The sequence below is a fragment of the Telluribacter sp. genome (assembly GCF_035998675.1).
In the GTDB taxonomy this organism is placed as follows: domain Bacteria; phylum Bacteroidota; class Bacteroidia; order Cytophagales; family Spirosomataceae; genus Telluribacter.
This window is the reverse complement of record NZ_DASYHI010000007.1, coordinates 115,344-279,058: the sequence shown is the minus strand read 5'-3', so window position 1 is coordinate 279,058 and position 163,715 is coordinate 115,344. Positions and strand designations below refer to the sequence as shown.

Here is a 163,715-nt window from a genome sequence, read left to right as displayed (position 1 = left end):
TCAATTATTTTTTCGACAAATTGCCAGCAGGAGTCAGTCATTTCAGAGAAATTCTCTTTCATTTAGCTTGTTTGAGGTGAGATTCAACAAGCTAACGACTGACTCCTTTTATTGGTTTTATTCAATCCAAAACATATTCTAAAAAAGAATTATTATTGTTTCCAAAATCAAAAATTCATTTCGTTCCATGAAAAAATCTCTCCTATTCTGTGTAATCGTTGTTTTGTTGGCTGCCTGCAAAGGCGAGCAGGGCGAAGTAGGTCCGCAGGGACCCGCCGGACCAAAGGGTGAAACGGGCACTGCCGGACCCCAGGGCGCTCAGGGTACAACAGGTACCCAAGGGCCAAAAGGTGATACCGGTACTACCGGCGCCCAGGGACCAGCCGGTCAGGATGCTGCCCAGCCCAAAGTCTTTGATTTTACCGCGGCCTTTGCGGGTGAACTATTTACTACTTTTACTTTCCCCAAAGCGCTTGATAGGTACGACTTTGTGCTTATTTACATTCAGAAAGATGTAGATTTATACAGTGCGCTTCCATTTAAAAGCTGGGCCTATACCGCCGATGGTGAAAACCTTCAAAACCTGGATTTAAGTTTTGAACATAATAAGGAAATCGTGCGTATCAACGCCAATAAGAACGATATACCAGCTGACTATACCTTCAAATACAGAATTGTAGTCCTGAAAGGAGCAGCAGGCGGGCGGGTGAATGCCGAACGGTATCGTAATTATGCCAACCTGAAACTGGACTATAACCTGTAATAGTCTTCCGGGTTGGTCCGAACAGTTGGCTAAGAATTTTCCCGAATTGCCCATGAAAGTTGTACAGGTGGATTTTGCTAGTAAAAGAGAGTTGCGTATATCTAAAAGAGTGTCTAAATTACTTTGAAATAGATTTTTCACCATTTTAGAATCAACATGCGCAAATTCTTACGAAACACCATGCTACTTGCCCTCATGGGTATTGGTATTACGGCCTGTAAAGGCCCCCAGGGCGAAATTGGACCGGAAGGTCCCCAAGGGCCCCAAGGTGAACAGGGTATACAAGGCGAAGAAGGTACGGCCGGAGCCTACCAGTTCTCAACCGGAGCTGCCGAAACCGATGGTGAAGGCTTCCTAGGTTTTACCCTGGAATTAACTCAGGAAACCTTGCCCAGTATCGAAAAAGGTGTTATTCTGGTGTATGCCAAGAGCCAGAACTTCTGGTTTCCGCTTCCGGGCATAGTAATCTTTGCCAATAATCAGGTTTCTGATTACAGCTTTTTTTATGGCATTGAGAATCTGGATCTCTCCGTCATCCTGTTGCAAAACAGTTCCACTGCGGTCAAGCGAAATTTTCAGGATATAAGGATTGTGGTCGTTCCGGCCATTAATGCCCGGATGAGCGAAAAACTGGACTTGAAAAGTTACGAAGAGGTACAAAAAGCCTTCAATCTTCCTAAATAAAAAGAAGCCGGGGCATCCGGCTTCTTTTATTAACCCTCCCGGCCCTACAGATTCAACTTAGTTCGGCATTGACATGAGCCGATTTCCAGCTCCTTAAAAGGCAGTATTACCGGAGGTTTGCCTTGATGAAACGGAATTAGTCTTCCCCAAAATGGACGATCATGAACAGAGCTGTTTGGGGATATGGTTTATTTAGAATATTTTGTACGGTGCCTCTAAATAAACCCTAATTTTACACGCTATTTAAACTATTGAATCAGTGGCTCTTAATACCGATAATATTCGCCTGGTTTTTGGTCTGAAGCTTAAGCAACTCCGGCTGGACAAAGGGTTGTCCCTCAGTGAACTCTCCCAGAAATCAGGGCTTTCTATTTCCTACATCAACGAAATTGAAAAGGGAAAAAAATATCCCAAATCCGATAAAATTCTGGCGCTGGCGTCGGCTATGGACGTTGACTACGATACCCTCGTATCAATCAAGTTAAGCAAACGCCTCGAGCCCATATCCGAGCTACTTAGCTCTAATATTCTTACCGAACTGCCCCTTGAACTGTTTGGCATTGACCCCGCCAACCTGCTCGAGCTTTTGTCCGATGCCCCTACCAAAATCAGCGCTTTTATTGGTACCCTGATTGAAATTGCCCGTAACTACAATATGTCGGTTGAGCAGTTTTATTTTTCGGCCCTCAGGACCTACCAGGAAATGCACGATAACTATTTCGAAGGGATCGAAGAAGCGGCGGAACGTTTCCTGGCCGACCGGAACATCAATGAGGAAATGATTCTGGATGAGAAGTACCTGGCAGATGTACTTAGGAAGGAATATGGTTACCGCATTGAAGAAATAAATGATAAATCCCACCCGGGCCTGCAAGGGGTGCGCTCGCTGATGGTACCGCGCCCTCAGGGCAACCGCCTGCTCGTTAATTCGCAGCTTACTTCCGATCAGCGGGCTTTTGAATACGGTCGGGAAATCGGGTACCAGTACCTCAGGCTGAAAAACCGGCTCCATACTACCGCTATGGTGGAAGCCGAGTCGTTTGAGCAACTCCTGAACAACTTTAAGGCTTCCTACTTTGCCGGCGCTATCATCATCAAACGTACACTACTGGTCCAGAAACTAAAAGGCTTCTTCGCCCTTGAAACCTGGCAACCCGAGGTACTGCTTGACATGATCAGGTACTTTCAAACTACCCCCGAAACTTTCTGCTACCGCCTCAGCAATGTACTTCCCCGGCACTTTGGGATCAAGCAACTTTTCTTCCTGCGGTTTAGTAACTTCTCAGGGCAGAACCGTTTTGAAATGACAAAGGAAATGCACCTGGCCCGTAAGCATAATCCGCATACGGTTAAAGACGAACACTACTGCCGCCGCTGGATTGCGCTGAACAGCCTTCAGGAATTAGCCGAACAACAAAAAACAAAGGAGACTTCCTCTACCCTGTGCCGCGGGCAAATCTCCCACTACGTCGATACTGCCGACGAGTACTTTGTGGTAAGCTTTGCCAAAGCGGTAGCCACCACCGGACACCTCAATGTTAGTGTAACAATGGGAATATACCTGGACGAAGAAACCCGGAAAGCAATACGGTTTTTGGGTGACCCTACTATCCGCCGCCGGGAAGTGAACGAAACCTGCGAACGTTGTCGTTTATTTAACTGTAAAGAACGAATGGCTGCGCCTACCATACTACAAAAGCGGCGTAAGAACGATGACCTGCGGAAGGAAATAAAAAAGATGCTCCACGAAAGTTAAGAGAAATCAACAAGCCGGACTTCCCTTATTTAATAATTCAGCCTGTAGTAAGTACTACTTGAAAGCCGGAAGTCCCGTAATTTCGGCTCCCAGAATAAGCAGGTGAATGTCGTGGGTACCCTCGTAGGTAATCACTGATTCGAGGTTCATCATGTGCCGCATTATCGGAAATTCGCCCGTGATACCCATACCGCCCAGTACCTGGCGGGCTTCCCGGGCTATGGTCAGAGCCCCCTCTACGTTATTTCTTTTGGCCATGGATATTTGCGCCGTAGTGGCCCGTCCTTCGTTTTTGAGTACCCCCAGCCGCCAGCTTAGCAACTGTGCTTTGGTGATTTCGGTGAGCATTTCGGCCAGTTTCTTCTGAGTCAATTGAAAAGCACCAATGGGTTTGTCAAACTGGATGCGCTCGCCTGCGTAGCTGACCGCCGTTTCGTAACAGTCCATAGCGGCTCCGGTAGCCCCCCAGGCTATACCATAACGAGCGTTATCCAGGCATTGCAGCGGTGCGGTAAGTCCCAGGGCGTTGGGGAGCAAATTTTCTTTGGGTACCCTTACCTGGTCAAATACCAGCTCGCCCGTTGCACTGGTACGCAGGGACCATTTATGATGAATCTCGGGCGTAGTGAATCCTTCCATACCTCTTTCTACCAGCAACCCCTGCACCCGCCCCTGCTCGTTGCGCGCCCATACTACAGCCAGGTCAGCAATGGGTGCGTTGGAAATCCACATTTTTGAACCATTGAGCAGGTAGTAGTCGCCTTCGTCGGTAAAGTGGGTTTTCATCCCGGCCGGATTCGACCCGAAATCAGGTTCGGTGAGGCCAAAACAGCCCAGGAGTTCGCCGGTGGCCAATCGGGGCAGGTACTTTCTTTTTTGTTCCTCCGAGCCAAATTGAAAAATAGGCCACATGACCAGCGAACTCTGCACCGAAACCGTTGAGCGCATCCCGGAATCCCCGCGTTCTATTTCCTGGCACATAATTCCGTAACTGATGTAGTCGGAGCCGCCACCGCCGTATTCAGCCGGTAGGGTTGAGCCAAAAACACCTAACTCACCAAACTTCCGGACCAGTTGCCGGGGAAATTCGGCTTTCTGCGCACAGTCTTCCATGATCGGCTTTATTTCCCGCTCCGTAAAGTCCCGTACCGTTTGCCGGATCATCCGATGCTCATCCGTTAACAGTTCGTCCAGGTTATAAAAATCAGTAGTCATCGTCAATTCAATAGGTTACAAAAATTCATTTTAAAGGAGCCTGCCCACCTGCCCTGCCGCAGGTTTACTTCTAAACTTTAAAATTATTCGTAAGTTAAGGTTTTAGAAATGGAAATTCATCAACTTATGAAGTCTTCTCCACGTCAACAACCCGAGGTAGCGGAGCGGCTGCAGCGGCTGGAAGAAAAGTTTGCTGCCATGGGCCAGGACCTGACCTCTTACCTCGACGGTCTTCTGTATGCCGACTACCTAACCTACTGGGACTATGTAGAACTGGACACCCTGCTGTCGTTACAAAAGCCCCGCACGCCTTTTCCGGATGAATTAATCTTTGTTACCTACCACCAGCTCACCGAACTGTACTTCAAGCTGATTATCCACGAAATAAACCAAATAGCCGGGCGGGAGGTACTTACTTCTGATTTTTTTCGGGCGCGGCTGGTGCGTATGAACCGGTACCTTGCTTTGTTGATTGACTCCTACGACATTATGGTCCACGGAATGGAGAAAGACCAGTTTCTGAAATTCCGGATGGCCCTGCTCCCATCCAGTGGGTTTCAGTCGGTGCAGTTCCGGATGATCGAATTGATGGCGACGGACCTGGTCAATCTGATCCTTCCGACTGATAAAATAGGGCTCAAAGGAAGTACTATCGCTGACCTGTACGAGGCTATTTACTGGAAGCGTGGTGCCTCTGAATTATCTACCCAAAAAAAAACTTTGACCCTTCGCCAGTTTGAAAAGAAATACAGTCAGCAGCTCATCCGGTTAGGAGAAGAGTACCGGGAGCGCAACCTGTGGCAGCTCTGGCAGCGCCTGGACCCGGCCCACAAAGAAAACCCTGACCTGCTAACCGAACTGCGACGCTTTGACTACCTGCTGAATATCCAGTGGAAACTTTCGCACCTGCGGTCGGCGGTACAGTACCTGCAGAATGACCCAGTGGTGATAGAAGCCACCGGAGGTACTAACTGGCAACAGTACCTTCCGCCCATCCGGCAGCAGATCCGGTTTTTCCCGGACTTATGGCAAGAGGAAGAAATAAAAGAGTGGGGTAAAATGGTACTAAAAAAAACCAGCAACTGAATGGGCGCTTACCTGATGGGTACTATCTATGTAGTGGCGGGACTACTGCATTTTATCAAACCAAAATTTTATCTTCAGATCATGCCGCCTTATGTTCCCGCGCATAATTTAATGGTAGTACTTAGTGGTATTGCCGAGGTACTTCTGGGACTGGGGTTATTCTTCCCGGCCACCCGCACTTGGGCCGCCTGGGGCATTATATTACTTTTGGTTGCCATTTTTCCGGCCAATCTGTTCATGGCTTACGCTCCCAAGTTTCAGGATATTTCACCCTTTATTCGCTGGGGACGGTTGCCGCTGCAGTTTGTTCTGATTTGGTGGGCGTATCAGTATACCCGATGAGCCGGTCTCGCTTCCTGTTTTCCGGATAATTTCGTAAATTTGCCCCGTTAAAGGATAAAACCCTTTCCCGATGCACCGTACCCTGCAACTTACCCTACCGCCCCACACGGCGATGGACGAAACCTTGTTTCGTCAGCATATTCTGGATGAACTCCGACTCAAGGAGAGCGACCAGCCCATCATTCGCAAAACCCGCCAGTCTATTGACGCCCGAAGCCGACAGGTAAAGATAAATGTGCAGGCGGAGGTTTACGTGGGCGAAACACCCCCGGCCACCATCCGGTACCAGCGCAAGTACCCCGACGTTAGTCATTGCCCACAGGCCTTAATTGTAGGTTGTGGCCCGGCGGGTATGTTTGCCGCTATCCGGCTCATTGAGGCCGGTATTAAACCTATACTCCTTGAACGGGGAAAGGATGTGCGCACGCGCCGTCGCGATTTGGCTGCTATCAACAAAGACCATATCGTAAACCCCGACTCCAACTACTGCTTTGGCGAAGGTGGAGCCGGTACCTACTCCGACGGGAAGCTGTACACCCGCTCCAACAAGCGGGGCGACATCAGACGCGTGCTGGAAATTTTTGTGGCCCACGGAGCCAGTGACCAGATTCTGGTGGATGCCCACCCCCACATTGGAACCAACAAACTTCCCGGTATCGTAGCCGAAATGCGCGAGAGTATTTTGGCGGCCGGCGGCGAAATCCATTTTGATACCCGTGTTTCAGATTTCATCCTGGAAAGCAGGCAAATGAAAGGGGTGGTCACCGCCGACGGTAGGGAGTTTGCCGGAATTGGGGTTATACTGGCCACCGGGCATTCGGCGCGGGATATTTATGAACTATTGCAGGAGGGGGACGTACTGATGGAGGCCAAATCGTTTGCCATGGGAGTCCGGATAGAGCACCCCCAAGCGTTTATTGATAGTGTTCAGTACCACTGCGGCCCCGACCGGGGGCCCTACCTGCCCGCAGCTTCGTACAGCCTGGTTGCCCAAACGTACTACCAGGGTACTCAGCGGGGGGTGTTTTCTTTTTGCATGTGTCCGGGCGGCTTTATAGTACCAGCCGCGACGGCCCCCGGGGAACTGGTGGTTAATGGTATGTCGCCCTCCCGCCGTGACTCCCGCTTTGCCAATTCGGGGATGGTAGTAGCCATCCAGGAAGAGGACCTAAGTCCCTATAAGGAATACGGCGTGTTGGCGGGCTTGCAACTGCAGAAAGAGGTTGAGCAGCGGGCCTGCCAATTGGCGGGCAACGGCCAAACGGCTCCGGCCCAACTGGCGCTTGATTTTACAAATAAGAAATGGTCACGCCAGTTGCTGGAAACTTCCTACCAGCCCGGCCTTAAGTCCATGGATATGTATGAGGTACTTCCGGCCCATATCGCCCATCCGCTGCGGGACGGTTTAAAGGAATTTGGCCGAAAAATGCGGGGGTACCTAACGAACGAAGCCCAGCTTATCGGAATTGAAAGCCGCACCTCCTCCCCCGTTCGTATTCCCCGCGACCGCGACACCTGCGAGCATCCGCAAATCAAACGGTTTTTCCCTTGCGGGGAAGGGGCCGGCTACGCGGGGGGAATCATGTCGGCGGCTATGGATGGCGAACGCTGCGCCGAGCAACTCGTACATCTTTATGTATCTAAATCCTGATTTTGATTGTCCTTAAAAAAATAGTAACATTGAGCTTTCAGGATAATACTATATTTCCTCCAGTAGAAAGTACATGTCCGAATCACCATTTACCGAATTTGCCGAATCACTTGCCGCTAAATTAAGAAACCCCTTACCCGGTGAGGCCGCGCATCTGCGCATGGTGTCGCAATCACGACTGCGCTTAACTGTAAAGCCCAACGACCGAACCCGCAAAAGCGCGGTACTTGTTTTGTTTTATCCCCACCAGGAAGAAATATACTTTCCCCTGATCCTGCGCCCCGCCTACGATGGCGTCCATGCCGGACAAATGGCTTTCCCCGGCGGGCGCTACGAACGAAGCGATGAGAGCCTGGTCCGGACGGCGCTGCGGGAGGCCCAGGAGGAGATTGGGCTGCGGCTGACCGACGTGCAGGTACTTGGGGTTTTAACCGAACTTTTTATTCCTCCCAGCAATTTTTTTGTCCTGCCGGTTGTTGCTTCAATGCCCTATCGCCCCGAATTTTTCCCTGACCCGCGGGAAGTAGAAAAAGTTTTTGAGGTCAGACTCCAGGAAATTACGGACAAATCTATCATCGGAGAAAGTGAAATTCAGGTAAGGGGGGTGACGATTCAGGCGCCGCACTATATGGTACAGAACTACAAGATCTGGGGAGCTACCGCCATGATGATCAGCGAACTGCTTACGGTAATTGAGTCATGACGGGTACCGGTTTTCTCCCTGCAAATAATTACATGTTTCTTTATTTTAAGGAGCATTAAACAAGTTTTTCTCTTAAAATTTTCTTATTTTTACTGACTACTTAACCCTAAGTATCCTCTTCTGTTAATGGACGAAAACGGAACACCAATACATATTGAAGACAGCGAATTACACGACCAGGTACCCATCTCCGGGCTATACGAAAGCTGGTTTCTGGAATACGCTTCCTACGTTATTCTTGAGCGTGCCGTCCCGGCTATTGAGGATGGTTTAAAACCCGTTCAGCGGCGCATCATGCACGCCCTGAACGAAATGGACGACGGTCGCTTCAATAAGGTGGCCAATGTGGTAGGTTCGGCCATGCAGTACCACCCGCACGGTGATGCTTCCATCTACGATGCCATTGTCAATCTGGGACAAAAAGAACTCCTGCTGGACACCCAGGGTAACTGGGGGGATATCCGGACGGGTGACAGTGCCGCGGCGGCCCGTTATATTGAAACCCGGCTTTCTAAGTTTTCCAAGGAAATCGTTTTTAACAACGATACCACCCACTGGCAACTCTCCTACGATGGCCGCAAGCGGGAGCCGGTTACCCTACCAGTAAAATTCCCGCTGCTGCTGGCTCTGGGGGTGGAAGGTATTGCCGTGGGCTTGTCTACCAAAATTCTGCCCCACAATTTTTGTGAACTGATTGAAGCCTCCATTGACATCCTCAAAGGCAAACATATAACCCTGTTCCCTGATTTTCAGATGGGGGGGCAGATTGATGTTTCCAACTACAGCGACGGGCACAGAGGTGGCAAGGTACGGGTACGGGCCCGGATTGAGGAAGAAGACAAAAAGATGCTCGTCATCCGGGACATTCCGTACGGTACTACTACAACGTCCATCATTGATTCCATCATTAAAGCCAATGATGCCGGTAAAATAAAAATCAAGAAGGTAGTTGATAATACGGCGGCCGACGTGGAAATCCAGATTCACCTGGCCACCGGGGTTTCGCCGGATATCACCATGGATGCCCTATATGCTTTTACTGAATGTGAGGTGTCCATTTCGCCCAATGCCTGCATTATCATTGAGGATAAACCGCATTTTGTCGGGGTTACGGACATTCTGCGGTACAATACCCAGCAAACGGTTGACCTGCTCCAGCAGGAACTGGAAATCAGGAAGGCGGCTTTACTGGAAAAAATCCTCCACGGGTCGCTGGAGAAAATATTTATTGAAAACCGGATTTACCGCGACATTGAAGAATGCGAAACCTTTGAGGATGTAATAAAAACCATTGACAAAGGACTCACCCCGTTCAAGCCGCAGTTTTACCGGGAGATTACCGAACAGGACATCCTTAGCCTTACGGAAATCCGGATTAAGCGGATTTCGAAGTACGACGGGTTCAAGGCGGAAGAACAAATGCGGAAGTGGGAGGAAGAACTCGCCGAGACCGAGGACAACCTCTCCAATATTATCCGCTTTGCTATTGACTACTACCGGGACCTTCTCAAAAAATACGGAAAAGGCCGGGAGCGCCGCACCGAAATCCGGACGTTCAATCAGATTTCGGCGAATATCGTGGCCGCCAATAACCAGAAGCTGTACGTTAACCGGGCCGAAGGCTTTATTGGTTACGGACTGAAGAAGGACGAGTACGTCATGGACTGCTCCGATATTGATGACATTATTGTGTTCCGCCGCGATGGCCGCTGCCTGGTTACCAAGGTACAGGAAAAGGTATTCGTAGGAAAGGACATTATTCACTGCGCGGTATTCCTGAAAAATAACGAACGGCAGGTGTATAACATGGTGTATCTTGACGGCAAGTCGGGTGCATCTTATGTGAAGCGTTTTCAGATTACGGCCGTTACCCGCGACCGCGAATATGATCTGACTCAGGGTACTCCCCGGTCGCGCGTTACCTACTTCACCGCCAATGATAACGGGGAAGCCGAAATTATTACGGTCAGCCTGACGGCCCAGAGCAAAGCCAAAGTGAAGCAGTTTGACTTCAACTTTGCGGATATTGCCATTAAAAATCGCAGTGCGATGGGTAATATCCTGACCAAATATCCGGTTCGTAAAATAGTACTTAAGCAGGCCGGGGTATCTACACTGGGTGGTGTGGACATGTGGTATGACCCCATTATTGGCCGCCTCAACCGCGACGACCGCGGACAGTACCTGGGTAATTTTGAAGCCAAGGATCATGTACTTGTCATATACAAGGACGGTACCTACGAGTTGACCAACTTCGACCTGACCAACCACTTCGAACTCAACGAAATCCTGCTTCTCCGCAAATATGAACCGGAAAGGGTCATTACGGCGGTTTACTACGAAGGAGTACAGCGCCAGTACTTTATCAAGCGGTTTACCATTGAGACCTCCACGGTAGACAAGAAATTTAGCTTTATCAGCGATACCAAAGCCAGCCGACTGGTACTTGCCAGCCTGGACAAGCACCCTCGGCTGGAACTCAGCGTTCAGAAAAACAGTAAGAGCGCCGTGGAGAAAGAAGAGCTACTGGCGGAGGAACTGGTGGACGTACGGGGCTGGAAAGCTCAGGGCAATAAGCTGACCAGCGATAAATTAAAGGATGTACACTGGCTCGAATCCTTGCCGGAGCAGGTTGAAGCCCCCACGAGTCCGGATACCGAAGATGAAGACCCAGCGACAGACCCAGACGAAATGGTAGGCGAAACCAGTTTGGATACTACTGATAATTCGGAGGATTCAGAAATTTCTACTGAAATATCAGAAGACCTGACACCGGACGAGAAAGGTACTGAAGAACTGGAATCGTCCCCTGATGGACCTGCTGAGACTGTTTCTGCTGAACCGAAAGCCAGGACCAGGAAAGCAGCCCCAACCAATGAAATTGCCGCCGTGGAGACGACCACAGTGGAAACGGCCGAAGTAGATACGAATGTTGAGGAAACGGGCGAAGTGGAAACTGCAACAAAAGAAGCCCCCCGTGGGAAGACGGTTCCCAAGAAAGTAAGAGCAACCAAGCCCAAAGAAAAGGCCGTTACCCAAATCAGCGGAGAAGTAAAAACAAAAAAAAGCCAGTTAGGACTGTTTGAGTAGCAGAAGTTATGGGCTTGCCTTTGAGTACAACAAAAGAACAAAATTGGGAAGTTGAACCGGCTTCCCAAACAGGTTATATCCGAGTGAAGCGACTAATAAAAATAGGTACCGGGCTGTTTTTTTTATGCCTTGTCTTTGTGCTACTCTGCAACCTTTGGGTCGTATACAGCACAAAGCAGTACAACTATTTTGCCATGAACCAGCTCCCTTCCAATGATGTAGCCCTGGTGCTGGGGACGAGCCGTAACTCCGAGCGCGGGAAAATGAATCTGTATTTTAAGTACCGCATGGAGGCTACGGCCCGGTTGTTTAAAGAAGGAAAAATCAAGTACATTATCCTGAGCGGAAACAACGATTCCCAGTACTACAACGAGCCCCTCGACATGCAAAAAGCCCTGCTTGACCTGGGGGTACCTGCCCACGTTATGACCCTCGACTACTCCGGCTTCCGCACCTTTGACTCGGTGGTACGGTGTAAAGAAGTCTTTAATCAGGAGAGCTTCACCATTATTTCCCAAAATTTCCACAATGCCCGGGCCCTGTACATAGCGCACCACGAAGGAATACAGGCTATTTCATTTGCCGCCCAGGACGTACCGACCGGGTACTCCATAAAGACGCTTATTCGGGAATACCTGGCCCGGCCCAAAGCGGTACTTGATGTACATCTCATTCGTCCGTCGGCCAATATTACTTCCAATATCGAAATCAGGAAGAGGTAAGAGAGGTACCCTTATTGAAGTTAATTAGCTTCCATTTCAGAAGTACATTATTCTGAAACCGTTCTGACGTCCGATTCGAAATAGGTCAGCGTTACGGATTCCCCCACTGGCAAATCTGCCTTCTGCCGGTAGAAGTCCATTCTTTCCCTTTTTTTATTTACACAAAGATACTCCCAGTAACTTCCCCGGAACCGCACCGTCTCTACCCTGCCCTCCCACCGGCACTTATCCGGATTTTTAGTCAATTTTACTTTCTCGGGTCTCACAAACCGCCTTTTACCGGCTACGGCTTCACCCAGCCAGTTCACGCTTCCGGTAAGTTCAGCTACGTAAGCATTGACCGGTTGGTTGTAAATGGCCTGCGGTGCCCCCCGCTGAATAATTTTTCCGTTGCGCAGTACGGCCACCTCATCCGACCAGGCAAGGGCGTCGGAGGCTTCGTGCGTTACGAATATACAGGCCATATCCTGCTTTTTTCGGAGCCTTGCAATAGCCTCGGTCATGGCTAAGCGGTTCCAGTTGTCGAGGTGAGCGAAGGGCTCATCCAGTAAAAGTACTTCCGGCAACTCGGCCAATGCCTTGGCAATGGCCGTCCGTTGTTTCTCCCCTCCCGATAGTAGTTTGGCTTTGTGGTCCTGGACATGGTGAAGCCGCGTCAATTGCAGTAACTCCTCAACCCGCTCATTCCGGTATCCAGGCTCGTAAAACCGCAGCGAGTAGGCGATATTTTCCAGGACGGTCTGATTGGGGAAAAGCTCAAATTCCTGGTGCACCAGTTTTATTGCCGGATGGCCGGGGATTAATTGATCTTTGACGGGGGAAAGCGCCTCATTTTTAAAAATAACCTCACCCCGGTCCTGATCAATAAAACGACCGATGATTCGCAGCAGGGTACTTTTGCCCGAGCCGCTTTCCCCTAATATACCCAGCCACCGGCCTTTTTTTAGGGTAAAAGCCACTTCATCAAGTACCTTAATTTCTTCAAATGTTTTGGATAGAGAGCGGGTACGGACCAGGGTCATAGTAAAAAGCTAAGAGGGCACGGGTAAAGGAACAAGTATGCTGCAAGGTAAGGAAGAAAAAGCTTTTCGCTACCCGCGCAAAGAAATGGATAAAAACTACCTTTATGTAGATAAGACATCTAATTATCAAATAAACAATTGATGAAAAACTTTTTCCTTCGGGTGGGTCGGGCCTTTTCGTTGCTGGCCGTCCTGTATTTAGCAGAACAATTACCGGCCTTCGGCCAGACCTCGGGTCCTTTACAGCTTCACCCCCAAAATCCCCACTATTTTCAGTACCAGAACAAACCCCTGGTACTGGTGGGGTCGGGCGAGCACTATGGTGCGGTCATAAATCTGGACTTTGATTACAAAAAGTACCTGCAGGCCACGGCTCAGGACGGCATGAATACCACCCGGCTCTTTACGGGGGCATACATTGAAAAACTGGGTGACTTTGGTATCCAGAAAAATACCCTGGCTCCGGCCGAGGGCAGGGTTATTCTCCCCTGGAAACGCAGCGGTACCGGTGGCTACACCCTGGGCGGCAACAAGTTTGACCTGAACCAGTGGAACGAGGAGTACTTTGCCCGCTTAAAGGATTTCATGACCGTGGCCAACCAACAGGGCGTTGTGGTAGAAATATGCCTGTTTTCCGCCCACTACGGCGGTGGCTGGAATTACAGCCCTTTTAATCCCAAGAACAATGTAAATAATACGAATGAAATAGGCTCAGTCCTGGTCAATACCCTGGAAAACGGAAATATTCTGGCCCACCAGGAAAAGTACGTTCGCAAACTGGTACTGGAGTTGAATGGCTTCACTAATTTTTACCTGGAAATTCAAAACGAGCCCTGGGCCGAAGCCCCCGACAAGGTGATGAACCGGAATGAATACGGACCCGCCGAGGACTGGAAAATGCAGTACCAGGTTGTTTCAAAGAAATCAGACGACTGGCACCGGAGAGTAGCCCAGTGGATCAAGGACGAAGAGAAAAGCTTAGCTAATAAACATCTTATATCGCAGAATATCAGCAATTTCAGCTACCCCATTACCGAGGCCGATCCTAACATTTCCATCTTTACATTTCACTACGCGCTGCCGGAGGCAGTACGGGAAAACTACCACCTCAACCGGGTAATCGGTTTTAACGAAACAGGATTTGCGGGTTCCAAAAACGAAACCTATCGCCGACAGGCCTGGCGATTTATGATGGTCGGCGGGGGGCTTTTTAACCAATTGGACTATTCGTACTCGGTGGGTTCAGAATCCGGGCAGGATACTTCCTATAAAGCGCCCGGAGGGGGAAGCCCGGCGCTGAGGGCGCAGTTTAAAATAATGAAAAATTTTCTAAACGGGCTTAACCTGCCCACGCTCCAACCCGATCTTTCGGTCGTAAAAGCAGCGCCCGGTACCCACACAACCGCCCTGAGCGACGGAAAAAGCCAATGGGTTATCTACCTTGAGCAGGTGTCGGTAAAAGGGTATCCGCTGACGCTGAACCTGCCGCGAGGTACCTACCAGGCCGAGTGGATGGACGTAACTACCGGTCAGAAACTACCGGCTACTACCGTAACAAACGGGCAACTTCCGGTACCGGAAAGTACTTCGGATAAAGTGGTGGTGATCAGGGCGGCTTCCGCCAGGAAATAAAGTACTATCCTGACCTTATACGGTGATGTTGGAGATGGCATCCCACAAACCAAATACCTTGAGCAGCCAAATAACGAGCAGAATTACCACCACCGCATTGAAGATACGCTTAATGGTGGCTTGCATGGGTATGTAGGAATTGACCAACCATAGGACAACCCCAACGACCAGAATGACGGCAAGAATGGTAAGTAGTGGCATAGTTTCAGCGTTTTATAAACGGGGTCTTACACGTATGGTAGGTTATTTAGCTGCCTATATAAATAGAAAAGAGTAAAAATTGTTTAATAAAAGCCAGCCCCGCCTACTATCCAAATGATTGTAGGCGGGGCTGGCTTTTATAGTTCTGGGGCTGTTACTACCTCCTCAGATCAACATTAGGTTTGAACATATTGCTGTTTCCCGCTTTTCTTTGCAGGGACACGCCAACGTTGGTTAATGGATTTTTTTCGGGGGCAATTCTTCGGGCCGTGGTACCTCCGGCTATCTGGCGCAGCGCTTCACCCAGGAAGGCTTCGCGGGTATCGCCAAGAGGCATAAGCTGCAGCGGTTCCTCGAGTTCGATAGCTGGCTTGAATCCTGCGGCGTAATCCGACTGGCCTAAGCTGTTGTAGCTTTTGAACACGATTGGTTGCATTCCCCACTTTATTTTACCGGTTTCGTCGCTAAGGGTAATAGAACCCACGTTTTTGCCGTAGGTGGTGGTACCAATAGTAACTACGGTCATATAGGGTTTCAGACCATTGATAATAAGCTCACTGGCCGACGCAGTCCAGTCGGTGGTGAGTACAAAAACCCGCTGAAGATTATTGCCAATACCCTGCGACTTGTTAATGAATTTCTCCTGGAAGAAATCTTCTCCGTACTCCTTACGCAGGTGGGGCGTTAGCTGCTCGTTCCACTCTTCCCGGAAAAAGAGTTTGCTGTTGTCTACCCCACGGCCAATTAGGCTCGCCAGGTTGGTGGAAGAAGAGGTATACCCGCCCGGATTGTAGCGCAGGTCAAGTACCAGTTCGTTGACACCTTTATTCTTGAAATTCTGAAAAATGGCGTCAAGCTGGGCGTCATACTCCTTAGCATTACTTCCGTTGGCTCCGGGATTAAACTGGTTATAAACCAGGTACCCTACTGTTTTGCCTCCAACGGAATAGATGGAATCCAGGTAAACGGGATTCTCCTGATAAACCGTTACGGTTACCGAACGGGTCTGGTCGGTGTCGGCAATGGAAGTACCATTGACTGACCCCAGTCCAAAAGAAAAGGTAGTCCGGTTGTTAAGCAGCCCTGAGTAGTTGTTGCGGGTAAGTCCCTGGTTATTTACTTTGGTAATTATGTCCCCGCGCTTCATACCCGCCCGGGCCGCCGGTGAGTTGGGCAACACATACAGTACCTGGGCAATAATGGCATCTGAACCGGCCGAACGCAGGTACAGCGCGTATTCCATACCGGTAGTAGTAGTTTCACCACTCAGGCTGGCGCTCAGCTCTGACGCATTTTCCTGAACCCAGGAAAACCGGTCCCCGTCGGGCCGTTGGTTGGCATCGAAAGAATATAGCAAAGATTTAAAAAAAGCGGCGGGAGCCAGGGTTGTGTCCGGACTGGCCGGCATTTTACTGGTCCAGTAGTAAAAGTCTTTCATATTGGAAAGAATCCAGGCATTGACCGAGCCGCTTTGGGTAACAGCCGGGGTGGTAGTGGGTAAAGTTTCCTGGGGTACCACCAGCTCAGCCTCGGGCTTACAGGCCCAAAAGCCCAGCAAAAGTACTACTGCCCAACCTGAACGTTGGATCGAGTTTACAAATCTCATAGTTGAATGGTTATCCGTTTTATCACAGGTACAATCTGATAGCCTGACTACCAGCTTTACTCACTCTGCTTTTCAGCAGCTATTAGTACGTACGCAGGGGACAGAAAATTTGTTGCGTACGGTAGTCAGGGTGTAGATGAATGTTCAAATTGTATGGATTAACCGGGTGTAGTTATAGAAATATTCTTTTGAGTACTCCAATTGATAACATATTTATCGACACAAAAAGTTTATTCGACGGTGCTTTTGTTTGGCAATTCGGGCAAATATCTTTCTTTAGTTATAAATCGGTCAAAAATCGTTAATCTCCTCCACCACCTGCTGTGCTGGTTACTTTAATAGCGCTACCTAAAGCCGTATAATTCATGACCTAAAATGGGGCTGAGTTCTGCACTTCCAGCACCAGCAGTAAAGCATTTTCGCTTAGTGCCTCCAGCTCTACCTCTTCCACCTCCCAAAGTACCAGGCTGTCGTTTTCGTGCAACAATCGCCCTGCGGCCTCGAATGCCCCGGACAGAACAAAGCAAAAAAACAGGGAGTCCTTTTCTAACCGGACAACGGCTTCTTCCCGACCGGCCAGTCGTCCTAAACGTACTTTAAAAGGCAGTTCAATATCCATGGCCGGACCGGGTACCAGTTCCAGCAATTGATTTTCCAAATCCGTAAAAGAATAGCCGAAAATCCTGTCGATGGATTTTAAAGAGGGCTCGGTAGCTGCTATCCGGATTTGCAAAAAATGGATGATATCCTGCTGGTATGAATTCCGGATTTGAAAGGTTGTGTTGGCAGGAGCGGTACAAACAAGTAGTTCTTCTACTTCTATGGTCGCGCCAGCTAATCTCTCGGGGCCCGCTTCCGGATTAATGAAATCAAACGAACCGGTAATGGGAATCAGGAGTACATACGAAGCCTGACTTACAGTATAGGAGACTTCCTGCTGGCCCGCTATATATTCTTCGTTAAATACATAAAGCGTACCGATGGGCGCTTTGTTTTCATGTACATAGGAGTCGGAACTGAAGGTACTTAACCGGGTAAATTGTGGGGTTTGCACTTGCCCGCGCTCGTACGAAAGGAATATTTTTCCCGGTGACTGACCATTCATTTTATGGTTCGGTATGGAGAGTGTGGATAGTCAGGTACGGCTGAATCTGAAACAGGTTGGTGGCAACCTCTTCCCCGGTAGCTGGCCTATCCGAAACCAGCAGGTAGTTATCAATGGTTTCGTGCCAGAAAAGAGGCTCCGAATAAAAGTTAACAGCTACCTGATGCCTGCTCTTATCAGAAAGATCTGAATTGATAATTTCAAACTGGAATTTGGTAAAGCGGAGGAAGTGTTTTCCCAGGTTATTTACTACATCCGGAATAATTTCGTTCAGTTGCTGCAGGTACCCAATAGCTGCGGCACTTACCAGAAAATGCAATTGCTCCGCTCCGGATACGTGTTGAATCAGCTCCGCAAAGGTGGTAAACTTTTTTTCCTGGTTATAGAGTTGTGCTTGCATCCTAAACTCTGCGTAAGTATCCTCAAACACCAGTTTCTCCCAGGGCTTGGTGGAAGCGGCATCAATAATTTTTCGATAACAAAGGGTGATGGTTCGTGTAGCCATAGAAAAATGGGATGTCGTCAGCGATGGACGTTGACAACCTTAACTAATACAAGCTACTTAAAAATCAGGCAGCTACATTCATCTTTATGGACAGCTCAAATCCATCGGTGGTATTACCCGATACAGTGGCAATTTGATTCACACCGCCATCATTAGTAAAAACATTGTCACGGGCATTGGTAGTATAGCCCTTAAGGCCTTTCGAATACCCGTTAACCAGGGCTACCGCAGTGCCGGCTCCTTCGGGGAAGGCAATCTGGGTGACCTTGAGGGAAGTGCCATTAGCGTTGAAAATATGAACGTGAATGTGCGTAGACCGCCCCGGATACCAACCCGGAAAAATAGTGGTAAAGGTTACCAGGCCGTGGCCATCAGTAACCTGCCGCCCACGTAGAAAATGGACAGCCTGTAAGTTGGTGGATTGAATCCCGCCTCCCCCGTACTCCGAGTAGTTTCCGGTAGCGTCACAATGCCAGATATCCACAATGGCTCCAGGCAGCGCAGCACAGCCGTTATTTGTATTGCCAATGGTAATTTTTGCGGTCATTTTATAACCGTTACGTCCATCAGTAATGTCACTTCTGACAAAAGATGCCGGGCTTTTGGTGGGAAATGGCCCAACGGTTTCGGAAGGTACTACCGCACAGGTACTTGAACTGGTACCCGGATTTGTTACTGAACCGGTTGTACCTTCGGTAGGTACTATATTTGATTCGGCCTTAGTGCAACTCATCAGAACAACCGGAGTTGTCACTGCTCCAACTAATAAACTTTTTAAAAATCCTTTTCTTTCCATGGGTATCTATTGCTTTAATATAAAACAAAGTTGCCCCTGAAAAATTGCCTTATCAGCAAAGTATCGGTAAAGGAGAAAGTTGTGTAGATGAAGCTGGGAAAGCTATCATTTTGAGCAGGGTCCTAATTGCTCTAAACAAAAAAGCGTAAGCAGTTAGACTGCCTACGCTTCCCAAGTACCCAGAGCCGGAGTCGAACCGGCACGGGTGTGACCCCATTGGTGTTTGAGACCAACGCGTCTACCAATTCCGCCATCTGGGCATAAAACTGGGCATTGGGATGGCAAAAATAGGCAGAAAAGCAGATTTGTCAAGCCTCAGCCCCAATTTATTTGGTCTATTCGTAACGCAAAGCTTCGATGGGATCTAACCGTGAGGCTTTTATGGCCGGATAAATCCCCGAAACCACCCCTACGAATACGCACACGACTATCCCCATGATCATCCAGAGCCAGGGTACCACAAAGCTACTGTCGGCACTTATGGCGTTGGAAATGAGGTTCCCGATCAGGAGTCCGAAGAGCAGGCCGCCCAGTCCGCCCAGGATACATATTACAATGGCTTCAATCAGGAACTGCAGTCGGATAACCCGGGGCGTGGCACCCAACGACTTCCGGATTCCTATTTCGCGGGTACGTTCGGTGACCGATACCATCATAATATTCATCAGGGCAATAGCAGCCCCGAGCAAAGTAATAATTCCGATTCCGAAGCCTCCCATGCGCAGGTACCCCGATATATTCTCAAAGTCTTTGGCCAGGGCATCGGCCCGCTGAATTTCGAACGAATCAGGAGTACCCAGGTTATCGCTTCTGATTCGGCGCATGAGTCCCCTGGCTTCCTCTATGACATACTCGGCATCCTGAATGGCAGGGGCCGAAGCGGTAATATCAAAGGTTAGGGCACGGTTGGCGGCCAGCCCCCGGCCCGTTTCCAGTGGTACTATTATGATCCGGTCGGAACCGGTACCACCGCCCAGTGATCCTTTTTTTTCCAACACCCCTATAACTGTAAACCTGGCCCCCATCAGCGTTATTTGCCGGGAGAGCGGATCGCGCCCCTCAAACAGATTACGTGCTACTTCCTGTCCCAGAATAGCAACATTTAGTGACTTTTCGAGGTCGGTTCTGCTAAAATTCCTCCCCAGATCTATTTTATATCCGTTAATGGGCAGGTAAGCATCATCCGCCGCCACTACCGATACATTAGGATTTGTTTTTTTGGAAAGGTACTTCACCTGTATGGCGCCCCCCACCGGAGCCGAAAGGGCCACCGTGGCATCATAACCCTGTCGGTACTGTTCGGCGAAGGTAGTGGCCTGCCGGTAGTTGATGGGAGGGTACTGCTTCCGGGAACGCCCTCCGGAGCGCCGTCCGCGGTCATTATAATTCCGGACGGTAAACGTATTGGCTCCTAAATCCGCAAAGCTGCTGTTAACTGAATTCTGAATACCCTCAATCGCGGTCAGAATTCCGACCAGGGAGGTAATACCAATAGCAATGATCAGGGCGGTCAGAACAGTCCGCAGGACATTGGCCTGAATGGAACGGAGCCCTTCGTTTACATTTTCTTTTATATTCATAAGCTTACAGCCTCCATTTGCACAATATTTGTATATATTTCGTTATCTCTTTAATAAAGTAAAGCTGCAAATGATGGGTGAAAGAATCAAACCGATGGTACGGCTGTTTGTTCCGTTTATCATATTTATAGGACTTTCGAGCCAGGCCTGGGCCAACCGGCTGTTCATTCCGATGGATGACGCCCAGAAAAATCACCTGAAGGCCTACGGTATTGCCTTTTGGGTACTTAAAGCGTACGAAACCGAAATGGACTGGCTCCTCAATTACCGGGGAGGTAGTTTTCTGATTCCCTATAACCAAAAATTTGCCACCGAAATGACCATCCGTGGCGTTAGTTATGAGGTAATTTCGGAAGCCCAGGCTAACCAGATATTGTCCGAAGTAGCTGCTCCGGACGCCAATATGGATGCAGTAAAACTACAGAAAGCGCCCAGGGTAGCTGTGTACTCGCCCAAATCAAAACAACCCTGGGACGATGCCGTAACCCTGGTTATGTCTTACGCCGAAATTCCGTATGATGTTATATTCGACGATGATGTACTTAAAGGAAAGCTTCCCGAATACGACTGGCTCCACCTCCACCACGAAGACTTCACCGGTCAATACGGCAAGTTTTACCAGTTCAAGGATTACCCCTGGTACCGCGACCAAAAGCGGGAAGCCGAAAATATTGCCGACAAATTCGGGTTCTCCAAGGTGTCCCAAATGAAGCTGGCGGTGGTCAAAAAAGTTGCTGAGTTTGTGTCTGGTGGCGGCTATATGTTTGCCATGTGTAATGCCACCGATACTTACGACATTGCCCTGGCCGCCGACGGAGTCGACATTGTAGAATCCATGTACGACGGTGATCCGGCCGACCCTAACGCCAATAAGAAGCTTAATTACAACAATACGTTTGCTTTTCACAACTTCAAGACTTTAACAAATCCCTACGAGATTGAATTTTCAGATATTGATAATCAACCCGAACAACGGGGTCTGAGCGAAAACAACGACTTTTTCTCCCTGTTCCAGTTCTCGGCCAAGTACGACCCGGTTCCTACCATGCTTACCCAAAACCACAAGACTCTGATAAAGGGATTTTTGGGACAGACCACTGCCTTTAAAAAGCAGTTTATAAAGCCGGAAGTAATCATACTGGGTGAAACCAAGTCGGCCGGGGAAGCCCGGTACATACATAGTATTTACGGGAAAGGATTCTTTACGTTTTACGGAGGCCATGATCCGGAAGACTACCAGCACCGCATTGGGGAAGAACCCACCGACCTGAACCTGCACCCTAATTCGGCGGGTTACCGGTTAATCCTTAATAACATTCTGTTCCCGGCGGCCAAGAAGAAAAAACTCAAGACCTGATGGTCAGGACAACAAGTACCATAAATGAAAGAGGCCGGAGCATCCGGCCTCTTTCATTTATGGTACCTATAAAAAAACATCGTACTATTTAAGCCGGTGCCACTCGGCCGGATTACTGCGTGCTTCTACCTGCTCTTCAACCTCATCGGGAAGCCGGGGGAAGAAATCAATACCGGTCAGCTGTTCAATTTCATCAATTGAAACGACAAAACTGGAAAGAGGTTGACGGGAACCTTCATTCCGCATCAGAAAACCAATTCCTTTGACGAAGGGTGGATTGACATACAGTACTATTTTGTAATACTGCTCCGGAACCGCCACCGTGTTTATTCGCCCGATGGTAGGTAATCCGGGCTTGAGAACGGGTCCGGTTACTACATAAATTTTTTTATACTTGTTGGCCCACACCCGCACCATTTGCTCCAGTTCACTCCAGATACCCCGGTTAAAGTCGGGTGCCTGCGGGCTGATATTGCTCATATAAAAGGACTCCCGCATAAGGGTACCATCACTTTTAAAATCTGCCGCGGGAGCCAGGTGACCCCGGTCGTAGCCGCTGCGGCTATAGTCGGCGCTCACGGCGGAGCCGCTTTTGACGGATGGGTCGTCAAAAAAGGAATTTTCCCGCTCTTCGTCGCCTTTTATTTGGTTATCGGTTAATACATAGGCTACCCAGGCCGCTTGTTCGTATTTTTCAAGGTACTTAAGGCTATACCCCTTATGCCTGATTACCTGGTCAGCCTGCCCTGCTTCCGGTAGTACAAAATCGCGCTGGCGGGTCAGGCGAGCCAGTTCTTCCTTTGATCCGGTTGCTACGGGACTACCTTCCCCGCCCGGATTCTTTTCAAAATCAGGAAGAGGTTTCTGTTTCTTTCGTCGGTCGTCAGTCGCACTATTATCCTCCCGTTGGGCCGGTGAGTCAGAAGCGCTGGTACCTGCGCCGGGTTCGGGTGCTTTGTAAGGGTTTGACTGGTCCGGGCGCTCAGATGAAGAACTAAAAATAGATTTCACATCGGACCAGAACTGTACTACTGGTTGCGGCTTTCCTCCGTAATGAAGGAACAAACCGACTAAAAAAAATACAAACAGCAGCAGCAGTGAATTACTGCTCCAGCGGAACCCCCGATGATGAAACTTAGGCATATTCAGCATATTTATTTTTTACAAAGGTATCGTTTTTGGTAAACTGGCAGGCTTTTTTAAGCAGAAAAGGCCAATGAAATAGTTTTGCCCCCTTATTGATTTCGCCTGCCTAACTAGTTGCCGCGAAAATTAGAAAAAGATTAAAAGTGCCCCCAGCTGGGTCAGTAAACCCCGTTGAAACAAAATGAAAGACCTAACTTTTCGTACTTAATGAAAATAGTATTAAACAATTCCTGCTTATGAGATTTTTATCACTCATTTTTTTTGTATCCATTTCGAGTACTGCTTCCTTTTCCCAGATTCTGCCTGACACCCTTGGAATTCAGAACGAAGTACTGGACTCCTTGTATATCAATGAGGTTCAGAACCGACGGGAGCCCGATAAAGTACTGCACGCTGAACCACTCTATATAGATCTCATCCGGGATTTGGGAGCACGAAAGGGTGAAGCCGAATGGAACATAGGAATGGGACTTACCGATCGGCTCCACTACGACAGTTATGAGTTATTGGTTGAATATGAATTTGCCCCCATCAACCGGCTGGGGGTAGAGTTTGAGGTACCTGTGACCATTTTTACCCCCAACTCCCGCCACGTGAATGGCTCCTTACCGTCCAACCGCGTCGAATCATTCAAGAGTGCCTTACAATGGTCTTTCTTTGTTTCGGAACAGTACAAAACTACCCTGGCGCTGGGATTTATTCACGAATTGGAACTCGTAGACCTCAGAAATATGGAAGCCCGAAACTTCCTGAAGGGTCATGTTTATAATCCATTTTTTATCGCGGCCAAGCGCTGGGGAAACAATTTCCATACCCTCCTTTACACCGGTCCCCGCCTGGAAAACCATAGGAACAGTTCCCACCTTACAACTACGTATCAGGTAAATTCAAACCTGCACTACATGCTGCCGGGTACCCGCAATTTTATTGGAATTGAATTTAATAAGGAGTTTATCCACCAGGAATTTGATATGGTCATTCGCCCCCAGATGAGAGTGGGCATAACCGATAATTTTCTGGTAGGTATAGTAACCGGTATTCCGGTCAATAGAACCAATGAACGATTAAGCAGCTTTATCCGGCTGATTTATGAACCCAAACACCGGGGTTAATCTGCGCGCGGTATTTTAAAGAAGGTAGGAGCGTACTTCGCAGGGAACCCAATAGTGGCGTATCTTTGCCGGACTACCCAATAGCAGACTTCATGCAAATTGTAATTATCGGCGGCGGTGCGGCTGGCTTTATGGCGGCCATCACCGCCGCCGAAACCTACCCGGACGCCCAGGTTACCATTCTTGAAAAAAACCGAACCGTACTGAACAAGGTGCGGGTATCGGGCGGAGGACGGTGTAATGTAACGCATGCGCCTTCTGATCTCCGGTATTTTATCAAAAATTACCCACGGGGAAGCCGGGTACTCAAAAAACTCCTCCCCCATTTTGACGCGCAGGCTACGGTAGATTGGTTCGAAGGCCGGGGAGTAAGGCTGAAAACCGAGGCCGACGGCCGGATGTTTCCCGTCACTGATTCTTCCGAAACCATTATTGACTGCCTGGTACGGTCGGCCCAACGGGCCGGGGTACAGGTACTTACCGGCACGGGCGTAAAGTCGTTTGGTTGGTCAGATGCCAGCCAGGGCCCCCGCTTTCTTGTGAATGTGCAGGAGGGAGAACCCCTTCCCGCCGACCGTCTCCTTGTTGCCAGCGGGGGCCACCCGCAACCGGGCGGATTTAGCTGGCTGACCGAGCATGGACACGCCCTTGAGTCGCCGGTACCTTCCCTTTTTACTTTTAATACACCCGGAAGCTATTTGTTGGAACTGGCCGGGGTGTCGGTTCCGGAGGCCCATGTAAAAATAATAGGTACTAACCACGAATGGCGTGGTCCGCTGCTGATTACCCACTGGGGTTTCAGTGGCCCGGCGGTGCTGAAACTGTCGGCCTGGGGAGCCCGGGACCTGGCTGATTTGAACTACCATTTTACCTGTAAAATCAATTGGCTCTCCCAACAAAACGAGCAGCAGGTAAGGGAGTTTTTACTTTCCGAGAAAACAGCAACACCTAAGCAACAGATTGCCTCCCATGCCCGCTTTGGCCTTCCGCTCCGGCTCTGGAAAGCATGTGTCGCCCATGCCGAAATAGCCGACACCCTGCGCTGGGGCGATGCTTCCCATAAGGTACTTAACCGCCTGACTGACCTCCTGACCAACGGTCAGTTTGAGGTCAGGGGTAAAAGTACTTACAAAGAGGAGTTTGTAACCTGCGGAGGAATAGCCTTGTCGGACGTTGAAGCGGGCACCCTGGAAAGCAAACAAGTACCTGGGCTTTATTTTGCCGGTGAAGTACTTGACATTGACGGCATTACTGGCGGCTTCAACTTCCAGAGCGCCTGGACAACCGGCTACGTGGCAGGTAAGGCAATCGGGAAGGTATAATCGAATTGGGACCACTGGCCGACCCGGATTCAAAGAAGTCGATGGGGTAATGGATAAATCCGGCATTGGGCGTCCTTTACTTACTTATATTAGATTCATACTACACTCATACCCATTTCCAACCATGTCAAAACGCTCCTTTCTTTTAGTACTGGTCAGCTTATGCCTGTACCTGCCGCCTGCCCTTGCCCAGCCCACCGAACGCTTTGTAAAAGTTATTGTCGCACCGGACCACACCAACTGGACCTACCGCCCCGGCGAAAAAGTTAAGTTTACGGTGAGTGTGCTGCAAAATGGTAATCCGGTCAAAAATGCGAAAGTGCGGTATGAAATTGGTCCGGAGAAAATGCCTTCAACGGCCAAAGAAAACAAGACTTTACCCGTGGGTACCGTTTCCCTGGACGGAGGTACCTTACAATCGCCCGGTTTTTTGCGGTGTGTGGCAGTGGCTGAGGTTGATGGCATTGAGTACCGCGGACTCGCCACGGCTGGTTTTGACCCGGAAAAGATTCAGCCTACCGTAGCCAACCCCGCCGATTTTGAGCAGTTCTGGACTCGCGCCAGGGCTGACCTGGCCAAGGTACCAATGGATGTACGCATGACCTTACTTCCCGAACGCTGTACCGAAAAAGTTAATGTTTATCACGTCAGCATTCAAAATCATCAGGCCGGGTCACGCGTCTACGGTATTTTGTGTATGCCCAAAAAAGAAGGCAAGTACCCGGCTTTGCTGCACGTACCCGGTGCCGGGGTACGGCCGTACTTTGGTGATATTGCCAATGCCGAAAAAGGAATCATTACCCTGCAGATTGGGATTCATGGAGTACCTGTCAATATGGAAATGGGGGTGTATAACGATATGCGCGCCGCCGGACTGGACCAGTACTGGAACTACAACCTCGACGACAAAGACCGGTTCTACTACAAAAGGGTATACCTGGGTTGCGTACGAGCCAACGATTTCCTGGTGAGCCTGCCCCAGTACGACGGAACCAACCTAGCCGTTACGGGAGGTAGCCAGGGAGGAGCGCTTTCCATAGTAACAGCCGGACTGGACGAGCGGGTAAAATGGCTGGGGGCCTTTTATCCCGCGCTGAGCGACGTGACCGGGTACCTCAATGGCCGGGCGGGTGGCTGGCCCCACTATTTTGCCGGTAATAACCTGGCTTTCAATAATAAAAAAGAAAAAATTGAAACTGCCGGGTACTACGATGTAGTTAATTTTGCCAAAAGAGTGAAGATTCCGGGCAACTACTCCTGGGGCTTCAACGATGAAACCTGTCCGCCTACCTCCATGTATGCGGCCTATAATGTTATCAAAGCCCCCAAAGACCTGTACCTGGCGCTGGAAACCGGCCACTGGACATATCCCGAGCAGCGCGACAAAATGAATGAGTGGCTGGTAAACCAGTTAACCGGAAAAAAATAGGCCCCTGGTATAGGACACTTAATTAATTTCCGGATATTGGCCCTCCTTGGACATTCACCTACCACTCAAAATGACTTTACAGCAAATACAGGAAGCAACTGATTATTTAAAACAACAAACCCAAAACTACCAACCTGATTTTGGAATTATTCTGGGCACCGGACTGGGTTCCCTGGCGAAGGATATTGACGTAGCCTTTACAATTTCCTACGAACACATCCCCTACTTTCCGGTGTCAACGGTGGAGTTTCATTCCGGCAAGTTGCTGTTTGGTACCCTTTCGGGCAAGAAGGTGGTTTGTATGCAGGGACGTTTTCATTACTACGAAGGCTACACCATGCAGCAGGTAACCTTTCCGGTGCGGGTTATGAAGCTACTGGGTATCCATACTCTGTTTGTTTCCAACGCGGCCGGAGGTATGAACCCTGCCTTTGAGGTAAGCGACCTGATGGTAATCAACGACCACATCAGTTTCTTTCTGCCCCAAAACCCGCTGACCGGTCCTAACCTGGATACGCTGGGCGACCGGTTTCCGGATATGTGTGACCCGTATGATCTAAAGCTGGTGGAAAAAGCCCTACAAATTGCCAGCCAACACGGAATAAAGGCCCACGCCGGTGTATATGCCAGTGTACCCGGCCCGCAGCTGGAGACCCGGGCTGAGTACCGTTTGCTACGCCAGCTTGGGGCCGATGCGGTGGGAATGAGTACAGTTCCGGAAATAATAGTGGCCCACCAGATGCGCCTTACCTGTTTTGGACTTTCGGTAATTACGGATATGGGCATTCCCGAAAATCTCGAAAAAGCGGATATCCAAAAAATAATTGCCGCAGCTATGAAGGCGGAGCCCGGAATGACGAAAATTATAAAGGAATTGCTGAATAGCCTGTAACGCAGCAGAGGCAACTCCCGGGAGTTGCCTCTGCTTATTTCCTATAACATTTTTTGACGAATAACGTATCTACGATTTCCCTTCCCGACTGCGCGGTGAACTGCTACTTAGCTCTTTAACCCGGCTCACCCGTTTAACGGCTTCTTCCTGGCTCCTACAACCTATAGGAAAGAAGTTCAGTTTTCCATTTTCTACTTCCATCCCATCCCATTCGCCCATCAAATCCCGCCAGATTACTTTTTTCCCGGAGAGGCTCCCCAGGTCCTTTTCAATGTACTTATATACATTCCAGGCATCAATGGTCACGGGTACTTCCCCTTTTTCATCCTCAATCAGCACAACATCCTTTTCTACCCAATACCTGAATAAAGCCTTTTTGGAAGTTTGATGCAGTTTATCTTTCATTCCAGCTGTTTTTCTAGTTCCTAACTACACCCAATCCCAATTTTATTCTGGAAGCCTCTGAAGGTACCTTTGGCTATTCTGGTGGCGCAATTCACCTCCAACTTCTGCAAACAAATGTAGCCAATTGGGTGAGGGCACTCAAATAATAGTGATTAAAAAAACATTAGTAAAATTTCAAGAGGGCTCACTTTTATTTACCAAACCATAAACTGTTACCATGAACAGAAGAACCTTTATTCAGAATACTGCGGTTTCGGGTGCTGCTTTTTCGGCCTTACCGCTGCTCAGTGCCCTGCAAAGAATGGCCCCCTACCGTACTGCTCTAATTGGTTCGGGCTGGTGGGGCATGAACATCCTGCGGGAGGCTATTATGGCGGGGGAATCCAAGGTAGTAGCGATTTGTGACGTAGATGAAAACCAAAGTAAAAAAGCTATTGATGAGATAAATAAGCTGACCTCAGACCGCCCAAAAGTATACCGCGACTTCCGGGAAATGCTGAATAGGGAAAAACCCGAAATTGTCATTGTGGCCACTCCGGACCATTGGCACCCGCTATGCTGCATTGCGGCCGTGGAAGCGGGAGCCCATGTGTACGTTGAAAAGCCAATCAGCCATACCATACGGGAAGGCCGGGCCATGGTCAACGCGGCTCGCAAGCACGGCCGTACCGTTCAGGTGGGTACCCACCGGCGGGTATCTCCTCATAATGTTTCGGGCATGGAGTTTTTAAAATCGGGCAAGGCGGGCAAAATAGGCATGATACGCACCTTTGTGCACTACGGGGGAGGCGCCGGCCAGATGGTACCTACCGAAGAACCACCCAAAGGCCTGGACTGGGACATGTGGTGCGGTCCGGCTCCGATGATACCCTACAATAAAACCATTCACCCGCGGGGATTCAGGTCGTACCTGGAATATGCCAACGGTACTTTGGGTGACTGGGGCATTCACTGGCTGGACCAGGTACTTTGGTGGACGGAGCAGAAGTACCCCAAAAAAATATATTCAACCGGGGGCCGGGCTATCCGCCGCGACAATACCAATACCCCCGACCACCAGGTAGCCGTCTATGATTTTGACGATTTTACGGTGGAATGGGAACATCGGCAGTTTGCAGGAAATAATGCCGAAAAAACGCATCCGCAACAAGCCGTAGGCGCGTACTTCTACGGGACCGAAGGTACCTTTCACATGGGCTGGCTCGACGGCTGGACATTTTATCCCGCCAATGCCAACAAACCCGTTGTCCACCAGGACCCCTCATTGAATAAGCCCGATGACCAGAACATTAGACAGCTTTGGGCTGATTTTCTGACTTCTATCAAAACCAACAAACTACCCATTTCGGACATTGAAGTAGGTCAGCGTTCCACGAATATGGCGTTACTGGGTATGCTGTCCTACAAATTGGGAAGGAGTATTGTATGGGATGGGGAGAAGGAGATAATTGCCAATGACCCCGAAGCTAACAAACTATTGTCAAGGGAATACCGGGGCGAGTGGAAGTACCCTCAGGTATAAGCTTAACAGGGACAAAAGAAAAAAGACGTGATTGGCCTCACGTCTTTTTTTGTTTTATTTCATCTGTACCACTTCGGCCTGGATGTTATACTGGGTTACCATTTCCCGGGCAAATCTGACGTGGCCTCTGGGGGCCATCAGGTACAATTTTCCGCCTTTCATACCGGCCAGTTCGCTTAATAACTTCCATTTGGAAATACTACCGCGGTTTGCGTCTGATTTCATGGCTACTTCCAGGTAGTGCTTGTTGTACATGTTGACAGCCGTTACGTCCGGGGTAAATAGTTCGCTATCGTTGGCTCTTTCGTAAGAGACAGGCTTTTCGTAGCCTTCAATATTGGCACGAATACTATTAAAACCGTGGCTTTCCGCCCAGTTTATTACATTTGGAATGAATCCTTCCTTATTCATAACGAGCATAATGATTTATATCCTACCGGTTTCCCGGAAAGACCGTTTAGTTAAATTGAAGAGATTTAAGTGATAAGAGGCCCTGAGGATTAAGAATTATGAACAAATTGACCTCTTTATTTTAGAACACTGCAAGTTACGAAAAAATCCTAAATAATCCTATTCCTTACTTTTGGTTTCTCCCTTTTTCGTTTCCTTGATCACCTCACCGGAGTCAATATCCCTTTCCTGCCGCACAATCATGACCGCGTGCTCGTGGGGAACAATAGCTGAGCCATCATAGCGTGCATACACTTTGGTAAATTCCGCCCCGAAGTACAAAATAATGGAAGAGTAATAAACCCAGGTAAGCAGTATAACTATGGAGGCCGAGGCTCCATAGGTAGCGCCTAAATCGGATTGACCCAGATAAAAACTGATCAGAAACTTACCAATTATAAAGAGCAACGCGGTAAATCCGGCACCAACCAGACATTCCTTCCAACGCAGTTTTCCATCCGGAAGTACCTTAAAAATAACCGCAAAAAGAACGGTAATAACTGCCATTACAATGAGTTGATTTACGATATAAAAAATCACGACGGAGACCTCAGAGAAATACCTCTCCAGGCGGCTGCTGAGTAATTCAACAATAGCATTGACACCCAGCGAAACAATAAGTAAAAACCCTAGCGTAAGGATTATTGAAAAGGAAATCAGGCGGGTTTTGATTAATTTCAGCCAACCCCGCTTGGGTTTTGCTTTTATAGACCAGACATAATTTATGGAATCCTGCATTTCCGCAAATAAGGTTGTGGCACCAACCAGCAAAGTACCTATACCAATAGCGGCAGCAACGCCCGATTTGTCCGACATCTCCGCATTCTTAATAATTTCCTGAAGTTGAACCGCTACACTTGACCCGACCAGTTCCTGAATCTGTTCAAAAAGCTCACCCTGAATAGCATCTCGTCCTAAAAAAATACTGGCCACCCAAATCATTACCAATAGCATAGGTGCCAGTGAAAAAACAGTATAATAGGAAAGGGCCGCGGCAAGCTTTAAGCCGTTATCTTCCACAAATTCGGTAGCGGAAGTTTTGAGAATTGACCAGTAGTCCTTAAATTGTATTTTGCTCATGGTGTGGCGTATATAGTTAAATCACATATAATTAATTACCTGATGATCATTGGATTACTTTTTAAAGTACCATTTTCGAACCTGTACTTCGGCCGTTTTAAGTGCGGTATTTAACTCCTGAATAGAAGTATACTTTAGTTGGGTCAAGTGCCGGTATTCTACTTCTACCTCAAACTGCCCGGACTCAAACGGCCAGGGTAGTACCCGCATATTATCAGATTCATCGCGCCATAGCTGATACATGGTTCCGTCCGGGCCCGTACTGATATCCATCTTTCGCTGACTGGGTTGTACCTTATCCATACATAACAGCAAAGACAAAGCATCGCACCATTCCACAAACTTATAAGCCTGTTCAGCCCCCCTTTTTGTTATATCTAATTCTTTAAGTACCTGTTTCTGAAACAATTGCTGCTCCTCTACCAGTTTTTTCAGTTCTTCTTCATCATTTTTCATTCCTCCGTAAAGAAAGGTCAGGTGCATCGATATCATCAGTGCATTCCACCTACTTTTGGAGGCGGCAATCTCCATGACATTTCTGTATTGGGAGGCACTGTATTTCAGGAGTTGGAAATGTTTCGGAGCTCCCGCTTCGGTCAGATTCTCCGCGCTCTGCGATTCCGCCATTCCGTCGTCGTGTTCAGCAATCGCGATTAGGGTTTGGGTCCAGTAAGTAGGGCGCTGGGCCACTTTCCATTCATTGGCCAGCTGGGCAGCCAGTAATCCGTGCGCCCGCTGGTATATAACCTCCCACCCCTCAGGAACTGTTTTTACAATCATCTGATACCCTTTCTGTAAACAACCGATTCCTTGCCCTAAATTCCTGTGCCACCGGCTACTCCTTACCAGTCTTCCTGGTCGTCCTGAAACATTCGGTAGGCACGCTCCAACTCAAGTAGCGTTTTTTGATTGGCCTGCTGCCGGGCCAGGTCAATTCCCTTTTCGTAGGTGGCACGGGCTTCGTCGGCCTTGCCTGCATCTGCCAGCAACTGCGCCGCATGGTAGTAGGTAGGCAGGTAACCGGGATGTTCGGCCAGTAGCTTTCGGAATAGTGTTTCGGTCCGGAATAAATCCGTCTTCTGGTACTCAAGGGCAAGCGCGTAAATATTGAAAGGATCCTGGGGATCTTCCTCGTAAAATACGAGCAATTTTTTGAGGAAAGGGTTTTCCATAAACTATTATGCTTGCATACTATTTGAATAATTCTGTATATTCGCAAAACAAACCATTTCCTGAAAAGTTAGATTTAACATTCAGAAACTACTATGAAAATACTTGTTTGTATCACCAATGTGCCCGATACTACGGCCAAAATCAGCTTTGCTGACAATGACTCCAAACTCAACAAAACGGGCGTGCAATACATTATTGGCCCTTACGATGACTACGCACTGGCCCGCGCCGTCGAACTCAAAGAACAACTTGGGGGAAGCGTCACTGTCCTGAATGTAGGGGAAGCCGATGGTGAACCCCAGATTCGAAAAGCACTTGCCATTGGGGCCGATGATGCCATCCGGGTCAATACCGAACCAACCGATTCCTATTACGTAGCCGCTCAGATTGCCCACATAGCCCAACAAAATAACTACGACCTGATTCTGATGGGTCGCGAATCTATTGACTTTAACAGTGGGGTTGTACACGGGCTGGTGGGAGAAATGCTTGGCCTGCCTTCCTTTTCACCCGTAATGAAATTGGATATTGAAGGAAGTACCGTCCGGTTAGCCCGCGAAATAGACGGTGGGAAAGAGTACCTGGAAGCTCAATTGCCGTTGGTTTTGGGATGTCAGGAACCCATTGCCGAATGGAAAATACCCAACATGCGCGGAATAATGACCGCCCGCTCCAAGCCTCTGCAGGTAGTGGAGCCTATATCGGTGGATGACGTACCTGTCGTTGAAAGGTATTCGCAACCCGCCCCCAAAGGGGAATGTAAAATGATACCGGTGGAGGAAGCCGAAAAGCTGATTACGCTGTTACGGACCGAAGCCAAGGTACTTTAAACCCACTACTCTCAATCATAAAATTGAAAAGAAACTATGTCAGTATTAGTTTTTGTAGAAATAGATAACGGCTCCATCAAGAAAGCGTCGCAGGAGGCAATAGCCTACGGGGCCGAAGTAGCCAAAATGCTCAATGCCAGCACTACGGTACTGGCGCTGGGTACCGTCGAGGAGTCAGTACTTTCCCAGGCCGGTACTTTTGGTGCCAACAAGGTGCTACACGCCGCTGACCCGAAACTCACCCACGAAAATAGCATGGCCTTTGCCGATGTAGTGGCTCAGGCCGCTCAAAAAGAAGGCAGTAAAGTAATAGTTATGGCTAAGTCCGGGTTGGGAGATGCCGTAGCGGCCCGTACCGCCGCCAAACTGAAAGCCAGCGTTATTTCTGGCGTCACCGAACTACCTGATTTAAACGGCGGCTTTAAAGTAAAGCGGAGCATATATACCGGTAAGGCCTTTGCCACGGTGGATATTAAATCGGAAATAAAAATCCTGGCGATCCAGAAAAACGCGATAGAAGCCACGGAAACGGGTGCTTCTGCCACGGTTGAGGCCTTCTCTCCTACCCTGAGTGACGCTAACTTCGTGGCCAAAGTAACTGACGTGGAAAAATCAAACGCGGAACTATCCCTGAGCGATGCCGATATAATTGTTTCGGGCGGACGGGGTATGAAGGGGCCCGAAAACTGGGAACCCCTGCTTGACCTGGCCAAAGCGCTGGGAGCAGCTACCGGCTGTTCCAAACCGGTGTCGGACCTGGATTGGCGTCCCCACCACGAGCACATTGGTCAAACGGGCATAAAAGTAGCCCCGAACCTGTACATAGCCTGCGGAATTTCGGGGGCTATTCAGCATCTGGCGGGTGTGAACGGTTCCAAATGCATTGTAGTAATCAATAAAGACGCCGATGCGCCATTTTTCAAAGCGGCCGACTATGGCATTGTAGGGGATGTTTTTGACATATTACCCCGGCTTACCAAAGCGGCGGAAGCGTTAAAATAAACTATAAAATCACAGGAAACCTGCGCTGCATTTTTTTATGCAGGGCAGGTTTTTTATTTTTGTCCTTCTGCTACCCTTTTTTTCAGATTAAATCCCAGGAGTACCTCCGCTGGAATAAAATTAGTAGAAATATTGGCAGCGATTCTGGCTTTCCCTAGTCAAAGCACTTTCAGGACTATCGCTGTATTTTGATTTTTTTGTATGAAAATTACAGACCTACCGTGAAAAAAATTAAACTTGAAATATTGGGCTTATCTCCCAGCCAGTCGCAGTCAGGCTCTTTCGCACTGGTACTGGGTGAGGAAATGGGCAATCGTCGGCTCCCTATTATTATTGGGGTATTTGAGGCACAGGCTATTGCGGTTCAAATTGAAAACATAGTACCTAACCGCCCCATGACCCACGATTTATTCAAATCTTTTGCCCTGGCACTTAATTTTAAATTAAAGGAAATTGTCATCTCGGAACTGCGGGAAGGGATTTTCTATGCAAAAATCATTTGCGGCGATGACTTGCGCGAGGTTGAGGTGGATTCACGCCCTTCTGATGCCATTGCCATTGGCCTCCGGTTTGATGCACCCATTTATACCTACGAAAACATACTTTCCGAAGCCGGTATCATTTCCAGTGCCCTGTCGGAAGACGAGGATGAAGATGAGGACCTGGTGCAGGAGCCCATTCGCCAGAAGGGTACTCTGCTGGAGCAACTAAAGGAACTTTCCTTTGATGAACTCCAAAAAATGCTCGACGACGCCTTAAAAAACGAAGAATATGAAAAGGCGGCCAAAATTCGGGACGAAATGGGTCGCCGAAACTAACATGCTCAGAAGCGTCCGGACATGCGGGCGCTTTTTTCGTTAAAAATTCTTAAGCTTTCGGGCCTACCGCCTTCGTTTTGGTATTAATCACTATTTTTGCAACGTTCATTCTCCCGGCTTCGGCTGGTAGAGGTCCTTTTTGCCCGAATTAAATCTACAATTTGCTGTATGCCAAAAAAGAAGAAGATAGGAAGCTATCCCAATACCATGATAGTCGTTAGCCTGACGGCGGCGCTTTTTTTGATTGGTTTTTGTGGTATGCTGGTCATACAGTCAAAAAAAATGGTTTCAATTATTCGTCAGAATATTGAAGTCAGGGTATTTCTGGAAAAAACGGCTACCGAAGCTGGTCGCGATTCTCTCCTGCTCTCCATTCGACAAAAGCCTTATGTGCAACCTAATGGAGAGGAACCTGCCATTGCCTTTGTATCAAAAGAAGAAGCCGCTAAAGAATTCATAGCAGGTACAAAAGAAGAATTCACCACTTTTCTGGGGGAGAATCCCCTGCGTGACAGTTACCGGGTAAAAGTTCAGGAGGATTATTTCGAAGAAGCCAAGCTGAAACTCATTCGTACCGATCTGGAAGAGCTGCCAAATGTATATGAGGTAGTGTACCAGGAAGACCTGGCTGACAATATAAATAGGAACATTACCAAGATATACATTGTCCTATCCAGCTTTGCGCTCATCATGCTTATCATTATAGTACTGCTTATTAACAATACCATTAAGCTGGCTATTTATTCGCAACGCTTTCTGATACGGAGTATGCAACTGGTGGGGGCTACCAATGGCTTTATTCAACGCCCCTTCATTGTTCGGGGGGCCATTCAGGGCCTGATAGGAAGTATTTTGGCCGGTGGGCTCCTGCTGTTACTGCAGCAGGTAGCCGTTCGTAACGTGGAAGGTTTGTCGCTCCTGCAGGAATACGACAAATTAATTATTCTCCTGGCATGTATTCTGGTGCTAGGGCTGGGAATTGGCATTACTAGTACTTTCCAGTCGTTATCAAGGTACCTGCGCATGTCTCTCGATGACTTGTATTAAGGTTGTCGCTTTTCGCTAAAAACATTTAATTTAAAAACACCTTTACAATGGGTACTACTAAAAATTCTTTACCCTTTTCTTCTGCCAACTACCGCTTTATGCTGATTGGTCTGGCCCTGATCCTACTTGGTTTTATTGTCATGGGACTCGATTCCCACGAATTTGGATTTGGGATTCTTGGTTTGACAATTGGTCCACTTATTACCCTCAGTGGGTTTGTGGTTGAATTCTGGGCTATTCTACGTAAACCTTCCAATTAATGAGTTTTTGGCAAGCGATTATCCTGGCTATCGTCGAGGGTGTTACTGAGTTTCTGCCGGTTTCCTCTACGGGGCACATGATCATTTTCTCCTCCTTTATGGGCATCAGCCATCTGGAGTTTACAAAAATGTTCACGGTCAATATCCAGTTCGGTGCCATATTGTCGGTACTGGTTTTATACCGTCGGCGTTTTTTTCAAACCCGTGAATTCTACTACAAGCTTTTTGTTGCTTTCTTGCCCGCGGCGGTTATTGGCTTTCTGCTCAATGATTTGATTGATGCCATGCTGGAAAATGTATGGGTCGTAGCGATCTCCTTACTTCTGGGGGGTATTATCCTGGTGTTTATTGATAAAATTGCCAACGAGTACCCTAAAGACCGCGAGATCAGCTACCCGGAAGCCCTAAAGGTGGGCTTTTTCCAGTGTATTGCTATGATTCCGGGGGTGTCCCGTTCGGCGGCTACCATCATTGGGGGTATGTTCCAGGGACTTACCAGGAAGCAATCAGCCGAATTTTCCTTTTTCCTGGCGGTACCTACCATGGCCGCCGCGGCCGGTTATAAATTTCTCAAAACATACGAAAGTATTCGGGCCGAGGATATTGAAACTCTTATTGTTGGGAATCTGGTGGCCTTTATTGTAGCTATGCTGGCTATTCGGTTTTTCATCAACTTTTTAACCCGCTACGGTTTTAAGCTGTTTGGCTATTACCGTATTATTTTGGGGCTGGTGCTGCTTGGCTTGCTGGCCTCCGGCTATAAGCTTGATATTGTTTAGGAATGACAGATTTGACCACCGAAGTACCTCGAAATGAGCAACAACAGCCGGATGAGGGGGAGGTAATCCTGATTGACAAACCCCTGACCTGGACATCATTTGACGTAGCCAATAAGCTAAAACGCGCCTGTAAGTTTAAGAAAATCGGCCATGCGGGTACCCTTGACCCCCTGGCAACGGGCCTGCTGATACTTTGTACCGGTCGAAAAACCAAAGAAATTGACGCTTATCAGGCGCAGGAAAAAGAATATACAGGTACCCTGGTACTTGGAAAGACTACCCCTTCGGTTGACCTGGAAACCGGGTTTGACGCTGAGTTTCCTACTTCTCACATTACTGCTGGTTTACTGGAACAGGCCCGCCAGGCCCTTACCGGTACCATTGACCAGGTACCTCCTATCTACTCCGCTGTGCGCGTGGGCGGTGAACGCCTGTACAAAAAGGCCCGCCGGGGGGAAACCGCTGAAATAAAAACCCGACAGGTAACTATTTCGTTATTTGAAATAGATGCCTCCCAAATTCCCCTGGTCCATTTCCGGATAGTGTGTACTAAAGGTACCTACATCCGGAGCATGGTCAGAGACTTTGGGCAGTTAGTCAACAGTGGAGCCTACCTGAGTTCGCTCTGCCGCACCCGTATCGGTGAGTTCCGGCTGTCGGAAGCCTGGGCCTTACCAGATTATATCAGGCAAAAAAGGGCCCAGTTGGATTTACCATCAGACGAATGAAAGTACATCACTCCATCGATTCTTTTCAAAAACTACCCTATGCCGTAGTTACCAGCGGTACTTTTGATGGAGTACACCTGGGACATCAGAAAATTCTGGCCCGGCTGCGGGAAATAAGTACCCAAAGCGGAGGCGAAACCGTGGTACTAACCTTCTGGCCGCACCCTCGGATGGTGGTTTCCGAAGATAGCCAAAGCCTGCAGCTACTCTCTCCCATTGAGGAAAAAATTGAAATTCTTTCCCAATTGGGTATTCAGCACCTGGTAATAATACCTTTCACCCGTTCATTTTCGGAGCTTTCCTCCAACGATTTTATCCGTCAGGTACTTGTAGATCGTATAGGTACCCGAAAACTGGTGATTGGTTACGACCACCGTTTTGGCCGCAATCGCGAAGGTAGCTTTGAGTTTTTGCAACAGAACGCCAGTCATTTTGGCTTTGAGGTGGAAGAGATTTCCCGCCAGGATATTGACCAACTGGCGATCAGTTCAACCCGTATACGCAAGTCCTTACTCGAAGGTGACGTGCGGGAAGCGCATGAGCTCCTGGGCAGGCCCTATCAATTGTCGGGCACGGTCGTAAAAGGGAAGCAGTTAGGGCGCACCATTGGCTTCCCTACCGCCAATGTCATGGTAAAGGAAAATTACAAGCTCATTCCGGCCAATGGAGTGTATACCATCAAAGCCCAGCAGGCTGGTACAATTTACAAAGGCATGCTTAACATAGGCCACCGCCCCACCATTGATGGTACTACCCGTACCATTGAAGCCCACCTTTTTGATTTTGATCGGGAAATTTACGGCGAAAAACTGCAAATAGAACTACTGCATTATCTGCGTCCCGAACACAAATTCAACAGTCTGGAGGACCTGGTACAACAAATAAAGGTAGACAAGGAACAAACTCTTGCCTACCTCCACCAGTAGATTTTCTTACCAAGTACCTGCAAGTACTTAGGCTATCCGCACATAGCTGCCCAGCCACTTGAGGTGGGTACCGTACTTCCGCATAATTTCCTGCACTTTTGGGTCATCGTTGTGGCCTTCAAACTCAACCAGAAACCAGTACTTAAAAGTTGATCCATCCCGAAGGGGACGGCTCTCGATTTTGGTGAGGTTAATGCCCCGGTCATTAAATTCTTTAAGAAACTCGAAAAGTACCCCGGGCCGGTGGGTATTGGGCAAGTTGGCAATCAGGGTAGTTTTATCCGCCTGACTCTTTTGATTCACAAAATCTTTGGAGAGAATAATAAAGCGGGTCCGGTTCTGGTCGCCATCACCAATGTTATCAAACAAAACGGGTACACTAAACAAACGGGCAGCAATGTGGGAGCAAATAGCGGCAGCGTTGGGTTCCTGAGCAGCCAGCTTGGCGGCTTTGGACGTAGACTCAACGGGGATTTGCTCTACCTCCAATTCCTCAAAATACTCGCGCAGGAACTTACTGCACTGCCTGAAGGCAATATCTTTGGAATAAATCCGGCGGATATCCTGAAGGGAATCCGATTGGGAAACAAAGGTAAAGTGAATGGGAAGCAGTACCTCAGCGGCAATCAGGAGTTCTTTCTCCCGGAGCAAATCCATGGTTTCACTGACTACCCCTTCCTGGTTGTTCTCAATAGGTACCACCCCAAACCGTGCCCGGCCCGTTTCAACGCTATCAAATACCGAACGGATGGTAGGGAGCATCAGGTACTCGCTCATTCCTCCAAACCTGCTCTCGGCGGCCTGGTGGGTAAAGCTACCCTCGGGCCCCAGGTAAGAAATTCGCTCGGGGAGTTCGAGATTACGGGAAACGGCAAAAATCTCGAGAAAAATGGCCTCGATGGCCGAGCGGCTGAGCAGGCCTCCGTTTTGCTTTTCCAACCGGTCCAGGATTTGTTTTTCCCGTTCCGGCCGGTAAATAATGGTTTTGGTGGCTCGTTTTAACTCACCTACTTTTTTGACCAGCTCCATCCGGTCGTTTAATAGTTGCAGGAGCTGGTCATCCAGTGAATCAATCCTTTTTCTTAAATCTTGTAATTCCACAGAAACAAAGGTGGGTAATGAATATTATTCCGAAACTTTCACAACTAGCCAACAAGCGCCAGTTCTTCCACGTTCTTTTCAATCTTTAGATTATCAATAATAAAACGCTGACGGTCAGGGGTATTTTTTCCCATGTAGTAAGTCAGCAGTTTCTGGATGGACATTTCTTTTTGCAGAATAATGGGTTCCAGCCGCATGTCTTCTCCAATGAAGGTACCAAACTCGCCGGGTGAGATCTCTCCCAATCCTTTGAATCGGGTAATTTCCGGCTTCCCACCCAGTTTGGTAACGGCCTGCCTTTTTTCTTCCTCCGAATAACAGTAAATGGTTTCTTTCTTATTACGGACCCGGAAAAGCGGCGTTTCGAGGATGTAAAGATGCCCGTTGCGTACCAGGTCCGGAAAGAACTGCAGGAAGAAAGTCATTAGTAGTAGCCGGATGTGCATACCATCCACGTCAGCATCCGTAGCAATGACAATCCGGTTAAACCGCAGGTTTTCAATGCCGTTTTCTATATCCAGAGCGTGCTGAAGGAGGTTGAATTCCTCATTTTCATAGACCACTTTTTTATTCAGGCCAAAACAGTTCAAAGGCTTTCCCCGCAAACTGAATACTGCCTGTGTTTGCACATCCCTTGACTTGGTAATAGAGCCACTAGCCGAGTCTCCTTCCGTCACAAAAAGGGTTGTTTCCAGGCGCATTTCGTTTTTGGCATCGGTCAGGTGTAACCGGCAATCGCGCAACTTTTTGTTATGAAGATTGGCTTTTTTGGCCCGTTCGTTGGCAAGTTTTTTGATTCCGGCCAGCTCCTTACGCTCCCGCTCCGACTGCTCAATGCGTTTTTTGAGAGCATCGCGCGACTCGGGGTGCATGTGCAGGTAATTATCAAGTCGTTCTTTTACGAAGTCGTTAACAAAAGTCCGGACGGTGGGGCTATTAGGGTCCGGAGAAATGTTGGTAGAACCAAGCTTTGTCTTGGTTTGTGATTCGAAGACTGGCTCCTGTACCCGGATGGCCACCGCTGCAATGATGGAAGAGCGGACATCTTCGGGTGCGTATTCCTTGTTAAAATGTTCGCGAACTGCCCGTACTACCCCTTCCCGGAAGGCCGACAAGTGGGTACCGCCCTGGGTAGTATACTGACCGTTCACAAAAGAATAGTATTCCTCGCCGTACTGGTTACCGTGCGTGATGGCAAACTCAATATCTTCTCCCTTAATATGAATAATTGGGTACCGAATGGAATCAACTTCGGTTTTACTGCGCAGCAGATCCAGTAATCCGTTCTGGGAAAAGTACTTTTGCCCGTTAAAGCTAATGGTCAGGCCTGCGTTCAGGTAGCAGTAATTCCAGATCATGTTATCGAGGTACTGGGGTATGTACCTGAAATTCTTGAAAATCTGGCCATCCGGTTCGAAAGCAATAAAGGTACCGTTACGCTGGTTGGATTCCTCCTCAGCCGACTGGTTGACCAGTTCTCCCTGGGCAAATTCGGCCCATTTGGTTTTACCATCCCTAAAGGACTGTACCTTAAAATAATTAGCCAGCGCATTGACAGCTTTAGTACCAACCCCATTAAGGCCAACCGATTTCTGGAAGGCACCGGAGTCATACTTTCCACCCGTATTAATTTTGGATACGCAGTCAATTACCTTTCCCAGCGGAATACCCCGGCCGTAGTCCCGTACTTCTACCCGGTGTTCTGAAATTTTTATTTCGATGGTTTTTCCATTGCCCATCATGTGCTCGTCAATGGAGTTGTCAACTATTTCCTTAACCAGTACGTATATACCATCATCAACGGAAGCACCATCGCCCAACTTTCCAATGTACATTCCGGGCCTTAACCGGATATGTTCCTTCCAGTCGAGTGAGCGGATACTACTTTCATCATATTGTACATTTACACTATCTGCCATAAAAAACTTAACTCTTTTTTAACAATAACGTATATATAATGTTTTAGTGAAGGCATCGTTAAGCATAGAACGATTTACCTCTATAGGAGATCCGATAAAATATAGATTCTGATAAAATTAATGAAAAATCTACTTTACTTTGCTATTCCGAAAAACCAAAGTGCCATTTTTGTACTTTAATTAGAGTGAGCACAATTTAGGGATTTTTTAGGTATTATCCTTAACACAAAACTTTCAAGTATAAATCATTTCCTATGAACTCTAAGAAACTGATGGAAATCAGTAAAATAGTATTGATTTCTTTTCTTATTATCACAACACCATTAACATCCCTCTATTCACAAGTTACGCCCCCCCCAACTACAGGAACTGGAACTACCGGGCCTGGTACTGGTACCCCTGGCACCGGAACAACTGGAACGCAAGGAAGGCCGTCAGGTACGCCTGCCAATACCGGAAACACAGGGAACCAGGGAAATACGAATGCCCCCAATGCCAATTCTCCGCAAAATAATAACACAAATCAGCAGGGAGAAGTGCTCCAGGAACGCAGATCCAATGCGAATCAGGATTTAATCAACGCTGAGAACGAAGCCGAAGCCAAAGAAACTGAGCGGTTGACAGCCGAGGAACAAAGAAAAGTCGAGCTTCGTCGGCGGATTTTTGGCTACTCTATATTTGCCAATAAAACCTTCGAACCCAATCCTAACCTGAACATCGCCACCCCCCGTGACTACACAATTGGGCCGGATGACGTATTAGATATTTACATTTACGGGTACGCTCAGGTTTCCTATGAAAATACTCTAGTCAATCGGGATGGTTACATAACCCTTCCCCGGGCAGGCTCTATTTATGTCAATGGCAAAACCATTGAAGAGGTACGTAAGATTCTCATAGACAAGTTAAGTACATTTATTCCGGGCCTGTTGGGTTCCGGGGGCAGAGCTCAGAGTACTTTGATGGTTACGCTGGGTCGGGTACGAAGCATCAATGTATTCGTTACGGGTGAAGTAATTAATCCCGGCAGCTACACATTAACTTCCTTGAGTTCAGCCTTCAATGCCCTTTATCTGGCCGGTGGCCCCAACGAAATCGGTACTTTTCGGGATGTACGGGTAGTACGTAACGGGAAAGTAGCGAGCAGAATGGATTTGTACGACCTGCTCATGAATGGTACTACCAAAGGAGACATTCGCCTTCAGGATAATGACAATATAATTGTAGGGGTATATAAGGAACGCGTGGATCTAAAAGGTGAAGTTAAAAGACCAGGCCTTTTTGAAGTACTCCCGGAAGAAAATCTATCTACCGTGCTGGAATACGCCGGTGGCTTTTCTGATTATGCCTATACCGAAAAGGTTAGTATAAGAAGACCCACTTCCCGGGAGCGCCGGATTATTGAAGTAAGAGAACCTGGCTTCGCCAGTTTTGACTTAAAAAATGGGGATGAGATAGAAGTTCAGGTAATCCTAGACCGTTTTGAAAACCTGGTTTCAATTCAGGGATCAGTAATGAGACCGGGCGAATTTTCGATTGACGGAAGCCCAACACTAAAAAAGTTAATTGAAAATGCGGATGGATTGCGGGAGGATGCCTTTACCGGCCGCGGCAATATCATTCGCACCAACGAGGACCTTTCGGTAGTGAATATTTCCTTCAATGTGGCAGACATTATCAATGGCACGGCTGAGGACATAGAACTGAAACGATTGGATGTAGTTAACATTACCTCCAAATTTGACCTTGCTGAACCAGCTTACGTGCATATTCAGGGAGAGGTAAATACACCAGATACCGGTGAGGGGGATGGCGTTTATCCGTACATGGCCAATATGACCCTTGAGGATGTAATCTTGAAAGCCGGTGGTTTTAAAGAAGCTGCCAAAGCCTCTCAGGTGGAAGTTGTGCGTAGAAAACGTGATATCAATATTTTAGCTGCGGATGCCCAAATATCAGAAACTCACACTTTTGACGTAAGCCGTGACCTTAACCTGCGTAAAGACGGCAAGGAATTTTTTCTGCAACCCTACGATGAGATTATTGTGAGAAGAGCTCCCAATTATCGCGAGCAGGAATTTGTGTCAATTGAAGGGGAGATCCTGAATCCGGGCTATTATGGTATTACCAGTAAAAATGAGAAAATCTCGGACGTTATAAAGCGCTCCGGCGGACTTACTGACCTGGCCTACCCGGACGGTGCTACTTTGGTGAGAATGGTGGTTATTACCCAGAGTGAAGCCCAACAGAAGACCGAAACCCTGAATAATCTGGCTAATGATGTAAAGAAAGGCTCCTTTGACGTTCAGGTTCAGGAAAGATCAGAACAACTGATTGGAATAAACCTGGAAAAAATTCTGCGTAATCCTGGTTCAAACGAAGACCTGATTATTCAGGAGGGGGACATTATCCGGGTTCCAAAGCGATTGGAAACGGTACTTGTACAGGGAGAATTACTCTATCCTACTACCGTTAAATACACCCGGGGTATGAGTTTTCTTGACTACGTTTCCCAGGCGGGTGGTTTTACCAGAAAATCCTTGAAAAGAAGCGCCTATGTTAAATACCCTAATGGTTCCATAGACAGAACCCGGAAATTTCTCGCCTTCAATGTATATCCCAAGGTGGAGCCAGGTTCAGAGATCTACGTTCCAATAAAATCTGGTGCTGAAATTACCGCCCAGCAGGCACTTCAGCAAGGTGTAAGCATTACCTCAACCTTATTCACTTTAATTCTTTCCGTCCTAGCATTCCGTAACTTACGTTAACGAATTTATGTCACAGGTATTACATCAAACACTTCCGGAAGACCAGATATCTCCGAAAGATGTAGTGTTTAAGCTTATTATAATTAAGAATACTCTTGCCAGAAACTGGAAAATCCTCGTTCTGTTTATTATTCTCGGTACCGGTATTGGCTACTTTCTGGATATTTATTTACAAAAGGAAGCCAACTACGAAGCCATGATTCTTTTTAACCTAGGCGCAGGCGGAGCACCGGCGGGGGGAATGGGCGACCTGGCGGGGATGCTGGGATTGGGCGGCTCCCCGGACGCGAATATATTTACGGGTGAGAACTTTTTCTATTTTGTTAAGTCAAGGCCCGTTGTAGAAAGAGCCCTGATGAAAGAGGTACAGGTTGGAAAAAAGAAAATGCTCCTGGCGAATTTTTTTATAGATTCAAGTGGAATTAGAAAGTACGACTGGGCCGAAATCCCAAAACTTAAGAAATTCTACTTTACTTCCAATGACCCTGAAAAATACAATTTAGACCAGCGGATTGCCCTCAATGCGGTGGTGGAGAAAGCTAAAGTAGCTGCCACCGTATTCCAGCCGGACCGTAAGTCTTCCTTTATTATGCTTCAGGTAAACTCCATTAACCCTGAATTAACAAAAACCTGGATTGAAACGCTGCTGGAAACGGTAGAAGAAGTATATACCGAGGAGCAAACCCGCAAAACCCGCAAGGCCCTCAGACAATTTCAAACCAGGGCCGACTCCTTATCCCGATTATTAGGCAGCACCGAGTCACGCCTGGCCCGGGAAATGGACTATAGTACCCAGATAGTAGTACCAGAAGGCCGGGCTCAGGTGACGAGGCTATCCCGTAACTCGCAGTTCCTGCAGCAGATGTACTTTGAGGCCCTGCGGAACGTAGAAAATCTTCGTGCTTCACTAATTCGCGAAGCTCCCCTGTTTACGATTATTGAACCAGTCAAAGTACCCGTTGATAGTAGAGCTGAGACCGGAAAACGTGCCCAGTTAGGGTTCCTGATCGGACTGGTACTTGGACTTTTAACCATATACATTAAAAGTGTATATACTACCATTATGGCTGACACACGCTCATAAAACACAGTTATGGCTCAACAATCAGTAACAATTAAGGCGGGAGGTTCGGAAAAGGACTACTGGAAAGATTTATGGCGACACAAGCAGCTCCTGTGGATACTTTCCAAGCGGGATATTTCAGTAAGGTATAAACAGACTTTACTGGGCATGGCCTGGAGCGTCATTCGTCCCCTGATGACCATGCTGATCATGGTTTTTGTATTCAGTAAAGTAGCCAAACTAAAAGGTGACCCCGGAATTCCCTACCCCTTGATGGTTCTTGGTGGCATTACGGTTTGGTTATTTTTTTCAAATACCTTTACCCAAATTAGTAATAGTATAGTTATTAATTCAAACCTGGTTTCAAAGGTATATTTCCCCCGGCTTATCATGCCACTGAGTGCAATATCGGTTGGGTTTATTGACTTTCTTATTTCACTTACTCTTTTTATTTGTCTAAGCTTTTGGTACCAGTACCCTCCCAGTTGGCAGGTTATCTACGTGCCCTTTTTTATTATCCTTACATTTCTCACTTCCCTGGGCTTTGGCTTATTTTTTGCGGTAGTTAATGTAAGATTCCGGGACATTGCCCAGCTTATTCCCTTTTTGGTACAGGTTGGGTTTTACGTTTGCCCGGTAGCTTACAGCAGTAGACTGGTAGAAAATGAATGGTGGTATAAATATTATAACTTAAATCCTATGGTGGGGATAATTGATGGTTTCCGCTGGTGCCTCCTTGGGGAACGGGCTTTTTTTAACCCGGCCAGCCTTTATTCCACCCTTATTGTATCACTGTTAGCATTGTTCTTTTCGGTTGTGTATTTTCGTCGGAAAGAGAACACCTTTGTTGACTACATTTAGAAACTGGATATTACGAGTATGTCTGTTATTACAGCTGAAAATATTAGCAAGAAATACATTATAGACCACAAGCGTTCTAAAGGTTCCAGCAGCATCCGCGACTGGTTTTCGGATACGTACGATAACTTGTTCCAGGCCAGGAAAGAAAATACTTTTAAGGAAAAGGAAGAGTTCTGGGCGTTGCGTGATGTTAATTTTAAAATTGAACAGGGAGATCGGGTTGGTATTGTAGGCCATAACGGGGCCGGAAAGTCAACCTTATTAAAAATATTAAGCCGGATTACCAACCCTACTACCGGTCAGGTCCAGATTAACGGCCGGGTAGCCAGTTTATTGGAAGTAGGTACTGGTTTTCATCCCGAACTGACCGGCCGCGAGAATATTTTTCTTAACGGGGCCATTCTTGGGATGAACAAGGAGGAAATCCGTAAATCATTTGACGCCATTGTGGATTTTGCCGGCGTTGAAAAGTTTCTTGACACACCGGTAAAAAGATATTCGTCCGGGATGTACGTACGGCTGGGCTTTGCCATTGCCGCCCACCTGGAACCCGAAATTATGATTATTGATGAGGTACTGGCAGTGGGTGACGCCGAATTCCAGAAGAAATGTTTAGGCAAGATGCGGGATGTGTCAGAAAGTGGCCGCACCATCCTGTTCGTGAGTCATAATTTAACGGCCATTCAGGCGCTTTGTAACAAAGCTTTCTTTTTTGAAAAAGGTACTCTGGTAGACCAGGGCGATACCACCCACATTGTCACTACCTACCTGAGTAAGGTATCCCACAAAAACCTGGTCCGCCAGTGGGATGATATTGAAAGTGCGCCCGGTAACGAACAGGTAAAGATCAAGAGCTTCCAGCTACTTCCCGACTACCAGGACAACCTGAGGCATATTGATGTCAGGACACCAATGCAGCTACAATTTGAATTCTGGAATCTGGAAGAAGACTCGACGTTGAACCTGAGTATGCACCTTTACTCGTACACGGGAGAGTGTATATTCAACGTAGGTACTCCCTCCCAAAGTTTTTCGAGAGGGCTGGTTACCGGCAGTTGTGAAATACCGGGGCATTTCTTAAATGATGGCTCTTACGTTATATCCATGATGATTGTAAAAGATACCAGCACGGTACTTTACAATATGGAAGAAGCTATAAGTTTTGACATAGAAGATTTCCGGGAAGGTGTGACCTGGTATGGAAAATGGCCGGGCTACATTCGTCCCCAACTTAACTTTTCGATTAGCCAAACTGAACCCGTAGTGAATGATTAACGTCACTAAGACCTTTCTACCGGATAAGGCCGAATATTTAAAATACGTAGATGAAATATGGGATAGGGTTCAGTTAACCAATAACGGCCCTATTCTACAGGAACTCGAACAAAAGCTAAAAGAGTATCTTAACGTACAACATCTGTATTTCTGCAGCAATGGTACCATTGTCCTGCAGATAGCCCTGAAAGCCCTGAAAATTCAGGGGGAAGTAATTACTACTCCGTTTTCTTACTGTGCTACGACCAACTCTATTCTGTGGGAAAACTGCACGCCGGTTTTTGTTGACATTGACCCGGCCACGTTTAATATCAATGCAGAGTTAATTGAGGCAGCCATAACCCCCGACACCAAGGCTATTATGGCTACGCACGTGTATGGTAACCCGTGCAATGTGGGGTTGATTGATGACATAGCCCGGAAGCATAACTTAAAGGTGATCTATGACGGTGCCCATGCTTTTGGTGTCATTTATAAGGGACGTTCGCTGCTTTCGTATGGGGATGTAAGTACCTGTAGTTTTCACTCCACCAAGGTATTTCATACCATTGAAGGCGGGGCCCTTATCTCCAATCATCCTGAACTGCACGAAGAGTTTCATTTGCTCCGGGCCTTTGGTCACCGGGGAGATGAAAGCTACCATTTCGCGGGTATAAACGGAAAAAATTCTGAATTTCACGCGGCCATGGGTTTATGCAATTTGCCCCAGGTTCAGGGTATCATTGCCGCAAGGAAAGAGATATTCGATTTGTACAATAACCTGCTCAACTGGGAATTATTAGAAAAACCACTGATAAGCCCGGATATCGAATACAATTACGCCTATTATCCCGTGGTGTTCCGGTCAGAATCTGCGATGAAAAAGGTTCAGGCCGCTCTGGTCGCAGAAGATATAATTCCACGCCGCTACTTTTATCCTTCCTTAAATACCTTGTCGTTTATGCCCCGCCCATATAGCTGTCCGGTTTCGGAAGATATTTCAGTGCGGGTACTTAGCTTACCTTTATACGTCGGGCTTCCCCCGGAGGACATCGAGCGAATAAGTAAGATCATCAACAAAAATCTATGACCTGCCGTCATGGCCATACTTTATTGGATTTCTTTTGTAGCGTTTTTAATTGGAGTTGGGTATACTGCAAAACGAGTAGCAGAACCGTCGGTCAGTGAGTGGCTGCTTGTTTCATTCATTTTTTGTGTAGGAAGTATCATACCTACCGGATTTGTACTATCGGCCCTGGACTTAACTGCTAACGTCTGGGCCTGGATCGTCGGAAGCTTTATAGTACTGGCCCTTTACTACTTTTTGTGGCCCCGCCTCGTTACCCCCTCCCCCTCCTATTCCGTCAGGGCCGTGGTTTCCAATCGGGTTCAAACTTTTCGTATCTGGATACAGGACCTTACTCCTTACCTCAAGTTCCTGTATCTGCTGATGTTCGGTACCTTACTGATAATCGGCATTACCAACCTGCTCCTGGTACTTTTTACAGTACCTAACGAATGGGATAGCATGACTGGGCACCTCAACCGGGTCATCCGGTATATTCAGCGGGGTACTATGGAACATTTCGGGGGTACCAACTGGAATATGGATACCTATCCCAAAAGTGTAACGACTATCCAGATCTTTTCCTACCTCATAAGTGGCCACATCGAAAACGCCCAGAAACTTATCCACCACGCTTCGTATTGGGTAAGCCTCATTGCAGTTTTTGGCATCAGTCAGCGCATTGGCCGTAGTTTGTCGGCGAGTTTTTTTTGTGCCCTGGCCTACGGTATGTTTCTGGATTTCCTGATGCAGGCCATTACAACGGAAACAGACATAGTACTTACGGCCTACCTAAGCTGCCTGCTTTATTTTCTTTTTACCTACCATTCTACCCGGCAGGTTAAGTACTTATACCTGGTCGGCCTGGTGTTTGGCATTGTGTATGGGCACAAAATAACCTTTACTCTACTCTTGCCCTCTGTTTTTGCGGTGATGATTTATACGGTGTTTCTGGCTCCTGATTTCAAAACTTTCTTCCAAAGGGTGTGGCAATTGGGGGTGGCGATAGTACTTAGTATGCTCATTTACACATTTCCTACCGGGTACCTGAAAAACATTCAGGTTTTCGGTCATCCCATTGGTCCTCCCACGGCGCTTAAACACCAATCAGTTGAGCGGGCGGGATCATTATCCAACTTGCTGGAGCAGGGTAGCCGGAATATGGTCAGATACAGCTACGATTTTTTTAACCTGGATGGAATCAGAAATGCCCAATGGGGCTACAACCTGAACACCCAAATCAGAAAGCCGATTGTGCTGTTGGAAGATAAACTGGGCATGCGCCTGGACGAAGAAACGGATTTTTCCATTGTTCCCTTTGCCTTTCAGCGTCGATTTGAGTTTTACAATGCCAATCCTTACTGGGGCATCTTTGGTTTTGCCCTAACCCTACCCCTGGTACTACTGGTTTTCTTCCGCATTATTAAAAGCCGGCCCCATTGGTTTCTGGCTTTAGCGGTGGTACTACACTTTATGGCCATTTCTTATTCGGCACCTTACGACCCTTTTAAAGGCCGCTATTTTATTGAAACCGGGCTGTTTGGGGTTTTATTTTTGTTGCTGTTATTTTCCCACCACCGTCTTTCCATCCTGAAACCCCGCCGGTGGGCCTGGAAAGGGTACATTGGACTTATCGTACTATTAGGTTGTACTTCGGCCATCATGTCGGTTTACCTGAACATCCGGGCGCTTCCCTTACCGGCCTATGGGTATGAGTCGGCCTTTAAGGCCGATCGCATCCGGTTCCAGACCTTTGCCCGACCCGATATTACCCCTTCGTACCTGGCGTTTGATTCATTGGTGCCGCAGGATGCAACGGTAGCGCTAGGTACCATCAATGATGACTTTGAGTACCCGCTCTACGGAAAAAATCTTACGCGAAAGCTTATTTCTATCAATCCTTTTGAGCAGGGGGTACAACCCATTCCGGCCGAAGCTGACTACCTTTTCTTTTCCAAGAATGTTATAAAGCCACAAACCGGCGATATCCGGTTAGGTACCGACACTTCCATGGAAAATCTTATTGTTAAAGGAGAAGATTACTACCTTCGCAAGCTTAAATAAGGCGATTGCCATTATCCATTAAACCACCTACTATGACCATTGCCATCATGCAACCCTACTTCCTGCCGTACATTGGCTATTTTCAGCTGATGAAGGCCGTAGATAAGTTTGTGGTGTATGATGATGTCAACTTTATTAACCGGGGCTGGATAAATCGGAATAACATGCTGGTGGGGGGGCAGGCGTACCTGTTCAGCATACCACTTAAAGACGCCAGCCAGAACAAACTCATAAGGGAAGTAAGCCTGGCCGGGGATACCCAATGGCGGAAGAAATTGCTGAAAACCATCCAGCAGTCTTACCTGAAAGCACCGTGCTTCGCCGGTGTTTTTCCGGTGGTGGAAGGAATCCTGAATTACGAAACGGAAAGTATTTCTGAACTTGCGGTCCAAAGTTTAGTTCAGGTAAATGGGTACCTGGAAATAGACACCCAAATTGTTCCAACTTCTGCTGTTTATAATAACTCAGATTTGAAAGCCCAGGATCGAATCCTGGATATTTGTAAACAGGAAAAGGCTACCCGGTACATCAATCCGGTGGGTGGCATGGAATTATACAACAAAGGACGGTTTGAGCAGGAAGGTATGGAATTATATTTCATGAAATCATCACCGGTCCACTACCCTCAGTTTAAAAATGCTTTTGTACCTTGGCTTTCCATTCTGGATGTGTTAATGTTTAACGATAAAAGTACCATTAACGAATTACTAACCGCATACGAACTCCTATAGTAATGGCAAAAGTTATCATATTCGGAATAATGGACACCGCCGAACTGGCCCACTATTACCTCCAGAACGACTCCGAACACGAAGTCGTTGCCTTTACCGTCAACCGCGAGTATCTAAAAGAAGAGTCGTTCAGGGGCCTGCCACTGGTAGCTTTTGAAGAGGTAGAAACGTTGTTTTCTCCGCAGGAATACCACTTTTTTGCCCCCATGACCGGCCGCAATATGAACCGCAACCGGGAGAAAATCTATAATGAAGCTAAATCAAAAGGGTATTCCTTTGTTTCCTATATAAGTACCCATGCCACTATTCTGGACCGAAGTGTAATTGGTGAAAACTGTTTTATTCTGGAAGATAATACCATCCAGCCCTTCACGACCATTGGTAATAACGTGGTACTCTGGAGTGGAAACCATATCGGGCACCACGGACAGATAAAGGACCACGTGTTTTTTACTTCCCATGTAGTCTTGTCGGGCCACTGTGTTATTGAATCCTATTCGTTTTTTGGCGTTAACAGTACCATCCGAGACTATAGCCATATAGCTCAGGGTACCCTGGTGGGTATGGCAGCGTCCATCACCAAAGACACCGAAGAGTGGGGGATTTATATTGGAAATCCGGCCAAGAAAGTACCTGGTAAACTTAGTTACGAAGCTTATTAATTCAAGATTCAGTACGAATACCCGTTTAAGCGCAGCCCGAAAGAAAGAGGAGAAATGCCCCAGAAAGTACTATTCATAAGTCACGATGCTAACCGAGCTGGTAGTCAGCTTTTGCTACTCCAGCTCATTCGGCTACTCCAGCAGAAAGGAGTACCTATGCATTTGTTACTGTGCGCCGGGGGAAGTCTGGAGGCCGAGTTCAGAGAAGTAGTACCTACCACCCTGGTGCCTGCCTACAATGCCACTGTCCTGAGTCCGTTCCTGGACAAGGTACTAAGTAAGGCGGGTGTATACCAGCCCTTGCACCAGCGAAAACAGCTGGAAAAGCGGCAACTATTTGAGGCGGAGCTGAAAGGCCTTGATATTGGTCTTGTCTTTGTAAATTCCATTGCCAACGCTGAACTTTACCACCGGCAGCTCACTTTTCTGCATCACCTGCCGGTTGTACTATTTGCGCATGAGCTACAGATGTCGGCGGAAATCTACACCGAAAAAACTGATCTTGGCTTTCTTATCAGGAAAACGAATCATCTGATTGCCGTTTCCCGGGCCGTAGCCAGCTACTACACCCAGGAGTTCGGCTTTCCGGAAGAAGAGGTTAGTATTTTTACCCTGATTGACCAGGTATCCATTGACAAAAAGTTGAAAGTAGCGAATCTTCGGCATTTGGAAACGGAGTACAATCTACCCGCCGAAGCCATCATAATAGGTGGGTGTGGTAACGCCGAAATGCGCAAAGGAAACGATATTTTTAATTGGGTAGCCCGAATAGTACTGCAAAAGACCGCTCCACTACCGGTCTATTTTGTTTGGGTGGGCGCCGGGCCCGAACACGCTATTTACGACTTGCTGGTCAGTGATATCAGGCGCATGGGATTACAGGACCGGATTATCCTGATCCCCCCTACCCCCAACGCCCTGGATTTGATTAGCCGGTTTGATGTCATGCTGCTTTCTTCCCGCGAGGACCCCTACCCCCTGGTGGTACTTGAGGCAGCCCTGAACGAAACCCCTATTGTTTGTTTTGAGAAAGCCGGTGGTGCCCCGGAGCTGGTTGAGCAGGATGCTGGATATGTGGTACCGTACATGGATATATCGGCGGCATCTGATGCCGTGATTAAGCTTATTGTGGATCCGGCGCAGCGGCAGGTCATGGGGCAAAGAGCCCGCCAGAAAGTCTTAAAACGGCATGATACCCGTACCAGCGTGCAAAAGGTACTCGCCATATTACAGAGGTACCTGACTTTGCCGCTCTCCGAAAAATATGATCAATGACCATAGCCTTTACAATCTGTTCCATTAACTATCTGGCTCAGGCCCGCACCTTAGGTGACTCCCTGGCCGTTACCAATCCGGAAATCAGGTACTTTGTTGGATTGGTAGATCGCCTGGATGGGGTAAGCTTTGACGAAGATTTCAGGCCGGATTTTCCCCTGGTTGAAATTCATGCCATTGGAATCGAAGGTTTTGAAGAAATGAGCGCCCGGTATAATATTACCGAACTCAATACGGCCGTCAAACCCTATTATTTTACCTATTTTTTTGAGAAGTACCCCGAAGCCGAAAAGGTAATCTATTTTGATCCGGACATTATCGTTTTCCAGCCGTTGTCACAGCTTTTGGCTAATCTGGAAACCTACGAGGCGGTGGTAACCCCCCACATCTGCACTCCCATTGAGGACCGCAAAACCCCGAATGAACTTCACCACCTTAACACCGGCATTTATAATCTGGGATTTGTGGCTTTCCGGAAGAGTCCCCAAACTGTCCGCTTTATTAAGTGGTGGGAAGAAAAATTACGCTTTGAATGTTTGATTGCGCTCTGTGACGGCTTATTTGTAGACCAGAACTGGATGAATTTTTTGCCCCTGTTTATTTCTAACACGTTAATTGAACGCGACCCGGGTTATAACGCCGCCTACTGGAACCTCCACGAACGCTTTTTTTCAGAGGGAGAAACGGGTACTTTTATGGTAAACGAGCACTATCCGCTTATTTTTTTTCATTACAGCGGCTACGATCCGGCCAGGCCCACTGTACTTTCTAAATACCAGGACCGCTTTGAACTATCCGAAAGGCCTGATCTACAGGCACTATTCGAGCTTTATAAAAACAGCCTGATTACTAATGGGAACTCTTACTACCGGAAGTATCCCTGCTGCTATATAAAACCTGCCAAAACTTTGCGTTACCAGCGGGTCAGGAAGTGGTTAAAAAAACCGGTACAATACATGATTGACCAAATAGATACCATCTGATGAAGGAGTTGGTAACGGTGGTGGTACCTGTTTGTAATAAAAAACTTTCCCCCTTTGAGGAAAAGCTACTGGCCCGCTGTGCCGATATACTTGGTGACTTTCCGTTGCTTTTTATAAGTGGTGAATCCACCCATATTACCGACCTCCAAATTTCTTACCCCAAAAGTACCCACTATACGTTCAAAGATGCTTATTTTCAGGATCGCACTTCGTTTTCGAAGCTCCTGCTCACTGGGGGTTTTTACGAACGATTTGACTGGAGTGATTTTATTCTCGTTGTTGAATTAAACAGCTATATCCTTAGGAATGAGTTGCGGTACTGGTGCAAGCAGGGTTACGATTTTATACAAGCGCCTCCCACTGTTTTATCTAAAAATCCATCAATTTTTAAGGCATTAACTGGGCCTTTTGAAAATTTTGAGCCGACAAGTCAAGCCGGAGAAGAGTTGGCAAGCAGTGGATTGTCGCTTCGAAAGGTAGAAAAGGTGCGAAAAGCCCTGGTGAAGTATAAACGGGAGGTACATTCGCTCAAAAATAGTCCTGGACTTACTAATTTTGATTCACTATTCTGGGAAAGGCAGGGCGGCAAGTTCTGGCCGTACCTCCAGATCCCGACTACCATAGTTCGTGAACGCTTCGCTTTATACGCAAATCACTATTTTTCGGAAACAATTGCCCACCAAAAACCGTTCGGAATTACAGGACTGGTTGAAAGCACTAACTTTGAAGCGTTGCCCGACTAGCTTACCTATATTTTGAATTATTGAATGAATATTGTTTATACTGTCTGTAATCGTAGCGAACTACCTCAGGCGATAGCTCTCAGTACCTCGGTGAAAAAACAGCATCCGGAGGCCCAAATGATCATTGGCTGGGTAGATGAAGCCCCGGTACCCGCTCTGCCCGAAGGAATCGTTCGGTTGTCAGTAAAGTTGATAAATATTCCAGATTGGCCGGCTATGTACGAGCGGTACTATGACTTTGAACTGGTAGCTGCCTGCCGCCCCTGGTTTGCCCGGTATTTAGTTAGTCAATATCCTGATTGTACTACGCTTACCTTTTTATCACCAAGTACCTACTTGTACCAGCCCCTCCCGCTCGGGGAATACCCGGAAGCAGAATTACTGTTGACCGCCCACCTGACTCAGCCTCTGCCCGCCGTTCAGGGGATTGACGATAAAAGGATTTTGAACATTGGTATGTACCACTCAAATGCCTGGGTACTCAGACCAACCGTCGCAACCAAATCGTTTCTTTCCTGGTGGGCTAACCGGACCTTGGATAGGGCTGCCTTCGATTTATGCCATGGCATGTGCCTGGATCAGTTGTGGTTGAATTATGCTCCCCTATTAGTACCCAACACAAAGATTATTTCTCAGCCGGGTTGGCATATGGGCCTGCATTCAATGGCCTTTGGTGCGCTCCGGGAGGTAAATGGTGGCTTTAAGTCAGGTGAGTACTCTTTACTGTCCTTTGATTTTGCCGGACTTGGTAGTTTTCATCCAATCTGGTCAGACCATCAGCAACTGGTGATTAACAACCAACTTTTTGGCCGGCTTTACCAGAATTACAAAACTGAGCTAGAAAAATGGAAGTTGTACAAAATTGGCGGGCAGGCGTCATTTGGTAAAATCCCCGTTCGGAAAAAGTATAGAAGCCTGCGAAAAGGAATAGTAACAAACTTAAAAAAAGTACTTACCCACATTGATCAGTTTGAATTAAACCAAACTAACTGATCGGCAAATATGGATTCCTTAACAAACCATACAACCCAACTGAGGGCCTTTGTATCCGGATTAAGTACACATTTCGATAGTACTTTTTCTCCCGTGCCAACTAAATTCCCGAAGCTTACCATAATTACCCCTTCTTTCAATCAGGACGAGTTTTTAGAACGTACCATTCTTAGTGTCCTGAATCAGGGCTATCCAAATTTGGAATATATAATAATTGATGGAGGCTCTATGGATAATTGTGTGGGAATTCTAAAAAAATATGAATCTCACCCGGCTTATTGGGTAATTGAAAAAGACCAGGGCCAGGTTAATGCGCTCAATAAAGCCCTTGCCCGCTCCACCGGGGAGTGGATTGGTTTCTAAAATTCGGATGATGTGTATTTTCCGGATACATTTTTACGTTTTGGAGAAGCTGCCCATCAAAACCCTCAGATGGATATGCTTTACGGAGATTTGTACATGACAACTATCGAAGATCAGGTGTTTGAACATTTGAAAATTACGCCTTACAGTTATTTTGCCAGATTTACGAAGGAATGCAGATTTACAATCAGTCACTTTTCTTTCGTAGGTCCCTGGTCGAAAAATACGGTAATTTGGACAAGTCTTTTCGATTTGCCTTCGATTATAAATTTATTACCCGTTATACTTCTTACCAATCTACCCGGGTACTAAGGGTTGACGGCCTGGCGGAAGCTTTAAGGTTCCATGCCGATGCCAAATTGAGTTTGATTGCGGATATTGGAAAAGAAGAGTCTAAAAGAGTTAAGAATCAGTACAATTCGACCTTAAAGTACCATTTGCGGCCAAAATTAGGGTATCTTTGTAGCCGATTCAAAAAGATGTACTACCTGGCATCCGACTTAGTCCTAGCCTATTTTGAGTATAGAATGAAAAGATAACATATGGGATTCACACAGCTAATAAAAATATTCAATCCTTTTCAGAACTTCAACTACCTCCGGTATTCTGTTGGCATTGCCATAATGTTCAATGGGTTTCCGTTAGTGTTTTTTATACGTGACACCCTACATATTGGCCCAGCCAGTAATGTTTTCTCAGCATTCTTTTTCGCTTTTGCATTATTATTAATGCTTCCAACTCACCTGTTCTTAAGAATCTATAAACCGAACAGCACTCTTCTTAAGTATGCAATAGGGTTCATTGCATTGATAATGTATCACTTTTTTGCTTTTAATACCTCTGGCACTGACTGGTTTATAGAATTTGGAAATATTTTTTTTACGGTTGGTTTTATATTCCTACTTCTGCATATTCCAAATGAAGTTAAGGATACGCTTATTCATGTTTTATTCGTCTTTTCATTGTTTTCAAATCTAACGCTAGTTTATTCTCTAATGACAGATCCAAACTGGAAGATTGGAATGAGAGCTGCTGTAACATTTGAGAATGAAAATGCCCAAGCTGGTGGTAACCCACATATAGCAGCTAGGAACGCATTAATTTGTTTATTAACTAGTATATTGCTTTTTAGTTATTACAAGAATATTTTAATCAGACTTGGACTATTCTCAACAATTTTGTTTAGCCTTGGTGTAGTGGTGCTTGCACAAGTAAAATCAAGTATGCTAGCAATTGGACTCATGATTGGGTTCTTTTTACTTTTTAATTCCAGTCTGACAAGTGTAGTGCGATTTATAAAAAATTTAATTACCATTCGTTCATTAATTGTTATACTAGTAATGTATTTTGGTATTAACTTTTTAATGAACCGTTATTCCGAATTGTATGGCCTTGTCTATGGGTATTGGCATAATGGAGTGGATCGTATTTTGGATGTTCTTTTTACTGCCTTTGGAGTAAAATTTTCAGACACTGCTAATATTGATGCCTCAGCGATGGGCAGGGTGTCGAGCTTTAACTATTTTAGCCTTACTTTAAAATCGCCGGAAATTCTCTTGTTTGGCAGAGGGTATAAATCATTATTTATGGATGTACCGCTTTTGGAGTCTCTTATAAACCATGGAATTTTCGGTCTTATCTTTTTTGGTGGTTTTAATTACTATTTATTTAAAAGTACTATAAAAGAATTAAAGGAAAAATCAAATATCCTTACTCAATTCCTAGCGTATTTCTTTATATATTTTATTGTACTGCTGGTTTCAAACGGCCGTCCCTATGATGTATCATTTTGGTTTCCATATGCAGTAATGATTCGTTTTCTGGGAGTAAAATATCTTAATAACTTCCAATCTTCCCAAAGGAATGACGAATTGCAATTAACTTATCCCTAAGAGCGTGTTTGTATAAATGAGGGAAGTGTGTAGTAAAGACCATTTCTTTAAGCCTTAGTTTCAAAAATTTAGAAGACTTTACTTTTTGTTATTTTTTAAATACCTAGAATTTATTTTTTTGCACTGCTTGTCTTGTAAACTTTTAATGGAATACCGGCAAACTCATTAAATTCAATAATGGGTTCTAAACCTTCCAAGGTTCGTTCTGTCAGCAAGTATGTGTATTCTCCATTAAAAAAATCCTGAAGTGCCTTATCCCATTGAACACTATGGCTTGCTAATTCCGTATTATCAAGATATACTTCGAAATTATAAAAGCGCTTGTTTTCAGTTCTATTATATTTCAATAACAGCTGGTATTGAAGGTCGTAAAGGCGCTCATCCTCAAATGCAAAAGCACTGGTAGAAATGGGAATGTTTTGCTTTGCCATCTGACGATTTGGACTATTACCAAGTAAGTAATTCAATTTCCTTATCATTTTAGTGGTATCTCGATTTTGCTCAATTTCTTTTTGTAATACCTCCTCCGATTTTGCAATGTAAAACTCCATTTCTGGTAAAACAAGAAGCCTTGAATTCTGTGGTAAGCCTTGAATCCAATTAAATGCTTCATGTAAGTTTTGTTTTTGGCGAGTTCTGTTTTGGTATTCCACGTAATTCCATAAGTTTGATGTTACCAGAAGTATAACGATTACAGATGCTAAGTACTTTCCTATTTTAAATGATTTTCTGGCCAAATAGCCTAAACCTAAACCTGTGCATATAATGGTAATTGTGGCTGCTGGAAGTACGTGTGTATCATAGATCTTAGCAGAACGTAAAACCATCAGCAAAAACAGCATCCAGTTTATTATTATAACCCAATAAATCATTTGCCTTTGTCTAATTAATGTATAAACACCAACTAAGCAACTTACTAGTACTAAATAGCTTGCTGGATTTTCAAAATAACTTATTATGTACCCTTTATTGAAGAGCGTTTCCATTGGCTTATCATTCATTTTGGCAATAATTCCTCCAATAAAGGACTTTGCCACCACCAATGGATCAGTCAAAATAAAAGGGCATAGGGCTAAAAGTATTATTAGAAATCTACCAGTTAAGTTTAAAACTATACGCCAGCGGTTATTTTGAGGTAACAATAAATAAATACTAATAAAAATTATTGGAGAAATAAATAGAAAAAGGAATCGTTCTGCCACTACAACAGCGAATAAGACTACCAAGGTACGCGCTTCATTAATAGTAATATTTTCTGAAAATATTAGTTGAAGTGCTATAAACATAAATATGCTTCCCGAAATTCCTTCAGGGCGTAAAACCGGAGCGTTAAACCAGACAGTATAAGAGGTTACTATTAAAACTGAAAGGATTATTTGAACAGGAGGTGTCAGTAAATAGTGATTTTTTTGATAAATAGAGCGAACTGATAAAATCAAAAAGTAACCTATTATGATCAATTGTACACTTCTACCAACGAGCAGGTATTCAGTTCGATCTGTTAGATATTGATAAGCTCTATAGTCAATCGCTTCAAAAACTTCAAAGAAGCTATTAAAGGTGGCAAAGTTTTGAAAAATTGAAATGAGACAATCAATCCCAAAGAGTATAGAGAATATTAGTAAACTTGGGGTTGCAGGCCAATCAAGGCAACGTGGGGTCATGCCAAACCAGAGAAAGACGCCTGAATCAGCAATATAGTTTTCATCAACTGTGTAGTAAGCAAAAAACGGAGGAGCGATAACGCTAGCATAAAAGGTATAAAGCCAAATAATTCCCAAAAATGTAAAAACCGCTACTTGATCCTTTTTTTCTTTAATCATGATGAAATTCTTGAAGTTTGACTTTTAAAACAAAGAAAGTATAAATTTGCTTTATGGATTCACAAACTTAATAAACCCAAATGCGGATATTTATTACTGGAGTCATAATTTTTATTACCATACTTTGCCTTGCCGAAGTAGCACTACGCTATAAATTTGGGTTTTTACAAGCTCCATTGTATGTAGAAGACCCTGATTATGAGTACATTTATGCTCCAAATCAAAATGTTGTACGTTTTGGTAACCGTGTTCGAACAAATAGCTTTTCAATGAGAAGTAATCCAATTAATTCTTCATCAGATACAATTGTTATTCTTCTGGTAGGTGATTCGGTTATTCTAGGAGGCAGTTTGAGTGACCAGGATAGTATTGCTTCGACAATGCTTGAGGGAAGGCTAAGCCAAAGCCTTAACCAACGAATTCGGGTATTGAATATTTCGGCGGGTTCCTGGGGGCCTGATAATGCAGCCGGATATTTAAAAAAATTCGGCCTGTTCAATGCTGATTTGTTGTGCCTTGTTACCAGTAGCCACGATGCGCACGATATAATGGGCAATGAACCTATTGTAGGTATTAACCCCAATTTCCCAAAGTATCAGTATAGTTTAGCACTTGAGGAGCTTTGGATTCGTTATCTATACCCCCGTTATTTTCAGAAGTATTCAGAAGGCGGAATACACTTTGCCCCCATTGTCAATACCAATCAGGGAACAGGTATCCAAAAAAATGGCACCGGTTTTAACCCTGGTTATGAACAGCTTGCGTCCATAGCCCAAGAAAATAACATCCCTTTTCTTATCTATTTGCACCCGGAGATAGTTGAATTGGAAGGGGGTAGTTATAATAGTCAGGGTAAAGAAATAATACAATTTGCCACAGATAACAATATTCAGCTTATTGATGAGCTGGAGCTTGGAGTCACCTCCGAACTATATCGGTCGGGTGATAACGTTCATTACAATATAGCAGGTCAAAAGTTTCTGGCTAATCAGCTTTATCCAATTTTTTATAAGCATTTAAGTACCAAATTCTAATGCGCATACTAATCATCCACAACCAACTATGGGCTCATTATAAAGGTAAACTTTTCAGTGAAATTTACGCTATTTTAAAATCAAATTACCCCAACGCAAACTTTAAGGTAGTTCACATTGCTCTATATGAAGCAAGCCGAACAGTGATGCAGGACGATAGTAGCATAAAATATGAGTATCCTAATTGTGTACTTTTTCAAAAAGGTTTAGATTCGGTTAGCTTTATTTCTCGGCTTATAGCTTTATTTAAAGCCTATTTTGCGTATAAGCCAACTGTATTAAATATTACCGGCTACTTTGACTGGGCTCAGGTGCTCCTTATGTTCTATGCGCGTTCCAAGGGGGTTAAGGTGGTGCTTTCTTCGGAATCTTCGAGTATGGATAACAAGAGAGTAGGAATAAAAGAAAGCCTGAAATCAAAGATCGTCAATGCCGCTGATGCCTATTTCTGTTTTGGTACCTCTTCGGTGGAGTATTTAAAATCATTGGGGGTGCCGAATGAAAAAATTACTGTTCGTCAGGCGGCAGTAATTGACGAAAAAGTAATTCTTGAAGCTTATCAAAAGGGTAAGAGCGAAAAGCAGGCAGGTCAGGAATTACCGCTTTACAATTTTGTCTATGTAGGCCGACTGGCACCCGAAAAAAATTTGCTACTCCTGCTCAAAGCCTATCAGAATGTACGGGAAGTACTTCCGGAAGCCAAAAACTGGGGTATTATTTTCGTTGGGGACGGTACTGAACGAAAAAATCTGACTGATTATGCCGGGCAAAATAAACTAGCCGGAGTAAACTTTGCTGGCGGGTTTCCCTGGCATAAAGTCCCCGAATGGCTGGCTCATAGCAGTGTTCTGGTGTTGCCAAGTTTATCAGAACCCTGGGGATTAGTGGTAAATGAGGCCATGCTTTGTGGTTTGCCGGTAGTTGTCTCAAATAAATGCGGTTGCGTGGAAGACCTGGTTCAAAACGGGATCAATGGGTACTCCTTTCATCCAGCCAGTCAGCAGGAACTTGAAATTATATTGAAATTATTTATCAATGACCCCGAACGGATTAAACCCATGGGAGAGGCATCCAGGAAAATAATTTCCCCGTTTTCTTCGGAGAAAGTAGCAAAGGAAATGGTAACTACCTACCACCAGCTTTCGGTTTCGAAATAAGGCAAGATGCGGATACTCAATATTTGTTCATATAGTTGGGCCATTGGCGGGCCGGCCCGCACCATATTTGACAATACAACCCAAGCCCTACAACAAGGCCACCAGGTTGATATTCTCAGCCCAATTACTCCCGGCGACAAAGCATATCCGGTTCCCCCCGGCGCCCGGCTTTTTGAATGTAAGCGTACGCCCGGCGTCAGCAAAGTATTTCGTGAATTTTCAATTGAGCTTTACCACTTTCTAAAAATGCACATTCATGAATATGACATTATTCATATTCATGGGATTTGGCATTTTGGCAGTCTGGCCCCCTTTCTAACTTCCAACAAGGTACCTAAGGTTTTCACTATTCATGGTTTGCTGGATACATGGGCCTTAAAGCACAGTCAATGGAAGAAGCAGCTTGTAACCTTTCTGTTTCAAAAGAAACTCCTTGGCAAAGCAGCGCTGATTCATGTACTTAATACCGACGAAGAAGCAGACGTTATTCAGTACTTAGGGTACCGGCCCGGTAATTTAGTAGTGATCCCGAACGGGATGAAGATTTCTGACTATACAGATTTACCCCCGAAGGGTACCTTCCGGACTCAGTTTGGTATTTCAGCTAACAAAAAGCTGGTACTATTCATGAGCCGGCTGAATATTAAAAAAGGACTGGACCTGTTGCTACCGGCTTTTCAAAGATACAGCCTGAAACACCCCGATACGGTACTGGTACTTGCCGGACCGGATGATGGATATCAGGAAAAAGCCGAAGCCTTTATTAAGGAGAATCAATTGGAGTCAGGCATAAAGCTGGTGGGTATGCTTACCGATAAAATTAAAAAGGCAGCGCTGGCCGATGCAGATTTGTTTGTACTACCCTCCTATTCTGAGGGGTTTTCTATTGCAGTACTTGAAGCCATGGCTGCCAGGGTACCCACCTTGGTGTCGGAACGGGTGGGATTTGGCGAATACCTTAAAAAATACGACGCCGCCTGCCTGACTCCCTTAACCGTGGAGGGGGTTGAACAGGGCCTGCTGCAGACGTTGTCGAATAGTCAGTACCGTTTAGAAATTGCGGATAGGGCCTTTACTATGGTAAACAAACATTTTGACATTCAGGTGGTGGCAAAGCAATTGCTGGATGAATACCAAAAAATAAGCCCGGCACAATAACTTTACGGCAACAATACCACCCCAAACAGAGAGCTGACCTATGGTTGATTTATCGGTAATTATCCTTAGCCACAATGAATCCAAGCACATTGAACGATGTATTAAGAGCCTGTTGCCGTTAACCGATAAAATTTTTATAGTTGACTCTTACTCCACCGACGATACGGTGCAACTCGCTACCCAACTGGGTGCCATGGTGGTCCAGAATTCCTGGGTATCCTACGCTTTTCAATTCAATTACGGGATTCAACACAATCCGTTTCAGACTAAGTGGCTGATGCGGATGGATGCGGATGAATATATCACCTCCGAGCTGGCGGATGAACTGAACAGGAGACTAACGGACCTTCCGGAAAATATCTCCGGCCTGTATGTAAAGAGGCGGGTACTTTTCATGAACAAGTGGATAAAAAACGGTGGGTACTATCCTACCTGGCTGCTTCGGGTCTGGCAAAATGGTCAGGGGATATGTGAAGAATTATGGATGGATGAGCATATTAAGCTAAGCCAGGGTGACACCCTTAACCTCGAGCATGATATTGTAGACCATAATTTGAACAACCTGACCTGGTGGACACAAAAGCACAACAATTACGCAATACGGGAAGTCATTGATTTGCTGAATATTAAGTATAATTTTGATGAAAAGGAAACCGTAACTCCGGCGTTCTGGGGTACCCAGGAGCAACGGAAGCGGTATTTGAAAGTACGGTATGCCTCCCTCCCGCTCTTTACCAGGCCGGTTATGTACTTTTTATTCCGTTATTTTATAAAACTGGGATTTTTGGATGGAACAAAGGGACTTATCTGGCACTTTCTGCAGGGATTCTGGTACCGCTTCCTGGTTGATGCCAAGGTGTATGAAGTGTACCAAAAAGCCGGAAAAAACAAAAATGACATTATCATTCACTTTCTGACAGAATATGGAAAAGACCTTCGACCGGCGAACCGATCTGTCAAAATATGACAACAGCTGGTACCAGCCCGGAAGCCGTAGCAAGCGGTTCCTCTGGTTTATATTCGGAAGAATTTTCATTAATACCTACCTGCCGGTCCCAATCCGGATTAAGGTAAGCCTGCTGAAATTATTTGGTGCCCGCCTCGGGAAAAACATCACCATAAAGCCCAAAGTTAATATCAAATATCCCTGGTTTTTGACTGTGGAAGATAATGCATGGATAGGTGAAAACGTGTGGATAGACAACCTCACCAATATTAGCATAGGCAAAAATGTTTGCCTGTCACAGGGAGTACTTCTGCTGACCGGAAACCACGACTATTCAAGTACTGGGTTTGACCTGATTGTCAAACCGATTGTGCTGGAAGAGGGGGTCTGGATTGGTGCAAAATCCATTGTAGGTCCCGGCGTTACCGCCCATTCCCACGCCGTACTGGCCGTTAACTCAGTCGCTACCAAAAATCTGGATGCGTTTGGGATCTATCGTGGCAATCCGGCCGAATTTGTAAAAACAAGAGTTTTCAAAAAGTGAAGGTTTCTATCATAACAGTCGTCTACAACGCCGAAAGTACCATCCGAGATTGTATCGAATCGGTACTTAATCAGGATTATCAATCAGTCGAATATATAGTAGTTGACGGGGGCTCAACTGATAAAACCCTGAAAATTATCCGGTCCTACGGCTCAAAAATTGCCAGGGTTATCTCAGAGCCGGACCAGGGAATCTATGATGCTATGAACAAAGGCTTAGCTCTGGCCTCGGGTGATTTAATTGGCCTTATCAATGCCGACGATTTGTATGCCTATTCGGGTGTAGTTTCTGAGGTGGTGGCGGCGGTCAGGCACGATAATTCCGATGGAGCTTACGGAGACCTTCATTACGTGGACTCCCGGGTATTGTCCCAGGTGAAACGGAAATGGATATCGGGAAAATTTAAAAAGGGGCTTTTTAGCTGGGGCTGGATGCCTCCCCACCCGACATTTTTTTTAAAGAAGGAATGGTACCAGAAACATGGTACTTTCCGACTGGATATGGGAAGTGCTGCTGATTACGAACTCATGTTAAGGATGGTACATAAGTACCAAGCCCAACTGAGCTACATTCCCAAAATAATGATAAAAATGAGGATTGGCGGAGTGAGTAACAACAGTTTGGCAAATCGATTAAAAGCCAACAAAAATGATCGGAAGGCATGGAAAGTAAACCAGCTACAACCTTACTTTTTTACACTTTGGCTAAAACCCTTACGGAAGGTCATGCAGTTTGTAAACAAATAAATAATCGGCTACCTACAACCGTTTACTAACTTTTTTGCTCCTAAACCCGTACCCTATATAGTAGTTCTACCTAAAAAGTAAGATATTTGGACTGTTAAGGCATATTTATTATACTCAAAATGCCAGAACGTTTTAATAAGCCATGAAACACAACGTACTTGCTGATACACTGTTTGGAGGATTAACCATAAGCTTGCTTGACCATGAGGTATACCAGTGTGTACTGTCTTTTCTTATAGCTTGTTTTCTTTCTATTGTAGCCATACCCATCATTATCAATTTATCCGGATTACTAAACTTAACGGCAAAGCCCGGATTCCGGAGTGCCCACGATACCGAAACTCCAACCTTAGGCGGAATTGCCCTTTACGCCGCCACCATCATCGCCTTCTTTTTGTGGCCCCATGCCGATGAGGTAAAGGATTTTAACCTGGCGAGCCTATCCATGGTGGGGCTTACCATCTTGTTCTTTCTGGGCTTAAAAGACGATATCCTGGCGCTGGATTCTACTAAAAAACTTTTGGTTCAAATATGCGCCTCCCTTACTCTGGTGGTCATGGGGGACTTCAAGGTAGATTATCTCTACGGAATATTTGGCTGGTACTATATCCCCGACTGGGCCAGCGTACCGCTTACCATTTTTATATTTATCTCCCTGATCAATTCAATCAACCTCATTGATGGCATTGACGGCCTGGCCGGCGGTATTAGCCTGATTGCGGGCCTGGGTCTGGGTATCTGGTTCCTGTTAAACCGCCATTACACATTTGCCTGTCTGGCCTTTTCGATGTCCGGAGGTCTGTTGGGATTCTTACGATTCAATTTCTCCAAAACCAGTAAAATCTTCATGGGAGATACGGGTTCGCTCGTTATTGGATTTCTGCTTTCCTTTTTTGCCATTGCCTTTCTGCGCCTGAATATCAGTTATCGCAACGACCCCAGCGCCTTCTTCAACGCTCCCATTGTGGTAATGGTCATGCTCATTGTTCCTATTTTTGATACGTTGCGGGTCTTTATTGTGCGAATAGTGAAAGGCGGCTCTCCCTTTGTGGCAGACCGTAACCACATGCACCACATCCTCATTGACAATGGTCTTTCGCACTTCCAGGCTTCTTTCTCGCTTTGGATGGTAACTATCGTGAATACTATCCTCTTCTTTTTATTCCACGGTGATTATTCCAATACCGTTTCTCTGTACATCTACATTGGCCTGTTCTTTATTTATATGGGTGTTTCTTACCTTCTCAAAAAGAGAGCCGTTGAGTTACGAGAGAAGAAGAAATTAGTCCAAACCACTACCTACAAAGAAGGTGGCCCTTCTATTACCAAGCAGATTCTGAAAGATTTATAGTAGTAAAGTTTCTCCTGCCGGGCAACTAGCCTCCCTTTAAAAGGCTGTTTGTCTTCATCATGCTTCAATAGTTCGTACCTTAGCGACAAACATGACCGCCATTGTATGAACCAAAAGATCCGCAAAGAGGACGCCCTCCATTATCACTCTAAAGGCAGACCCGGAAAAATTCAGGTAATCCCGACCAAAGAAACCAACAGTCAGCGAGACCTTTCCCTGGCTTACTCCCCGGGTGTGGCTGAACCTTGCCTTGAAATTGCCGACAACCCGGAAAGCGTTTACCAATATACCGCCAAGGGCAATCTGGTGGCAGTCATTAGCAATGGTACAGCGGTACTCGGCCTGGGTGACATTGGACCAGAGGCCTCCAAACCAGTAATGGAGGGGAAGGGCCTACTTTTCAAAATCTATGCCGATATTGATGTTTTTGATATTGAACTGGACACCAAGAATGTGGATGAGTTTGTCCGGACGGTGAAAATACTTGAGCCGACTTTTGGCGGCATCAATCTGGAAGACATTAAGGCACCGGAATGCTTCGAAATAGAAGCCCGGCTCAAAAAAGATTTGAAAATACCGGTCATGCACGATGACCAGCATGGTACCGCTATTATCAGCGGTGCTGCCCTGCTCAATGCGCTTGAACTGGTAAAAAAAGACATCAGCAAAGTCAGGATTGTGGTTTCGGGAGCGGGAGCCTCAGCCGTGTCGTGTACCAAGCTATATTTGTCTTTGGGGGCTGACCCGGCCCATGTGGCCATGTTTGACCGCAAAGGGCACATAAATACCGGTAGAACCGACCTGGACAGCCTGAAAGGGCAATTCGCCACCGACAATCAATACCAGTCGCTGGAACAGGCTTTGGAGGGAGCAGATGTTTTCCTGGGACTATCAGTTGCCAATGTAGTATCGCAGGATATGGTCAGATCAATGGCTGAAAATCCTATTGTGTTTGCCATGGCCAATCCTGATCCGGAAATTACCTACCCTGACGCCGTGGAAGCCCGCCAGGATATTATTATGGCTACCGGCCGGTCCGACTACCCCAACCAGGTAAACAATGTATTGGGCTTTCCTTATATATTCAGAGGAGCGTTGGATGTACGGGCCACCGAGATAAACGAAGCCATGAAACTGGCCGCCGTTCGGGCACTGGCCGACCTGGCCAAAAAGCCGGTACCCGACATTGTTAATCTGGCCTATAATGAAACTAACCTGGCTTTTGGGAAGGAGTACATTATTCCTAAGCCCGTTGACCCTCGCCTGTTAACTACCGTGGCTCCTGCCGTAGCCCGCGCGGCCATTGAAACTGGAGTTGCCCGGAAGGTGATTTCTGACTGGGATGCCTATGAACAGGAACTTTCCGGTCGGCTGGGCCGCTACGAACGACTTTCCCGCGTTATCCTCAACAAAGCAAAATTAAATCCCAAACGAGTCGTATTTGCTGACGCCGAGAATACCCAGGTACTCAAAGCCGCGCAGCAGGTAAAGGACGAAGGTATCGCCATTCCTATTTTACTGGGCAATATTAAGACTATCCAGAACCTTATTGCTGAACACAAACTGGATTTAAACGAAGTAACAATCATTGATCCCCGGGCACCGGAAAGCGAATCTACCATTGATAAATACGCAGATATCCTTTTTACAAAAAGGAAAAGGAAGGGAGTGACCCCTTCAGAAGCCCGGAGAATGATTTACTACCGCAATTACTTTGGGTCCATGATGGTCGAAAATGGCGAGGCTGATGCCTTTATTTCGGGCCTCACCCGTACCTACCCCGACACCATCCGGCCGGCCCTGCATGTAATTGGAAAAGAAGAAGGCGTGAATCGGGTGGCAGGTATGTATATTCTGCTTACCCCCCGTGGTCCCCTGTTTTTTTCGGACACTACGGTTAATCTGGACCCAACCGTTGAGGAATTGGTAGAAATAACCGAACTGACAGCCCGTGCCATTGAGCGTTTTAATATCAAACCCCGGATTGCCCTGGTAACCTATTCAAACTACGGAAGTGCTGGTGGTACCGATGCGGAGAAAATGAGTAAGGCCGTGGCGGCCCTGAAGAAAAAACACCCGGACATGGTGGTAGACGGTGAACTACAGGCGCATCTGGCCTTTGATACCCAGCTACTCCAACAGAACCATCCCTTTAGTGACCTGATTGAAGGCGGTGCTAATACGTTAATTTTTCCTAATCTTTCGGCCAGTAATATTGCCTATAACCTGCTCAAAGAAGCCGCCCAACTTGAAACCATTGGACCTATCCTTTTAGGATTAAAAAAACCAGTACATGTCCTTCAATTGGGAAGTACCGTTCGGGAAATTGTGAACATGGTTGCTATAGCCGTAGTCGAGGCTCAGATGAAGAATTAGGTACTACTGATGAAGAGCTAAGGTACGTTAAACAACAAGACCAGATAACGGTAGCTACCTGGTCTTCTTGTTTAGAATGTTTTTAGTCCTGATTATTGTCCGGCAGCCAGGTCTACGGTAATGTTTCTATCGGGGTACATATCGGCTTTCAGGATCATTTCCTTGATCATATCCCGGTGGGAATTTGTAATCATATGACCCGCTTTCGGGAGTAAGATAAACTGGGCCTGATTGCTAGGTATATGCTTCTTGGCAAATTCAATATTGGCCGGATCGGCAATCCAGTCATTTCCTCCCTGAATGACCGTGGTTGGTACGGTTAAGTTTTGCCAAATGGGAAGTACCTGCCTTAATTCCCGGGCATGGGCGTACTTTTCGGCAGTGGCAGCATTAAACTCCCGGGGAAGGAATAGTTTAACTATTGGGTTACGGCCCCATTTGGAGAACCAGTAAAAGCGCTCCCGGTCCGGGTCAATCACCGGCGAAACCATAATGAGCTGCTTTACATCTTCCGAGGATAACACTGTTAACTGGGCTGCAATGGCTGCTCCGTACGACCTTCCCAGTACTATAACCTTTTCCTTTGATTTATTCAGGTTGAGGACGGGTAGCAAACTCCGCGCCTGCATTTCAATAGAAGTTACGAATCGCTTCTTTTTCCACCTGGACTTACCATAGCCCAGCCGGTCTACCGAAACTATATGAAATTTTTTCTGTAGTTCGGGATCATCCAGCAGATTCATATACCCCCACCAGGCACCCGGTGCCCCGTGAATAAGGAGTAACATGGGCAGTGTATCTGCACCAACCGTAGCAACCTGAATGCATATTGAATCATTTTCGATACACATGACAGTGGGCTTTACTTCCCTGTTTACGTAATGCCTTTTGACATCACGCGCGGTAGTTCGGTACTTGGAAAAGCAGGATGTAAACAGAAACGGAGCGAAAAATAAGAGTATGTATAAGGCAAAAGATTTGGTGATTCTCATAAATAGTTTCATTTTAATAAGTACATACCAATCGCAATAAACCTAAAATACAGATAAAAAAGCTGGCTTACAAGTACTTACTTCATGTATATAAAATAGTTGTTCCCGGAATTTTTTAATCAATTGCCTTAACAACCTTATTTTCAGCCGTTTATTATGTATTTCCTTTTTTAATCAGGATTCATTTAATATAAAAAATTAAAAACAGGATTATTTACCCTATTAAAATCTGATTTTTTTGTTTCTTACCGGGTAAAAATTGGGTATTTTCTGGTACAGGTAATTTTACTTGGTCAACAGATTTTCAAGTACCCGGGTTCGCATTAAGGCTCGTGAATCCATGGTGGCCCAATAAAAATAATGCGGGAAACAATCTTTTCAGCTGTATCTTTGTTAGGAAAACATCCAGATAATTGGGCTTTTAACCTATTACCAGCAGTTCCTGATGACGTTTGAACAGCAAGAGATTTTCTTTCAGCGTTTAGCCGACCAAAATCAACAGTATCGCTACCGCCTTCCTTCGCGGCACGAGGGCGGCCATTTCTTACAGCGATTGATCAATTTCCTCTTCCCCATTTGTCAGGATTGCAAAGAGTCTAACAATCCGGCCGGATTACCGGCGGCTTACCGTGAGTTACAGCTACAGCTTGATTGCCTGCTCAAACCCTTGGAACCTCAACTTGAAAAAAGTCGGGAAGAGGTGGGGGAATGCTTTTTCTCGCAGCTAGCTGCCACCTATGAGCTTATTATGCTGGATGCCCAGGCTATTACAGACAACGATCCGGCTTCGGTAGGTATAGAAGAAGTTATTGCAATATATCCGGGTTTTATGGCCATTGCATCCTACCGGATTGCACACCTGCTCATGCAGTGTGGCGTACCTCTACTACCCCGTATGCTAACCGAATTTGCCCACGGGCTGACCGGCATTGATATCCATCCGGGAGCTACCATTGGTAAGTCATTTTTTATTGACCACGGTACCGGGGTAGTAATCGGAGAAACTACGCACATTGGCAACAATGTTAAAATATACCAGGGCGTAACCCTGGGAGCTACCTACGTAGCCAAGTCGCTGGCTTCGCACAAGCGACACCCTACCATTGAAGACAATGTGGTAGTTTACGCCAATGCCACCATTCTGGGTGGCAGCACGGTTGTGGGGCATGATTCGGTTATTGGGGGAAATGCCTGGTTAACCAAGAGTGTACCGCCATACTCCCAGGTCTATCACCAAAGCAAGGTGGAAGTAAAGCAGCAGATTGCATAAAAGAAAAGGGACGGCCAACCGTCCCTTTTCTTTTATGCAATTAAAACTAAATTTCTTACATCACGCTCCGGATAAAGCGCCGGACACCTTCCATATAAATGGGCTCGGCGTGGGCTATCGCGTAGCGTGGTTGGGTAGTCATAGTAATACAGATAAACCCATAGGTAAGGCACCACCACTCGTAGTAGGTTTTGGTTACCATTTCACCCGCTTTGGGCCGCAACGTAGCAATCATCTCCCAAACGGGATTTTTAACAATGTTCATTTCCTGAACATAAACCTGCTTGGACTGACAGTAGGCTCCTTCCAGATTAAACATAACCTGATAAACTTCCGGTTGCTCAACCGAAAAGTTCCAGATGCTCTGGGCAATTTCCGCCAGTTGTTTTTCGGGTTGTCGGTAAACGTGTTTAATGCGTTCAAATTCCTCCCTCAGCGTGGCGAAGCCTTCGGTCCGGATAGTTTCGAGCAGTTTGTCCTTACTTTCAAAATACTCATAAAGAATTGGGGGGCTGTACTCGATGACATCGGCGATCTTTCTGATGGAGACAGCCTGCCAGCCATCTTCACGGGCAATTTCTCTTGCCGTTTTGATAATGTCAGAACGTACCTGCTTTTTGAGACGTTCACGACGTTCGATGATTCCCATTCAGCAATTCTCGTGTTTTATGGTTGGATTAGAGTACCTGCTTTCAAATATAAAAAAACGAATGGGCAATCCAAACACTGTTAACCCTATTTCTTTAATACTTTTTTAATGAGCTAACAGTGGTAAAACTAATATCTACCACCGTTACCCCGGAAAGGTACTACTTATCAGGCACATAGCTGCTCAAGTACCCTCAGGATACCAAAATCTTCAACTTCCCCATTATAGCCACAATTTTCCAGGTCCATTACAAATCTATCTTTATCCGGTTCAATTTTCATTTTGACCGACGTTGTATTTCAACCCCTATTCCAGCTGCCTTAGTTGCACTGCGGTTTCACCTGGTCTGCTACAGCAATTTATGAAATAAGCTTTATTTCTTTTTTATGGATAGCAGGAATCCTTTCAGGTACTTACCAGTGTTTACCAGACGTATTGGCTGACTTTGGCTCAGAATTCCTTTCTTGAAAAAATGTTTTTACGTTTTGGGTATGATTTGTAAGTTTATTGCCACAACTTCATCCTTGTCTGCCACTTTTCAGGCTATACTTACTACATATAATTCTGAACTAATCTACTATGCAAAGTTACTGGGGTATTGATTTGGGAGGTACCAAAATTGAAGGGGTAATTCTTTCCAGTCCGTCACCGGATGCCGTGGTATTCCGTCACCGTATCGACACCGAATCCCATAAAGGGTACCAGCATATCATAAATAGAATAGCTACGCTAGTAGATATAATGAAGGCCGAAACCGGCTACCAGCCCGAGGCCTTGGGAATTGGTACTCCGGGTACTCTGGACCCGGCCCGCCAAACTATGAAGGGCAGTAATACCACCTGCCTGAACGGCATGCCGCTGCACCGGGATTTACAGGAAAGGCTGAAAATCCCGGTTTCCATTGCGAATGATGCCAACTGCTTTGCCCTGGCGGAGGCGCAGATGGGTACCGTTCAGGAAGTCGCTCCTAATTTCAGAAGTGTTTTTGGTGTCATAATGGGGACGGGTGTAGGCGGCGGCGTGGTACTTCGCGGAAACGACGGGCAACCCTTTGTACTGAATGGACTACAGGGTATCGGGGGGGAATGGGGCCACAATATTCTGGAACCCGGCGGAGACGACTGCTACTGCGGTAAACAGGGCTGCGTTGAACAGGTACTTTCGGGTCCGGCCCTGCAGCGCTACTACCAGAAAATTAGCGGTACCGCCCTCAAACTTCCGGTCATAGTAGAACGATACCACCAGGGAAACGACCCTCACGCCACGGCTACCATTGAACGGCTGCTTGAATCATTTGGACAGGCCATTACGGTTTTGGTAAACATTCTGGACCCGGACGCTATTGTTTTGGGAGGTGGTGTGGGAAACATTGACCTACTGTACACAGAGGGGCCAAAGCGGGCCGCTAATTATGTTTTTAACCATAGTTTTGAAACCCCTATCCTTCGGCCCAAGCTGGGTGATTCGGCGGGGGTTTTTGGCGCAGCCATGTTAACTGTCAGATAACACTGTTAAGTTTATAAAAACAGTCGGTGAAAAGAATCTTTTCTCCGACTGTTTCATTTCCTCCCAATTTAAAATAGAGATTGCTGCTGCTGGTTTAGCTCAGGATAGGTATAGGGTGCAATAACATCTTTGGAGTGGCTATCCGGTGCATGGGCACCGGTGAGCGGCCTAACGGTGTAAGCCTGCATGTCAGCGTCAGAAATGGGTAATAATACCTCCCGGATTTCCTCTTCGCTCAGCTCCTGTTTCAACCATTTCCTTTCATTTCCCACGGAAAGAATGGCGGGCATCCGCTCTTTGGTGTTATGAATATGGGCCATTAACGGATTGGCCGGAATGGTTATCAGTGTAAATGTTTGTAACACCTCCCCGGTCGCCGTATCTGTCCATTCATCCCACAGTCCCGCAATCGAGAATATTTTTGTGCTGGTCAGGGATACATAGTAGGGGTACTTCTTTTTCCCTACCTTCTGCCACTCAAAAAAACCCGTGGAAGGTATCAGACATCGTCTCGCCTTCCGATAGGACTCCCGGTAGGCGGGCTTTTCGTGGATGGATTCACTGCGGGCGTTCAGGGTACTGCTTTGCAGTTGCCGGGCTTTATCGGCACCTTTTACCCATTGAGGCAGCAGCCCCCACTGCAGGTATTGAAAGGTACTTGGGTTTTGGGCGGTCAGTATGGGCCAGTTTCCAAACTGAAAACCACTGGTCGCATAGGTAGGTATAAAGTCAGCTACCGCTTCTACTTCTGCCTTAAAGCGTTTGGCTAGTTCTTCGGCCGAAGCATCCAATGAGTTATAGTAACACATAGCCTAATCATTTAGTACTATACATTTTCCGGAACGGGAGCCGCTACCTTGCCAGTACTTACTTCATGAAAAAGACTGGGGGTACGGTGTTCAAGGCGTTCGGTCAGGCGGTAATTAGCATCCTGCGCGCGCACCTTGGGCCCGGTTGCCTCCGCCGACAGCTGAATGTTATGCTGGTAGGTGTCAAGTCTGACGGCTTTTTGGTTATCATTCAGGTAGTTTTTAAGTACCTGCTTCAGCTGAGACTTCAGGTACTCATCCATTATTGGATAAGTTACATCGATCCGTCGGTGCAGATTTCGGTAGGTCCAGTCGCCCGATGAAAGGTAAATCTCTTCTTTGCCCCGGTTAAAGAAGTGAAAGATCCGGGTATTTTCCAGGTACCTGTCTACCAGCCGTATCACGGTAATATTATCACTGATAGTGGGAAGTTCGGGAATGAGGCAGCAACAATCACTCACAATAATGGTAACGTCAACCCCGGCCCTACCCGCCTGGTACAGTTTCCCGATCAGCATCTGGTCCTGGAGCTGATTAATTTTAATGGTAATTACGGCTTTGAGGCCAGCCTTGCTGTTGGCAATTTCCCGGTCAATAAGCTCGACCATTTTTTTAACACCGTTAAATTGCGAAACCTGCAGGTAGTTAAACGGAAGGTACTTGTATTTTTTGGGTTCTTCGCGGGTACTCAGGTACCCAAACAACAGCTCCAGCTCGTTGGTAATGTCACGGTGGCTGGTCAGCAGGGCGTGGTCCACAAATTCCCGGGAGGTTAGTCGATAAAAGCCTCCGGTACCCAGGTACGCGTAGCGCTCCCAGCCTTTTTTAACTTTTCTTTTGACCAGGGCTACCTTGGCGTGGACTTTAAGGCCCGGTAGGCTAAATACTATTTTCACACCCGCTTCCTTCATTTTCCGGGCCCAGCGCAGGTTTTCCTGAATATCAAATTTGGCATTCAGTTCCACAAACGTAACTACCCGCTTCCCATTACGGGCTGCGCTAATCAATGAATTGACAATAAAGGAATTGGCGCTGATTTTATACAGAGAGACAAATATTTCCCTTACAAACGGATCAACGGCGGCTTCACTAAAAAACCGCACCACCGGATCAAAGGAGTGATACGGTAAGTGTAACAGTTGATCGTTGCGCTGCAGGGCCTCAAATACAGATTCTCCGCTTCGCAGCTCTACGTGATTGATCGCCTTTTGAAGGGGATAATCCAGCTTTTTGAAATTACCGGGAAAAGACGCCAGGTCCTGGTAGTAAAGGTACCGGCCCCGCTCGTGGAACTCCGACATCAGTACCCCCACCCGCAACGACAGGTACTCCCGCATTTCAAGTGGCATACCCATTTCACAAAAAAACTGATGGGGTTGAATAAAATTTCGTTTTTCGAGCTGCTTCGCGATTTTCTGGGCTACGGCCGGCGGGTAGTCGTCCTCCACCGAGAGCTCCGTATCCCGCTCGGTCCGGACGGTAAAGCAATCCATAACTTCGTAACCGGGAAAGAGGTCCGGCAGATTAAACCGCACCACATCATCCAGAAAGGCCACGTGTTTTAAACCGTCCTGATCGGGTAGTTCAACAAACCGGCCGAGCTGCTGCGAGGGAATGTTTACGTAAGCATACCAGACCTCAGAGGGTTCGCTGCGCCGCATGAGCCGGAGGACAAAGTACAGGTGATTGGGCTCAAAAATGGTGATTTTCGAACTACGTCGGCCGTTAAGAAACACCGGCTGAAGGTACCGAAATACTTTATCTACGAAGTACTTACGAACAAACTCCTGGTGTTCCGGAATAAAGCTTTCTTTGAAATACAAATGAACCCCATGCTGCTTAAGGTCAGGTACCACCAGGTTGGCCAGTATATCACCAAACTCACTCAATTGATTCTCGACGGTTTCGTTGATATGCTCCAGCAGCGGCTCAGGATATAAATTTAGCTTTTCCAGGATATCGGCGCTCACCTCCCGCATGGCCATCAGGGTGGGAATTCTTACCCGAAAAAATTCGTCCACGTGGTGAGAATAAAGGGCCAGGAAACGAAGGCGTTCCCGGGCAGGAACTGTCTCGTCCTTGGCTTCCAGCAGTAATCGGTAATTGTAGGATAGCCAGCTAAGGTTATTATCAAAATATGGATGGGATACGTCAATCATATTCGGCCTGAAGTAGAATCAAAATTTTCAACCAATATAACCACATTTGGCGGGGAAGACAACTTAACTTACTATACGAAAAAAGAAAACCCAAAACCACTATCCGGCCATAACCTTTAGGTAGGGGTTTACATGGAATTAAATTACACTACAAAGTATGCGATACAAAATGTAGGTTGTTCGGAACTACGGGTTTCGGAAGTTTGCGTGGGTATAATGACCTTCGGTACCGAATGGGGCTGGGGCGCCGACCAGCTTAAAGATTCGCTCGGTTGTCTGGAATTTCAGCTTTCCGGGGAGCATCTGCAAAAGCTAAACGAGCTAAGTAATATTGAAATGGGCTTCCCCCATGATTTCCTCAGCTCGGACGGAGTAAGGGATAATACCTTCGGCGGCCTATACCACAACCTCGATAACCATCGAAAATAAGGTAATAGAAGAAGAGTCCGGTCAAGCTTGACCGGACTCTTCTTCTATTATTTTTTTTTAGGATAGATTAACCACTAACCCTTCCCCAGGCATCGGGTGCTTTCCGCCAGTCCGTCAGGTTTAGGAGCTGGTCCTGCGTAATGTACTCTTTTTGTAAGGCCGCTTCAATCAAATGTCCGTAGTTACTCAGTACTTTATAGGATACCTGCTTCTCTGTAAAGTTGGCCACGGCGGTATCAAAGCCATAGGTAAAGATGGCAATCATACCCACTACCTCTACCCCCGCCTGACGCAGGGCATCCACTACTTTCAGCGAACTACCTCCGGTCGAGATAAGGTCTTCCATCAGTACTACTTTTTGCCCCTTTTCAAGTCTTCCTTCAATTTGGTTGCCCATACCGTGCTTCTTGGGCTCGGGACGTACATAGGCAAAAGGCAGGTTCAGTACATCCGCCACCAGCACCCCCTGGGCAATTCCGGCGGTAGCTACTCCGGCAATGGCGTCGGCGTCTGAGTAATAATTCTTTACCAGGTTGGCCAGTTCATCTTTAATATAGGTACGTATGTCAGGGTACGACAAGGCCACCCTGTTATCACAGTAGATGGGAGACATCCAACCTGAGCTCCACTGAAAAGGCTGGTCGGGGCTAAGTTTAATTGCCTGAGCTTCCAGTAGCATCTCAGCTACCCGGCGGGCTACGGCTTCCTGCGTTTTATCCATTATTAATCGTTGGTATCTTCCTTCGTATGTTGTACTATCAGTAGTTTGTCAATGCGGCTTTTGTCCATATCAACCACCTCAAAGCTGAACTGTTTCCAGCTAAATTTTTCGCCCGTCACGGGAATATCTTCCAGTACATGCAGCACGAACCCCCCCAGGGTATTAAAGCCAACCAGCTGTTTGCGTTCCGCTTCGGGCAGGGTCATTTCGAAGTAGTACAGAAAATCATCAAAAGGCAACTGCGCGTCAATGAGGTAGCTGCCATCTTCCCGTTTGACAATTTCGGATTCAAATTCATCCGCTTCTGAAATATCGCCAACAAGCACATCCATGATATCGTACATGGTTACCACCCCAAGTACCCCACCGTACTCATCGACAATTATCCCAAAATACACCTTCTGGTCCTTAAACCGTTCCAGGGCCTGGTAGGCGCGGTTACTTTCGGGCAGAAACAAAGGCTCCCGCTTAATGGCATTCAGGTTAGCCAGGTTTTCATCAATGTTATCCCCGATAAGGTCTTTGATATAGACCAGCCCTACCACATTGTCTACGGTATCTTTACAAAGGGGGTAAATGGCGTGTTTGGTTTCGTATACTTTTGCCTTATTCACCTCCACGCTATCCTCACTATCCAACCAGACAATTTCCTGCCGGTTTGTCATCAGGGAAGTCACCCGGCGGTCGCCCAATTGAAAAACATTATGTACTATTTCCTGTTCTATTTCTTCAAACACCCCTCCCGTAGTACCTTCCTGAATCAGGCTTTTTATCTCCTCCTCGGTCACCGAATTTTGACTGGGCTTAATGTTCAGGACACGAATTATCAAATCACTCGAAAGGCTAAGCAAGGCAATAAAAGGCATTGTAATTTTGGAGAGGACATTCATGGGACGCGCCAGATTCATGGCAATCCCCTCCGGATTGGCCATCCCAATCCGTTTGGGTACCAGTTCACCCAGTACCAGCGACAGGTAAGTTATCAGCAAAACCACCAGCCCCACGGCCAACGGGTGGCTATAAGGGCGAATTAAGGGAATGGCAACCAGCCAGGCTTCCAGGTCATTGGTAAGCTTATCACCACTGTACACCCCGGTCAGGATTCCAATCAGGGTTATGCCAATTTGGACGGTTGATAGAAATCGATTGGGAGAATTAGCTAGATCCAGGGCGGTTTTGGCCTTTTTGTTCCCATTCCGGAGAAAAGCCTCAAGTCGTGACTTTCGGGAAGATACCAGCGCTATTTCCGACATAGAGAAAATGCCGTTTAAAAGCACAAGTATGAATATAATTAAGAGTTCCAAGTAATCAGGGAATGATGTCGGTACAAATTTATCAATAATACTTACTGACTAAACTAAACTCTTTACTTAATTTTGTACAACGAAACGATGTTTACTACATGATTATATTTTTTGACGACCGTCCGGTAAAAATCGTTCGAACCAATGAGCTGACCCAGGCGGACATTTCACAGTTTGATCATATTAGTGACCTCCGTCTCAGCAAGCTGCGAAGTATACCCCTGTCCGGTCACGTGCTGCTGCTAAATACTAACGGTTCCATAGCGCTTCAGGTCATTGAGATGCTGCAAACGGAACCTCCCCGGGAGCTTTTGTCCATCACCCTCGCCACCCGTGACAAAGCCTCCGTGGTTGAAAAAATAAAAAGCCTGTTCAAGGTAATCAAGGCAGCCGGGGGTGTGGTGGTAAAGGAGAACAAGTGGCTGCTGATGTACCGTCGAAAAAAGTGGGACCTACCCAAGGGCAAACTCGATAAGGGAGAAACTTCCCGGAAAGCGGCTATGCGGGAAATAGAAGAAGAAACGGGAGTGACGGCCGTATTGAAAGATAAAATTTGTACGACCTGGCACACCTATACCTTCAACAATAACCGTATCCTTAAACGTACCAAATGGTACCTGCTCGACTGTGTGGATGACAGCAGGCTGGAACCCCAGCAGGAAGAGGATATTGAAAAGCTGGAATGGCTGTCGCCGCGACAGGCGCAGTCGGTACTTATCAATTCTTACAGCTCAATCCGTTACGTGGTGGAATGCCTGCAGCACATGCAGAACGTTACCGAACATTTATAGCGTTGCCGTTTTTTTGCCCAAAAGCTGCACCATTGGCCCATTCCTGTTGTTAAGCTGGAAGTGTACTTTCCACTAAAACCTACTACAACTATGGCTAATTTCAAGGAAATCATAGAGTCGGACCAACCGGTACTGGTTGATTTTTTTGCCGAATGGTGCGGTCCCTGCAAAATGATGAAGCCCGTGCTGGAAAACCTGTCTAAACAATGGGGCGATAAAGTACGAATCCTGAAAGTCGACATTGATAAAAACCCCAAAGCGGCGGCTCAGTACAAAATCCAGGGGGTACCTACCCTGATGATATTTCAGAAAGGACAAATAAAATGGAGACAGTCGGGCTTCATGGATGCTAAACAGCTGAACCAGGTAATTCAGAAAGTGGCTGCTGCCAGCTAAAATCTATGCCTGCTTTCTGTAAGCCCTTCTCTTTTTATTTCAATAGATTACCTAAGAATGTTTTAAGGTACCAAGCTTAACAGCAATTTAAGCAATAGTTGGTTTGGGCAGGTTGTAAGGCAGGAAGTTGTCAACATTTTGACCGTACCGGTGCAGGTCCCGGATTATACTAGAGCTGATAGGTGCCAGGTGGGGTGAAGTAATCAGGAAAACGGTTTCAATCTCTTCGTACACAAAACGGTTTACCTGGGAAATGCCGTTTTCGTACTCAAAATCGGTGGTATTGCGGAGACCCCGCAGCAAAAATTTAGCTCCTACCTCCCGGGCAATGCGCGCCGTCAGATCATCATAGGTAATAACTTTTACCCGGTCGGTGTCAAGGAAGGTACTTTCAATAAGTTCTTTGATCATCTCTACCGGGAAGTACCGCTTCTTGTTCGCATTATTTCCAATCCCGATCACTACTTCGTCGAACAGATTCAACCCCCGTAGTACTATATCTTCGTGGCCTTTGGTAAAAGGGTCAAAGGAACCGGGAAACAAGGCGATTTTCTTCATCTGGTCAAATAGTGGTGAACTCAGAGGTGCATCAGGCTGGTATTCAATAGACCAAAGTACCTATGCCCGGGAATATCATCAAAAAACGCTGTATACTTTAAACCCGCCGGACTTTGTCCGAAATGCAGGTGAGGCATAAAACGGGCCAGTTCGGTATAGGCATCAGCGTAGGGAGTAATTTCGCCGTACAGGTACAGCTTAATTTCTTCGGGCAGGTAGTTGAGCTGGTTCAGGGTAAATAACAGCAGGTAGGTAAGTTCCTGCGGCGTACTGTACCTGAACCGGTTGCAGAAAAGCAGCTTGCTGTTTTCTGAAAACAGCAGGGTCAGGTACTCGCCTTCGAAGCAAGCCGACAATATACGGGACTCGTTGTATTCTTTATGACTTCTCAGGACTCCCGAAATCAGCGGACTGGTCAGGTGGCAAAACTCAATTGACTGGAATGGGTATTGTCCCAGCAGCCAGTCGGACCAGGCGGAAGGAATCGTAAATACGTTATAAGCATCAACCTGAGGCAGGTAATGGTTCATAACCCGGTCTTCGGCTAGCACATTTCTCCCAAGTACCATTTTCAGGTACTCGGCACCGTATTCTTTACGGAACAAGGGGGCCGGTACAAGCGTAAACCCATTGGTATTGACCGCCACCCGGATATTCTTCCAGCTATCAGACCCCAGGAAGGCGTGCTCGGCCGTAATTTGCTTAAGCTTTTCGAGCAGTTCCCCCTTATTCAGGAAGGTGTCGGAGGCGTAGTCTTCCAGCCAGCGGCATTGCATACTTCCCTCCTGTACCGCACAAAAACGGAACCGCAGCTCGTCAATTTCAATGCACAGCGTACAGTGCCGGGTATCCTGCCCGCCAAACGACTCATCGGCCACTATGACTGTGGGTTGTAGTTCCTTCACTATGGATTGGAGTAGTGCCAATGGGGTGTGGTTTAAAATATTATTGTTTTAAATATCCGCTTAACCGATAAATATCATCGAGGGAATCACAAAAGGAAAACAACTGGTGTACCTCCTTCTGGGGAAATGATTTTATTTCTTCCATGGTCATGAGTTTCACCTCGTAAATAATCTGATTTCCTTCTTCCATTTCCGGATCAATCCCCAGTTTTACATCGCCGGAAACTATACGCGTTTCAAAAAACAGTTCCATGGCGTGCAGAGGAGGCTGCAAAAACTCATTGACAAAAAGCAGGTCGCCCGGTTCAATGATCAACCCGGTTTCTTCCAGGAACTCCCTTTTTAGAGCATCCAGCGCGTTTTCACCAAACTGTATCCCACCACCGGGCGGACACCAGAAAGTATCGGTAGGGCCTATACCCTTGTGCCGGACCATGAGCAGGCGGTCCTCAATCACACATATACCGCAGACCCGGGTCCGCAGGCGGTTGCCGTAGAGTCTGAAAACTTCCTCCCTTGTGGTATCCAATGAGTTCATTCGTTTTTGGAGCTGCAAATATAACCAACGAATAAGAATCCTATGGATACACTCATAATTTTTACTAGTAAGGGCTTCCGGATATATAGCTTTCCAGAGATTGAATGTGCTGCATCTGCTCCCGGATAATAGCGGAGACAATGTCATTGATAGAGATTATACCCACTAATTCCCCCTTGTAATTGACGGGTAGGTGGCGAATGTGCCGGTCAGACATAATCTGCATACATTCCTCTATTTTTTGCTCGGTTTCTACCGTAATCACCTGGCTGGTCATGACATCCTTTATAAGGGTATCGCGGGAAGCCCTCCCTTTCAAAACCCCTTTGCGGGCATAATCACGTTCCGAGAAAATTCCAGCCAGCTGTTCATTTTCAAGAACCAGTACCGCCCCGATATTTTTTTCGGCCATCAGTTCCAGGGCTTCATAAACTGTTGTGTCGGGTGAGACCGACCAAATAGTGGAAATTCGCTTGTTCGCGAGGATTTGTTGTACTAGCATGCGTGTCAGGTTTGGGAGTAGCGGCAATTGAGAAATCTAATATATCGGATAAGATTCAAAAAGTCCAGCGACTGCACAAAGTAAAAAGGAGATTCTGGTCGTTAACTTTTTTTTTCTGTTCCATTCCAGTAGATTCGTCACTATGAAAGCGGATGAAGTTACCCCTTCGCAATGGCTTCTCAAAAGGTTTCCCTTTAAGCCTACTGAGAGCCAGGTGCGTTTTTTTGAAAAGATGGATGCCTTCCTTCTGGAAGAGGATGGTCTGGAAAGATACCGTGATTGTTTCCTGTTAAAAGGTTACGCCGGTACGGGAAAAACCACCATTATAAGTACCCTGATAAAGGTGGTAAAAAAGTTTGGGTACAAGGCGGTACTGCTGGCTCCTACCGGCCGGGCGGCTAAGGTCATGTCCAACTACTCCAGCAAACCAGCCCTTACCATTCACAAAAAAATTTACAAGCAGACCTCCGATTCCTATTCCGGGAGCTTTGTGTTTGAGCGTCAGAAAAATTATCACGAGTATACCCTCTTTATTATTGATGAGGCATCCATGATTAGCGATGACGCCGACTTTGGCAGTCGCAGCCTTCTGGCCGACCTTATCGAATACGTTTACGAAAACCCGGGTAATAAATTGATGCTGGTGGGTGATATGGCCCAGCTTCCGCCGGTTGGGAAGGACCTAAGTCCCGCGCTGGAAAAAGAGTATCTCGAAAAGAACTACTACATGTCGGTGGTGCAGGAGGAGCTAACCGAGGTAATGCGCCAGGATGAGCAGTCGGGGATTCTGCATAATGCCACCGGGCTGCGGGACCAGTTGCGGGCTCAGAAACCCGATATTCATATTACAACCCGCACTTTCCGGGATATTTACAAAATGACGGGGGAGAAACTGGAAGAAGGGCTCCGCTACGCCTATAATAAGTACGGCACCGAAAACACCATTATCATAACGCGCTCAAACAAGTCGGCGGTGCAGTATAATCAGTACATCAGGCGCACGATAAATTTTAGTGAGGAAGAACTCGACGCGGGTGACCGGCTCATGGTAGTCAGGAACAATTACGCGGTACTGGATGATGACTCGCCCGCCGGATTCATTGCCAACGGTGATTTTGTGGAGTTATTGAAAATAAAGAAAACCGAAGAGATTCATGGTTTCCGCTTTGCCGACGCCACCCTGCGCCTGACCGACTACGAAGATCAACCACCTTTCGACGCCAAAATTATCCTGGATACTTTACACTCCCCTACTCCTTCGCTTTCTAATGACGAGAACCGCCTCCTGTACGAAAGTGTGATGGAAGATTACTTTTACATAAAATCAAAAAAGGACCGAACCGAGGCACTGAAAAAAGATCCGTATCTCAATGCCCTACAGGTGAAGTTTGCCTATGCCCTGACCTGTCATAAGTCACAGGGTGGACAGTGGAGCGCGGTATTCATTGACCAGGGGTACTTGCCCGAAGAGCAGGTCAACAATGAATTTATCCGGTGGTTGTATACAGCCATCACCCGGTCCATTGACGAAGTGTTCCTGATGAATTTCCACCCGCACTTCTTTAAATAAAAATAGCTTCTTTCTAAAAAAATTACCGGGCGGCGGCTCTTCTCAACCGGTCATTGATGGCTCTCCCCAAACCCGTTTCGGGTACCATTTCGGCCCGAATCTCGGCTACCGGCAGCGTGTCCAGCTCCCGCAGGAAGGCAAACAGTTTTTGGGCCGCCTGTACCAGGTCACCCGTTGGCGAAAGCACCCGCTGGTACTCCCGGGGTACCCCTTCCAGGTACTTGTCAAATAACAAATAGCCAGTTATAGCTTCGGACGCTCCGGGCTGAAGTTCCAGTTTTTCCTGCAAATAAAATGGTTTCCGCGGTGCGTAGTGACTTTGAAGCATACCGGGTGCCCGGGGACTGGAGGTTGAATGGGGTAAGTAGTTAACAGGGCCAATTACTTCTTCAATGGCTTCAATGGACAACCCGCCGAGGCGGTAAACCAGGGGCTTCCCATCCGGAAATCCCACAATGGTTGACTCAATCCCTATTTCGCATTCACCTCCGTCCAGAATATAAGGTATTTTTTCACCCAACTGCTCGGCTACGTGCCGGGCCTGCGTGGGGCTAATGTATCCGAAGGGATTAGCACTGGGTGCAGCCAGGGGAAAATCCAGCGCCTGTAGTAAGCGGAGGGTAAGCGGGTGATTCGGAATCCGGATGGCTACGGTATCCAGCCCGGAGGTAACCAGGTCAGGAATCAGGGACTGCTTGGGAAGGAGCAAGGTCAGTGGTCCGGGCCAGTAAGCTTCCGCCAATCGCAGAGCCAGCGCAGGTACCTCTTTCACTAGTATGGGTAAGGTATCGGTTGAAGCAATATGGACGATAAGGGGGTCAAAGGAAGGTCGGTTCTTTACCTGGAATATCGAAAGTACGGCCGCTTCGTCCAGCGCGTTACCGGCCAGTCCATAAACGGTTTCGGTCGGAATAGCCACCAGTTGCCCCTGCCCTAAATAAGCCTTTGCCTTATCAATATCGTGTCCGGTTGTTGCCAATGCGGTAGTTTTTCACCGCAAAGGTAATCAAAGCCTTGTTATTTGAACAGATGGAGGTACCTGTTGTTACTTTTCAGTTGGTAACCTTCAAAAAACAAGGAGGGGGAACTACCAGTGTTGCTGATAGACCCCCCTCTTTGTATTGTATTAACTACAATGAATTAATCTAATAATGAGAACTAACGCTTATCGGTAGTTGTACCACGGTTAGTACCTTGCTTCTGGTCACGCTGCATGTTCTCATCTTCCATGTCGCGATCACGACCGCCCTGCTGGCTTCCGCCCCGCTCTTGGCTTTGATCTGCTTGTGATCCCTGACGTCCGCCACCCTGATTTTGCTGGCCTGACTTTTGTCCTTTCTGATCCTGCTGACCGCCTTGTCCTCCGCGGTTTCCGCTGTTTTGGTTAGTTGCCATTGTAATAGAAGTTTGTTGTGAATTTAAGTTGACATTATAAGATGCGCTATGCATCCTGATAAAGAGTATTAAAAAATTATGCCTGGCTTCTTTTGTATTCTTTAAACATTTTTTTGTAATATGTGGTGGGTAAAGTTTTCTCATTCTAAGGTTATATGTCACCACTTTTTTTATTGGCATATTATTTATTTTACCTGGCATCAACGGCTGCCTTAAGCTGGTACATACTTATGCACTATACCTACTACTTATGGTTACCTTGAAAAAGGTTTTTAATTTATTTTACTAATAGTAGTACTTTCAAGTATATTATAAGTACTAAAGGCTTTTATCAATTGGTCTAACTCAAATCCTTTTCACATAAACCATCACTATGAGTTTTCAGATAAAAGAACAGCCTGCTGTTTTTGATGTATGTATTATTGGCTCCGGTGCCGGTGGAGGTATGGCAGCGCACCAGCTCTCCAAAGCGGGGGCAAAAGTAGCTTTACTGGAAGCAGGTGGCTACTACGACCCAGCCGACCCAAAGTATATCACACAGCTGAAATGGCCCTGGGAGTCGCCGCGTCGGGGCGCTAGCACTACCCGCCCATTCGGGGATTTTGACGCCGCCTGGGGTGGCTGGGAAATCGAGGGAGAACCTTATACCCGTAAAAATGGCACCCAGTTTGACTGGTTTCGCTCCCGTATGCTCGGTGGCCGGACCAACCACTGGGGACGTATTACCCTAAGATTCGGGCCGAACGATTTTCGCCGCAAAAGTATTGATGGATTGGGAGAAGACTGGCCCATTAGCTACGACGACGTTAAACCTTACTACGACCGGGTAGAAAATTTGATCGGGGTGTTTGGCTCTGCCGAGGGTCTGTTCAATGATCCTGATGGAATGTTCCTGCCCCCTCCCAAACCCCGATTGCACGAGTTGTTTATTAAAGATGCCGGTAAAAAGGCGAATGTACCAGTAATTCCGTCACGCCTTTCCATTCTGACCAAACCCATCAACAACGAACGGGGACAATGTTTTTATTGTCATCAGTGCAGCCGGGGCTGCCAGGCTTACGCTGATTTCTCGGCCTCGTCGGTGCTGGTAATCCCGGCCCTGAAAACCGGTAACGTTACCCTGATTACCAATGCCATGGCGCGGGAGGTACTTACAGATCCCGCAACTGGTTTGGCTACGGGAGTGTCGTATGTTGATAAAGAAAAACTGACGGAACATACTGTTAAAGCCAAAGTGGTCATTCTGGCCGCCAGTGCCGGCGAATCTGCCCGTCTGCTATTGAACTCAAAGTCGGCATATCACCCTAATGGACTGGCTAATTCGAGCGGTGTCGTTGGCAAGTATCTTCATGATTCTACCGGTGCTTCAAGGAGTGCCTTTATGCCCAAGATGATGGACCGCAAACGCTACAACGAAGACGGCGTGGGTGGTGCTCACATATACTCGCCCTGGTGGCTTGATAATAAAAAATTGGATTTCCCGCGCGGGTACCACATAGAATACGGCGGAGGAATGGGAATGCCCAGCTACGGTTTTGGCTGGGGTATAGAGAGCACGAATGGAAAATACCCTACACCCGACGGAAGAACAAAACAGGCCGGGGGCTACGGTGCTTCGCTGAAGGAAGATTACCGTCGTTTCTACGGAGCTTATATAGGTATGTCGGGCCGGGGTGAAGCCGTTGCCACGGCAGACAACTACTGCGAAATAGACCCTAATGTGGTAGATAAATACGGGATTCCGGTACTACGATTCAGCTATAAATGGTCTGACTACGAAATAAAACAGGCCAAACACATGCAGGATACTTTTGAGGAAATCATTCATGCGCTGGGTGGTATTCCTGTGGGTAATAAACCTGGCGAGGATCGTCAGTATGGCCTGGCAGCACCGGGTCGCATTATCCACGAGGTAGGTACTTCACGCATGGGCAATGACCCTAAAACCTCGGCTCTGAACAAATACTCCCAGGCGCACGACGCCAAAAACGTATTTGTCGTCGATGGGGGTTCGTTTGTATCCCAGGCCGACAAGAACCCTACCTTGACTATTCTGGCCCTTTCCATGCGGGCGTCTGAATATATTACAGATCAGGTCAAACAAAAGAACTTGTAATAGCGATTAGCTCAGTATTTTAATCCTACAAAACATGAAACGCAGAGATTCATTAAAAGCCCTTACCCTTAGCTCCCTGGGCATGGTAGGGCTCAATCCCCAGGAAGCACTGGCCGAAAAAAGGGAACTGGAAACCGCCCTGGCAGATGACCCCATAAAAATACCGGGCGGACGCCTTAAAGAAGAAGCCATCCGGGATGCGCGTCTGATGAAGGAGAAATTCTTTACGGCCCAGGAACTGGCTACGGTAACCGTACTGGCGGACATTATAATTCCGGCCGATGCCAAATCAGGGAGTGCTTCACAGTCGGGCGTACCGGCCTTTATTGAATTCATGATGAAAGACCAGCCCCAATGGCAAACACCCATGCGGGGTGGCCTGCGGTGGCTGGATATGGAATCCCGGAAACGGTTTGGGAAAACCTTTGTGGAAAGTACAAAAGCACAGCAAATAGCGCTGGTGGATGATATCGCTTACCCCGAAAAGGCCAAACCTGAGATGAGCCAGGGCGTCTCCTTTTTTAACATCATGCGCAACTTTACCGCTACCGGCTTTTATAGTAGCAAGGAGGGGATTAAGGACATAGGCTACATGGGCAATACTCCTAACCAGTGGGAAGGGGTACCGGCCGATGTACTTAAGCAGTATGGCGTAAGCTACTAAGGATGGGTTAACTATTTATTTTGAAACATAGTAGAAGCGGAGAATCTGATTTCTCCGCTTTTTTTGTACATTTCAATTAAACTCCTGTTCTGAACATTCCGTTGTACCAGTAGTTTAGGGTACACTTCGCGATACACATCTATGAAGCAACCTTTCCGATCCATTTCAAGATATCTCATCCTATATTTCCTTCTCACTATTCTAACGAATCAGGTGGTAGTGGGTCAGTGCCCAAATACCATACCTAACCGCCTCGACTATGGTACCGGCAACATGTCAATTACCTATCTGGACGGCTGTTTGCCCCTCACCATAAAAGTAAGAAATACCCTGGCGGGTGCCACAAATACCCTAACCCTGTATGATTATAAAGATGGCCCTCTGGTACCCGACAGTTTAAAGAAAGACTCTGTTCATACCTTCAAAAGACCAGGTACCTACACCATTGTACAATTGTCAGAAAAGGAAGGGAGAAAACTAATGAGTTGTCAAAGGGTAGTAGTTATTGATACACTTGCTCCCAAAGCCCGGTTAATTGCCTGCCCGGATGGCAAAGTTAAACTGGTACTTGACCCCAACCAACCTACCGAGTACCAGACTTACTGGGTCGACTGGGGGGATGGTAATATCCGGGAGTTACAGGAATTTCAAAGGAATACCAGTCATCAATATACAATACCCAGGTCCTATACTGTAAAAATCTGGGGCGTACATCGATTCAGAAGTTGCAAAGGAAGTACTCTGGTGTTAAAATATGACCCCCAAACCCCATCGACCAAGCCCAAAATAAAGGAGCTTCACACAACCAGTGCAACGAGTGCCGATCTGCTTTTTGAAAATCCGCTGGGAACCGAACTGGTACTTATGCGGCGAGCTCCGGAGGGTGCTTTTGTTTCAACGGGGTTAGTTTCAAGAAAAATGAATGACCAGGTAAAAGCCTTGATTGACTCCACCACTTCGGTTTGTTTCCGGATTCAGGCTACTGATACCTGCCTGGCCGAAACCTACCGCTCCGACCTGGCCTGTACCCCCCTCTTAAAATTAACCGGTAGTCCTGACCATAACCAGCTCGTTTGGAAAACCTTCATCCCGACGGGAGGCAATGCTACCATTGAAGTACTTAAAGACGGTAGTGTCTGGAAAAACGTAACTTCTTTAGGAGGGGAAGGCCAGCTTATTGATCAGGAATTAACCTGTGGTACTTCCCATTGTTATCAACTACGGCAAAGTGGTACGACCGGTATTGTCACCTCCCCCATCCGCTGCGGCAAAACGCCCCCAGGTTTTTGCACTTCCAATTCACCCCTTTTTATCCCTGCTGCCTTTAGCCCCAACAACGACGGTATTAATGATTTCTTTGAAATAAAAGGGGAAGTACCTCCCAACTACTCCATATCAGTTTTTAACCAATGGGGAAACTTAATTTTTCAAAGTACTGATCAGGCCAAATCCTGGGATGGTAAGTACCGGGATACGATTCTACCGTCCGGGACTTATGCCTATATCATTGTGCTTAAAGATACCAGTGGTAAAGACTACCGCCGAACCGGCACGGTCATGCTATTAAAATAAGAGGGGTACCCTTGGTAGTACCCCTCTTATTTGGTTCCAATAATTCAGCAATTCAATCCTCAGGCAGGAACACTATAGAGTGACTGTCGCTGGTCCTTTATGTAATTATCCTGTAGGTACTCGTCGTAGTTCATTAGTTTGTCCAGCATACCTTTTGGTCCAACCTCAATGATACGGTTAGCTACCGTTTGGATAAACTGGTGGTCATGGGAATAAAACAGGATATTGCCCGGAAAATCAATCAGGCCGTTGTTAAGGGCCGTAATGGATTCCAGATCCAGGTGGTTGGTAGGGTCATCCATAACCAGGGCGTTCGCTCCCGAAAGCATCATACGCGACAGCATACAACGTACTTTTTCCCCTCCCGACAGTACAGTGGCTTTCTTCAGGGATTCTTCTCCCGAGAATAACATCCGACCCAGAAATCCCCGAATGAAGCTTTCATCTTTTTCGGTTGAATACTGACGAAGCCAGTCGACCAGATTCAGGTCAGTCTGAAAGAACTCCGTCGGGTCTTTGGGAAAATAGGCGTTGGTCACCGTAACACCCCATGTAAAGGTACCTTTATCGGCTTTCTGCTCACCCATGATGATGTCAAAGAAGGTACTTACCGCCAGCATATTGCGGCTATTGAAAGCTATCTTATCCCCTTTATTGACGTTAAAACTTACATTTTTAAACAGAACGGTCCCGTCTTCGGCCGTCTTGGAAAGGCCTTCGACCCGCAGTATCTGGTCTCCTACTTCACGCTCGGATTTGAACGCCACGTAAGGGTACTTCCGCGAAGATGGTTTGATATCGTCCACGGAAATTTTCTCCAGTAACTTCTGGCGCGAAGTAGCCTGCTTCGATTTCGAAGCGTTGGCACTGAACCGGCGTATAAATTCTTCCAGTTCCTTACGCTTTTCATCGGCCTTTTTGTTGGCATCCTGGCGCTGCTTCAGGGCCAACTGGCTCGACTCGTACCAGAAGGTATAGTTTCCGGTATACATCTGTACTTTGCTGAAATCAATATCCACTACGTGCGTACACACCTGGTCAAGGAAGTGGCGGTCGTGTGATACGACTATGACTGTATTTTTGAAGTTAGCCAGGAAGTCTTCCAGCCAGAGTACCGTTTCAATGTCCAGGTTGTTGGTAGGTTCATCCAACAGGAGCACATCCGGATTTCCAAACAGAGCCTGCGCGAGTAGTACCTTCACCTTATCGTTGGCGTTGATATCCCCCATAGTGGTGTAGTGGTACTCCTCACTTATTCCCAAACCACTCAGCAGCTGAGCCGCTTCACTTTCCGCATCCCAACCGTTCAAATCGGCAAATTCGGCTTCCAGGTTAGCCGCCTTTTCGCCGTCTTCGTCCGTGAATTCTTCTTTGGCATAAATAGCCTCCCGCTCCTTCATAATGCGGTACAATTTCTCATGGCCTACTATCACCGTATCCATGACGGAATAGTCGTCGTAGCCATACTGATCCTGCTTTAATACCGCCAGTCGTTCGCCCGGATTCATGTGAATGTTTCCCGTCTGCGGCTCTATTTCACCCGATAATATTTTGAGAAAGGTAGACTTCCCGGCTCCGTTGGCACCAATAACGCCATAGCAGTTACCAGGGACAAATTTTATATTTACTTCATCAAAAAGCACTCGCTTGCCGTACCGTAAGGATACGTTCTGAACCGTGATCATGTATTGTTGTATTTTTTTATGATTGAAAGCGCAAATTTACGAAAATTCACAGGAAAAAATAAGCCCCGGCCAATCCTAAACCTTTCTTTTAGAAGTTTATACTTAAAGATTTATTTTGGACTATACATTTATTAAATGAGGGAGTAAGGTACTTTGTAAATTTTACTCAATAGCACTTGTCCAGGTCTTTACCTTCAAAAAACAGATAGGGCCGGTGGTAAATCCACCGGCCCTATCTGTTTTTTGTGTACTATGGCAAATCAGGGAATGACGCGGATCGTGTGGCAACCACGCTCAACACTGATTCGACCGGGCTGCTTGGTCAGCGCAGGAGTATCTCCCTTGGCCACGCTGTAGAATTCAATTCCTCCGGTACGGTTACCATAATCGAGGTACTCATAAATAGCTACCGCTACATTGGACCCGTCCTTGTCAAAGGCAACACTCTGCGGCATAATACCATTTACGGGATAGTCGGCCACTTTGGTCATGGCACCGTCTGCTCCTACTTTTAGCAGGGTCAGTGAGCTACCACCGCCCGCATTGGTTTCTGTCCAAGGCTGGGCACTCTTTCCTACGTTAGCCGTTACGATCATAGTACCCTCAGGATTGACGGCAAAAGCGCCAGGGTTGAGGCCTACTGGGGTTTTGCTCACTACTTTATGCTCGGCTGAACCATCCAGTGAAAATTCAATAACCATTAGCTCACCTTCACCGGTAGCTTTTCCAACGGTCCCTTTAGTATCCAATACAAAGTAGTGCTTACCATCTGCCGAGAACTTACCGGTAGCCGGATTATTACCGGCTTTGAAAGGCTTTCCTATCATCTCGATATTCTTGAGCTTACCGGCTCCGTCACGTACGATACGATACAGACCTACTTCTTTGGTCTGATCCAGGGTTACGGCCAGGTAGTTACCATTTGGATGAAACGACAGGTCAATGATACGGGTACTGTCAAGTTGAGCAGGCAAATGAGCCAGACGTGTTGGCTTTCCGTCTTCATTTACTTCCAGGAATACCAGCTCTTTGCCGACCTCACTGGTGGCTACCATCAGTTCATTCTTATTAATATCTATGGCTGTAGGGTTTTTGCCTACGGCAAATGCAAACTTCTGTTTGGGAGCTGACAGGTTTACGATATCAACTACGGTGAGTTTCTGGCCTTCCGGAAACTCCTGCATGGTATTTTTGTATTCGGTAACATCGTCAGACGGGCTTACCCGTGCATCCAGCACATAGGCCAGACCACCATTTTTTGGTACTGCGATACTCTTGCTATAAGTCAGTGCTGAATTAGATACGATGATACTTTCGAAAGTTTTACCTCCACGCTGCAAAGGAAACTTAATCGTGGCCAGTTTATCTTTTACTGCATTGTCCCGAAGAAGTTTACCATCAATAAAGGCCGAAGCTGCCATATCTGCGTCGGATACAGCCACCAGACCACGGGCATTAAATGTAATCGGAGCAGTTTGGGCAAAGGCAGGAACAGTTCCCATGGCTACCAAACCTGCTAATAATGCGAGTTTTCTCATACAATTGCAATCAGTTAAGTTTAAAATTGTGTTTTTGTTTTTTTTAACGGCACTATCGAAATAATCCTTGTACCCGATATAAAACACGGTTACAAGGATGTCATTATCGCAATATAATAAAAAGAAAGTCCAAACACAATTTTTCTCCTGCCTTTTAGGCTAAAGATGGGATAGATCCCAGGCTGACGGGGATGGCTCTGACACTTAAAAGATTACTTACTTAGAATTTCAGGACATTGGCCCATCGTAGAAAACCCCGGCCGCTTTTGGCAGCCGGGGTTCAAATGTCTTTACCTGGTAGTGCTTTTAAGCCGCCAGTGAGTTAACGAAACGAGCCAGTTTTGACTTTTGGTTAGCCGCTTTATTTTTGTGGATAACGTTCTTCTTGGCCAAACGATCCAGCATAGAAGATACCTCTTTGTAAAGTTGGGTAGCCGCTTCGGGTTCGGTGGTTCCTCTCAATTTTTTAATAAAAGAACGGGTAGTCTTGTGCTGGTAACGGTTACGCAGGCGCTTGGTTTCGTTGGCACGAATACGCTTTAATGCAGACTTATGATTTGCCATTTTTGAAATGAATTTTTTCTATACTTGAAAAGGTCTGCAAAAATAGGCATATCTACCTCAAAAACCAAAATTTTGGCAGTATTAATATTAGGGTGCTGGCTATTCCGGCCACGCCTGGGTACTTGCCAGTTCAAACTTTCAGTCCTTCGTTGTTTTTGCCGGCTGCCGTTGTGCCCCCGACATCAGGTACTCTTTCAGCCGGATTTCCAGTTCGGAGGGAGGAATATTTGCGTATAGTTCACCTTCTACCGAAAGGGAGATCCGCCCGGTCTGTTCCGAAATTACCACCACGGCGGCGTCGGTTGCTTCACTCATACCAATGGCCGCCCGGTGCCGGAAGCCCAGCGTGGAAGGTACATCTTCCCCATCGGCTACGGGTAGTACACAACGGGCGGCCTTCAGGCGGTCATCCTGGACTATAACGGCCCCGTCGTGCAGGACACTGTACTGGTTAAAAAGCGAAATCAGGAGTGGTCTGGAAACCCTTGAGTCCAGCTGCTCGCCCGTCTGGATGTACTTTTCCAGGTCATCATTTTTCTTAATGGCAATCAGGGCTCCGTTGAAATCGGAGGAAATAGTCCGGCAGGCTTCAACTACTTCTTTTAGGGTCTGGGCGCGGATATTGACCACCGCCGAGCCAAAAAGATTGGACAAGAAACGGCTGTTGGTAAAAACAGTTGATCTCCCGATGATTAACAAAAAGCGCCTGATTTCCTGCTGGAAAATAACAATAAGGGCAATGGCTCCCACGCCCATAAAGTACTGTAGGATGGAAGTAAGGAGTTCCAGGCCCAGACCCTTTACTATCAGGTAGAAAATATATACGAACAGGTACCCCAAAAATACCCGGCTGGCAATACTGCCTTTGACCAGGTAGTAAATCTGGTATAGCAGAAAGGCAACCAATAATATATCGAGCAAATCGGTCCAGTTAACCGTAAGAAAGCCAATGCGCATTTTGATGTGGGAATTATTTACAGGGCCTAAATTACCAATTTTCTACTCCGCCGCCACTGTTGACCACCAAAGTTTTACGGCTTCGGCCGCTTCGCGTACATCGTGTACCCGCAGTATATCCGCTCCCTGCTGCAGAGCCAGGGTGTTAAGTACCGTGGTACCGTTTAGAGCTTCCTCGGCCGTATGCCCCAGGGTACGCCAAATGAAAGATTTACGGGAAATGCCTACCAGCAGTGGGCATCCCAACTGATGGAATTCACCCAGGTTCTGCAGTAGTTTAAAGTTCTGGGCACCCGTTTTAGCGAAGCCAATTCCCGGATCAACAATAATATCGGCTACCCCGAGTTGCCGAAGTTCGGCTACCTTCTTTTGCAACTCCCTCAGGATGTCAGGTACCAGCCTATCATACTGCGTAAGTTTAGTCATGGTTTGGGGCGTACCCCGCATGTGCATCAGTATGTAAGGTACCTTAAGCTCGGCCACGGTCGCAAACATGGCCTGGTCGAGGTTTCCCCCCGCCACGTCGTTGATGATATGCGCCCCGGCCCTAACCGCTTCGCGGGCAACCCCGGCCCGAAAAGTATCGACCGAAATCAGGAGGTCCGGCAGGTTTTTTCGGATGGTTTCAATCACCGGAAGTACCCGGTCCTGTTCTTCGGCGGGGCTTATCTCCCGGGCTCCGGGCCGGGTTGAGTACCCTCCCACATCCAGAATACCCGCCCCCTGCTCCCGCATGGAACCGGCCCGTTGCAGTACCTCATCGGCATGGGAACTGACGCGCCCGCCTTTGAAAAACGAATCGGGGGTTATATTCAGGATACCCATGACCACGGGCGGGGAAAGCTCCACCAGCCGCCCCCCCACATTGAGCGTTTTTTTTATATCTTGCGACGTATTATTCTTTAAATCGCTACCCATACATTTTATTGCTGTGAAATCAACCGAAGCGGAATATCAGGAGATCATCCGACAATGCCAAGACCTTTTTGAAAAGAAAAACAAAGACTATGGTACTTCCTGGCGTATCCTCCGCCTGCCATCCATCACCGATCAGATATTCATAAAAGGCCAGCGAATCCGGACCATTCAGGAAAAAGGAGTTCAGAAAGTAGAGGATGATGTCTCGACGGAATTTGTGGGGATTATCAACTACTGCGTTATGGCCCTGATCCAGATTGCGCAGGATCAAAAGACCGGCGAGCTGAGTGCGGATGAGCTGAGTCGGCTCTATAACGAGCAGGTAGTGGAGGTAAAAGAATTACTTTTCAATAAAAACCATGACTACGGCGAAGCCTGGCGGGATATGCGGGTTAGCTCCATGACGGACATTATTCTGATGAAGCTTCTCAGAATCAAGCAAATTGAGGATAATCAGGGACACACGCTCGTTTCGGAGGGCGTCAAATCAGGCTATCAGGATATTATTAATTACTGTGTATTTTGCCTGATAAAGTCTAACGCTTTGCGTACAAACGCCTGAAAAAATCAATTTTTGAGGGCCAACTAATACTAAAATTACAGTTGCAGCATTGCTATACAAATACCCTATCTCTACCATGAAGATTGTCGCCCAAATAGCCCGTGTACTTGTTGGAGTCATTTTTATTTTCTCGGGACTCATTAAGCTCAATGATCCCGTTGGCACCCAGATAAAGCTGGAAGAGTACTTTGAAGTATTCGCCACCGATGTACCTGCCCTGCATGACTTCTTTATGGCGCTGGTTCCCTTTGCGCTGTACTTATCGGTGTTTCTTTGTGCAGCCGAGGTCATTCTGGGGGTAGCGCTCCTGGTGAGTTATAAGCCCAAAACCGTTTCCTGGCTCCTGCTGATAATTATTGTTTTCTTCACCTTCCTGACCTTCTACTCGGCTTACTTCAACAAGGTAACCGACTGCGGGTGTTTTGGTGATGCCATTAAACTCAAGCCCTGGACTTCCTTTGGCAAGGATATCTTCCTGCTGGTACTTATTCTTATTATCCTCTGGCAGCGGCACCAGTTCCGGGCTATGCCTACCGGCATTATTGTGGTGGCAGCCACGGTACTTTCGCTGGGTATAGCGTTTTATGCTATTCGTCACCTGCCCATTCTGGACCTGCTGCCTTATCGGGTGGGAGCCAATATTCCGCAGCAAATGAAGCCTTCGGAGCCTCTGCGTTATTCGTACGTGTTTGAAAGGGACGGCAAGGACTTTGAGTTTGAGCAATTCCCCTCGGACACTACCTATATCTTCAAAGAGATGGTCGTGCTGAATGAAGAGGCCAAGCCAAAAATAACCGATTACCGGGTTTGGAACGATGAAACCGATTTTACCCAGGCTTCTTTTGAGGGCAAAAAGCTGTTTATCATCATTAAAAATCTGAAAGATCTCAACCTGGCGGCATTCCCCGATATACGTAAATTAATTACCGAGCTGAAACCTCAGGGCGTGGAGACGGTGATTCTTACGTCGGCCAGCGGAACCGAAATCGAAAAATTTATCCAGGCCCAGCAACTTCAGGTACCTTACTATTACGCGGATGCTACGGTTTTGAAAACCATCTCCCGCTCCAATCCGGGTATTTGGCTGCTCAACGAAGGAACGGTAAAGGGAAAGTGGCACTACAATGATACCCCCACGGCCGAAGAAGTACTGGCACAAGTAAATAGCCAGGTAACTCCATGAAAAACATTTTCTTGGTAGGGATGCCTTCTTCGGGAAAATCTACCCTGGGAAAAAAACTGGCCAAAGCGCTGTGGTACCGGTTTGTGGATATGGATAAGCTCATTGTAAAAGAAGAACAAATGAGTATTCCGGAGATATTTGCTGGAAAAGGAGAAGCATATTTCCGGGAAGTGGAAAGCAGGGTACTTAAAACAACCCGCCCTAATCGTGGATTGGTGGTAGCCACCGGAGGCGGGGCACCTTGCTTTTTTGACAATATGCAATTTATCCGGGACAATGGAATCAGCGTATTTCTGGATGTACCCCCGGTCCTTCTGGCCTGCCGCATTGAAAGTCACGGCCAGGACGACCGCCCGCTGCTGTCCGGAGTTTCTTCTTTGGAAAAAGAACTAACTACCAAATACGAAGCGCGGCTCCCCTTTTATTCCCAGGCTGACCTGACCATTTCCGGCGAAACCGACATTAACACACTCCTGTACCTGATTCGCCCCCTACTCCATTAATTCTGACGCAAAAATAGGGAGGCGGCCGTTCAACTGGCCGCCTCCCTATTTTATTTACAAGTACTTGCTGAAAACGTCAATAAGCTTAAAAGAAAGTACCCAGCGTAAGTATCACATTGATATTCCGATTGTTTATATCCACGGAAGCATAATCGTTCTGGTTGAAAAGTACGTAGGGAGTATAGGTAGATTTATAGGTATTGAAGGTACCCGTTGCGTCAATAAAAAACCGGTCAGTCCGGAAGCCGATACCTCCCGAAAACAACAGCTTGCTCCGGTTAAGGCCATCCAGCATAAAGCGGTAGGGATCGCCCAGGTAGGCCACACCCGCCCGCGCTCTGAACTGCTGAATCCGGGCTTCACCCCCCAGCCGTACATTAATGGTATTATTGAAGGTATTTCTGATTTCGTCGTTTTGCTCGTTCCGGAAATTGGTATTATCAATGCCACTTAACGTGCGGGAGTTTACCCTCATGCCCCGGTACCCAACATACTCCACCGTTCCCGAAAGGAAGCCGTTTGTACCCAAAAAGTAAGTAGCTCCACCGGCTGCCCGCAGTGGACTGGTGATACTGTATTCAAAGTCATTGGGTGCAAGGGGAATCCGGGTAATATCCGGAACAAATACGCCCTGGTTATCAGTGGGGACGCCAATGACATCCACGGCGGCTACCTCGTTAAAAGTTTCGCGCATGGACATAAAGGTTGGGGAAGTAAGGGAACCACCCAATTGTAAGGCAGGAGTAGCTTTGTAAATTACCCCCAGGGTACCGTTCAAACCGTTACCGGTTACGTTCAGGTCTTCGGTATGGGTAAGGCCACGAAAAACCTGTCCTCCCGTAAAGCGCTCGTCAATGGTGTGGGTGTAGTTGTAGTTGATACGGTTAAATCCAATAGAAAGGCCAACGTAAACTTTATCGTCATAGTTACCGGCATAAGCAAAATTCCATTGGCTGTGGGCTCCACGGGCATCAAAGGTACCCATCTGACTGGTTGGGCTGTTGCGGTCGTACCGGATGTAAGGAGGGCCTACTGCGGTGGAAGGATTAATCAGGTACAACTGGTAGTAGGCGCCTTCCAGCGAATAGGCCTCGTTGACGTTAGGATTATAGTCTTCCAGGTCGAGCCTTTCGGCGGAGATATTGCGGGCATTGGCCTGCTCCACTACGTAGTCACCAAACGAGGAGCGATTATTAGTACCCCTATAGGTAAACAGGTTTTGGAATGATTGCTGTCGGGTGAACGAAATTCCAATGGAGGTTCGTTTCCACTTCCGGTTGAAGCTTTGCGGGCTGCCGGCAATCACCAGCGAAGCCTGCGCCAGATTGGGGGTAGTTTTGCCGTCGGTAGTTACCTGGTCAATGTAGGTACTTCGGGTGTTAATATTTGTAAATGCCGGACTAATACTCAGTTCAGAACGATTGTAAAATCCGAGGCCCGCCGGATTACCGCTTATGGTACTGGCATCGCCACCCAGCGAAACCTGGTTACCTCCTACCCCCTGAAAGCGGGCAGTACCAGTCTGATTTATTTCGGAGAAGCTTAACGCATCAAAAGCGTACTGTGCCTGGGAGGTCAACGTCAGCAGCAGCAGGGCCAGCGTTCCCATCCATTTTCCTGATTTTTTCATGGGCTTCTTTGTGAATTTTGGTAAAAAATAAAAGGTAAAAAATAAACGAAAAACCCCGCAAAATATCACATTCTACGGGGTCTCCTTATATAACTCACATCGGTGAATTCTGTTTCACCTATTTTCAATCAACATCTATCATCTTGGACCACGCGAACGGGGAGCGCTGCTACCCGACGAGGGACTGCTGGATGGCATTGGTGCGCTGCTACGGGGGCTGCTCTGGTTGTACGAAGGTGTACTGTTAGAACGGCTGGGAGCCTGGTAGGTAGAGTTACTACGGGTACCACTTTCGTACGATCTGCTATTAGAAGCCGGGCTGCTGTTTTCGTAACTCCGGGTTGAAGGACTACTACTGCTCCGGTATGTTCCGCTGCTGTTAGAGCGTGGCCGTGAATAGTAGTAATCACTGTTAGCGGACGAACGGCGCGAATCACCAGTACTGCTTGCTGCTCCTACTCCGGCACGACCTGAACTACTGTTTCCGTCGTAGTAGGTTCCGCTGCTGTTGCTCCTTGGACGGGCATAGTAAGCATCGCTGCTGGTAGTACCACGGGCATTGTTCGTGGCTGAATTATCATAACTATCTACTCCCTGACGGCCACTTGCTGCGTTCCGGTTGGTACGGGTAGCATTTGAGAAATCACGGTTGTAAGCATCAGTACTACGAACACCACTGCTACTACCACGGGGACCGTACGTACGGCGATATTCGTTCCGGTCTGTGTTATTATTGACAACAACAACCGGACGATTATAGGCCCATGGATTCATGCCATAGCCACCGTAGTACCCTCCGTAAGGATTACCCCAGCTGTTAAAGCCGCCATAACCCCAGAAAGGATCACCCATACCGTACATTCCCATGCCGTTCATTCCGTAGAAGGGACTTCCCCAGCCACCCATGGCCATACCTCCCATAAAGGGATCATAGCCCCAGCTGTTAAAGCCCCAGGGGCTGTATCCCATCCGGTTCCAGGCGTACATACCACCCATTCCGATGAAGGGACTCATTCCAAAACGTAGCGAACGGTTGATACCCATCTGAAAGCCCATGCGGAAAGATGAACTGGCGCCGGGCCAGAACCCTCCATAGGAATTCATGAAGAAAGGATCAAACATTGCATTTTGTCCGGCCATATAGCCTTCGCGGAAACCAGAGTTGTACCCTGGTTCATCCGTTACCCGACGCTGTACTTTTCGGGACGACAAATAAGATTCATCATAATAATCTGCACTGCCTTCGTTAGTAGCAACACCATTGGCAGACTGGAAATCAGGGTTGTCGTATCGGCTGGCTTCGCGGGTCGTACGATTATTCACGGCTACCTCAACATCAGAAGAGTTGCCGTAGAGGTCATCATACACTTCCCCGGAGCGCGATGCATATTGGTTGGAGGAACAACCCCAAACCCCTATGAGAGCAACCACTGACAAGTACTTCACATTTCGTAAGGTAGTCATGGCATAAATCGGGTTATATTCTATTAATTAACATGTATAATACAAAATCCGTTCGTATTGTTTGAAAACGATACCCGGACTCCGTTAAGTACAAATATAACATAAAAAACTATCTTTGCAACCCAGTATGCGTATTTGACTGGCAAAAAGTCACCTGTATTCTATTAACTACTACTACCCATGAGTAAAGCCTTACCTTCCCGTAGCGAGAACTATTCCGAATGGTACAATGAACTGGTAAGAAGGGCCGACCTGGCCGAAAATTCGCCCGTACGCGGTTGCATGGTAATCAAACCCTACGGGTATTCTATCTGGGAAAAAATGCAGCGGGCTTTGGATGACATGTTCAAGGAAACCGGACATACCAACGCCTACTTTCCGCTCTTTATCCCCAAATCCTATTTGAGTAAGGAAGCTGCTCATGTCGAAGGATTTGCGAAGGAATGTGCCGTAGTGACCCATTATCGCCTTAAGAACGACCCGGACGGTAAGGGTGTCGTCGTTGACCCGGACGCCAAGCTTGAAGAAGAACTCATCGTCAGGCCTACCTCCGAAACCGTTATCTGGAGTACCTATAAAAACTGGATTCAATCGTACCGTGACCTGCCGCTGCTCATCAACCAATGGGCTAACGTGGTACGCTGGGAGATGCGCACCCGCCTGTTCCTGAGAACGGCGGAGTTTCTGTGGCAGGAAGGCCATACGGCCCACGCCACCGCTCAGGAAGCCATTGCCGAAACCGAACAGATGCTGGAAGTGTACGCCACCTTTGCCGAAGAGTGGATGGCGGTACCCGTTGTTCGGGGTGTAAAAACACCCAATGAACGCTTCGCGGGCGCCCTGGAAACCTATTGTATTGAAGCGTTGATGCAGGACGGCAAGGCCCTTCAGGCCGGTACTTCGCACTTCCTGGGACAAAATTTTGCGAAAGCTTTTGACGTAAAGTTCCAGGATAAAGACGGCAAACTTGACCATGTGTGGGGTACCTCCTGGGGGGTAAGTACCCGCCTGATGGGTGCGCTGATTATGGCGCACTCGGACGACAGCGGCCTGGTACTTCCTCCCAAACTGGCGCCCATTCAGGTTGTAATAGTACCTATTTTCAAGAATGAAGAGCAACTGGGTCAGCTGCGCGAAAGGGCCGACCAAATTAAAAAAGAACTGAAAGCAAAAGGAGTTTCGGTGAAGTTTGACGACAGCGATGCCAACAAGCCCGGCTGGAAATTTGCCGAATATGAACTGCGCGGGGTACCGGTGCGGCTGGCCATGGGCATGCGCGACCTGGAAAACGGAACGGTGGAAGTAGCCCGTCGTGACACCAAAACCAAGGAAACGGTATCGCTGGAGGGAATCACTGAGTACATCAGTCAGTTGCTCGAAGATATTCAACAGTCAATTTATAACAAGGCGCTCGCTTTCCGGGAAGAAAATACTACCCAGGTTGATACCTACCAGGAATTTAAGGAGGTACTTGATGGCAAGGCAGGCTTTGTGCTGGCTCATTGGGACGGCACTCCCGAAACCGAGGAGAAAATCAAGGAAGAAACCAAAGCTACCATACGGTGTATTCCGCTGAATGCCGTCGAAAAACCCGGTACCTGTATTTATTCTGGTCAGCCTTCGACCCGCAGAGTGGTATTTGCCCGATCGTATTAAAATATAACAATAGTGAACGCTTTAGACTTTTACCATTGTTTATTGTTTTTTACATCTAAAAAGAAAACATCATGAAAAAAGCACAATCCGGTGACACCGTTAAAGTGCACTACACAGGTACTCTTCCTGACGGGCAACTGTTCGATTCTTCGGCCGGACGTGATCCGCTCTCTTTCGAACTGGGAAGTGGACAGGTAATTAAAGGATTTGACGATGGTGTAACCGGAATGGAAATTGGTGAGAAAAAAACCATTGAAATTCCGAGTGAAGAAGCCTATGGTGAAATAAATGAAGACCTGGTTATTAATTTTGACCGCAAAGATATTCCCGCTGATATTCCCCTGGAAGTAGGTACTACCCTGAACATGCACCAGGATGGCAGCGGTCAGGTAATTCCCGTGGTGGTAAAGGAAGTAACGTCCGATACGGTAATACTTGATGCCAACCATCCATTGGCGGGTAAGGACCTGATATTTGAACTGGAACTGGTAGGTATCGAATAAAAAGTCACCCTCTGTTCAGTAGCAAAAGAGGAGCCGCGTTGCGGTTCCTCTTTTGCTATTCGGCCAACTTAAGGCTGTAAGCAATGGGCTTGTACCGATCCAGGCGAAGCAGGATATTTTTTATCGCCAGGTCGTTCAGCATTCGCTCGGCTCTTTTTTCCGAAATGTTTATCATCTGTGACAGGAGCTTGGCATTAATCGCATCATTCTGCCGGAGGTACTGAATAATGCTTTTCACCTGCCGGGAGGCCAGCAGCTTTTCGGTGTCCGGATCTCCTTCACCGGGTAACATCAGCCGGTTGGTAGGTACGCTTTTGTCTTTAGTCCGCACATAAATAATCCGTTCTCCTTTTTCGTTGATTGCGTAGTGGGGTTTATCTTCACTTTCATCCACTTCCACCCTAAGTACCAGCTTAGTACCCAATTGAACGGCTTTGTATTGAATCAGAAGTTCCTTATCCACCAACTCGGTACAGGCGCGTTCCAGCTTCTGAAGCTCTCTGAGTTCAGACAGTACCCCCACTACATCTTTATTGTCGGCTACCCCTACCAGTAGGGTACCCCCTGCGGTATTAGCAAAGGAAGCCAGGGTTCGGGCAATCCGGAAGGGACTGTCAATAGTACGTTTGAATTCAATGGTTAATCCTTCACCCATCTGGATTAGCTCCAGCGTATTTTTTTTTGTGTTTACCATACGTTTTTAAACCAATGCATATTTTTTCCCTGGCAGTGACCGCACCATCCCCTGAAATTCCAGATTGAGCAGTAGCGTCGCCAGCTTACCCAGGTGCAGGCCACTCTGCCAACTCAGATCATCCAGTTGCATGGTACCCTGTCTTTTCAGAAGGGAGAGCACCTGTCCTTCCTCCTGGGTGAATCCGTCAAAAACTGGGACAGAATCAGGCGAAGTACTGGCTGGGTCAGGAATCTTTGATTCGGCCCGGTTCCAGCCAATCGCCTCGGCCATTTCGTCCACCGTTGTGAATACAGCAGCCTTGTTATCTTTGATCAGCTGGTGGCAACCTTCCGACTGCGGACTCATCAAACTACCCGGTACCGCAAACACTTCGCGGTGGTAGTTTTGGGCAAATTCAACGGTAATAAGGCTACCCCCTCTCCGGGCCGACTCCACTACTATGGTAACATCACTAAGGCCGGCGATAATTCGGTTCCGGGCCGGAAACCTTCTGAAATCCGGTTTAGCACCCAGGGGATTTTCGGTCAGAATACCACCGTTTTGCTTCATCTCCTGCGCAGTTTTATTGTGTATTGCCGGGTAAATAACATCAAGTCCACTGGCCATAACCCCAACGGTAGCGAGCTGGTGCTTAAGGCAGGCCCGGTGGGCCGTAATGTCCACACCATAAGCCAGACCACTCACCACCACCGCTTTATAAGGCACCAAATCCTTTATGATGGTCTCGGTAACAGCTTTTCCGTAGTCGGATACCTGACGGGTACCTACTATGCCCACTGTACGGTAGGCGTTTAGCTCCATCTTTCCCTGACTATACAGTACAAGAGGCGAATCATACAGGGGCTTTAACCGGCGGGGGAAATCAGCATCGGTATAGAAGTGGAGTCTGATGCCTCGTTTCTGGCAATCTTCCCATTCTTTTCGCCCCTGCTCAACTCCCTGTTTTGTCAAAAGAGTCCGGGCCGCTTTTTCTCCAATACCTGGTATTTTAATGAGTTTCTTATAGTCTGCCTTAAATACATTTGACGCACCTCCACAGTAACTTATCAGTTGCCTTATCATGACCGAGCCAACACCGGGGGTATACACTAACGCTAACGTACTTATTTTTTCTTCTTCCTGATCCTGCATAGGCTCGTCTTCAGCTTCTTATTTAATGGAAAATTAAATAATTTTTATAAACAACGTATCAACCGGGCTTCGCCTGAGGTCTGATTTTTCCTGTATTGCCTGTTACCTGAACGTATATACATGTGCATATTATTACTCATTAAGTGAGACTACCTAACTACTGCGAACGCTATTCCACATAAGCATTAATCACTCTTGGGCTTTCCTATGTCACCTCTTCTTGCTTCATCTCTAGTCTGTTTTTTATTCACTATACGTCATTATCTTTTACAAGTTTCTCTTTAGAGGCCGTGAGGCAATTATAGCCAAATAATTTCATCCGGCGGCAAATTTCTTTCAGGGAGGATTATCCCAAATCTGTCCTGAATTACTTTGCATACTGGTATGATTCTTTAGTTTACTTATACCTCAAATGTTCACATATTTTATTATAAACTATCCTTAAAACCTTTTTTGTTATGGAAAATTTAAGAGATTCAGACCGCGACTACAACAGAACAGAAGGTGACCACGAAACAGGTACCATTACAGGTGTTTTCAGAGACAAAGATGACGCTGAAAGAGCCTACCAGGACCTGGTTAACCGGGGTTATTCACGGGATGAAATTTCAGTACTGATGTCCAATGATACCCGCGATACTCACTTCAAGGGAGTAGACAAGGAGGATCGCTCTGAACTTGGCAACAAAGCCATGGAGAAAGCTGGCATTGGTTCCGCCATTGGTGGAACGGCCGGGGCTATTATCGGAGCTATCGCTGCTATTGGTACCGCAGTTGCAATTCCAGGTTTAGGTCTGGTAGTTGCAGGTCCTATCGTAGCTGGTCTGACTGGTGCCGGAGCTGGTGGACTCACCGGTGGTATCATTGGTGCACTGGTAGGTTCAGGTATTCCAAAAGAGCGGGCTGAAGTCTATGAAAACAGTATCAAGGAAGGTGGTATTGTGGTAGGTGTAACTCCTCGCAGCCGCGAAGAAGGGGTAGCTATTTCAGATCAGTGGAAAACCTACCGCGGCGAAAATATTCATACCGGTTGGGATTCAGGAAGCTGGGACCGTGATCGGGACAGAACTGACCGGAATTCCAACATGGGCCGTTACTAATCAGTCTGAATATTATAGCCGGATCGTCCTGTAACGTCACTTAAAAAGTGTAGTGCAGGAAATAAATTTCAAATCCGGTCAATCCAACTGACTGATAGTAGAAAGAGTCGCCAATTGGCGACTCTTTTTTTATGTTTTCCCTAAGAATAAGTCTGTCTACTCAATGACCCGGAACAGACGGTTCCAGCGAATTTTATTGACAATACTGGTAGGACTGGGATCAATGGACATCCATACGAAAACGGCTTTTCCGACAATATGGTCCATGGGCACAAAACCAAAGTAGCGGGAGTCCATAGAATTATGGCGGTTATCACCCATCATAAAGTAGTAGTCCTGCTTGAAGGTATAACTTTCAATGGCTTTCCCCGCTACACTGATCTTATTTCCGTCGACTACTACATTTTCATTCCCTTCATAGTTCTTAATTACATCTTTGTACATCGCTATATTTTCCGGCGACATGGAAATTGTCATACCTTCGGCCGGTACTACCACCGGTCCATAATTATCACGGTTCCATTTAAAAAGGCCAGATTGCGGATACAAGCCAGGTTCAACGTAGTCGGCAGAGGCCTTTACTACGCGTACATCCCGGACAAAATCATATTCTTTTAGCGTAGCAGCAATGGCCTCGGTAGTATAAACAATATAACCCGACTCGTCATTGGCCGGTATGGAATCGTTGAAAGTTTCGGAGTAACTGTAATATTCGGAAACGCCGTTCTCCTTAAACACTTTATCCTCATTGACAGCCGTTGTGGTAGAGACAAAGTACTCATTCTCCATCCGGGCTGGATTAGGTAAAGCCGTACCATTAACAATTACCTGAGCATCCCGGATTATCAAGCTGTCACCGGGTATACCTACACACCGTTTGATATAGTTGGTGCGTAAATCTACCGGATGCTGCTGCTCGGGTGGATAGTTAAAAACTACGACTTCACCCCTTTGCACTTCTGAAAAGCCCGGCAAACGGTACTGAGGTAGTTGGATGGCATCTGAATAAGAAGGAATATTGGTACCCCAGATGGTCTGATGCGTCAGAGGTACCTGTAGGGGTGTCTTTGGCGTGCGGGTACCGTAGTGGAGCTTACTTACAAACAGAAAATCGCCTACCAACAGGCTGTTTTCCATGGATGGCGTCGGAATGGTAAAGGCTTCGAAAAAGAGCCAGCGGATAAGCGTGGCGGCAACTACGGCAAACAAAATTGAATCAAACCACTCGCGGCTCGCTGATTTTCCTTTGTCGGCAGGTGTGTCCCTTCTCACTTCTTCCTTTTCGAAAGGCTTATTTTTTGTGGTCATTTTTTGGGTATAATAAGTAACAATGTAAGAGAAACAACGATTTACTACTTTTTATTCTATTTTTATTAAAATAACTCACTGAGGAAAAATGCTTTTCCATAACCGAAACAGAAAACTATAGCTTTTCAAGCAGGTCGTCCATCCCGAATACTCCTTTTTTCCCAACCAGCCATTCGGCCGACACCACGGCTCCCTGGGCAAAACCTTTTCGGCTGTGGGCGGTATGGCCAATTTCAATGGTATCAATTTCCGAGCTATACCGGATGCTATGGGTACCTGGCACCTCCCCTTCCCGCTCCGCGGTTATGGGCACCCGACCTTGCTGCCTATCGGGAGCCAGCGACCAGCCTTTAAAGCTTTCGTTTTCAAGACTGATTCCCTCCGCCAGGGTAATGGCAGTACCGCTGGGTGCATCCAGTTTGTGAATATGGTGGATCTCGGTCATTGAAATTTCATAGGGCTGTTCTTTCATCAGGCGGGCCAGGTACCGGTTCAGGCGAAAAAACAGATTAACCCCGATGCTGTAATTGGACGCATAGAAAAAAGCGCCCTGCTGCTCCCGGCATAGTTCCTCAATTTCAGCCTTATGGTTTAACCAGCCCGTGGTACCGCTTACCACCGGCCAGCCCTTGCGCAGACAGTAGGTAATATTTTCAAACGCAGCCTCCGGTGAACTGAACTCAATAGCTACGTCAACGGCATCCCGGGGAAGGAGATCCATATCACTACGGTTTTGAACGTCTATTCTTCCTACTATGTGGTGGCTCCTTTCTAAGGCAATTTGTTCAATGGTGCGGCCCATTTTGCCGTATCCTATCAGCAGGATATTCATGTTTTTACTTTTTAATTTACTTTAATAGAAATATTATGTAAGCTAACGGAAACCCACTACCAGTCTGACTCCTGCCGTCGGGCCCGATACAAAGGGCTGAAAAAGGGAGGGTTCAACCCGGAGGGTTAAGTCTTCGGAAATATCAAAAGTTTTAAGGTGGGCCGCTACGTTGGCTTCTACGGCGGCCAGGGCATACACTCCCACTGAAATTACGTAGGCGTAGTCGCGGTAGCGGCGGTAGGCGGTACGTCCCCTCCTAACCTGGTCCAGCGTTAGGTCCCGGGTTTCCTCCCGGTCGCGCAGGTACACGGGTACCGTGGTAATATCCGTTCTGGGATTACCCGTAGTCAGATCAAAAAAAGCTTTGTAGCCGGTAAGGAAATCGTTATAGCGGAGCGTGTTCCATCGGATAGCGTACACCGCTCCACCGAAGGCCCCGTATACCAGTGGAAGTTTCCAGTAATCACGGTTGTAAATCTGCCCGCCCCCCGGAAAAGCAATGGCAAAGATAGTCGCTTTGCGGGGTTCCGGCCGGAATTTCTCCTTATCCCGAATTGCCAGGGAGTCAATGGGCAGGTTAGGGTCAACGGCTGGTTTAATGGTATCCCCGGTTACCAGGGGCACAACCACCTTACCCAAGCTATCCGTTGGTACACGTTGTGCCTGGGCTACTCCGGTACTCAGAGCGATTATCACTATCCAAAACCACCTGTTCAAGCTTTCTTTTCAAAATTCAGCGTTTCCAAAATCCGGTCGAGTTCTTCCTGGGAAGTGAAAGGAATCTTAATCTCGCCTTTATGGTGATCGTCGCTTTTTATGGATACTTTGGAACCAAAAAAAGAAGATAACCTAAATTGTAACGAACGGATTTCCTGCTTGATTGTCTGCGGGCGGCGGTCCTTTTCGGTACTCTCCTCGACCAGCGACAACTTACGTACTTCCTCCTCCACTTTACGCACCGACCAGGCTTCCTCAATTATCTTTTTGAAAATCTTCAATTGAATATCCGGACTATCAATGGTAATGATGGCCCGGGCGTGCCCCATACTGATTTGGTTGTCACGGAGCGCGGCCTGTATTACCGGTGGCAATTTCAATAACCGGATGTAGTTGTTGACCGTAGTTCGGTTTTTACCTACCCGCTCGCCTAACTCCTCCTGCTTCAGGCTACACTCGTGCATGAGCCGCTGGTAGCTCAGGGCAATTTCAATGGCATTGAGGTTTTCCCGCTGAATATTCTCAATCAGCGCCATTTCCAGCATCTGCTGGTCGTTGGCCGTACGTATGTAGGCCGGTATTTTCAGCATCCCAATTGATTTGGAAGCCTGCAGACGCCGCTCTCCCGAGATCAACTGGTACTTTTCCTTGCCAATTTGACGAAGAGTAATGGGCTGAATAATGCCTTGCACCCGGATAGAATCAGCCAGCTCCTGAAGAGCTTCCTGGTCAAACCGCGAACGGGGTTGAAATGGATTGGCCTCGATGAGATTGACGTCAATCTCATTCATGGCACTTATCGTTTCGTAAGGGGACGGACGTGTGGCGGTCCGGGGGGGATTAACTGAGTCAGAATCCTGTAATAAAGCACCAAGGCCGCGACCTAATCCCACCATTTTTTTATTTTTATTTTCCATACTGCACAAAAGTAGTTCTACGGGTTGAGTCGGTATCAGCTAATGCCAACGGGTTGATCCTGAGAAAGTAATCCATTCTTGGTAAGTATTTCGCGGGCCAGATTGAGGTAGCTGATGGCTCCTTTGCTGTCAGCATCCTGAGCCAGCACGGGCAAACCATAACTGGGCGACTCACTCAGGCGGATATTACGGGGTATGATGGTATTGAAAACCAGCGACTGAAAATGGGTAGTTACCTCGTTGACTACCTGGTTGGACAGCCGAAGCCGCAGGTCGTACATAGTCAGTAGTATACCCTCAATAGCCAGATTTGTATTCAGCCGTGACTGTATAATGGTAATGGTATTGAGCAGCTTTCCCAAGCCTTCCAGGGCAAAGTACTCACACTGAACTGGAATAATGACCGAGTCGGCGGCCGTGAGACTGTTGATGGTAATAAGACCTAAGGAGGGTGAACAATCAACTATAATAAAATCATAGTCATCGCGGATACCTTCCATGGCCTCCTTCATCCGGTCTTCCCGGTTTTTGAGGTTAATCATTTCGATTTCCGCCCCAACCAGGTCTATGTGGGAAGGCAACAGGTCCAGATTTGGAAAGTCGGTCTGAATAATGATGTCGCGGGTCCTTATCCCCTCCACCATGCACTCATAAATACTATATTCTATTTCCTTAGGATTAAAACCCAGACCGGAGGTCGAATTAGCCTGAGGATCAGCGTCAACGATGAGGGTACGGAATTCGAGAGCGGCTAAGCTGGCCGCCAGATTGATGGCCGTGGTGGTTTTACCTACTCCCCCTTTTTGGTTTGCAATTGCAATTACTTTGCCCATTGTATTTTGAGTTACCAGTTCCAAATTTCACCTATTCGGGGCAAATACACAACAAATGTTCCACGGACTTTTTTAGAATAATGGTTAGTACGTGACGGTCAGTTGATTGTGTCCTGTCTTTTTTTTCTAAAAGTACAAATAAATCTCTTCTGCCGGAAAATGTTTCACGCCCATACCTTAGTACCTTCGGTGCAGTTTTTACACATTTCAATTTCCGAACGGGAACGGATAAGGGTTTCCCGGAACTGCTGGTAGCTACCCCCGCGCCATAATTCGCGGAAGGTCTGCTTTTTCATATCACCCAACCGGTGGTGGGCATCTTTATCAAAACAGCAGGGTACTACCAAGCCATCCCAGGTTATTACGCAGGAATGCCACATTTTCCAGCAATGGTCCAGTAGCTCGTTCTTGATGGAATAAGTACCTCCCGGCTCGGGCTGGTATCTCGAGTACTTGTCAATGGTCGGGATAAGCGAGGAACCTTGTTCGTAATCGTATATCTGCGCCGTTTTAAGTCCAACCTCATCTACTCCCAGCTCCGCGGCCAGTTTTTTGACTTCTTCGATCTGGTGTTCATTGGGCCTAACTACCAAAAACTGAAAAACCGTGTGCGGGGTACTTGACTTCAATTCCTTTTTCCATTTAATAATATTCCGGGTACCTTCCAGCACCTTCTCCAGGTTGCCCCCTACCCGGTACTGTTCGTATACATCCTGGGTAGTACCATCAATCGAGATAATAAGGCGGTCCAGCCCCGACTCCACCGTACGGCGCGCTTTTTCGTCGGTCAGGTAGTGGGCATTGGTGGAGGTTGCCGTATAAATTCCTTTGTCGTGGGCGTAGCGTACCAGTTCAAAAAACTGGGGGTGCAGATACGGCTCTCCCTGAAAATAAAATATCAGGTACAGGAGCGTTTCGGCCAGTTCGTCGATGGTCTTTTTGTATAAATCCTCCTCCATCATGCCGGTCGGGCGCGTAAAGGACCGCAAACCGCTGGGACATTCGGGGCAGCGCAGGTTGCAGGAAGTAGTAGGTTCAAAGGATATGGCAACGGGCATTCCCCAATGGGTAGCCTTTCCCGAATAGCGGGAATAGAAGTAGCTGGCCAGAATCTGCATAGCGTTCCAGGCCCGCCGGGGCGTGACTTTTGACATCAGATTCAGTCCATCTTTCCAGTTTCGGTTCATTGGCGAAGTCGCGTCGTACGCTTTTTTATTATAGGTAATGGTGCTTCCGGCATTAGTCAATCCGGTAGATCCGGCATTCCGCCGGCTGCAAAGGCAACAAGGTAAGGAACAAACTGTTCGAAATCATGCTTTCTTCGGCATTTCCTCCGGAACTAAATAGTAGCCTCAAGGTAGTTAAGGGGGACCTATCCGGAATAGTTACATGGCGGGTAAGCTCCCGAATATTCAAATTTACTACAAAAACCAGCTCTCCCAGCCGCCAGGCCAGGTACCGGGTACTCAGGGTTGGGTCGGGGTATACCAGCCACTGCGTCTTTTCATTTTTTAATTCTGGCAAAAACCGCTCTGCCAGCAGCCGCAGTTGGGTTATTAAGTTAAAGTGTCCGTTATTTCTGCCCCACACATACGGCCCCCGGGTCACCTTATCGGGTTGGTTGGGGTCAGTAATGCGAAATACGTAAAGTTTGGAGTACTCTTCGTTCAGGCCTCTGCTCTGGTGCGGGTTCCTTATTTCAAAACCCAGGCTCGTATAGGACGGCAGGTCAGGCAGGAACAAGGCCAGGAAGTACCTTACTATATTTCCACTCTGGTAGTATACATCAAAGCGTGGGTCGTCTTTGTCGGCGGTCATGACGGTAAAGCAGGGTGCTACCCGGCGCGTGGAGGCCAGGTCGAGGTACTGCCGGAGCCGCGTGGTGAAACTACTTTCGCCCACTAGGGTAGACTGGAGATCGCCCAGGGTGACTTCCGCGCCAATGGCTTCCAGATGAGCCATTTCATCGCCGTAACCCATGGTATCCGGAGGAGCCAGAAAAGATTCAGCAAAAAAAGCAAAGTGTTGACACCCGGCTGCAATTATTTTGTCCTTTACCGCTTTTAAAATATCGTAAAATGGGGGTATAGTGGCCGGAACACCCTCGGGACGCATCTGCACGTGGGTCATGTCGCCCCGCATAAAATCAAACCCAAAAGTCTGCTGACAGTCGAGGTACCGCTGGCTTACATATTCCCAAACGGAACGATTGGGTTTGTCAAAATCTATTTCCCAACTTTGATTATCATCTTTTGATTCAAATAATTTAAATCGGGTGAGCGGCCCAAACACCCGGGACATGGACTGCGGCTGATCAAACTCGTATTGGTACCAGCGGTAGCCTTCTTCGTCCTCAACATAGGCTTCCGGATTTAGGTGCAGAGCACGGTAGGGCGGGGCCATACTCATGGGCAGGGTTTCGTAGCCAAAACCAATGAGGTACCTCATCAGGGCTATTCGTCGGCGCTGACGCCCCCCGGAGTCTCCTTCGTCCCCGAATAAAAGCTGTAACCGGTTTTTATCTGATTCCAATTGGATATCCGGCCCAAATAGTTTTTCGAACGGAAGCACTGCAGTACCATCGGCAGTACCATTTATTTCTAAAAATTGGTATACACGCTGCTCTACCTCCTGCCATATTAACTCGTAGTGCTCACTCAGCAGGGTACCTTCCCGACGGACCCACTCAAAAAACCGGGGATAGGCCACTACCATTTCCGAAAAACGGTCGGTATGGGGGATGACGTCCATCCCTACCGCAAACCCCATCGTATGCAGCAGATTAATTACCACCTTTAACTGGGCTGCCGTGTTAGCAAGCTGGGGAAAAGCCTCGTAGAGTTCCTGGCTAAAAAATTCGGGATTGAGGTGCCAGCTCACCATTCCGTACAAACTCCCCACCACCCCCGGCTCCCAGATGGGCAGCAGATGCAGGGTCCGGTGGCATTCGGGCAGAGAGAGGGCGTACTTAACTACGTTCAGGAAATTCTGAACTGTTCGCACATTTACCCCCACCAGATTGGCCTGCCGAATCCACCCCCCGTTGGTCCACATCTGGTACGGGCTAGCCACGCTATTAGCCGGGTCCAGCGCCCACCTTATTTTTTCAAAACCAAACCTGCTTTGTAAAATATCCAGGAGTTCAGGCAGCGACAGCTCCAGGAGCAGTTCGGGAGGTACTCCGGCCACAAAGCCATGAAGCCCGCTTCGGTAAGATTGGGTAAATGCCGACTGATTCGTGTGCCACTGGTCCTGAATACCGGTACAGGATTTCAAATGTGATGGATAATTTTCAAACATTTGATGAGCAGATCGCTTTATTTGTTACTTGCGAAACTAAGAAAAACCCAGCAGAATGACGTATCCTGTCCTGATTATAGGTGGCGGTCTGTCCGGACTCATCACCGGTATTGAACTGGCCAAGGCGGGTTTAAAGGTACTTTTAATTGAACGAAAAAATTATCCTCACCACAAAGTTTGTGGCGAATACGTATCCAACGAGGTAAGGCCTTACCTTCAGAAACTGGGACTTGACCTGAAAAAGCTGGGGGTGGCTGAAATAACTTCTTTCCGTTTTACCTCGCCCCAGGGGCATATTCTGGATTCTCCGCTGAAGATGGGAGGCTTTGGTATCAGTCGTTATTTATTTGATGACCAATTATACCAGTTGGCCCGGGGGGCGGGGGTTGAATTTTGTCTGAATACCACCGTGTCGCAAATTCAGTGGCAGGATGACCATTTTAAAGTAGTAACCTCAGGTGGGAAAGAATTTACGGCGGAAGTAGTGGTGGGAGCATACGGTAAACGTACACGGCTAGACCGTGAGCTGAATCGGGACTTTATGGAAAAAACATCACCCTACATGGGGGTCAAGTACCATATCCGCTACGACTTCCCAAAGGATACCATTGCACTGCATAATTTTAAAAACGGGTACTGTGGGATGTCCGCCATTGAGCATGACAAGTACTGCCTCTGTTACCTGACCGAGCGCAGCAATGTCAAAGAATATGGTAGTATTCCCGAAATGGAAAGGCATATTATGGCCCGCAATCCGCACATTTACAGCATTCTGCGGGAAGCCGATTTTATTTACGACAATCCGGAGGTGATAAACGAAGTGTCGTTTGCTCCCAAAAAGGCCGTAGTTGACCATGTACTTATGGCCGGAGATGCCGCAGGACTAATAACGCCACTATGCGGAAACGGGATGGCAATGGCTATTCATGGCGGATGGATAGTAGCCCAGGAAATTATTCACTATTTCCAAAATCACCGCAACCGGCAGCGCCTTGAAATTAACTATACCCACCGGTGGCAAAGTCAGTTTTCAACCCGCCTTTGGGTAGGAAGGAATGTGCAACGCTTGTTCGGCAGTGAACAACTTTCCGAATTTGCACTCCATTTCTTTGGTCTCCTCCCCCCCGTTTTGCGGATGGTCATCCGTAGTACCCACGGAAAACCTTTTCATGGTTAAACAAGTACTTTAGCTTCCGGTATCAGCTTCCACCGTAAGCCGGCTTATCGGTCTTCACTTTTTCTGTATTCCGATTTGGATCCATTACCGGTACTGCATCCGGATCTGGCTTACCTTCTTTATCGGTATACTTGTTACGTAAGTCCTGACGCTCGTTGAGCGTATCGCTATCTACTACTTTTGTCGCAGCTTTTGACTTTTCAGCTTGAGTTGGAGCTCCTTTGTTTTCTTTAGAAGGCATAATAGTATCTGGTTAATGAAAATTAAGTTTAAATAACCCATACCGGCAAAAAAAGCATACCATCGGACTGGCGACTTGCGCTTAAATCGGAAGTTCAGTAGTACTTTTTACTTCCGACATCACAAAGAAACTACTGATGTGCAGGACACTGTTCAGGACCGACAGCTTCTGCTGATAAAACTGGTTGTAGCCTTCCACATCGTTGGCGACTACTTTCAACAGGTAATCAAAATTTCCCGAAACAACGCAGCACTCAAGTACTTCGGGCATACTGATAACCGCGGCGTTGAATTCTTCAAAACTTTCCTTCCGCTGCTTGTCCAGGGTTACGTTACAATAGACCAGCAGTGATTTGCCCAATTTGCGCCGGTTGAGCAGACCTACGTATTTATCAATAAAACCTTCCTTTTCCAGTTTCCGGATGCGATCATGGACCGGAGTCTGGGACAGATTTATCCGGGAGGCGATTTCTTTCGTAGTCAGCTGAGCATTCTGCTGAAGCAATTCCAGGATTTTTTTATCAGAGGGGTCGAGCGGCATGGCAGAGATTTTTTTTGATTGAACCGGTATTGGTACTTATTTTCAGGATTTTTTCCTGTAAATATTCCTATTTACAGCCATTTTTCCTATACTAAGTACTTACTACCTCTATTTTTACTACTAATAGATAAATTTGCAGTTATATAAAGTAGAAAACCAAATCAAAACACCTAATCTAGTCTGCTCTATGATCATTGGCGTTCCGAAGGAAATAAAAAATAACGAAAACCGGGTAGCTGTTACCCCGGCTGGGGTTACCGAATTTGTCAAGCACGGTCATACCATTTATGTCCAGTCCAGTGCCGGTCAGGGAAGCGGCTTTTCCGATGCTGAATATACCGAGGCCGGTGCCGTTATTCTTCCCAGTATTGAGGAAGTATATGACGTGGCGGAAATGATAGTAAAGGTAAAGGAGCCCATTGAGAAGGAGTATCCTTTAATAAAGGAAAACCAACTGCTGTTTACCTATTTCCACTTTGCTTCTTCGGAGCCTCTGACCCACGCCATGATCGGACGAAAGGCGGTATGTCTGGCGTACGAAACCGTAGAGAAAGCCGACCGGAGCCTGCCCCTGCTGATTCCAATGAGTGAAGTTGCCGGACGAATGGCCGTTCAACAGGGAGCCAAGTACCTGGAAAAACCCATGGGTGGACGGGGTATTTTGCTGGGTGGCGTGGCCGGGGTAAAACCCGCCAATGTACTGGTACTGGGGGGTGGCGTAGTAGGTACCCAATCAGCCAAGATGGCCGCCGGACTGGGCGCTAACGTAACCATTGTCGACATTAGCCTGCAGCGCCTGCGCTACCTGGAAGACATCATGCCAGCCAATGTAGATACGGTCATGTCCAATGAATATAACATTCGTCAACTTATTCAGAATTCTGATTTAATCGTGGGCGGGGTACTTATTCCCGGAGCCAAAGCTCCTTCGTTGATTACCCGCAACATGCTTAAACTGATACGACCGGGTACCGTATTGGTTGACGTAGCCATTGACCAGGGTGGATGTTTTGAAACCTCTCACCCCACTACCCACCAGGACCCTATTTACGTGGTAGACGAAATCGTTCACTACTGCGTAGCCAATATGCCGGGGGCCGTACCCTATACCTCTACCCTGGCGTTGACCAATGCTACCCTACCTTATGCCTTGCTGTTAGCCGACAAGGGTTGGCAGGCAGCCTGTTTGCTCAATGAGGAGCTTCGCAAAGGCCTGAATGTGGTTAAGGGACAGGTTGTGTATAAAGGAGTATCCGATGCCTGGGGGCTTCCCTACACTGAGGCAGCTAACGTCCTAAAAGGAGATATTCAGGTAGCTTAATAAATTACCAAATTGTATACAATCCTAGTAGAAAGCGACCTGGTCTTGGCTCCGGTCGCTTTTACTTTCTAAAAATATTACAATTTTTTGCCTTGTTGAAGTAGGTAATTGAAATCTTCTTCTTACTTTTGCAAAAAATAATAGAACGAACATCCGTTCGATTCTCTGCTTCTACTCCGGTTCGGGCGAACAATTTCGCCACCAACTTTAACAGAATAAGTTGGTCCTTCCGTTTTCGTCTTGCAGAGCCACACGGATGTATTGTGGTGGGCTTTGCGCAATCCCTTATTTGAATTTTTAAAGTAAACACTGTCTGATTATCAACCCAACTGGTGTGATAATTTTATCCGCTACTGTAATCAGTTAGTGTTCTTTTTCATACGTAATACCAGGAATAATACTAATTTATCTAAAATGACAATTGAAACTTTTGCCGAGTTAGGGCTATCGGAGGATATTCTGAGAGCCGTAACAGAGATGGGATTTGAAAAACCCTCTCCAATTCAGTCCCAGGGTATTCCACCCGTAATGGAGGGCCTTGACGTTATTGGCCAGGCCCAGACCGGTACGGGCAAAACGGCCGCCTTTGGTATTCCAGTGCTGGAACGTATAGACGTTAGCAGCAACGCAACACAGGCCCTTGTTCTTTGCCCTACCCGTGAACTGGCGGTGCAGGTATCCGAAGAAATAGGCCGTCTGGCCAAATATGTACGGGGAGTACGTATAGAAGTGATTTACGGAGGTGACTCCATCGATCGTCAGATCCGGTCTCTTAAAAGAGGAGTACATATAGTAGTGGGAACTCCGGGTCGTGTAATGGACCATATGCAGCGCCGCACTCTTAATTTTGAAGAGGTACGTATGATGGTATTGGACGAGGCCGATGAAATGCTGGATATGGGCTTCCGGGAAGATATTGAAAGTATTCTGGCCGAAATGCCCGAAGATCGCCAGACCATTCTGTTTTCGGCTACCATGTCCAAGCCGATCATGTCTATCACCAAGCGTTTCCAGAAGGATCCGGTCCTGATCAAGGTAGTACGTAACGAGCTCACCAACCAGAACATTGAGCAGGTTTTCTTCGAGGTAAAGCCCCAGGCTAAGGTAGAAGTAATGACCCGCCTGATCGACATGTATCACTTGCAGTCCCTACTAGTATTCTGTAATACTAAGCGTAAGGTTGACGAAATCGTGGAAGATCTGCAACTTCGCGGCTATGCTTCAGAGGGTATACATGGTGATTTGCGCCAGCAACAGCGTACCAACGTGATGAGCAAGTTCAAGGCTGGTGTTACTACCATACTGGTAGCTACCGACGTAGCCGCCCGTGGAATTGACGTAAGCGGACTGGATGCTGTAATCAATTTTGACATTCCCTTAGACGAGGAATATTATGTACACCGGATTGGCCGTACCGGTCGGGCGGGTATGTCAGGCAAAGCCTTCTCTATGGTGGCTCGCGACGAAAAATTCCGTCTGCGCCAGATCGAGAATTACACCAAGGTAAAAATTGAAAAGGGAGTAATTCCATCCTATGAAGATATAGTGGGAGTTCGTAAGGCCCGCTTCGTGGAAAGTATTGCCGCAGCCATTCAGGCCGATGATCTGGAACTCTATGACGATGTACTTGAAATGCTCCGCCATAGTGGCTTCACCACCGAACAGGTAGTGGCAGCCATGGCCAAGCAGATTATGGGCGTCCAGAAGAACGAGTACGGTGACACCAGCCTGGCGTGGGAAGAAAAACGCAGCGACCGCCAGAAAGGTGGAGAAAGAGGCGATCGTTTTAGTGACCGTCCGGGTCGTTTTGACCGGGATAAAGGCAGGGGAGGCGATAGTTTCCGTTCGGAGGGTCCCCGTCGCGAACGCCGTACTGATGCTCCGCGTGGAGCTGACCGGGGCGATGCCCGCACCGCAGCTTCGGCTGAACCAGGAATGACCCGCTTGTTTTTGAGCCTGGGTCGTAAGGACAACATTCAGCCTCGTGATATTGTAGGAGCCATAGCCGGCGAAGCCAACATCCCCGGAAAAGCCATTGGCGCTATTGATATCTATGATAAGTTTACCTTTGTGGATGTACCTGAGCGCGACGCCCGTGCGGTACTTCGTGCCATGGATGGCAATACCATTAAGGGTAAGCAGGTACAGATTGATATCGCCAAATAACATTGGGCAGATTTTTCATCCGGTTCAATAAGAAAAGGGGATTCACAGCCGTGAATCCCCTTTTGCTTTTATTTAATTCTAAAAAGAGGGAGGGTACCAATTATTCAGGCACCCTCACTCTTTTAGATAAACAAATTGTTTTCTACTTAACGCTGGGCATTAGGGCGATTGGTCGTATTACCGGCAGGTTGCTGCAGTCTCTGAGCCATTTCCAGGTGTTGCTGAAGAATCGGGATGTTTTTCAGAGCTAAACTTCTTAGCTCCTGGTTGGCGTTCCCACTCGACGATCTCTGGGTAGAAGCAGCACCGGAAGTGTTTTCATTTCCCGTACCGGGACTATTGCTGTTGGTACCAGTTCTGGCAGTGTTTTCATCCGTTCCGCCAATACCAGTGGTTTCCGAATAATCCATAAACATCTGGATGGTTTTCTGGTGAGACTCCACCATCATCTGCGCGTAGGCACGGTCAAATTCTACTCCTTTCTGTGCGGCAAGCCGGGTATACTTATCCATTCCCTGCTGACTAGGCGTGGTAGGAAGTTTAAAACCTTTGCCAGTAGCGATTGTCTTCAGGTTCTGGTTCATAGCGCTGTGCTCCTTCACCATGTGTTGTCCAAACTGTTTAACCTGTTGGGAGCTACCATTCTGCTGGGCCAGATTTCCCAATTGTATCTCTAGCATACTACCTTCCGCAGTTTGCGTAGCGAATTGCTCATCCGATAGCTGACCTCTCTCACCGGTGGCAGCAGTACCATCCGGTCCGGCTCCATCTTTATCGAATGCATTAAGGTCCTGCTCCTCTATATCATGGGCCAGCTCGTTCCCACCCTGACTATCTCTATCTGTATCTGCACAGGAAGTTGCTGACAATAAAGCAGCTACCAGCATTATACTTAATAAGTTCTTTTTCATACTACTATTTTAATGGTGTATATAACATCTCTAAAAAAACATACCACTTGAAACTCCCGCTGATTTTGAATGTGAAAAGCGATTGTAGCATGTGCTATAAACTGCATGTGCACCCTTTCAACAAATGGTTGAAAACATTGACCTGCCAGTTTGGTGTTATGTACCATAGGCCGTAAAATCTAATTCATTGACAGGTGGTTAGGGTTATCCATGTATTAAAAAGCGCTGTATCGGGAACCGGGAAGCTGCTGCGTTTGATGCGACGGGCCTTGCTAGTACTAAGTGGAAACGACCCACTGCGCATGGCTGGTGCCACTGCCTTCTTTACCACATTTGCTTTGCCTCCGATCCTGATTATCCTGATTCAATTATTTGGTTTTGTGATAAATCCGGATACCCTCAACGACCGGTTAATAAAAGAATTGGGTACTATTCTGGGGCGGGAAGGGGCCGCTCAGATCAACCTTGTAATCCAGAATTTTGCTTCCATTAATAAGGCTTGGTACATAACCGTAGCCGGTACCTTATTTCTAATGATTGTTGCCACTACCCTGTTTGGCATTGTACAAAAATCACTCGATCAAATCTGGATGATTCGTGTGCATGACAAACCCGGCTTAAAGTTCAGGCTGAAGCTCAGGCTGCGGTCTATGGCAATTATTCTGCTGGCGGGCCTTTTGTTCAGCATAGGAATTCTCATCGAAGGGCTCATATCTTTCGTCGGGCACTATGTACAACTGCTCACTCCCGGCAACCCCATGTTTTTCACTGGTTTATTTAATGAATTATTCTTTATTACCGTAGTGACCATTTGGTTCTCCACCCTTTTCAGATTCCTGACTGACGGCCGTCCGGCCTGGAATCTGGCCCTGATTGGTGGATTCTTCACGGCCATACTATTCAATTTTGGGAAGCTCCTCCTTCGTTGGTTACTTACCTATAATAATATCAGTACCATCTACGGCGCTTCGGGGTCCATTGTCCTTATTCTGCTGTTCGTTTTTTACTCTTCTATCATATTTTATTACGGAGGAGCGTTTATTAAAGTACTTAGTGATACCTACGGCAAACCCATAAAGCCACGTAAAAAAGCGTTTCATTACGAGTTAAACGAAAGTAGAATTCCGGATAACCCGGGTACCGGATGATAACTCACCGGTTATCGCAATAAACAGAGCCGCACCTTTTGGTGGAAATAACGTTTAGATTATTGCAGGCATACCTTTTTTACAGAGAAGTCCTGGTAATACGGATTTAAACTAACTTGAAAACGGTTGGCAAATAGATTTTGGCGAAACAACTTTCTGCGATTGCAATCCCTGTTCACTGTAACCTATTGGAAACAGCAAGTTCATCGTATTCGTACCCATAACTGGCGTGAAACCAAACCCAGGGATATCCTCCAATTTCTCTTTTTAGGGATTCTGGCTATGGGAATCCTGTTTGGTACTTTTTGTGTAGGGTTTGTTATTGTCGTCTGGATGGGTTTCTTTGGTGAAATCCCCTCCCGCAAAGAGCTACAGAACAAGCGGAACGATACGGCCTCCGAATTATACTCTGCCGACAGCGTATTGCTGGGTCGTTATTTTATTTACGATCGCACCAATGTACCTTATAAGCAAATTTCCCCGGTTGCCTTAAAAGCCCTGGTTGCCACCGAGGATGCCCGCTTTTATCTGCACGAGGGTATAGACCTGAGAAGCTTAGGCCGGGTGGCCGTCAAAACGGTCCTGATGCAAAATGAAAGCTCAGGAGGAGGTAGTACCATTACGCAGCAGCTGGCCAAAAATTTATACCCCCGACGGGACTACAGGTACCTGGAAATGCCCATCAATAAAACCCGGGAAATGATAATGGCCCGGCGCCTCGAGTTGGTCTATTCCAAAGAAGAGATTCTGGAATTGTACCTGAATACAGTTTCGTTCGGAGGAAATATCTTCGGTATTGAAAGGGCAGCGCACTATTTTTTTAACCGCTCGGCCCGAACACTCAAGGCGGAACAGGCGGCCGTGCTGATAGGAATGTTAAAAGCCACTACCTCTTACAATCCATTAGCCAACCCAGAACGCTCCAAAAGAAGGCGCAACATAGTACTTAACCAGATGGTGAAGTATAAGTACCTTACGCCCAAAGTAGCCGATTCGCTGAAAAATCTGCCTTTGAGGCTGGAGCGGGAGAAAAAAATCCAGAATCAGAATATTGCTCCTTACTTCCGGGAGCAGCTCCGGATTGAACTGGCCGAATGGTGCGCCAACCAGACCAAAAGCAACGGCGAACCCTACAACCTGTATACCGACGGTTTAAAAATATATACAACCATTGATTCCAGGGTTCAGCAGGCCGCCGAGAAGGCCGTTCGGGCACGGATGGCCCGACTACAGAAGCAATTTGATGACCACTGGCGGGGCCGCGTTCCCTGGGGTAAGGATAAAACCGTACTTGACAACGCCCTGCGGGTGTCGGCCAGGTACAAGCGACTAAAGAACCAGGGGTTCTCGGATGAGGAAATACAGCAAGTATTCAAAAAGCCGGTTTCTATGACGCTATTCAGCTGGAACGGCCCCATCAAAAGAACCATGAGTCCCATGGACTCGCTGGCCTACTACCAGCGTTTCCTCAACACCGGCCTGGTGTCCATGGACCCCGAAAGTGGGTTCGTTAAGGCCTGGGTGGGTGGTATTAACCACAACCTGTTCAAGTATGACCATGTACGCTCGCGGCGGCAGGTGGGTTCTACTTTTAAACCCATAGTTTACGCGGCCGCGCTGCAGAGGGGAATTGAGCCCTGTACGTATTTCCAGAATGTGCTCACTACCTATAATGAATACGAAGACTGGCAACCACACAACGCTACCAATAACTACGGAGGCAAATACTCCATGAAAGGGGCCTTGTCTAACTCGCTTAATACCATTTCGGCTCAGCTAATACTGAAAGTAGGCGTTGACCCTACAATCCGGCTGGCCCGTAACATGGGGATTCAAAGCGACCTGCCCCGGGTACCTTCGCTGGCCCTGGGAACGGCCAATATTTCCCTGCTGGAAATAGTAAGCGCCTATACGGCTTTTGCTAACCAGGGCCGCCGGACTGAACCGGTTTATGTAACCCAAATCGTGGACCGAACCGGCAAAATACTCCGGCAAAACCGGCCCAAACGCGGAAAGAAGGTACTTCTGGCCGAAAACGCGGCTATTATGCTGGAAATGATGAAGGCTGTAGTGGAGGAAGGAAGCGCCCGCCGGTTGCAATCAGAATTTGGCCTTAAACTGGACATGGCCGGCAAAACCGGTACTACCCAGAACCAAAGCGACGGCTGGTTTATTGGCATTGTACCCGGCCTGGTTACGGGTGTTTGGGTTGGGGCCGAAAGCCCGCTGGTTCGCTTTCGTTCTCTGGACCTGGGTCAGGGTTCCAACACAGCACTTCCCGTATGGGGCGACTTTATTTCAAGAATAGTGAAGAACGATAGGGCCTCGGTAATTAAAGGAACCAAATTTGAAGAAATTACCCCTGAGATACAGGAAATGCTGAGTTGTGCCTCCTATATTCCTGATCCTCCGCCACAGGAAGAAGAATCCTTCTTTGACCGGGTACTTGAATCACTACCGTTCAATCTCGGAAATGAGGAACGTCGGCAGGAACGTCAGGAAACCCGGAAAGATCGGAGAGAAGAACGGAATAACCGGCTACGGAACCTTTTCAAAAGGAAAAGAAACAGAGACGAATAGGCCGGAACCGCCAGATCATCTTTGGGTATTAATCTTCATAGTAATACCCAAAGATGATTCCCATTTCATCCTCACTGCTAAGTCCAAACCGGATCGTCCTCGAAGTAGTATTATTATACGTAATTTCGGAAGTAAGTCCTTCTCCTGATTTTAGCTCTAGGGGCGCGGGCAGATTTTTTATCAGCGGGTGTTCCCAATCGGTACTTTCGTAGACTATTTCTCCATCCCTCGCTCCCCCTTTTATTTTTATTACAAACTTCTCCCCCCGGCTGTGGGTGTGGGAAGTCAGCATCAGGACTTTTATGGGCTTATTAAAGGTAAACGATTTAGAAACGGTCGTGCGTTGCCCTGGTGCCAGGCTGAAGCTTTCGTTGGCCAGGTCCAGTGACTTTACCAGATGCCTTACTTTTTCTTTGGGAATGGTATGCAGGTTAACGTGTACTTCGCCCCGGCCAACCTGGTCCGTTTTGTTTACATAGTGCGAGTTCATGTCAAATGAAGCCCCCGCCGGTACCAGCAAAGCCGCTCCTTCGGGTAGTTCGTACCTATGGTCGGGTGTTTGGGTACCGGTCCAGAAAACGTGGTTTTGCATGGAGGCAAAGGTGGCAAAATTAAGGCTGCCGTTGGCATTGCGGATGTCACGTATATCATTGAGCGCCGGAAGCTTGGACTTATCCTGAAAATCATACAGGATAAAATGATGACTACCCGGCCGCATTTTTATTTCTACTTTTTGCACGTAAAGGTCCTGGGTATTCCCCACCAGCCTCCGGCTAAAAAGCTCCCGCTCGAAACGGGGTGCTACGTCAAAAGGCCCCAGTCGCATTTGTACGCCTTGTCCGGCTGCAGGGGGTGTTAAGCCTTCAAAGGGCGCAGAAGCAACGGGCGTTTTATCATTAATCAGGGTGGTATCTACTACATTTCCGGTTCGGGGAGCACCCGCTTCAATCCACCGCCGGACAAATTCAACTTGTCCCGCTCCGGGTTCCAGCCCACCCAACGGCATAGGCAGGCCGTATTGTTTTCCTCCGTGGTGGGAGGCATTCCAATTGAGTTTATGGTACAACAGGCTTTCTAAAGCATTAAAAGGCTTAACCCGTTGCATCCCCTCACTTTTCGCATCCGGCTGAAACGAAAGTTTATTAATCAGGTTCTCATACGATTTTCCCTTGGTCAATACCAGACCGTGCTGACGGAACGTATTATCACTTTCGGAAGCGTGGCACCCCCCCGTGGCGCAGGTCGGGGTAAAAATCCGATCCTGAATCAGGTCAAAGGACGCCAGTTCGGTTGGTTCAGTAAGTTCAGGAGTTTGTTTACAACCAATTACCAGGGAGGCGGTGGTTAGTCCGATAAGGGCGTAGAAGTAATGCTTCGTATTCATAGTCAGGCAGGAAATAGCAAGAGTGAATCGACCACAAAGGTTGATTTTCCTTTAAATTAACGAAACTATCGGGAGGAAATTGATCAGAAGCGTAAAACAAAATCCTCCTTTACCTGCCCCTTCCTGAAAAAGACCAGTCCAATCCAGAATAAATCGATGGTGACCGTTACCTCAGGGTGGGCCTTAATGTACTCCCAGGCCCGGGTCATTTCTTTGGACCAGTAAATATCATCAAAAATAAAAAGGCTGTCATTGTTCGCATGGGGCAGGCACAATTCAAAGTACCTGACGGTAGGCTCGTATCGATGGTTCGCATCAAAATACACCATGTCCAGCGGCTGGTTTAAGTTTTGCACCGTCCGGCCCAGGGTTTCATCAATATTCCCCGTCACTACCTCGATGTCGGACTCCCCCGCTTTTTTAAAATTCTCCCGCGCCAGCCGTACCGTTTCGGGACAACCTTCCAGCGAGATAACCCGGCTTCCGGGATTGGCCCTGGCAAAATAAAGGGTAGTTAGACCCAGGGAAGTACCCAGTTCCAGAATTGTAGCCGGCCGAAAGTGCCGTACCAGGCGGTGAAAAAGTCGTCCAAAACGTTCGGGCTTTTCCGCATTTTTCGCAATCTGACGTACTTTACGCCTATTGGAGCCGTTCACCCGCGAGCCAGCCCCCAGGTCAAGTACGTCTATTTCTTCGGTTGAGTGGAGCAGGTGCCTTCGGAGACTTTGCAGCTGCGGATAGTCGGCGTGGTCGTCCGGCCGCCGGATAAGTTTGGTATAGAGGTCAAATACAAAGGGAGAATGAATGGAATGCTCATTACCGGAGCGAAGCAGGTACTTAATGTAAGGAATAACCAAGGAAACAACGGACGTTTAGGTGTAACGTACAGCAAAGAAAAGGCCGAATGGCAGGAATACCAAATGTGGGGCTTAATTGAGACGGTAGGGTACTATCAGGGTAAATTCGGGAATAATGACCCGAAACTGCCGACCATCCAGCACGCGCTCCATCAGGTAGGTGCCTGCCATTTTTCCCAGGTTGGTACGCAGATTACAACCCGATACGTATTCGTGTACTTCGCCGGGCTCAAGGACCGGCTGCTGTCCCACTACCCCTTCTCCTTCTACCTCCCTAACCGTATTATTGGAATCATAAATCAGCCAGTGACGACGAAGTAGTTTAATGGTATTTTCGCTGTGATTTTCAATAACTACCTTGTAGGTAAACACAAAATGTGCCTGTCGCGGACTGGAGTAGTCCGGCTGATATTCCGTCAGTACGGTTACTTTTACACCCTCTGTCACTTCAGATACCATACAGTGTAGGAAGAGATTTTTTGGTAAAACGAAAATAGCACTGCTAAGTTTATAAAAACACGGTTCTATTCCTATTATTTTTAACATTTCAATTATTATTCCAGCCTATGACTGTCCAAATCGAAGAATCCTGGAAAGCACATCTTCAGCCCGAGTTTGAAAAACCTTATTTCGCTGATTTAATCCAGTTTGTCCGGAAAGAATACGAAACAAATACCGTATACCCCCCCGGCAGGCTGATCTTCAACGCTTTTGATAAGTGCCCCTTCGACGCATGTAAGGTTGTCATACTGGGGCAAGACCCCTACCACGGCCCCGGTCAGGCCAACGGTCTTTGTTTTTCAGTAAACGACGGGGTACCTAAGCCGCCCTCGCTGTTGAATATTTTCAAGGAAATTCAGGACGATTTGGGAAAACCTATCCCCAAGTCGGGTAACCTGGAACGATGGGCTGTGCAGGGAGTACTTCTCCTCAACGCTACCCTTACCGTACGGCAGGGCGCAGCGGGGTCACACCAGGGCAAGGGCTGGGAACAATTTACGGATGCTGCCATCCGGCAACTATCGGAAGAAAAAGAAGGGCTGGTTTTTCTGCTGTGGGGGAAGTATGCGCAGGATAAAGGAAAAATTATTGAAGAGTCAAAACACCTGGTACTTAAGGCCAAACACCCCTCCCCCATGGCGGCCAAATGGGGGGGCTGGTTTGGGACCAAACACTTCAGCCAGACCAATAAGTACCTCCAGAGCCGGGGACTACCCGAGATAGAATGGTAGCCGCCGGAAAGGGTATTCAATAAAAAAGAGCCGCTTTAAGGGGCGGCTCTTTTTTGTATATGGGAAGTACCTCTTTATTTCTGAATTTCAGAATTAACTTCCAGAATGTTTTCCCACAGAGCTTTATTGGAATCCACAAAAGCGGCCCGCTTGGGGTGCCGGTTGTAGGCTTCGATGCCGTCTCCGTTGCGAAATGTCAGGTAGTGTACCACGTCAAACTCGCCGTTGGAGTCGGTGTTGGTAAGTACCCGGCCGGCCGAATAACCGACTATATCCGGGATGTCGCGACGGAGGCTGGCGAACTCCCGCAAATGCTTGTCAACATCGGCCTGGCTGGTGCCCGCTTTAAACTTTACACAAACAATACGCTGCATTTCCGCTTTTTGGTGCGGCGTATAGGCACCGTAAATAATCAGCATAAATAATCCCATTACAAAAACGGGAAGCATATATCCGAAAAACTTATTCTTAGGTCTCATTAGTAATCTTTCTTGTGTAATCTGGATGAGTATATTTCATGACTGTACAAATGTAATACTATTTTTATTAATTGCACTATTTCAACAATAAATGTTACTAATTTTGTATTTTAGCTTATTCATAAAATTTTGACTACCTTTTTTCTATTTTTAAGCAATAATATTCGGCAGGTCAGGTTTCAGTTATTTGGTTACTACTACTACCTGACTGCTGCAATTTGGGTAATGGGAATAAAAAATGACAAAAACCTGAAAAACAGGTTTTTCCCACTGGTACTTCTGCCCCGAAAAAATTAAGAATCAGCCTAAAATGCATTGTAAGAGCAATTTCCCGGTTTCAGAATTTTATTTGGAGGAGCCTCTTTCAAAAAAGCGGGTCGGCAAAAAAAATTTTCGTCTTTTTTGTCTGAAATCCGGGGGTTTAGTACTTGCCGTGGTATTTTTCTGGTCCTTCACCAGCTTTCGTCCCTCCTGGGGATTTTGGGCGCATCGGCATATTAACCGGCTGGCCGTGTACCGGCTTCCTCCTGAAATGCTGGTTTTTTACAAAAAACACATTGATTATATAACGACCAATGCCGTTAATCCGGACCAGCGCCGGTACGCCGTAGTAGGTGAGGCCGAACGGCATTTTATTGACCTGGATATGTACGGCGATAGTGCTCTGCAGCTATTACCCATGTACTGGTCAGCGGCAAAGGAAAAATTGGGAGAAGACAGCCTCCGTAAGCACGGCATAGTACCCTGGTACATTCAAACGGCTACCTACCAGCTGACCGAGGCCCTGCGTACCAAAGATGTCCCCCGTATCCTGCGTTTTTCGGCTGACCTGGGTCACTACGTAGCTGATGCCCACGTACCGCTGCACACCACCCGCAACTATAACGGACAGCTGACGGGGCAGGAAGGTATCCACGCTTTTTGGGAATCAAGGTTACCGGAGCTTTTTGCCCGTGATTACGATATGTGGGAAGGTGGCGCTACCTACCTTGACAACCCCGCCCGGGCCATTTGGGAGACCATAGCGCAGGCCCACACGGCCAGTGATACCGTTTTTCTTTTGGAGAAGCAACTTAGCCAGGAGTTTAGCGATGACCGGAAATACAGCTACGAAACCCGAAACGGAGTTCTGGTCCGGACCTACTCCCAGGAGTTTTCGGCGAAGTACCATCAGCTATTAAGGGGGCAGGTAGAGCGACAAATGAAGGCTTCGGTCCGGATGGTGGCTGACCTGTGGTACACCTGCTGGGTCAACGCCGGTCAGCCCGATCTGGCGCCGGTTGCTGCCATACCGCTCACGGAAGAAGATAAAAAACAGGAAGCCGCCGAACGCCAAAACTGGCTGCGGCGGCTTCTGCGGGTCCGGCCCGAGGCCGACGATATTATGCCTTAGTACCGGTCAGTTCTTTCATGTACTGCGCGTCATAGGCCATGCTGGCCATGACCGACTCGGGGTACTCTTCCTGCTCCACAATGTAGTGTTTCATGCCGTTATCAGACGCTACCTGCAGTATTCGGGCAAAATCAATATCACCCTTGCCCAAATCAGTGGAATGGGGCTTGGGCTCGCGCTTAAGATCTTTGATGTGACACAGTTCGTAGCGACCCGAATAATTCCTGAAATGCTCAGTAGGATCCACCCCCGCCGCAACAATCCACATCAGATCCAGTTCGTACATCACCAGGGAAGGGTCGGTGTTGTCGAGCAGGATTTGCTGGGGCATTTGTCCGTCCTGCATTTTAAACGAATAATCGTGGTTGTGGTAGCCGAACCGTACGCCCGCTTTATTGCAGATTTCACCCCTTTTATTAAACTCCTCGGCCCTTTTCTTCCACTCATCCAGGGAAGCCTGTGGGCCAATGTAAGGCTGCAAAACGTAGCTCAGACCCGCCTCCGCGGCCTGACCGGCCAGTTGCTCAAGGTTTTTAGTAGTATCGGCGTGGGTACTTACTGCGGTCATACTTACTTCGTCCATATAGGCTTTAAACTCCTTGGGACTCAAACCCCAGAAAACTCCCTGATCGCCCTGATAACTTTCTACTTTCTTGTAACCCAGCTCCGCTAACTGCTTTATAACGCCTTTGGGATCTTTACCAATAATATCCCGCACACTGTACAATTGAATACCAAAGTCCGAAGCCCCCGAGAGCGTTGGGGAATCGGAAGTACTGGTATCATCCTCTCCGGTTTTTTCATTCACCTGGGAGCAGGAGGCCAGGGGCCAGGTTAGGGATCCGGCGGCGGCTACACCGGCGGCTTTCAAAAAGAAACGGCGATTGTACATCATGGAAACGAGGGGTTGGGGTTAAATTTAACTAATTTTGTGAACGTACAAGTACCATAAGGCAGCCACTGCCCCATTCTAACTGATTAACCAAAAATGACTGCTAACCGCACCATTGCCTATACTGACCTTCCCCGCGTAGTTTTGAACAGAGGAAAAGAAGAAGCCCTGAAAAGACTACATCCCTGGGTTTTTTCGGGGGCAATAGCCCGCAATGAAGGCGAAGTTCAGGACGGGGACCTGGTTCAGGTAGTGAGTGCCTCGGGACAAATCCTGGCCATCGGGCACTTTCACGATGGGAGCATCAAGGTCCGGATACTGACCCACCACCCCACCGATATCGGACCGGAGTTTTGGGAAAGTAAGTTAAGGAACGCCTACCAGGCCCGCCAACAGCTCGAACTACCCGCTACCAACTGTTACCGGCTGGTACACGGGGAAGGCGACGGACTGCCCGGCCTGGTGGTTGATTTTTACAATGGAGTAGCTGTACTACAGGCCCATACCATAGGCATGCACCGCAGCCGGTTTGAGTTGACTGAGGCCCTTAAAAAAGTACTGGGGCCTGAGCTGAAGGCTGTTTACGATAAAAGCAAAGAAACGCTTCCCGGTTCTTACGCCTCTGGCGTTCAGAATGAGTACCTGTCTGGAGAAGTTACGCTTCCCCACCGCGTAGAGGAATACGGACGGGCGTTTGATATAGATTGGGAAAAAGGCCAGAAAACGGGCTTCTTTCTGGACCAGCGCGAAAACCGGAACCTGCTGGCTCACTATGCTGCCGGCAAAAAAGTACTAAACGCATTTTGCTACTCGGGAGGTTTTTCGGTGTACGGCCTCACGGCCAAGGCCGCTGAGGTACATTCGGTGGATATTTCGGGAAAGGCCATGGCGCTTTGCGAACAGAATGTTGCCCTTAATGAAGGAGAGGATCGGCACCAGCCCATTACTGAAGATGTAATGAAGTGGCTCAAAACCGAGGAAGAACAGTATGATATAGTAGTACTGGACCCACCTGCCTTTGCCAAAAGTATGTCGGCGCGGCACCGGGCGGTACAAGGTTACAAGCGGCTGAATGCCGAAGGCCTGAAGCGGGTAAAACCTGGTGGACTGCTGTTCACGTTTTCGTGCTCTCAGGTAGTAGATCGGGAGCTGTTTTATAATACCATTGTAGCCGCCTCCATGGAAGTGGGACGCCCCGTGCGGGTACTTCACCAGCTAACGCAGGGTCCCGACCACCCGGTCAACATTTTTCATCCGGAAGGCAGTTACCTGAAAGGTTTAGTGGTACGGGTGGACTAATAAAACAACAACTATGGATTTTCTGGAATATCTGAAGCAAAAGAAAATAAACCCATTGGCGTTTGAAGCGGCTGAACCGGAACGCTACCGGGAATGGGAGGCGCTATTTTCAAAAATACACGCGGAGAGTTTTACCTCCCAAAAGAAGTTTCTGATCAATGAAGTTCGTCGGCGTTACCTTTTGGCCATCGAAGAAAAGTAGGAGATCTCTTTACCATTTGAAAACAGTAGAATAAAAGGCATTAGCACTGCCATAATCAAACAGGTAAATAATAAGGCTATAAGCCAGATAATTCCCATTATTATTCTTATTACAAATGCTGCCATACCCCTGTACCTCTGTTCGTTTCCGTTTCCTGACACATACGGAAAAAAGTATGCCGTTAGCGCTGACCAGCAGCAGTTTAGGAAAGCCGGAGAAGGAAAAAGTAGTCTGGGCCGAGTCAATTCCGAATAAAAAAAAATTTGTAATTCCTGAAAAGTCAAGGATAAAACAATAATTTATTATGGAAACCACTCCTTATGAGTACATTGAGAAACAAAATCCTCATGTCCGAGGAATATTGTTCACTATGCTTGGGGTGATCCAAACGGCTGATGAGGGAATCAGCTGTCGGATGAATTGGGGTATTCCCTTTTTCTACTTCCGGGGCTCTTCCTGGTGTTACCTGGCCTTTGTAAAAAAATGGAATTGCGTGGAAATAGGCTTTACCAGAGGTCATCTACTACCTAACAATAGCGGTATTCTGCTGGATCGGGGCCGGAACACGGTACGCTCCATAGCTTTCAGTAGCCTCCAGGACTTTTACTCCCGCGAAGAGGCCGTCCGGGAGGTAATTCAGGAAGCCCTATTGCTGGATATTTCTGATACCAATTACCGGCCACAAATACCCCGGTAATCACAGTACAAGCATACATTGAGATCCTGGGTCTGGCGGAAGGGCACCTCCGGGTTTAGCAATTCCCCAATTATTTCTTTCAGCAACCGCTCCGACTCGGCTACAAAATGTTCGGGGCCGCCGTCCTCCACCAGTTCCAGCGGACTGGCAAAGAGCTGCTCCGGATTCCGGAAGGAGTAAAACCCGGATTGAATCCGGAATTGGTCCGGCGGGAACAGGTTCTCGCCAATTTCCAGCCCCTTGCCTTCCAGCATTTTTTTGTACATCAGGTACTTGTACAGCCAGAGCTGACGGACGTAACCTGCCTTTTTATCCGGATCAGCCAGCAGAATAGCCTTTTTTGTGGCGGGGTCTTCCAGTTTCCTGCGGGAGCTTAATTCAACACTACCCGTTTTATAATCCATCACAAAAAGTGTCCCCTCGTGGTCCAGCTCTACGCGGTCAATTTTACCTCCCACCTGCATAGTAAATTGAATACCTCCAATTTCCAGGTTTACTTCGGCCCGTAGAGGTTGTTCAGCCGCCACTACCCGACGACGGGGCTGAGTCGTCATTTGGTGGCGCAGGAAATTTAGAATCTGCTGTTCGCCTACCTGGTAATAAATCCGGTTGAGGCCTTCGTCGGTAATATACCCCCGAAATAGTTGTTCAAATTCATTTTTCAGTATTTCTTTGGCCTGCTCCTCGGTAGGGTCCACCCCCGAAAGAAAGTAGGTCTGATCGAGGCGCTCCAGGCTGGCGTGCAGCCAGGTACCTATTTTATCCATTCCCAGGTCTTCCTCAATCTCTTCCTTATCTTCTACCCCAACTATATGCTTCAGATAGTACTGCATAGAACAGCGGATAAGCTGGTTGAGGTGGGTGGGGTAAAGGCCCCTGGTACTAAGGTGGGTACGAATAGAAGCCAGCATGGGCTCGTCCTTGGGTACATCCTCACTGAATTTTTCTACCAGCTTCTCCTCAAACTCGACCACCTTATTGATAATAGATATTTCTTCGTTGTACTGGGTCAGCTCAAATTCTACCTGCTGCATAAACCGACTTTTTTCGCCTCCCCCCGGCGAGTCATTGGTACTAACGTACAGCATGTGTACCTCCTTGGCCCGTTGCAACAAGCGGTAAAAGTGGTATGACATAACCGCCTCCTGATGCTGGTGCGTAGGCAGCCCCACCTCCTGAGCTATATCAAAAGGAATAAGGGAATTCTGTTTTTTGGCCTGGGGAAGTACCCCTTCGTTTAGTGAAATAATAATAATACGTTTAAAATCAAGCGCCCGGGTTTCCAGCATTCCCAGAATCTGCAGGGGACTGATTGGCTCCCCACTGAACGGGATGCGGGTTTGCCGGATGAGCTCGTACAGGAACGAACGAAGGGTACGGAGTGTGAGTGGTTCCGAGCGTTTTTCCAGCGTTTGTTCAAACTGCTTGAGCAGGGTATAAAACAGGTACAGGTACTCCGTTTCGAGCGCGTTTTTATAGTCACGGTAAACTTCCCGCAATAAATCAATCAGATCATAAAAGGTCTTAAGTACCTGGCGCGGATTGTCCTTGGCCCATCGGGTAAAAAGTACCCCAAAAAGCGGATGCCCCCCGGCAATGGTCAGCAGATCGTCACCACTCAGGAACACCCGGTTGTTGTCATTAATTTCCCGTAGGGTCCTTTGAATGGGTGTAAGTCTGTCGGCACCGGGTTTCATTGCGATTTGCTCGTAGTGCCGGACGAACGGGTGATTAAGTACCTTGGTGATAGACTTGTGGTTAAATTTGGGTATCCGCAGGGTTCGTCCATCCTTAATCCGGAATTCGGCTACATTCTGCTGCAGCTCAAAAACCGAATCAATCAGGGTGTACAGCATGGAGTTGCGCAACGAAAGACCCATGGTTACGTTCAGGTCGGTGACACCTTCGTCCAGGGAGTACAGCATGGGCAACAGCAGGTTCTCGTCGGCCAGTACAATGGCCGTGGGTACGGGGCTTTCGGGGTCATCAAGTACCTTCATGTCAGCGTAAAGCTGCCCGGCTACTTTGGTCTGAAGAGTTGCGTTGGGTACGGCGTAGGTCGTGATGGTCTTGGGGCCTTTCAACAGGCCGTTGCTCATCCAGTTCCAGCCGCCAAAGGTGGCGTTATCGCGGTACTCCCGCAGGCTGCTACCCGCTTCCACCCCGGTATTCTCCACCATATAGTACTCATCCGAATCCCAGAGTACTTCGGCGCGTTTGGCGGTTACCAGTTTCTGGATAATTTTCTTCTCTGATTCCGTAAAAGCGTTGAAGCCGGCGAAATAAACAAGTTCATAGTCGGTCCGGCTCAGGAGCAATTCGTCCACTTTCTCGGCCAGTTGCCGGTAGGCCATACCCCGGTAAGCCTGCCCTTTCTGCAACAACCTTTCCCGAAAAGCCACGTAAACTTTCCGGATATTCTCAAAAAGAGAAAAGTACTGTTGCGCTCCTCCCACCTGCTGCAGGGTACGTCCGCCCGGGAGTTCCTTTTGCCAGCGTTCCACGGCTTTCGCCTCCGACAGGTAATCAAACAGGTAATCGGTATCGACCAGGTACTGGTCTACGCGGTCCAGGTCACTCAGCAGTACCGAGGCCCAACCCATAAAACGGTCAAACTGAACCTGGGGGTCAATTTCTTTGAAAGTCTCGTACAACTCAAACAACAGACTGACCGAATCAGCCACCTCCAGGGTACATATTCCTTCCACGAAATCATCAATGGCTTCTACCATTGGACTGATTAACGGGGTTTGGGTGGCGTTAGCCAGCTCCTGCTTTACAAAAAAAGCCGCTCGTCGGGTAGGTACCACAATAGCTACTTTTTCCAGGGAAGTACCGTGGCGTTCCAGAATATGCCGGGCTACGAGCTGAAGGAAGGGAGTCATGTCTGTTTCAGATAGAGTTTTGGTGTGAGGGCAGCCCCAAAGGCTAAGTAGCTATTAGAAATTAGCTTTTAGTGGTTAGTTCTCTAAGTTGCTGTATAATAACGGATTGTAAATAATTCTAATGCAAAGTAATTTTGCGTAAGTACTTAATTTAAAATACTTTATAATTTAATGCATCCGGTCTCCGCGAACACCCAGGGTACTTAGAATTCCGGCTTCGGCGGCTAACAATTCCTTCCAGCGGGTACGAACCTGTTCGTGGGGCATATACTCTTCGGCCAGTTCAATAAAGGTACGATAATGTCCGGCTTCGGAAATCATTAACTCGTGGTAAAATTTGCGCAGCCCCTCATCGGCTAACTGCTGCGACAACAACTTGAAGCGTTCGCAACTGCGGGCCTCAATGAGGGCACAGAACAAAAGCTTGTCCAGGAAGGCGCGATTATTATCCCCTTTCGTGTAAAGTACTTCCCGCAGCCGTTTTACGTACTCATCTTTGCGCTGATGCCCCAGTGGTATATTTCGCTTGCTAAGCTCCCGCAGTACCCGCTGAAAGTGCCCCCATTCTTCCGCGACAATGGGGGTAAGTACCTCCACCAACTTTACTTTTTCGGGATAGTAAACAATTAGGGAAATACAGGAAGAGGCCGCTTTCTGCTCACAGTAGGCGTGGTCAATCAGAATTTCGCCAATCTGCATTTCGGCAATATTCACCCAACGCGGATCGGTGGGCAGTTCAAGTCCGAGGGTGGTGAGGGACATTTTTTGAATCGCTTTATGCCTTTGGCTGTAAGCTGTAGGCATTATGTTTTCTTTTGATTAATTATTTTGTCAGACCGGACTTCCAATTCTCCTTTCAATCAAAGTCGTATGCCCATACGATTTGCTTAATGCATACAGCTTAATCAAACAACGGCCAGTTGAGGCCAAAGGAAAAAGTACGCCGCAGCCCCAGGTAGCCGGGAGTAATAAAGTAGCCGGGGGTACCTAGCCCCTCGTTTACATGGGACATTTTCAGGAGCAACCGGACGCGCCGGATTCGCAGATTGGCGAACACGTCGGCCACGGCGTAGCGATCCACTACAAAGTTATTCTGTAAGTAAAACTGCTGCGTCAGGGGCATGTAGGCATCGGCCAGGTACGATGACTTATAATGAACCGCGGCTCCTAATTGGACAAATAAAACCTTGGCGTACACAAAATCAAAGGTTAGCTGGGCACTGGCAAATAAGCTGGGAATGCGCAGTACGTCCGGGTTGGAGTTGAGGGTATAATAGGCCAGAGCGGCGGCATTCCAGCGGTTCACGTTCCACCTCAGGTTGGTTCCCAGCCGCAACAAACTAAACGACCCGTTCAGTTGCCGGGGACGGGCAGTGGTGTCGTAGTAGACGTAGTTAGTAAGGAGATGGTACTGTACCTCGGGTTCAAACACCAGCCGTCGGGTCCGTAACGGAATGGAACCGTAGAGGGTATTGGCCCCGGTAAGATTAAAGTTATTTCGCCACTGCAGGTGATTGCTGATGTACCGTTGCATGAGCAGGTCGGGCGTCCAGAAGGCCGTCTGGTACCCGCCCCGAATCCAGCGGGTTGATAATTCTCCCCTAATCAGGAAGTCCCGGCCCAACAGGTGCTGCGCTTCGGCCGTCAGGTGCTGGGTAGAGTCTTTGAAGTAGTAGCTGACCCACAGGCCCAGAATATTTTCAAATCGGGGACCTAAGCGGTAAGTAGCCAGGGTAGTGTCCGAAAGGTTGTAGGTACCTTTCATGCTGTAAATCCGCTGGCGGAGGTAAGCCCGGTAATTGAAGCCCGAAAACGCGCCTTTTATCCCCATTTTGTTTTCCAGGATTCTAAAGCCCACTTCCTGCCGGGTGGTGTCCTGATCATAAATCGGGGCGGGATAAACCCCGTTGGTGGCACCCCGGAGGGGGTCCGTATCGTCGTAGCGGTTGATGATACGCCGGTACTCGGCCTGCTGAAACAGCTGAAATCCGTTGGCCAGCCGGTACTGATGGTAGAGATGAAACACGTTGCGGCGTTCCCAGGAGCGGGTGTTGTCACCCAAACGCGCGGGCCCCTGGTACTCATAAATATCGGTGATGGTACCGGTGCTGTCGGTTTGCAGTCCCCCCTGTTCCTTTACCTGGTGGTTGAGGTGCCGAAAGTGGCCCAAAAGGACGTATTTACGATTCTTGGAGTAGTAGTTGGTATGGGCCAGAAAGGTCCAGTTCTGGGCAAGATTGTCCTCGGCACCCAAGTTGTTAAAAGCACCGTACTGCTTGTTGGAGGTAAAACGCTGCAACCGAAAGCCGGCATTCAACCGGGGATTAATATTCTGATTTATCCCAAAACGAAGAATGTTCCGGCCGCGCCCACCCGAGAAAAAAGTCATGTCGGTATAGGGAGACTTGGTGTCGAAGTACTTGACTTCGTCGGCCTGAACGGCGTAGGGTTCATAGGCCCGGAATCCCAGTTCGGCCCCTACCTCGGTACGGGGTTGAAAAAAAACATTGCGGGTGGCAGTGCCCAGGTTGCCCAGGTCCACCAGTCTCTCCCACGAACGGTCCAACCAGGTCCAGCGGTGGAAATTATCCAGGGTGGTATCTACCCGGTAACGCAGGGAATCACGGTTATTGAGGATATCGTCTTCGTAAAAATGCAGCGTGGTAGTAGGGCCATATATGGTCTTTGTACTATCGTCAAGCTGTACTCCGCCGCGTTGCCCGCCCCCCATACCACCGGAAGTAGGCATTCCTGACGGCATTCGAATACCGCCTGGTAGTCCCTGCCCGTAAGATAGTGTACTTAGTAAAAGACCAAACCCAACTAAAAGAATGGCGTAACTACTTTGTTTCATATTTCCCGTTTATTGCCCTGGAAGGACCTCAGCAGCGGTTTCCGAACCGTTTCATTCACCCAGCTTTCAAATGGCTCCCGGTCGGTACCAAAGTCCATGCCGATGGGTAAATAAAGAAAATGTCCGGCGACACCGGCCGCTTCGGCCAAAGGACGCAGCTTGACCATATCTTTTTCGGTCGTGATCACAAAAGTACCTTTTTTTATAGATTTCAGCCCTGTTTCCAGGTCAGTCTGCCGGTAATCGTGGTGGTCCGGGTATATAACTTCTTTAAGTACCTTAAAATTATTGTTCAGGTAGTTTAGAAAGGGTTCGGGACGGGCAATACCGGCCATAGCTACCACCGCTTCGGGCCGGGCTACCCTTTGGCTGAGGTACCCTACCGGTTGCTCATAGCGCACAGAGGCAAAAAATACCGGTACGCCCGAGCGGGTGTAGGTACTTATTTTTCTCCGGATTACCCCTTTTTCCTCCTCCGAAATACCCACCGGGCATTTACTTACCACCACGGCATCGGCCCGGCGGGCACCGGCGCGTCCTTCGCGCAGGTAGCCCGCCGGAAAGGGGTTGTCCTCATAAAAAGGACGGTTATAATCATTAAGCAGGATGTTGACGTGGGGCCGGATTCCCCGGTGCTGGTAAGCGTCATCCAAAAGCAGCAAACTAATCTCGGGATACAATTCCTGAATCTGCCGGCTTCCTGCGGCGCGGTCCTCACAAACAGTTACTGTTACCAGATCCCCGAATTTCTGAAAATACTGTAAGGGCTCATCTCCCAGGTCGCGGGCCGAAGTACCTGGCTGCGCCACCAGAAAACCCCGGCTGCGCCGGCCGTATCCCCGGCTGAGGGTTGCCAGGGGGGCATCATTTTTAAGCAAACAGATGAGATATTCAATCAGGGGGGTTTTGCCGGTACCGCCCACGGTGAGGTTACCTACCGATACTGTAAACTGGGGGGGCTCAAAGGAAGTAAAGGTACCTCTATCATATAGTTTATTTCGCAGCGCAGTAATACTTCCATAAAGCCAGCCCAGTGGATCCAAAATTGTAACGACGCGACTTAGTTTAAACTTCGAAGTACTATTGTTCCGTTTATTTTTCATATAATTGAGGTTAGTTTACCACTCAGACTCTCACTCTTCATGCCACTGAAAATTGATTACCAGCCCTATACCCTGCATTTTAAATTTGAAGCAGGTACCTCCCGCGGGGTACTTACCGAAAAAACTACCTGGCTGGTAAAAATTACCGATGAAGAGCAACCCGGTGTGGAAGGTTACGGCGAATGCGGACCACTCAAAGGGCTAAGCATTGACGACATCCCTGACTTTGAAACACAACTGGCGGCGGTTTGTAAGCTATTCAATGGTCTGGACCTGGAGGTTTTTCCGTTCAATTTACCTATTATACTCGAACAGGTAATCCCTAACCACCTGCCTTCGGTCCGGTTTGGGATCGAAACGGCCCTGGTCGATTATATGAACGGAGGTACCCGTTCTTTTTTTCAAAATGCTTTTTTGCGGGGTGAACGGGGTATTTCCATCAACGGCCTGGTCTGGATGGGCTCCGATGAATTCATGGCGGAGCAAATTGAAGATAAGCTCTCCGACGGCTTTACCACCCTCAAAATGAAAGTGGGTGCGCTTAATTTCGACCAGGAATGCCGCCTGCTTGAATCCATTCGTTCCCGTTTCTCGCCCGACCAAATCAGCCTCCGGGTTGACGCCAACGGTGCCTTTGATTCCGACGAGGTAAACGAAAAACTCAACCGACTGGCTGAATACCAGTTGCACTCCATTGAGCAACCCATCCGCTCCGGACAGCCCGAGCTGCTCACCCAGCTCTCGGCCAGTTCGCCGGTTGACATTGCGCTGGACGAAGAGCTCATCGGCAAATTTGACTACATGGAGAAGTTCAGCCTCCTCAAAAAAATTCAGCCACCTTACATCATCCTGAAGCCAACCCTGCTCGGTGGGTTCCAACACTGCCGCGAGTGGATTGAAATTGCCCAGCGCCTATCCATCGGCTGGTGGATTACGTCGGCCTTAGAATCCAACATAGGCCTTAACGCCATTGCCCAGTTCGCCGCTCAGTACGACAATTCTCTACCACAAGGCTTAGGTACGGGAAATCTATACCAAAACAACATCACCTCCCCGCTTACCGTCCATAACGGCTGCCTTTATTACACCTCAGCCAACGACTGGGACCTCGCGCCAATTCAATCCGGCTGGATAACCGCCTGATTCATTTCCCGTAATTGACCCAGTCAATTCCTTTTTTCAAATATTCCAGCGTGCGGGCTTCGGGGGTACCAGGTTCTACATTTTGGTCGTAGGCCCACTGCGCCTGCGGGGGCATACTCATCAGAATGGATTCGGTGCGGCCGCCGGTTTCCAAGCCAAATTTAGTGCCACGGTCCCACACCAGGTTGAACTCCACGTATCGGCCCCGACGAAGGTACTGCCATTCTTTTTCCCGCTCTCCGTAGGGTTCGTCCCGATGGTTGCGCATAAATGTTGTATAAATGGGCGCAAAGCTCTCCCCTACTTCCTTAACAAAACTAAAAAGCTGCTCCCTGGAATGTTTGCCAACAATGGATTCTTCGTCGGCCGCACAGGGTTTGAGGTAATCAAAGAAAATACCGCCAATGCCCCGGGTTTCCTCGCGGTGTTTGATGTAGAAGTAGTCATCCGCCCACAGCTTGTATTCGGGATAGAAAGCCGGGTCGTGCCGGTCACAGGCCGCCTTAAGTTGGGTATGAAACCAGTGGGCATCTTCCTCTACTACGTAATGGGGCGTAAGGTCAATGCCCCCGCCGAACCAGCTGGTACCGTTGCTCAGTTCAAAGTACCGCACGTTCATGTGGATGATGGGTACCCGCGGGCTGTGCGGATGCATAACGATGGATACACCGGTAGCAAAAAAATTGATTTCCTCGCCTTCGGGCAGTTCCATCTGAGCGCGCAGTCGCGGATGTACTTCCCCCCGTACGCCCGAAAAATTAACTCCTCCTTTTTCGATAACGGCACCGTTCTGAATGAGCCGGGACCTGCCGCCGCCGCCCGAGTGGTGCTCCCACAGGTCTTCCTCAAACTGACCGCCCCCATCTTCTCCGGCGATGGCCGCGCAAATCTGATCCTGTAATCCTTTAAAATATTCCTCTATTTGGTAAGACTCCATATAGTGCGATATTGCCTAAAACCTACCTGCAAAGCTACAAGGAAGTATCTAAATATCCCTATCCGTCTTTTCTATGGATAGTAAGTAGTTGTGTTCCCTAAGGACCATACCTTGTTAATTTACGACTCAGCCCCCTAATTCCACCAGTGATGAATCATTTCTGCAATGTCAGTAAAGGCACTATTGGCAGGTCGTAAACTTACAACCAATTTTGTATCACTAACCACCACAAAAAAGTAGCAGGTGAAACTCGTTGATAACTACCGCGTACGCATACTAGGAATTGCAGTAATAACTGCACTCCGCTTCGGGTTTTACAGTAGTGAAATGCTGGCGGGAACGGTTCCGTTTAGCTGGGCAGGAGTCCGGAATAATTTCCTGTTTACCTTTATTTCGGCCATCCTTATGTGGGAAGTCAGCCGGGCGGTGGTTGTGTATTTCCATAAAATAGCTCCTATTTCTAAATCTTCCGACTGGCGGTTTTTTATTGAAGCCCTTTATTTGTTAGGTGCCAATGGGCTGCTTTACGGCCTGACGATCTGATTGCTTTTCTTAGTAAAAAGGGCCGACAGCTTTTACGGTAAAAGCTGATGGCCCTTTTTATTTTTATGGATTACTTCCCGTTCCGGATGTTGGAGAATACCAGTACCTCCAGAAACTCATGCAGCTTGGTCGTGTCCTTTTCCTTGCCAAAATCCGTTAGAGAAGGCAGGTGATTCATAAAGAAATACTGGAAGTGGGCCATTTCCAGCAGGGTACTGGCCAGGGAGCGAGGAAAGGGGTAGCCCGGATTAAACTCTGTAAATAGGTCGGCAATGCGGGCACAGAGGTCTTTGTAGGGTTTGAAAAGCTGCGCCTTGTTATTTGCCTCCACGTCTTTGGTGAGGTACACTTTGTTGCTTTCCGCAATGACGATTTGGTACAGCGCTTTGTAGTCAATATCGTTCCCACTCAGGCTTTCTTCCATCTCCCTGGAAAGCAGTTCAATCACCTTTCTGATTCGTAACTCGGAGTCCGTCAGATTGTTGATCTGGAAAAGTACCTGGTATTCAAGCAGGTTCCAGTACCAGGTTACCAGGTACACCAGCAGCCGGTGTTTATTTTCAAAGTACCGGTAAATACCCGCCTCGGTGGTATGTATGGCGACAGCCAGCTTTTTAAAGGTAAAATCTTCAAAACCCATTTCTTGGATAAGGAGAATACTCTGCCGTACAATTTTCCTGCCCAGTTCTGTGGATTCGGGGTCCCGCAGAAAAAGGTTTTCGTTCATCTTTATCCTAATTAGTAGTTCCATTGGTGGATGGCTTGGTGGAAAGAATAGCAAAGGTAGTACAGTTTCAATATATACTATCAAAGATAATAGCAATTTAATTTTTTATGATAGTGATACTATCATTTTAAAAAGTATATATATCTTTGCCCCGTAATTATATCACTGACCCTGCAATCACTCCTTGATACGGAGGAAGTCGCAAAAAACCGCAAGAATCAGGAAAGTGTCGTTAATTTTAGATATTGAGAGGTACAAATAACTGAATTTAAATAAAAAGGAATTTAGGTTGAACAAGCTCCTTCAATTCACCCAGGTACCCTTAGTAGAGGCTTTGTAAAATTTGAATTCCCTATATTTAAAAAAAACCGGACTTTTTTCGTTACTACCCATTAATAATGAATACCCAACTCATTCATACCATTTGCAGCCAACTTAGTAAGGCCCTTGGGAAAGGAACGGGTAAGCCGCATCCGATTCCCGACGGAATTTATGATATTTCCTATGAGCCTGATGAGATACAGCGCTTTGTAACCGACTTTCTTTCTATCGCCAACCAGTACAACCTGACGGTGGTTAGCAGCCATATTGCTCCGCAAAAGCTGGATCAATTGTTAAGTGAAGCCAACTACCCCATTATGTACCTCGAGCAGGAAGGCCGGCAGATAGTGCCGGTCATTGCGGGTAAAACCGTAAAGGGTAATTCCCTGCTCGAGCAGATTGAAGCCCCTGGTCGCATTACCCCCGCTGCTGCTTCCGCCCGTAAACCGGTGGTTTTTCAGGATACGCCCGAGTCAGATAAAAACGGTCAGGTTATGTACTTCACGGCTTTCCCGATGGAAACCCTGGTAAGTGACCAACCCAAGCCAAACCTTCCCGAAACCAAACTGACGCCCGTACAGCGGCTTTACCGGCTCCTGATCAATGAGAAAAAGGATATTGGCTATATATACCTGTACGCCATTGTCATTGGAATCATTACCCTTTCTCTGCCGCTGGGCTTCCAGGCCATCATCAACCTAATCTCCGGCGGGATGATTTTCAGCTCGGTGTACCTGCTGGTGGGGCTGGTGATTCTGGGCGTTTTGCTGACCGGTATTCTACAAATCTATCAGGTGACGCTGGTGGAGGTATTACAGCAAAGGGTTTTTGCCAAAGCCGCCTACGAGTTTACTTTCCGTGTTCCCCGCATCCGGACCGATGCCCTGCTTGGGTACTATCCACCGGAGCTAATGAACCGTTTCTTTGATGTTATTACGGTACAGAAGGCACTTCCCAAAATCCTGATTGAAATTACGGGGGCCATCCTACAGATTATCTTCGGGATTCTGCTCCTGTCCTTTTACCATCCGTTCTTTATCGCTTTCGGGCTTATCACGTTTGGTATTTTAGCCATCATTATCTATTTCAACGGACCAAAAGGACTGGAAACCAGCCTGGTGGAGTCGAAGTACAAGTACAAGGTGGTACAGTGGCTGGAAGATATTGCGCGGTCGCTGTACTCGTTCAAGCTGGCGGGTTCGTCAAACCTGCCCGTTGAAAAAATGGACGGCTATGTGAATAACTACCTGAACTACCGCAAGAAGCACTTCAGTGTATTGCTCACTTTTTTCTGGAACGCCGTTGGGTTTAAAACTACCGTAATCGGGGGACTTCTGATTCTGGGTACGGTACTGGTAGTTAACCGGCAAATTTCCCTGGGCCAGTTTGTAGCGTCGGAGATTGTGATACTACTCCTTACCACTTCGGTCGAAAAACTGATTCAGAGCATTGATGTTATTTTTGATGCACTGACCGCCGTGGAAAAGCTGGGGACCGTAACCGACCTGCCCCTGGAAAAAGAGGAAGGATTCAGCTTTACCCCTTCCGGCTCCCCTAATGGTATGGCGTTACAGGTAGTGGACCTCAGCTACAAGTACAAAGATCATAATAAGTACACCCTGAAAAATTTATCCTTTGCTCTCCATTCCGGAGAAAGCCTGTGTATTACCGGTGCCAACGGATCGGGCAAAGACACGCTGCTTAAGGTACTCTCAGGTTTGCTTACCACCTACGAGGGGGGAATCATGTACAACGGTATTTCACTGCGCGACCTGAACGTTGCCAGCCTGCGTACCTACATTGAAAAAAATGTAAACAACGATGACATTTTTGAAGGTAGCATTCTGGAAAATATTACCCTGGGCCGCCGTAGCATTACCATGGCCGACCTCGAATGGGTTATAAATGCATTAAAACTCAACGAGGTAATCAGCAAACAACCGGAGGGAATTAACACTCTTATGGTACCGGGCGGACGGCGTTTTTCGGAAAGCTTTATTACCAAAGTTACCATTGCCCGTTCCATCATAAACCGGCCCCGCCTGTTGATGATCAATGACCTTCAAAGCCTCGAACGCCCTGAGCGGATGCGGCTTGTACGCTTTCTGACCGACAAGCAGAACCCCTGGTCGCTCATAATCGTTTCTAATAATCCGGCCAAAATGAAGCTGTGCGATAAGGTCATGGTTTTGCAGGAAGGCCATATTGTTGCCTTTGGCAGCTACCGGGAAGTAAACCAGAACGCTATTTTTCAGAACTTGGTCCTACAGGAAACCGCGTCGGTTTAGTCAGGAGGGCGCTGTTAGTCCATAACCAGAACCACTATGCTTAATATATCTCGTCATCGGGTTAACGATGAAGTAGTACAAAAATACAATTTACAGGCCCTAAGTACCCTAAGTACCCCCCGCACCGGTAAGCGGTTTGCAAGAATGATGCTCATCATTTGTATCATTTTGCTGGTCACCCTGTTTCTGCCCTGGCAGCAGAACATCCGGGGTACCGGCAGCGTAACAGCTTTTAGTCCGACCGATCGTCCGCAGAATATCCAGAACGCTATTCCCGGACGAATTGAACAATGGTTTGTTAACGAAGGTGATCTGGTGCAGGCCGGGGATACCCTACTGATGCTGTCGGAAGTAAAGGACGAGTACCTCGATCCGCAGGTACTGGCTCGCACGCAGGAACAAATTGTCGCCAAAGGAGCGGGGATATCCGGCTACGAAGCCAAACTCGAGGCCCAGGATCAGCAGATAGAGGCGCTGCGGTCGGGCCTTCAGCTCAGCCTTCAGAAAGCCCGTAATAAAGTAGACCAGGGCCGGTTGAAGGTAGCCAGCGACAGCACCGACCTGGTGGCCCAGCGTACCAATTTCCAGATAGCTCAGTCCCGCCTCGAACGGTATGAACTGGGTTACCGCGACGGTTTGTTTTCCCTGACTGACCTGGAAACCCGACGGCTTAAGTTGCAGGAAGACCAGGCCAAGGTTATTTCTCAGGAAAATAAACTCGCCATTTCGAGGCAGGAACTTATTAATGCTCGCCTTGAGCTGGGATCCTTACAGGCCGAGTACCAGGACAAGATTTCCAAGGCCATATCAGAACGTAGCTCCGCGGTTTCCAGCCTGGCCGAGGCCCAGTCGGAACTTTCGAAGTTAAACAACAAATTCTCCAGCATTGAAGAGCGGCAGGACCGGTACGTGGTAAGAGCGCCGCAACGGGGCTATGTGGTCAGAACCATGAAAGCGGGAATTGGGGAGAATATCAAAGAAGGCGAAACCATAGCTACTCTGCAACCCCATAATCCCGAACGTGCGGTTGAATTGTATATCCGGGCAACCGATGTACCACTGGTCACCATAGGTCGGGAGGTACGGCTGGAATTTGACGGGTGGCCCGCCCTGCAGTTTGCCGGGTGGCCCAATGCTTCCATTGGTACCTTTGGTGGAATTGTGGAGGTAGTTGACCAGGTAAGTAGCCCCACCGGTCAGTACCGCATGCTGGTTCGCCCGAAAACAGGGGAAGACTGGCCCGAGGTAATCCGGATCGGGTCGGGTGTATACGGCTGGGTAATGCTCAATAATGTACCCGTATGGTACGAATTATGGCGACAGCTGAACGGTTTCCCGCCGGATTTGAACCAGAAACAGCTGGATAAGATCAGTGCGCCCCCCCAGGAGGAAGGCAAGAAATAACAATTCAACAGGTCGGCCTTGGTCGGCCCGGCTCAATAAAATAGACGAATAGCTATGTTCAGATATAGACAACTGCTTTGGGTAGTAGTACTACTATTTGGAAAAATAGGCCAGGCTCAGACTCCCGCTGACTCCCGGGTGTTTACCTACCGCGAATTTCACCAACAGGTTATTGATTTCCACCCCGTAGTACAGCAAAGTGACCTGATCATTGAGAGTGCGCGTCGGGACCTGCTTATCGCTCGCGGAGGCCTGGATCCTTCCATTCAGGGTACCTTCGACCGGAAGGTTTATAAGGATCTAGAGTACTTCAACCGCAGTGATTTTTTCCTGAAAGTGCCGGTTTGGCTGGGCGGTGCCGATCTCAAAGTAGGCTACGACCGTAACGTAGGGGTAACCCTCAGCGACGACATCCGGACAGGGCCGGAAGGAATAACGTACCTGGGGCTTACGGTTCCTCTGGGGCAGGGGCTGCTCATTGATAGTCGTCGGGCCACCCTCCGGCAGGCCACCCTGTTTCAGAATATCGCCGATGCGGACCGGGTAAAAGCGGTGAACAAAATTATCCTGACCGCCGCCAAAGACTACTGGAACTGGTACTTTGCCTACCAGCAGTTTCAGCTTATTCAGGATTTTTACCAACTGGCCGATACCCGTTTCAATGCTATCCGGCAACGGGCCAGTATTGGTGATATTCCGGCCATTGACACCACCGAGGCCCTGGTTACCTTACAGGACCGTGAAGTGCAGCTCACCCAGGCAGCTATGGATCTGCAGAATGCCCGGCTGGTAGTATCCAATCACCTGTGGGGCCGGGGCCTGGTTCCCCTGGAATTACCCGAAGATGCCATCCCGCAGCAATCGATGGGCCGAATACTTGACGAAAGTACCCTCAATGAGCTGGTACAATTGGCCCGTCAGCGTCACCCTGACCTGATAAAATTTGACATAAAAAGACAACAACTCCGGATAGACGAGCGGCTGGGACGGGAAATGCTGAGGCCTGCCATAAACCTGAACGCTTCCACCCTGTACCGGGGCTTGTCGTTTAACGGCAGCGAAACCAAGTCCGGGTTGCCTTACCTGGATGACAACTACAAGCTGGGAATTGACCTGTACTTTCCCCTGTTGTTCCGTAAGGAGCGGGGCAAGCTGCAGCAGATTCGGATAAAACAGTTGCAAAATGATCTGGATTTTACCCAGGCCCAGCGGGAAGTAAGTAATGAAATTACTATTTCCTATAATGAGGTAAAACTGCTGGAAAATCAGATTCAGGTACAGCGCAGAGCGGTCGAGAATCAGCAGCTCCTGGTCAGTGGGGAAATCAGAAAATATAACCTGGGCGAAAGCTCGTTGTTTCTGGTCAATGCCCGGGAAGCCAAGCTCAACGAACTACGGGTAAAAATAGAATCGCTGGTAACCAAATACGAAAAGTCGCTGGCCACCCTGCTCTTTGCCGCCGGAATGGCCGATTGGCAGCAGTAAGTTTTCTGCAATTTTAGGAATAGTCTTACCTTCGTTGCGGGGTAAACCCGCAACCTTGCCTTTCTATCTAAGCTATTCGTAAAAATGTACCGCCTTTTACTGTTAATTTTTTTAAGTACCTCCTGCGCCTGGGCTCAATCGGTTACCTCTACCCTAAGGGGGCAGATTACCGATGCCGAAAGCCACCAGCCCCTAACCAACGCCACCATCCTACTCCGCCCCTCGGGTACCGGTACTACCTCTAACCCACAGGGGCAGTTCCGGTTCGATAACCTGGCCGTTGGGCGTTACAGCATTCAGGTTTCCTACCTGGGGTACCAAACACTCACTATCTCCGAGATTCTGGTTGAGTCAGGAAAAGAGCAGGTACTTGAAATAGAACTAAGCCCTTCCAGCACCCAGTTGCAGGAAGCTACCGTGCGCACCACCCGCCCGGTGGCCGTGAATAGTATTCAGCCCATAACCATGGAGCAAACCCTCCGTTACGCCGCCACCTATCTTGATCCGGCCCGGGTTACTACTTCTTTTCCGGGCGTAGCCGTTTCCAACGACCAGGCCAATGGGCTGGTAGTCCGGGGAAATTCTCCCAATGGAATGCAGTGGCGGCTGGAAGGCGTAGAGATTGTTAATCCTAACCACCTGACCAACGCTGGTACTTTCAGTGACCGCCCCACCCAGACGGCCGGGGGCGTGAATATCCTGAGTACCCAGCTTTTAGGTACTTCCTATTTTTTATCCGGTGCCTTTCCCGCCGAATACGGCAATGCCCTGTCGGGAGTACTGGACATGAAGCTTCGTAACGGAAACAACGAAAAAAAAGAGTTTACCGCCCAGGCCGGATTAATCGGGTTTGACCTGGCGGCCGAAGGTCCGTTTTCCAAAAAATCAAAGGCCTCCTACCTGGCCAACTACCGCTATTCTTTCACCGGCTTGCTGGGCGCCATGGGTGTTGACTTTGGGGGTGAAGATATCCGCTACCAGGACCTTTCATTTAATATAACCCTTCCCACCAGAAAAACCGGTGAATTTACCATCTTCGGGATTGGGGGTATCAGTAGTAATACGTTCAAATCCCAACCCGATACGGCCCTGTGGGTGGTACAGAAAGATGGATTTGATATTGACTACACCAATAAAATGGGTGCTTTGGGTATGACCCATACCCTGTCCCTCGGGCCCCGTACCGGCCTCCGCACCGTGGCCGTAACCTCGGCACTCAGCAGCCGCCGCGAGGGGTACGTTCACTCCATAACCAACCCGGCCGACCGGTTTCTGGTTGAAAGGGATAGGATTGACAAAACCAGGCTTTCTTTCAGTACCGCCCTATCCCACCGGCTCAATGAACGGAATCTGGTAAAATCCGGCCTGTTCCTGACCTACCAGGATGATGCCCTGTTGTCGGCGGGACGGGTACTGGCCGAAGGACAATTGCAGGGACTTATAGTGCAGCCCTACCTCTCCTGGCGCTGGAACCTCACTCCTAACCTCACCTCTGACCTGGGATTGCATTACCTCAACTATACCTACAACCAGACCCAATCGCTGGAACCCCGGGCTTCACTACAATGGCAGGCCAGCCCACGTCAGGTATTTAGTCTTTCCTATGGGTTACATAGTCAGTTGCAGCAACCCCAGGTGTACCTGGCCATCAAGAATAGTAATACCCAGCGGTACGAACGCCCCAACCGATTTCTGGAATTGACCAAAGCGCACCATCTGGTGGCGGGTTATCAGTATAATTTCAGCCAGAACAGCAACCTCAAAATAGAAGCCTATTGGCAGGAATTGTACGATGTACCCGTGGTAACGCTTTCTCCGGCGGTCAGTTTCCGGGTGCTGCCCAGTTTCTCCACCCTGAATCTGATAGAAACCTACGTTGATCAGGAGTTGAAGAATGCGGGAACCGGCCGCAATGTGGGCCTGGAAGTATCGTACCAGAAGTTTCTGAATGAAGCGTGGTACCTGCAGGTTTCGGGCTCCCTGTACAACGCTACCTATGTAGGTGGGGACGGCATTCGGCGCAATACCCGCTTCAACGGCAATCATACGTTCAGCTTTACCGGGGGCAGGGAGTTCAAAACGAACGGCAACGGCTTGTGGGGAATCAACACCCGTATCCTGTGGTATGGTGGCTTCCGGGATACCCCCATAAATCTCGAATCTTCCCGTGGCGAGCGCACGACCGTATACGAGGTAAACAATGCCTTTACCGTAAAACTGAAAGACTACTTCCGGCCGGACCTGCGTATTTACTGGAAAAAGAATAAGGAAAAGTACAGCCGTACCCTGGCGCTTGATATTCAGAACGCCTCCAACACTCAGAACGAAGGCTTCCGCTACTACGACATCTGGCAGCAGCAGGTAGTACAGCAGTACCAATTAGGGCTAATTCCGGTACTAAGCTATCGCTGGGAATTTTAATTGGAAAACCCGGAAAAATAGAATACTATCCGGAACCATCGGACTGCGCAAATTGTAGTATATTTGCAACCCGGCGGTAGTGTTGACCTGCTACCGCTGATTGCTTCTCAAAACGGGGGTGACTGGTTTTGACAGCGGGTTCAAGGTCTGTGTGTAAGCATGTCGGGAGTTGAGGGTACCTCCCGTTAATCAATGCCTTTCAAACAATAATAGGCGAAGCTTCATACGCTATGGCCGCCTAATCTGATAGATTAGACGAATGCCATCGTCCCTCCGGTCCACGCATTGCCGAACGGAATAAGGGGCGTCGAAATGCAGTGCTGGTCGGTATAGTGGTACGGAAAACCGACGAGACCCAAGTACCTAAGGCTTTGACGAAGGTCCGCCGTGAACCCTGTCCGAGCCCGACAATCCAATCACGGATAAGCATGTAGAAAGCGCAGGGTTTGCCTGTTCTGGACGAGGGTTCGAATCCCTCCATCTCCACAAAAACTCCCGCAAATTATGCGGGAGTTTTTTTTAATCTTTATACCTACTAATGAAAAAGTCACTTGCCCCAAAGGAATTAAAGACTGTATTACCAAAGGTGGTGCTACTATAAAAATAACCTGCAGTGTAAATATTCCCTCCTATACTAATAGTTATGGCGACAGCTTCTTCCAGAAATACCCCCCCTGCTTTTTTCGCCCAAATGGGATTACCATTAGTTGAAAAACTACAAACAAGTACATCTCTTTCTCCCTCAGATACTAAGCTGGTTTTACCAATTGTGGTAGCACCCGTAAAATACCCAGCAATATAGATCCTTCCATTCGTTCCAGCAACTATACTGTTTGCAAAGTCAAATCCATTGCCTCCCGTCTGCTGGGCCCACAAAAGATTTCCATTTAAATTGTATTTAGCTATAAAAATATCTCCCAAACCCTGGGATGTTAAAAAATTGGATTCAAAAGAAATTGTTTCGTAAAACTGTCCTGTTATATAGATATCCCCATTAATGTCTAATGTTATACCATTTCCGCCTTCCACACTATTACCACCAGCTGCTTTTACCCAATTCACATTTCCTTCGGTAGAATATTTACAAATAAATATATCCTTTGAGCCTTTACTTAAAAGGGTTGAACTCCCGAATCTAGCCGAATCTGAAAAACTTCCTGTCAAATAGACATTGCCATTACTATCTACAGTAATACTTTTCGCTATATCCTCAAAATTCCCACCTGCACTTTTTGCCCATAAAAACGTACCTTCGTTATTTATCTTTGCAACAAAAATATCCAAACCACCATATATATTAAGGTTAGTTTCACCAAATTTTGTTGGACCAATAAAATAGCCACAAATGTAGGAGTTCCCATGTTTGTCAACTGCAATATCTAAGGCATAATCTGTATTTTGACCTCCTGCCTGTGTGACCCAAACAAAGTCGCCTTGGGAAGAAAGTTTACCTACAAACACATCTCCCGATCCGACAGATGTAATATTTGAAGGACTGAAAGTGGCATTCCCATAAAAAATGCCTGTAAAAATAATCCCCCCCTGCTCATCCACTGCCAGGCTTCTTCCCTCTATAATACCCGCTTCCCCAGCTTTTTTTGCCCAAATTAATTTTCCAAGACTATTATACTTTACAATAAAGACCCCTTGTGCTCCACTTGCAGTAAGTAATTTGGTTTCCTCAAAGGAAATTTCGTTCTTAAAATTCCCAATGATATAAACATTTTCATTTTTATCAGTAATTATTCTGTTTGCAAAGTCACTATCGGTACCACCAACATGCCAGGCAAGTTCTTCAGGATTATTATCCTCAGGATCCTTGTAACTACATACCCACTTACTTCCATTAAATGACCGAAGGCAATCGAAGGTAAGATCGTAGGCTAAGTCTCCTCGCTGCGGTGAAGGCAAGGCCTCTATCGCTTCAATGGTTAACCGAGGAGGATAGGTGCCAGCGGACTCCGTTTTGGCCAGGCAGGTCCAGGTACTGGCACTGTACAGTTGCAGACAATTAAGGGTAGTGTTATAGATGACCATGCCATTGGCTGGTTCCTGCATGGAGTCGCGTTGGGTAGTAGTCAGGCGGGGCGGCAGAAAACCCTTATTGGTACTTTCCAACTCCAGTACTGCGGAAGGATTAGGCACTCCCATACCTTCGCCCAGTTTAATTTGAGCCATGGAAGACCCTGAATTAATCAGGATACAAGCGTACCAGGTTAGTAGTACGCGGTAGAAATGTTTCAGCATGTAACTTTAGGGGAGGGTATAAATATAAAGCTGCAAGAAAGCGTAATATCTTAGAATTAATTACAGGGCTGGCCAAAATTTTATTCAACGGTAGGTAAATTGAGAATCCAATCATCAGCCTTCGGATTCATGTTTAAATTCTACCTACCCTATTCTTCGCAATACTGCTGGTATTCAAGTAGTTTAGATGAAGGGTCAATACCCTTATTAGCCAGCTCGAGTACCTCCGCAGAAAACCGGGGAGAACAGTGAAAAGTAGTATTATAAACAAGTAAAACCTGTTCTAACTCGCTGACACCACCTACTTCATAAGCACAGGTAGCCCATTCGAATAGTACCTGCGGCGTAGGAGCCTGATCAGAATAGTACCCCCCTTTCCATATCCAGACATAATACGCGGGCAATTTATTGGTTTCTCTGAAAAGCTTACCTACCAGGTAGGCGAAGTCAGTCAGCTTTTCACCAGGGAGTTTATTCAATTCAACTTCAAAATCATAGTCTGGATTTAACCGGGATTGAGCCCTTAATTTCATGAGGCTGGCCTCCGTCATCTCTGGTGATACTGCTTCTGCCTGGGAAAAGTACCTGATGGCGTTTTCCAACTGACTATCCATAAAGTACAGGTATCCAATTCGTAAATAGGCCAAAGAATAGTTAGGATTTATTTTAAGCAGCTCATTATAAGTACTAATAGCATCTTTGTTTTTTAAAAGAACCGCTTCCAAACCCGCCTTTTTGTATAAAAGGTACACCGAAGGTGGCCGCTTTCCTATTTCCGATTCAACAAAGGCCGATGCAGTTTGGCCGTAATCCTCCATAAAATCGGAAGAAAGGTCGCTATTCTGGACTGTGTAGGTATAATCAACAACTGATTTGGTCAGGTTGTAATTAACCGGACTTTCCAGTTGCATCATTTTTCTGGTCAATTCCAACTTATCCGTTGCGTTATGCGTCAAACTGTATTGTCGGGCAAGATAGTAGCCGTAGGAAGTAGGCAGGAAACTTTGAAAAAATACCAGTAAGCCCCCAACCATACACAAGGAAAATACCGTTTTAATTTTCCATCGTTCCTTTAAGTATTGTTGTTCCCGACCAGGCAAATGATTAACCACGAAAAGGGCAATCAGGAACAGAAAAATCCAATTAGCAAGGTAGTCAATATTAAATAAGAGGTAAAAAACAGCTATGAACCACCAGGAAGTTAACAGAGCTTTTTGTTTTTGCGTCAAAGTTGTCTTCCAGATGTAGCGCAGGAGTAGAGCCCAGATAACAATGTAGGCGATACCGGACAGTAAGCCTCCGTTAATAAACCAATCGAGGAAAACATTATGACTACGGTCGTACCACAGACCACTCGATGGTATAAAACCGGCTACATACTTTTCGTATACATAGGGAAAATTGTCGGTACCCCACCCCAGTAGGGGCCGCTCCCTTATTCCAGACAGCGCAATTCCCCACAGCCTGAACCTGTCCGTTAACGTATTGGTAGTTTGTACCGAATTCAAGAGGCGCTGAAAATAAGTATAGCCAAAAATACTACCTGTCACTGCTACTATCACAAGCAGCATTTGTACACGCTTCACTTTTAGCAATAAGAAAAAGTTGAAAGTACGCTGGTTAAAAAGCAGGAAAACAATTCCACCCAAAACAATACCGATAAAGGTAGTGCGGGTGAAAGTATAAAAAATACCCAGTAGTAAAATTACAGAACTCAGCAGTATCGGAAAATAGTACTTTTTAAAGGCTTGCCGATCAATTAGAAAAACTAAAAGCAGAAGGCTACTGAGCAGATAATGGGAAAGGTAGGAGGCATTGCCCATGGTGGATACCATCCGGTAACCTTCATCAAAACCCGACTCAAACAATAGCCCTTTTAGAGAAACAAATACCGCGACAGCTACCCAAATAATAAATATAAAATGCCACTGTTGCTGCTTAATTTCTACAATTGAAAATATAAAAAAGAATACTAACAGCGCAGTATAGTACCAAAATCCTTCCATTCGCTCAAAGGTTGAATTCAGACTCATATTTTGATCATAGGCAGCCAATTGGCTGATACAAATCGTCAGGTAAAATAGCAAAAATGAAACATTCAGAAAATTATATCGGATGGTTGGAAAAGATTGTCTTATTATAAACAGAAACAAAGAACAGCAGGTAGTCAGGAAAGAAAAAAAAAGGTACTTTGGCACTCGGTTTCCAAAATAAATTTCTGAATCATCAAGTAAGGGAGTTAACATAACTATGGCTAAACCAAGCAGTAAAATTGCCTGCGCATAGCTTAAGAATCGATTGTAAACCAATGTCCACATAGAAGAAAAAATAGGAATAGCTACTGAAGCAATAGAATTGGATAGGCAATAATGCCCCGGACACAAAATTGCTTTGTGCCTGGTTTAAAAAAATGCCGGACCTAGGTCCGGCATTTTTAATCTATCAGCAAATTATTTGGGAGTAGAATTCATATCACAGCCGCCCTCCTTATCCCCGTGATTCAAATGGGCAGTCAATGCATTCGCATTTATAGTTATTGTATGTGAACCGCTGCCGGTGTTGTGGCAAATAGTAACCATACCGGCTGGTCCTCCCCGGGCATTAGAAAGATTTTTCTGAGGACCATTTTGTGGATTTAGCGCAACTTGATCTTTCTCACAAGAAATAAATGCAATGGAAATCATAGCCACAAGGCTTAGTGTGTTTATTAACTTTTTCATAATTCTAGCTTTTTGTATTGTGAATATATACTTACTGATTTTCCTACTCGTATGGCTTTTCAGAAACCGCCCCGTTTTTTCAAATGGTTAACGGACTCCATAATTATTCATAGCAGGGGGTCAGCCTTAATCGGACCTTCGGACTTTTTTTCACTTATTAAAATTTTCACAAATGCTACTATTTAGCAAACGGTAGTAATTTAATAAAATATAACTATATAAAAATCGTGCCCATTCTATGCGTTGCTCAGAATTAAGCATTTATAAATTATTTTTAATTACTTTTTTATCTTGCGTAACGGAACATCCATATTTTTCCCCAAATTGGATAGATATGATGTAATTGAAAAAGTACAATTTTTTCACAAAAGAAAAGGACTCTATGATATCATAGAGTCCCTCTAAAATGAAGGCAGAAATTCCTTTATCTCGATAGTCTGGTCTGGAATTTAAAAATAATTATCGTTGCTTAACTGAACTTTTCAACATCACAGAATAATTATTTTTCCTGCTGCAAGTAATTTTTTTTCATGTAATAGGTCCGTTTTATATTTAGGCTACTTCCCTGTCAGAATGACTTGGACTAAAGGCGGACCGAATTAAGGTAAATATTCCGGGCTGGGTAGCAACGTAACAAAAATGCCGGTCAGGTTCCGTCATCTGGTCGTAATACAGGGGCACGTTACTATAAACATGCTCACTGGTTGCTATCAGACTGTTGAGGCCGGTGGCGACTACCTTCCAGAGTTTAACATCTTCGCCAATGCTGTGGCGGTAATAAAACCTGTCGCCGGGTTGGAGTTCATGAGGTAATTTCATGCTGTTTTTTATTTATGTGGATATTAGTTGCTACTCGTACTTTACCATTTGCTCAGTAAGGGGAGTATCTCCATAAACAACTCCCACCTGTCTTACCTTTAGGGCTCCTTCAATCGGGATTCATTTGGTACTTTCAGACATAAAGTCCCTCCTGAACGAGAGGTGAACCCCCTTTTCAGTTAGGTATATAAAATAAATGTACCAATTAGTGTTCAATCACAGTTCCAATGAGTTACAAATCAAACTACCCCTTTGACATTCAATGGCTTGTGTACCATATAGTGGGGAATCCTATCACCAGCGGGCCAAAAATTTTTCCTTGAAAATGGTGTAAACAGGCCCCTGATGTGGCTGTAGAAAAAATTTCGTTGATTTTGGTCAACACATTGTTACCGAACCGGGTGGGAATAATTGGGAATTTCGCAGCTCTACCGCGCCAGTAGCTTAAGGGCATTGGTTGAATATATTTTTTTCAGCGTTGGGTCAGAGAGCGCCAGCCCGTACAGGGGCCAGTGGTAGCCAAAGCGGTTGTGTTCGTAGAAGTGCTCGTCTGCCGACTCCAGGATACGAAACGTAGTGTGGTACATATCCGCCGAAGTACCCATATCGGTACCGTATACAATGCGATTGGCGTACTTTTCCATAAAGGCCCCGGCAAAGCGGGGAATAGGAGCAAATTCAGCATAACGGGCAGAAACATCCGCGTAAAGATTGGTGTACCTGTCAAACAACCGGCCCAGCACGGTAAGGTCAGCGTTGCAGTTGGCCAGGTGGCAGGCGATAAATGTTGTTTTGGGATTATCCCGGACGGCATTTTCCAGAGTACCCACCAGTTGGTCGTGGTCCAGGATACCGGGTTTGCTCATATCCACGTTCCACTTGGCGGAGTTCATCAGGCCGTCGTTGGTCGAATCGGGCTTTTGGTACATCCAGGCGTCTTCCGCTACGTGTATACTGATGGGCATCCGCAGTTCGGCACACTTCGCCAACAGAGGCTTCATACGCGGGTCGTCAATATGGATGCCATAGCCGGGCGTAGGCTTGGAGTACAATTCACCCAACCCCTTATCGCCCAGTTCGCCCACCCCACGGGCTCCCATTTTATGGCATCGTACTAGCTCCGCTACCGCCTTCTGCTCCCATCCGGGCTGGTCGGCTCCGGTATAGTCAAAGCCACACCATACTTCAAACCGGTCCGGGTAGCGGGTATATTTCTTCGCAATGGCATCAAAGGCAGCCCCGGTCGCGTAGGAAAGAACCACCGATTTGGAGATACCGGCGGCGTCCATGGTCTTTACCCAGGCATCTACTTCCGCGTCGGTTTTTGGGTAATCATGGGCGTGCAGGTCAATGGCCGGGTACCTGGCCTTGGCAATCCGGGATTGAGGCACCTTGTAAATAGAGACGGGCCGGTAATTTTTCAGCTTAAGATCCTGTGCATTCTGGGCCTGACCATCAGTCACCGAGGCCAGCGCAAAAAAAACTAGCAGAGAAGTCGTTAGAAAGCAGGAGGTAGCGGTGCTACTAAGTTTCATAATTTAGAATATAAGGAAAAAGGGTAGAGAAATACTACTAAAACACCCGGAAGGGTAGTTGCTACTTACTACTATTGTCGAATGCCCGTTCCTCCTTTCTGGCCCGCAAAATCAGGCTCACCGAATTGATACAGTACCGCCGTCCAGCAGGCTCGGGGCCATCGGAAAAAAAGTGTCCCAGGTGCCAGCGGCACAGGTTGCAGAGCATCTCCATTTGATAATTTCAATCCGGTGCAGCATAGGTTTTTACAGTCAGAAACCCGCCGAAGCATCTTCGTCCCGCGGGTCAGCCCCTCCTTCCAGCTTGCCGCCGGGCAGTACTCGGATTCCGGCGGCGCGGCCTATGCCACCGCTGACTTTGGGGGCAATCCTGTGTCCCATTAACCATAACCGCAGCCCCGTACCAAAACCAAGCGCGCCCCATTCGGAAAGTACCCAGTCGGGACGCCACTGGTGATGGAACCTACCGGCATTGACAGCTCCCTGCATAGGCATACCGTGGGCAATTACGTTGAGGATGATTTGATACACGGTGGTAATAATGGTGGAGCCGCCCATGCTTCCAACTACCATAAACAGGTGACCGTTTTTTATCCAGAATGGTCGGGGTCATAGAGCTGAGCATACGCTTACCGGGCGCAATTAGGAGTTGGGAGTTCCCGGCTTGGCACTGAAATCGTCCATTTCGTTATTCAGTAAAAAGCCGGCACCAGCCACAAATACCTTGGAACCAAAGCTGCTGTTGAGGGTAGTGGTTACCGACGCGGCATTGCCGTTGGCGTCAATAATGGAGAAGTGGGTAGTATTGGGGCCTTCGGGGGGAGCCGATGTTCCCGCCGAAACCTCATCACTATCGGTTGCTTTTTTGGGTTGGAAGCCGGCCATCCTTCTTCGGATGTAGGAGGTATCCAGCAAACCGTCGGCGGGTACCTTATAAAAATCGGGATCGCCCAAATGCACGGCCCGGTCGGCGTAAACGCGTCTTTCGGCCTCAATCTTCAGGTGGGTGGTTTGTACTGACCTATATCCCCACTGCCTTACCGGATAACCCGAAGTAATGGTCAGGAGCTGGATAAGCGCTATGCCTCCGCTGGAAGGAGGTGGCATGGAGATAATCCGGTACTTCGGGAAATGGAAGAACAATTTGACCGGGAGTTATGAATTCCTTTGTTTCAGGGGCTTTTTATAAACCATTCAACCGCACCCCCGGAGATGTTGGCTGGAATATCGTGTTCCCCCTCAAATTCGGTATAGTTCAGGTTATAGTCCAGTCGCTCCAATTGAGATTTAACCCGGCGACTGCAGGGATTAATCGGAAGAATGGGGTCTTTGGTACCGTGTGAAATAAATACCGAAGGTTTGCCCGTCATTTCCTTTGTATATACAAAACCTGGCGAGAAAGCGATAACATGGGTAAAGAGGTCGCCGTTGGAAAGGCCAAGACTCAAAGCGTAGGAAGCTCCGTCGGAAAAACCGCCAATTGCTATATGTGAGGTGTCTATCACATACCGTTCAAAGACCAGGTTCAGGGCCCGGTCAATAAAGACTACATCCGGCCCAAATGAATTATAGGAAATAATGTCCCAGGAAGAAGACCGGGAAGCCGGAGCCAACAGAATAATAGTATGGTCATCGGCGTATTTTCCCAAATAAGAAATGCCATGCTCGGCCGTACCGCCGGCACCGTGCAGCATTACCGCCAAAGCGGCCGGACGCGTAGGGCAGTACCCCACCGGCACATAAATATTTCCATCTTTCCGGCTATCAAACCCCAGGTATTGCACCCCGGCTGAATAGGCATCTTTGGGCTGATCGGTAACCGGACCGGCTGTTAAGCGCCCCATTAAGTACTTCTCCTCATCAGTAATCATATCCCCATGAGTCCAGTATCACATTGCTGATATCATTCCTCCGGAAATCGCAAAATTCTAATGCCAGTCCGTCTTTATTTTGGAAAAATTTCTTTGCAGGCCACCGCTATGTTCAATCTTGGTAAATCTTTCCGGCTCAACTCTTGTTAAAATCAAGTAGTGATGGTACCTGAATGCGGGTACAAGTCGGATTACTAAAATTCCCATGATCAGATGCAGAGTCTAACGCAAAAAACCTATAAAAATCAATTTGTAGAAACCTTTCCCGGTGACGATAGCGGAAACCTCCGTCCCCGCCAAACACCGGGCGTCCTCTACAGTAAAGCTGTTCCTACTCCCGTCCGCGAACCAAAACTTCTGGCCTGGTCGGAGGAACTGGCCGGGGAGCTGGGCATTGAAAAACCGACCACAGAGGAAGAAGTAGCCGTACTGGCCGGAAACCTGGTTACTCCGACCATGTACCCCTACGCCGCCTGCTACGCTGGCCACCAGTTTGGCAATTGGGCCGGGCAACTAGGCGACGGACGGGCTATCTCCCTGGGTGAGTGGGAAGCTCCGAATGGTACCTCCTGGGAGTTTCAGCTGAAGGGTGCCGGACCTACCCCCTACTCTCGTCGGGCCGACGGACGGGCCGTGCTGCGCTCGTCGGTACGGGAGTACCTTATGAGTGAGGCTATGTACCATCTGGGCGTACCTACTACCCGCGCGCTTAGTCTGGTGAATACGGGGGATCAGGTGCTACGGGATATGTTCTATAACGGCAATGCTGCTATGGAGCCGGGAGCCATCGTCATGCGGGTAGCACCCAGCTTCCTGCGCTTCGGCAACTTTGAGATGCTGGCGGCCCGTCAGGAAGACGAAAACCTGAAAAAGCTGGTCGACTGGACCATCAGCCGCTACTACCCGCACATCCAGGGTGAGGGTACTGAGCGCGTCACCGCGTGGTTCAGAGAAGTAGTAGAGCGTACCGCCAGCCTGACGGTGGAGTGGCTCCGGGTAGGTTTTGTACACGGGGTTATGAATACCGACAACATGTCCATCCTGGGCCTGACCATCGACTACGGTCCCTACTCCTTCGTCGACGACTACGACCCTAATTTTACCCCTAATACCACCGACCTCCCCGGCCGTCGCTATGCCTTTGGCCGGCAGCACACGGTAGCGTACTGGAATTTGGGTTGTCTGGCGAGTGCCATTGCTCCGCTGTTTTCGGATACAGCGCTGTTGCAGGAAGTACTTGATGGGTACCGGGAAATTTTCTACGACAAGTTCTACGCCATGATGGGGAACAAGCTGGGGCTGGATGAAATAAAGGAGGAGGATAAAGAGATCATTGCACAGGTGGAGAAAGTACTTACTTCCCTCAACCCCGACATGACTATTTTCTATCAACTGCTCATCGACCTGCCGGAGGTTGCTTCGGAGCAGCAGGTGGTGGAGCATTTCCGTGAAAGCTTTTATCATGAGCCAAACCCTGCCGACCGGGAACTGCTGTTTAATACCATGATTGCTTACTGGCAACGGGTACAGATGAATAACTGCTCGCGGGAAAAATCGCAGGAACAAATGCGAAGGAGCAATCCACGCTTTATCCTCCGGAACTACCTGCTTCACCAGGCAATCGAAGGGCTGGAAAAGGGAGACGATGAGCTGTTTGTAAAGTTGCAGCAGGCCATGAAGGAACCTTACTCCAGCAAGTTCGATGAGTTCTTCGCCCGGCGTCCCGACTGGGCCAGCCAGAAGGCGGGATGCTCGATGTTGTCGTGTAGTTCTTAATTGCTTAAACGCAGAGCCGCCCAGATAGTAAAAAAATAGAGTTACGCAGAGAAAAAGATTTTCCTCTGCGTAACTCTGCCTAAAACTCCATTACCTCTGCGTTTTAATAAACCTATACCAGTACTACCGGCTTCTCCACTACCGTAAGTAACCTTACCGGCCCCACCAAACCTGACTCCAGGAGCGGCGAATCTTTGGTGTAATGCTTCCAGGTGGTAAACGTTACCCTGCCATTATTAGGCTTCGGCTTTCCCTGCTTGTACCAGTCCGGAAGTTCCTGAATGGCTCCGCTCGACAGACTCGCAAAAGGACCCGCCCCACCCGATGTGTACTTTACGGTGTCGGGCTGCTGCTCATCACCAATCAGCCGGTTGGGCCACTGGTTGGTTACCATTATCTCTACGGAATTTGAGCCAATTTTTACCGCATCCGTTATATCCACCCGGTACGGACGTGTCCAGAGGGTACCCATGTCACGACCATTTACCGTTACTTCGGCGATGACCTCTACCTGACCCAGATCCAGAAACACCCGACGCTTCTCGTTCACCCCAGCCACCAGCGTACTTGCCGGTATATCAAACTGCTTCGAATACGTAGCCGTCCCGGAGAAGTACTTCACCCCCGGCTGCTCATGTTTATGGAGCGATTGCAGCTCGGGTAAGGTAATTTGAGCGGGAGCTCCCAGATCAGGCGGGAAGCTCACCCGCCACGGCCCCGATAGCTCCTGCGGCCCGGGTAGTGCCTTGATATGCACAGAGCTTCTCCCTCCGGTATTACTTCGGAGGGTATAGAGACCATCCTGCCAGAAAAGCAGCGAAGGCTTGGTACTTCCACTCACCTCCACCACGGGCAACTCATGCCGGACGGGTGGTCGCTTAGCGGCCAGTTGTCTGATCTTAGCCTCACCCAGGGCTTTTACATTAAGTACCGGCTCACTCATATCGCCGTTGTAGTACGAAGCCCCTTCGGCCTGCAAAGCCAGTCCCAGGCCGGGCACAATTTTATTTTCACTTTTCTTTCCTTTCCCAACCATCTTTCCGTTGACATATACCGAAGGTACCCCCTCCGAATACACCAGGGCCACGTGATTCCAGCCGGAAATGGACGCAGGAGCGGCCAGTGCAAAAACAGGCACGCCCGCGTTCTCCCAAACGGCCACTCCATTACGACCTACGGTCACGCCCGCCGTGGCGAAACCTTTTCCGTAAAGCTGCTCTCCCGACGACGGATAAACAGCGTAGTAGTCGGTCCAGGGGTTGGGGATATTTTCCAGGAAGCCGCGGGGATTAAGCATGGCGTTAAACTCGGGCTTGGCCCAGAAGTGCAGGGTAAAGGTATTGGCCACCTCATGATACAGGTGACGAGGTACGTGGGGGAACGGACTGGTACCTAGCGCCGGTACCTTATTCGTATTTTGCTGCACCGATTGCAGGTAGTTAGCCGGAGCAGACGAACGGAACACTACAAAGGCCGATCCGTAGGGTCCCAGCTGCACCGGCACAGTCGTTTCTCCCTCTTTCTGTTCAAAAACACTCAGTCGGGTCAGGGTACCTTTGTCCGCATCCCATAGTTCTGGCTGCTTGCCTACCAACCGGAAAGAACATACCAGGTCTTCCTGCCTTCTCCGCTGGTTGGCAATAAAATATACCTCGGCCTCCCC

146 protein-coding genes, 1 tRNA gene, 1 other RNA gene and 1 pseudogene (1 of these 149 only partly in view) are annotated in these 163,715 nt (G+C 47.6%); 80 read left to right on the top strand and 69 right to left on the bottom strand.

Annotation, left to right across the window (positions count from 1 at the left end; all coding sequences use genetic code 11):
• Positions 1 to 187: 187 nt before the first annotated feature.
• The 3 genes from VGN67_RS03215 (at position 188) to VGN67_RS03205 (ending at position 3,203) form a co-directional block, all read left to right on the top strand.
• Positions 188 to 763, top strand: coding sequence for a hypothetical protein (locus VGN67_RS03215; RefSeq protein ID WP_327485326.1), 576 nt, complete (start codon positions 188 to 190; stop codon positions 761 to 763).
• 156 nt (positions 764 to 919) lie between these two features.
• Positions 920 to 1,447 (top strand): hypothetical protein, encoded by a 528-nt coding sequence (locus VGN67_RS03210; protein ID WP_327485325.1) that lies wholly within the window; start codon positions 920 to 922, stop codon positions 1,445 to 1,447.
• 259 nt (positions 1,448 to 1,706) lie between these two features.
• Positions 1,707 to 3,203, top strand: coding sequence for a helix-turn-helix domain-containing protein (locus VGN67_RS03205; protein WP_327485324.1), 1,497 nt, complete (start codon positions 1,707 to 1,709; stop codon positions 3,201 to 3,203).
• 54 nt (positions 3,204 to 3,257) lie between these two features.
• Here VGN67_RS03205 and VGN67_RS03200 read toward each other — a convergent pair whose 3' ends face one another.
• A complete protein-coding gene (locus VGN67_RS03200) occupies positions 3,258 to 4,418 on the bottom strand; it encodes an acyl-CoA dehydrogenase family protein (protein ID WP_327485323.1) in 1,161 nt (386 codons plus the stop codon).
• A gap of 126 nt (positions 4,419 to 4,544) precedes the next feature.
• Here VGN67_RS03200 and VGN67_RS03195 point away from each other — a divergent pair, with 126 nt between their 5' ends.
• The 6 genes from VGN67_RS03195 to VGN67_RS03170 all read left to right on the top strand — a co-directional run bounded on the left by VGN67_RS03195 (position 4,545) and on the right by VGN67_RS03170 (position 12,012).
• Entirely contained in the window at positions 4,545 to 5,504 is a 960-nt protein-coding gene (locus VGN67_RS03195; protein WP_327485322.1) for a tryptophan 2,3-dioxygenase family protein, read from the top strand.
• On the top strand, positions 5,505 to 5,846 hold the full coding sequence (locus tag VGN67_RS03190; RefSeq protein ID WP_327485321.1) for a DoxX family protein: 342 nt from the start codon (positions 5,505 to 5,507) through the stop codon (positions 5,844 to 5,846). It begins immediately after the preceding gene.
• 70 nt (positions 5,847 to 5,916) lie between these two features.
• Positions 5,917 to 7,497 (top strand): NAD(P)/FAD-dependent oxidoreductase, encoded by a 1,581-nt coding sequence (locus VGN67_RS03185; RefSeq protein WP_327485320.1) that lies wholly within the window; start codon positions 5,917 to 5,919, stop codon positions 7,495 to 7,497.
• Between the two features lie 73 nt (positions 7,498 to 7,570).
• Positions 7,571 to 8,200 (top strand): CoA pyrophosphatase, encoded by a 630-nt coding sequence (locus VGN67_RS03180; RefSeq protein ID WP_327485319.1) that lies wholly within the window; start codon positions 7,571 to 7,573, stop codon positions 8,198 to 8,200.
• 126 nt (positions 8,201 to 8,326) lie between these two features.
• Positions 8,327 to 11,290, top strand: coding sequence for a DNA gyrase/topoisomerase IV subunit A (locus VGN67_RS03175; protein ID WP_327485318.1), 2,964 nt, complete (start codon positions 8,327 to 8,329; stop codon positions 11,288 to 11,290).
• A 194-nt stretch (positions 11,291 to 11,484) separates the two neighbouring features.
• On the top strand, positions 11,485 to 12,012 hold the full coding sequence (locus VGN67_RS03170; protein ID WP_327485317.1) for a SanA/YdcF family protein: 528 nt from the start codon (positions 11,485 to 11,487) through the stop codon (positions 12,010 to 12,012).
• A gap of 47 nt (positions 12,013 to 12,059) precedes the next feature.
• Here the strand turns inward: VGN67_RS03170 and VGN67_RS03165 are convergent, their stop codons facing one another.
• Complete coding sequence (locus VGN67_RS03165; protein ID WP_327485316.1) at positions 12,060 to 13,034, bottom strand: ABC transporter ATP-binding protein; 975 nt, start codon at positions 13,032 to 13,034, stop codon at positions 12,060 to 12,062.
• 141 nt (positions 13,035 to 13,175) lie between these two features.
• On the opposite strand from VGN67_RS03165, the gene VGN67_RS03160 reads away from it, so the two are divergent.
• Positions 13,176 to 14,666, top strand: coding sequence for a DUF6298 domain-containing protein (locus tag VGN67_RS03160; RefSeq protein ID WP_327485315.1), 1,491 nt, complete (start codon positions 13,176 to 13,178; stop codon positions 14,664 to 14,666).
• 15 nt (positions 14,667 to 14,681) lie between these two features.
• On the opposite strand, the gene VGN67_RS03155 is transcribed toward VGN67_RS03160, so the two are convergent.
• The 5 genes from VGN67_RS03155 to VGN67_RS03135 form a co-directional block, all read right to left on the bottom strand.
• Complete coding sequence (locus VGN67_RS03155; RefSeq protein ID WP_327485314.1) at positions 14,682 to 14,867, bottom strand: Thivi_2564 family membrane protein; 186 nt, start codon at positions 14,865 to 14,867, stop codon at positions 14,682 to 14,684.
• A gap of 157 nt (positions 14,868 to 15,024) precedes the next feature.
• Positions 15,025 to 16,473: a S41 family peptidase gene (locus VGN67_RS03150; RefSeq protein ID WP_327485313.1), complete on the bottom strand. Its 1,449-nt coding sequence runs from the start codon at positions 16,471 to 16,473 to the stop codon at positions 15,025 to 15,027.
• Positions 16,474 to 16,843: 370 nt separating this feature from the next.
• Positions 16,844 to 17,578, bottom strand: a complete 735-nt coding sequence (locus VGN67_RS03145) for a hypothetical protein (RefSeq protein ID WP_327485312.1) — start codon at positions 17,576 to 17,578, stop codon at positions 16,844 to 16,846.
• A gap of 1 nt (position 17,579) precedes the next feature.
• Positions 17,580 to 18,083, bottom strand: coding sequence for a hypothetical protein (locus VGN67_RS03140; protein ID WP_327485311.1), 504 nt, complete (start codon positions 18,081 to 18,083; stop codon positions 17,580 to 17,582).
• Between the two features lie 64 nt (positions 18,084 to 18,147).
• A complete protein-coding gene (locus VGN67_RS03135) occupies positions 18,148 to 18,630 on the bottom strand; it encodes a hypothetical protein (RefSeq protein ID WP_327485310.1) in 483 nt (160 codons plus the stop codon).
• A 25-nt stretch (positions 18,631 to 18,655) separates the two neighbouring features.
• On the opposite strand from VGN67_RS03135, the gene VGN67_RS03130 reads away from it, so the two are divergent.
• The gene (locus tag VGN67_RS03130; protein ID WP_327485309.1) at positions 18,656 to 18,919 is read left to right on the top strand and encodes a hypothetical protein; all 264 of its coding nucleotides are present in this window, start codon (positions 18,656 to 18,658) and stop codon (positions 18,917 to 18,919) included.
• A 136-nt stretch (positions 18,920 to 19,055) separates the two neighbouring features.
• Here VGN67_RS03130 and VGN67_RS03125 read toward each other — a convergent pair.
• Positions 19,056 to 19,139, bottom strand: a tRNA-Leu gene (locus VGN67_RS03125).
• 75 nt (positions 19,140 to 19,214) lie between these two features.
• Positions 19,215 to 20,459 carry an ABC transporter permease gene (locus VGN67_RS03120; protein WP_327485308.1) on the bottom strand — a complete coding sequence of 415 codons (1,245 nt, stop codon included), beginning with the start codon at positions 20,457 to 20,459 and terminating at the stop codon, positions 19,215 to 19,217.
• Positions 20,460 to 20,553: 94 nt separating this feature from the next.
• Here VGN67_RS03120 and VGN67_RS03115 point away from each other — a divergent pair, with 94 nt between their 5' ends.
• Positions 20,554 to 21,816 (top strand): asparagine synthetase B, encoded by a 1,263-nt coding sequence (locus VGN67_RS03115; protein WP_327485329.1) that lies wholly within the window; start codon positions 20,554 to 20,556, stop codon positions 21,814 to 21,816.
• A gap of 84 nt (positions 21,817 to 21,900) precedes the next feature.
• Here the strand turns inward: VGN67_RS03115 and VGN67_RS03110 are convergent, their stop codons facing one another.
• Positions 21,901 to 22,959 (bottom strand): DNA/RNA non-specific endonuclease, encoded by a 1,059-nt coding sequence (locus VGN67_RS03110; RefSeq protein ID WP_327485307.1) that lies wholly within the window; start codon positions 22,957 to 22,959, stop codon positions 21,901 to 21,903.
• A 239-nt stretch (positions 22,960 to 23,198) separates the two neighbouring features.
• Here VGN67_RS03110 and VGN67_RS03105 point away from each other — a divergent pair, with 239 nt between their 5' ends.
• From VGN67_RS03105 to VGN67_RS03090, 4 genes are all read left to right on the top strand, one after another.
• Positions 23,199 to 24,074: an HAEPLYID family protein gene (locus VGN67_RS03105; RefSeq protein WP_327485306.1), complete on the top strand. Its 876-nt coding sequence runs from the start codon at positions 23,199 to 23,201 to the stop codon at positions 24,072 to 24,074.
• Between the two features lie 92 nt (positions 24,075 to 24,166).
• Positions 24,167 to 25,396, top strand: a complete 1,230-nt coding sequence (locus VGN67_RS03100; protein WP_327485305.1) for an NAD(P)/FAD-dependent oxidoreductase — start codon at positions 24,167 to 24,169, stop codon at positions 25,394 to 25,396.
• A gap of 124 nt (positions 25,397 to 25,520) precedes the next feature.
• Positions 25,521 to 26,825 carry an acetylxylan esterase gene (locus VGN67_RS03095; RefSeq protein WP_327485304.1) on the top strand — a complete coding sequence of 435 codons (1,305 nt, stop codon included), beginning with the start codon at positions 25,521 to 25,523 and terminating at the stop codon, positions 26,823 to 26,825.
• 70 nt (positions 26,826 to 26,895) lie between these two features.
• Positions 26,896 to 27,717 (top strand): purine-nucleoside phosphorylase, encoded by an 822-nt coding sequence (locus VGN67_RS03090; RefSeq protein WP_327485303.1) that lies wholly within the window; start codon positions 26,896 to 26,898, stop codon positions 27,715 to 27,717.
• Between the two features lie 69 nt (positions 27,718 to 27,786).
• Here the strand turns inward: VGN67_RS03090 and VGN67_RS03085 are convergent, their stop codons facing one another.
• Complete coding sequence (locus VGN67_RS03085) at positions 27,787 to 28,122, bottom strand: hypothetical protein (protein ID WP_327485302.1); 336 nt, start codon at positions 28,120 to 28,122, stop codon at positions 27,787 to 27,789.
• Between the two features lie 217 nt (positions 28,123 to 28,339).
• Here VGN67_RS03085 and VGN67_RS03080 point away from each other — a divergent pair, with 217 nt between their 5' ends.
• Positions 28,340 to 29,644, top strand: coding sequence for a Gfo/Idh/MocA family oxidoreductase (locus tag VGN67_RS03080; RefSeq protein ID WP_327485301.1), 1,305 nt, complete (start codon positions 28,340 to 28,342; stop codon positions 29,642 to 29,644).
• Between the two features lie 54 nt (positions 29,645 to 29,698).
• Here the strand turns inward: VGN67_RS03080 and VGN67_RS03075 are convergent, their stop codons facing one another.
• The 4 genes from VGN67_RS03075 to VGN67_RS03060 form a co-directional block, all read right to left on the bottom strand.
• Positions 29,699 to 30,055, bottom strand: a complete 357-nt coding sequence (locus VGN67_RS03075) for a hypothetical protein (protein WP_327485300.1) — start codon at positions 30,053 to 30,055, stop codon at positions 29,699 to 29,701.
• A 159-nt stretch (positions 30,056 to 30,214) separates the two neighbouring features.
• On the bottom strand, positions 30,215 to 31,174 hold the full coding sequence (locus VGN67_RS03070) for a YihY/virulence factor BrkB family protein (RefSeq protein WP_327485299.1): 960 nt from the start codon (positions 31,172 to 31,174) through the stop codon (positions 30,215 to 30,217).
• A gap of 54 nt (positions 31,175 to 31,228) precedes the next feature.
• A complete protein-coding gene (locus VGN67_RS03065; protein ID WP_327485298.1) occupies positions 31,229 to 31,954 on the bottom strand; it encodes a DUF3891 family protein in 726 nt (241 codons plus the stop codon).
• 62 nt (positions 31,955 to 32,016) lie between these two features.
• Positions 32,017 to 32,346 carry a tetratricopeptide repeat protein gene (locus tag VGN67_RS03060; RefSeq protein WP_327485297.1) on the bottom strand — a complete coding sequence of 110 codons (330 nt, stop codon included), beginning with the start codon at positions 32,344 to 32,346 and terminating at the stop codon, positions 32,017 to 32,019.
• 93 nt (positions 32,347 to 32,439) lie between these two features.
• On the opposite strand from VGN67_RS03060, the gene VGN67_RS03055 reads away from it, so the two are divergent.
• The 8 genes from VGN67_RS03055 to VGN67_RS03020 all read left to right on the top strand — a co-directional run bounded on the left by VGN67_RS03055 (position 32,440) and on the right by VGN67_RS03020 (position 38,737).
• On the top strand, positions 32,440 to 33,177 hold the full coding sequence (locus tag VGN67_RS03055) for an electron transfer flavoprotein subunit beta/FixA family protein (RefSeq protein WP_327485296.1): 738 nt from the start codon (positions 32,440 to 32,442) through the stop codon (positions 33,175 to 33,177).
• Between the two features lie 36 nt (positions 33,178 to 33,213).
• The gene (locus VGN67_RS03050; protein WP_327485295.1) at positions 33,214 to 34,179 is read left to right on the top strand and encodes an electron transfer flavoprotein subunit alpha/FixB family protein; all 966 of its coding nucleotides are present in this window, start codon (positions 33,214 to 33,216) and stop codon (positions 34,177 to 34,179) included.
• Between the two features lie 221 nt (positions 34,180 to 34,400).
• Positions 34,401 to 34,997, top strand: a complete 597-nt coding sequence (locus VGN67_RS03045; RefSeq protein ID WP_327485294.1) for a bifunctional nuclease domain-containing protein — start codon at positions 34,401 to 34,403, stop codon at positions 34,995 to 34,997.
• A gap of 168 nt (positions 34,998 to 35,165) precedes the next feature.
• On the top strand, positions 35,166 to 36,044 hold the full coding sequence (locus VGN67_RS03040) for a cell division protein FtsX (protein WP_327485293.1): 879 nt from the start codon (positions 35,166 to 35,168) through the stop codon (positions 36,042 to 36,044).
• 47 nt (positions 36,045 to 36,091) lie between these two features.
• On the top strand, positions 36,092 to 36,304 hold the full coding sequence (locus tag VGN67_RS03035) for a DUF3098 domain-containing protein (protein ID WP_327485292.1): 213 nt from the start codon (positions 36,092 to 36,094) through the stop codon (positions 36,302 to 36,304).
• On the top strand, positions 36,304 to 37,083 hold the full coding sequence (locus tag VGN67_RS03030; RefSeq protein WP_327485291.1) for an undecaprenyl-diphosphate phosphatase: 780 nt from the start codon (positions 36,304 to 36,306) through the stop codon (positions 37,081 to 37,083). Before VGN67_RS03035 ends, VGN67_RS03030 begins: the two co-directional genes overlap by 1 nt.
• A gap of 2 nt (positions 37,084 to 37,085) precedes the next feature.
• A complete protein-coding gene (truB, locus tag VGN67_RS03025; RefSeq protein WP_327485290.1) occupies positions 37,086 to 37,811 on the top strand; it encodes a tRNA pseudouridine(55) synthase TruB in 726 nt (241 codons plus the stop codon).
• The gene (locus tag VGN67_RS03020; protein WP_327485289.1) at positions 37,808 to 38,737 is read left to right on the top strand and encodes a bifunctional riboflavin kinase/FAD synthetase; all 930 of its coding nucleotides are present in this window, start codon (positions 37,808 to 37,810) and stop codon (positions 38,735 to 38,737) included. Before truB ends, VGN67_RS03020 begins: the two co-directional genes overlap by 4 nt.
• A gap of 27 nt (positions 38,738 to 38,764) precedes the next feature.
• On the opposite strand, the gene pheA is transcribed toward VGN67_RS03020, so the two are convergent.
• Together pheA and VGN67_RS03010 are read right to left on the bottom strand one after the other, a co-directional pair.
• The gene (gene pheA, locus VGN67_RS03015) at positions 38,765 to 39,838 is read right to left on the bottom strand and encodes a prephenate dehydratase (RefSeq protein ID WP_327485288.1); all 1,074 of its coding nucleotides are present in this window, start codon (positions 39,836 to 39,838) and stop codon (positions 38,765 to 38,767) included.
• Positions 39,839 to 39,882: 44 nt separating this feature from the next.
• Positions 39,883 to 41,757: a DNA topoisomerase IV subunit B gene (locus tag VGN67_RS03010; protein ID WP_327485287.1), complete on the bottom strand. Its 1,875-nt coding sequence runs from the start codon at positions 41,755 to 41,757 to the stop codon at positions 39,883 to 39,885.
• Positions 41,758 to 42,293: 536 nt separating this feature from the next.
• Between VGN67_RS03010 and VGN67_RS03005 the strand changes: the two genes are divergently transcribed.
• The 14 genes from VGN67_RS03005 to VGN67_RS02940 all read left to right on the top strand — a co-directional run bounded on the left by VGN67_RS03005 (position 42,294) and on the right by VGN67_RS02940 (position 58,475).
• Entirely contained in the window at positions 42,294 to 44,525 is a 2,232-nt protein-coding gene (locus VGN67_RS03005) for an SLBB domain-containing protein (protein ID WP_327485286.1), read from the top strand.
• 7 nt (positions 44,526 to 44,532) lie between these two features.
• The gene (locus tag VGN67_RS03000; RefSeq protein WP_327485285.1) at positions 44,533 to 45,609 is read left to right on the top strand and encodes a hypothetical protein; all 1,077 of its coding nucleotides are present in this window, start codon (positions 44,533 to 44,535) and stop codon (positions 45,607 to 45,609) included.
• A gap of 9 nt (positions 45,610 to 45,618) precedes the next feature.
• Positions 45,619 to 46,449 carry an ABC transporter permease gene (locus VGN67_RS02995; RefSeq protein WP_327485284.1) on the top strand — a complete coding sequence of 277 codons (831 nt, stop codon included), beginning with the start codon at positions 45,619 to 45,621 and terminating at the stop codon, positions 46,447 to 46,449.
• Positions 46,450 to 46,467: 18 nt separating this feature from the next.
• Positions 46,468 to 47,724, top strand: a complete 1,257-nt coding sequence (locus tag VGN67_RS02990; RefSeq protein ID WP_327485283.1) for an ABC transporter ATP-binding protein — start codon at positions 46,468 to 46,470, stop codon at positions 47,722 to 47,724.
• Positions 47,717 to 48,793 (top strand): DegT/DnrJ/EryC1/StrS family aminotransferase, encoded by a 1,077-nt coding sequence (locus VGN67_RS02985; protein WP_327485282.1) that lies wholly within the window; start codon positions 47,717 to 47,719, stop codon positions 48,791 to 48,793. Before VGN67_RS02990 ends, VGN67_RS02985 begins: the two co-directional genes overlap by 8 nt.
• A gap of 9 nt (positions 48,794 to 48,802) precedes the next feature.
• Positions 48,803 to 50,833, top strand: coding sequence for an ArnT family glycosyltransferase (locus VGN67_RS02980; RefSeq protein ID WP_327485281.1), 2,031 nt, complete (start codon positions 48,803 to 48,805; stop codon positions 50,831 to 50,833).
• Between the two features lie 32 nt (positions 50,834 to 50,865).
• Positions 50,866 to 51,564 carry a WbqC family protein gene (locus VGN67_RS02975; protein WP_327485280.1) on the top strand — a complete coding sequence of 233 codons (699 nt, stop codon included), beginning with the start codon at positions 50,866 to 50,868 and terminating at the stop codon, positions 51,562 to 51,564.
• A 2-nt stretch (positions 51,565 to 51,566) separates the two neighbouring features.
• Complete coding sequence (locus VGN67_RS02970; RefSeq protein ID WP_327485279.1) at positions 51,567 to 52,226, top strand: acetyltransferase; 660 nt, start codon at positions 51,567 to 51,569, stop codon at positions 52,224 to 52,226.
• Between the two features lie 54 nt (positions 52,227 to 52,280).
• Positions 52,281 to 53,501 carry a glycosyltransferase family 4 protein gene (locus VGN67_RS02965; RefSeq protein WP_327485278.1) on the top strand — a complete coding sequence of 407 codons (1,221 nt, stop codon included), beginning with the start codon at positions 52,281 to 52,283 and terminating at the stop codon, positions 53,499 to 53,501.
• Positions 53,498 to 54,484 (top strand): glycosyl transferase, encoded by a 987-nt coding sequence (locus VGN67_RS02960; RefSeq protein ID WP_327485277.1) that lies wholly within the window; start codon positions 53,498 to 53,500, stop codon positions 54,482 to 54,484. The genes VGN67_RS02965 and VGN67_RS02960 overlap by 4 nt, the downstream gene beginning before the upstream one ends.
• On the top strand, positions 54,484 to 55,227 hold the full coding sequence (locus VGN67_RS02955; RefSeq protein WP_327485276.1) for a DUF5672 family protein: 744 nt from the start codon (positions 54,484 to 54,486) through the stop codon (positions 55,225 to 55,227). The genes VGN67_RS02960 and VGN67_RS02955 overlap by 1 nt, the downstream gene beginning before the upstream one ends.
• Before the next feature lie 24 nt (positions 55,228 to 55,251).
• Positions 55,252 to 56,220, top strand: a complete 969-nt coding sequence (locus VGN67_RS02950) for a hypothetical protein (protein ID WP_327485275.1) — start codon at positions 55,252 to 55,254, stop codon at positions 56,218 to 56,220.
• A 9-nt stretch (positions 56,221 to 56,229) separates the two neighbouring features.
• Positions 56,230 to 56,583, top strand: coding sequence for a glycosyltransferase (locus VGN67_RS02945; protein WP_327485274.1), 354 nt, complete (start codon positions 56,230 to 56,232; stop codon positions 56,581 to 56,583).
• Between the two features lie 542 nt (positions 56,584 to 57,125).
• Positions 57,126 to 58,475 (top strand): hypothetical protein, encoded by a 1,350-nt coding sequence (locus tag VGN67_RS02940; RefSeq protein ID WP_327485273.1) that lies wholly within the window; start codon positions 57,126 to 57,128, stop codon positions 58,473 to 58,475.
• A gap of 110 nt (positions 58,476 to 58,585) precedes the next feature.
• Here the strand turns inward: VGN67_RS02940 and VGN67_RS02935 are convergent, their stop codons facing one another.
• Complete coding sequence (locus tag VGN67_RS02935) at positions 58,586 to 60,298, bottom strand: hypothetical protein (protein WP_327485272.1); 1,713 nt, start codon at positions 60,296 to 60,298, stop codon at positions 58,586 to 58,588.
• 80 nt (positions 60,299 to 60,378) lie between these two features.
• Between VGN67_RS02935 and VGN67_RS02930 the strand changes: the two genes are divergently transcribed.
• The 8 genes from VGN67_RS02930 to VGN67_RS02895 all read left to right on the top strand — a co-directional run bounded on the left by VGN67_RS02930 (position 60,379) and on the right by VGN67_RS02895 (position 69,610).
• Positions 60,379 to 61,332 carry a hypothetical protein gene (locus VGN67_RS02930; protein ID WP_327485271.1) on the top strand — a complete coding sequence of 318 codons (954 nt, stop codon included), beginning with the start codon at positions 60,379 to 60,381 and terminating at the stop codon, positions 61,330 to 61,332.
• Between the two features lie 377 nt (positions 61,333 to 61,709).
• On the top strand, positions 61,710 to 62,489 hold the full coding sequence (locus VGN67_RS02925) for a glycosyltransferase family 4 protein (RefSeq protein ID WP_327485270.1): 780 nt from the start codon (positions 61,710 to 61,712) through the stop codon (positions 62,487 to 62,489).
• A 6-nt stretch (positions 62,490 to 62,495) separates the two neighbouring features.
• Complete coding sequence (locus tag VGN67_RS02920; protein WP_327485269.1) at positions 62,496 to 63,647, top strand: glycosyltransferase; 1,152 nt, start codon at positions 62,496 to 62,498, stop codon at positions 63,645 to 63,647.
• Between the two features lie 40 nt (positions 63,648 to 63,687).
• Complete coding sequence (locus VGN67_RS02915; protein ID WP_327485268.1) at positions 63,688 to 64,614, top strand: glycosyltransferase family 2 protein; 927 nt, start codon at positions 63,688 to 63,690, stop codon at positions 64,612 to 64,614.
• Positions 64,571 to 65,137: a WcaF family extracellular polysaccharide biosynthesis acetyltransferase gene (locus VGN67_RS02910; RefSeq protein WP_327485267.1), complete on the top strand. Its 567-nt coding sequence runs from the start codon at positions 64,571 to 64,573 to the stop codon at positions 65,135 to 65,137. The genes VGN67_RS02915 and VGN67_RS02910 overlap by 44 nt, the downstream gene beginning before the upstream one ends.
• The gene (locus VGN67_RS02905) at positions 65,134 to 65,883 is read left to right on the top strand and encodes a glycosyltransferase family 2 protein (RefSeq protein WP_327485266.1); all 750 of its coding nucleotides are present in this window, start codon (positions 65,134 to 65,136) and stop codon (positions 65,881 to 65,883) included. The genes VGN67_RS02910 and VGN67_RS02905 overlap by 4 nt, the downstream gene beginning before the upstream one ends.
• Before the next feature lie 142 nt (positions 65,884 to 66,025).
• Positions 66,026 to 67,234 (top strand): MraY family glycosyltransferase, encoded by a 1,209-nt coding sequence (locus tag VGN67_RS02900; protein ID WP_327485265.1) that lies wholly within the window; start codon positions 66,026 to 66,028, stop codon positions 67,232 to 67,234.
• Between the two features lie 105 nt (positions 67,235 to 67,339).
• Positions 67,340 to 69,610 carry an NADP-dependent malic enzyme gene (locus VGN67_RS02895; protein WP_327485264.1) on the top strand — a complete coding sequence of 757 codons (2,271 nt, stop codon included), beginning with the start codon at positions 67,340 to 67,342 and terminating at the stop codon, positions 69,608 to 69,610.
• Positions 69,611 to 69,702: 92 nt separating this feature from the next.
• Here the strand turns inward: VGN67_RS02895 and VGN67_RS02890 are convergent, their stop codons facing one another.
• On the bottom strand, positions 69,703 to 70,398 hold the full coding sequence (locus VGN67_RS02890) for an alpha/beta fold hydrolase (RefSeq protein ID WP_327485263.1): 696 nt from the start codon (positions 70,396 to 70,398) through the stop codon (positions 69,703 to 69,705).
• 649 nt (positions 70,399 to 71,047) lie between these two features.
• Between VGN67_RS02890 and epsC the strand changes: the two genes are divergently transcribed.
• Positions 71,048 to 71,872, top strand: a complete 825-nt coding sequence (gene epsC, locus VGN67_RS02885) for a serine O-acetyltransferase EpsC (protein WP_327485262.1) — start codon at positions 71,048 to 71,050, stop codon at positions 71,870 to 71,872.
• A gap of 55 nt (positions 71,873 to 71,927) precedes the next feature.
• Here the strand turns inward: epsC and VGN67_RS02880 are convergent, their stop codons facing one another.
• Positions 71,928 to 72,521 (bottom strand): TetR/AcrR family transcriptional regulator, encoded by a 594-nt coding sequence (locus VGN67_RS02880; RefSeq protein ID WP_327485261.1) that lies wholly within the window; start codon positions 72,519 to 72,521, stop codon positions 71,928 to 71,930.
• A 579-nt stretch (positions 72,522 to 73,100) separates the two neighbouring features.
• Here VGN67_RS02880 and VGN67_RS02875 point away from each other — a divergent pair.
• Entirely contained in the window at positions 73,101 to 74,027 is a 927-nt protein-coding gene (locus tag VGN67_RS02875) for an ROK family protein (protein WP_327485260.1), read from the top strand.
• A gap of 68 nt (positions 74,028 to 74,095) precedes the next feature.
• Here the strand turns inward: VGN67_RS02875 and VGN67_RS02870 are convergent, their stop codons facing one another.
• Together VGN67_RS02870 and ppk1 are read right to left on the bottom strand one after the other, a co-directional pair.
• The gene (locus tag VGN67_RS02870) at positions 74,096 to 74,836 is read right to left on the bottom strand and encodes an SOS response-associated peptidase (RefSeq protein WP_327485259.1); all 741 of its coding nucleotides are present in this window, start codon (positions 74,834 to 74,836) and stop codon (positions 74,096 to 74,098) included.
• A gap of 17 nt (positions 74,837 to 74,853) precedes the next feature.
• The gene (gene ppk1, locus VGN67_RS02865) at positions 74,854 to 76,995 is read right to left on the bottom strand and encodes a polyphosphate kinase 1 (protein ID WP_327485258.1); all 2,142 of its coding nucleotides are present in this window, start codon (positions 76,993 to 76,995) and stop codon (positions 74,854 to 74,856) included.
• Positions 76,996 to 77,127: 132 nt separating this feature from the next.
• Here ppk1 and VGN67_RS02860 point away from each other — a divergent pair, with 132 nt between their 5' ends.
• The gene (locus VGN67_RS02860; RefSeq protein WP_327485257.1) at positions 77,128 to 77,424 is read left to right on the top strand and encodes a hypothetical protein; all 297 of its coding nucleotides are present in this window, start codon (positions 77,128 to 77,130) and stop codon (positions 77,422 to 77,424) included.
• 67 nt (positions 77,425 to 77,491) lie between these two features.
• On the opposite strand, the gene pyrE is transcribed toward VGN67_RS02860, so the two are convergent.
• Positions 77,492 to 78,145 (bottom strand): orotate phosphoribosyltransferase, encoded by a 654-nt coding sequence (gene pyrE / locus VGN67_RS02855; RefSeq protein ID WP_327485256.1) that lies wholly within the window; start codon positions 78,143 to 78,145, stop codon positions 77,492 to 77,494.
• A gap of 2 nt (positions 78,146 to 78,147) precedes the next feature.
• Entirely contained in the window at positions 78,148 to 79,449 is a 1,302-nt protein-coding gene (locus VGN67_RS02850; RefSeq protein ID WP_327485255.1) for a hemolysin family protein, read from the bottom strand.
• Between the two features lie 98 nt (positions 79,450 to 79,547).
• Between VGN67_RS02850 and VGN67_RS02845 the strand changes: the two genes are divergently transcribed.
• Positions 79,548 to 80,240 (top strand): NUDIX hydrolase, encoded by a 693-nt coding sequence (locus VGN67_RS02845; protein ID WP_327485254.1) that lies wholly within the window; start codon positions 79,548 to 79,550, stop codon positions 80,238 to 80,240.
• Positions 80,241 to 80,330: 90 nt separating this feature from the next.
• The gene (gene trxA / locus VGN67_RS02840; RefSeq protein ID WP_327485253.1) at positions 80,331 to 80,636 is read left to right on the top strand and encodes a thioredoxin; all 306 of its coding nucleotides are present in this window, start codon (positions 80,331 to 80,333) and stop codon (positions 80,634 to 80,636) included.
• Between the two features lie 87 nt (positions 80,637 to 80,723).
• Here the strand turns inward: trxA and coaD are convergent, their stop codons facing one another.
• The 4 genes from coaD to VGN67_RS02820 form a co-directional block, all read right to left on the bottom strand.
• Positions 80,724 to 81,194 carry a pantetheine-phosphate adenylyltransferase gene (gene coaD / locus VGN67_RS02835; RefSeq protein WP_327485252.1) on the bottom strand — a complete coding sequence of 157 codons (471 nt, stop codon included), beginning with the start codon at positions 81,192 to 81,194 and terminating at the stop codon, positions 80,724 to 80,726.
• Between the two features lie 20 nt (positions 81,195 to 81,214).
• Positions 81,215 to 82,120, bottom strand: coding sequence for a DUF3822 family protein (locus tag VGN67_RS02830; protein WP_327485251.1), 906 nt, complete (start codon positions 82,118 to 82,120; stop codon positions 81,215 to 81,217).
• Positions 82,121 to 82,139: 19 nt separating this feature from the next.
• Positions 82,140 to 82,637, bottom strand: a complete 498-nt coding sequence (locus VGN67_RS02825) for an NUDIX domain-containing protein (RefSeq protein ID WP_327485250.1) — start codon at positions 82,635 to 82,637, stop codon at positions 82,140 to 82,142.
• Positions 82,638 to 82,701: 64 nt separating this feature from the next.
• Entirely contained in the window at positions 82,702 to 83,139 is a 438-nt protein-coding gene (locus VGN67_RS02820) for a CBS domain-containing protein (protein WP_327485249.1), read from the bottom strand.
• A gap of 142 nt (positions 83,140 to 83,281) precedes the next feature.
• Between VGN67_RS02820 and VGN67_RS02815 the strand changes: the two genes are divergently transcribed.
• On the top strand, positions 83,282 to 84,709 hold the full coding sequence (locus VGN67_RS02815) for an ATP-dependent DNA helicase (RefSeq protein WP_327485248.1): 1,428 nt from the start codon (positions 83,282 to 83,284) through the stop codon (positions 84,707 to 84,709).
• Between the two features lie 22 nt (positions 84,710 to 84,731).
• Here the strand turns inward: VGN67_RS02815 and VGN67_RS02810 are convergent, their stop codons facing one another.
• Both VGN67_RS02810 and VGN67_RS02805 read right to left on the bottom strand, forming a co-directional pair.
• Positions 84,732 to 85,688, bottom strand: coding sequence for an L-threonylcarbamoyladenylate synthase (locus tag VGN67_RS02810; protein ID WP_327485247.1), 957 nt, complete (start codon positions 85,686 to 85,688; stop codon positions 84,732 to 84,734).
• A 179-nt stretch (positions 85,689 to 85,867) separates the two neighbouring features.
• A complete protein-coding gene (locus VGN67_RS02805; protein ID WP_327485246.1) occupies positions 85,868 to 86,104 on the bottom strand; it encodes a hypothetical protein in 237 nt (78 codons plus the stop codon).
• Between the two features lie 373 nt (positions 86,105 to 86,477).
• Between VGN67_RS02805 and VGN67_RS02800 the strand changes: the two genes are divergently transcribed.
• The 3 genes from VGN67_RS02800 (at position 86,478) to VGN67_RS02790 (ending at position 90,456) form a co-directional block, all read left to right on the top strand.
• Positions 86,478 to 88,220 carry a GMC family oxidoreductase gene (locus tag VGN67_RS02800; protein ID WP_327485245.1) on the top strand — a complete coding sequence of 581 codons (1,743 nt, stop codon included), beginning with the start codon at positions 86,478 to 86,480 and terminating at the stop codon, positions 88,218 to 88,220.
• Between the two features lie 34 nt (positions 88,221 to 88,254).
• Positions 88,255 to 88,884 carry a gluconate 2-dehydrogenase subunit 3 family protein gene (locus VGN67_RS02795; protein WP_327485244.1) on the top strand — a complete coding sequence of 210 codons (630 nt, stop codon included), beginning with the start codon at positions 88,255 to 88,257 and terminating at the stop codon, positions 88,882 to 88,884.
• A gap of 141 nt (positions 88,885 to 89,025) precedes the next feature.
• The gene (locus tag VGN67_RS02790; protein ID WP_327485243.1) at positions 89,026 to 90,456 is read left to right on the top strand and encodes a gliding motility-associated C-terminal domain-containing protein; all 1,431 of its coding nucleotides are present in this window, start codon (positions 89,026 to 89,028) and stop codon (positions 90,454 to 90,456) included.
• A gap of 59 nt (positions 90,457 to 90,515) precedes the next feature.
• Here the strand turns inward: VGN67_RS02790 and VGN67_RS02785 are convergent, their stop codons facing one another.
• The 5 genes from VGN67_RS02785 to folP form a co-directional block, all read right to left on the bottom strand.
• Complete coding sequence (locus tag VGN67_RS02785) at positions 90,516 to 92,141, bottom strand: ABC-F family ATP-binding cassette domain-containing protein (RefSeq protein WP_327485242.1); 1,626 nt, start codon at positions 92,139 to 92,141, stop codon at positions 90,516 to 90,518.
• 260 nt (positions 92,142 to 92,401) lie between these two features.
• Positions 92,402 to 93,679: a WD40 repeat domain-containing protein gene (locus VGN67_RS02780; RefSeq protein ID WP_327485241.1), complete on the bottom strand. Its 1,278-nt coding sequence runs from the start codon at positions 93,677 to 93,679 to the stop codon at positions 92,402 to 92,404.
• A 306-nt stretch (positions 93,680 to 93,985) separates the two neighbouring features.
• The gene (rpsT, locus tag VGN67_RS02775; RefSeq protein WP_327485240.1) at positions 93,986 to 94,243 is read right to left on the bottom strand and encodes a 30S ribosomal protein S20; all 258 of its coding nucleotides are present in this window, start codon (positions 94,241 to 94,243) and stop codon (positions 93,986 to 93,988) included.
• 138 nt (positions 94,244 to 94,381) lie between these two features.
• Entirely contained in the window at positions 94,382 to 95,200 is an 819-nt protein-coding gene (gene cdaA / locus VGN67_RS02770; protein ID WP_327485239.1) for a diadenylate cyclase CdaA, read from the bottom strand.
• A gap of 42 nt (positions 95,201 to 95,242) precedes the next feature.
• Complete coding sequence (folP, locus tag VGN67_RS02765) at positions 95,243 to 96,118, bottom strand: dihydropteroate synthase (protein WP_327485238.1); 876 nt, start codon at positions 96,116 to 96,118, stop codon at positions 95,243 to 95,245.
• Between the two features lie 13 nt (positions 96,119 to 96,131).
• Between folP and VGN67_RS02760 the strand changes: the two genes are divergently transcribed.
• The 3 genes from VGN67_RS02760 (at position 96,132) to VGN67_RS02750 (ending at position 98,366) form a co-directional block, all read left to right on the top strand.
• On the top strand, positions 96,132 to 96,680 hold the full coding sequence (locus VGN67_RS02760) for a DUF1599 domain-containing protein (RefSeq protein WP_327485237.1): 549 nt from the start codon (positions 96,132 to 96,134) through the stop codon (positions 96,678 to 96,680).
• A gap of 76 nt (positions 96,681 to 96,756) precedes the next feature.
• Positions 96,757 to 97,863, top strand: coding sequence for a BT_3928 family protein (locus VGN67_RS02755; protein WP_327485236.1), 1,107 nt, complete (start codon positions 96,757 to 96,759; stop codon positions 97,861 to 97,863).
• On the top strand, positions 97,860 to 98,366 hold the full coding sequence (locus VGN67_RS02750; RefSeq protein WP_327485235.1) for a shikimate kinase: 507 nt from the start codon (positions 97,860 to 97,862) through the stop codon (positions 98,364 to 98,366). Before VGN67_RS02755 ends, VGN67_RS02750 begins: the two co-directional genes overlap by 4 nt.
• 85 nt (positions 98,367 to 98,451) lie before the next feature.
• Here VGN67_RS02750 and VGN67_RS02745 read toward each other — a convergent pair whose 3' ends face one another.
• Entirely contained in the window at positions 98,452 to 99,996 is a 1,545-nt protein-coding gene (locus VGN67_RS02745) for a hypothetical protein (protein ID WP_327485234.1), read from the bottom strand.
• 138 nt (positions 99,997 to 100,134) lie between these two features.
• The gene (locus VGN67_RS02740) at positions 100,135 to 101,460 is read right to left on the bottom strand and encodes a hypothetical protein (RefSeq protein WP_327485233.1); all 1,326 of its coding nucleotides are present in this window, start codon (positions 101,458 to 101,460) and stop codon (positions 100,135 to 100,137) included.
• A 180-nt stretch (positions 101,461 to 101,640) separates the two neighbouring features.
• Between VGN67_RS02740 and proS the strand changes: the two genes are divergently transcribed.
• Positions 101,641 to 103,116, top strand: coding sequence for a proline--tRNA ligase (proS, locus tag VGN67_RS02735; RefSeq protein WP_327485232.1), 1,476 nt, complete (start codon positions 101,641 to 101,643; stop codon positions 103,114 to 103,116).
• A gap of 71 nt (positions 103,117 to 103,187) precedes the next feature.
• Positions 103,188 to 103,619 (top strand): peptidylprolyl isomerase, encoded by a 432-nt coding sequence (locus VGN67_RS02730; protein WP_327485231.1) that lies wholly within the window; start codon positions 103,188 to 103,190, stop codon positions 103,617 to 103,619.
• Between the two features lie 55 nt (positions 103,620 to 103,674).
• On the opposite strand, the gene VGN67_RS02725 is transcribed toward VGN67_RS02730, so the two are convergent.
• Both VGN67_RS02725 and dprA read right to left on the bottom strand, forming a co-directional pair.
• Complete coding sequence (locus VGN67_RS02725) at positions 103,675 to 104,313, bottom strand: ATP-binding protein (protein WP_327485230.1); 639 nt, start codon at positions 104,311 to 104,313, stop codon at positions 103,675 to 103,677.
• Positions 104,314 to 104,319: 6 nt separating this feature from the next.
• Entirely contained in the window at positions 104,320 to 105,447 is a 1,128-nt protein-coding gene (gene dprA, locus VGN67_RS02720) for a DNA-processing protein DprA (RefSeq protein ID WP_327485229.1), read from the bottom strand.
• A 458-nt stretch (positions 105,448 to 105,905) separates the two neighbouring features.
• Here dprA and VGN67_RS02715 point away from each other — a divergent pair, with 458 nt between their 5' ends.
• Positions 105,906 to 106,547 carry a hypothetical protein gene (locus VGN67_RS02715; protein WP_327485228.1) on the top strand — a complete coding sequence of 214 codons (642 nt, stop codon included), beginning with the start codon at positions 105,906 to 105,908 and terminating at the stop codon, positions 106,545 to 106,547.
• Positions 106,548 to 106,703: 156 nt separating this feature from the next.
• On the opposite strand, the gene lepB is transcribed toward VGN67_RS02715, so the two are convergent.
• From lepB to VGN67_RS02680, 7 genes are all read right to left on the bottom strand, one after another.
• Positions 106,704 to 107,855, bottom strand: coding sequence for a signal peptidase I (gene lepB, locus VGN67_RS02710; RefSeq protein ID WP_327485227.1), 1,152 nt, complete (start codon positions 107,853 to 107,855; stop codon positions 106,704 to 106,706).
• 115 nt (positions 107,856 to 107,970) lie between these two features.
• Positions 107,971 to 108,687, bottom strand: coding sequence for a 4-hydroxy-tetrahydrodipicolinate reductase (gene dapB, locus VGN67_RS02705; protein WP_327485226.1), 717 nt, complete (start codon positions 108,685 to 108,687; stop codon positions 107,971 to 107,973).
• Positions 108,688 to 108,729: 42 nt separating this feature from the next.
• Entirely contained in the window at positions 108,730 to 109,404 is a 675-nt protein-coding gene (locus VGN67_RS02700; RefSeq protein WP_327485225.1) for a DUF5683 domain-containing protein, read from the bottom strand.
• Positions 109,401 to 110,321 (bottom strand): ParB/RepB/Spo0J family partition protein, encoded by a 921-nt coding sequence (locus tag VGN67_RS02695; RefSeq protein ID WP_327485224.1) that lies wholly within the window; start codon positions 110,319 to 110,321, stop codon positions 109,401 to 109,403. The genes VGN67_RS02700 and VGN67_RS02695 overlap by 4 nt, the downstream gene beginning before the upstream one ends.
• A gap of 35 nt (positions 110,322 to 110,356) precedes the next feature.
• Positions 110,357 to 111,154, bottom strand: coding sequence for a ParA family protein (locus VGN67_RS02690; RefSeq protein WP_247234913.1), 798 nt, complete (start codon positions 111,152 to 111,154; stop codon positions 110,357 to 110,359).
• 164 nt (positions 111,155 to 111,318) lie between these two features.
• Positions 111,319 to 112,341 (bottom strand): radical SAM protein, encoded by a 1,023-nt coding sequence (locus tag VGN67_RS02685; RefSeq protein ID WP_327485223.1) that lies wholly within the window; start codon positions 112,339 to 112,341, stop codon positions 111,319 to 111,321.
• Between the two features lie 52 nt (positions 112,342 to 112,393).
• Entirely contained in the window at positions 112,394 to 114,430 is a 2,037-nt protein-coding gene (locus tag VGN67_RS02680) for a hypothetical protein (RefSeq protein WP_327485222.1), read from the bottom strand.
• Between the two features lie 79 nt (positions 114,431 to 114,509).
• On the opposite strand from VGN67_RS02680, the gene VGN67_RS02675 reads away from it, so the two are divergent.
• Positions 114,510 to 115,631 (top strand): NAD(P)/FAD-dependent oxidoreductase, encoded by a 1,122-nt coding sequence (locus VGN67_RS02675; protein WP_327485221.1) that lies wholly within the window; start codon positions 114,510 to 114,512, stop codon positions 115,629 to 115,631.
• 22 nt (positions 115,632 to 115,653) lie between these two features.
• On the opposite strand, the gene VGN67_RS02670 is transcribed toward VGN67_RS02675, so the two are convergent.
• The gene (locus VGN67_RS02670) at positions 115,654 to 115,872 is read right to left on the bottom strand and encodes a hypothetical protein (protein WP_327485220.1); all 219 of its coding nucleotides are present in this window, start codon (positions 115,870 to 115,872) and stop codon (positions 115,654 to 115,656) included.
• Positions 115,873 to 115,953: 81 nt separating this feature from the next.
• Positions 115,954 to 116,412: an Lrp/AsnC family transcriptional regulator gene (locus tag VGN67_RS02665; RefSeq protein WP_327485219.1), complete on the bottom strand. Its 459-nt coding sequence runs from the start codon at positions 116,410 to 116,412 to the stop codon at positions 115,954 to 115,956.
• Positions 116,413 to 116,599: 187 nt separating this feature from the next.
• On the opposite strand from VGN67_RS02665, the gene ald reads away from it, so the two are divergent.
• Both ald and VGN67_RS02655 read left to right on the top strand, forming a co-directional pair.
• Complete coding sequence (gene ald / locus VGN67_RS02660; RefSeq protein ID WP_327485218.1) at positions 116,600 to 117,733, top strand: alanine dehydrogenase; 1,134 nt, start codon at positions 116,600 to 116,602, stop codon at positions 117,731 to 117,733.
• 414 nt (positions 117,734 to 118,147) lie between these two features.
• Positions 118,148 to 119,899, top strand: a complete 1,752-nt coding sequence (locus tag VGN67_RS02655) for a DEAD/DEAH box helicase (RefSeq protein ID WP_327485217.1) — start codon at positions 118,148 to 118,150, stop codon at positions 119,897 to 119,899.
• Positions 119,900 to 120,045: 146 nt separating this feature from the next.
• On the opposite strand, the gene VGN67_RS02650 is transcribed toward VGN67_RS02655, so the two are convergent.
• Positions 120,046 to 120,810, bottom strand: a complete 765-nt coding sequence (locus VGN67_RS02650; protein ID WP_327485216.1) for a DUF4142 domain-containing protein — start codon at positions 120,808 to 120,810, stop codon at positions 120,046 to 120,048.
• A 269-nt stretch (positions 120,811 to 121,079) separates the two neighbouring features.
• Between VGN67_RS02650 and VGN67_RS02645 the strand changes: the two genes are divergently transcribed.
• Both VGN67_RS02645 and VGN67_RS02640 read left to right on the top strand, forming a co-directional pair.
• Positions 121,080 to 121,958: a YihY/virulence factor BrkB family protein gene (locus VGN67_RS02645; RefSeq protein ID WP_327485215.1), complete on the top strand. Its 879-nt coding sequence runs from the start codon at positions 121,080 to 121,082 to the stop codon at positions 121,956 to 121,958.
• A 282-nt stretch (positions 121,959 to 122,240) separates the two neighbouring features.
• A complete protein-coding gene (locus VGN67_RS02640; RefSeq protein ID WP_327485214.1) occupies positions 122,241 to 124,538 on the top strand; it encodes a penicillin-binding protein 1A in 2,298 nt (765 codons plus the stop codon).
• Positions 124,539 to 124,566: 28 nt separating this feature from the next.
• On the opposite strand, the gene VGN67_RS02635 is transcribed toward VGN67_RS02640, so the two are convergent.
• The 3 genes from VGN67_RS02635 to apaG all read right to left on the bottom strand — a co-directional run bounded on the left by VGN67_RS02635 (position 124,567) and on the right by apaG (position 127,238).
• Complete coding sequence (locus VGN67_RS02635; protein WP_327485213.1) at positions 124,567 to 125,922, bottom strand: hypothetical protein; 1,356 nt, start codon at positions 125,920 to 125,922, stop codon at positions 124,567 to 124,569.
• Positions 125,923 to 126,005: 83 nt separating this feature from the next.
• Positions 126,006 to 126,779, bottom strand: coding sequence for a class I SAM-dependent methyltransferase (locus VGN67_RS02630; RefSeq protein ID WP_327485212.1), 774 nt, complete (start codon positions 126,777 to 126,779; stop codon positions 126,006 to 126,008).
• A gap of 72 nt (positions 126,780 to 126,851) precedes the next feature.
• Positions 126,852 to 127,238, bottom strand: coding sequence for a Co2+/Mg2+ efflux protein ApaG (apaG, locus tag VGN67_RS02625; RefSeq protein ID WP_327485211.1), 387 nt, complete (start codon positions 127,236 to 127,238; stop codon positions 126,852 to 126,854).
• A 107-nt stretch (positions 127,239 to 127,345) separates the two neighbouring features.
• On the opposite strand from apaG, the gene ung reads away from it, so the two are divergent.
• On the top strand, positions 127,346 to 128,011 hold the full coding sequence (gene ung / locus VGN67_RS02620) for a uracil-DNA glycosylase (RefSeq protein WP_327485210.1): 666 nt from the start codon (positions 127,346 to 127,348) through the stop codon (positions 128,009 to 128,011).
• A 74-nt stretch (positions 128,012 to 128,085) separates the two neighbouring features.
• Here ung and VGN67_RS02615 read toward each other — a convergent pair whose 3' ends face one another.
• Positions 128,086 to 128,460, bottom strand: a complete 375-nt coding sequence (locus tag VGN67_RS02615; protein ID WP_327485209.1) for a Dabb family protein — start codon at positions 128,458 to 128,460, stop codon at positions 128,086 to 128,088.
• Between the two features lie 463 nt (positions 128,461 to 128,923).
• Between VGN67_RS02615 and VGN67_RS02610 the strand changes: the two genes are divergently transcribed.
• Positions 128,924 to 129,883, top strand: a complete 960-nt coding sequence (locus VGN67_RS02610) for a zinc dependent phospholipase C family protein (RefSeq protein ID WP_327485208.1) — start codon at positions 128,924 to 128,926, stop codon at positions 129,881 to 129,883.
• On the opposite strand, the gene VGN67_RS02605 is transcribed toward VGN67_RS02610, so the two are convergent.
• Entirely contained in the window at positions 129,873 to 130,778 is a 906-nt protein-coding gene (locus tag VGN67_RS02605) for a TIM barrel protein (protein WP_327485207.1), read from the bottom strand. The two genes, VGN67_RS02610 and VGN67_RS02605, sit on opposite strands and share 11 nt — an antisense overlap.
• A 93-nt stretch (positions 130,779 to 130,871) precedes the next feature.
• Between VGN67_RS02605 and VGN67_RS02600 the strand changes: the two genes are divergently transcribed.
• The 3 genes from VGN67_RS02600 to VGN67_RS02590 all read left to right on the top strand — a co-directional run bounded on the left by VGN67_RS02600 (position 130,872) and on the right by VGN67_RS02590 (position 132,973).
• Positions 130,872 to 132,074 (top strand): class I SAM-dependent rRNA methyltransferase, encoded by a 1,203-nt coding sequence (locus VGN67_RS02600; protein ID WP_327485206.1) that lies wholly within the window; start codon positions 130,872 to 130,874, stop codon positions 132,072 to 132,074.
• Positions 132,075 to 132,087: 13 nt separating this feature from the next.
• Positions 132,088 to 132,276 (top strand): hypothetical protein, encoded by a 189-nt coding sequence (locus VGN67_RS02595; RefSeq protein ID WP_327485205.1) that lies wholly within the window; start codon positions 132,088 to 132,090, stop codon positions 132,274 to 132,276.
• A gap of 304 nt (positions 132,277 to 132,580) precedes the next feature.
• On the top strand, positions 132,581 to 132,973 hold the full coding sequence (locus VGN67_RS02590) for a DUF1801 domain-containing protein (RefSeq protein ID WP_327485204.1): 393 nt from the start codon (positions 132,581 to 132,583) through the stop codon (positions 132,971 to 132,973).
• Here the strand turns inward: VGN67_RS02590 and VGN67_RS02585 are convergent.
• From VGN67_RS02585 to lpxK, 4 genes are all read right to left on the bottom strand, one after another.
• Positions 132,949 to 135,858 (bottom strand): PD-(D/E)XK nuclease family protein, encoded by a 2,910-nt coding sequence (locus tag VGN67_RS02585; protein ID WP_327485203.1) that lies wholly within the window; start codon positions 135,856 to 135,858, stop codon positions 132,949 to 132,951. The genes VGN67_RS02590 and VGN67_RS02585 overlap by 25 nt on opposite strands.
• Positions 135,859 to 136,026: 168 nt before the next feature.
• Positions 136,027 to 136,620 (bottom strand): tRNA-(ms[2]io[6]A)-hydroxylase, encoded by a 594-nt coding sequence (locus VGN67_RS02580; RefSeq protein ID WP_327485202.1) that lies wholly within the window; start codon positions 136,618 to 136,620, stop codon positions 136,027 to 136,029.
• Between the two features lie 139 nt (positions 136,621 to 136,759).
• Complete coding sequence (locus VGN67_RS02575; protein ID WP_327485201.1) at positions 136,760 to 138,712, bottom strand: putative porin; 1,953 nt, start codon at positions 138,710 to 138,712, stop codon at positions 136,760 to 136,762.
• Entirely contained in the window at positions 138,709 to 139,815 is a 1,107-nt protein-coding gene (gene lpxK, locus VGN67_RS02570; RefSeq protein ID WP_327485200.1) for a tetraacyldisaccharide 4'-kinase, read from the bottom strand. The genes VGN67_RS02575 and lpxK overlap by 4 nt, the downstream gene beginning before the upstream one ends.
• Before the next feature lie 39 nt (positions 139,816 to 139,854).
• Between lpxK and VGN67_RS02565 the strand changes: the two genes are divergently transcribed.
• Positions 139,855 to 140,958 (top strand): o-succinylbenzoate synthase, encoded by a 1,104-nt coding sequence (locus tag VGN67_RS02565; protein WP_327485199.1) that lies wholly within the window; start codon positions 139,855 to 139,857, stop codon positions 140,956 to 140,958.
• A gap of 1 nt (position 140,959) precedes the next feature.
• Here VGN67_RS02565 and hemF read toward each other — a convergent pair whose 3' ends face one another.
• Positions 140,960 to 141,895, bottom strand: coding sequence for an oxygen-dependent coproporphyrinogen oxidase (hemF, locus tag VGN67_RS02560; RefSeq protein ID WP_327485198.1), 936 nt, complete (start codon positions 141,893 to 141,895; stop codon positions 140,960 to 140,962).
• 243 nt (positions 141,896 to 142,138) lie between these two features.
• Between hemF and VGN67_RS02555 the strand changes: the two genes are divergently transcribed.
• Positions 142,139 to 142,438, top strand: coding sequence for a hypothetical protein (locus tag VGN67_RS02555; RefSeq protein WP_327485197.1), 300 nt, complete (start codon positions 142,139 to 142,141; stop codon positions 142,436 to 142,438).
• A gap of 70 nt (positions 142,439 to 142,508) precedes the next feature.
• Here the strand turns inward: VGN67_RS02555 and VGN67_RS02550 are convergent, their stop codons facing one another.
• Positions 142,509 to 143,189 carry a TetR/AcrR family transcriptional regulator gene (locus tag VGN67_RS02550; protein ID WP_327485196.1) on the bottom strand — a complete coding sequence of 227 codons (681 nt, stop codon included), beginning with the start codon at positions 143,187 to 143,189 and terminating at the stop codon, positions 142,509 to 142,511.
• A 374-nt stretch (positions 143,190 to 143,563) separates the two neighbouring features.
• Here VGN67_RS02550 and VGN67_RS02545 point away from each other — a divergent pair, with 374 nt between their 5' ends.
• The 5 genes from VGN67_RS02545 (at position 143,564) to ssrA (ending at position 151,573) form a co-directional block, all read left to right on the top strand.
• Positions 143,564 to 145,774: an ABC transporter ATP-binding protein gene (locus VGN67_RS02545; RefSeq protein ID WP_327485195.1), complete on the top strand. Its 2,211-nt coding sequence runs from the start codon at positions 143,564 to 143,566 to the stop codon at positions 145,772 to 145,774.
• A gap of 36 nt (positions 145,775 to 145,810) precedes the next feature.
• Entirely contained in the window at positions 145,811 to 147,178 is a 1,368-nt protein-coding gene (locus tag VGN67_RS02540) for an HlyD family secretion protein (RefSeq protein WP_327485194.1), read from the top strand.
• A 54-nt stretch (positions 147,179 to 147,232) separates the two neighbouring features.
• Positions 147,233 to 148,663, top strand: a complete 1,431-nt coding sequence (locus VGN67_RS02535; protein WP_327485193.1) for a TolC family protein — start codon at positions 147,233 to 147,235, stop codon at positions 148,661 to 148,663.
• A gap of 84 nt (positions 148,664 to 148,747) precedes the next feature.
• Positions 148,748 to 151,084 (top strand): TonB-dependent receptor, encoded by a 2,337-nt coding sequence (locus VGN67_RS02530; RefSeq protein ID WP_327485192.1) that lies wholly within the window; start codon positions 148,748 to 148,750, stop codon positions 151,082 to 151,084.
• 114 nt (positions 151,085 to 151,198) lie between these two features.
• Positions 151,199 to 151,573: a transfer-messenger RNA gene (gene ssrA / locus VGN67_RS02525) on the top strand.
• Positions 151,574 to 151,603: 30 nt separating this feature from the next.
• On the opposite strand, the gene VGN67_RS02520 is transcribed toward ssrA, so the two are convergent.
• The 8 genes and pseudogenes from VGN67_RS02520 to VGN67_RS02485 all read right to left on the bottom strand — a co-directional run bounded on the left by VGN67_RS02520 (position 151,604) and on the right by VGN67_RS02485 (position 160,276).
• Entirely contained in the window at positions 151,604 to 153,262 is a 1,659-nt protein-coding gene (locus VGN67_RS02520) for an SBBP repeat-containing protein (RefSeq protein ID WP_327485191.1), read from the bottom strand.
• 218 nt (positions 153,263 to 153,480) lie between these two features.
• Entirely contained in the window at positions 153,481 to 155,364 is a 1,884-nt protein-coding gene (locus VGN67_RS02515; RefSeq protein ID WP_327485190.1) for an O-antigen ligase family protein, read from the bottom strand.
• Positions 155,365 to 155,781: 417 nt separating this feature from the next.
• Positions 155,782 to 156,051, bottom strand: coding sequence for a hypothetical protein (locus VGN67_RS02510; protein WP_327485189.1), 270 nt, complete (start codon positions 156,049 to 156,051; stop codon positions 155,782 to 155,784).
• Positions 156,052 to 156,603: 552 nt separating this feature from the next.
• Complete coding sequence (locus VGN67_RS02505) at positions 156,604 to 156,870, bottom strand: hypothetical protein (protein ID WP_327485188.1); 267 nt, start codon at positions 156,868 to 156,870, stop codon at positions 156,604 to 156,606.
• 428 nt (positions 156,871 to 157,298) lie between these two features.
• Positions 157,299 to 158,405, bottom strand: coding sequence for an amidohydrolase family protein (locus tag VGN67_RS02500; protein WP_327485187.1), 1,107 nt, complete (start codon positions 158,403 to 158,405; stop codon positions 157,299 to 157,301).
• A 61-nt stretch (positions 158,406 to 158,466) separates the two neighbouring features.
• The gene (locus tag VGN67_RS02495; RefSeq protein ID WP_414717283.1) at positions 158,467 to 158,613 is read right to left on the bottom strand and encodes a peptide-methionine (R)-S-oxide reductase; all 147 of its coding nucleotides are present in this window, start codon (positions 158,611 to 158,613) and stop codon (positions 158,467 to 158,469) included.
• A gap of 44 nt (positions 158,614 to 158,657) precedes the next feature.
• A pseudogene (locus tag VGN67_RS02490) lies at positions 158,658 to 159,548 on the bottom strand (gamma-glutamyltransferase).
• A 29-nt stretch (positions 159,549 to 159,577) separates the two neighbouring features.
• Positions 159,578 to 160,276 carry an alpha/beta hydrolase gene (locus tag VGN67_RS02485; protein ID WP_327485186.1) on the bottom strand — a complete coding sequence of 233 codons (699 nt, stop codon included), beginning with the start codon at positions 160,274 to 160,276 and terminating at the stop codon, positions 159,578 to 159,580.
• A 213-nt stretch (positions 160,277 to 160,489) separates the two neighbouring features.
• Between VGN67_RS02485 and VGN67_RS02480 the strand changes: the two genes are divergently transcribed.
• Entirely contained in the window at positions 160,490 to 162,052 is a 1,563-nt protein-coding gene (locus VGN67_RS02480) for a protein adenylyltransferase SelO (protein ID WP_327485185.1), read from the top strand.
• Positions 162,053 to 162,164: 112 nt separating this feature from the next.
• On the opposite strand, the gene VGN67_RS02475 is transcribed toward VGN67_RS02480, so the two are convergent.
• Positions 162,165 to 163,715, bottom strand: partial view of a glycosyl hydrolase gene (locus VGN67_RS02475; RefSeq protein ID WP_327485184.1) — the final stretch only. Its footprint extends 2,541 nt past the window's final position; only the last 1,551 of its 4,092 coding nucleotides appear in the window; the start codon falls outside the window, past its right edge — the gene reads right to left on this strand; it ends in the stop codon at positions 162,165 to 162,167.

What these genes read in the sequence shown, in the direction of transcription:
- VGN67_RS02535 (WP_327485193.1), top strand. Translation starts at nt 147,233, where the DNA reads ATGTTCAGATATAGACAACTGCTTTGGGTAGTAGTACTACTATTTGGA.
- VGN67_RS02605 (WP_327485207.1), bottom strand. Translation starts at nt 130,778, where the DNA reads ATGATGTACAATCGCCGTTTCTTTTTGAAAGCCGCCGGTGTAGCCGCC.
- rpsT (WP_327485240.1), bottom strand. Translation starts at nt 94,243, where the DNA reads ATGGCAAATCATAAGTCTGCATTAAAGCGTATTCGTGCCAACGAAACC.
- VGN67_RS02985 (WP_327485282.1), top strand. Translation starts at nt 47,717, where the DNA reads ATGATTAACGTCACTAAGACCTTTCTACCGGATAAGGCCGAATATTTA.
- VGN67_RS02785 (WP_327485242.1), bottom strand. Translation starts at nt 92,141, where the DNA reads ATGATCACGGTTCAGAACGTATCCTTACGGTACGGCAAGCGAGTGCTT.
- VGN67_RS03100 (WP_327485305.1), top strand. Translation starts at nt 24,167, where the DNA reads ATGCAAATTGTAATTATCGGCGGCGGTGCGGCTGGCTTTATGGCGGCC.
- ppk1 (WP_327485258.1), bottom strand. Translation starts at nt 76,995, where the DNA reads ATGATTGACGTATCCCATCCATATTTTGATAATAACCTTAGCTGGCTA.
- VGN67_RS02480 (WP_327485185.1), top strand. Translation starts at nt 160,490, where the DNA reads ATGCAGAGTCTAACGCAAAAAACCTATAAAAATCAATTTGTAGAAACC.
- VGN67_RS02815 (WP_327485248.1), top strand. Translation starts at nt 83,282, where the DNA reads ATGAAAGCGGATGAAGTTACCCCTTCGCAATGGCTTCTCAAAAGGTTT.
- VGN67_RS03150 (WP_327485313.1), bottom strand. Translation starts at nt 16,473, where the DNA reads ATGAGATTTGTAAACTCGATCCAACGTTCAGGTTGGGCAGTAGTACTT.
- VGN67_RS03050 (WP_327485295.1), top strand. Translation starts at nt 33,214, where the DNA reads ATGTCAGTATTAGTTTTTGTAGAAATAGATAACGGCTCCATCAAGAAA.
- VGN67_RS02545 (WP_327485195.1), top strand. Translation starts at nt 143,564, where the DNA reads ATGAATACCCAACTCATTCATACCATTTGCAGCCAACTTAGTAAGGCC.
- VGN67_RS02860 (WP_327485257.1), top strand. Translation starts at nt 77,128, where the DNA reads ATGGAATTAAATTACACTACAAAGTATGCGATACAAAATGTAGGTTGT.
- VGN67_RS02910 (WP_327485267.1), top strand. Translation starts at nt 64,571, where the DNA reads ATGGAAAAGACCTTCGACCGGCGAACCGATCTGTCAAAATATGACAAC.
- VGN67_RS03085 (WP_327485302.1), bottom strand. Translation starts at nt 28,122, where the DNA reads ATGAAAGATAAACTGCATCAAACTTCCAAAAAGGCTTTATTCAGGTAT.
- VGN67_RS02635 (WP_327485213.1), bottom strand. Translation starts at nt 125,922, where the DNA reads ATGAATACGAAGCATTACTTCTACGCCCTTATCGGACTAACCACCGCC.
- VGN67_RS02940 (WP_327485273.1), top strand. Translation starts at nt 57,126, where the DNA reads ATGGGATTCACACAGCTAATAAAAATATTCAATCCTTTTCAGAACTTC.
- VGN67_RS02595 (WP_327485205.1), top strand. Translation starts at nt 132,088, where the DNA reads ATGGATTTTCTGGAATATCTGAAGCAAAAGAAAATAAACCCATTGGCG.
- cdaA (WP_327485239.1), bottom strand. Translation starts at nt 95,200, where the DNA reads ATGCGCATTGGCTTTCTTACGGTTAACTGGACCGATTTGCTCGATATA.
- VGN67_RS03200 (WP_327485323.1), bottom strand. Translation starts at nt 4,418, where the DNA reads ATGACTACTGATTTTTATAACCTGGACGAACTGTTAACGGATGAGCAT.
- VGN67_RS02585 (WP_327485203.1), bottom strand. Translation starts at nt 135,858, where the DNA reads ATGACTCCCTTCCTTCAGCTCGTAGCCCGGCATATTCTGGAACGCCAC.
- VGN67_RS02995 (WP_327485284.1), top strand. Translation starts at nt 45,619, where the DNA reads ATGGCTCAACAATCAGTAACAATTAAGGCGGGAGGTTCGGAAAAGGAC.
- VGN67_RS02665 (WP_327485219.1), bottom strand. Translation starts at nt 116,412, where the DNA reads ATGCCGCTCGACCCCTCTGATAAAAAAATCCTGGAATTGCTTCAGCAG.
- VGN67_RS02900 (WP_327485265.1), top strand. Translation starts at nt 66,026, where the DNA reads ATGAAACACAACGTACTTGCTGATACACTGTTTGGAGGATTAACCATA.
- VGN67_RS02930 (WP_327485271.1), top strand. Translation starts at nt 60,379, where the DNA reads ATGCGGATATTTATTACTGGAGTCATAATTTTTATTACCATACTTTGC.
- VGN67_RS02520 (WP_327485191.1), bottom strand. Translation starts at nt 153,262, where the DNA reads ATGGCTCAAATTAAACTGGGCGAAGGTATGGGAGTGCCTAATCCTTCC.
- apaG (WP_327485211.1), bottom strand. Translation starts at nt 127,238, where the DNA reads ATGGTATCTGAAGTGACAGAGGGTGTAAAAGTAACCGTACTGACGGAA.
- VGN67_RS02575 (WP_327485201.1), bottom strand. Translation starts at nt 138,712, where the DNA reads ATGAAACAAAGTAGTTACGCCATTCTTTTAGTTGGGTTTGGTCTTTTA.
- VGN67_RS03160 (WP_327485315.1), top strand. Translation starts at nt 13,176, where the DNA reads ATGAAAAACTTTTTCCTTCGGGTGGGTCGGGCCTTTTCGTTGCTGGCC.
- VGN67_RS02795 (WP_327485244.1), top strand. Translation starts at nt 88,255, where the DNA reads ATGAAACGCAGAGATTCATTAAAAGCCCTTACCCTTAGCTCCCTGGGC.
- VGN67_RS03000 (WP_327485285.1), top strand. Translation starts at nt 44,533, where the DNA reads ATGTCACAGGTATTACATCAAACACTTCCGGAAGACCAGATATCTCCG.
- VGN67_RS02960 (WP_327485277.1), top strand. Translation starts at nt 53,498, where the DNA reads ATGACCATAGCCTTTACAATCTGTTCCATTAACTATCTGGCTCAGGCC.
- VGN67_RS03175 (WP_327485318.1), top strand. Translation starts at nt 8,327, where the DNA reads ATGGACGAAAACGGAACACCAATACATATTGAAGACAGCGAATTACAC.
- VGN67_RS03140 (WP_327485311.1), bottom strand. Translation starts at nt 18,083, where the DNA reads ATGGCTACACGAACCATCACCCTTTGTTATCGAAAAATTATTGATGCC.
- VGN67_RS02540 (WP_327485194.1), top strand. Translation starts at nt 145,811, where the DNA reads ATGCTTAATATATCTCGTCATCGGGTTAACGATGAAGTAGTACAAAAA.
- VGN67_RS02740 (WP_327485233.1), bottom strand. Translation starts at nt 101,460, where the DNA reads ATGACTACCTTACGAAATGTGAAGTACTTGTCAGTGGTTGCTCTCATA.
- VGN67_RS02730 (WP_327485231.1), top strand. Translation starts at nt 103,188, where the DNA reads ATGAAAAAAGCACAATCCGGTGACACCGTTAAAGTGCACTACACAGGT.
- VGN67_RS02615 (WP_327485209.1), bottom strand. Translation starts at nt 128,460, where the DNA reads ATGCTTCCCGTTTTTGTAATGGGATTATTTATGCTGATTATTTACGGT.
- VGN67_RS03185 (WP_327485320.1), top strand. Translation starts at nt 5,917, where the DNA reads ATGCACCGTACCCTGCAACTTACCCTACCGCCCCACACGGCGATGGAC.
- lpxK (WP_327485200.1), bottom strand. Translation starts at nt 139,815, where the DNA reads ATGAAAAATAAACGGAACAATAGTACTTCGAAGTTTAAACTAAGTCGC.
- dprA (WP_327485229.1), bottom strand. Translation starts at nt 105,447, where the DNA reads ATGCAGGATCAGGAAGAAGAAAAAATAAGTACGTTAGCGTTAGTGTAT.
- VGN67_RS02955 (WP_327485276.1), top strand. Translation starts at nt 54,484, where the DNA reads ATGAAGGAGTTGGTAACGGTGGTGGTACCTGTTTGTAATAAAAAACTT.
- VGN67_RS02590 (WP_327485204.1), top strand. Translation starts at nt 132,581, where the DNA reads ATGGAAACCACTCCTTATGAGTACATTGAGAAACAAAATCCTCATGTC.
- VGN67_RS02510 (WP_327485189.1), bottom strand. Translation starts at nt 156,051, where the DNA reads ATGAAAAAGTTAATAAACACACTAAGCCTTGTGGCTATGATTTCCATT.
- VGN67_RS02935 (WP_327485272.1), bottom strand. Translation starts at nt 60,298, where the DNA reads ATGATTAAAGAAAAAAAGGATCAAGTAGCGGTTTTTACATTTTTGGGA.
- VGN67_RS02695 (WP_327485224.1), bottom strand. Translation starts at nt 110,321, where the DNA reads ATGGAAAATAAAAATAAAAAAATGGTGGGATTAGGTCGCGGCCTTGGT.
- VGN67_RS03035 (WP_327485292.1), top strand. Translation starts at nt 36,092, where the DNA reads ATGGGTACTACTAAAAATTCTTTACCCTTTTCTTCTGCCAACTACCGC.
- VGN67_RS03190 (WP_327485321.1), top strand. Translation starts at nt 5,505, where the DNA reads ATGGGCGCTTACCTGATGGGTACTATCTATGTAGTGGCGGGACTACTG.
- VGN67_RS02950 (WP_327485275.1), top strand. Translation starts at nt 55,252, where the DNA reads ATGAATATTGTTTATACTGTCTGTAATCGTAGCGAACTACCTCAGGCG.
- VGN67_RS03095 (WP_327485304.1), top strand. Translation starts at nt 25,521, where the DNA reads ATGTCAAAACGCTCCTTTCTTTTAGTACTGGTCAGCTTATGCCTGTAC.
- lepB (WP_327485227.1), bottom strand. Translation starts at nt 107,855, where the DNA reads ATGACCACAAAAAATAAGCCTTTCGAAAAGGAAGAAGTGAGAAGGGAC.
- VGN67_RS02980 (WP_327485281.1), top strand. Translation starts at nt 48,803, where the DNA reads ATGGCCATACTTTATTGGATTTCTTTTGTAGCGTTTTTAATTGGAGTT.
- VGN67_RS02675 (WP_327485221.1), top strand. Translation starts at nt 114,510, where the DNA reads ATGACGTATCCTGTCCTGATTATAGGTGGCGGTCTGTCCGGACTCATC.
- truB (WP_327485290.1), top strand. Translation starts at nt 37,086, where the DNA reads ATGACAGATTTGACCACCGAAGTACCTCGAAATGAGCAACAACAGCCG.
- VGN67_RS02895 (WP_327485264.1), top strand. Translation starts at nt 67,340, where the DNA reads ATGAACCAAAAGATCCGCAAAGAGGACGCCCTCCATTATCACTCTAAA.
- VGN67_RS02500 (WP_327485187.1), bottom strand. Translation starts at nt 158,405, where the DNA reads ATGAAACTTAGTAGCACCGCTACCTCCTGCTTTCTAACGACTTCTCTG.
- epsC (WP_327485262.1), top strand. Translation starts at nt 71,048, where the DNA reads ATGACGTTTGAACAGCAAGAGATTTTCTTTCAGCGTTTAGCCGACCAA.
- VGN67_RS03065 (WP_327485298.1), bottom strand. Translation starts at nt 31,954, where the DNA reads ATGATTGTAAAAACAGTTCCTGAGGGGTGGGAGGTTATATACCAGCGG.
- VGN67_RS02965 (WP_327485278.1), top strand. Translation starts at nt 52,281, where the DNA reads ATGCCCCAGAAAGTACTATTCATAAGTCACGATGCTAACCGAGCTGGT.
- VGN67_RS02920 (WP_327485269.1), top strand. Translation starts at nt 62,496, where the DNA reads ATGCGGATACTCAATATTTGTTCATATAGTTGGGCCATTGGCGGGCCG.
- trxA (WP_327485253.1), top strand. Translation starts at nt 80,331, where the DNA reads ATGGCTAATTTCAAGGAAATCATAGAGTCGGACCAACCGGTACTGGTT.
- VGN67_RS03195 (WP_327485322.1), top strand. Translation starts at nt 4,545, where the DNA reads ATGAAGTCTTCTCCACGTCAACAACCCGAGGTAGCGGAGCGGCTGCAG.
- proS (WP_327485232.1), top strand. Translation starts at nt 101,641, where the DNA reads ATGAGTAAAGCCTTACCTTCCCGTAGCGAGAACTATTCCGAATGGTAC.
- VGN67_RS03105 (WP_327485306.1), top strand. Translation starts at nt 23,199, where the DNA reads ATGAGATTTTTATCACTCATTTTTTTTGTATCCATTTCGAGTACTGCT.
- VGN67_RS03215 (WP_327485326.1), top strand. Translation starts at nt 188, where the DNA reads ATGAAAAAATCTCTCCTATTCTGTGTAATCGTTGTTTTGTTGGCTGCC.
- VGN67_RS03010 (WP_327485287.1), bottom strand. Translation starts at nt 41,757, where the DNA reads ATGGCAGATAGTGTAAATGTACAATATGATGAAAGTAGTATCCGCTCA.
- VGN67_RS02945 (WP_327485274.1), top strand. Translation starts at nt 56,230, where the DNA reads ATGGATTCCTTAACAAACCATACAACCCAACTGAGGGCCTTTGTATCC.
- ung (WP_327485210.1), top strand. Translation starts at nt 127,346, where the DNA reads ATGACTGTCCAAATCGAAGAATCCTGGAAAGCACATCTTCAGCCCGAG.
- VGN67_RS03075 (WP_327485300.1), bottom strand. Translation starts at nt 30,055, where the DNA reads ATGAATAAGGAAGGATTCATTCCAAATGTAATAAACTGGGCGGAAAGC.
- VGN67_RS02845 (WP_327485254.1), top strand. Translation starts at nt 79,548, where the DNA reads ATGATTATATTTTTTGACGACCGTCCGGTAAAAATCGTTCGAACCAAT.
- VGN67_RS02825 (WP_327485250.1), bottom strand. Translation starts at nt 82,637, where the DNA reads ATGAACTCATTGGATACCACAAGGGAGGAAGTTTTCAGACTCTACGGC.
- VGN67_RS03040 (WP_327485293.1), top strand. Translation starts at nt 35,166, where the DNA reads ATGCCAAAAAAGAAGAAGATAGGAAGCTATCCCAATACCATGATAGTC.
- ald (WP_327485218.1), top strand. Translation starts at nt 116,600, where the DNA reads ATGATCATTGGCGTTCCGAAGGAAATAAAAAATAACGAAAACCGGGTA.
- VGN67_RS02755 (WP_327485236.1), top strand. Translation starts at nt 96,757, where the DNA reads ATGAAGATTGTCGCCCAAATAGCCCGTGTACTTGTTGGAGTCATTTTT.
- VGN67_RS02515 (WP_327485190.1), bottom strand. Translation starts at nt 155,364, where the DNA reads ATGAGTCTGAATTCAACCTTTGAGCGAATGGAAGGATTTTGGTACTAT.
- VGN67_RS02790 (WP_327485243.1), top strand. Translation starts at nt 89,026, where the DNA reads ATGAAGCAACCTTTCCGATCCATTTCAAGATATCTCATCCTATATTTC.
- VGN67_RS03070 (WP_327485299.1), bottom strand. Translation starts at nt 31,174, where the DNA reads ATGAGCAAAATACAATTTAAGGACTACTGGTCAATTCTCAAAACTTCC.
- VGN67_RS02870 (WP_327485259.1), bottom strand. Translation starts at nt 74,836, where the DNA reads ATGTGTTACTATAACTCATTGGATGCTTCGGCCGAAGAACTAGCCAAA.
- dapB (WP_327485226.1), bottom strand. Translation starts at nt 108,687, where the DNA reads ATGAATATCCTGCTGATAGGATACGGCAAAATGGGCCGCACCATTGAA.
- VGN67_RS03165 (WP_327485316.1), bottom strand. Translation starts at nt 13,034, where the DNA reads ATGACCCTGGTCCGTACCCGCTCTCTATCCAAAACATTTGAAGAAATT.
- VGN67_RS02550 (WP_327485196.1), bottom strand. Translation starts at nt 143,189, where the DNA reads ATGGAACTACTAATTAGGATAAAGATGAACGAAAACCTTTTTCTGCGG.
- VGN67_RS02690 (WP_247234913.1), bottom strand. Translation starts at nt 111,154, where the DNA reads ATGGGCAAAGTAATTGCAATTGCAAACCAAAAAGGGGGAGTAGGTAAA.
- VGN67_RS02975 (WP_327485280.1), top strand. Translation starts at nt 50,866, where the DNA reads ATGACCATTGCCATCATGCAACCCTACTTCCTGCCGTACATTGGCTAT.
- VGN67_RS02970 (WP_327485279.1), top strand. Translation starts at nt 51,567, where the DNA reads ATGGCAAAAGTTATCATATTCGGAATAATGGACACCGCCGAACTGGCC.
- VGN67_RS02800 (WP_327485245.1), top strand. Translation starts at nt 86,478, where the DNA reads ATGAGTTTTCAGATAAAAGAACAGCCTGCTGTTTTTGATGTATGTATT.
- VGN67_RS03115 (WP_327485329.1), top strand. Translation starts at nt 20,554, where the DNA reads ATGGTACGGCTGTTTGTTCCGTTTATCATATTTATAGGACTTTCGAGC.
- VGN67_RS02745 (WP_327485234.1), bottom strand. Translation starts at nt 99,996, where the DNA reads ATGAAAAAATCAGGAAAATGGATGGGAACGCTGGCCCTGCTGCTGCTG.
- VGN67_RS02915 (WP_327485268.1), top strand. Translation starts at nt 63,688, where the DNA reads ATGGTTGATTTATCGGTAATTATCCTTAGCCACAATGAATCCAAGCAC.
- VGN67_RS02925 (WP_327485270.1), top strand. Translation starts at nt 61,710, where the DNA reads ATGGATAACAAGAGAGTAGGAATAAAAGAAAGCCTGAAATCAAAGATC.
- VGN67_RS03130 (WP_327485309.1), top strand. Translation starts at nt 18,656, where the DNA reads ATGTCACTTCTGACAAAAGATGCCGGGCTTTTGGTGGGAAATGGCCCA.
- VGN67_RS03090 (WP_327485303.1), top strand. Translation starts at nt 26,896, where the DNA reads ATGACTTTACAGCAAATACAGGAAGCAACTGATTATTTAAAACAACAA.
- VGN67_RS02805 (WP_327485246.1), bottom strand. Translation starts at nt 86,104, where the DNA reads ATGGCAACTAACCAAAACAGCGGAAACCGCGGAGGACAAGGCGGTCAG.
- VGN67_RS02750 (WP_327485235.1), top strand. Translation starts at nt 97,860, where the DNA reads ATGAAAAACATTTTCTTGGTAGGGATGCCTTCTTCGGGAAAATCTACC.
- VGN67_RS02655 (WP_327485217.1), top strand. Translation starts at nt 118,148, where the DNA reads ATGACAATTGAAACTTTTGCCGAGTTAGGGCTATCGGAGGATATTCTG.
- VGN67_RS02670 (WP_327485220.1), bottom strand. Translation starts at nt 115,872, where the DNA reads ATGCCTTCTAAAGAAAACAAAGGAGCTCCAACTCAAGCTGAAAAGTCA.
- VGN67_RS03170 (WP_327485317.1), top strand. Translation starts at nt 11,485, where the DNA reads ATGAACCAGCTCCCTTCCAATGATGTAGCCCTGGTGCTGGGGACGAGC.
- VGN67_RS03120 (WP_327485308.1), bottom strand. Translation starts at nt 20,459, where the DNA reads ATGAATATAAAAGAAAATGTAAACGAAGGGCTCCGTTCCATTCAGGCC.
- pyrE (WP_327485256.1), bottom strand. Translation starts at nt 78,145, where the DNA reads ATGGATAAAACGCAGGAAGCCGTAGCCCGCCGGGTAGCTGAGATGCTA.
- VGN67_RS02780 (WP_327485241.1), bottom strand. Translation starts at nt 93,679, where the DNA reads ATGAGAAAACTCGCATTATTAGCAGGTTTGGTAGCCATGGGAACTGTT.
- VGN67_RS02725 (WP_327485230.1), bottom strand. Translation starts at nt 104,313, where the DNA reads ATGGTAAACACAAAAAAAAATACGCTGGAGCTAATCCAGATGGGTGAA.
- VGN67_RS02505 (WP_327485188.1), bottom strand. Translation starts at nt 156,870, where the DNA reads ATGAAATTACCTCATGAACTCCAACCCGGCGACAGGTTTTATTACCGC.
- VGN67_RS02580 (WP_327485202.1), bottom strand. Translation starts at nt 136,620, where the DNA reads ATGTCCCTCACCACCCTCGGACTTGAACTGCCCACCGATCCGCGTTGG.
- VGN67_RS03145 (WP_327485312.1), bottom strand. Translation starts at nt 17,578, where the DNA reads ATGAATGGTCAGTCACCGGGAAAAATATTCCTTTCGTACGAGCGCGGG.
- VGN67_RS03030 (WP_327485291.1), top strand. Translation starts at nt 36,304, where the DNA reads ATGAGTTTTTGGCAAGCGATTATCCTGGCTATCGTCGAGGGTGTTACT.
- VGN67_RS03180 (WP_327485319.1), top strand. Translation starts at nt 7,571, where the DNA reads ATGTCCGAATCACCATTTACCGAATTTGCCGAATCACTTGCCGCTAAA.
- VGN67_RS02485 (WP_327485186.1), bottom strand. Translation starts at nt 160,276, where the DNA reads ATGATTACTGATGAGGAGAAGTACTTAATGGGGCGCTTAACAGCCGGT.
- VGN67_RS03135 (WP_327485310.1), bottom strand. Translation starts at nt 18,630, where the DNA reads ATGACCGCAAAAATTACCATTGGCAATACAAATAACGGCTGTGCTGCG.
- VGN67_RS03210 (WP_327485325.1), top strand. Translation starts at nt 920, where the DNA reads ATGCGCAAATTCTTACGAAACACCATGCTACTTGCCCTCATGGGTATT.
- VGN67_RS02990 (WP_327485283.1), top strand. Translation starts at nt 46,468, where the DNA reads ATGTCTGTTATTACAGCTGAAAATATTAGCAAGAAATACATTATAGAC.
- VGN67_RS03055 (WP_327485296.1), top strand. Translation starts at nt 32,440, where the DNA reads ATGAAAATACTTGTTTGTATCACCAATGTGCCCGATACTACGGCCAAA.
- VGN67_RS02685 (WP_327485223.1), bottom strand. Translation starts at nt 112,341, where the DNA reads ATGAACCGAAACTGGAAAGATGGACTGAATCTGATGTCAAAAGTCACG.
- VGN67_RS03155 (WP_327485314.1), bottom strand. Translation starts at nt 14,867, where the DNA reads ATGCCACTACTTACCATTCTTGCCGTCATTCTGGTCGTTGGGGTTGTC.
- VGN67_RS03110 (WP_327485307.1), bottom strand. Translation starts at nt 22,959, where the DNA reads ATGCCTAAGTTTCATCATCGGGGGTTCCGCTGGAGCAGTAATTCACTG.
- folP (WP_327485238.1), bottom strand. Translation starts at nt 96,118, where the DNA reads ATGGGTAGCGATTTAAAGAATAATACGTCGCAAGATATAAAAAAAACG.
- VGN67_RS02875 (WP_327485260.1), top strand. Translation starts at nt 73,101, where the DNA reads ATGCAAAGTTACTGGGGTATTGATTTGGGAGGTACCAAAATTGAAGGG.
- coaD (WP_327485252.1), bottom strand. Translation starts at nt 81,194, where the DNA reads ATGAAGAAAATCGCCTTGTTTCCCGGTTCCTTTGACCCTTTTACCAAA.
- VGN67_RS02565 (WP_327485199.1), top strand. Translation starts at nt 139,855, where the DNA reads ATGCCACTGAAAATTGATTACCAGCCCTATACCCTGCATTTTAAATTT.
- VGN67_RS02600 (WP_327485206.1), top strand. Translation starts at nt 130,872, where the DNA reads ATGACTGCTAACCGCACCATTGCCTATACTGACCTTCCCCGCGTAGTT.
- VGN67_RS02890 (WP_327485263.1), bottom strand. Translation starts at nt 70,398, where the DNA reads ATGTTACTCCTTATTCACGGGGCACCGGGTGCCTGGTGGGGGTATATG.
- VGN67_RS02530 (WP_327485192.1), top strand. Translation starts at nt 148,748, where the DNA reads ATGTACCGCCTTTTACTGTTAATTTTTTTAAGTACCTCCTGCGCCTGG.
- VGN67_RS03020 (WP_327485289.1), top strand. Translation starts at nt 37,808, where the DNA reads ATGAAAGTACATCACTCCATCGATTCTTTTCAAAAACTACCCTATGCC.
- VGN67_RS03060 (WP_327485297.1), bottom strand. Translation starts at nt 32,346, where the DNA reads ATGGAAAACCCTTTCCTCAAAAAATTGCTCGTATTTTACGAGGAAGAT.
- VGN67_RS02650 (WP_327485216.1), bottom strand. Translation starts at nt 120,810, where the DNA reads ATGAAAAAGAACTTATTAAGTATAATGCTGGTAGCTGCTTTATTGTCA.
- VGN67_RS02715 (WP_327485228.1), top strand. Translation starts at nt 105,906, where the DNA reads ATGGAAAATTTAAGAGATTCAGACCGCGACTACAACAGAACAGAAGGT.
- VGN67_RS02495 (WP_414717283.1), bottom strand. Translation starts at nt 158,613, where the DNA reads ATGCTCTGCAACCTGTGCCGCTGGCACCTGGGACACTTTTTTTCCGAT.
- VGN67_RS02640 (WP_327485214.1), top strand. Translation starts at nt 122,241, where the DNA reads ATGGGAATCCTGTTTGGTACTTTTTGTGTAGGGTTTGTTATTGTCGTC.
- hemF (WP_327485198.1), bottom strand. Translation starts at nt 141,895, where the DNA reads ATGGAGTCTTACCAAATAGAGGAATATTTTAAAGGATTACAGGATCAG.
- VGN67_RS02880 (WP_327485261.1), bottom strand. Translation starts at nt 72,521, where the DNA reads ATGGGAATCATCGAACGTCGTGAACGTCTCAAAAAGCAGGTACGTTCT.
- VGN67_RS03080 (WP_327485301.1), top strand. Translation starts at nt 28,340, where the DNA reads ATGAACAGAAGAACCTTTATTCAGAATACTGCGGTTTCGGGTGCTGCT.
- VGN67_RS02820 (WP_327485249.1), bottom strand. Translation starts at nt 83,139, where the DNA reads ATGCTAGTACAACAAATCCTCGCGAACAAGCGAATTTCCACTATTTGG.